General features: G+C 63.1%; 215 protein-coding genes and 12 pseudogenes (2 of these 227 only partly in view). 124 read left to right on the forward strand and 103 right to left on the reverse strand.

The genetic code is table 11. The features are described from left to right. Positions 1-949: the 3' portion of a chloride channel protein gene (locus XH90_RS10380; RefSeq protein ID WP_194481037.1), read on the forward strand. The gene continues 869 nt to the left of window position 1, outside the view; only the last 949 of its 1,818 coding nucleotides appear in the window; the start codon falls outside the window, past its left edge; the stop codon is at positions 947-949. Between the two features lie 27 nt (positions 950-976). Here the strand turns inward: XH90_RS10380 and XH90_RS10385 are convergent, their stop codons facing one another. The 3 genes from XH90_RS10385 to XH90_RS10395 all read right to left on the reverse strand — a co-directional run bounded on the left by XH90_RS10385 (position 977) and on the right by XH90_RS10395 (position 5,265). After that, positions 977-3,370 (reverse strand): trehalose-6-phosphate synthase, encoded by a 2,394-nt coding sequence (locus XH90_RS10385; RefSeq protein WP_246755761.1) that lies wholly within the window; start codon positions 3,368-3,370, stop codon positions 977-979. Positions 3,371-3,435: 65 nt separating this feature from the next. Beyond that, positions 3,436-4,356: a cytochrome c oxidase assembly protein gene (locus XH90_RS10390; RefSeq protein ID WP_194481039.1), complete on the reverse strand. Its 921-nt coding sequence runs from the start codon at positions 4,354-4,356 to the stop codon at positions 3,436-3,438. A gap of 105 nt (positions 4,357-4,461) precedes the next feature. Then, positions 4,462-5,265: a Crp/Fnr family transcriptional regulator gene (locus XH90_RS10395; protein ID WP_194481040.1), complete on the reverse strand. Its 804-nt coding sequence runs from the start codon at positions 5,263-5,265 to the stop codon at positions 4,462-4,464. A gap of 376 nt (positions 5,266-5,641) precedes the next feature. Here XH90_RS10395 and XH90_RS10400 point away from each other — a divergent pair, with 376 nt between their 5' ends. The 4 genes from XH90_RS10400 to XH90_RS10415 all read left to right on the forward strand — a co-directional run bounded on the left by XH90_RS10400 (position 5,642) and on the right by XH90_RS10415 (position 7,159). Then, positions 5,642-6,013 carry a hypothetical protein gene (locus tag XH90_RS10400; RefSeq protein ID WP_194481042.1) on the forward strand — a complete coding sequence of 124 codons (372 nt, stop codon included), beginning with the start codon at positions 5,642-5,644 and terminating at the stop codon, positions 6,011-6,013. A 7-nt stretch (positions 6,014-6,020) separates the two neighbouring features. Further along, complete coding sequence (locus XH90_RS10405; protein WP_194481043.1) at positions 6,021-6,275, forward strand: DUF5985 family protein; 255 nt, start codon at positions 6,021-6,023, stop codon at positions 6,273-6,275. Between the two features lie 2 nt (positions 6,276-6,277). Then, the gene (locus XH90_RS10410; RefSeq protein WP_194481045.1) at positions 6,278-6,550 is read left to right on the forward strand and encodes a DUF5985 family protein; all 273 of its coding nucleotides are present in this window, start codon (positions 6,278-6,280) and stop codon (positions 6,548-6,550) included. 369 nt (positions 6,551-6,919) lie between these two features. Continuing rightward, a complete protein-coding gene (locus XH90_RS10415) occupies positions 6,920-7,159 on the forward strand; it encodes a hypothetical protein (RefSeq protein ID WP_194481046.1) in 240 nt (79 codons plus the stop codon). A gap of 624 nt (positions 7,160-7,783) precedes the next feature. Here XH90_RS10415 and XH90_RS10420 read toward each other — a convergent pair. The 4 genes from XH90_RS10420 to XH90_RS38895 all read right to left on the reverse strand — a co-directional run bounded on the left by XH90_RS10420 (position 7,784) and on the right by XH90_RS38895 (position 10,767). Next, the gene (locus XH90_RS10420; protein WP_194481048.1) at positions 7,784-9,412 is read right to left on the reverse strand and encodes an IS66 family transposase; all 1,629 of its coding nucleotides are present in this window, start codon (positions 9,410-9,412) and stop codon (positions 7,784-7,786) included. 70 nt (positions 9,413-9,482) lie between these two features. Then, the gene (gene tnpB / locus XH90_RS10425) at positions 9,483-9,830 is read right to left on the reverse strand and encodes an IS66 family insertion sequence element accessory protein TnpB (protein WP_194481050.1); all 348 of its coding nucleotides are present in this window, start codon (positions 9,828-9,830) and stop codon (positions 9,483-9,485) included. Next, entirely contained in the window at positions 9,827-10,231 is a 405-nt protein-coding gene (locus XH90_RS10430) for a transposase (RefSeq protein WP_194481052.1), read from the reverse strand. Before XH90_RS10430 ends, tnpB begins: the two co-directional genes overlap by 4 nt. 269 nt (positions 10,232-10,500) lie before the next feature. Continuing rightward, entirely contained in the window at positions 10,501-10,767 is a 267-nt protein-coding gene (locus XH90_RS38895) for a hypothetical protein (protein ID WP_246755922.1), read from the reverse strand. Between XH90_RS38895 and XH90_RS10435 the strand changes: the two genes are divergently transcribed. After that, entirely contained in the window at positions 10,685-10,864 is a 180-nt protein-coding gene (locus XH90_RS10435; RefSeq protein ID WP_246755862.1) for a DUF1858 domain-containing protein, read from the forward strand. The two genes, XH90_RS38895 and XH90_RS10435, sit on opposite strands and share 83 nt — an antisense overlap. Positions 10,865-10,975: 111 nt before the next feature. Continuing rightward, entirely contained in the window at positions 10,976-11,764 is a 789-nt protein-coding gene (locus tag XH90_RS10440) for a Crp/Fnr family transcriptional regulator (protein WP_194481056.1), read from the forward strand. Here XH90_RS10440 and XH90_RS10445 read toward each other — a convergent pair. Then, entirely contained in the window at positions 11,733-12,209 is a 477-nt protein-coding gene (locus XH90_RS10445) for a hypothetical protein (protein ID WP_194481058.1), read from the reverse strand. The two genes, XH90_RS10440 and XH90_RS10445, sit on opposite strands and share 32 nt — an antisense overlap. Before the next feature lie 104 nt (positions 12,210-12,313). On the opposite strand from XH90_RS10445, the gene XH90_RS10450 reads away from it, so the two are divergent. The 9 genes from XH90_RS10450 to XH90_RS10490 are packed head-to-tail and all read left to right on the forward strand — an operon-like array spanning position 12,314 to position 19,506. Next, the gene (locus XH90_RS10450; RefSeq protein ID WP_194481060.1) at positions 12,314-12,487 is read left to right on the forward strand and encodes a hypothetical protein; all 174 of its coding nucleotides are present in this window, start codon (positions 12,314-12,316) and stop codon (positions 12,485-12,487) included. Positions 12,488-12,546: 59 nt separating this feature from the next. Beyond that, positions 12,547-13,122 (forward strand): cytochrome C oxidase subunit II, encoded by a 576-nt coding sequence (locus XH90_RS10455; RefSeq protein WP_194481061.1) that lies wholly within the window; start codon positions 12,547-12,549, stop codon positions 13,120-13,122. 4 nt (positions 13,123-13,126) lie between these two features. After that, entirely contained in the window at positions 13,127-14,848 is a 1,722-nt protein-coding gene (locus tag XH90_RS10460) for a cbb3-type cytochrome c oxidase subunit I (RefSeq protein ID WP_194481063.1), read from the forward strand. A 29-nt stretch (positions 14,849-14,877) separates the two neighbouring features. Then, the gene (gene cyoE / locus XH90_RS10465; RefSeq protein ID WP_194481064.1) at positions 14,878-15,750 is read left to right on the forward strand and encodes a heme o synthase; all 873 of its coding nucleotides are present in this window, start codon (positions 14,878-14,880) and stop codon (positions 15,748-15,750) included. Continuing rightward, positions 15,747-16,550 (forward strand): SCO family protein, encoded by an 804-nt coding sequence (locus tag XH90_RS10470; RefSeq protein WP_194481066.1) that lies wholly within the window; start codon positions 15,747-15,749, stop codon positions 16,548-16,550. The genes cyoE and XH90_RS10470 overlap by 4 nt, the downstream gene beginning before the upstream one ends. A gap of 30 nt (positions 16,551-16,580) precedes the next feature. Further along, on the forward strand, positions 16,581-18,176 hold the full coding sequence (locus tag XH90_RS10475) for a cytochrome b N-terminal domain-containing protein (protein ID WP_194481068.1): 1,596 nt from the start codon (positions 16,581-16,583) through the stop codon (positions 18,174-18,176). After that, complete coding sequence (locus XH90_RS10480; protein WP_194481070.1) at positions 18,173-18,676, forward strand: hypothetical protein; 504 nt, start codon at positions 18,173-18,175, stop codon at positions 18,674-18,676. The genes XH90_RS10475 and XH90_RS10480 overlap by 4 nt, the downstream gene beginning before the upstream one ends. Before the next feature lie 10 nt (positions 18,677-18,686). Further along, positions 18,687-19,085, forward strand: a complete 399-nt coding sequence (locus XH90_RS10485) for a bacteriohemerythrin (RefSeq protein ID WP_194481072.1) — start codon at positions 18,687-18,689, stop codon at positions 19,083-19,085. A 37-nt stretch (positions 19,086-19,122) separates the two neighbouring features. Continuing rightward, positions 19,123-19,506, forward strand: coding sequence for a cytochrome c family protein (locus XH90_RS10490; RefSeq protein ID WP_194481074.1), 384 nt, complete (start codon positions 19,123-19,125; stop codon positions 19,504-19,506). 33 nt (positions 19,507-19,539) lie between these two features. Here XH90_RS10490 and XH90_RS10495 read toward each other — a convergent pair whose 3' ends face one another. Then, positions 19,540-20,529, reverse strand: coding sequence for an FAD:protein FMN transferase (locus XH90_RS10495; protein ID WP_194481075.1), 990 nt, complete (start codon positions 20,527-20,529; stop codon positions 19,540-19,542). Between the two features lie 9 nt (positions 20,530-20,538). Continuing rightward, positions 20,539-22,632 carry a NosR/NirI family protein gene (locus XH90_RS10500; RefSeq protein ID WP_194481077.1) on the reverse strand — a complete coding sequence of 698 codons (2,094 nt, stop codon included), beginning with the start codon at positions 22,630-22,632 and terminating at the stop codon, positions 20,539-20,541. Positions 22,633-22,765: 133 nt separating this feature from the next. Between XH90_RS10500 and XH90_RS10505 the strand changes: the two genes are divergently transcribed. The 16 genes from XH90_RS10505 to XH90_RS10580 all read left to right on the forward strand — a co-directional run bounded on the left by XH90_RS10505 (position 22,766) and on the right by XH90_RS10580 (position 40,074). After that, positions 22,766-24,547 (forward strand): nitrite reductase, encoded by a 1,782-nt coding sequence (locus XH90_RS10505; RefSeq protein ID WP_305853187.1) that lies wholly within the window; start codon positions 22,766-22,768, stop codon positions 24,545-24,547. A gap of 25 nt (positions 24,548-24,572) precedes the next feature. Further along, positions 24,573-25,403 (forward strand): uroporphyrinogen-III C-methyltransferase, encoded by an 831-nt coding sequence (gene cobA, locus XH90_RS10510; RefSeq protein ID WP_246755763.1) that lies wholly within the window; start codon positions 24,573-24,575, stop codon positions 25,401-25,403. Continuing rightward, a complete protein-coding gene (locus XH90_RS10515; RefSeq protein ID WP_246755764.1) occupies positions 25,393-25,704 on the forward strand; it encodes a cytochrome c in 312 nt (103 codons plus the stop codon). Before cobA ends, XH90_RS10515 begins: the two co-directional genes overlap by 11 nt. Beyond that, entirely contained in the window at positions 25,701-26,870 is a 1,170-nt protein-coding gene (locus tag XH90_RS10520) for a cytochrome D1 domain-containing protein (RefSeq protein ID WP_210348723.1), read from the forward strand. Before XH90_RS10515 ends, XH90_RS10520 begins: the two co-directional genes overlap by 4 nt. After that, entirely contained in the window at positions 26,867-27,853 is a 987-nt protein-coding gene (locus XH90_RS10525) for an Lrp/AsnC family transcriptional regulator (RefSeq protein ID WP_194481083.1), read from the forward strand. The genes XH90_RS10520 and XH90_RS10525 overlap by 4 nt, the downstream gene beginning before the upstream one ends. Then, on the forward strand, positions 27,853-28,305 hold the full coding sequence (locus XH90_RS10530) for an Lrp/AsnC family transcriptional regulator (protein ID WP_194481084.1): 453 nt from the start codon (positions 27,853-27,855) through the stop codon (positions 28,303-28,305). The genes XH90_RS10525 and XH90_RS10530 overlap by 1 nt, the downstream gene beginning before the upstream one ends. A 2-nt stretch (positions 28,306-28,307) precedes the next feature. Beyond that, positions 28,308-28,784 (forward strand): AsnC family transcriptional regulator, encoded by a 477-nt coding sequence (locus tag XH90_RS10535; RefSeq protein WP_194481086.1) that lies wholly within the window; start codon positions 28,308-28,310, stop codon positions 28,782-28,784. A gap of 14 nt (positions 28,785-28,798) precedes the next feature. Then, the gene (gene nirJ, locus XH90_RS10540; protein WP_194481088.1) at positions 28,799-30,007 is read left to right on the forward strand and encodes a heme d1 biosynthesis radical SAM protein NirJ; all 1,209 of its coding nucleotides are present in this window, start codon (positions 28,799-28,801) and stop codon (positions 30,005-30,007) included. Next, entirely contained in the window at positions 29,985-31,550 is a 1,566-nt protein-coding gene (locus tag XH90_RS10545; RefSeq protein WP_194481090.1) for a cytochrome D1 domain-containing protein, read from the forward strand. Before nirJ ends, XH90_RS10545 begins: the two co-directional genes overlap by 23 nt. 34 nt (positions 31,551-31,584) lie before the next feature. Further along, on the forward strand, positions 31,585-32,376 hold the full coding sequence (locus XH90_RS10550; RefSeq protein ID WP_194481092.1) for a CbiX/SirB N-terminal domain-containing protein: 792 nt from the start codon (positions 31,585-31,587) through the stop codon (positions 32,374-32,376). Positions 32,377-32,798: 422 nt separating this feature from the next. After that, positions 32,799-34,700, forward strand: a complete 1,902-nt coding sequence (locus tag XH90_RS10555; protein ID WP_194481093.1) for an ABC transporter substrate-binding protein — start codon at positions 32,799-32,801, stop codon at positions 34,698-34,700. Positions 34,701-34,765: 65 nt separating this feature from the next. Then, positions 34,766-35,770 carry an ABC transporter permease gene (locus XH90_RS10560; RefSeq protein ID WP_194481095.1) on the forward strand — a complete coding sequence of 335 codons (1,005 nt, stop codon included), beginning with the start codon at positions 34,766-34,768 and terminating at the stop codon, positions 35,768-35,770. After that, positions 35,770-36,633: an ABC transporter permease gene (locus tag XH90_RS10565; RefSeq protein ID WP_194481096.1), complete on the forward strand. Its 864-nt coding sequence runs from the start codon at positions 35,770-35,772 to the stop codon at positions 36,631-36,633. The genes XH90_RS10560 and XH90_RS10565 overlap by 1 nt, the downstream gene beginning before the upstream one ends. Beyond that, a complete protein-coding gene (locus tag XH90_RS10570) occupies positions 36,633-37,664 on the forward strand; it encodes an ABC transporter ATP-binding protein (protein WP_194482654.1) in 1,032 nt (343 codons plus the stop codon). Before XH90_RS10565 ends, XH90_RS10570 begins: the two co-directional genes overlap by 1 nt. Then, the gene (locus XH90_RS10575; protein ID WP_194481098.1) at positions 37,661-38,533 is read left to right on the forward strand and encodes an ABC transporter ATP-binding protein; all 873 of its coding nucleotides are present in this window, start codon (positions 37,661-37,663) and stop codon (positions 38,531-38,533) included. Before XH90_RS10570 ends, XH90_RS10575 begins: the two co-directional genes overlap by 4 nt. Then, the gene (locus tag XH90_RS10580; RefSeq protein WP_194481100.1) at positions 38,530-40,074 is read left to right on the forward strand and encodes an alpha-N-arabinofuranosidase; all 1,545 of its coding nucleotides are present in this window, start codon (positions 38,530-38,532) and stop codon (positions 40,072-40,074) included. The genes XH90_RS10575 and XH90_RS10580 overlap by 4 nt, the downstream gene beginning before the upstream one ends. 30 nt (positions 40,075-40,104) lie before the next feature. On the opposite strand, the gene XH90_RS10585 is transcribed toward XH90_RS10580, so the two are convergent. Further along, positions 40,105-46,341, reverse strand: a complete 6,237-nt coding sequence (locus XH90_RS10585; protein ID WP_194481102.1) for an AAA family ATPase — start codon at positions 46,339-46,341, stop codon at positions 40,105-40,107. Between the two features lie 454 nt (positions 46,342-46,795). After that, positions 46,796-47,164 carry a hypothetical protein gene (locus XH90_RS10590; RefSeq protein WP_246755766.1) on the reverse strand — a complete coding sequence of 123 codons (369 nt, stop codon included), beginning with the start codon at positions 47,162-47,164 and terminating at the stop codon, positions 46,796-46,798. 241 nt (positions 47,165-47,405) lie between these two features. Between XH90_RS10590 and bamA the strand changes: the two genes are divergently transcribed. Continuing rightward, on the forward strand, positions 47,406-49,922 hold the full coding sequence (gene bamA, locus XH90_RS10595; RefSeq protein WP_194481105.1) for an outer membrane protein assembly factor BamA: 2,517 nt from the start codon (positions 47,406-47,408) through the stop codon (positions 49,920-49,922). Here the strand turns inward: bamA and XH90_RS10600 are convergent. From XH90_RS10600 to XH90_RS10625, 6 genes are all read right to left on the reverse strand, one after another. Further along, the gene (locus tag XH90_RS10600) at positions 49,919-51,151 is read right to left on the reverse strand and encodes a Zn-dependent hydrolase (RefSeq protein ID WP_194481107.1); all 1,233 of its coding nucleotides are present in this window, start codon (positions 51,149-51,151) and stop codon (positions 49,919-49,921) included. The two genes, bamA and XH90_RS10600, sit on opposite strands and share 4 nt — an antisense overlap. After that, positions 51,144-51,929 carry an ABC transporter ATP-binding protein gene (locus XH90_RS10605; RefSeq protein ID WP_194481109.1) on the reverse strand — a complete coding sequence of 262 codons (786 nt, stop codon included), beginning with the start codon at positions 51,927-51,929 and terminating at the stop codon, positions 51,144-51,146. Before XH90_RS10605 ends, XH90_RS10600 begins: the two co-directional genes overlap by 8 nt. Then, positions 51,926-52,699, reverse strand: a complete 774-nt coding sequence (locus XH90_RS10610) for an ABC transporter permease (protein ID WP_194482655.1) — start codon at positions 52,697-52,699, stop codon at positions 51,926-51,928. The genes XH90_RS10605 and XH90_RS10610 overlap by 4 nt, the downstream gene beginning before the upstream one ends. 69 nt (positions 52,700-52,768) lie before the next feature. Beyond that, positions 52,769-53,713 (reverse strand): ABC transporter substrate-binding protein, encoded by a 945-nt coding sequence (locus tag XH90_RS10615; protein WP_194481111.1) that lies wholly within the window; start codon positions 53,711-53,713, stop codon positions 52,769-52,771. Positions 53,714-53,818: 105 nt separating this feature from the next. Continuing rightward, complete coding sequence (hutC, locus tag XH90_RS10620) at positions 53,819-54,547, reverse strand: histidine utilization repressor (protein ID WP_194481113.1); 729 nt, start codon at positions 54,545-54,547, stop codon at positions 53,819-53,821. Then, entirely contained in the window at positions 54,544-55,902 is a 1,359-nt protein-coding gene (locus XH90_RS10625; RefSeq protein WP_194481114.1) for a formimidoylglutamate deiminase, read from the reverse strand. The genes hutC and XH90_RS10625 overlap by 4 nt, the downstream gene beginning before the upstream one ends. An 84-nt stretch (positions 55,903-55,986) precedes the next feature. On the opposite strand from XH90_RS10625, the gene hutI reads away from it, so the two are divergent. Genes hutI through hutU form a run of 3 tightly spaced genes read left to right on the forward strand, consistent with a single transcriptional unit; the run spans position 55,987 to position 60,435 of the window. Beyond that, a complete protein-coding gene (hutI, locus tag XH90_RS10630; RefSeq protein ID WP_194481116.1) occupies positions 55,987-57,201 on the forward strand; it encodes an imidazolonepropionase in 1,215 nt (404 codons plus the stop codon). Further along, entirely contained in the window at positions 57,198-58,754 is a 1,557-nt protein-coding gene (gene hutH / locus XH90_RS10635) for a histidine ammonia-lyase (protein ID WP_194481118.1), read from the forward strand. Before hutI ends, hutH begins: the two co-directional genes overlap by 4 nt. 10 nt (positions 58,755-58,764) lie before the next feature. Beyond that, positions 58,765-60,435: a urocanate hydratase gene (gene hutU / locus XH90_RS10640; protein WP_194481120.1), complete on the forward strand. Its 1,671-nt coding sequence runs from the start codon at positions 58,765-58,767 to the stop codon at positions 60,433-60,435. Positions 60,436-60,442: 7 nt separating this feature from the next. On the opposite strand, the gene XH90_RS10645 is transcribed toward hutU, so the two are convergent. The 4 genes from XH90_RS10645 to XH90_RS10660 form a co-directional block, all read right to left on the reverse strand. Then, complete coding sequence (locus tag XH90_RS10645; RefSeq protein ID WP_194481122.1) at positions 60,443-62,452, reverse strand: bifunctional diguanylate cyclase/phosphodiesterase; 2,010 nt, start codon at positions 62,450-62,452, stop codon at positions 60,443-60,445. Between the two features lie 301 nt (positions 62,453-62,753). Then, positions 62,754-63,644: a BJP family subclass B3 metallo-beta-lactamase gene (blaBJP, locus tag XH90_RS10650; protein WP_194481124.1), complete on the reverse strand. Its 891-nt coding sequence runs from the start codon at positions 63,642-63,644 to the stop codon at positions 62,754-62,756. A 62-nt stretch (positions 63,645-63,706) separates the two neighbouring features. Continuing rightward, positions 63,707-63,871, reverse strand: a complete 165-nt coding sequence (locus tag XH90_RS10655) for a hypothetical protein (protein WP_194481126.1) — start codon at positions 63,869-63,871, stop codon at positions 63,707-63,709. A gap of 16 nt (positions 63,872-63,887) precedes the next feature. Continuing rightward, positions 63,888-64,976, reverse strand: a complete 1,089-nt coding sequence (locus XH90_RS10660) for a hypothetical protein (RefSeq protein ID WP_246755768.1) — start codon at positions 64,974-64,976, stop codon at positions 63,888-63,890. A gap of 392 nt (positions 64,977-65,368) precedes the next feature. On the opposite strand from XH90_RS10660, the gene XH90_RS10665 reads away from it, so the two are divergent. Next, the gene (locus XH90_RS10665; protein WP_194481135.1) at positions 65,369-66,178 is read left to right on the forward strand and encodes an extracellular solute-binding protein; all 810 of its coding nucleotides are present in this window, start codon (positions 65,369-65,371) and stop codon (positions 66,176-66,178) included. Here XH90_RS10665 and XH90_RS10670 read toward each other — a convergent pair. Beyond that, positions 66,152-66,850, reverse strand: coding sequence for an ABC transporter permease (locus XH90_RS10670; RefSeq protein WP_194481137.1), 699 nt, complete (start codon positions 66,848-66,850; stop codon positions 66,152-66,154). The two genes, XH90_RS10665 and XH90_RS10670, sit on opposite strands and share 27 nt — an antisense overlap. A 566-nt stretch (positions 66,851-67,416) precedes the next feature. Here XH90_RS10670 and XH90_RS10675 point away from each other — a divergent pair. From XH90_RS10675 to XH90_RS10690, 4 genes are all read left to right on the forward strand, one after another. Further along, positions 67,417-68,268, forward strand: a complete 852-nt coding sequence (locus XH90_RS10675) for a 3-hydroxybutyryl-CoA dehydrogenase (protein ID WP_194481139.1) — start codon at positions 67,417-67,419, stop codon at positions 68,266-68,268. 132 nt (positions 68,269-68,400) lie between these two features. Next, positions 68,401-68,865 carry a group III truncated hemoglobin gene (locus tag XH90_RS10680; RefSeq protein ID WP_194481141.1) on the forward strand — a complete coding sequence of 155 codons (465 nt, stop codon included), beginning with the start codon at positions 68,401-68,403 and terminating at the stop codon, positions 68,863-68,865. A gap of 265 nt (positions 68,866-69,130) precedes the next feature. Further along, on the forward strand, positions 69,131-69,781 hold the full coding sequence (locus XH90_RS10685; RefSeq protein ID WP_194481151.1) for a ubiquinol-cytochrome c reductase iron-sulfur subunit: 651 nt from the start codon (positions 69,131-69,133) through the stop codon (positions 69,779-69,781). Positions 69,782-69,898: 117 nt separating this feature from the next. Further along, positions 69,899-71,647: a methanol/ethanol family PQQ-dependent dehydrogenase gene (locus XH90_RS10690; protein ID WP_194481153.1), complete on the forward strand. Its 1,749-nt coding sequence runs from the start codon at positions 69,899-69,901 to the stop codon at positions 71,645-71,647. A 222-nt stretch (positions 71,648-71,869) separates the two neighbouring features. Here XH90_RS10690 and XH90_RS10695 read toward each other — a convergent pair whose 3' ends face one another. The 8 genes from XH90_RS10695 to xoxF5 all read right to left on the reverse strand — a co-directional run bounded on the left by XH90_RS10695 (position 71,870) and on the right by xoxF5 (position 80,939). After that, positions 71,870-72,835: an IS5 family transposase gene (locus XH90_RS10695; protein ID WP_194476884.1), complete on the reverse strand. Its 966-nt coding sequence runs from the start codon at positions 72,833-72,835 to the stop codon at positions 71,870-71,872. Between the two features lie 226 nt (positions 72,836-73,061). Beyond that, the gene (locus XH90_RS10700; protein ID WP_194481155.1) at positions 73,062-73,325 is read right to left on the reverse strand and encodes a hypothetical protein; all 264 of its coding nucleotides are present in this window, start codon (positions 73,323-73,325) and stop codon (positions 73,062-73,064) included. 56 nt (positions 73,326-73,381) lie between these two features. Continuing rightward, positions 73,382-75,694 (reverse strand): molybdopterin cofactor-binding domain-containing protein, encoded by a 2,313-nt coding sequence (locus XH90_RS10705; RefSeq protein ID WP_194481157.1) that lies wholly within the window; start codon positions 75,692-75,694, stop codon positions 73,382-73,384. Between the two features lies 1 nt (position 75,695). Then, positions 75,696-76,148, reverse strand: a complete 453-nt coding sequence (locus tag XH90_RS10710) for a (2Fe-2S)-binding protein (RefSeq protein WP_194481159.1) — start codon at positions 76,146-76,148, stop codon at positions 75,696-75,698. A gap of 623 nt (positions 76,149-76,771) precedes the next feature. After that, the gene (gfa, locus tag XH90_RS10715) at positions 76,772-77,335 is read right to left on the reverse strand and encodes an S-(hydroxymethyl)glutathione synthase (RefSeq protein ID WP_194481162.1); all 564 of its coding nucleotides are present in this window, start codon (positions 77,333-77,335) and stop codon (positions 76,772-76,774) included. Between the two features lie 30 nt (positions 77,336-77,365). Continuing rightward, entirely contained in the window at positions 77,366-78,475 is a 1,110-nt protein-coding gene (locus tag XH90_RS10720; protein ID WP_194481164.1) for an S-(hydroxymethyl)glutathione dehydrogenase/class III alcohol dehydrogenase, read from the reverse strand. A 61-nt stretch (positions 78,476-78,536) separates the two neighbouring features. Further along, complete coding sequence (locus tag XH90_RS10725; RefSeq protein ID WP_194482657.1) at positions 78,537-79,025, reverse strand: c-type cytochrome, methanol metabolism-related; 489 nt, start codon at positions 79,023-79,025, stop codon at positions 78,537-78,539. Positions 79,026-79,136: 111 nt separating this feature from the next. Beyond that, complete coding sequence (gene xoxF5 / locus XH90_RS10730; protein ID WP_194481167.1) at positions 79,137-80,939, reverse strand: lanthanide-dependent methanol dehydrogenase XoxF5; 1,803 nt, start codon at positions 80,937-80,939, stop codon at positions 79,137-79,139. A gap of 514 nt (positions 80,940-81,453) precedes the next feature. Between xoxF5 and XH90_RS10735 the strand changes: the two genes are divergently transcribed. Continuing rightward, positions 81,454-82,422, forward strand: coding sequence for a helix-turn-helix domain-containing protein (locus tag XH90_RS10735; RefSeq protein ID WP_194481169.1), 969 nt, complete (start codon positions 81,454-81,456; stop codon positions 82,420-82,422). A gap of 10 nt (positions 82,423-82,432) precedes the next feature. Here XH90_RS10735 and XH90_RS10740 read toward each other — a convergent pair whose 3' ends face one another. The 4 genes from XH90_RS10740 to XH90_RS10755 all read right to left on the reverse strand — a co-directional run bounded on the left by XH90_RS10740 (position 82,433) and on the right by XH90_RS10755 (position 85,994). Next, positions 82,433-82,858 carry a hypothetical protein gene (locus XH90_RS10740; RefSeq protein WP_194481171.1) on the reverse strand — a complete coding sequence of 142 codons (426 nt, stop codon included), beginning with the start codon at positions 82,856-82,858 and terminating at the stop codon, positions 82,433-82,435. 182 nt (positions 82,859-83,040) lie between these two features. Continuing rightward, a complete protein-coding gene (locus XH90_RS10745) occupies positions 83,041-83,967 on the reverse strand; it encodes an ABC transporter substrate-binding protein (protein WP_194481173.1) in 927 nt (308 codons plus the stop codon). Next, positions 83,964-84,317 carry a cytochrome c gene (locus XH90_RS10750; protein WP_194481175.1) on the reverse strand — a complete coding sequence of 118 codons (354 nt, stop codon included), beginning with the start codon at positions 84,315-84,317 and terminating at the stop codon, positions 83,964-83,966. Before XH90_RS10750 ends, XH90_RS10745 begins: the two co-directional genes overlap by 4 nt. Before the next feature lie 12 nt (positions 84,318-84,329). Continuing rightward, positions 84,330-85,994, reverse strand: coding sequence for a methanol/ethanol family PQQ-dependent dehydrogenase (locus tag XH90_RS10755; protein WP_194481177.1), 1,665 nt, complete (start codon positions 85,992-85,994; stop codon positions 84,330-84,332). A 340-nt stretch (positions 85,995-86,334) separates the two neighbouring features. On the opposite strand from XH90_RS10755, the gene XH90_RS10760 reads away from it, so the two are divergent. The 4 genes from XH90_RS10760 (at position 86,335) to XH90_RS10775 (ending at position 88,396) form a co-directional block, all read left to right on the forward strand. Further along, a complete protein-coding gene (locus tag XH90_RS10760) occupies positions 86,335-86,727 on the forward strand; it encodes an EF-hand domain-containing protein (protein WP_194481180.1) in 393 nt (130 codons plus the stop codon). Between the two features lie 171 nt (positions 86,728-86,898). Continuing rightward, positions 86,899-86,979 (forward strand): pyrroloquinoline quinone precursor peptide PqqA, encoded by an 81-nt coding sequence (pqqA, locus tag XH90_RS10765; RefSeq protein ID WP_012029362.1) that lies wholly within the window; start codon positions 86,899-86,901, stop codon positions 86,977-86,979. A 25-nt stretch (positions 86,980-87,004) separates the two neighbouring features. Beyond that, positions 87,005-87,910, forward strand: a complete 906-nt coding sequence (locus XH90_RS10770; protein ID WP_194481182.1) for a hypothetical protein — start codon at positions 87,005-87,007, stop codon at positions 87,908-87,910. Between the two features lie 276 nt (positions 87,911-88,186). Continuing rightward, positions 88,187-88,396 (forward strand): hypothetical protein, encoded by a 210-nt coding sequence (locus tag XH90_RS10775; protein WP_194481185.1) that lies wholly within the window; start codon positions 88,187-88,189, stop codon positions 88,394-88,396. A 4-nt stretch (positions 88,397-88,400) separates the two neighbouring features. Here the strand turns inward: XH90_RS10775 and XH90_RS10780 are convergent, their stop codons facing one another. From XH90_RS10780 to XH90_RS10795, 4 genes are read right to left on the reverse strand one after another with little or no spacing between them, the layout of a single operon-like run. Further along, the gene (locus tag XH90_RS10780) at positions 88,401-88,754 is read right to left on the reverse strand and encodes a hypothetical protein (RefSeq protein ID WP_194481187.1); all 354 of its coding nucleotides are present in this window, start codon (positions 88,752-88,754) and stop codon (positions 88,401-88,403) included. A 47-nt stretch (positions 88,755-88,801) separates the two neighbouring features. Beyond that, positions 88,802-89,512, reverse strand: a complete 711-nt coding sequence (locus tag XH90_RS10785; protein WP_194481196.1) for an ABC transporter ATP-binding protein — start codon at positions 89,510-89,512, stop codon at positions 88,802-88,804. Then, positions 89,502-90,239, reverse strand: a complete 738-nt coding sequence (locus tag XH90_RS10790) for an ABC transporter permease (protein ID WP_194481198.1) — start codon at positions 90,237-90,239, stop codon at positions 89,502-89,504. Before XH90_RS10790 ends, XH90_RS10785 begins: the two co-directional genes overlap by 11 nt. Position 90,240: 1 nt before the next feature. Next, positions 90,241-91,215 (reverse strand): ABC transporter substrate-binding protein, encoded by a 975-nt coding sequence (locus XH90_RS10795; protein ID WP_194481200.1) that lies wholly within the window; start codon positions 91,213-91,215, stop codon positions 90,241-90,243. An 86-nt stretch (positions 91,216-91,301) separates the two neighbouring features. Between XH90_RS10795 and XH90_RS10800 the strand changes: the two genes are divergently transcribed. Further along, positions 91,302-91,661 carry a hypothetical protein gene (locus XH90_RS10800; protein ID WP_194481202.1) on the forward strand — a complete coding sequence of 120 codons (360 nt, stop codon included), beginning with the start codon at positions 91,302-91,304 and terminating at the stop codon, positions 91,659-91,661. Between the two features lie 103 nt (positions 91,662-91,764). On the opposite strand, the gene XH90_RS10805 is transcribed toward XH90_RS10800, so the two are convergent. Continuing rightward, positions 91,765-92,583: a quinoprotein dehydrogenase-associated SoxYZ-like carrier gene (locus XH90_RS10805; protein ID WP_194481203.1), complete on the reverse strand. Its 819-nt coding sequence runs from the start codon at positions 92,581-92,583 to the stop codon at positions 91,765-91,767. A 52-nt stretch (positions 92,584-92,635) separates the two neighbouring features. Then, positions 92,636-93,562, reverse strand: a complete 927-nt coding sequence (locus XH90_RS10810) for a quinoprotein relay system zinc metallohydrolase 2 (RefSeq protein WP_194481205.1) — start codon at positions 93,560-93,562, stop codon at positions 92,636-92,638. Positions 93,563-93,733: 171 nt separating this feature from the next. Between XH90_RS10810 and XH90_RS10815 the strand changes: the two genes are divergently transcribed. Together XH90_RS10815 and XH90_RS10820 are read left to right on the forward strand one after the other, a co-directional pair. Continuing rightward, positions 93,734-94,567, forward strand: a complete 834-nt coding sequence (locus XH90_RS10815; RefSeq protein ID WP_246755863.1) for a substrate-binding domain-containing protein — start codon at positions 93,734-93,736, stop codon at positions 94,565-94,567. After that, on the forward strand, positions 94,564-95,124 hold the full coding sequence (locus XH90_RS10820; RefSeq protein ID WP_194481209.1) for a PQQ-dependent catabolism-associated CXXCW motif protein: 561 nt from the start codon (positions 94,564-94,566) through the stop codon (positions 95,122-95,124). Before XH90_RS10815 ends, XH90_RS10820 begins: the two co-directional genes overlap by 4 nt. Before the next feature lie 30 nt (positions 95,125-95,154). On the opposite strand, the gene XH90_RS10825 is transcribed toward XH90_RS10820, so the two are convergent. The 6 genes from XH90_RS10825 to XH90_RS10850 form a co-directional block, all read right to left on the reverse strand. Then, complete coding sequence (locus XH90_RS10825) at positions 95,155-95,454, reverse strand: copper-binding protein (RefSeq protein ID WP_194481211.1); 300 nt, start codon at positions 95,452-95,454, stop codon at positions 95,155-95,157. Between the two features lie 149 nt (positions 95,455-95,603). Further along, positions 95,604-96,218: a hypothetical protein gene (locus XH90_RS10830; RefSeq protein ID WP_194481213.1), complete on the reverse strand. Its 615-nt coding sequence runs from the start codon at positions 96,216-96,218 to the stop codon at positions 95,604-95,606. Then, complete coding sequence (locus XH90_RS10835; RefSeq protein WP_194481215.1) at positions 96,215-97,063, reverse strand: ABC transporter permease; 849 nt, start codon at positions 97,061-97,063, stop codon at positions 96,215-96,217. The genes XH90_RS10830 and XH90_RS10835 overlap by 4 nt, the downstream gene beginning before the upstream one ends. Then, positions 97,060-97,866: an ABC transporter ATP-binding protein gene (locus XH90_RS10840; RefSeq protein WP_194481217.1), complete on the reverse strand. Its 807-nt coding sequence runs from the start codon at positions 97,864-97,866 to the stop codon at positions 97,060-97,062. Before XH90_RS10840 ends, XH90_RS10835 begins: the two co-directional genes overlap by 4 nt. Further along, positions 97,863-98,846 carry a YVTN family beta-propeller repeat protein gene (locus XH90_RS10845; protein WP_194481219.1) on the reverse strand — a complete coding sequence of 328 codons (984 nt, stop codon included), beginning with the start codon at positions 98,844-98,846 and terminating at the stop codon, positions 97,863-97,865. The genes XH90_RS10840 and XH90_RS10845 overlap by 4 nt, the downstream gene beginning before the upstream one ends. Continuing rightward, entirely contained in the window at positions 98,831-100,012 is a 1,182-nt protein-coding gene (locus XH90_RS10850) for an ABC transporter substrate-binding protein (protein WP_194481221.1), read from the reverse strand. Before XH90_RS10850 ends, XH90_RS10845 begins: the two co-directional genes overlap by 16 nt. 61 nt (positions 100,013-100,073) lie before the next feature. Here XH90_RS10850 and XH90_RS10855 point away from each other — a divergent pair, with 61 nt between their 5' ends. After that, a complete protein-coding gene (locus XH90_RS10855) occupies positions 100,074-100,646 on the forward strand; it encodes a DUF3280 domain-containing protein (RefSeq protein WP_194481223.1) in 573 nt (190 codons plus the stop codon). A gap of 181 nt (positions 100,647-100,827) precedes the next feature. Here XH90_RS10855 and fghA read toward each other — a convergent pair whose 3' ends face one another. Together fghA and XH90_RS10865 are read right to left on the reverse strand one after the other, a co-directional pair. Continuing rightward, positions 100,828-101,673 (reverse strand): S-formylglutathione hydrolase, encoded by an 846-nt coding sequence (fghA, locus tag XH90_RS10860; protein WP_194481224.1) that lies wholly within the window; start codon positions 101,671-101,673, stop codon positions 100,828-100,830. Positions 101,674-101,745: 72 nt separating this feature from the next. Further along, the gene (locus XH90_RS10865; protein WP_194481226.1) at positions 101,746-102,366 is read right to left on the reverse strand and encodes a response regulator transcription factor; all 621 of its coding nucleotides are present in this window, start codon (positions 102,364-102,366) and stop codon (positions 101,746-101,748) included. A gap of 196 nt (positions 102,367-102,562) precedes the next feature. Between XH90_RS10865 and XH90_RS10870 the strand changes: the two genes are divergently transcribed. Together XH90_RS10870 and XH90_RS10875 are read left to right on the forward strand one after the other, a co-directional pair. Next, positions 102,563-103,921, forward strand: a complete 1,359-nt coding sequence (locus XH90_RS10870; protein WP_194481228.1) for a histidine kinase — start codon at positions 102,563-102,565, stop codon at positions 103,919-103,921. 171 nt (positions 103,922-104,092) lie between these two features. Continuing rightward, positions 104,093-106,540, forward strand: coding sequence for a TonB-dependent receptor (locus tag XH90_RS10875; protein WP_194481230.1), 2,448 nt, complete (start codon positions 104,093-104,095; stop codon positions 106,538-106,540). Positions 106,541-106,625: 85 nt separating this feature from the next. Here the strand turns inward: XH90_RS10875 and XH90_RS10880 are convergent, their stop codons facing one another. Beyond that, a complete protein-coding gene (locus XH90_RS10880; protein ID WP_194481232.1) occupies positions 106,626-107,582 on the reverse strand; it encodes a MurR/RpiR family transcriptional regulator in 957 nt (318 codons plus the stop codon). Positions 107,583-107,808: 226 nt separating this feature from the next. Between XH90_RS10880 and XH90_RS10885 the strand changes: the two genes are divergently transcribed. From XH90_RS10885 to XH90_RS10905, 5 genes are all read left to right on the forward strand, one after another. Beyond that, complete coding sequence (locus XH90_RS10885) at positions 107,809-109,350, forward strand: ABC transporter substrate-binding protein (protein ID WP_194481234.1); 1,542 nt, start codon at positions 107,809-107,811, stop codon at positions 109,348-109,350. A gap of 72 nt (positions 109,351-109,422) precedes the next feature. Next, positions 109,423-110,367, forward strand: a complete 945-nt coding sequence (locus tag XH90_RS10890) for an ABC transporter permease (protein ID WP_194481235.1) — start codon at positions 109,423-109,425, stop codon at positions 110,365-110,367. Next, on the forward strand, positions 110,364-111,224 hold the full coding sequence (locus tag XH90_RS10895) for an ABC transporter permease (RefSeq protein WP_194481237.1): 861 nt from the start codon (positions 110,364-110,366) through the stop codon (positions 111,222-111,224). The genes XH90_RS10890 and XH90_RS10895 overlap by 4 nt, the downstream gene beginning before the upstream one ends. A 3-nt stretch (positions 111,225-111,227) precedes the next feature. After that, a complete protein-coding gene (locus tag XH90_RS10900; RefSeq protein ID WP_194481239.1) occupies positions 111,228-112,202 on the forward strand; it encodes an ABC transporter ATP-binding protein in 975 nt (324 codons plus the stop codon). Then, on the forward strand, positions 112,199-113,164 hold the full coding sequence (locus XH90_RS10905; RefSeq protein ID WP_194481242.1) for an ABC transporter ATP-binding protein: 966 nt from the start codon (positions 112,199-112,201) through the stop codon (positions 113,162-113,164). The genes XH90_RS10900 and XH90_RS10905 overlap by 4 nt, the downstream gene beginning before the upstream one ends. Positions 113,165-113,368: 204 nt before the next feature. Here the strand turns inward: XH90_RS10905 and XH90_RS10910 are convergent, their stop codons facing one another. The 3 genes from XH90_RS10910 to XH90_RS10920 are packed head-to-tail and all read right to left on the reverse strand — an operon-like array spanning position 113,369 to position 116,876. After that, the gene (locus XH90_RS10910) at positions 113,369-114,379 is read right to left on the reverse strand and encodes an ABC transporter permease (protein WP_194481245.1); all 1,011 of its coding nucleotides are present in this window, start codon (positions 114,377-114,379) and stop codon (positions 113,369-113,371) included. Continuing rightward, on the reverse strand, positions 114,376-115,893 hold the full coding sequence (locus XH90_RS10915; RefSeq protein WP_194481247.1) for a sugar ABC transporter ATP-binding protein: 1,518 nt from the start codon (positions 115,891-115,893) through the stop codon (positions 114,376-114,378). The genes XH90_RS10910 and XH90_RS10915 overlap by 4 nt, the downstream gene beginning before the upstream one ends. 29 nt (positions 115,894-115,922) lie before the next feature. Further along, positions 115,923-116,876, reverse strand: a complete 954-nt coding sequence (locus tag XH90_RS10920; protein WP_194481248.1) for a sugar-binding protein — start codon at positions 116,874-116,876, stop codon at positions 115,923-115,925. 388 nt (positions 116,877-117,264) lie between these two features. Here XH90_RS10920 and XH90_RS10925 point away from each other — a divergent pair, with 388 nt between their 5' ends. From XH90_RS10925 to XH90_RS10940, 4 genes are all read left to right on the forward strand, one after another. Next, positions 117,265-117,672, forward strand: a complete 408-nt coding sequence (locus XH90_RS10925) for a hypothetical protein (RefSeq protein ID WP_194481250.1) — start codon at positions 117,265-117,267, stop codon at positions 117,670-117,672. 143 nt (positions 117,673-117,815) lie between these two features. Next, on the forward strand, positions 117,816-119,279 hold the full coding sequence (locus tag XH90_RS10930) for a GH1 family beta-glucosidase (RefSeq protein ID WP_194481252.1): 1,464 nt from the start codon (positions 117,816-117,818) through the stop codon (positions 119,277-119,279). A gap of 117 nt (positions 119,280-119,396) precedes the next feature. Beyond that, a complete protein-coding gene (locus tag XH90_RS10935; RefSeq protein WP_194481254.1) occupies positions 119,397-120,629 on the forward strand; it encodes an acetyl-CoA C-acetyltransferase in 1,233 nt (410 codons plus the stop codon). Positions 120,630-120,961: 332 nt separating this feature from the next. Next, positions 120,962-121,264, forward strand: a complete 303-nt coding sequence (locus XH90_RS10940; RefSeq protein ID WP_008139488.1) for an HU family DNA-binding protein — start codon at positions 120,962-120,964, stop codon at positions 121,262-121,264. Between the two features lie 77 nt (positions 121,265-121,341). Here XH90_RS10940 and XH90_RS10945 read toward each other — a convergent pair whose 3' ends face one another. The 4 genes from XH90_RS10945 to XH90_RS10960 all read right to left on the reverse strand — a co-directional run bounded on the left by XH90_RS10945 (position 121,342) and on the right by XH90_RS10960 (position 125,032). Continuing rightward, positions 121,342-121,497, reverse strand: coding sequence for a hypothetical protein (locus XH90_RS10945; RefSeq protein ID WP_194481256.1), 156 nt, complete (start codon positions 121,495-121,497; stop codon positions 121,342-121,344). 5 nt (positions 121,498-121,502) lie between these two features. Continuing rightward, positions 121,503-123,884 carry an endopeptidase La gene (gene lon / locus XH90_RS10950; protein WP_194481257.1) on the reverse strand — a complete coding sequence of 794 codons (2,382 nt, stop codon included), beginning with the start codon at positions 123,882-123,884 and terminating at the stop codon, positions 121,503-121,505. An 8-nt stretch (positions 123,885-123,892) separates the two neighbouring features. Next, positions 123,893-124,276, reverse strand: coding sequence for an Hsp20/alpha crystallin family protein (locus XH90_RS10955; RefSeq protein WP_194481259.1), 384 nt, complete (start codon positions 124,274-124,276; stop codon positions 123,893-123,895). A 186-nt stretch (positions 124,277-124,462) separates the two neighbouring features. Continuing rightward, positions 124,463-125,032: a ferritin-like domain-containing protein gene (locus XH90_RS10960; RefSeq protein WP_194481261.1), complete on the reverse strand. Its 570-nt coding sequence runs from the start codon at positions 125,030-125,032 to the stop codon at positions 124,463-124,465. 147 nt (positions 125,033-125,179) lie between these two features. On the opposite strand from XH90_RS10960, the gene XH90_RS10965 reads away from it, so the two are divergent. The 10 genes from XH90_RS10965 to XH90_RS11010 all read left to right on the forward strand — a co-directional run bounded on the left by XH90_RS10965 (position 125,180) and on the right by XH90_RS11010 (position 135,720). After that, positions 125,180-125,806, forward strand: coding sequence for a MarC family protein (locus XH90_RS10965; protein WP_194481263.1), 627 nt, complete (start codon positions 125,180-125,182; stop codon positions 125,804-125,806). Between the two features lie 207 nt (positions 125,807-126,013). Further along, entirely contained in the window at positions 126,014-126,667 is a 654-nt protein-coding gene (locus XH90_RS10970; RefSeq protein WP_194481265.1) for an L-fuculose-phosphate aldolase, read from the forward strand. Positions 126,668-126,679: 12 nt separating this feature from the next. Beyond that, positions 126,680-128,467, forward strand: a complete 1,788-nt coding sequence (locus tag XH90_RS10975) for a chloride channel protein (RefSeq protein ID WP_194481267.1) — start codon at positions 126,680-126,682, stop codon at positions 128,465-128,467. Between the two features lie 87 nt (positions 128,468-128,554). After that, positions 128,555-129,925, forward strand: a complete 1,371-nt coding sequence (locus XH90_RS10980; RefSeq protein ID WP_194481269.1) for an alpha/beta hydrolase — start codon at positions 128,555-128,557, stop codon at positions 129,923-129,925. Positions 129,926-130,043: 118 nt separating this feature from the next. After that, on the forward strand, positions 130,044-130,436 hold the full coding sequence (locus tag XH90_RS10985; protein WP_194481271.1) for a hypothetical protein: 393 nt from the start codon (positions 130,044-130,046) through the stop codon (positions 130,434-130,436). 736 nt (positions 130,437-131,172) lie between these two features. Beyond that, positions 131,173-131,931, forward strand: coding sequence for a methanethiol S-methyltransferase (mddA, locus tag XH90_RS10990; protein WP_194481273.1), 759 nt, complete (start codon positions 131,173-131,175; stop codon positions 131,929-131,931). Positions 131,932-131,955: 24 nt separating this feature from the next. Next, positions 131,956-132,588: a TetR/AcrR family transcriptional regulator gene (locus tag XH90_RS10995; protein ID WP_194481275.1), complete on the forward strand. Its 633-nt coding sequence runs from the start codon at positions 131,956-131,958 to the stop codon at positions 132,586-132,588. Beyond that, a complete protein-coding gene (locus XH90_RS11000) occupies positions 132,569-134,665 on the forward strand; it encodes an alpha/beta hydrolase (RefSeq protein ID WP_194481277.1) in 2,097 nt (698 codons plus the stop codon). The genes XH90_RS10995 and XH90_RS11000 overlap by 20 nt, the downstream gene beginning before the upstream one ends. A gap of 140 nt (positions 134,666-134,805) precedes the next feature. Next, positions 134,806-135,153: a PilZ domain-containing protein gene (locus XH90_RS11005; protein ID WP_194481286.1), complete on the forward strand. Its 348-nt coding sequence runs from the start codon at positions 134,806-134,808 to the stop codon at positions 135,151-135,153. A gap of 405 nt (positions 135,154-135,558) precedes the next feature. Beyond that, positions 135,559-135,720, forward strand: coding sequence for a hypothetical protein (locus XH90_RS11010; protein WP_194481288.1), 162 nt, complete (start codon positions 135,559-135,561; stop codon positions 135,718-135,720). 103 nt (positions 135,721-135,823) lie between these two features. On the opposite strand, the gene XH90_RS11015 is transcribed toward XH90_RS11010, so the two are convergent. Beyond that, positions 135,824-136,063: a hypothetical protein gene (locus XH90_RS11015; RefSeq protein ID WP_194481290.1), complete on the reverse strand. Its 240-nt coding sequence runs from the start codon at positions 136,061-136,063 to the stop codon at positions 135,824-135,826. Between the two features lie 280 nt (positions 136,064-136,343). Here XH90_RS11015 and XH90_RS11020 point away from each other — a divergent pair. Further along, positions 136,344-137,480, forward strand: a pseudogene (locus XH90_RS11020) (ISL3 family transposase); the annotation flags it as partial. A gap of 51 nt (positions 137,481-137,531) precedes the next feature. Beyond that, positions 137,532-138,115 (forward strand): annotated as a pseudogene (locus XH90_RS11025) (transposase); the annotation flags it as partial. Positions 138,116-138,286: 171 nt separating this feature from the next. Here the strand turns inward: XH90_RS11025 and cysK are convergent. The 4 genes from cysK to XH90_RS11045 all read right to left on the reverse strand — a co-directional run bounded on the left by cysK (position 138,287) and on the right by XH90_RS11045 (position 144,699). Further along, complete coding sequence (cysK, locus tag XH90_RS11030) at positions 138,287-139,336, reverse strand: cysteine synthase A (protein WP_194481292.1); 1,050 nt, start codon at positions 139,334-139,336, stop codon at positions 138,287-138,289. 238 nt (positions 139,337-139,574) lie between these two features. Beyond that, positions 139,575-139,994 (reverse strand): response regulator, encoded by a 420-nt coding sequence (locus tag XH90_RS11035; RefSeq protein WP_194481293.1) that lies wholly within the window; start codon positions 139,992-139,994, stop codon positions 139,575-139,577. Further along, entirely contained in the window at positions 139,991-143,992 is a 4,002-nt protein-coding gene (locus XH90_RS11040; RefSeq protein WP_194481295.1) for a GAF domain-containing protein, read from the reverse strand. Before XH90_RS11040 ends, XH90_RS11035 begins: the two co-directional genes overlap by 4 nt. Before the next feature lie 257 nt (positions 143,993-144,249). Next, a complete protein-coding gene (locus XH90_RS11045; protein ID WP_194481297.1) occupies positions 144,250-144,699 on the reverse strand; it encodes a DUF4440 domain-containing protein in 450 nt (149 codons plus the stop codon). 829 nt (positions 144,700-145,528) lie between these two features. Between XH90_RS11045 and XH90_RS11050 the strand changes: the two genes are divergently transcribed. Continuing rightward, positions 145,529-145,759 (forward strand): hypothetical protein, encoded by a 231-nt coding sequence (locus XH90_RS11050; RefSeq protein ID WP_194481299.1) that lies wholly within the window; start codon positions 145,529-145,531, stop codon positions 145,757-145,759. Between the two features lie 154 nt (positions 145,760-145,913). After that, positions 145,914-146,024 (forward strand): annotated as a pseudogene (locus XH90_RS11055) (IS3 family transposase); the annotation flags it as partial. Positions 146,025-146,043: 19 nt separating this feature from the next. Here XH90_RS11055 and XH90_RS11060 read toward each other — a convergent pair. Next, positions 146,044-146,304 (reverse strand): annotated as a pseudogene (locus XH90_RS11060) (integrase core domain-containing protein); the annotation flags it as partial. Between XH90_RS11060 and XH90_RS39785 the strand changes: the two are divergent. Beyond that, positions 146,305-146,506 (forward strand): annotated as a pseudogene (locus tag XH90_RS39785) (transposase); the annotation flags it as partial. It lies immediately after the preceding pseudogene. 278 nt (positions 146,507-146,784) lie between these two features. Here the strand turns inward: XH90_RS39785 and XH90_RS11070 are convergent. The 4 genes from XH90_RS11070 to XH90_RS11085 form a co-directional block, all read right to left on the reverse strand. Then, positions 146,785-147,141, reverse strand: coding sequence for a PRC-barrel domain-containing protein (locus XH90_RS11070; RefSeq protein WP_194481300.1), 357 nt, complete (start codon positions 147,139-147,141; stop codon positions 146,785-146,787). 300 nt (positions 147,142-147,441) lie between these two features. Next, positions 147,442-148,242 (reverse strand): iron export ABC transporter permease subunit FetB, encoded by an 801-nt coding sequence (gene fetB / locus XH90_RS11075; protein WP_194481302.1) that lies wholly within the window; start codon positions 148,240-148,242, stop codon positions 147,442-147,444. Further along, the gene (locus XH90_RS11080; protein WP_194481303.1) at positions 148,239-148,835 is read right to left on the reverse strand and encodes an ATP-binding cassette domain-containing protein; all 597 of its coding nucleotides are present in this window, start codon (positions 148,833-148,835) and stop codon (positions 148,239-148,241) included. Before XH90_RS11080 ends, fetB begins: the two co-directional genes overlap by 4 nt. A gap of 3 nt (positions 148,836-148,838) precedes the next feature. Further along, entirely contained in the window at positions 148,839-149,873 is a 1,035-nt protein-coding gene (locus XH90_RS11085; RefSeq protein WP_194481305.1) for a Cj0069 family protein, read from the reverse strand. 337 nt (positions 149,874-150,210) lie between these two features. Here XH90_RS11085 and XH90_RS11090 point away from each other — a divergent pair. The 4 genes and pseudogenes from XH90_RS11090 to XH90_RS11105 form a co-directional block, all read left to right on the forward strand. After that, positions 150,211-150,348: pseudogene (locus tag XH90_RS11090) on the forward strand (sulfurtransferase); the annotation flags it as partial. Positions 150,349-150,419: 71 nt separating this feature from the next. Then, entirely contained in the window at positions 150,420-150,653 is a 234-nt protein-coding gene (locus tag XH90_RS11095; RefSeq protein ID WP_194481307.1) for a PepSY domain-containing protein, read from the forward strand. A 17-nt stretch (positions 150,654-150,670) separates the two neighbouring features. Continuing rightward, complete coding sequence (locus XH90_RS11100; RefSeq protein WP_194481309.1) at positions 150,671-151,582, forward strand: DUF1259 domain-containing protein; 912 nt, start codon at positions 150,671-150,673, stop codon at positions 151,580-151,582. Between the two features lie 28 nt (positions 151,583-151,610). Next, a pseudogene (locus tag XH90_RS11105) lies at positions 151,611-151,913 on the forward strand (superoxide dismutase); the annotation flags it as partial. 191 nt (positions 151,914-152,104) lie between these two features. On the opposite strand, the gene XH90_RS11110 reads toward XH90_RS11105, so the two are convergent. Beyond that, positions 152,105-152,284: a hypothetical protein gene (locus XH90_RS11110; protein ID WP_194481311.1), complete on the reverse strand. Its 180-nt coding sequence runs from the start codon at positions 152,282-152,284 to the stop codon at positions 152,105-152,107. Positions 152,285-152,636: 352 nt separating this feature from the next. On the opposite strand from XH90_RS11110, the gene XH90_RS11115 reads away from it, so the two are divergent. Both XH90_RS11115 and mdoH read left to right on the forward strand, forming a co-directional pair. Further along, positions 152,637-154,016 carry a glucan biosynthesis protein G gene (locus XH90_RS11115; RefSeq protein WP_371748361.1) on the forward strand — a complete coding sequence of 460 codons (1,380 nt, stop codon included), beginning with the start codon at positions 152,637-152,639 and terminating at the stop codon, positions 154,014-154,016. Continuing rightward, positions 154,004-156,124 (forward strand): glucans biosynthesis glucosyltransferase MdoH, encoded by a 2,121-nt coding sequence (gene mdoH, locus XH90_RS11120; protein ID WP_194481314.1) that lies wholly within the window; start codon positions 154,004-154,006, stop codon positions 156,122-156,124. The genes XH90_RS11115 and mdoH overlap by 13 nt, the downstream gene beginning before the upstream one ends. A gap of 22 nt (positions 156,125-156,146) precedes the next feature. Here the strand turns inward: mdoH and XH90_RS11125 are convergent, their stop codons facing one another. Beyond that, positions 156,147-157,550, reverse strand: a complete 1,404-nt coding sequence (locus XH90_RS11125) for a TAXI family TRAP transporter solute-binding subunit (RefSeq protein WP_194481315.1) — start codon at positions 157,548-157,550, stop codon at positions 156,147-156,149. After that, positions 157,528-158,823, reverse strand: a pseudogene (locus XH90_RS11130) (formate dehydrogenase accessory sulfurtransferase FdhD). Before XH90_RS11130 ends, XH90_RS11125 begins: the two are co-directional and overlap by 23 nt. Before the next feature lie 177 nt (positions 158,824-159,000). Between XH90_RS11130 and XH90_RS11135 the strand changes: the two are divergent. Beyond that, positions 159,001-161,126: pseudogene (locus tag XH90_RS11135) on the forward strand (FdhF/YdeP family oxidoreductase); the annotation flags it as partial. 1,630 nt (positions 161,127-162,756) lie between these two features. On the opposite strand, the gene XH90_RS11140 reads toward XH90_RS11135, so the two are convergent. Further along, the gene (locus XH90_RS11140; protein WP_194481317.1) at positions 162,757-162,987 is read right to left on the reverse strand and encodes a hypothetical protein; all 231 of its coding nucleotides are present in this window, start codon (positions 162,985-162,987) and stop codon (positions 162,757-162,759) included. A 320-nt stretch (positions 162,988-163,307) separates the two neighbouring features. Here XH90_RS11140 and XH90_RS11145 point away from each other — a divergent pair, with 320 nt between their 5' ends. The 4 genes from XH90_RS11145 (at position 163,308) to XH90_RS11160 (ending at position 167,230) form a co-directional block, all read left to right on the forward strand. Further along, positions 163,308-163,487, forward strand: coding sequence for a hypothetical protein (locus tag XH90_RS11145; RefSeq protein ID WP_194481319.1), 180 nt, complete (start codon positions 163,308-163,310; stop codon positions 163,485-163,487). Positions 163,488-163,607: 120 nt separating this feature from the next. Further along, entirely contained in the window at positions 163,608-163,757 is a 150-nt protein-coding gene (locus XH90_RS11150) for a hypothetical protein (protein WP_194481321.1), read from the forward strand. A 369-nt stretch (positions 163,758-164,126) separates the two neighbouring features. Next, the gene (locus XH90_RS11155) at positions 164,127-165,875 is read left to right on the forward strand and encodes a caspase family protein (protein ID WP_194481323.1); all 1,749 of its coding nucleotides are present in this window, start codon (positions 164,127-164,129) and stop codon (positions 165,873-165,875) included. Positions 165,876-166,276: 401 nt separating this feature from the next. After that, positions 166,277-167,230 (forward strand): ABC transporter substrate-binding protein, encoded by a 954-nt coding sequence (locus XH90_RS11160; RefSeq protein ID WP_194481325.1) that lies wholly within the window; start codon positions 166,277-166,279, stop codon positions 167,228-167,230. 91 nt (positions 167,231-167,321) lie between these two features. Here the strand turns inward: XH90_RS11160 and XH90_RS11165 are convergent, their stop codons facing one another. After that, positions 167,322-167,762 (reverse strand): hypothetical protein, encoded by a 441-nt coding sequence (locus XH90_RS11165; protein ID WP_194481326.1) that lies wholly within the window; start codon positions 167,760-167,762, stop codon positions 167,322-167,324. 399 nt (positions 167,763-168,161) lie between these two features. Between XH90_RS11165 and XH90_RS11170 the strand changes: the two genes are divergently transcribed. Beyond that, the gene (locus XH90_RS11170) at positions 168,162-168,371 is read left to right on the forward strand and encodes a hypothetical protein (RefSeq protein WP_194481328.1); all 210 of its coding nucleotides are present in this window, start codon (positions 168,162-168,164) and stop codon (positions 168,369-168,371) included. A gap of 1,206 nt (positions 168,372-169,577) precedes the next feature. Here the strand turns inward: XH90_RS11170 and XH90_RS11175 are convergent. The 3 genes from XH90_RS11175 to XH90_RS38910 form a co-directional block, all read right to left on the reverse strand. Beyond that, entirely contained in the window at positions 169,578-169,751 is a 174-nt protein-coding gene (locus XH90_RS11175) for a hypothetical protein (protein WP_194481330.1), read from the reverse strand. A 480-nt stretch (positions 169,752-170,231) separates the two neighbouring features. After that, positions 170,232-170,948 carry a site-specific integrase gene (locus XH90_RS38905; protein ID WP_371748362.1) on the reverse strand — a complete coding sequence of 239 codons (717 nt, stop codon included), beginning with the start codon at positions 170,946-170,948 and terminating at the stop codon, positions 170,232-170,234. Positions 170,949-170,954: 6 nt separating this feature from the next. Next, positions 170,955-171,653, reverse strand: coding sequence for an Arm DNA-binding domain-containing protein (locus tag XH90_RS38910; RefSeq protein ID WP_371748342.1), 699 nt, complete (start codon positions 171,651-171,653; stop codon positions 170,955-170,957). Positions 171,654-172,396: 743 nt separating this feature from the next. On the opposite strand from XH90_RS38910, the gene XH90_RS11185 reads away from it, so the two are divergent. From XH90_RS11185 to uraD, 4 genes are all read left to right on the forward strand, one after another. Beyond that, on the forward strand, positions 172,397-172,675 hold the full coding sequence (locus tag XH90_RS11185; protein ID WP_194481332.1) for a hypothetical protein: 279 nt from the start codon (positions 172,397-172,399) through the stop codon (positions 172,673-172,675). 115 nt (positions 172,676-172,790) lie between these two features. Continuing rightward, a complete protein-coding gene (locus tag XH90_RS11190; RefSeq protein WP_188096533.1) occupies positions 172,791-173,204 on the forward strand; it encodes a DUF3830 family protein in 414 nt (137 codons plus the stop codon). Beyond that, positions 173,205-174,140, forward strand: coding sequence for an allantoinase PuuE (puuE, locus tag XH90_RS11195; RefSeq protein ID WP_194481342.1), 936 nt, complete (start codon positions 173,205-173,207; stop codon positions 174,138-174,140). It abuts the gene before it with no gap. 7 nt (positions 174,141-174,147) lie between these two features. After that, positions 174,148-175,035, forward strand: coding sequence for a 2-oxo-4-hydroxy-4-carboxy-5-ureidoimidazoline decarboxylase (gene uraD, locus XH90_RS11200; protein WP_194481350.1), 888 nt, complete (start codon positions 174,148-174,150; stop codon positions 175,033-175,035). Here uraD and XH90_RS11205 read toward each other — a convergent pair. Beyond that, entirely contained in the window at positions 175,032-177,758 is a 2,727-nt protein-coding gene (locus XH90_RS11205; protein WP_194481352.1) for a molybdopterin cofactor-binding domain-containing protein, read from the reverse strand. The two genes, uraD and XH90_RS11205, sit on opposite strands and share 4 nt — an antisense overlap. Then, positions 177,755-178,582, reverse strand: a complete 828-nt coding sequence (locus XH90_RS11210; RefSeq protein WP_194481354.1) for an FAD binding domain-containing protein — start codon at positions 178,580-178,582, stop codon at positions 177,755-177,757. The genes XH90_RS11205 and XH90_RS11210 overlap by 4 nt, the downstream gene beginning before the upstream one ends. A 152-nt stretch (positions 178,583-178,734) precedes the next feature. On the opposite strand from XH90_RS11210, the gene XH90_RS11215 reads away from it, so the two are divergent. Continuing rightward, entirely contained in the window at positions 178,735-180,096 is a 1,362-nt protein-coding gene (locus XH90_RS11215) for an 8-oxoguanine deaminase (RefSeq protein ID WP_194481356.1), read from the forward strand. Positions 180,097-180,191: 95 nt separating this feature from the next. Here XH90_RS11215 and XH90_RS11220 read toward each other — a convergent pair whose 3' ends face one another. From XH90_RS11220 to XH90_RS11235, 4 genes are all read right to left on the reverse strand, one after another. Further along, positions 180,192-181,268 carry a BMP family ABC transporter substrate-binding protein gene (locus XH90_RS11220; RefSeq protein ID WP_194481358.1) on the reverse strand — a complete coding sequence of 359 codons (1,077 nt, stop codon included), beginning with the start codon at positions 181,266-181,268 and terminating at the stop codon, positions 180,192-180,194. Between the two features lie 79 nt (positions 181,269-181,347). Next, the gene (locus XH90_RS11225) at positions 181,348-182,265 is read right to left on the reverse strand and encodes an ABC transporter permease (RefSeq protein ID WP_194481360.1); all 918 of its coding nucleotides are present in this window, start codon (positions 182,263-182,265) and stop codon (positions 181,348-181,350) included. Then, entirely contained in the window at positions 182,252-183,343 is a 1,092-nt protein-coding gene (locus XH90_RS11230) for an ABC transporter permease (protein ID WP_194481363.1), read from the reverse strand. Before XH90_RS11230 ends, XH90_RS11225 begins: the two co-directional genes overlap by 14 nt. Next, the gene (locus tag XH90_RS11235) at positions 183,327-184,898 is read right to left on the reverse strand and encodes an ABC transporter ATP-binding protein (RefSeq protein WP_371748343.1); all 1,572 of its coding nucleotides are present in this window, start codon (positions 184,896-184,898) and stop codon (positions 183,327-183,329) included. The genes XH90_RS11230 and XH90_RS11235 overlap by 17 nt, the downstream gene beginning before the upstream one ends. Positions 184,899-185,469: 571 nt before the next feature. Between XH90_RS11235 and XH90_RS11240 the strand changes: the two genes are divergently transcribed. After that, complete coding sequence (locus XH90_RS11240; protein WP_194481370.1) at positions 185,470-186,576, forward strand: hypothetical protein; 1,107 nt, start codon at positions 185,470-185,472, stop codon at positions 186,574-186,576. Between the two features lie 124 nt (positions 186,577-186,700). Next, positions 186,701-188,974, forward strand: a complete 2,274-nt coding sequence (locus XH90_RS11245; RefSeq protein ID WP_194481380.1) for a protoglobin domain-containing protein — start codon at positions 186,701-186,703, stop codon at positions 188,972-188,974. Between the two features lie 18 nt (positions 188,975-188,992). On the opposite strand, the gene XH90_RS11250 is transcribed toward XH90_RS11245, so the two are convergent. The 6 genes from XH90_RS11250 to XH90_RS11275 are packed head-to-tail and all read right to left on the reverse strand — an operon-like array spanning position 188,993 to position 194,863. Beyond that, positions 188,993-189,478, reverse strand: a complete 486-nt coding sequence (locus tag XH90_RS11250; RefSeq protein ID WP_194481382.1) for a nucleoside deaminase — start codon at positions 189,476-189,478, stop codon at positions 188,993-188,995. A 13-nt stretch (positions 189,479-189,491) separates the two neighbouring features. Further along, positions 189,492-191,024 carry an ABC transporter ATP-binding protein gene (locus XH90_RS11255; RefSeq protein WP_194481385.1) on the reverse strand — a complete coding sequence of 511 codons (1,533 nt, stop codon included), beginning with the start codon at positions 191,022-191,024 and terminating at the stop codon, positions 189,492-189,494. Continuing rightward, the gene (locus tag XH90_RS11260; protein ID WP_194481388.1) at positions 191,021-191,704 is read right to left on the reverse strand and encodes a cysteine hydrolase family protein; all 684 of its coding nucleotides are present in this window, start codon (positions 191,702-191,704) and stop codon (positions 191,021-191,023) included. The genes XH90_RS11255 and XH90_RS11260 overlap by 4 nt, the downstream gene beginning before the upstream one ends. 11 nt (positions 191,705-191,715) lie before the next feature. Further along, a complete protein-coding gene (locus tag XH90_RS11265) occupies positions 191,716-192,642 on the reverse strand; it encodes an ABC transporter permease (RefSeq protein ID WP_194481390.1) in 927 nt (308 codons plus the stop codon). Beyond that, on the reverse strand, positions 192,642-193,754 hold the full coding sequence (locus XH90_RS11270) for an ABC transporter permease (RefSeq protein ID WP_194481392.1): 1,113 nt from the start codon (positions 193,752-193,754) through the stop codon (positions 192,642-192,644). Before XH90_RS11270 ends, XH90_RS11265 begins: the two co-directional genes overlap by 1 nt. Continuing rightward, the gene (locus tag XH90_RS11275) at positions 193,751-194,863 is read right to left on the reverse strand and encodes a BMP family ABC transporter substrate-binding protein (RefSeq protein WP_194481394.1); all 1,113 of its coding nucleotides are present in this window, start codon (positions 194,861-194,863) and stop codon (positions 193,751-193,753) included. The genes XH90_RS11270 and XH90_RS11275 overlap by 4 nt, the downstream gene beginning before the upstream one ends. A 402-nt stretch (positions 194,864-195,265) precedes the next feature. Between XH90_RS11275 and XH90_RS11280 the strand changes: the two genes are divergently transcribed. Both XH90_RS11280 and XH90_RS11285 read left to right on the forward strand, forming a co-directional pair. Beyond that, on the forward strand, positions 195,266-196,540 hold the full coding sequence (locus tag XH90_RS11280) for an allantoate amidohydrolase (RefSeq protein WP_194482658.1): 1,275 nt from the start codon (positions 195,266-195,268) through the stop codon (positions 196,538-196,540). Positions 196,541-196,632: 92 nt separating this feature from the next. After that, a complete protein-coding gene (locus XH90_RS11285) occupies positions 196,633-198,009 on the forward strand; it encodes a hypothetical protein (RefSeq protein ID WP_194481395.1) in 1,377 nt (458 codons plus the stop codon). Here the strand turns inward: XH90_RS11285 and XH90_RS11290 are convergent. Next, positions 198,006-198,220 (reverse strand): annotated as a pseudogene (locus XH90_RS11290) (cation:dicarboxylate symporter family transporter); the annotation flags it as partial. The gene XH90_RS11285 and the pseudogene XH90_RS11290 sit on opposite strands and share 4 nt — an antisense overlap. 297 nt (positions 198,221-198,517) lie before the next feature. Here XH90_RS11290 and XH90_RS11295 point away from each other — a divergent pair. From XH90_RS11295 to XH90_RS11305, 3 genes are read left to right on the forward strand one after another with little or no spacing between them, the layout of a single operon-like run. Next, positions 198,518-199,072: a TetR family transcriptional regulator gene (locus tag XH90_RS11295; RefSeq protein ID WP_246755871.1), complete on the forward strand. Its 555-nt coding sequence runs from the start codon at positions 198,518-198,520 to the stop codon at positions 199,070-199,072. 13 nt (positions 199,073-199,085) lie between these two features. Continuing rightward, on the forward strand, positions 199,086-200,951 hold the full coding sequence (locus tag XH90_RS11300; RefSeq protein WP_194481399.1) for an adenine deaminase: 1,866 nt from the start codon (positions 199,086-199,088) through the stop codon (positions 200,949-200,951). Between the two features lie 13 nt (positions 200,952-200,964). After that, positions 200,965-202,356, forward strand: a complete 1,392-nt coding sequence (locus XH90_RS11305; RefSeq protein WP_194481401.1) for an NCS2 family permease — start codon at positions 200,965-200,967, stop codon at positions 202,354-202,356. A gap of 9 nt (positions 202,357-202,365) precedes the next feature. Here XH90_RS11305 and XH90_RS11310 read toward each other — a convergent pair whose 3' ends face one another. Then, entirely contained in the window at positions 202,366-202,587 is a 222-nt protein-coding gene (locus tag XH90_RS11310; protein WP_194481403.1) for a hypothetical protein, read from the reverse strand. Between the two features lie 352 nt (positions 202,588-202,939). On the opposite strand from XH90_RS11310, the gene XH90_RS11315 reads away from it, so the two are divergent. After that, the gene (locus XH90_RS11315; RefSeq protein WP_194481404.1) at positions 202,940-203,122 is read left to right on the forward strand and encodes a hypothetical protein; all 183 of its coding nucleotides are present in this window, start codon (positions 202,940-202,942) and stop codon (positions 203,120-203,122) included. A gap of 21 nt (positions 203,123-203,143) precedes the next feature. On the opposite strand, the gene XH90_RS11320 is transcribed toward XH90_RS11315, so the two are convergent. From XH90_RS11320 to XH90_RS11330, 3 genes are all read right to left on the reverse strand, one after another. Continuing rightward, the gene (locus tag XH90_RS11320) at positions 203,144-204,523 is read right to left on the reverse strand and encodes a VWA domain-containing protein (RefSeq protein WP_194481406.1); all 1,380 of its coding nucleotides are present in this window, start codon (positions 204,521-204,523) and stop codon (positions 203,144-203,146) included. Positions 204,524-204,528: 5 nt separating this feature from the next. Beyond that, entirely contained in the window at positions 204,529-205,476 is a 948-nt protein-coding gene (locus XH90_RS11325; protein WP_194481408.1) for a MoxR family ATPase, read from the reverse strand. 143 nt (positions 205,477-205,619) lie between these two features. Then, on the reverse strand, positions 205,620-205,820 hold the full coding sequence (locus XH90_RS11330; protein WP_057749711.1) for a hypothetical protein: 201 nt from the start codon (positions 205,818-205,820) through the stop codon (positions 205,620-205,622). A gap of 239 nt (positions 205,821-206,059) precedes the next feature. Between XH90_RS11330 and XH90_RS11335 the strand changes: the two genes are divergently transcribed. Then, on the forward strand, positions 206,060-207,034 hold the full coding sequence (locus tag XH90_RS11335) for a quinone oxidoreductase (RefSeq protein ID WP_194481410.1): 975 nt from the start codon (positions 206,060-206,062) through the stop codon (positions 207,032-207,034). Between the two features lie 42 nt (positions 207,035-207,076). Here the strand turns inward: XH90_RS11335 and XH90_RS11340 are convergent, their stop codons facing one another. Together XH90_RS11340 and XH90_RS11345 are read right to left on the reverse strand one after the other, a co-directional pair. Next, positions 207,077-207,352, reverse strand: coding sequence for a hypothetical protein (locus XH90_RS11340; protein WP_194481411.1), 276 nt, complete (start codon positions 207,350-207,352; stop codon positions 207,077-207,079). A gap of 110 nt (positions 207,353-207,462) precedes the next feature. Continuing rightward, complete coding sequence (locus XH90_RS11345; RefSeq protein ID WP_194481413.1) at positions 207,463-208,071, reverse strand: S24 family peptidase; 609 nt, start codon at positions 208,069-208,071, stop codon at positions 207,463-207,465. Positions 208,072-208,235: 164 nt separating this feature from the next. On the opposite strand from XH90_RS11345, the gene XH90_RS11350 reads away from it, so the two are divergent. From XH90_RS11350 to XH90_RS11370, 5 genes are all read left to right on the forward strand, one after another. Continuing rightward, positions 208,236-208,769: a GcrA family cell cycle regulator gene (locus XH90_RS11350; RefSeq protein ID WP_194481414.1), complete on the forward strand. Its 534-nt coding sequence runs from the start codon at positions 208,236-208,238 to the stop codon at positions 208,767-208,769. A 47-nt stretch (positions 208,770-208,816) separates the two neighbouring features. Beyond that, positions 208,817-209,380 (forward strand): hypothetical protein, encoded by a 564-nt coding sequence (locus tag XH90_RS11355; RefSeq protein WP_194481416.1) that lies wholly within the window; start codon positions 208,817-208,819, stop codon positions 209,378-209,380. A gap of 214 nt (positions 209,381-209,594) precedes the next feature. After that, positions 209,595-210,059 carry a hypothetical protein gene (locus XH90_RS11360; protein ID WP_194481418.1) on the forward strand — a complete coding sequence of 155 codons (465 nt, stop codon included), beginning with the start codon at positions 209,595-209,597 and terminating at the stop codon, positions 210,057-210,059. Positions 210,060-210,454: 395 nt separating this feature from the next. After that, positions 210,455-210,640 (forward strand): hypothetical protein, encoded by a 186-nt coding sequence (locus XH90_RS11365; RefSeq protein WP_194481419.1) that lies wholly within the window; start codon positions 210,455-210,457, stop codon positions 210,638-210,640. 145 nt (positions 210,641-210,785) lie between these two features. Then, positions 210,786-211,127, forward strand: coding sequence for a phasin (locus XH90_RS11370; RefSeq protein ID WP_194481422.1), 342 nt, complete (start codon positions 210,786-210,788; stop codon positions 211,125-211,127). A 205-nt stretch (positions 211,128-211,332) separates the two neighbouring features. Here XH90_RS11370 and XH90_RS11375 read toward each other — a convergent pair whose 3' ends face one another. Together XH90_RS11375 and XH90_RS11380 are read right to left on the reverse strand one after the other, a co-directional pair. Continuing rightward, positions 211,333-211,653: a cytochrome c gene (locus tag XH90_RS11375; RefSeq protein ID WP_194481424.1), complete on the reverse strand. Its 321-nt coding sequence runs from the start codon at positions 211,651-211,653 to the stop codon at positions 211,333-211,335. A gap of 289 nt (positions 211,654-211,942) precedes the next feature. Further along, positions 211,943-212,773, reverse strand: coding sequence for an alpha/beta fold hydrolase (locus XH90_RS11380; RefSeq protein ID WP_194481426.1), 831 nt, complete (start codon positions 212,771-212,773; stop codon positions 211,943-211,945). A gap of 234 nt (positions 212,774-213,007) precedes the next feature. Here XH90_RS11380 and XH90_RS38915 point away from each other — a divergent pair. Further along, positions 213,008-213,292: pseudogene (locus tag XH90_RS38915) on the forward strand (EAL domain-containing protein); the annotation flags it as partial. Here the strand turns inward: XH90_RS38915 and XH90_RS11390 are convergent. Continuing rightward, positions 213,289-213,543, reverse strand: coding sequence for a hypothetical protein (locus XH90_RS11390; protein ID WP_194481428.1), 255 nt, complete (start codon positions 213,541-213,543; stop codon positions 213,289-213,291). The pseudogene XH90_RS38915 and the gene XH90_RS11390 sit on opposite strands and share 4 nt — an antisense overlap. Positions 213,544-213,792: 249 nt before the next feature. Between XH90_RS11390 and rocF the strand changes: the two genes are divergently transcribed. From rocF to XH90_RS11400, 3 genes and pseudogenes are all read left to right on the forward strand, one after another. Further along, positions 213,793-214,770, forward strand: coding sequence for an arginase (rocF, locus tag XH90_RS11395; protein ID WP_194481429.1), 978 nt, complete (start codon positions 213,793-213,795; stop codon positions 214,768-214,770). A gap of 9 nt (positions 214,771-214,779) precedes the next feature. Further along, positions 214,780-215,007: pseudogene (locus XH90_RS38920) on the forward strand (cytochrome c); the annotation flags it as partial. A gap of 100 nt (positions 215,008-215,107) precedes the next feature. Continuing rightward, complete coding sequence (locus XH90_RS11400; protein ID WP_194482659.1) at positions 215,108-215,404, forward strand: hypothetical protein; 297 nt, start codon at positions 215,108-215,110, stop codon at positions 215,402-215,404. A 107-nt stretch (positions 215,405-215,511) separates the two neighbouring features. On the opposite strand, the gene XH90_RS11405 is transcribed toward XH90_RS11400, so the two are convergent. Further along, positions 215,512-216,759: an NRAMP family divalent metal transporter gene (locus XH90_RS11405; protein WP_194482660.1), complete on the reverse strand. Its 1,248-nt coding sequence runs from the start codon at positions 216,757-216,759 to the stop codon at positions 215,512-215,514. A 286-nt stretch (positions 216,760-217,045) separates the two neighbouring features. Between XH90_RS11405 and XH90_RS11410 the strand changes: the two genes are divergently transcribed. Next, complete coding sequence (locus XH90_RS11410; protein WP_246755770.1) at positions 217,046-217,657, forward strand: phytanoyl-CoA dioxygenase family protein; 612 nt, start codon at positions 217,046-217,048, stop codon at positions 217,655-217,657. Here the strand turns inward: XH90_RS11410 and XH90_RS11415 are convergent. Beyond that, the gene (locus tag XH90_RS11415) at positions 217,654-218,385 is read right to left on the reverse strand and encodes a Crp/Fnr family transcriptional regulator (RefSeq protein WP_194481431.1); all 732 of its coding nucleotides are present in this window, start codon (positions 218,383-218,385) and stop codon (positions 217,654-217,656) included. The genes XH90_RS11410 and XH90_RS11415 overlap by 4 nt on opposite strands. A 233-nt stretch (positions 218,386-218,618) precedes the next feature. On the opposite strand from XH90_RS11415, the gene XH90_RS11420 reads away from it, so the two are divergent. Further along, positions 218,619-218,792, forward strand: coding sequence for a DUF3606 domain-containing protein (locus XH90_RS11420; RefSeq protein WP_194481433.1), 174 nt, complete (start codon positions 218,619-218,621; stop codon positions 218,790-218,792). 41 nt (positions 218,793-218,833) lie between these two features. Here the strand turns inward: XH90_RS11420 and XH90_RS11425 are convergent, their stop codons facing one another. Continuing rightward, a complete protein-coding gene (locus tag XH90_RS11425) occupies positions 218,834-219,019 on the reverse strand; it encodes a hypothetical protein (protein ID WP_194481434.1) in 186 nt (61 codons plus the stop codon). A gap of 183 nt (positions 219,020-219,202) precedes the next feature. Here XH90_RS11425 and XH90_RS11430 point away from each other — a divergent pair, with 183 nt between their 5' ends. The 5 genes from XH90_RS11430 to XH90_RS11450 all read left to right on the forward strand — a co-directional run bounded on the left by XH90_RS11430 (position 219,203) and on the right by XH90_RS11450 (position 220,856). Then, entirely contained in the window at positions 219,203-219,463 is a 261-nt protein-coding gene (locus XH90_RS11430; RefSeq protein WP_194481436.1) for a hypothetical protein, read from the forward strand. A 237-nt stretch (positions 219,464-219,700) separates the two neighbouring features. Then, positions 219,701-219,949, forward strand: a complete 249-nt coding sequence (locus tag XH90_RS11435) for a hypothetical protein (protein ID WP_194481437.1) — start codon at positions 219,701-219,703, stop codon at positions 219,947-219,949. A gap of 113 nt (positions 219,950-220,062) precedes the next feature. Beyond that, a complete protein-coding gene (locus XH90_RS11440; RefSeq protein WP_194481438.1) occupies positions 220,063-220,320 on the forward strand; it encodes a hypothetical protein in 258 nt (85 codons plus the stop codon). 157 nt (positions 220,321-220,477) lie between these two features. After that, positions 220,478-220,651, forward strand: a complete 174-nt coding sequence (locus XH90_RS11445; RefSeq protein WP_194481440.1) for a hypothetical protein — start codon at positions 220,478-220,480, stop codon at positions 220,649-220,651. A 19-nt stretch (positions 220,652-220,670) separates the two neighbouring features. Further along, positions 220,671-220,856, forward strand: a complete 186-nt coding sequence (locus XH90_RS11450; protein ID WP_194481442.1) for a hypothetical protein — start codon at positions 220,671-220,673, stop codon at positions 220,854-220,856. Between the two features lie 89 nt (positions 220,857-220,945). Here XH90_RS11450 and XH90_RS11455 read toward each other — a convergent pair whose 3' ends face one another. The 3 genes from XH90_RS11455 to XH90_RS11465 all read right to left on the reverse strand — a co-directional run bounded on the left by XH90_RS11455 (position 220,946) and on the right by XH90_RS11465 (position 223,154). After that, a complete protein-coding gene (locus XH90_RS11455; protein ID WP_194481443.1) occupies positions 220,946-221,137 on the reverse strand; it encodes a hypothetical protein in 192 nt (63 codons plus the stop codon). Then, positions 221,134-221,334, reverse strand: coding sequence for a hypothetical protein (locus tag XH90_RS11460; protein WP_194481445.1), 201 nt, complete (start codon positions 221,332-221,334; stop codon positions 221,134-221,136). Before XH90_RS11460 ends, XH90_RS11455 begins: the two co-directional genes overlap by 4 nt. Positions 221,335-221,624: 290 nt before the next feature. Continuing rightward, a complete protein-coding gene (locus tag XH90_RS11465) occupies positions 221,625-223,154 on the reverse strand; it encodes an FAD-dependent monooxygenase (protein WP_194481446.1) in 1,530 nt (509 codons plus the stop codon). Positions 223,155-223,392: 238 nt separating this feature from the next. On the opposite strand from XH90_RS11465, the gene XH90_RS11470 reads away from it, so the two are divergent. The 6 genes from XH90_RS11470 to XH90_RS11495 form a co-directional block, all read left to right on the forward strand. After that, positions 223,393-223,788: a glyoxalase gene (locus XH90_RS11470; RefSeq protein WP_194481448.1), complete on the forward strand. Its 396-nt coding sequence runs from the start codon at positions 223,393-223,395 to the stop codon at positions 223,786-223,788. 607 nt (positions 223,789-224,395) lie between these two features. Further along, on the forward strand, positions 224,396-224,605 hold the full coding sequence (locus XH90_RS11475; RefSeq protein ID WP_194482917.1) for a hypothetical protein: 210 nt from the start codon (positions 224,396-224,398) through the stop codon (positions 224,603-224,605). After that, positions 224,602-224,901, forward strand: a complete 300-nt coding sequence (locus XH90_RS11480) for a hypothetical protein (RefSeq protein ID WP_194481450.1) — start codon at positions 224,602-224,604, stop codon at positions 224,899-224,901. The genes XH90_RS11475 and XH90_RS11480 overlap by 4 nt, the downstream gene beginning before the upstream one ends. Positions 224,902-224,972: 71 nt before the next feature. Further along, complete coding sequence (locus XH90_RS11485) at positions 224,973-225,386, forward strand: GNAT family N-acetyltransferase (protein ID WP_246755771.1); 414 nt, start codon at positions 224,973-224,975, stop codon at positions 225,384-225,386. 232 nt (positions 225,387-225,618) lie between these two features. Further along, positions 225,619-226,875, forward strand: a complete 1,257-nt coding sequence (locus XH90_RS11490) for a CaiB/BaiF CoA-transferase family protein (protein WP_194481454.1) — start codon at positions 225,619-225,621, stop codon at positions 226,873-226,875. A 75-nt stretch (positions 226,876-226,950) separates the two neighbouring features. After that, a protein-coding gene (locus tag XH90_RS11495) for an acyl-CoA dehydrogenase family protein (RefSeq protein ID WP_194481455.1) crosses the window boundary here: on the forward strand, positions 226,951-227,823 show its 5' portion. The gene runs 357 nt beyond the window's last position; only the first 873 of its 1,230 coding nucleotides appear in the window; the start codon lies at positions 226,951-226,953; its stop codon lies beyond the right edge, outside the window.

Below are 227,823 nucleotides of genomic sequence, written 5' to 3' on the forward strand. Positions count from 1 at the left end.
CAATGAATACATCCAGAATATCATCGGCATGTCGATAGTCGGCTTGATGATGGTGATTCTCACCCATACCTTCGGTCATTCTTACGTCGATGGCGTCGGCTATTCGGTGATCCAGGACATCCTCGACCACAAGATGACGACCGCGGGGCTGCTTGCGCTGCTGTTTGTCCTGAAGCTAACTGCCACAACGGTGAGCCTCGGCTGTGGGGCTTCGGGCGGGATATTCTCGCCCTCGCTCTATCTCGGCGCCACATTGGGCGCAGCTTTTGCCGCGGCGAGCAGCTCCATTCTCCCTCATTCCGGACTGACGCCATCCTCGGCGGCTATCGTCGGGATGGCTGCGATCGTCGGCGCGGGCACGGGTGGTGTCATGACGGCCATCGTCATGGTGTTCGAGATGACGCGGGACTATGCAATCATTGTTCCGGTAATCGTCGCGGTTGCGCTGGCCGCAGGCGTGAGACGCGCGCTCGTCAACGAGACGATTTACACGGTGAAGCTGCGCCATCGCGGTCACCGCATCCCGAAGGAGCGACATATTAACCTCTATCTGGTGAAGCAGGCTCAGGACATCATGGAACGCCGCTTCATCGTTGCCAAAGCAGGCACGACGCTGAAGGAGGCCATGGCCGCGGAGGACGTCGATGACGCCCGTGCCATTGTGGTTGAGCGCGATGGCCGGATCGTCGGACTCATTCCGCCACGTTCCGGCCTTTGGGTCGAATCGCATACCAATCCCGGGCTTCTGGTTGAGACATTTGCCGAAAGGCGGCTGGTGATATGCCGGGACCAGGACCTGTTGAGCCTGGTATTTGCAAGGTTGAAGCGCCACCGCGCGGGCGCGGCAATCGTGTTCCGTGGCGGCTCACGTCCCCGCGTGGCTGACATCGTCGGTATCGTCACAAAGCGCGTTATCGCTGACGCGGTGATCAATAGCTACGAGGACTGATCGTCTGCGCGAGGGGCTGCCACTGGCTCATTCGCAGCGGCCCTCGACGTCCATGGAAATACAGAGACGTGCATCAGCTGTTTTGCGCTCGCCAGGCGCTACTGGTAGCGGCGAGATCCGGTCAATTCCAGTTGGGTTCGCTGATGCGATGCGCTGGCGCTGTCGAAGGCGCGCTGCATCCAGCAGCATCTGGGCTGCCCATCGATAGACGTTGCGCTCTCGCACGAGTTCGCGCATCAGGCGCATGCGGTCACGCTGTTCCGCAACCGACATGCGCAACGCTTGCAGGAACGCTTCCGCCATTCCGTGTGTGTCGTAAGGGTTGACAATCAGCGCTTCAGACAGCTCGCGCGAGGCACCGGCGAAGCTCGACAGCATCAGCACCCCCTGTTCGTCGTCGCGCGCGGCGACGAATTCCTTGGCAACGAGGTTCATGCCGTCGTGCAGGCTTGAGACTATGCACATATCGGAGGCCCTGAAGAGTTCGAAGACCTCAGTGGGTTCGTGATGACGAACCACGAGGCGGACCGGTTCGAAGCCATCTCGGCCGTGCCGCGCATTGACCTTTGAGACGAGTTGCTCGGCCTCCGCCTGTAGGGCGCTGTAGGGGCCTAGCTTGCTGCGCGTCGGTGCAGCAGCCTGAATCAAAACGAAACGTCCGACCCATTCAGGATGTCGGGTCAGCAGATCATCAACCGCGCGAATGCGATCGAGGATGCCCTTGGTATAGTCGAAGCGCTCAATGCCGATGGCAATTCGCATGTCGGACGGCAGATCAAACCGCCTCCGGACCGCGTCACGACATTCGCGTACCGGAGCTTGTTGGGCAAGCGCGGCCGGTGGCCACTCAATCGAGATCGGATAGGGCCTGATCAGCGTTTCCTGACCGCCGAACGTGATGGATGCATGCTCCCGGTCGATGCGGCTCTCCATGAACCGATCCGCCGCCTCGATAAAATTGTTGCAGTGGAATTGCGTGTGGAAACCGAGAATGCTGCTCCCCAGCAAGCCGTCGATGATTTCCCGGCGCCAGGGACAGATTCCGAAGGTTTCGGCGTTCGGCCAGGGGATGTGCCAAAATGTGATAATCGTCGCTTTGGGTAACCGGTCGCGGATCATCCGGGGCAGCAGCGCGAAGTGGTAATCCTGCACCAGCACGACGGGATCATCGCAACTCGCCTCCCGAACGACCACATCGGCAAAGCGCTCGTTCACTCTGCGGTATTGCGTCCAATCCTCCTCTCGAAAAATCGGCCGGACGAATGCGATATGGCAGAGAGGCCAAAGCCCCTCGTTCGCGAGGCCGTAGTAATATCCATTTTGCTCTTGTTCTGAGAGCCATACCCTACGGAGCAAATAAGCAGGATCGGCGGGAGGCACGCGCACTCTATCCGTGGCATCGACGGTGTCTCGGTCGGCTGAACCCGAGCCGTGCGCTATCCATGTGCCTCCGCAGGCTCGCATCACCGGCTCGAGCGCGGCGACCAAGCCGCTCGCCGGGATCTGCAATGCGATGCCGTTGTCGGAATGGTTGTGGATGTAAGGCTCGCGATTGGAAACGACCATGACTTGAGCGCGCGGTAGCTCTTCGACGAGCACGCGGTGCAGCGTCCTGGGCGACCATTCGATGTGAATGCCATATGCAAAGCGCCGCTCCATGCGCAACTCGGAAAGCGCCGCGTGGACCTCGCGATTGAGAGGAAAGTTGCTGCGTTGCGGCGGCCCGGTAGCGTTACCCTGCTGTACCTCGACGAGTGCACCGCGGATCGAGCGGCTCCAGGCACGCATCAGTGTCAGTACGATTGCCGTCCCAAGCAGGCCCAGGCCTGCCGTTACCCCTACGAGCGCGAGCACGGTATAGAGGCGCGCCTCGCTTGCGCGCTCCTCGATGAACGCCAGATCGTGCAGCACCAGGAGATGGCCCGTCGAAACGCCTCCGGTGATCGGAAAGGAGCTTATATGGATTCGCCGTCCGGAATCCGTAACAGTCGCGAAGGCGCTGGACTTGTCCCGCTTGACGCTGTCACAGGTGACCGCTTTCGGAAAAGCCTTGGTTGCGTAGCGCAATTGCCCAGGTTCGGTGCAGAAGCCGAGCGCCAGAATGCGTTCGTCCTCGGTAATCCGCTCGAACACGGGAACGAGATCGATCTCGGGTCTGGCCGTCATCGCCGTCGCCACCTGATCCCGGATCGATCGAAAGACAAGGCGCGAACGAAGGTCGATGTCGCGCTGCGACCAGTCCTCGACCATGACCGATGCGAGGAGCGTGAGAGCGGCAATCACAAGACCAATCGCGGCAAGCCCAAGAATGACGTACCGCGTGACAGGACTTCCGAACAACCGGTCAGCACCAATGCGGTGCATCAGGCGGCCATAGCCTCGCATGATTCCGCCATGTTCGACGTTTGCTCGATGGGCCATCGTCAGGAAATCCGGTTCGACGGGATTTCAGCATGGTGCATCATAGGGATCATGTCGGCGCCTCCCTAGTACTCCGGTTCGGATGTTCGTGTCTTCCCATTCGCCTGGCCGGATACACCGACCTTCTGCAGGTAGGCGATAATATCGTGACGAGAGGGAGCATCGAGTACACGAACCGGCATGCGCGCTCCAGGCACCGCCTTCTTGGGATCGGCCAGCCATTGGTCGAGTTTGTCCACCGACCAGACAAGGCCAGCGTTCCGCAGCGCTGCTGAATAATTGTAGCGGGCAACCGAGCCGGCGGTGCGTCCGACCACCCCTCCAAGCATCGGTCCGATCTTGTTGCGATCCAAGGCGTGGCACGCTGTACACCGCTGGGTGAAGAGCTCGCGGCCGTGGATCGCGTCCGGTGCGGCATCGGCAAGAAAGCGCGCGAGATCCTTTGCTTGCGACGGACTTGCCGAGCGGCCGAACGTGTAGCTTAGTGTGATCGTATCAACGTGATCCATGTCCGAGTCTTTCGAAAAGGCCGGATCGACATAGAAAACGACGGGCATGTCGACCCTTTGATGTGGATCGAGACGCTCCTCGTTGAAGCAGAAGCACTGAATCTTGTTGAAGTAGATGCCGCTCGTTGGTGGCGTGACATTGAAGGTCGCATGTCCCACCGTCGCCTGATCGCTCAGGTTCTCGGCGCTGAAGAATACGAGCTTTTGTTCGCCGAGGTGAACGGTCACGGAGCGCTGTTCCGGCTCGAACCGCCACGGCAGGCCGGGTGATACGTTGCTATCGAAGGCAACCGTTACAGTTTTCTGTGACGTGCTTGCGGGATCGCCATAGGCTCTTTGCGTCGTTCCTCCGTAACCGGTTGCGCCGCAGAACGCTCGATACAATTCCGGCGAGTAGGCCACCAGGCCGCACATGATTGCCAAGGTGATGAAGCATGGTACGAGAACGTTCAGGTTCTTCCGACGGCGTGATTGCATTGTCGTCTCGCAGAAGTCGGGCGCCAGTCAACTACTGGCACTTCTCGACGATCTTGTGATTGTTACTGTTGGTGGTGAAGTAGAGATTCCGAGTTTCTCGGGAATTTAGCCAGAAGTGCGGCTCGGTGCGCGCGCGCTCGTTGTTGGAAGGATCGGAGCAGATGTAGACGTGATTGTCGCACCCGTTTCCCGATGCGACGCATGATCGGCCAGGAGCAGATGGCGGCGATACTCGTATTCGATCAAGCTGAAGCAGTCGCAGCTCAACTTCGACAGTCCGACGGCGTCTTCAACTGTTATGCAGCCTCGTCTGGTCGACAGGGTTCCTTCCTTCTGCAGGCCTTCAAGGCACTCCGTCACGCTGGCGCGCCGCACCCCTAGCAGTTCCGCCAACATCATGTGGGTGAGCGGCATGTTATCCGTGCCCAGCGAGCTGCGAGCGACGAGCAACCAGCGGACAAGCCTCTGTCTGAGATCGTGATAGGAATTGCAAGCTCCCGATTGCGAGGTCTGCACGAGGACGGCGGCCAGATATCGCTCCACGACTGAGCGCAAATACGGGAGATTCTCAAGAATCTTCGAGAAATCACTGGTTTTGACTCGTAACGCTTCCCCGTCCACCTGAACGGTCCTGCGGTGCAGAGGCGCCGACTTGGCTGCAAGCAGAACTGGCGCGCCAACCAGGCCTTCCGACCCAATCAGCCAGACTTCGACAAATTTGTCCTGATCGACGCGAGCGGCCACCGAGACGAGTCCGCTTTCGACGAAATAGACGTACTCCATCGGCAGCCGGTAATGATGGAGGACCTGATGGCGACGGAGCTGAATGCGCTCGCAAACGCCGACAATGCCCGCGAGCTCCTCAGCCGGGATCAGACGAAGCAGCTTGTTCCGAACCTCTTCCACCATTCGCTCTTTCGGTTGTCGTGCATAGCAACCATTGTGCTGGAGCGCCATCCGAGCGTATTGGCAGTTGCATAGACACACAAGTTTTGCCCCGACGCAGCATGTTGTCGCATGGGGATCTCAAATCTCGAAGTTCCTCTCGACCGACTAAAGTATGAAAAATGTGGGAGGGTCAGAGGCAATTGTTCGTTACGGTCGCTTTTCCGGAACGCGTCAGTACGCTAGCGTACAGTTCCTTCAGCGACGGGTCGGGGTCATTCGCTTTGCCGGCATTGTTGGATTCGTCGAGACGTGGGATGTAGAGCCGGCTGTTTCGGTGCTGCTATGAACTTTATGCTTGGCGTCACCGCTCTGCCGCACCTGCCGTCCGAGATCGTCGATGTCCGAAGAGCTGCTATCCGAGGAGGTCCGCGACTTGATTCTGCGGCATATCGATACAGTGGCTCAGCTGGAAGCCCTTCTGTTCTTGCGCGAGCGGCCGGCCGAGGAATGGAACGCGATTGCCGTTGCAAAACGCCTGTACGCACCACCCGCAGAAATGGGCGCTGCTCTCGCCGGACTTGCCAGCGCCGGATTCTTGAGGCGGCAGAATCAGCTTTATCGCTACGCTCCGACATCCAGCGACGGAGCGACGGTGGACGCGCTGGCGAAAGCCTATGCGCGTCAGCTGATTACCATTACCAATCTCATCCATTCGAAGCCGCGCGGTATCCGGGCGTTCTCGGATGCCTTTAAGTTTCGGAAGGACTAGGTCGCCCATGGCCGCGGCGATCTACAGTCTCTGTGCGATCACCAGCGCTTTGTGCGCGTGGTTACTCATTCGCGCTTATCGCGCGACCACCTCCCGCTTGTTGTTATGGAGTTCGATCTGCTTTGCCGGGCTTGTATTGAACAATGTGGCGCTCTGGATGGACAAGCTGGTGTTCCCTGCGACAGACCTCTCGATACTCAGGACGAGCATCGCGCTGTTGTCGACGCTGGTTCTTCTGTACGGCCTGATCTGGGAGGATTAGAGATGGAGCACGTCGCTGACATCTTGGCCGGCGCCGCAGCGACGGCATCGCTTGCGGTTGCCGGGTTCTTCGCAAAGTTCTGGCGCCGGACGCGGGATTCTCTCTTTCTGTTGTTTGCAGCAGCATTCACGATCGATGCGTTGGCACGTCTTGTGTTGAGTGCGGTTCAGGTCTCCGATACGGCCGAGCCCATCTATTATCTGCCGCGTCTCGTAATGTTTGGCCTGATCGCCGTTGCGATCGCCCGCAAGAATGCGCCAGGTAAAGGCGGATAGTTGAAGGCGCTGCCGAGCCCCGATTATCGGCGTGGCCGCACGCGAGAATTCTAGCCACAAACCCTGTACGATCCCGTACCGATTGAGACTTCAGTCTGCTTTAGCGATTGCTCCATGCCAAACCATTAAGGAATATCGCGGATTGGGGGGGCTCATGAACGAATCAAATCAATCCGTATTGCAATTTCCGCAAAGCCATTGCGTATTCTGCACGAATAAAACGCCGCATGTACATGAGCGGCTGGCAGTCAATGGAAAGCAGGTCGTGCGCTCGCTCTGTCTCATGTGCAAAAGAGAGCAGCCCAAAGAAAGATATGAAGCCTGATCCAGCTACGAAAGATCTCAGGGCAGGCGGAAAGAAGCGGCGGTATGAGCGCTATTGGAAATGTTCTGGACGAGCACGAACGTCGCGTAGCGGCGATTACCGCGATAGCGATCGAAGTCGGAGCCCTCGTTTTGAGTGAGAGCGCGGGCGAGCCAACGTCAACAGTCAATCCGAACGCTGAGAAGTTAGTTTATGCCAAGGCTTTCCGGGCCTGGGCAGATGGCGCAATTGAAGGAATTGCAGAAGATATATTCGAGACAGTGGGAGAGGTTCTGGATGCCTAGAGTGGGACCAGCTAACGTGGGAAGGGCTGACTGACCATCAGCGGATGGCGATCCAGGAGTGGCGTTGCGGCTTGTCCAATGATGGACTGGACCGACCGACGTGTCGCGGCGAGAAAGCGGCAGTCTACAACGCGCGGTGCTTGAAGCAGACCCCTCGCGCGAAGACCACGCGTCCGACCTTGCTGCGCCAGGCGACATGGTCACGAATGCATTGGACCGGCTGATCGATAGGGTCTCGATCGCAAGCTAGGAGCCAAGAGGCAAAGCATCCTATTGATTGTATTGGAAAATAGCTGATGCCCAATCAGCGGGTCCCAGGTTCGAGCCCTGGTGCGCCGACCAAATAATGGGTTGAAGCCTGTTCGTTTCTTCTCGCGCGCGGCCGGATCCGAGCCGAGGCGAGAAAACCTGCGAAGTCGAGTCGGCACGCTCCGACAATCAAATAAAAGCAACTGAAGTCGTTCGCGAGCTGAAAAGGGAAGCCGGCAAGCGCCGGCGCCTCGATCGCTGCGACATCGTAGCGCGCGAACGGAAGGCGGCCGGGATTGTTCCGCGCCAGCCAGTTGTTGGTGAGCCGGCGTACGATTGTGCGTAAGCATCCGGTGAGTACCGCGGAGCGGTTATTCAGGCGGCTTGGTTGACTTGGTTGTTTCGGTTGCGCCAATTCCAGGGCAGAAGTTCGTCGAGCTGTTGGAGCGGATGTGCAGCGATGCGCGCCAGGACGTCGGCGAGCCAGGCTTGTGGATCGACGTCGTTCATTTTGGCTGTGACGATGAGGCTGTACATCATCGCGGCCCGGTCGCCGCCGCGGTCGGAGCCACAGAACAGCCAAGACTTCCGCCCCAAAGCGATGCCGCGCAGGGCTCGTTCGGCGGCGTTGTTCGACAGGCAGATGCGGCCGTCCTCAAGGAAGCGGGTGAACGAGCCCCAGCGCTTGAGCATGTAGTCCATCGCCTTGGCAACGTCGTTGCGCCGAGAGAGCTTGGCGCGTTGCTCACGCATCCATCCTTCCAAATCGGCGGCGAGCGGCGCGCTGAGCTCCTGGCGCACGGCCCGGCGCCGCTCGGGCTTCTCGCCGTTGATGCCGCGCTCGATCTCGAACAAGGCATCGATCCGGCGGACTGCTTCCAGCGCCAGCGGCGAGATCACCGCAGGCTTTCTGCCCTGTACCTTGCGGCGCGCATTTTCCGCCAGATCAGCCATTACGAAGAACGGTCGCCGGGCATGGACCCAACACGCGGCTTCCAGGATCGGACCTGCGTTGCGGCCCGCCTCGTAAAGCTTGCCATAGCCGCTATAGGCATCGGCCTGGAAGATGCCGCTGTAGCCGGCTAGATGGGCTTGGGGATGCTCGCCGGCGCGATCGCGCGAGTAATAAAACACTGTCCCCGGCGGGGCTTGGCCGCCAAACGGCTTGTCGTCGCGCACATAGACCCAGATTCGACCGGTATCGGTCTTGCCTTTGGCCAGGACCGGCACCGTCGTGTCATCTCCGTGCAATCGCTCGGCGCTCAGCACGTGGGCCTCGAGGCGCTTGAACAAAGGCATCAGCGCCGCCGTGCAGCCACCAACCTGGTCGGCCAGGGTCGACAGGCTGAGCGGCACGCCCTCTTTAGCATAGCGCTCGGCCTGCCGGTTTAGCGGCTGGTGCTGACCGAACTTCTCGAACAGCACCATTGCCAGCAAGCTGGGGCCGGCCCAACCACGAGCGATGACGTGGAACGGCGCCGGGGCCTGGCTGATTTTCTCGCAATCACGGCAGCTGAACTTCTCCCGGACGTGCTGGATCACCTTCCAGGATTTCGGGATCACCTCCAGCGTCTCGGTGATGTCCTCGCCAAGCTTGGACAGCCGCAAACCGCCGCAGCAGATGCACGACGTCGGTCCCGGCACGAGCACCCGCTCGCGAGGCAGATGCTCCGGGAACGGCTGGCGCGACGGCCGCTTGCGCGTGAACGAGGCCACCTTTGTCGTCTTGGCCGCGGCCATTTCGGCAGCGAGTTCGTCCTCAGTCGCTGAAGCCTCGAGCTCCTCCAACGTCAGTTCGAGCTGATCCAGCAGCCTTGCGGTACGCTCCGAGCGAGGGCCATGGCGATCACGGTTCAGCTTTTTGATCTGCAGCTTCAGGTGAGCGATCAGCGCATGGTCGTCGGACTGCTGGGCGCGAACGCTGGCGAGTTCGGCACGCGTCGCCAGCAACGCCGCTTGGAGCGCCTCAATATCTTCCGGCAGCTTCTCGGGACCGTCACCCATGCATCGATGGAATCACAAAAACCGCGATTTGGCGCGCGCTTTTTGCAATCTCACGGGACTATTGCGCAACCTATCCGGCGCTCTGCGGCCGCCAGCTGTGTTGCGGATTGCGCCAGTCGATCGCCTCCAGCAAATAGCCCATCTGAGCTGCCGTCAGCGACACCACCCCATCCACCGTCGCGGGCCAGATGAAGCGCCCATGGTCCAGCCGTTTGGCGTAGAGCGATAGCCCGATCCCGTCGTGCCAAAGCGCCTTGATCAGTGTGCCAGCACGACCACGGAACACGAAGACGTCGCCGGCAAAAGGATCTCGCCCCAGCCCCTCCTGCACCAGCAATGCCAGACCCTGCATGCCTTTGCGCATGTCAGTGTGACCGGTCGCGATCCAGATTCTTGCCCCTGCCGCGATCGGGATCATCGCCGCTCCAGCAGATCCAACACGCGAGACAACGCGGTCATATCAACGCCGGCGTCCACGATCACCCGACAGCCCTTGCCGATGACAATCTCCATGCGTCCGCTCGCTGGCCCCGCCAAAGCTATTGGCGGCACCGGCGGTTGGTCCGCCATCACCGTCGCAGGCACAAAGGCTGGCTGAGGCTGTTCAATGTCGTTCGTCCGCGCCCCAAACGATCGTCGCCAAGTCAACAAGAGCGAGCGAGAGATGCCATACCGTCGTGCCGTCGACGAGACCGCGCGCGGTGCTTGCAAACTCTCCAGGACGATTTTGAGCTTCTCATCATCGGTCCAGCGCCGGCGGCGGCCGGTCTCGACAACCTCGAACCGTTCGATCTGAGTACTGAATTTATTGCTGTCCATAAGGGCTGTTACACAGCACCTGCATCAACCCGACAAGGCGGCCCTCACCGGAGGGAGACGATTGTGCCGCCGATCCACGACATCAGCACGTTATCGCGTGGCGGTCGCGATGCAGATTGCGCCAGTTCCGGCCGGCGACGATCTTGCGCACGGCGACAGCGCGAGCGTCGAGAGGAAGGTGCCGTCAGCGATCGTCGCAGGCGCGTGAGGAATTGTGCGGGAGAAAAAGATCGCGATCTGTTCTGAGAGCGGGGCGAAGCCACTGCTGGTCAGGGCTGTTGTCGCGCATGGCTCTCGCCCACCGCTTCGCCTGCTTCGGCGACGATGTCCGGCAAAATGGCAAGGGAGTTTGCGCTGCCACAAACATGAAAGAAGCGGGTGGAGCGATAGTACATTTGCAAAACGGGAAAGTCTCGGATGCCGCCCGGGCCGGACGATTTGGTGGATGAGGTGATGAGGAGCCATCCGGCGACGATACGAGCGTTCCTGGATTTCAGAATGAGTTGCGTCGGCTGTCCGATCGCCTGTTTCCACACGGTCCTCGATGCGTGCGTCGAGCATGACGTCGATTGCGAAGAGTTCCTGCGGGCCTTGCGCAAAGCGGCTCTTGGTCAGGCGGGTGGACGCCTCTGACGGGAAAAATCAGGGCGAAGGTTGAGCCCGATTTGATCAAGGTCAAAAAGGCGCGACGGCGGATGATGAAGAATTGAGCAACGAGATCATAATCATTTCAGGGACGAAACCATGGCAGCGCCGACCCCGGTCGATCTCGACATCGTCGCCCAGATACCGGTCTTCAGCGGACTGAAGCCCGGGACGCTGGCGGTGCTTCTGGGCGAGGCCACCGTCCTCAACCTGCGGCAAGGGCGCGCATTGTTTCGGCAGGGTGAGCAGGCGCAGGCGTTCTTCGTCATCATGGAGGGCTGGATCAAGCTCTATCGCGTTACGCCTGCCGGCGATGAGGCCGTCCTCAACGTGCTGACTCGGGGCGAGAGCTTCGCCGAAGCGGTTACGTTCACGTCCGGCCGCTATCCCGCAACGGCCAGCGCTGTTACTCTGGCCAGGGTGATGATGATCCCTGCGGATCACGTCGTGAACTGCATTCGAGAGATGCCCGACGTCGCGATCGCGATGATCGCCTCGACCTCGCAGCATCTGCAACGGATGGTCCAGCAAATCGAGCAGCTGATGGCGCACAGCGCAACGCAGCGGGTCGCCGAGTTCCTGGTCTCGCTCGCGCCCCGTGCCAAGGGGCCGTGCCGGATCACGCTACCTTACGATAAGTCATTGATTGCCGGCAGGCTCGGCCTCAAGCCGGAATCGCTGTCGCGCGTGTTCGCCAAGTTGCGCGCCGCCGGCGTCGACGTGCACGCTTCCACCGTGGAGGTGCGCGACATGGCGCAACTCTGCAAGCTGGTGGCATGCGATCGGACCATGGCGCGTTGTCCCGTCAAGCCGAGGCCGATCTGCGCCCAGCCGCCGCGCCCGCTCGATCTTGACTCTAAATCGATGCTTGCCGGAGCAGGCTCCTGATCCTCGGCAGGATGCTCTCGCGCCAGGCCGCGGTGCCGAATTTCCGTTCGACGATCTCGTGGTCGGACACCACCAGCCACAGCGGTACGCCATCGCTGCGCTTTAGTTCGCCGCGATAGCTGCGCAGCTCGTCCGGCCAGTTCTCGTCGGCCAGCACGTCGGCGAGATGCGGTGACTTGACCTCGCGATAGCGGACGCGATGAAACTCCGCCGACGCGAGAAAGCTGGCGCCGTCTCCCATCTGCCAGGCGCGGCAGGGTGCGCAATCCTCGGCGCCGACATAAAGCAGCATGATGTCATGCGCGCGCGCCGGTCGGCCGAAATAGTCACCCCAGGCGACCACCATTGCGCCTGCGATGACCGCGATCAGCACGCTGGCGCCCACAAGCCGACGGCCGCGTTGCAGCAAATTGCGATCGGGCTCGGCGTCGGTCGGTGGCTCCATGACGCCATTATTTCTGTTGCGCGCTGCGCCATCCTTAACCGCGGTCAAGGATCGCTGCGGCGGAGCACGTAAATTTGGTGCGACATCTCCGATGGAGTCTGCCGATGCCGCCCATTGAAACCGATGCGCCGAAGCAGGACCGCGCCGAGCGCGTCCCGGTGATGCAGCGCATTCTAGATAATCCGTTCCTGCTGCTGTTCCTGGGGATCACGCTGCCGACCGTGCTCTACGTCATCTGGGGGGTCATGGAAGTCGCTTCCATTCCGCTGGCCAAATAAAGCGGCAGCCGAGTGTCGCGGCGCGCGTCGCCCTATCGTCAACACAGGAAACATCGATCATGGCTGCCACACCTCCCGAGCAACGGATCTGGTGGAATGAACCCATCGAACGGGTCGAACTGATCTGGATCTTCATAGCCTTCCTGTGGGGGCTGTTCATGTTCGGCTTCATGATCGCCTGGCACTTCATCGGCCAGCAGAACCTGAGCAAGGAAGCCTATCGTATCGCGCCGACCGCCTACGAGCAGAAGGTCGAGAACTTCGCCAAGCAGTTTCAGGTGCGCGAGGAGCAGGGCATCCCTGTGGTCAAACCGAAACCGGGAGCCGACGTCTACCTGCTTGCCCGTCTTTGGCAGTGGTGGCCGATCCTCGAGCTGGAGAAGGGCCAGAGCTACCGCATCCATCTCTCCTCGATCGACTGGCAGCACGGCTTCTCGCTGCAACCGACCAACATCAACATCCAGGTTCATCCCGGCTACGAGCACGTCATCTCGCTGACGCCGACCGAGAGCGGCGCCTTCGGAATCGTGTGCAACGAGTTCTGCGGGATCGGTCACCACACCATGACCGGCAAGATTTACGTCACCGACAAGAAGCAGGCCGCGGCCGATCAGCGCCTGGCCGAGCAGAGGTAGCAACATGACCGCTGAAACCGTCATCGGAGCCGTCGGCCGCCAGGCCGAATTCCGCACCTGCCAGTACACCGGGCTGAAGGTCGATACGGCGGCGCAGACCCTGATCAAGGCCAACGCCGTCGCCGCGGTCGTCTTCCTGGCGATCGGCGGCCTGATGGGCCTCCTGGTCGCGCTGACTCGCTGGCCGGCCGTGCATCTGTTGCCGGCTGACTGGTTCTACCTGATCCTGACCGGGCACGGCGCCAACGTGCTGCTGTTCTGGATCATCTTCTTCGAGATCGCGGTGCTCTACTTCGCTTCCGCGGTCCTGCTCAATTGCCGTCTGGCGACGCCGAAGCTCGCCTGGCTGGGCTTCGTGCTGATGGTGGTCGGCGCGCTCATGACCAACGTGACGGTGCTGCAAGGCGATTCCAGCGTGATGTTCACCTCCTACCCGCCGATGCAGGCCAAGCCGAACTTCTATCTCGGTATCGTCCTGTTCGCGGTCGGCGCGCTGATCGGCTGCATCATCTTCTTTGCGACGCTGGTGATCGCGAAAGAGGAGGGGACCTATGAGGGCTCGATTCCGCTGGTGACCTTCGGCGCGCTGACGGCTGCGATCATCGCGGTGTTCACCATCGCCACGGGCGCGATCATCCTGATCCCGACCTGGCTGTGGTCGCTTGGCCTGATCTCAGACATCGATCCGCTGATGTACAAGGTCGTGTGGTGGGCGATGGGCCATTCCTCGCAGCAGATCAACGTCTCGGCCCATGTCTCGCTGTGGTACCTGATCGGCGCTCTGCTGGTCGGCGCCAAGCCGCTGAGCGAGAAGGTCAGTCGTACCGCGTTCCTCATGTACATCCTATTCCTGCAGCTCGCCTCGGCGCACCACCTCCTCGCCGAGCCCGGCCTCGACGCGAGCTGGAAGATCGTCAACACCAGCTACATGATGTACCTGGCGGTGATGGGCTCGATGATCCACGGCCTGACCGTACCGGGCTCGATCGAGGCGGCGCAGCGCCGCAACGGCTTCAACCGCGGCGTGTTCGAATGGCTGCGCAAGGCGCCGTGGGGCAATCCGGCGTTTTCAGGCATGTTCCTGTCGCTGATCTTCTTCGGCTTCATCGGCGGCATCTCCGGCGTCGTGCTCGGCACCGAGCAACTCAACGTGCTCATGCACAACACCATCTACGTCCCCGGCCATTTCCATGGCACGGTGGTGGCCGGCACCACGCTGGCCTTCATGGCGGCGACCTATCTCGTGCTGCCGCTGATCTTCCAGCGCGAGATTGTCTGGCCGAAGCTTGCCAAGATCCAGCCCTATCTGTTCGGGATCGGTGCCGCAGGTATCTCGCTGTTCATGATGGGCGCCGGCACGCTGGGCGTGGCGCGGCGGCACTGGGACATCACCTTCAGCGACGCCAACCTGTCCTTCGCCTATTCAGCGGGGGCCTTCCTGATGATGGGGCTGAACGGCATCTTTGCGGTGATCGCGGCGATCGGCGGCATCATCTTCGTCCTGGTCGTCGTCGGCACCGTGCTGTTCGGCGAGAAGATCGAGAGCGGGCACAAGCTGACCTTTCCGCTGCATTCGGGCGGCGGCGCCGTCGCTTCGCATTACGGCAGCGAGGGCACGGTCAAGCTTCCGGGCACCATCATCCTGGTCGGGATCTTCTTCGTCTGCTTCGTCCTCTACTACTTCATCAACTGGAAATATCTTTCGGAGCTGTGGCTGTTCCGGTGATGGCCGTGGTCATGCGAGAGGGTAACAACATGCGTGCGACGGCGGCGACGGCGGTCTCGCTCCTCAAGCTCAGGATCGGCGTCGCCATCGCGGCCAGCGCGCTGGCCGGGGTCGCGGTCGCGAGCGGGCCGGCATTGTCCTGGTGGCAGGTTCTCGCCCTGTCGCTTTCGATCCTCGGCGCATCCGGTGCTGCGGGCGCCTTCAATCACTACTACGACCGCGACCTCGATCGCCTGATGGCGCGCACCCGCAACCGCCCGTTCGCCAGCGGCGCGTTCGGAGAGAGCATATGGTGGCCGGTGGCGTTCGTCGGCCTGCTTGCCGTGTCCCTCGGTCTTGCCTCGCTCACGGTCGGCCACATCGCTGCGGCCTACGTCTTCCTCGGCGCCTTTACTTACGGCATCGTCTACACCGTGTGGCTGAAGCGGCGCAGCACCTGGAACATCGTGGTCGGGGGGCTTGCCGGGAGCTTCGCCGTGCTGGCAGGAGCGGCCGCGGTCGATCCGTCGCCGCAGGTGGTGCCGACTGTGCTGGCGATCGTGCTGTTCCTGTGGACGCCGCCGCATTTCTGGAGTCTCGCGGCCGCCAAGGGGCAGGACTACGCCCGGGCGGGGATTCCGATGCTGCCGGTGGTGACGCCCGCGCGCGCCTGGACCATGGCGATCCTCGCCCATTCCGTGGCGCTGGCGCTGATTGCGTTGTTGCCGCTCTGGTTCGGCGAGGGGATTCTCTACGGCATCGGCGCGGCCGCTGGCGGCTCCTACTTCGTCTGGACCAGCATCCGGCTCTATAGCGACCCGTCGAAGGCCAACGCGATGGCCAATTTCTTCGCTTCGCTGCTGCAGCTTGGCCTGCTGGTCGCGGGCGCGTTGCTGGCCGGCGCGGCCGGGTATTGGTCATGACTCGCGGGTGTGCCGCGCTGGGGCTGGTCGCGATGCTGACCTGCTTGTCGGTCGCATCCGCTCGAGGCGCGCCCGCCTCGCCGGCACTCGATCCGGGCGCGGCGATCACCGCCGGCGAACGGGCGCTCGGACGCGTGATCGGTGACCATCGTCTCGTGGACACGACCGGTGCCCCGCTCTCCTTGCGCGACTATCGCGGCAAGCCGCTCGTCATCAGTCTGGTCTATTCGTCCTGCAGCTCGGTCTGTCCGCCGACAACCCAGCATCTGATCGACGCGGTCAACGAGGCGGGCCGCGTCTTCGGGCTGGGGCGCTTCGCCGTGCTGACCGTGGGCTTCGATGCGCGCAACGACACCGTCGTGCGCATGGCGCAATTCGCCTCGATGCAGGGCATCAAGCTCCCGAACTGGCGCACCGCCAGCGGCGATGCCGCGACCATCGAGGCGCTGCTGAACGATCTCGGCTTCAGCTACCGGGCCGTCGCCGGCGGCTTCGACCATCCGACCCAGACCACGATCGTGGACAGGGACGGCAAGGTCTACCGGCACGTCTACGGCGACGACTTTCCCTTCACGATGTTCATGGAGCCGATGAAGGACGTGGTCTACGGCACCATGACGCCGTTTTCGTTTGAGGGGCTGCTCGACCGCATCCGCTTCATCTGCACCGCCTACGATCCCGGGTCGCGCCGCTACCGCTTCGACTACGGGCTGGTGTTCGGTGGCGCCATCGCCGCGTTCTCCCTGCTCGCCATGGGCGGTCTGATCTTGAGGGAATGGATGCGTTCGGCGCAGGCATGAGCGGCGGGGTCGGATGAAACGGGTGATCTTGTGATTGGCGCGATCCGCAGCGCTCTCCGCACGGGCTTCGGCCTGATCGAACGTCCGTTCGATCGGCTGTTCTCGCCTGCGCTCAATCCTCTGGCGCAGCTCGGCGCGCTCGGCTTCTTCTTCTTCTGGATCGTCGCCGTCAGCGGCATCTACCTTTTCATCTTCTTCGACACCGGCATCGAGCGCGCCTATCAGTCCGTGGAATATCTCAGCCGGGACCACTGGTTCCATGCGGGGGTGATGCGCAGCTTCCACCGCTACGCCTCCGACCTCTTGGTGGTCATGGTCGCGGTCCACCTGCTGCGCGAATTCGCCTACGACCATTACCGCGGCGTCCGCTGGTTCTCCTGGTTCACCGGGCTGCCGATCATCTGGCTGCTCTATGCCTCGGGCATCACCGGGTACTGGCTGGTCTGGGACAAGCTCGCGCAATATGTCGCACTGGTCTCCTCCGAATTGCTGGACTGGCTGCCGGTGTTCGGCGAGCCGATCGCGCGCAACTTCATCGCCACGGGAACGCTGACCAGTCGCTTCTTCTCGCTGATGGTGTTCATGCACGTCGCGGTGCCGTTGTTCCTGCTGTTCATCATGTGGGTGCACATCCTGCGAATCTCGCGACCGAAGGTGAACCCGCCGCGTGCGCTCGCGCTGTTGTCGCTCGCCGCGCTGCTGGCGGTCTCGATCTGGAGACCCGCACTCTCGCAGGGCCACGCCGACCTCGCGAAAGTGCCGGCGGCGGTCGGCATCGACTGGCTGTACCTGCCGCTCTATCCCTTGACCACGCTTTGGGGCAACGGCGCGGTATGGGCGTTCCTCGGCGCATTCTCGCTGATGATCGCGCTGATGCCGTGGCTGCCGCCGCTGCGGCGCGCCAGGGCGGTCGAGGTTCATCTCGACCATTGCAACGGCTGCGCGCGCTGCGCGGAGGATTGTCCTTATGAGGCGATCCGCATGGTCAACAGGACCGACGGGCTGCCGTTTCCGACGCAGGCGCAGGTCAATCCCTCGCTCTGCGTATCCTGCGGCATCTGTGTCGGCTCCTGCCCGTCGTCGACGCCATTCCGGCGCACCGCGGATCTGCAAACCGGGATCGACTTGCCCGAATATCCGTTGAAGAATCTGCGCGAGAAGGTCGCGGCGACCGCCACCGGCCTGTCCGGGGCAGGTCGTGTGCTGGTGCTGGCGTGCGAACACGGGGCCGCCGCCGGGCGGTTGGATGGAACCGTGGTGCTGCCATGCGTGGCCATGGCGCCGCCGTCCCTGATCGACTTCATCCTCAGCCGAGATCTTGCCGACGGCGTGGTCGTGGCCGGCTGCGCCGAGAGCGCCTGCTACAACCGGCTCGGGGTCAAATGGACCGAGGAGCGTTTTGCCGCGCAACGCGATCCCTATTTGCGTGCCCGCGTGCCGCGCGACCGGATCGCGACGATCTGGGCTTCTGCGCTGGAGGTGCGCAGGGCGGAAGTGGAGATCGCGGCCTTTGTCGCAGAAATGGCCGGAAAGCCTCCGCTGCGCATGCGTTCTCCGCTGCCAGCCAGCGCCGCCGCGAAATCCGGTGAGACGCGCGAGCCGGCCGAGGCGAGGACCAAGTCATGAGCGGGGCGCTGCGCACGGCCGGTCGGTTCGTGGTCATCCTGGCGCTGTTCGCCGGCGTCGCCGTGTTGTCGAACTGGCCAGTCTACCACCAGATCTCCGACAATTCGGGCGCGGTGCTCCTGACCTTCGTGCACGGCGCCGACCGCAGGGGTGAGTGCCGCAGGCTCAGCCCCGAGGAGATCGCGAAGCTGCCGCCGAACATGCGGCGGGTGCAGGACTGTCCGCGCGTTCGCCGCGCGATCCATGTCGAACTCGACGTCGACGGCCGCAGCATCTTCCGGGCCGACCTGCCGCCCACGGGGATCGCGGGCGACGGACCGTCCAAGGTCTATCAGCGCTTCGTGCTGCCGGCCGGAAAGTACGACGTCGACGTGCGGATGCGCGATACCGCGCGCGCCGAGGGCTTCGACCACGAGCATCGCGAGACTGTGACGGTGGCGCCGTCGCAGCTCCTCGTCATCGACTACCGGCCTGAAAGCGGCGATTTCATCTTTCGGTGAGGAGAGCGTCATGGGCCTGTTGCACTGGGAAGACCGCTACAGCGTCGGCGTTGCGGCCGTGGACCACGAGCACCGGGAGCTGATCGAGCTGATCAACCGCCTCCATGCCGAGGCGACCGCGCAGCGTTCCAAGGACGCGGTGATCGGCTTCTTCGGCGACCTGTTCAAGGCGATCTCGTCGCATTTCGCGCTGGAGGAGCGCTTCATGCGCGAGCACGGCTACGACCAGCTCGTCCAGCACAAGAACGACCATGAGCGCCTGCTGGACGAGATCCGCGACCTCATGGAGGACTACGAAGCCAGCTCCAGGTTCGACGACCGCCTGCTCGCGAACGCGCTGGATGCCTGGTTCTCCCGGCATTTCGAAACCCATGATGCCCGATTGCACAAGGCGCTTGGCGCGCATTAGGGACCACGCAACCAGGTTCAACCCCGGAGATGAAGACATGAAACGGATATTGACCGCCATCGCCGTCGTCGCTGCGTCAGTGAGCGCAGCGGCCGCGGAGGACGTCGCTGCCGGTGCCACCGCGTTCAAGAAATGCGTGAGTTGCCACGACGTCGGCCCGACCGCGAAGAACAAGGTTGGGCCCGTCCTCAACGGCCTCGACGGCCGCAAATCGGGATCGATCGCGGGCTACAGCTATTCCGATGCGAACAAGAACTCGGGCATCACCTGGGACGAGGCGAACTTCCTGGACTACATCAAGGACCCCAAGGCCAAGGTGCCCGGCACCAAGATGGTGTTCGCCGGCATCAAGACCGAGGCTGAGGCCAAGAATCTCTGGGCTTACCTCAAGCAATACGACGCCGAGGGCAAGACCAAGTAGTCGTCGCGGACGCAGCCGCGGCGGAATCGTCGTTCAACCGGCGATGCCGTCATACGGTGCTTTGGACCAGCGCAGCCTGCGGCCATCCATGTCGACGGCCCAGATGGTGACATCCTCAAGTCTGGGCAGCAACGTCCGAATCTCGTCTGCCGACGCAATGGAGAGCGCGGTCGACAGCGCGTCGGCGACGGCTGCGGATGCGTGGTGCACGGTGATCGTGCGCCAATGCGCCGCGCTGCGGCCGCTGCGCGGGTCGAACAGATGATGCGCGGCGCCGTCGGCTCCCAGCACGCAGCCCGAGCCTTCCGACGTCGCCAGCGCGCCCCGCGCGAGCCGGATGGGCGCGGCATCCCGGCGTGCGACCAGCCAGGGCGATCCGTCGCGCCGCGGCGTCAGGGCGCGCTGCTCGCCAAGGTCGACCAGGATGTTGGTGAGGCCCTTCGCAGCGAGCAGTTCTACCACGCGATCGGTGACATAGCCCTGGCCGAGGCCGTTGAGCGTGAGACGCTGGCCGTCGCCGAGACGCAACGCGTCCCGCGCGAGCCGGATCCTGCGCCAGTCCACCGTCTGCCGAGCCAGCGCAATCACGTCATCGGGCGGCAGACCGGTGTGGTTGCGATTTCCGAACCAATCGACATGCGCTTCCCAGAGTGCCTGAACGGTCGGATCGAACAGCCCATTCGTGAAGTCGGCGACGCCCAGCGCCAGCGCAAGCGCGCGGTGCAGGTCGCCGCTCGGCTCCTCCAGCCGGCCCTCGCGGTTGAGGCGTCGCAACTCCGAGGCGTCGCGGAACAGGCTTAGCGCATTCTCCAGGCGTTCGATCTCCGCCTCGACCAGATCGACCACCTCGCGGGCGGTCTCGGCCGCTATCCCGTTGAACAGGATGCGCGCATCGGCGCCCATCGCCGTCCCTCGCCATTCGTAGTCGGCGGTCGCGGGACGGGCATGGCCCGCGACCGCACCGGCGGCTGCGGCTGCGAAGATGGTGATGGCGCGGCGGCGTGTCGGATGAACAGGAAGCATCGTCCTCCCTCACGAATTCCAGGGCGGCGCGGGCTGCGACGGCGGCTGGCGCCGCTGCGCGCGTTTCTTCAGGTGCAGGCAGACGTCCTGGTCGAAATAATTGGCCTGGCATTTCAGGCAATAGATGCATTCATTGGGGTTGATCTGGCCGAGCGGATGGATCGCCTGCACGGTGCAGCGCCGCGCGCAGATATGGCATTCGCTGCCGCATTCCCGGTAGCGCTTGAGCCATTCGAACATGCGCATGCGCGCGGGAATCGCCAGCGCCGCGCCGAGCGGGCAGAGATAGCGGCAATAAAAGCGCTCGACGAACAGGCCGGCGAGCAGCAGCAGTCCTGCGTAGAGCCCGAACGGCCACTCCCGCAGGAACTTCATCGTGATCGCGGTCTTGAAAGGCTCGATCTCGGCAAGCTGGAACGCCGCCAGGATCGAGCGCAGCGAGATAGCCAGAATACCGAGGAACACGACATATTTGATCATCCACAGCCGCTCGTGCAGCCCGAACGGAATTTCGATCTGCTTGATGCCGAGGCGCCGCGCGACCTGGTTGGTCAGCTCCTGTAGCGTGCCGAACGGACAAAGCCAGCCGCAGAATACGCCGCGTCCCCAGAACAGGATGCTGAGCGCGACGAAGCTCCAGAGCATGAACACCAGGGGGTCGAGCAGGAACAATTCCCAGCGGAAGCCGGAGAGCAATGCGTGGATGAAGGTCAGGACGTTGACGACCGAAAGCTGGGCGTTGGCGATGAAGCCGAGGAAGATCAGCGTCAGCAGCATGTAGCCGGTGCGCAGCCGATAGTAGAAGACGCCGTGCGCCGTCACCGTATCCTGGAAGATCAGGATCGCCGCAAGCACCGTGAGCATGGCGCCGAGCAGACCGATCTCGTAGCGGCGCGCCCACCAGATGTCCTGCCACAGGGTTTGCGTCGACGCGGGCGCGGCTGCAGCTGTTGCGACCTTGCCCGCCGCTGCCGGCGGCGCGGCGGCGATGAGATAGCGCTCCGGAATCCGGTACGCCAGCGAGACCACCGCGGGCCCGTGCGGCACCGAACCGGCGCCGAGGTCGAGATCGAGACGGAACGGTCTTGTCGAATCGAAGCCGCCGGCTTGCGGAATCCGGAATACCGCGATCTCGCGCAATTCCGGCGCGCCGGCGGCATGCAGGGACTCGACCGCAGTATGATCGGACGGCTTCAGACGGAACGTGCGGTTGTCCTGGACGAGTTCGATGCGGGTGAATGTTCCGGTCTGGCGCCACTCGGTGCCCTTGAACGAATAGAGCCCGCTGGCGCCGATCAGGATGAGGTCGTCCTCCGGCCCGATCTTGCCGAGCTCGCTCTCGTAGATGCGCTGGCCGAGCAGGCTCTCGCCGATCGGCGGCGGCGTCGCCAGCGCAAGCCATAGGTCGATGAACGGCTTTTCGGGCTCGCTGTCCTGCGTGGCCAGCAGCTTGGCTGCTTCGCCGCGCGACACCAGCCGGTGCTGCACCGCGCCTTCGGCGAGCAGCGATGGCCACGGCGACCGCCGCAGCGTCTCACGATCGAGACGCACGGCGCGGTCGGGCGCCATGCTGCGACTACGCAGCACGCTACGTGCCGAGCGCACGATTGCGTCCCGGATGACGGTGCTGGTGATGGTGGCGCCTGCGACTGCGTGCGGGCCGCGGGCGAGCTCGTCGGAAGGCTTCAACGCGGCGCCGGCGCGCACGTCGAAGCCGCGGAAGCCGGCGACATAGGCCGCGAGCGCGTCGCGTGGAATGCCGATCACCAGGATCGGCTCCTCGTGAGCGACGATCTCCGCGCCGACGATGATCCCCTCCGGGGTGACGGCGGCGACGATGTCGAGTGGGCGGCCCGCGTAGCCGACCGATCCGGACACGTCGAGGCTCGAGAAGGCATAGCCGAGCACGCGTCCATCCTTGGCCCTCACGCTTGCGGCGGGTGGGGTGCCTTCGGCGCGCTCGACGGTGGCAGGCTCGGCGAAGAACGTCTCGGCACGGCCGAGATCGGCCGCCTGTGTGCTGCACATTGCGAGCAGAAGCATCGCCATTGCGCGCAGGCCTTGCAAGGCAACAGGACCGATGGTGACGATCGACGTTCGCATGGCTCGGGATCAGGCAGGGTTCGGCCATCACCGCATTGAGGTATGTCAATCCCGGTCTTAACCGCGGTCAAGGCGAAGCTGCTGCATTCTAAGGCATAAGGCTCCATCGGGATTTTCACGCTGGAGGAATGTGATGCGAGGCCGAGCTTCTCTGCTAGCGATGCTCACCGGCGGCGCCGCCGCTGCCGCTCTGATGTTGGGTGCAATGACGGAGGGCTTCGCTCAGCAGCCGGCACCGAGTCCGAAACCTGCTGACGTGCAGCAGCACAAGACCACGCCGGGCGGCCAGTATCAGCCGAGTCTCGACGTTCTCGGCGACAAGCCGGTGGAACAGCCGGGCACCAAACCGGGTGATCCCAATCTGACCAAGGCCGAGTTCGAGAAGGCCAGCCGCATCTATTTCGAGCGCTGCGCTGGTTGCCACGGCGTGCTGCGCAAGGGCGCGACCGGCAAGCCGCTGACGCCCGATCTCACCAAGAAGCTCGGTTTCGATTATCTCCGCGACTTCATCACCTACGGCTCGCCCGGCGGCATGCCCAACTGGGGCACTTCGGGAGACCTCCAGGCGACAGACATCGAGTTGATGGCGCGCTATCTGCTCAACGAGCCGGCGCAGCCGCCGGAGTTCGGCCTGAAAGAGATGAAGGAGAGCTGGAAGGTTCTCGTGCCGGTTGCCCAACGGCCGACCAAGAAGATGAACAAGCTCGATATCGACAACCTGTTCTCGGTGACGCTGCGCGATGCCGGCGAGATCGCGCTGATCGACGGCACCACCAAGAAGATCGAGTACGTCCTGAAGTCGGGCTACGCGGTGCACATCTCGCGCATGTCGGCGTCCGGTCGCTACCTCTACATCATCGGGCGCGATTCCAAGCTCAACCTGATCGACCTCTGGATGGACCCGCCACAGACGGTGGCCGAGCTGAAGATCGGCACCGAGGCGCGCTCGGTGGAGACCTCGAAGTTCAAGGGCTACGAGGACAAGTACGCGATCGCCGGCTCCTACTGGCCGCCGCAATACGTACTGATGGACGGCGCCACGCTCGAGCCGATCAAGGTGGTCTCGACCCGCGGCATGACCGAAGATACGCAGGAGTATCACCCGGAGCCGCGCGTCGCCTCGATCGTCGCCTCGCACTACAACCCCGAATTCGTCGTAAACGTCAAGGAAACCGGGCAGATCCTGCTGGTCAACTACAAGGACCTGAAGAATCTGAAGGTGACCGCGATCGAAGCCGAGCGCTTTCTGCATGATGGCGGTTTCGACAAGACCGGCCGCTACTTTCTGGTCGCCGCGAACGCCCGCCACAAGATCGCGATCGTCGACACCAAGGAGGACAAGCTCGTCGGCGTAGTCGAGTCCCAGGGCCAGACCCCGCACCCGGGGCGCGGTGCGAACTTGGAGCATCCGAAGTTCGGACCGGTGTGGGCGACGAGCCACCTCGGAAGCGAGACGATCTCCTTCATCGGCACCGATCCCGAGAAGCACAAGGATCAGGCGTGGAAGGTCGTGCAGACAATCGAGGGGCAGGGCTCCGGCTCGTTGTTCATCAAGACGCATCCGAAGTCGGAAAACCTCTACGTCGACACGCCCTTGAATACGGACGCAGAGATTTCCTCTTCGGTCGCGGTGTTCAAGATCAAGGACCTGGCCAAGGAGAAGCCCGAGTACAAGGTGCTTCCGATCGGACAGTGGTCCGGCATCTCCGAAGGCGCGCGTCGCGTGGTGCAGGGCGAGTTCAACAAGGATGGCACCGAGATCTGGTTCTCCGTCTGGAACAACAAGGTCCAGGACTCCGCGATCGTCGTGGTCGACGACAAGACGCTGACGTTGAAGACGGTCATCCGCGACAAACGGCTGATCACGCCGACCGGCAAATTCAACGTCTACAACACCCGCAACGACGTCTACTGATGGGTCACGAGAGGACGCGGCGACCTTGGTCGCCGCATCCTCCCACTCTGTGAAAGCGACCAAAGCGGAGCGCCTCATGGCTGTCGGGAAGGTCTATCTGGTCGGCGCCGGTCCCGGCGATCCGGAGCTGCTCACGCTGAAGGCGGTGCGCGCCATCGGCGAGGCAGATGTCGTCGTCTACGACCGGCTGGTGCCGCCGGCGATCCTCGACACCATCGCCGACGGCGTTCTCCGGATCAGTGTCGGCAAGCAGCCTGCGCACCACCCGGTGCCGCAGGACGAGATCAACGGAATTCTCGTGCGGCTCGCGCGCGCCGGCCGCACGGTGGTGCGACTGAAGGGCGGCGATCCTTTCATCTTCGGACGCGGCTCGGAGGAGGCCGCGGAATTGGAGGCCGCCGGGATTCCCTATGAGGTGGTTCCGGGCATCACCGCCGCGCAAGGCTGCGCCGCGGCGGTGCGGGTCCCGCTGACCCATCGCGGGCTCGCCTCGGGCGTGCGCTTTGTAACTGGCCATCGCAAGGCCAACGAGCCGCTCGACCTGGATTGGCGGAGCCTCGCTGACCCCGAGACCACGCTCGTGGTCTATATGGGCCTCGCCAATCTCGAGGAGATCGTCAGGAAGTTGGTGGCTGAAGGCTTGCCGGCAAACACTCCGGCGCTTGCGATTTGTCAAGGAACGACTCCCCAGGAGCGGCGAGTATGCACGCATCTGGAGACCCTTCCGATGGCGTTGAAGGAAGCTTCCTTCAACGGGCCGGTTCTCTTCATTATCGGAAGAGTCGCCGCGATCGCCATGAAGCGTAGCGAGCGGAGCGATGCAAGAACGACCGAGGCGATTTCAGTTGTGGCCTAGCCTCGCATTGGCCTCGGTCGCTGCGATCGTGCCTGCGGTCGCGGCGAGGGCGGGCGGTGACGCCGCGCGGCTGGCGAGCCTGGTACGGCAGGATTGCGGCTCGTGCCATGGATTGACGCTCAAGGGCGGTCTCGGCAAGCCGCTCACCCCCGAGCATCTGCAATCCTGGAGCCGTGACCAACTCGTCGGCATCATTCTCGACGGCGTGCCGGGCACGCCGATGCCGCCCTGGCGTCCGCTGCTCAGCGAGCCCGACGCGCGATGGATCGCGGAAAGGCTGCAGCAAGGAGATCTGCCGTGACCCTGAGGCTCGTTCTGACCTTGTTGCTGATGATGCCCGCCTTCGCCCGCGCCGACGGGCTGCGCGGCACCGGCAATCTCGGACTCGTCATCGAGCGCGCGACCGGATCGGCGCTGATCGTCGATACCGGGGAGCGCAAGGCGATCGGCCGCGTCGAGGGGCTCGGCGATCTCTCGCATGCCTCCGCAGTGTTCTCGCCGGACCAGCGTTACGCCTACGTGTTCGGCCGCGACGGCGGCCTGTCCAAGGTCGATCTGCTCACCGCCACGATCGCCCGGCGGATCGTGCAGGCGGGAAATTCGATCGGCGGCGCCATCTCCGACGACGGCGCGCTGATCGCGGTGTCGAACTATGAGCCGGGCGGCGTGCGGGTATTCGACGCCAGGACGCTCGATCCGATCGCCAGCATTCCCGCCGTCGGCGCCGACGGCAGGACGTCGAAGACGATCGGGCTGGTCGATCTGCCGGGGCGGCGTTTCGCTTGGGCACTTTATGACGCCGGCGAGATCTGGATTGCGGATCTGACCAACGTCGAGGTACCCGCGGTCACGCGGCTGACCGATGTCGGCAAGCTGCCCTATGACGGCAACGTCACGCCCGACGGACGGCACTATCTCGCCGGCCTGTTCGGAGAGGACGGCGTTGTTCACGTCGATACCTGGCAGCAGCCGCTCAAGGCCGAGCGCATCCTCGACGGCTACGGCCGCGGCGAACAGCAATTGCCGGTCTACAAGATGCCGCACCTGGAGGGCTGGGCCGCGGTCGGCGACAAGCTGCTGCTGCCGGCGGTCGGGCATCACGAACTGATCGCCGTCGATCTGCGCAAGTTCACCGAAGTGGGCAGGGTGGCGACGCATGGCCAGCCGGTGTTCGCGGTGGCGCGGCCTGACGGCCGCCATGTCTGGGTCAACTTCGCCCATCCGCTCAACGACACCATCGAGGTCGTCGACACTGAGAGCCTCGAGGTGATCCATCGCCTGACGCCCGGGCCGGCCGTGCTGCACATGGAGTTCACGCCACGTGGTAACGAGGTCTGGGTCTCCGTGCGCGATGCCGACCGCATCGACGTCTATGACGCCGCCTCCTTTGCCAAGAAGGCGGAGATTCCGGCGCAGAAGCCGTCCGGCATCTTCTTCACCGCACGCGCGACGAGGATCGGACAATGACGCCGACGCCCACCGAGCTCAGCTTGATCGATCGCTGGCAGCATGATTTCCCGCTGGTCGAGAAGCCCTTCACGGTGGTCGGCCGCTCGGCGGCCCTGGACGCGCAGGAGACCATCGACGTATTCCGCCGCATGCAGCGCGGAGATCTGATCTCGCGCATCGGCGCGGTGGTTCGCCCGAACACGGTGGGTGCCAGCACGCTTGCCGCCATGCAGGTGCCGACGGATCGGCTGGAGGAGGTGGCGGCCATCGTCAGCCGGGAGGCGCTGGTCACCCACAATTACGAGCGAGAGCACGACCTGAATCTGTGGTTCGTCGTCGCCGGTATCGACCCCTACGCGGTCGCGGCCACGATTCAGAGCATCGAGGAGCGGTGCGGTGTTGCCGCGATCGCACTGCCGATGCTCCAAGCCTATCATCTCGGCCTCGGCTTTCCACTCGGCGGGCCGCGGCGGCAAAAGAACGGGGCCGCAACCTCGGCCGGGGAGTATCATCCCGATCCACGCGATCGCAGCATCCTTGCCGCAATCGAGAACGGGCTGCCGCTCGTCGAGCAACCCTATCATGCAGTCGCGGATCGGCTTGCGCTCGATCAGGCCGTGGTGATCTCTCGCCTCGAGCATCTCGTGGCTGCGGGTGTCGTGACGCGGTTCGGCTGCGTCGTCCGGCATGACAAGCTCGGCTTCAGAGCCAACGCAATGGCCGTGTGGGATATTCCCGACGAGGCCATCGACGGCGTCGCCGCGACGTTCGCACGACATCCCGCCGTGACGCTGTGCTACCTTCGTCCGCGCCGGCTTCCGCTCTGGCCCTACAATCTCTTCTGCATGGTGCATGCGAAGTCGCGGCCCGATGCGTATGCCGCCATCGACGAGCTCAATCTGCTGGCTGACACCGGCCTGAAGCGGCAGGCCGTTCTGTTCTCGAAACGCTGTTTCAAGCAGCGCGGGGCGGTGTTCTCCCGGGGCGAGGGAGCAAACTGATGCGTTCTCTGGATCCGACCGAACGCGCTGTCGTCAACGGCCTGCAAGGCGGCTTTCCGCTGACCGAGCGGCCATTTCGCGATGCCGGCGCCGAGTTGGGCCTCAGCGAAGGCGAACTGATCGATTGTCTCGGCGGCCTCGTCGCCGGCGGGCAGCTCAGCCGCTTCGGTCCGCTCTGGAACGCGGAGCTTATCGGCGGAGCCGTCTGCCTCGCCGCGATGGCCGTGCCGCTGGAGCGCTTTGACAAAGTCGCCGAGCTCGTCAACGCTCATCCGGAGATCGCGCACAATTACGAACGCGATCACGAGCTCAACATGTGGTTCGTTGTGTCGGCCGCCGATCCGGACCGGATCGACCAGGTCATCGCGGAGATCGAATGCGAGACCGGCCTTGTCGTCCGCGCCATGCCGAAGACGCGCGAATTCTTCGTCGGCTTTCGTGTCGAGGTCTGAACATGCTGGATGCCACCGATCGCAGGCTTGTTGCCGCCACCCAGTCCGGCCTGCCGCTCGCGCCGGAGCCTTACCGCGTGCTTGCCGGGCGGCTCGGACTCGCACACGCCGAGGTGATCGCGCGGCTGCGGCGCTTGGCCGACGACGGCGCCATTCGCCGTATCGGCGCGATTCCGAACCATTACGCGCTCGGTTACACCGCGAACGGCATGTCGGTGTGGGACATCGAAGACGCCTCCATCGCCGAGATCGGCGCGAAGGTTGGCGCGCTCGATTTCGTAACCCACTGCTACGAGCGGCCGCGTCACCTTCCGCTTTGGCCGTACAATCTCTTTGCGATGGTCCATGGCAGGACCCGAGACGAGGTGCGGGTCAAGGTCGTGGAGATCGCGGCACTCGTCGGCCCCGCCGCGCGCGCCCATGAGGTGCTGTTCTCCACCCGGATACTGAAGAAGACCGGACTTCGTCTTGCGGCCTGAACCGAGGAGCGGTCATGTTTCGCCTGAGCCAATATCTGCATGAGCTGGACGAGCCGGCCCCGACGGGTCCCGTCCGCCAGCCGCCCGGGCCGGTGGTGATCTGGAACCTGATCCGGCGCTGCAACCTCACCTGCAAGCATTGCTACTCGATCTCCGGTGACGTCGACTTCCCGGGCGAGCTCTCGACCGCAGACGTCTTCCACGTCATGGACGACCTCAAGGCATTCCGCGTGCCGGTGCTGATCCTGTCCGGCGGCGAGCCCTTGATGCGGCAGGACATCTTCGAGATTTCCACGCGCGCCAAGGCGATGCGGTTCTATGTCGGCCTGTCCTCGAACGGCACGCTGGTCGATGCCGCCATGGCCGACCGCGTCCGCGACATCGGCTACGACTACGTCGGCATTTCCCTGGACGGCATCGGCGCCACCCACGACCGCTTCCGCCGCAAGGAGGGCGCCTATCAGGAAGCCCTGACTGGCCTGCGGCTCCTGCGCGACCGCGGCATCAAGGTCGGCGTCCGCTTCACCATGACCGAGGACAACGCGGTCGAGTTGCCGCGCCTGCTCGATCTCGTCGAGCAGGAGGGCTTTCCAAAGTTCTATCTGTCCCACCTCGTCTACGCCGGGCGGGGCAACAAGAACCGGGGCGACGACGCAATGTGGCAGACCACGCGCGATGCCATGGACATGGTGATCGCGCGTGCCTGGCGCTGGGCGCAGGCTGGAAGCGAGATGGAGATCGTGACCGGCAACAACGACGCAGACGCGGTCCATCTGCTGCATTGGGCCGAGCGGAACGCGCCGCAGGCGGTCGGTAGTCTGCGTGCGAAGCTGGTGCGCTGGGGCGGCAATTCCTCCGGCGTCAACGTCGCCAACATCGACAATCTCGGAAACGTTCACCCCGACACGATGTGGTGGCACCACACCCTCGGCAACGTGAAGGCGCGCCCATTCTCCGAGATATGGAACGACCTGTCGGATCCGATCATGGCAGGCCTGAAACAGAAGCCGCGCCGCGTCTCGGGCCGTTGCGGCGCCTGCATCCATCTCGACATCTGCAATGGCAACACGCGGGTGCGCGCGCAGCGTATCACCGGCGATGCCTGGGCGGAGGACCCCGGTTGTTATCTCGGCGATTCCGAGATCGGGCTCGAGGCGCCGATCGAACGGGTGAGGACCAGCATCTTTCGTGGAAGGCATCATGAAGCGCAGCTGTCTGTCTGATTGGATCGCCGTCGCGCTGACGGCATGCGCGCTGGCTGGCCCTGCCTCGGCCGAACCGGATGCAGCAAAACTGTTTGCGGAGAATTGCGCCGAATGCCATGGCGCGGACCGCCTCGGTCGGCTCGGACCGGCGCTGCTGCCAGAAAATCTCGGCCGGCTGACCGGTGCGCGCGCCGCCGCCGTCATCGCCGACGGCCGCGCAGCTACCCAGATGCCCGGATTCGCCGGCAAGCTGGGCAGCGACGATATCGCCGCGCTCGTTACCTACATCGCTTCACCGCTTCCCTCGGTGCCCGCCTGGGGGCCGGTGGAGATCGAGGCGAGCCGCGTCGTGTATGCCTTCGCGCCCGAGCTCGATCGCCCGCGCTTCGAGGCCGATCCGATGAATCTGTTCGTCGTCGTCGAGGCTGGCGACCATCATGCGACCATCCTCGACGGCGACCGCTTCGAGCCGCTGACGCGCTTCCAGACCCGCTTCGCGCTGCACGGCGGACCAAAATTCACGCCGGACGGACGCTACGTCTTCTTCATGTCGCGCGACGGCTGGGTCTCGAAGTACGACCTCTGGACGCTGACCATGCTCTCGGAGGTGCGCGCCGGCATCAACGCGCGCAACATCGCGATCTCGCGGGACGGCAAGCACATCGCAGTCGCGAACTATCTGCCCCACACGCTGGTGATGCTCTCGACCGACGATCTCAAGGTCGAGAAGGTGTTCGAGGCGGAGGACCGCAAGGGCAATTCCTCACGTGTCTCCGCCGTCTACCAGGCGCCAACCCGGAACAGCTTCATCGCCGCGCTGAAGGACGTTCCCGAAATCTGGGAGATCGCAACCGACCCGAATGCACCGCCGGTCTATTCTGGCTTCGTGCACAGTCACGAGAAAGGCATGATCGAGGCGCTGGCTTCTTCGCAGGGGCTATTCGCCCTGCGGCGGATCGAGGTGCCGGAGCCGCTCGACGACTTCTTTTTCGATCCGCCGTACCGCAACCTGATCGGCTCGGCGCGCGAGGGCAGGGCGATCGTCGTCAACCTCACCGTCGGGCGTGATATCAAGCAGCTCGACCTGCCAAGCCTGCCGCATCTCGGCTCGGGCATTTCCTGGACCTTCAACGGTCGCCCGGTGATGGCGACGCCGCTTCTGAAGGAAGGCAAGATCAGCGTGCTCGACCTGCAGGACTGGTCGCTCATCAAGGTGATCGACACGCCGGGCCCCGGGTTCTTCATGCGGAGCCACGAGAATACGCCCTATGCATGGGCCGACAGCATGATGAGCGCGAAGAAGGATACGCTCTCGATCATCGACAAGCGGACGCTGGAAGTGGTTCGCAGCGTGACGCCGGAGCCGGGCAAGACCGCTGCGCATGTCGAGTTCGATAGGGACGGCCGCCACGCCCTGGTCTCGATCTGGGACGACCGGGGCGCGCTGGTGGTCTACGATGCGGCGACTTTCGTCGAGGTGAAGCGCATCCCGATGTCCCGTCCATCCGGCAAATATAATGTGTGGAACAAGATCACCTTCTCCGATGGCACCAGCCACTAGCGCGGTTTGCACCGAGCCGCGGACCGCCATTCTGTTGGCGGTTCATGGTGAGCGAAGGGAGGATGCCAGCAACGAAGCCGTCTTCCGGCTGGTTCGCGCGTTGTCGGATCGCGCGCTCGCCGCCGAGGTCGAGGCAGGATTCATCAATGGCGTGCCGACCATCGCCGCAGCGCTCGACGCGCTAACGGCCGCCCGGATTATCGTCTACCCCTTGTTCGCTTCGAGCGGATATTTCACGCGTGATCGACTCGTGGCGCTGATCGACGAGGCCAACAGGGAGGGCCGGCACATCCGCATCCTGCCCCCGCTGGGTCTCGATCCGGGCTTGCCGGATCTCGTCGTGGCCTTTGCGAGGAATGCCGCCCGCGAACGAGGGTTTGCCGCCCGAGCGAGCAACGTCATCCTGCTGGCGCACGGCTCGCGACGAAACTCGGCCTCCCGCAACGACACCGAACGGATTGCGGAGGCGGTTCGGCGCCGTGCTGTCTTCGCGCAGGTCGAGCCTGCGTTTCTCGAGGAACGACCCTTCCTCGCCGATACGGCGTCGACGCTTTCCGGGCCCACCGTCGTCGTCGGACTGTTTTCCGGCGAGGGCCTGCACGGGGCGCGCGATGCTCCCCGCCTGATCGTCGAACTCGGCCGCGACGATGTCGCCTATGCAGGCGTGGTCGGCAGCGCGCCGGGCATCGAGGATGTGGTCGCCCGGTCTGCGGGGGAAGCAATCCTGCAGGACATTCGTTCCAGGACGGAAGTGCTGTCAATGTCGCGCCTTGGCGCCGTGCGCGGCCTCGCGTCAAACCGCGTGAAAGGTCAAACCACCGGTTGACCTGAGAAATCGAGGCGTCGGCTGTAACAAATTGATTTATTTAGACTTGTTGGGGCCGTCCTTTGCATTTAAGTGCCTGCAGTCGTTCATAAGACATCAGGCTCTCAATCAGCGGGTCCCATGCTCGAGCCCTGGTGGGTCCACCATATAAATCAATCACTTAGAGGATAGGGGTGGTGTCGTTCCGGCAACCCTTGCCCACGGGCGTTCGTCGCGCGGACCGCATCGCGGTGCCCCGCATTGCTCTGACCGCTCCAAGCACGCGTTCGGTTTCCGATGTCGGGACAACTCTGCTGTCGTGCGGACATCGCGGTGAACGTTCAGTCCCCGCCTCGGCCACGATTCCTGTTGTTCAGCGAGTCCGACGCCTCTAGCATCGCGTCGGAACGGATGTCGGGACGAAATTGTGCCGCGAGGACATCATGCGCTGCATTCGTGCATTGCTGCTGGCCGCGGGTGTGCTGGGACCGCTGCTGTTCGCATCGGCGGAGCCGAGCCATGCGCAGGGGATTCCGCAAGACATTCCGAGGAAGGATCTGTTGATCCTCGAGAACCCGGAAGGCACGGTCAAGAACGCCGGCTGGTTCAACATCTGGGTGATCAACGCCAGCTCGCAGTCCAATGGGCTGCAGCAGGCTGCGCTTGATACGCTCTGGTACATCGATCCCGAGAGCGGCCTCGACGGCGTCTGGGACAACTCGCTGGCCGCCGACAAGCCGCAATACAACGCCGACTTCACCGAAATGACCGTCAAGCTCCGGAGCGGCATCTTCTGGAGCGACGGGGTCGAATTCACCGCCGATGACGTCGTCGCGACCGTGACGACCCAGATCAAGCATCCGGCCATGCGCTTCAGTGCGGTGCTGGCGAGCAACGTGGCCTCCGTCGAGGCGCCGGACGCTCATACGGTTGTGTTCAAGCTCAAGAAACCCAATTCACGCTTCCACGCCAATTTCACGGTGCGCTGGGGCGCGATCTGGATCCTGCCCAAGCATGTGTTCGACAAGGTCGACGATCCCGTCAAATTCGACTTCAACAAGCCGGTCTCGCTCGGCGCCTATGTGCTGCACAGTTACGATCCCGACGGCAAATGGTACATCTGGCAGCTTCGCGATGACTGGCAGCGCACCACGCTGGCGCGCTTCGGCAAGCCGGGGCCCAAATATCTCGCCTATGTCGATCCCGGACCGCCCGAGAAACGTGTGATCGCGCAGCTCAACCACGAGCTCGACGTGATCCACGACATCGCGCCGGAAGGCATGTTTGCGCTGGCCAAGCAGAGCAAGACGACGCGAGCCTGGTTCAAGGGCTTCCCCTATGGCCATCCCGATCCGACGCTTCCCGCTGTCATCTTCAATACCCAGAATGAGAATTTCAAGAATCCGGACGTGCGGTGGGCGTTGGCGTTGCTGATCGACATCAAGGCCGTTGCGATGGCGGCCTATCGCGGCGCTGCCACCATCTCCGCGATCGGCGTGCCGCCGACGGGAACCCATCCGGCCACCTATCACGCGCCGATGGAAGACTGGCTCAAGACCTTCGAGATCGATACCGGCAAGCGCAAGATCAAACCGTACGACCCGACGATCGGCCAGCAGATTGCCGACATGCTGCGGCCTTCCATGGGCGAGCAGATCCCGTCGGATCCGGCTGACATCGCCAAGGCGTTCGGCAGGGGTTGGTGGAAGACCGATCCGCAAGCGGCGCAGGAGCTTCTGGAGAAGGCCGGCTTCAGCAAGCGGGGTGGTGCCTGGATCACGCCTGATGGAAAGCCCTTCAGCATCCGTGTCATGGTCGAGGGCGATTTGCGTCCGGTGATGACGCGGGCCGGAACGATGATCGTGCAACTGTGGAAGCAGGCGGGCATCGATGCCAAGATCGACGTCGCGCAAGGAACGCTGCCGACGCGGCGGGCGGCCGGCGATTTCGACACCTTCATCGGCTGGAGCGTCGAGACCTGGGGCGGGCACCAGGACCTGTCCTACTTCCTCGACAGCTGGCATTCGGAATTCGTCGCCGAGCCGGGCAAGCCGCAGCCGCTGCGCAACTGGCAGCGCTGGTCCAGTCCTGCGCTCGACAAGATCATCGAGGAAATCCGCACCGTCGGCTTCGATGATCCCAGGTCGATCGAGCTCGGCAAGGAGTACGTCAAGCTCGCGGTCAAGGAGATGCCGACCATTCCGCTGATGGCCTACAACGTCTTCACCGCCATGGATCAGACCTACTGGACGGGTTTTCCGACCGCGGAGAATCCCTACACCAATCCCGTGCCGAACTGGGGCAATTCGCGCTACATGTTCGTCCGGCTGAAGCCGGCAAATTAGCAAGCGATGAACCGTGAGCGCCCGTATCTGTCAGAGCGACATGGTCGAGCATCCCGGGTGCTCCCGTGAGCGGGTACGCCGGCTATGTCGGCCGCCGGATCGGGCAGTTCCTGCTCGTGGTCTTCATCGGCATCAACATCGCCTATGTCGTCACGCATGCATCGCCGATCGATCCGGTCGAGCAATCGATCTCGGCGGTGACCTCCTTTGGCAACACTGCGCCCGATGCGATCGAACAGATGCGCAATTCCTTGCGCGAGCTCTATGGTCTCGGCGGCACGCCCGTTGAACAATATCTGACGTTCTGGAAGCGGATCCTGAGCGCCGATTTCGGTCCCTCGATGTCGGCATTTCCGACACCCGTCGGCACCCTGATTGCGCGTGCGCTGCCCTGGACGGCGGGCCTCCTCGCGGTCTCGACCCTCATCGCCTGGGTGCTCGGAAATCTGCTGGGTGGACTTGCCGGCTATTACCGACAGAGCCGCGGATTAAGGTTGATGGGCGTGATCGCCATGGGCCTTCATCCTATCCCTTATTACATCCTGGCCATGCTGCTGCTGATCGTGTTCGGCTTCCTCTGGCCGGTGCTGCCGATCACTGGCGGGGCGGCGATGAATCTGCCGCAGTCCCTGACGCCCGAATTCGTCGGGAGCGTGCTGCAGCACGCGATCCTGCCGGCGCTCTCGCTGATCCTGATCGGCGTGGGGAGCTGGTTTCTCGGCATGCGTTCGCTGGTCTCCAACGTCCTCGCCGAGGACTACGTCGTCTATGCCGAGCTTGCCGGCGTGAAGTCCTGGCGCATCCTGACGTCCTACGTGATGCGCAACGCGCTGGTGCCGCAGGTGACGGGCCTTGCGATGTCGCTCGGTGGAATCTTCAACGGTGCCGTGATCACCGAGAAGGTGTTCGGCTATCCGGGTCTCGGCTCGCTCCTTGTCGATGCCGTCTATGCTGGCGACTACGGTCTGGTCCTCGGCGTCACCACCATCTCGATCCTCGGCGTATCGTTTGGCGTGCTCGCGATCGATCTTCTGTACCCGCTGCTTGATCCCAGGGTGAAGGTCAGCTGATGGCCGTCTTTCTCAACGACCTCTTGCGCGACAGGGCAGAATTCCGGATTGGGGCGGTGCTGGTCGCTATCGTTCTGCTGCTGTCCGTGCTGGCGAGCTTCTCGCCCTATCCGCCCGAGAGTGTCTATGTGGTGCCGCCCGACCTGCCGCCGTCCCTGACCTACTGGTTCGGCACGACGTCACGTGGCCAGGACGTGTTCTGGCAAGTGAGCTTTGCCATTCGGAATACATTGCTGTTCGGGGGCACGGTGGCCCTTGTCAGCCGCCTGGTCGCGCTCACCGTCGGGCTCATCAGCGGCTACAAGGGAGGCTGGATCGACCGCGTCCTGATGTCGCTGAACGACACGTTCATCGTCATTCCGCTGCTGCCGGTCCTGGTGCTGTTCTATTTCGTGATGCGCGACAGGATCTCCTGGCTGATGCTGGCGCTGATCATGGCTTGTTTCGGATGGGCCTACGACGCGCGGCTGATCCGTTCGGTGGTGATGAGCTTGAGGCAGCGCGAGTTCACCCAGACCAGCCTGTTCTCGGGAATGAGCACGCGGCAGATCCTCACCGAGGAGCATCTGCCCTACGTCGTGCCGATCCTGTTCTCCACCACCATGAACAACATGGTGTGGTCGATCGGGCTCGAAGTGACGCTTGCGGTGCTCGGCTTTACCGACATCAACACGCCGACGATCGGCGGCATGATCTATTGGGCCAACCAGCATACGGCGATGGTCGCGGGCATCTGGTGGTGGATCGCCTTTCCAACCATCGCTGTGGTCATGACGTTCATCGGCCTCTTCCTGCTCGCGATCTCGGTGAACGCGCACATCGATCCGAGAAGCCGCCTCTGGAACGTCGGAGGGGCCTCGTGATGCAGGCCAACGCCGGGCGGCCGGACGGAGATCAGGAGGCTCAGCCGCTCCTCAGCGTTCGCGACCTCCAAGCCTATTATCGGACCAGCCATTCCGGCGTCAGGCGCGGCATCAGGGCGGTCGATGGTGTCAGCTTCAAGGTGCGCCGCGGCGAGATCTACGGACTCGCCGGAGAATCCAGCTCCGGCAAGACCACGCTGATCAAGAGCATCGCGGGCGCGATCAGGCCTCCACTCGAGATCGTGGGCGGCAGCATCGAGTTTGCGTTCCTGCCCGGCTATGGCGGATTGCACCGCGCGCCGCGGGAAGACGTCGAGCGGATCCGCTGGCGGCACCTGTCCTACATCATGCAGGGCTCGATGAGCGTGCTGAACCCGGTGCGTCGTATCAAATCCTCGTTTGTCGATTTCGCATATCCGCATATCGGTGGTAACCGAACGCAGTTCGAGCAGCAGGTGGTCGATCATCTGGCGCGGGTGAAACTCGATCCCTCGGTGCTCGCCGCCTTTCCACACGAGCTCTCGGGCGGGATGCGGCAACGCGTCGCGCTTGCGCTTGCCACGATCTGCCGACCCGGATTTGTCATCGCCGACGAGCCGACCACCGCGCTCGACGTGGTGGTGCAGAAGGAGGTGCTCGGCATGATCCGCGGCATCCAGCGCGAGACCGGCTCGTCGGTTCTGTTCGTCACGCACGACATGGGCGTGCACGCGCACATCACCGACCGGCTTGCGATCATGTATGCCGGGCGTCTGGTGGAGGAGGCCGCGACCGCAGAGATCTTCCGCAATCCGCAGCATCCCTACACCAAGCACCTCATCTCGAGCCTTCCGCGCATCGGCGACGACGCGCCGCGCCAGGGACTTGGCGGCACCCCGCCAAATCTGGCCGATCCCCCGTCGGGTTGTCGCTTCCATCCGCGGTGCCCGCTCGCAAGCGAGATTTGCAGCCGGGAGGTTCCGGTCATGCGTGAAGCCGCCGCTGGACATCGCGTTGCATGCTTTGCCGTCATCAAGGACAACAAGGCATGAACGATCTGCTGCTCGACGTCATCGAGGCCAGCAAAACCTTCGTTCGCGGAAGGCTGCTGTCGAGAGAGACAATCGTTGCGGTGAACAAGGTGAGCTTCCAGCTTGCTGTCGGGCGGCCGGAGATCCTGGCCATCATCGGTGAGTCCGGCAGCGGCAAGACGACCCTTGCGCGGATGATCCTGAACATGGAGGCACCGACCAGCGGTAGACTGTTGCTCGACGGGATCGACCTTGCGGCCATCAGCGGCAGTGCCAGCCGGCTGGCATTCATGCACAAGGTGCAACCGATCTTTCAGAACCCCTTCGAGTCCTTCAACCCGCTGAAGCGGGTTGAGCGGTATCTGCTTAAGACGCGACGTCGATTCTCCGGCGTGGCGGGGGAGAGCGCGACTGCAGCGGCCGTCGATGCGGCGTTGCACAAAGTCGGGCTGTCGCTCAACGAGGTGGGTGGCCGGTACCCGCACGAGCTGTCCGGCGGACAGCTTCAGCGGATCGCGATTGCGCGTGCGCTGTTGGCCGAACCGAAATTGATCGTGGCGGACGAGCCGGTGTCCATGATCGACGCATCCTTGCGGACGTCCATCGTCAATCTGTTCAGGACGTTGCGGGACGACCTCGGGATATCGATCATCTATGTCACGCATGATCTGGCTACCGCCTACTACATCAGCGACCGCATCATGATCATGCAGAAGGGCAGTGTCGTCGAAAGCGGTGATGCGCGAACGGTGCTGAAGGCGCCGCAGCATCCCTATACGCGCCTATTGCGCGAAGCCGTGCTATTACCTGAGATACCCAACGCCAAGACGAATCGAACTCCCAGCATGAACGGTCTCATCAGCCCCGGTCCCCCCGAGAGGAGAGCATGAGGAAAGCCAGAGTTCTGATCGACCGCGACTTCGCCATTGGTCACACCGACCCTCGCTTGTTCGGTGCGTTCGTCGAACATCTCGGGCGATGCGTCTATGGCGGCATCTACGAGCCCGACCATCCGACCGCGGACGAGAAGGGCTTTCGCAAGGACGTGCTCGCGCTGGTGAAGGAGCTCGGTCCGACGCTGATCCGGTATCCCGGCGGAAATTTCGTCTCGGGCTACAATTGGGAGGACGGCGTCGGCCCGCAGGAGACGAGGCCCGCGCGGCTTGACCTTGCCTGGTTCAGCACCGAGCCGAACAGTTTTGGCGCCAATGAATTCATGGACTGGTGCCGGGCTGCCGATGTCGCGCCGATGATGGCGGTCAATCTCGGCACCCGCGGCGGCGATGCCGCGCGCAATCTGGTCGAATACTGCAACCATCCCGGCGGTACCGCCTGGTCGGAGCTGCGCCGCGCCCATGGCTGGGACAAGCCGCATGGCGTCAAGCTGTGGTGCCTCGGCAACGAGGTCGACGGGCCCTGGCAGATGGAGCACAAGAGTGCCGCCGATTACGGTGCGCTCGCGCGCGAAGCTGCCAAGATGATGCGCTGGGTGGATCCGACCATCGAGCTTGCGGCATGCGGATCATCCGGGCGCAACATGCCAACCTTCGGACAGTGGGAGGACACGGTCCTCGAGCACACCTTCGATCATGTCGAGTACATTTCGCTCCACACTTATCTCAACAACTACAAGCAGGACACGGCATCGTTTCTCGCCAGTCCCGACCTGATGGACAGCTTCATCGACGAAGTCGTCGCGATCGCCGACGCGGTAGCGGCCAAGCGGCGTTCCGGCAAGCGATTGATGCTGAGCTTCGATGAATGGAACGTCTGGTACCGGACGCGCCGAAATCGTGCCGACCGGGTCAAGGAGGGCTGGCCGGTGGCGCCGCCGATCCTCGAGGAAATCTACACGATGGAGGATGCGCTCGCCTTCGGCGGCGCCTGCATTTCCCTGCTCAATCACGCCGATCGGGTGAGGGTCGCCTGCCTCGCACAGCTCGTCAACGTCATCGCGCCGATCATGACCGAGACGGGCGGAGGCGCGTGGCGTCAGGCTACCTTTTTCCCGTTCGCGCATATGAGCCGCTTCGGCCGCGGTAAGGTTCTCCGCATCCAAGCAGAGTCCGAGACCTACGATTCCTCGTACTACGATCCCCGTGGCACCCAGGAGCAGAATTTTCCGGTGAGGAACGTGCCGTATCTGAAGATCGCGGCCGTGGCAGCGGAGGATGGCGGCCTGTCGCTGTTCCTGCTCAATCGCGATCTGAGGCAGGAGATGGAGGTGAGCGTCGAGGCCAGAAGTTTTGGTCGGCTGGCGGTGAGCGAGCGGCTTGAACTCCGGCACGATGATCTCAAGGCGACGAATACCAAGCACGCGCCCGACAAAATCAAGCCGACGCCGCTGCAGGATGTGACCTTGAGCGGTGGACGATTGCAGGCGACGCTCACGCCGGCGTCCTGGAATGTGATCCATCTGTCGGCAAGCTGAGATGGCAGTGATGCGCGGACGCGATGATATTCAATGCGTGACGCGGGGACGTGCTCGTGAGTCGAGGACTTGGCGAATGGCATGTGCGAGGTCCGCCGGCCGGTACGGTTTGCTCAGCAAGGTGATGCCAGGATCCAGCCGGCCGTCATGCATCATGGCGGCTTCCGGATAACCCGACATATAGAGCACGGGCAGGTCGGGGCGCCGCTGGAGTACGGCATCGGCGAGTTCACGGCCGTTCATCCCGCCGGGCATGACGACATCGGTGAAAAGCAGGTCGATGGTGGCGCCCCGGTCGACGAGGTCAAGGGCGTCCGGGCCGTTGGCGACGGCTAGCGTGCGATAGCCGAAGCTCTTGAGTTGCGCCTCCACGTAGTTGCGCACCAGCTCGTCGTCCTCGACCAGGAGGATTGTTTCACTGCCGCGCCGCAGCTCGCCTTTCGTCGCCACGCTCGTGGATGCTGCGGCCTGGGTCGAGCGCGGCAAGTAAAGGCTGAAGGTCGTTCCCAGCCCTTCTTCGCTATCAATCCTGATGTGACCGCCGGATTGCTTGATGAAGCCATACACCATGCTCAACCCTAGTCCCGTTCCTTTGCCAAGCTCCTTGGTCGTAAAGAATGGCTCGAATATCTTGTCCCGGATCGCCTGCGGAATCCCTGAGCCAGTGTCACTCACCGTGACCAGAACAAAGTCGCCGAGCGAGTTGTCCGGGCCGGGATTGTCCGGTCCAAAGCTCACATTTGTGGTGCCGAATGCGATCTTGCCTCCGCCCGCCATGGCGTCGCGGGCATTGACGGCTAGATTGATCAGGGCGGTCGAAAGCTGGCCCGGATCTATCAGCGCGTGCCAGCAATCGTCTTGCAGCGTGGAGCCGACCTCGATGTGCTCGCCAAGCGTCGGTCGCAACAGCTTGGCAGTATCGGCGATGAGATTGTTGACGTCGACGTTACGGGGTTGCAGGGGCTGCTTGCGCGCGAATGCAAGGAGCTGCATCGTCAGATCGGCCCCGCGCGTGGCGGCGTCGTCGATCATGTGGGCGATGGTGACGAGGTCGGGCTGATCCGCAAGACCGTCGATCAGGATCTGGATCGTCCCGGTGATGACAGTCAGAATGTTGTTGAAGTCATGAGCGACGCCACCGGTGAGCTGGCCGACCGCGTCCATTTTCTGCGCCTGGCGCAGCTGCTGCTCGAGGCGCAGACGCTGGCTGATGTCGCGTCCGATCACGATGACAAGATCCTGGCCGCCCGTCGAGACGTGAGCGGCGGACATTTCGACATCGAGGCCCTTGCCGTCGGGGCCATCCAGGCGAAGCTGTAACAGGCCCGTCGAGTCCGGCGCCAGCAAGCTGGCCACCGCGGTCGCGTCGGCAGGAACCAGGATGGATCGGAACGGGAGGCCGATGATTTGCTCCCGAGCCCGCCCCAGCATCACCCCTGCCGTGCGGTTGGCCTCGATCACGAGGCCCCTCTGGTCAAGGACCAGGATCGCATCATGCGCCTGTTCCATGAGCAGGCGGTACTTTTCTTCCGCCTGCTTTCGCGCGGTGAGGTCGAGCACGAACGATATGCATTGATCGGACGATCCGGCCAGCAAGGCCGAGCCGATGAGAACAGGAACGCGGCTGCCGTCCTTCCTGATGAACTCCTTCTCTCGCGAGGCGGTCTGCCCTGATCGTCTGAGTTGTTCGATCCGCTGCGTGTCTTCGTCGCGGTATTCGGCCGGCGTCATGTCCTTCCAGCGGATTGCGTTCGTGACCAGTTCCTGCCTGGAATATCCGGTCATGCTCAGGAAGGCATCGTTGGCGTAGCTGATATCGCCGCTGCCGTCCCAGAACAGGATGCCGATAATGTTGGAATCGACGAGCCGGCGGATGCGGGCCTCGCGTTCCTGGAGATCGCGATAGAGCAGCGTGTTCTCCAGCGAGATCGCGGCCTGCGCCGCCAGCAAGTCCAGCACAGCCACGCGATCCGGCGTGAAGGCATGTGTCGTCAGCGTGTTCTCGAGATAGAGCAATCCGATGAGCTTGGCTTGCTTCAGGAGCGGCAGGCAGAGAATGGATCTTGGGTGTCGGCGACGCGCATAGTCGTCACCGTAGAGCGCATCTGGCCGCGTCGCGTCATCGACGATGAGAGGTTTTTGCGCGCGAATGACGTAGCGCAGCAGGGCTTCCGGACAGTCCGGTGTCGAGAGCGAGGTCTGGCGCATGGCGAGCGTGAACTCGTCGCCCCTGGATTGGCCTTCCGCTTCGATACGGAAATCGTCATGCCGCGACAGGATCAGCAGGCCGCGATCGGCGCCGGCGTTCTGCAGCGCGATTTTCATCAGCGTCTCGATCAGCTTTGGCAGCTCGATTTCACTCGAGACGGCCTGGGACGCCTTTACCACGGTGGTGACGTCCATCTGCTGGATGGTCGGCCGGCTCGCCGAACTGGTGTCCTCGGCGACGTGGAGCCGGGGATAAAGGCGTTCGAGTTGCCTGACCTTGGGCTCGGCCCCCCAGCGAAGAAATCCGTAATGGGCATCGCGCAGATAAGCATGGGCGATCTTGTCGAACCCGCGCGTGGTGTAGAAGCGCCCGGCGATCTCGTTTGCGATTGCCTCGATCTGGGGGAAGCCGTTTGCATGCGCCGAGACGATGGCCCGGTCGTAGAAGCGCATCGCATCGAGCTCGCGATCTTCGATGCGCGCGATTTCGGCCGCGACGAGGGCGGCGCGGTCGGCGAAGTCTTCCGGGCTGATCTCGGCCAATTGCTGAAGCTGGCGGTGGTGATGGATCAGTCGTTCGATATGGGGGGTACGTCCGCCTGGCGTGGTGGCCTCGCAGCACGCGGCCTCGGCCAAGGCGGCATAGAAGTGAAACTCGACGCGATCGAACAGGGCTTTCGACGTCCACAGCAGCTTGTCGGCCTTTGCGGCGGCGGCGACGGCGGCGGGGTCGTTGGCAAGAACGCGGGCTTGGAGCTTGCGCGTCCAGTACCAGAATCCGGCCTGCTCCAGGTACGGCTCCGTCTCGAGACGACGCTCGAACTGCGCCTCGGTGAAGCCGGCTTCATCGAAGCTGCCGAATTTCGTCGTGAGTCCGCGCAACGACCGGATGAGCTGCAACTGCCCGCTGATGCGATCGGCGGCAAGATCGACATGCGCCCGATGCGCGAAATCGAGTCCCGCCTCGGCTTCCCGCTGCACCTCGGCGAGCGGATCGCCGCAGGCGAGAAGGTGCGTGAGGAGATGGTGGCGGGTGAAGCTCGCATAGTTCACGTCGCCGACCTGCTGCGCCGCGTCGAAGGCCCGCTTCAACCAGGGGCGGCCGGTCCTCACATGTCGGGTCCAGCTTCCGAAGCCGAGATAGACGCGGGCCTTGAACCGGTCCAGTCCGCGCGTTTCGACGAGGTCGAGGCCGAGCTGAGCGAAGCGGTAGCCTGCAGCATAGTCGCCGAAGTCGGGGCCGAGCACCGTGCCGAGCACGATGTAGGCGAGGCACGATGCGTCCGAGTTGCCGTATTGCAGGCTGAGATTGGCCATGCGTCCGATGATGAGACGACGCAAGCCCTCATCGATATACCAGGCAGGCGAGACCAGGACCGTGAGAACGTCCATGGTTCCGCGCGCGATTTGATCCGCCATCTGCGGCAGGTCGAGCAGTGCCTCGATCGGCCGGTCGCCGATCGCTTGCCACATCCGCTCGTATTCGCGCTGGACTTCATCCGGCGTCGGATGCGCCGACCAGTCGATATCGACGCGTCGCAGATAGTCGAGGGCAATCTCGACGTCGCGATCGCTCGGCTCCATCCGCAAACGGGTCACTGCTGCGAGGTCGGGCAGCGTCGCCGCACGCTTTGCCAGTTCGGCGAGGCGCATGTTCGCCGTTGCGTGGTCGCCGGCCAGGAACTCGCATTCGGCGCGTTGTAGCGCCAGCGTGAAGCTGAGCGCGTAATGCTGCTCCCAGCGATCCAGAGGCAGCATGGCTTCGCCGGTCGCGAAATGGGTAAGCGCCATGGCGAAGGCCGTCGCGGCCTTGGCGCGGCGGCCGGCCAGCAGATTGAGCTCCGCCAGCCTGACGCGCTCCTCGGGCGCGGTGATCAGGGCCGTGCCGCGGTTGAGCTGGCTGACGATCTCGAAGACGTCGTCCTCGACGGCATCGGGTGCGGTCCGCGCCGCGAACAAGCGGCCAATGCGAAGATGCGCCGCCGCCCGCTCTCGTTCCGGAATCAGCGCATAGGCCGCTTCCTGAAACCGGTCGTGGACGAAGCGATAGGTGTCGCCTTGCGGCTCGACGAATTCCTGGCGAACCGCAGGCCACAGATCTGCATTGACCCGCTCCTCGGAGATGCCGAGCACGACCGAAAGCACTGCGACCTCGGCGACATGCCCGAGACACGCCATCTGCTGAAGAGCCGTGCGCGTCGCCTGGGGGAGCCGGGTGAGCTTCCCCAGCATGAGGTCGATGACGTTGTCGGTGTATCGCTTGGCGTGAATGCGGTCGAGATCCCAGGACCAGCTGACGGCGTCATGGTCGAACGTGAGCAGGCCTTCGTCTACCAGCGAGAACATGAACTGGATGGCGAAGAACGGATTGCCCGCGGTTTTCTCGTGAATGAGCTGGATCAGCGGGGCTGCGTGACCGGGCTCGCAACGAAGCGTGTCCGCCAGCAGCTGGCCGAGATGCCTGCGGCCGAGTGGCTGGAGCGTGATCTCCACCACCCGTCGTCCCCGCGCCTTGATGGCCTCGCGCATGCGCATGACGGGATGCGCGGAATCCACCTCGTTGTCCCGGTAAGCGCCGATCAGCATCAGGTGCTTCAGCTCTGACCGGGTGAAAATGTCCTCGAGCAACTCGAAGGTCGCCATGTCGAGCCATTGCAGATCGTCGAGGAACAGCACCAGCGGATGCTCGGCCCGCGCAAACAAACCGATGAACTGCTCGAACACGCGGTGGAAGCGGCTTTGCGCATGCTGGAGCGGCAACTCCGGAACAGGCGGCTGTTCGCCGATGACGGCCTTAAGCTCCGGGACCACGTCCACGACGAGCTGTCCGTTCGGGCCGAGCGCGCCGAGCAGGGCCTGGCGCCACGCGGTCAGCTCTTCCTCGCGTTTGCCCAGAAGAGGACGGACGAGACCCTGGAATGCCTTGGCGAGCGTGGCGTAGGGGATGTCGCGCTTGTGCTGGTCGAATTTGCCCGACGCGAACAAGCCGTGCGATGGCACCAGCACCTTGTGCAGCTCGTTGACAACGGAGGACTTGCCGATGCCGGAATATCCCGCGACCAACGCGAGTTCCGGCGCGCCGCTTTTGACGATCCGTTCGAACGAGGCGAACAACATTTCGCGCTCGGCCGCTCTTCCGTACAATTTCTCGGGAACGAGCAGCCGGTCGGGCGTGTCGTGCTGGCCGAGCGGGAAGTCGTCGATGCGGTGACGAAGCTCCCACTCCGCAAGACAGCGCTGCAGATCCCTCTCTGCGCCGCCTGCCGTCTGGTAGCGCTCCTCGGCCATCTTGGAGAGCAGCTTCATGATCAGCCTGGACACCGTGGCGGGCACGTTGCCGGATCGCCTGGCCGGGGCTTGCGGCTCTCTTGCGACGTGACAATGTACCCATTCCATCGGATCGGATGCGGCGAACGGCAGGGAGCCGGTGACCATCTGGTAGAGCGTGACGCCGAGCGAGTAGAGATCGCTTCGGGAGTCGATCGAGCGGTTCATGCGCCCCGTTTGCTCCGGCGACATGTAAGCGAATGTGCCGGCGATCTGTTCTTTCGCGGCTGCGGACAGGCGTTCGCGCGGGCGGCGGGTCGCGAAGCCGAATCCCGTGAGATGCACGCTGTCCCTGCCGCGGCTCACCAGGATGTTGGCCGGCTTGATATCCTTGTGCACGAGGCCGTGCTGATGGACCTTGCCCAGCGCCGCGGCGATCTGGATCGCGAGGCGCAGGAAACTGCCCGTCTCCATGGGTGCGTCGGTCAGCCAGGTCAGCGGTTCGCCGCCGCGATCCTCGAGGACGAGAATGGTGCGGCCGTGATCCTGCACCAGTTCGAGCGGCTTCGCCGCCCAGGCGCTGTCCAGATCGTCCTTCAGCGCAAATTCATGTGCCAGGCGATCAAGGCTTTGCGGGCTTGGATGCTCGGCGGCCGGAACGACGGCCAGCACGACCTGCCGCTCGCCGTCGATGCGTTCGCGGGAGGTGCGGCACAGGAGAATCCCGTCTTCGTCGCAGAGGACCTGCGGACCGTGGGCCCAGCCGGTGCCCATGAACGATGAGAGATTCATGTCGTTAGACCATGCCGCCGCCGAGTTCGGGTCCGAGCCGAAACAGGCTCGCCCCGCGCTCCGCCTCACCCTCCATAAAGCTGCCCCGATGCGGCAAAGCGCGCCGTTACGGTTTCTTTGTTTCCGCGTGCGGGACGCATGAAGGGCAGGACGCACGTGCGACGCTCGGCGCGATGGGGCTGCCCCCTCACGCCTTCATTCCTGCACCCGGTTGATCACGTAGGCCGGGCACCGTGAAATCGTATCATTTGCCTCAATCGCGTCAACGTACCGTCTCGATGACTTCAGGCGAAGCGCATTCGAGTGGACGGGATATCGCAGCATGCAACAGGAGTCTGCGTTCTGGCCATGCAACAACTTTGGGGAGCGCGGGGGGCTACCCCGGACTGAAGGAGAACTCAGATTTTCTAACCGGTTAGGGGGCATCAATCCCCGTGGCTGCCCGACCATCCGCTCACCAGGAGATCGGAATCCTCTGCTCGAATCCGCCGATGTCCGAGGCCGGGCTGAGCGGCTGGCGGCTGAGCGGCCGGTTGTTGTTCTGGCTGGCGAACGAGCTGCCCGGCGGGAAGGCGTAATCGCTGAACTTGCGGTCGCCGGGCAGTACCTCGGTCCCACCATCCAGCCACGAGCGCTTGCTGACATAGATGCGCGTGCGGGAATCCGACCGATAGGTCCGGTTGGGGCCGTGCGGACCGTACACGTAGACGCTCTGTTTTGACGGCTGCGTCCGGTCGCGCTTGCCTGATGTGTCGGCATTGCAGATCGTGGTGGAGGTGAGAATGGCGACCAGCGCAACGCTGGTGGTGACGGGCAGTTTCATGTGCGGGCATCCCATGCGGATCGGCTGATGTCTGCGGCTCTCGCATCGCCCCTGGAAAGTGTAAACAAGGCTTCTTTTGCCTGATGTTACTGGCTCCTCCCCCAAACGTCGCGCGCACGGCGCTCTATGCGCTGGCGGCTCAATCAAACTCAATCCGTAGAAACAGTACAGCAACCTGAAAGCCACACCGTGGCCACAGCTTTCCCGTTTCAGAGCAGATCAGGTGCTCTTGAGGTGTGGAATGTCGTTTTTGCGGGCCTGGCTTGTCGCGGCGGTCGTGGGTGGTGTGTCGATTGCAACTTCACTGACCGCGGTGCTGCTGCCGCAGCCGGCAGCGGCGGCGCAAGCCACTGACGCGATCGTGGTCGAGGGCAATCGCCGCGTCGAGGCCGAGACAGTTCGCTCCTACTTCAGGGCCGACGCCAACGGCCGGTTCGACCAGGTCGCCCTCGACGACGGCCTCAAGGCCCTCGTCGAAACCGGCCTGTTCCAGGACGTGAAGGTCAACAGGGTAGGCGGCCATGTCGTCGTGTCCGTGGTGGAAAACGCCGTGATCGGCCGTGTTGCGTTCGAGGGCAACAAGAAGATCAAGGACGAGCAACTCACCGCCGAAGTCCAGTCCAAGCCGCGCGGCACCTTCTCGCGGGCGATGGTGCAGTCCGACACGCTGCGGATCGCCGAGATCTACCGCCGTTCGGGCCGCTACGACGTGCGCGTCACCCCAGAAATCATCGAGCAGCCGAGCAACCGCGTCGATCTCGTCTTCACGATCAACGAAGGCGCCAAGACCGGCGTGAAGTCGATCGAGTTCATCGGCAACAGCGCCTTCTCCGCGGCGCGCCTTCGCGACGTGATCAAGACCCATGAGAGCAATCTGCTGAGCTTCCTCAGCAGCGGCGATGTCTACGACCCCGACCGCGTCGAGGCCGACCGCGACCTGATCCGCCGGTTCTACCTGAAGAACGGATTCGCCGACGCGCAGGTGGTGGCGGCGTTGACCGAATACGATCCCGACAAGAAGGGATTTCTCGTCAGCTTCAAGATCGAGGAGGGCCAGAAATACCGCGTCGGCACGGTCGAGTTCCGTTCCAGCATCGCCAATTTCGATGCGAACGTGCTGCGCAGCTTCTCGCGCGTCAATGTCGGCTCGCTCTACAATGTCGAGATGGTCGAGAAATCGACCGAGGAAATGCAGATCGAGGCCTCGCGCCGCGGCTATGCCTTCGCCGTGGTGCGGCCGAGCGGTGACCGCAATTTCGAGGCGCACACCGTCTCGGTCGTGTTCAACGTCGACGAGGGGCCGCGCACCTATATCGAGCGCATCAATCTGCGCGGCAACACCCGCACGCGCGACTACGTGATCCGCCGCGAATTCGACCTCTCCGAGGGCGATGCCTACAACCGTGCGCTGGTCGACCGTGCCGAGCGGCGGCTGAAGAACCTCGATTATTTCAAGAGCGTCAAGATTACCACGGAGCCGGGCTCCTCCAGCGACCGTGTGATCCTGATCGTCGACATGGAGGAGAAATCGACCGGTGATTTCTCGATATCGGGCGGCTACTCCACCACCGACGGCGCACTCGCCGAAGTCTCGGTCTCCGAGCGCAACCTGTTCGGCAAGGGGCTCTATGCCAAGGCGTCGGTGACCTACGGCCAGTACGCCCGCGGTGTGTCGCTGTCTTTCGTCGAGCCATATTTGCTCGACCAACGGATCGCGCTCGGATTGGACACCTACTATCGCCAGCAATTGGCGAACAGCTATACGAGTTATGGCGTGACGACGTTAGGCTTCTCGCCGCGCCTGGGCTTCGCGCTACGCGAGGATTTGTCGCTTCAGCTCCGCTACTCGCTTTATCAGCAGAGCATCACGCTCGCCAGCGCTTACAACAATTGCAACAACAACGCAGCCAATACGTCGCTGGCGTTCAACCCGACGCCGGCCTATATCCAGAGCGTGCTCGGCGGGGTTGATCCCACCAATTCAACGAGTTCGGGTTACTACGGCTATGGTTGTTATGCTGACGGCGAATCCAGCCTGCCGGTCCGAAAGGAATTGGCGAATGGTCCGACCTTGACGTCGGCGCTGGGCTACACGCTCACCTACAACACGCTCGACAACACCAAGAACCCGACCGATGGGCTGCTCGTCGACTTCAAGCAGGATTTTGCCGGGGTGGGCGGCGACGTCACCTATCTGAAGACCGCACTCGACACCAAATACTACACGCCGCTGGTGTCCGAGATCGTCAGCGTGATCCATCTGCAGGGCGGCGTTCTCAACAAGATCGGCAACAACGATCTGCGCATGCTGGATCACTTCCAGATGGGCCCGAACCTCGTGCGCGGCTTCGCCTCCAACGGCATCGGTCCGCGGGACATCACCTATCTGAGCTACGGCGCCACCGGCGATGCGCTCGGCGGCACGAAATACTGGGGGGCGTCGATGGAATTGCAGATGCCGTTCTGGTTCCTGCCCAAGGAAGTCGGTCTGAAGGGCGCGGTCTACGCCGATGCCGGCTCGCTCTGGGGCTATCAGGGGCCAACCTCGTGGGCGGCGACAGGCGAGGTCAGCACCAAGGCTTGTCCGACCTGCGGGCTGCAATATGACGACAGCAGCGTGGTGAGATCGTCGGTCGGCGTCGGACTGATCTGGGCCTCGCCGTTCGGCCCGCTGCGCTTCGACTACGCCGTGCCGCTGACGAAGGGCAAGTATGACGTCGTGCAGGAGTTCAGGTTCGGCGGCGGGACGTCGTTCTAGCCGGCAAGTATCCGCCGGCAGGCGTCGACGAAGACCTGCGCGCCGGTGACGATGTCGGCATCGGCAGTGTTCTCGGTCCAGTGATGGCTGATGCCGCCGATCGAGGGCACGAACAGCATGCCCGCGGGCATGATGGTCGCGAGCATTTGCGCGTCGTGGCCGGCGCCGCTCGGCATGCGCAGCGATCGTCCACCGGCAAGCGTCTTGCTCGCGGCCTCGATCGCGTCCTGAAAGCCGGCGTTCATCATGGCGGGGGCGCCGGTACGGATTTTTTCCACGGTGACGGAGCAGGGGCCCCTTGCGGCGGCATCTGCCGCCATCGTTCGCAGCAGTTCCTCCAGCCGCGCGATCACGGCGGGGTTGTCGTCACGAATCTGGAACAGCATCTCGGCACCGCCGGGAATGATGCTCGGCGCGCCCGGATCGAGCGTGATGCGGCCCGTGGTCCATACCGTGCGCGATCCACATGCGGCCGGAAAGCGCTCGTCGATCGCCACGCAGAACTTCGCCAGCGCAAGGCCCGCATCCTTGCGCACGGCCATGCGCGTGGTGCCGGCGTGATTCTGCTCGCCCGTGAAGGTGATGCGGTACTGCCAGATGCCGACGATGGAGGTCACGACGCCGATCGCGAGCTGGCCGCTCTCGAGCGTGTCGCCCTGCTCGATATGTGCCTCGAGATAGCCGACGTGTCGTCCCGGCTCGGCGGTGACGCGCGGGCGTCCGGCGAGCCCCATCTCAAGAAGCGCGTCGCGCATGGTGCGGCCGCTGGTGCGGTCACGCGCGGTGTCGATCTCGGCCTCGCTCACCTGCCCGACAAAAGAGCGCGAGCCGAGGAAGCTGCCGAAATGACCTTCCTCGTCACACCATGCGGCGACTTCGACCGCGCCCTTCACGGTCGGATCAGTATTGAGCACGCGCGCCGCCTCGAGCGCATAGACGACGCCGAGCGGGCCATCGAGCCAGCCGGCGTAGTTCTGGCTTTCGAGGTGTGATCCGGCCAGCAGCTTCGGCCCAGGCTTGGCGCTGGTGCCGACGATGTTGCCGATGCCGTCGATGGCGCCGGTGAGGCCGGCCTCGGGCAGCTTTCGCACCAGCCAGTCCAGCGACTGCTTGTGTGGCTCGGAAAAGGTCGGCTTGTGCACCCCTGTCTTGTACGCACCCAGCGCACGGAGCGCATTGAGATCGGCGAGGACGCGTTCGCCATTGGCGTGCGGTTTGGTGTCAGGCATGTTCGGCAACCTTCAGCGCCTCGGTGCGGATTTCCTCGACCAGCCGTTCCTTGAGCTGGACGAATTCGGGCGTGGTCTTGATCTTGTAGGAGCGCGGATGCGGCAGGTCCACCGCGATCTCGGCCTTGATGCGGCCGGGGCGTGCGCTCATGACGATGACGCGGCTACCGAGGAAGATCGCTTCCTCGATATCGTGGGTGACGAACAGCACGGTCTTCTGGTCGCGCTCCCAGATTCCCAACAGCATTTCCTGCATCAGGGCGCGGGTCTGGTTGTCGAGCGCGCCGAATGGTTCGTCGAGCAGCAGGATTTTGGGGTCATTGGCAAGCGCACGCGCAATCGCGGTGCGTTGCTGCATGCCGCCCGAGAGTTGCTTCGGCCAGTGGTTCTCGAAGCCTGCAAGCCCGACCTTGCGGATGAAGGCGTCGGCGAGCTTGTTGCGCTCGCCTTCCGGCACACCGCGTTCGCGGAGCCCGAAGGCGATGTTCTCGCGCACCGTGAGCCAGGGAAACAGCGTGTAGGATTGGAACACCATGCCGCGATCGGCGCCCGGGCCGGTGACCTCGCGTCCGTCGAGGGTGACGCGCCCGCTAGTCGGACGGTCGAGGCCGGCGACGATGCGCAGCAGGGTGGATTTGCCGCAGCCGGACGGGCCGAGGATGGTGACGAAGTCGTTGTTGCCAATGCTGAGGTCGGTCGGCTCCAGCGCCCTGGTCGGCGCGTTGCCATGGCGCGCGGGAAAGGTTCGCGAGACCTGTTCGATCCTGAGGGCGGTCATGCGAGCCTCCACGGAAACAGCCAGGCGTTGAACGCCTTGAACATGAAGTCCGAGAGCAGGCCGATCAGTCCGATCACGATGATGCCGAAGATGATCTGGCCGGTGTTCAGCAATGCCTGGCTGTCGGTGATCATGTGGCCGATGCCCGAGGACGAGCCGATCAGTTCGGCGACGATGACGTAGGTCCAGGCCCAGCCCAGCACCAGCCGCAGGATCTCGGCAATCTCGGGCGCGGAGGAAGGCAGCAGCACGCGGCGGATGATGCCGCGATCGCTGGCCCCGAGCGTATAGGCGGCTTCCACCAGATCGCGCCGCGTCGCCCCGACGGTGACGGCGACCATCAGGATGACCTGGAATACCGAGCCGATGAAGATGACGAGCAGCTTCTGCAATTCACCGATGCCGGCCCACAGGATCAGCAGTGGGATGAACGCGGAGGCGGGCAAATAGCGCGCAAAGGAGACGAACGGTTCGAGGAACGCTTCGATCGGCTTGTAGGCGCCCATCAGCACGCCGAGTGGCACCGCGATGATCGCTGCCAGCGCAAAGCCGCCGACGACGCGCCAGATCGTCATGCCGATGTCGAACACAAAACCTTGCTTGGCCAGGAGGTCGTAGCCTTCCTGGACCATGGTCAGCGGGTTGGCGAGGAAGGTCTTTGACACATGGCCGCCGAAGGTCGCCCAGGACCAGAGAGCGACGAACAGCACGAAGAACGCAAGGCCATAGGCCACGCGCTGCTTCGATGTCACGGAATCCAGGGGACGCATCGAGTGTTGATCCGAATGGTCGATCATGCTCCGGTCCCACCCTGTGGCGGGACCGGAGCATGTCAGGGCTTACTTGATGAAGCTGGCGTCGTAGAGGTCCTCGACCTTCGGCGCTGATTTGATGATGCCGATCTCGAGCAGAAGCTCGGCGGCATCCTTGTTGAAGGCGAGGAAGTCGCCTGCAAAGAACTTCTGGTTCGCGGCCTTGTCCTGCCAGCGCAGATACTTTGCCGAGTTGCCGAACTGCGCGCCGGTCTGCTTCACGTCGGCGCCCATGATCTCGTAGGATTTGGCCTGGTCCTTGGCGATCATGTCGAGCGATTCGAAGTAGCTGTTGGCCAGCGCCTGCGCCGCCTTCGGATTCTCGCTCAGGAACTTCGGCGTGCAGCCGAACGTGTCCATCACGATCGGATAGTCCAGCGTGGTCGCGATGATCTTGCCCTTGTCCGGTGCGGCCCGCACGGTCGACAGGTATGGCTCGTAGGTCATCGCGGCATCGTTCTGGCCGGAGACGAAGGCCTGCGCGGCGGCGGCCGGCTCGAGGTTGACGACGGTGACGTCCTTCACGGTGAGGCCGTTCTTCTTCAGCATCCAGGCCAGCGCAAAATAGGGCGAGGTGCCGGGCGCAGAGGCGGCGACGGTCTTGCCCTTCAGCTCCTTGATCGAGGTGACGTCATTGCGCACGGCCATGCCATCGGCGCCATAGCTCTTGTCGAGCTGGAAGATCTGCTTGGTGGCGACGCCGTTGGCGTTCCAGGAGATCCAGGTTTCGACCGTGGTTGCCGCACACTGTACGTCGCCGGAGGCGATGGCGAGATGGCGGTCTTTCTGCGGGATCTTCTTGATGGTGACGTCGAGGCCGTTCTTCTTGAAGATGCCGGCTTCCTTCGCCAGCGTCAGCGGTGCGAAGCCGGTCCATCCGGAGATGCCGATGCCGACCTTGACGTCGTCCGCGAGCGCGGGAGTGGCGGCCGTAAGAGCAATGATTGTCGCAAAAATTGTCGAACTACGCATGATTGTCGTCCTCTTGCCCGGATGGATTGACGTCTTGTTGATCTCTGCCGGTCCATAGGGGACCGTTTGTGGAAACGTTGCACGATTTGTGCCGACGTTGCTCTCTCAACCTCCCTTGAATCGCGCGACGAGGCGGTGAGAGTCGCCGGGATAGAGCAGGCGCACCGCGGTGATCGTGCGCGCGCTGCGCCAGGTATAGCGGTCGATCACGAGGCAGGGCGCGCCGACGGCGATGTCGAGCGCTTCCGCCGTGCGATCATCCGCAACAATGGCGCTGATCGTATGCTCGGCTTCTGTCCATGGGACATGGTGAAGCAGCCATGAGCCGGGCGGCTCGCGGGAGAAATCCGCGGTCGCAGCAGATGGCACCGACGACAGATCGATCAGCCGGTCTTCAACTGCAAATGGAACCTTGTCGGCGCTATGACGGCAGGAGATCGCGACCACCTTGCTGGCCTTCTTGACGCCGAGACGTTCGCGGTCGGCCGTGGTCGCGGCGCGCAGCTTGCGGCTGATCAACTCGTAGCCATAGCTGCGCCCTAGCGCAGTGATCTCGGCTCGGATGTCCGCAATCTTGAGCACGGCCGATTGATGCTGCGGCCGGCGCACGAAGGAGCCGGCGCGTCGTCGTCGTTCGATCAGATCGGCCTGCGCGAGTTCCGACAGTGCCTTGTTCACCGTCATGCGCGAGCAGCCATAGCGCGCGACCAGCTCGTGCTCGAAGGGAATGCGATGGCCCGGCGGCCATTCGCCGGTCAGGATGCGCTTTTCGATATCGGCGCGGATGCGCTTGTAGAGCGTCGGCTTGTCGGCTGCATCGGTGGCAAGGCTCATGCGACGAGCCTCCGGATCGCCGTGCCGAAGCGCTCGCGCGCAGCCTGGCGCAGTTTGTGCTGACCGTTCTCGACGACCTTGTTGCCGCCGGCCCAGACGCAATCGATCGCGCCGATGCCGGCCGCAAAGATCCAGCCATCGATGACCGCGTCGCCCGCGCGTCCGGCCAGCGAGGGATGCGCGGCGTCGAGCGTGACGATATCGGCGCGCGCGCCCGGAGCAAGGCCGATTGTCGGCTGAGCCAGCGCCCGCGCGCCGCCCGCATGGGCATCGTCGAACAGTGTGCGGCCGGTCGAACGGCCGGCTCCGCTCGAGAGCACGTTGCGTGCGCGGTGCTTCAGCCGCTGGCCGTATTCGAGCTGGCGCAACTCGTCAGCGACGCCGACCAGCACGTTGGAATCGGTGCCGACACCGTACGAACCGCCCGCGTCGAGAAATTCCCGCGCCGGAAAGATGCCGTCGCCGAGGCTCGCTTCGGTGACCGGACACAGGCCTGCGATCGCGCCGGTCTTGGCGAATGCGCCGACTTCCTGGTCCGTCATATGCGTCGCGTGGATGAGGCACCAGCGTTGATCGACGGGCGCATGTTCCAGCAGCCATTGCACCGGCCGTCGTCCGGACCAGGCGAGGCAATCCTCGACTTCCTTCACCTGCTCGGCAGCATGAATATGCACCGGACCGACCTCGGCAAGCGGGAGGATCGCCGCGAGTTCGTCCGGCGCCACCGCGCGCAGGCTGTGCGGCGCGATGCCGATATTGGCGTGCGGCAAGTTTGCGATCGCCTTGCGCGAGGCGGCCATCAGCTTGGCGAACTGATCGACCGAGTTGATGAAGCGGCGTTGGCCGTCATGCAGCGCCGCGCCGCCAAAGGACCCGTGCGCATAAAAGCTCGGCAGCAGCGTCAGGCCGATACAGGAAGCTTCGGCAGCCTGGGCGATGCGCGCGGCCATCTCGGCGGGATCGGCGTAAGGCGAGCCGTCGCGATCGTGGTGCAGATAGTGGAATTCGCCGACGCGGGTAAAACCCCGCTCCAGCATTTCGACATACAGCAGCGTTGCAACGGCAGCGATATCGTCTGGCGTCATCGCCAGCGCGAAGCGGTACATGGTCTCGCGCCAGGTCCAAAAAGTATCGGTGGAATCGCCGCGCATCTCGGCAAGCCCCGCCAGGCCGCGCTGGAAGGCGTGACTATGCAGGCTCGCAAGTCCCGGAAGTGCGATGGCGTGGCGCTCATCGCCGGCGATGGGCGCTGCACCCGGCGTCACCTCGGCGATCGCGCCGGCGGTGATCACCACTTGCACGTCATTGGCCCAGCCCGAGGGCAGGAGCGCGGAAGCGAAATGCAGTCGGGACATGGTGACACGCCGGCTGGACAGAACGGTCTTACGATTATATGTCTAGACATATAAGTCAAGCATCCCGGCTGAAGGGACCAGCGCATGGCAGAACGTTTCGACCGGATCTGGCACAACGCCCGGCTCGCCACGATGCGGGCCGACCATCCCGATCTGGGCGAGATCGAGCATGGCGTCATCGCCATCCGTGGCGGCCACATCGTCTATGCCGGCGCGGCGGCAGACTTTCCTATCGATGCGGACGCGATTCAGCGGATCGATTGCGAGGGGCGCTGGATCACGCCAGGCCTCGTCGATTGCCACACTCATCTCGTCTACGGCGGCAATCGCGCCCATGAATTCGAGCTGCGCCTGAAGGGCGCGAGCTACGAGGAGATCGCGCGCGCCGGCGGCGGCATCGTCTCGACCGTGGCTGCGACCCGCAAGGCGAGTGAGGCCGAGCTGGTCGCGAGCGCGCTGCAGCGGCTGGATGCGTTGATCGGAGAGGGCGCAACGACAGTCGAGATCAAGTCCGGCTATGGTCTCGATACCGCGACCGAGATGCGCCAGCTTTCCGCTGCGCGCAGCCTTGGCCGTCAGCGGAAAGTTGCAATCCGCAGCTCCTTTCTCGGCGCGCACGCGCTGCCGGTCGAGGCCGATGGCGACAAGGATCGGTACATCGACCTCGTCTGCAAGGAGATGCTGCCTCACGTCGCGAAATCGGGTCTTGCGGACGCTGTCGATGCCTTCATGGAAGGCATTGCATTTTCGGCTGAACAGACCGTCCGGGTGTTCGAGACGGCGAAGGGGCTTGGTCTGCCCGTGAAGTTGCATGCCGACCAGCTCTCGAATCTCGGTGGTGCTGCGCTGGCTGCGAAATATTCCGCGCTCTCGGCCGACCATCTCGAACATACCGATGAGGCCGGTGCGGCCGCGATGGCCAGGGCCGGCACCGTCGCCGTGCTGCTGCCCGGCGCCTTCTACTTCATCCGCGAGACACAGAAGCCGCCCGTCGAGGTGTTTCGCAAGCTCGGCGTTCACATGGCGCTTGCGACCGACTGTAATCCCGGCAGCTCGCCGCTGACCTCGCTGCTGCTCGCCGTGAACATGGGCGCGACGCTGTTCCGGATGACAGTCGCCGAATGTCTCACCGGCATCACCCGCGAAGGCGCGCGGGCGCTCGGCGTGCTCGATGAGACGGGTACGCTGGAAGCCGGCAAATGGTGCGACCTCGCGATATGGGACATCGAGCGTCCCGCCGAGCTCGTCTATCGCATCGGCTTCAATCCGCTGCATCGTCGTGTCTGGAGGGGCCAGTGACGGAGTCGGGCGCCGCGGTCGTCGTCAAGGGCATGGTGAGCCTCGATGATCTCGCACGCGTGCTCGGCGGCGCTCGCGTCGAGCTCGATCCCTCCTTCTGGCCGCGCGTCGAGGCGGCGGCGGCAATCGTCGCGAACGCCGCGCTTGCCGCAGCTCCGGTCTATGGCATCAACACCGGTTTTGGAAAGCTGGCGTCGAAGCGCATTCCGCCCGATCAGACCGCGCTGCTCCAGCGCAATCTCATCGTCTCGCATTGCTGCGGCGTCGGCCAGGTCACGCCGGAGCCGATCGTGCGGCTGATGATGGCGCTGAAGATCGTTTCGCTCGGGCGAGGCGCCTCCGGCGTTCGCCGCGAAGTGATCGAGCAGTTGCAGGCCATGCTGGCGCATCGCGTGTATCCGCTGGTGCCGCAGCAAGGCTCGGTCGGTGCCTCCGGCGATCTCGCGCCGCTCGCGCACATGACCGCAGTGATGATCGGCGAGGGGCAGGCCATCGTCGATGGCAAGACCGTGTCGGGCCAAGAGGCGCTCGTCGCCGCCGGCCTTGCGCCGCTGACGCTGGGCCCCAAGGAGGGCCTGGCGCTGATCAACGGCACCCAGTTCTCTACGGCTTACGCCATCTCTGGCGTCCTGCGCGCATTTCGTCTCGCCCGCGCCGCGCTGGTTACCGGCGCCTTGTCGGTCGATGCGGCGATGGCTTCGACTGCTCCATTCCGTTCCGAAATCCAGGCGCTGCGCGGTCATCCCGGCCAGATCGCCGCGGCTGCAACGCTGATGGCGCTGCTCGATGGCAGCGACATTCGCCTGTCGCATCTCGAAGGCGACGAGCGTGTGCAGGATCCCTATTGCCTGCGCTGTCAGCCGCAGGTCGCAGGCGCCGCGCTCGACCTGATCACGCAGGCCGCGCGCACCTTGATCATCGAGGCCAATGCCGTCACCGACAATCCTCTCGTGCTGGTCGAGACCGGCGAGATCGTCTCCGGCGGAAATTTTCACGCCGAGCCGGTGGCCTTTGCCGCCGATACGATCGCGCTTGCGCTGTCGGAGATCGGCGCGATCAGCGAGCGGCGCATCGCGACGCTGGTCGACCCCGCGCTCAATTTCGGCCTGCCGCCGTTCCTGACGCCGGATCCAGGCATCAATTCCGGCTTCATGATCGCCGAAGTGACGGCGGCTGCGCTCTATGCCGAGAATAAGCAGCGCGCGGCAGCCTGCTCGATCGATTCGACGCCGACCAGCGCCAACCAGGAAGACCACGTCTCGATGGCCGCGCATGCCGCGCGTCGGCTGTCCGACATGGCCGACAATCTGGCTTCCATCCTCGGCATCGAGTTTCTGGTCGCCGCGCAAGGCATCACGCTGCGCGCGCCGCATGCGACCAGCGCGCCGCTCGCCGCCGTCATCGCGGCATTGCGCGAGCAGGTTCCTGCGCTGGGCGCCGACCGCTACATGGCCGGCGATCTTGCCAAGGCCGCCGCGCTGATCGAAGCCGATGCGCTGCCGGCCGCGGCGCTCGCCACGCTTTCATCCGATCCGTTTCCGAGGCTGAGCTGAAGAGGTCCGCATGAACCGCCGACTGGACAATGACCGCACCATCCGCGCCCCCCGCGGCAGCGACATCAGCGCCAAGAGCTGGCTGACGGAGGCGCCGCTGCGCATGCTCATGAACAACCTCGACCCAGATGTCGCCGAGCGCCCGAGCGAGCTCGTCGTCTATGGCGGCATCGGCCGCGCCGCGCGCGACTGGGAGAGCTTTGACCGGATTACCAACGCGTTGCGCAAGCTCGAGAACGACCAGACCCTGCTGGTGCAGTCCGGCAAGCCGGTCGGCATCTTCCGTACCCACGCGGATGCGCCGCGCGTGTTGATCGCAAATTCCAACATCGTGCCGCACTGGGCGACGCTCGATCATTTCAACGAGCTCGATCGCCAGGGCCTGATGATGTACGGCCAGATGACGGCGGGCTCGTGGATCTACATCGGCAGCCAGGGCATCGTGCAGGGCACCTATGAGACCTTCGTGGAGGTCGGCCGCCGCCATTATCGCGGCAGCCTTGCCGGCAAATGGATCCTCACCGCCGGCCTTGGCGGCATGGGCGGCGCGCAGCCGCTGGCGGCGACCATGGCGGGCGCGTCGATGCTCGCGGTCGAATGCCAGCCGAGCCGCATCGAGATGCGCCTGCGCACCGGCTATCTCGATCGCCAGGCTGCGACGCTCGACGAAGCGCTCGCGATCATGGCCGAGTCGACGAAGACGAAGAAAGCAGTTTCCGTCGGCCTGCTCGGCAACGCCGCGGAGATTTTCCCGGAGCTCGTGCGCCGCGGCGTCAAGCCCGATATCGTCACCGACCAGACCAGCGCGCACGATCCCATCAACGGCTATTTGCCGAAGGGCTGGACGCTCGCCGATTGGGAATCAAAGCGCGCCTCCGATCCGAAGGCGGTCGAGCGCGCCGCGAAGACCTCGATGGTCGAGCACGTCCAGGCCATGCTGGATTTCCATGCGCAGGGCATCCCGACGCTCGACTATGGCAACAACATCCGCCAGATGGCGCAGGACATGGGCCTGAAGAATGCCTTCGGTTTCCCGGGCTTCGTGCCCGCCTATATCCGCCCGCTGTTCTGCCGCGGCGTCGGACCGTTCCGCTGGGCGGCGCTGTCGGGAGAACCCGAGGACATCTTCAAGACCGACGCCAAGGTCAAGGAGCTGATGCCTGACGACAAGCACCTGCATAACTGGCTCGACATGGCCAGGGAGCGCATCAAGTTCCAGGGGCTGCCGGCGCGGATCTGCTGGGTCGGCCTCGGCGATCGCCATCGCCTCGGCCTTGCCTTCAACGAAATGGTCGCGCGCGGCGAGTTGAAGGCGCCTGTCGTGATCGGCCGCGATCATCTCGACAGCGGCTCGGTGGCGAGCCCCAACCGGGAGACCGAGGCGATGAAGGACGGCTCGGATGCCGTGTCCGACTGGCCCTTGCTCAACGCACTGCTCAACTGCGCCAGCGGTGCGACCTGGGTGTCGCTGCATCATGGCGGCGGCGTCGGCATCGGCTATTCCCAGCACGCCGGCATGGTGATCGTCGCCGACGGCACGCCGGAAGCCGCCAGGCGCATCGAGCGCGTGCTCTGGAACGACCCGGCCTCCGGCGTCATGCGCCATGCCGACGCCGGCTATGAGATCGCGATCGACTGCGCCCGCGAGAAGGGGCTCGATCTGCCGAGCCTTGCGAAGTAGCGCTGCCTCAGGCCACGTCCTTGGCGCCCTGGGCGGCGTCGAGCCGCGCGCGGTCCCTGGCGAGATGGTCCGCGATCGCCGCGCCAGGCATCGGCTTTGCGAAGTAGTAGCCCTGCAGGAAGTCGCAGCCGAGACGGCGCAGGGTATCGAGCTGGGCGCGGGTCTCGACGCCCTCGACGACGCAGGAGATCTCCATGTCGTCGCAGAGGCCCGTGAGCGACTTGATGATCTTGTGGCTCACGGGGTTCTCGTTGATGTCGGCGACGAAGCTGCGGTCGATCTTTAGCTTGTCCAGCGGCAGACGGTGCACATGGCTCAGCGACGAATAGCCGGTGCCGAAATCGTCCAGCGAAATGCCGCAGCCCATGGCCTTCAGCGCGGCGATCGATTGCTGCGCGCGCGCGAAGTCGAAGGTGACGGCAGTCTCGGTGATCTCGAAGTCGAGCCGGCGCGGTGTCACGCCGCTCTTCTCGATGATGGTGATCAGCGGCAGGATGCCGTCGGGCGAGCAGATGTCGTGGGCCGAGAGATTGAACGACAGGCGGGTGTGGTCCGGCCAGGTCTTTGCCGCGGCAAGCGCGCGCACCAGCAGCGCCTGCGTCAGCGGACGGATCAGACCGATGCGCTCGGCGGCCGGGATGAAATCGGCCGGAGAGACCCAGCCGAGGCGAGGGCTTTGCCAGCGTGCCAGCGCCTCGAAGCCGACGGTGTGCTCGTTCATGGAATCGATGATCGGCTGGAACACCAGCTCCAACTCGGTGTCGAAATCGGCGGTGCGCAGCAAGGTCTCGATCACGCCGCGGCTGCGGATCTCCGCTTCCAGCTCACTCGAGAAGATCACGGTGCGGCCGCGCAGATGGCGCTTGGCGTGGTAGAGCGAATAGTCGGCGCATTCATAGAGCGCTTCCGCCGTCGTCGCCGAGCGCGGATAGAGCGCAAAGCCGATCGAGCATGACAGGCCCGTGTGGGCGGTGTCGAGCTGGTAGGGCAGCTTGACTTGCTCGCCGATGCGCTCGCCGAGACGCGCCAGGTCGGCGTCCTCGGGGTCGCCGCACACGACGAGGCCGAATTCGTCACCACCGAGGCGCGCGAACTCCACCCGCTGCGGCCAAAAGCCCTCGCAGACCTCGCGGATGCGTCGGCCGGCTTCGATCAATACGCGGTCGCCGACCGAGTGTCCGTAATTGTCGTTGATCGGCTTGAAGCCGTCGAGATCGATGATGCCGACGGCGACGCGAGCGCGCCTGATCTCGGCATTGTTGAAGGCGCTCGACAGCTCGGCGAAGAAGCGGCGGCGGTTCGGCAGCTCGGTCAGGGAATCCAGATTGGCGAGGCGGAAGTTTTCGTCCGAGAGCGCCTGCGTCGCCGCCTGCTGCGCCAACAGCGATTTGCGGCTGGCGACGAGATCGGCGAAGTCGCGATAATAGATGAACAGCACCGTCACCATCGCGCCGGAGACCAGCAGATTGTTGACCGCGATCGCCTTCAGCGTCGGCTCGCCGGTGGCCCAGAAGAACAGCACGTAGGGCACGTCGACGACCAGGGTCACGATCAGCGCCGCCGAACGCAGATGCATCAGCGAGAAGATGCAGCCGATCACGGTCACGGCCATGTAGAACGCGACCTGGCTCTTGGCGAAGGGATCGCCGTAGGGATAGAGCGCGAACGACCAGGCGGTGAAGCCGGCGCCGATCGGCAGCGTCATCCAGTTGGTGGCGCGCAGATTGCGCAGGATGTCGGCATCGCTGCGGACGAGACCGCGTTGGCGCAGCCACCAGAACGTGCGAAGCGCCGCGAGCAACGTCAGCACGCTCGGGACGATCATCGTCAGCCAGTCCGGCGCGACGTTCACATAGGTGTAGGCGACCGCGAGCGTGTTGCTGATCAGGATGAAGTAGAGCAGCGGGATCTGCTTGGAGAAGGCGTCGAATTGCGCGCGCAACAGATCCGGATCCCGGGGCACGCGGAACAACCGCATCAAGGCGGCGCAGGAATCTTTCAAATCAACCGCAGGCATTGCGATACGGGCCCCAAATCCCTTCAAACGAAGGCGATCTTGCATGGCGGGAGTAAAGAGCGCGTTAGATGGTTCCCGCCTGGGAACACATGTCATGATTGTAAGCGACCGCTGGGTTTGCCGGCCGCGTGCATTGGTGAGGGGCTGTTAAGGACGTTGGGCGGTAGCGAGCCGTTTTCTCGCATGACGTATCGTTCAGAACCGATCGCGGCTACGTTCTGCTAACCATAGCGATCTCGATCGCGTGGTGCTGCCTGACGTCGCGGCGGTCATCGCTGACGACCGCCGCGCGTGTCGCTCTTTACTTCGCGCCCTGCAGCGCGGCCGTCTGCTTCGCGAGCGCCTTGTCGAAATCCTCCGACAAGCCGGTGGCGTAAGCCACAAGCTCGCCCGGCTTGACGAACGGATTGGGCGTCTCGCTCTTGATCTGCTGCGCGCGCTTGGCCTGCATGCCATAGACCTCGGGATGCGGCCCGAGCAGCACGTCGATCTTCATCGCCTTGGCCTTGGCGAAGGTCGCGCGGTAGTCGTCGACGATGCCGGGATAGGTCGGCTGTCCGACCAGCCGGTTCAGCGCCACGGTGCCGCTGCAGAAGAACAGCACTTCGCGGTCCTGGCCGCCGTCCTTCACCGTCATCTCCCAACTGGTGCAGCCCGGCGAATGGCCTGGCGTAGCGTGCGCCGTCAGCGTGGTGTCGCCGAGCGTGACCTTGTCGCCTTCCTTGACCGTGCGATCGACCTTGACCGGAGGAAAGCCGAGATCGGCGTTCTTCTCGTCGCCCGGATAATAGCCGCCTTCGAGCAGCGGCTTGTCGCGCTCGCCGGCTATGAGTTGCGCGCCGCTGTCCTGCTTGATCTCGGCGAAGCCGCCGGTGTGGTCGAGATGGGCGTGGGTGTTGAGGATGTACTTGATGTCGGCGACCTTGAAGCCGAGCTTGGCGATGTTGTCCTTGATCATGCCGGTCGACTGCGGCATCGCCGTGTCCATCAGGATCAGGCCCTGCGATGTCTTGATGACGTAGACGGCGATGCCGTCGGTGCCGACATAATAGATGTTGTCGATGAGGCGGAACGGGTCGAACGGCGCGGTCCATTTCTTCATGACCACTGCCAGGAAGTCCTTGATGGTCTGCGCCTGCGCCGCGGGTGCGAATAGCGCCAGCGCACACAGCGCGGCCGTGAGCCTTCTCATGGATTGTGCTCCCTGATGTTGTTGTCGTTGCGACCGCGGCTCCGCGCGGATCGACCGGGAGGCTAGATGTTGCGCGAGGCGGCAGCAACCGCCACGTGTTGGAAAAATTCCGCGTCATGCGCGGAATAACGGTCGCTGTCCGGTTTGAGCATGGCGGTGAGGCGGCGCGCGATGTTCAGCGCCCGCCGATGGTCGCCCCGGCGGTGGCGCACATGGCGTCGCGTCATCGCAGCGAGAAAAGGATCAGGCGAGGGCGGCCCGGCGTTCCCGCACCGGCTCGCGCGTGCGATCGGCGCCGCGCGGTTCGGCCAGGCGGGTAAAGCTGCGCTGGCCCGCATGCGCCGGTGCCTCGACGATCACGCCTTCGCAGACGATCTGGCCGCCGAGCAGCTTGAATTCGAGCTTGTCGTAGCGCGGCATGGTCTCGCCGGGCTCGGGCGGCAGCAGCCCGATGCGGCCCTGGATGTTCAGCGTGGCTTCACCCGTGCCGTGCAGCCGCGGATTCCACATCCTGACGCCGGTCTCCGCCCAGCGTTGCCGGATCAGCGCGACGCGATCGGCGGGCTCGACGATTTTTGCGCGAGCCTTTGGTGCACTCGGGCTCCTCGGAGCGGAAGACGGCTCCGTCTCGACATGCGCGGCCACGACCGGCGCGTGGATCGTCGTCTCCTCGGCGACGACGGCCGCGACGGGCGGAAGATCGTTGACGACGTCGGGCTCGATCTCCGCGGCGACGCTCGGGGCGGGCTCGCTCTTGACGCTGGCCTCGATGACGACAGATGCAGTGATCTCAGCGTTGATTTCGACGACGGGCATCTCGTCGATTACGACTGGTTCGGCTTCCACGAAAATCGCGGAGACGGGTTCGTCGTCGACGACGGCCCCGGAGGTCTCGTCCGGTGTTGCCTGCGTCTCGGCAGCCGCGGCGAAGATTTGCTCCGCGATCGCAGGCTTGACCTCTTCAACAGAACAGACCGGAGCCTCCTCCATGGCCTCGGCCTCGACAAACGACGCCGGTGCCTCGTTGACGACCTCGGGTTCAGCATCTGCCGAAAGTTTCGCAGTCGGGTCGACTTCAGGCGGATCAACCAGGTCGCTCGCGACCTCGACCGAGGGGACTGATATTTCGTCGACAACGACGGGTTCGACCTCTGCCGGCGTATCCAGGGAGGACTCGTCGCGGACGCTGATATCGCTCGTGGCCGTGGCCTGCTGATCCGCAGCGATCTGCGCCACCTCGATGCTGCCGCTGTGCGGCAGGGGCCGAAGCCGGTTGAATGCCCATTTCACCGCGGGAATGCGGCTCAGCAACGATATCAGTCTCGAAAGCACTGGGAATTGTCCAAGAGGTACTCGGGGCCGCGGGCAATCGCTGATTCGCCAGCAATGTGAAAAACTGCCCCGGCCCTCACACTCCTGTCAATTGAGGCGGGACCAATTGCAGAACATCTGCACAGCCCGGCGCGCCGCGGCGTTCATTCGAAAGGCATCGGTATGGGCGGATCCTCGTCGTGGTCGGGTTGATGCGTCGGAACAAGCGGCATCACGATGCGCTGCTGCGGGGGCGCTGCTCGAGGAGATCTCGGTCATCGTCGAGAAGCTGCGATCGTCGTGACGCCGCCGCCAACGCGACTGCGCCCCGTAAACTGCTGCACCAAACGTCGGGCTTTCCAGCGTCATGTTCGCCGCCTATTTTGAAGCCCCCGGGGAATGAGGACGACGCAATGAAGAAGCTTGCCGCCATCACAGCGATTCTGATCTGGTCGGCATATGCTCATGCGCAGGACCGCAGCATCACGGTGGCCTCGACGACGTCGACCGAGCAGTCCGGCCTGTTCGGCTATCTGCTGCCGCTGTTCTCGAAGGCCGAGGGCATCGAGGTGAAGGTCGTCGCCGTCGGCACCGGCCAGGCGCTCGACATCGGACGGCGCGGCGATGCCGACGTGGTGTTCGTCCATGACAGGCCGGCCGAGGACAAGTTCATGTCCGAAGGGCAGGGCGTGAAGCGCTTCGACGTCATGTACAACGATTTCATCATCGTCGGGCCGAAGAGCGACCCCGCGAAAATCGCCGGCGACAAGGACGTCGCTGATGCCTTGCGCAAGATCTCGGCGGCGAAGGCGCCATTCATCTCGCGCGGCGACAAGTCCGGCACGCATTCTGCCGAGCTGAGATTGTGGAAGGAGGCTGGTATCGATCCCGCCGCTGGCAAGGCCAGCTGGTATCGCGAGATCGGCCAGGGCATGGGCCCGGCGCTGAACATGGCGTCGTCGTCATCAGCGTATTTGTTGTCCGACCGCGGCACCTGGCTGTCGTTCAAGAACCGGGGCGAGCTTGTGATCCTGACAGAGGGCGACAAGCGGCTGTTCAACCAATACGGCGTCATGCTGGTCAATCCGGACAAGCATCCCAATGTGAAGGCGAAGGACGGGCAGGCTTTCATCGATTGGCTGATCTCGCCAAAGGGGCAGGATGCGATCGCCGGCTACAAGGTCGGCGGCGACCAGCTATTTTTCCCCAACGCGTCCCACTAGCAGGAAGGCGACGGTCGAGACGGCGACGCTGAGCGCGAGCAGGATCAGCCCGAGTCCGAGCGCCAGCGGCAGGTCTCCCTTGCTGGTCTCCAGCGCGATGGCGGTCGTCATCGTGCGGGTAAAGCCGCGGATGTTGCCGCCGACGATGATGATGGCGCCGACCTCGGCGATGGCGCGCCCGAACGCGGCAAGGAAGGCCGTCAGCAGCGAGGTGCGGCCGAGCGCGAACAACAGGCCGATGCTCCGCAATGTCGACAGTCCGTCGATCCGGGCGAGGTCGCCATATTCGGCCCACAACAGGCTCGCCGGCCTGTGTACCAGCGCGACCACGATCGGCGTCGCCAGCAGCGTCTGCGCGATCACCATCGCCGCCGGCGTGAACAGCAACCCGGCCGCGCCGAGCGGGCCCGAGCGCGACAGCTGGAGATAAAGCGCAAGCCCGACCACGACCGGCGGCAGCCCGAGCAGCGCGTTGGTCAGCACGATGATGACCTGCCGCCCGCGAAAGCGGGTGATGGCGAGCAGGGCGCCGAACGGGGCGCCGATCAGCAGCGCGACGATGCCGGCCGTCAGGCTGACGCGCACCGACAGCGCGACGATGCCGAGCAGTTCGGGATCGGCCTCGCCGATCAGCGTGAACGCGGCAGCGATGGAGCGTGCGAAGTCGTTCATCCGGCCTGATGCAAATGTTCAACCGCCTGCGGCTCGATACCGGCATTCCGGGTCGTGGCCAGCGCGGTGTGCAGCGTGCCGCATCCGTGACTGTGGGTGATGATCGCGTCCATCGACAGCACCTTCGGTTTTCGGGGATCATCGATCGCCTCTCGGGCCCGATGCGTCAACCCGAATCTTGGCCGACTTGACGGGCAAAACACCTGGCGATCCGCGCCGCCACGAAAGTCGAGGCTCGTACGCGAAAGCATTCTTCTTTACCGAATTCGGAAATGTTGCAAGTGTCGTTCACCTCACCCGGCACGAGGGCCGACCCCCGTAAGGCCTTCCTGAGCCCTCGGCAATCCCGGAGGGCGGAACGAGCCGCAAAACTCGGGCCGGTCAGGCCGCGAGACCCGGAAAATCGTGCCTTTTGCGGGCGCAAAGGCGACTTTATTCTCGCCACGGATGCGCTAAGGAAGAGCCTGGATGCGGTGCAGCACTCATGGCGGCCGCGGCTTGAAATTCAGGTCAAACCGGGCACGCCGCTCAAGGCCGGACCCGCTCAACGAGAAGGACGTCATTCCATGATCAATACCGTTGGCATCATCGGAGCAGGGACCATGGGCAACGGCATCGCCCAAATCTGCGCCGCGGCAGGGCTGTCGGTCGTGATGGTCGACATCTCCGACGCGGCAGTGAACCGCGGCATCTCGACCGTCGGAGGCAGCCTCGAGCGCCTGGTCAAGAAAGAGAAGATGTCGGCGGCCGATCGCGACGCGACGCTCAAGCGCATCACCGGCACGACCGACCGCGCCAAGCTTGCCGACTGCGACCTCGTGATCGAGGCTGCGACGGAGAACGAGGAGCTCAAGGTCAAGATACTGAAGGATCTCTGCGCCACGCTGTCGCCGCGCACGCTGCTTGCGACCAATACCTCGTCGATCTCGATCACCAAGCTTGCCGCGGCGACCGATCGTCCCGATCGCTTCATCGGCATGCACTTCTTCAACCCGGTTCCGGTGATGCAACTGCTGGAGCTGATCCGCGGCCTGCAGACCTCGGACGACACTCACGCCAAGGCGCTCGATTTCGCCCAGCGCGTCGGCAAGGTGGCGATCACGGCCAAGAACAGCCCGGGCTTCGCGGTCAACCGCATCCTGTGCCCGATGATCAACGAGGCAATCTTCGCGCTCCAGGAGGGCATTGCGACCGCCGAGGAAATCGACGCCGGCATGAAGCTCGGCTGCAACCATCCGATCGGGCCGCTGGCGCTCGCCGACCTCGTCGGCCTCGACACCATGCTGTCGGTGATGGAGGTCTTTTACAAGGGCTTCAACGACCCCAAATACCGTCCGGCCCCCTTGCTCAAGGAAATGGTCGACGCCGGCCATCTCGGCCGCAAGACCGGGCAGGGGTTTTACAGCTACGGCGCCTGATCTTGGCGCGGGCGGCGGGCTCGCCCGCCGCTCGATCCCGCAAATTGCGCTACGACAAAGACGGCTTGCGCAAGTGGCCTGATAATGTCGAATGGGCGGCTCGCGGGACCAACGAAACGGAAAACAAAGGACATGTCGGATCGACTGAAGGCCGAACGCGAGGCGGCGGCCGCGCGGCGGAACCTGCTGAGCCAGGACGCGATCGAGCGCACCGGGATCACCGAGGAGATGATCGGGGAACTCGTGACCCGCTTCTATGGCCGGGTCCGCGAGGACGCGCTGCTCGGACCCATCTTTGCGATCGTGCAGAATTGGGACGAGCATCTCGCCAAGCTCAAGGGCTTCTGGTCGTCGGTGGTGCTGATGAGCGGCCGCTACCATGGCTCGCCGATGCGGGCGCACATGCCGCTCAGCCTGGTTGGCGACCATTTTGATCGCTGGCTCGACCTGTTCGAGCAGACCGCGCGCGAGGTCTGTCCGCCGCCGGCGGCAGCGCTCTTCATCGACAAGGCGCGTCGCATCGCCGACAGCTTCGAGATGGCCTCGGCCACCATCGCTGGTCGCATCGCGTCGCCGCGCCATGTGCTCAGGTCCTAAAATACAAAATGCCTGCTCGATAAACGTGCAGTTGAATCGCGTTTCGGTTGCATCGCGCTAACGACAACCCGCTGCACCAATTCCCGTAGCATCGACCTGATCTGCAAAATCATCATGCCGATCGCGCGGCATGACGTTGAAATGGCAAAAACGCCTTTGAACACGTGCAGTCGTGTTCAATCAAAGCGAGCAAAGCCATATTGATGCACTGCGGCGCCAATTCTTCGCCTTCATTTCGGCAGAGTTCCAGCGCCTGCTGCTGTGCATGTCGCGCACATCATTCAGCAGCTCCTCATCATCCGATGGCAATGCGGATCCCGAAGCCGATGTCAGCGCGGAGCAAACGCGGCGCGAGCTGTTGCTCGGTGCGCTCGCCGCCACCGCGTGTCTCGGCTGTTCCGCACCAGTGCGCGCGGGCGAAGATCCGCCCGGCTCCGACGAGCGGCCGCAGAAGGGCGACCTTCTCGTTTTCTCGGAGGGCGACAGCGAAGGAAAGCTCATCAAGGCCGCTGATCTGAAGCTCGGTGGCCCGCCGGTGCATGCCTGGCCGCAGGATCCCAAGACATCGGTGGTGCGCAGTGGCTCGCGCCTCAACGAGATCCTGATGATCCGGCTCGATCCCGCCTCGCTCGACGAACAGACCAGAGCGCGCGCCGTCGACGGCATCCTCGCTTATTCGGCGATCTGCGCTCATGCCGGCTGTCCCGTCACCGCCTGGGTGAAGAGCGATGTCGGCGACACCGAGGTGTTCAAGTGCATGTGCCACAACTCCGAATACGATCCCCGCGCGGGCGCGCAGGTGGTGTTCGGGCCGGCGCCGCGGCGGCTCGCCGCGCTGCCGCTGGCGCTCGCTGACGGCTCGCTCAGCGTCGCGGGTGGATTCATCGGAAAGGTAGGTGGCGCGCAGCCGGGATGATGGACGGTGCGGGATCTGCCCGCGTCACGAGAGGCCGCATCCGCCCAGCGGCGGATTTCGGGACGAACGACAAGAATTCAGAACAAGAATTCAACCGTGTGAAAAGGGGAAACGTCCATGAAAACGTCCAGGAAAACATGCGCGACCAGGAAGCAAATACTGCTGTCCGGCTTCGTCGCCTTCACATGCATTGCTTCGACCGCGGCGATCGCCGGCCCGATCGAGAGCTATTCGCCCGTTACACAACAGCGCCTGGAGAATCCGGAACCCGGCAACTGGATGCTCTATCGGCGCACCTATGACGGACAGGGCTACAGCCCGCTCGACCAGATCAACACCTCGAACGTCAAGGATCTCACGCCGGTCTGGACATTCGCCACGGGCGTGGTTGAAGGCCACGAGGCGCCGCCGATCGTCAATAACGGCGTGATGTTCGTGGCGACGCCGATGGGGCAGGTGATCGCGCTGAACGCGAAGACCGGCGACGAATATTGGCGCTACAAGCGACAGCTTCCCGACGATCTGTTCCAGCTGCATCCGACCAGCCGCGGCGTCGGCCTGTGGGAGGACAAGCTCTATCTCGCCACCACCGACGACCACGTCGTCGCGCTCGACGCCAAGACCGGCAAGGTGGTGTGGGACACCAAGGTGCAGGACTACAAGAAGGGTCAGTACATGACCCTGATGCCGCTGATCGTCGACGGCAAGGTCATCGTCGGCGGGTCCGGCGGGGAGTTCGGCGTGCGCGGCTATGTCGCCGCCTTCGATGCCAAGGGCGGCAAGGAGCTGTGGCGCACCTTCACCATTCCCGGCGAAGGCGAGCCCGGCCACGACACCTGGCAGGGCGACGACTGGAAGAACGGCGGCGGCTCGGCCTGGATGACCGGGACCTACGACAAGGACACCAAGACGATCTATTGGGGCGTCGGCAATGCGGCACCATGGCCCGGCGAAATGCATCCCGGCGACAATCTCTACACCTCGTCGGTGATCGCGCTCGATCCCGGCAACGGCAAGATCAAGACCTATCACCAGTACCACCAGAACGATTCCTGGGACTGGGACGAGGTCGACGCGCCGATGCTGATCGACCTGCAGCGTGACGGCCGCAGCATCAAGAGCCTGGTCCATCCCGGCCGCGACGCGATCTTCTGGGTGCTCGAGCGTACGCCGACCAAGATCAACTACGTCGCCGGCTGGCCGTTCGTCTCGACCAACGTCTGGAAGGGCATCGACGAGAACGGCAAGCCGATCCTCGATCCCGATCACAAACCTGTCGTCGGTAAGCGCGTGGAGTTCTGCCCGTCGCTGTGGGGCGGCAAGGACTGGCCGTCGGCCGCCTACAGCCAGAAGACCGGTCTCGTCTACGTGCCCGCCAACGAGAATTTCTGCGGCGGCTTCACCGGCGAGAAGATCCCGCTCAAGCCGGGCGAGCTCTGGCTCGGCACCAAGCCGGAGGATATCGGCCTGAAGACCAAACCCGGCGCCGATCATTTCGGCGAGATCCAGGCCTGGGATCCCGCGACCGGCAAGAAGGTGTGGCAGCACAATTTTCCGAAGTCGCAGATGTTCGGCTCGGTCACGGCCACCGCAGGCGATCTCGTCTTCGCCGGCGGCACCAACGACCGCAACTTCCGCGCCTTCAATGCCAAGACCGGCGAGCTGTTGTGGGAGCAGAAGACCAACTCCGGCATCATGGGCATGCCGATGTCCTATGAGATCGACGGCACGCAATACGTCGCGATCCAGTCGGGCTGGGGCGTCGACGCGCAGCGCATCCAGGACGCGCTGGCGACCAACAATATCGGCATCGAGTCCAACGTGCCGCAAGGCGGCGTGATCTGGGTGTTCGCGCTGAAGAAGTAAGCTCCGCGGCGGATCGAAGTAGGCGGAGCAGCAAGGGGGGTGGCGAGTGCGGCGGACGGCGACGTCCGCCGCACTTTGTGTGCGTGTGATGGGAGACGATTCTTCCTTCTCCCCTTGTGGGCCTGTTGCGCTACTGCCTTTTGATGCGGGAGACGTAAGGAGAGAGGGCGTTGTCGGCCCCGATTGTCGGGCCGAAGCTGTATTTTGCGCCCTTGATGGGCGTCAGGCGGCGATCGTGGCCCACCGCCTCATATTGAACGCGATGGAGGCAAGCAGGACTTGTCCGCGTGCCTTGGCGAGACCGACGTATCGGATGCAGGTGAGCCGCATCCGACGTTTGAGGGTGGCAAAGGTTGTCTCCACCGTTGCCCGTCGTCGTGCGATGAGACGGTTGTAGCGTTTGAGCCTCGGCGGCAGTTCCGGGTGATGCCTGTTGGGACGGCGGGCGATGCGGGGCTTCTTGCCTTCCGCTTTCAGCCGCGCCCGCCGGGCGTGGGTGTCGTAGGCCGCATCGGCCCATACCACGGCTTCGTCGCCGCGGATCAGTTCGTCGGCTGGCGTTGTATCGTTGATATTGGCGGGCGTGGTCAGGACTGAGCGGATCAGACCGGATCCCTCGTCGACACCCATGTGAGCCTTGTAGCCGAAGGTCGAACCACCCTTGCCCTGTCGCTTGGTGAACCGGGCGTCTGGGTCGTTTGATGGACGATCCTCCTTGGGAGGAGCTGAGACGGCCTGGATCAGGGTCGCGTCGAGCATCGTGCCGCGCTTGAGGATGACACCAGCATTCTCAAGCTGGCGGTCCAGCTCGCCAAACAACTTCTCCAGCAGGCCTTGTTCGATGAGTTGATTCCGGAAACGGTTCAGAACCGTATGGTCGGGCGTCGCATCCTCGAGGCTCAGACCAACGAAGCGCTTGAACGACAGCCGGTCGCTCAGCGCTTCCTCAAGCTCGCGGTCCGAAAGACCATAGAGCGACTGCAACAGCAGCGCCCGAAACAGCACCAACACCGCGTACCCCGGCTGACCGGGTCCCTTCTCGTCCCGCAAATGGCCGATCAGCTTCTCGAACCGGTACCACTTGACCAGGCCGGCCAGCCGATCCAGCGACGCATTGGCGCCGGCTCCCTTCGGCATCAGCGCATCTACAAAGCTCGGCTGTCCCGTCTGCTTCACCGCCATCGTCATTCCCCCAAAAGGCTCAACCGCAGGGAATCACAACTGGCGAATTACGCAACAGGCCCCTTGTGGGAGAAGGTGGCGCGAAGCGCCGGATGAGGGGTTCTATCCTGGAATTCAATTGAGAGAGAATGCGCGGAGACAGACCCCTCACCCAAGTGAGGTCGTGGTTACCAGCGTCGCTGCCCTCTCCCACAAGGGGAGAGGGCTCATCAATGCGCAGGCGCTATCCGACCTACTTCCCCTGCCGATCCACCTTGTCCTTCTCCGCCTGATTCATCTCCCGAATCTTCGGATCGTTGCTGCTCTGCCCGGTCGTCTGCGTGGTGGACGCGGGCGGGGCGCCGGCGTTGGGGAGCGAGCTCTGGTCCGGCGTGGTGGGGCGCGTCGCCGTGGTCGGCGGCGTGGTGTTGCTGCTCTGCGCGAAAGAGGCTGCGGCGGTCAAAAGAAAGGCGCTCGACAGCAATGAGACTGCGAGCGCCCTTGGAATGTTGGTCATCGATCTGCTCCTGTCAGATCGAAGAGAAACGGCGCGAGGCCGCCGGATGTTCCGCCTCAAGCCTCCAATTGCTTGCCGATCGGGAGCGCGCGGATGCGCTTGCCGGTCGCCGCGAAGATCGCGTTCATCAGCGCGGGTGCGAAGGGCGGTACGCCGGGCTCGCCGACGCCGCTCGGCGGCGTGTCCGGCCCGGGCGGCACGATATGGACGTTGGTGATCAGCGGTGCCTCGTCGATCCTGACGACCTGGAAGTCGTCAAAATTCTTCTGCTCCACCTTGCCGTCCTTGAAGGTGACCGCGCCGTATTTGGCGAGGCTCAGCCCCATGATCGCGGCGCCCTCGATCTGCGAGGCGATGCGCTCGGGGTTGACATAGGTCCCGCAGTCGATCGCGGTGTCGACCCGCGGCACCGTCAGCTTGCCCTTCTCGTCCACGGCGACCTCGACGATCGTCGCGATATAGCTGACGAAGCTGCGGTGGACGGCGATGCCGAGACCGTGGCCCTTGGGCACCTGACGGCCCCATTCGCCCTTCTCGGCGACCAGCTCGACCACTTTGCGCAGGCGCGCGGTGTCGATCGGGTAGCTGTCATAGGGCTCGCCGTAGTTCCAGAGGTCCTTCACGTTGGGCTTGACGATCCGGGGGCTGCCGATCAGCGCGAGCAATGTCTCCTTCTGGTCGCGTCCGGTTGCATTTGCGATCTCGCCGACCATCGACTGTACGGCGAAGGCGCGCGGGATGTTCGAGACCGAGCGGAACCAGCCGATGCGGGTGAACGCAGCGGCTTCCGGGTTCTCGCAGGAGATGTTGGCGATCTCGAACGGCATGTCGACGAGACCCATGCCGAGCTCGAACGCAGCCGCATGCTTGGCACCCGCCGCGAAGGTCGAGGCGATGGTCGGCGCCACGCTGCGATGGCGCCAGGCGATCACCTTGCCGTCCTTGTCGAGGCCCGCTTCGATCCGCTCCACCGAGACGGTGTGCAGGAAGTCGTGATGGAGGTCGTCCTCGCGCGTCCATTGCACCTTCACCGGCGTGCCGAGCTCCTTCGACAGCAGCGCGGCCTCGAGCGCAAAGTCGCATTTCGACTTGCGGCCGAAGCCGCCGCCGAGCAGCGTGACATTGACGGTGACGTTGCCCTCGGGAATACCGAGCGTCTTGGCGACGTCTTCACGCGTGCCGCCGGGGCTCTGCACCGGCGCCCAGATCTCCGCCTTGTCGCCCTTGACGTCGGCGACCGCCACCGGCGGCTCCATGCTGACATGGGCGAGGTGCGGCAGATAATACTCGCCGACAACGACCTTGGCGGCCGTCTTGAGCGCGGCATCCGCATCGCCCTCCTGGCGCACGACGAGGCCCGGCTTGCGCGAGGCTTCCTTGAGATCCCTGCGATAGGCGACCGAGTCGTATTTGCCGTTGGCGCCGTCGTCCCAGACCAGCTTCAGCGCGTCGCGGCCCTTGATGGCAGCGCCGGTGTTGCGCGCGATCACCGCGACGCCGCCGAGCGGCTGGAATTTCGACGGCCACGGCCAGCCTTGAACTTTCATCACCTTCTCGACGCCGGGCACTTTCAGCGCCGCGTCCGGATCGAACGAGGTGAGCTTGCCGCCGGTAACAGGCGGGCGCGCGATCACGGCGTATTTCATCCCGGGCAGGCGCACATCGGCGCCGTAGCGGGCCTTGCCGGTGGTGATGTCGTGGAGATCGACGATGCCGACCTGACCCTTGCCGAGATAGCGGAAATCCTTGGGGTCCTTCAGCTTGAGGCCTTCGATGCTGGGCACCGATTCCTTGGCGGCGTCGGCCGCGAGCTCGCCGAAGCCGAGCTTGCGTCCGCTGGCGCCGTGGAGGACCTCGTGATTGACCGCTTTCACCTCGGTCGCCGGCACGCCCCAGCGCTTCGCCGCAGCCTGTTCCAGCATGGTGCGGGCGGAGGCGCCGATCTGTCGCATCGGGATCAAATAGTGCCGCGTGCTGCGCGAGCCGTCGGTGTCCTGGTTACCGAACTTGACCTCGTCGCCATGGGCCTGCTCCACCTTGACCTTGGACCAGTCGGCCTCCATCTCCTCGGCGACGATCAGCGGCAGGCTGGTGCGTACGCCGGTGCCCATTTCGGAGCGGTGGGCGAGGATGGTGACGGTGCCATCGGGCGCGACCGCGACGAACACGCGCGGATCGACCACGACGCCATGCGGCATCTTGCCGGCGCCGGTCTCATAGGCAAAGGCCTGGCGCGTCATCACGGGAGCGGCGAGCACGAAACCGCCGGTGACGCCGAGCCCTTTCAGGATGCTGCGACGCGAGACCTTCTCGATCTTCAGATTCTTCTCGAAGCCGCGGAGCTTGCCGGGTTTGTCGATGAAATTCATGTCACACTCCCGTCGATGCGAGGTGGACGGCATTCTCGATGCGCTGGTAGCATCCGCAGCGGCAGATGTTGCCGGACATCGCCTCGCGGATCTGGTCATGTGACGGCTTGGGATTCTCCATCAGCAGCGCGGCGGCCTGCATGATCTGGCCGGCCTGGCAGAAGCCGCATTGGGGGACGTTGACCTGGCGCCAGGCCTTCTGGACCGGATGATCGCCATCCGGATGCAGCCCCTCGATGGTGGTGACTTCGCGCCCCGCGACGTCGTTGATCGAGGTGATGCAGGAGCGCACGGCCTCCTTGTCGACGATGACGGTGCAGGCGCCGCACAGCGCCTGGCCGCAGCCGAACTTGGTGCCGGTCAGCCCGGCTTCGTCGCGCAGGAACCAGAGTAGCGGGAGATCCGGGTCGCCGTCCCAGCTCTGTTCCTGGCCGTTGATCTTCACCTTGATCATGATAGTCCCTCGCTCTTCATAAGCTTGTTGATTTCAACATTGCCGATCTCTCTCGGCACAATGTTCGTAAGGTCGCGTGACCGCACTCCAGCCCATCGTCCTGCGCGAGCAGGTCCCGGCAGGAGGCTGGAAAGCGAATCGCAATGTTCGGATGTACTCGATACCTCCCGTTTTGTTCTTATTTGATTGAACTCGCGCGGCATCGTGACGACGGGACCGTAGCAGAGGTCGCGCCGGATCGGTGTTCACAGCCAAGTGTCATTGATCGGCTGTACTCGACGTGAACAGATTGCATCCGGGGTTTGTCAAAAGCAGGGCGCGGCGGCAGGCTGCGCGGTGGCCGGTCGCAAAATCGAAGAGGTGAAAAAAGCTTCGTCCGCCAGAGGGACTGCGCGGACGAAGCAGTAGTCCTCAGTCGAGGGAGGGAGAATCGCAAGGCGCGCTGACTTCAAGCAGGAAGAGGGCGGCCTTGCGCAGTCATTCAGAGACCAGGACCGAGGGAGCGGAACGCGCTCGCATACGCAACGTGCACAAGCGGCAACAGGCCGCGATCATTCCAGGCCGTACCCGTCCCGCTCGCCGGCGAACCAGCGAGCGGACCGGCAGTCGTCTGACAATCTCGCTCAGGCGGCCTTGGCCTTCGCCACGTGGGTCGCGATCGCATCCATCAGCGCCGGCGACAGGCAGTCATAGGGCTCGAGGCCGATTTCTTTCAGTCGCGACCGGATGCCGGCCATCTGCTCGGGCTTGACGCCGGATTCGATCACCGAGGAGACGAAGGCTGCGAATTGCGGTGCCTGCGAGCCCTGCTCCTGGAACAGTTCCGGATGGATGAAATCGAGACCGTAGAACGGGTGGTTCTTGTTCTCGATGCGGCCGAACATGTGGGTGCCGCAGGCCTTGCAGGCGTGCCGCTGGATCACCGCCGAGGCGTCGACGATCTGGAGCTTGTCGCCGTTCTCGAGCACGGTGAGGTTCTGGCGCGGCACCACGGCAACGACCGAGAAGGTCGCGCCCTGCGGCTTCCAGCATTTGGTGCAGCCGCAGGCGTGGTTGTGAGCGACGTCGCCCTTGATGCCGACCTTGACCTGATGGTCCTTGCATTTGCAGGCGAGCGTGCCGCCGGCAAAATGCCCGCTGCCCTGTTTGAGGCCGTTGTCGATCGAGGGGTGGAGTGCAACAGTCATGGGTCGATCCTCCTTGGGGTGACGCTTGAGCTAGAACACGACGACTGAACGAATCGATTTGCCTTCATGCATCAGGTCGAAGCCCTTGTTGATGTCTTCGAGCTTGAGCGTGTGGGTGATCATCGGATCGATCTGGATCTTTCCGTTCATGTACCAGTCGACGATCTTCGGCACGTCGGTGCGGCCGCGGGCGCCGCCGAACGCGGTGCCGCGCCAGTTGCGGCCGGTGACGAGCTGGAACGGACGGGTGGCGATCTCCTTGCCGGCTTCAGCAACGCCGATGATGATCGAGGTGCCCCAGCCGCGATGGCAGGCTTCCAGCGCCTGGCGCATCACATTGGTGTTGCCGGTGCAATCGAAGGTGTAGTCGGCGCCGCCGTCGGTCAGGGTGACGAGATGCGGAACGATGTCGCCGGTGATCTTCTTGGGGTTGACGAAGTCGGTCATGCCGAACCGGCGGCCCCATTCCTCCTTGGAGTCGTTGATGTCGACGCCGATGATCTTGTCGGCGCCGGCCATCTTGGCGCCCTGGATGACGTTGAGGCCGATGCCGCCGAGGCCGAACACGACGACGTTCGAGCCGGGCGTGACCTTCGCGGTGTTGACCACGGCGCCCACGCCGGTGGTGACGCCGCAGCCGATGTAGCAGCTCTTGTCGAAGGGGGCGTCCTCGCGAATCTTGGCCACCGCGATCTCCGGCAGCACCGTGAAGTTGGAGAAGGTCGAGCAGCCCATATAGTGGTAGATCGGCTTGCCCTTGTAGGAGAAGCGGCTGGTGCCGTCGGGCATCACGCCCTTGCCTTGCGTCGCGCGGATCGCGGTGCAGAGGTTGGTCTTCTGACTCAGGCAGCTTTTGCACTGCCGGCATTCCGGCGTGTAGAGCGGAATGACGTGATCGCCCGGCTTCACCGAACTGACGCCCGCGCCGATCTCGCGGATGATGCCGGCGCCTTCATGGCCGAGGATCGAGGGGAAGATCCCTTCGCTGTCGAAACCGTCGAGCGTATAGGCGTCGGTATGGCAGATGCCCGTCGCCTTGATCTCGACCAGGACTTCGCCGGCCTTCGGTCCTTCCAGATCGACTTCGACGATCTCGAGCGGTTTCTTGGCTTCGAAAGCGACGGCGGCACGTGTCTTCATCGGTAGCTCCTCAAATTCTCGCGGGATGCCAGGACTTGGGTCTCGGGCGGGCCCAAGACGTTCACTTCTTGCCCATGCACGAGTCTTCATTCTTGGTATAGGCGTCGTTCTTGTCCTCATGCTTGCCCGGACGGGCGCGGCCCCAGGCATCGTTGGAGCGGGCGCGCAGATAGACGTAGAGATCGTCCATGTAGCAGGCGACGTTCGGGTTATCGCCGAAGGCGGGCATCACGTTCTCCTGGGACGTGGAGACGTTCTTGCGGCCCGAGGCGACGACACCGAGGAAGTCGGCATAGCTCATCGTCTTGAGCGAATCCTTCAACGCCGGCGCATAGGTCGAGCCCATGCCGTCGGGGCCGTGACACACATGGCAGTCCGAGTGATAGCGGCGGTATCCCGAATAGGTGTACCAATCGACGGAGTCGCCGTTGATCTTGTAGGTCGGGTTACCGTCCTTATCGAGCCATTCGCCAGTTTCGTTCTGCTTGACGGCAGTCGGGTCGCCCGAGCCGTCAGCGACAGCAATTCCACCGGACGCAACGAAGATCATCGCAGCAATGACAGAGCAGATTCTACGCAAGAGGTGTTCCTCGAAGGCATCAGGTGGAGACGAGCCGGCGCGTGGAGTCGATCCACGCGCCGGAGCGGGACTGAACAGAGGCTAGTTGGGCAGCGAGAACACGGTCAGCGTTCCGCCGAGTGCCGTGTAGTTGCTGAGCGCCGCGTAGCCGCCGACCGCACCGAGACCGGCGGTCGGATCAGTCAGACCTGCTGCCAGGCCGATACCGGCCCAACCGCCGACGCCCGAGAGCACTGCGACGTACTGCTTGCCGCCGTTCTCATAGGTCGTGACGTTGCCGATGATGCCGGAAGGAGTCTTGAACTTGTAGAGTTCCTTGCCGGTCTTGGCGTCGACCGCCTTCAGGTAGCCTTCGAGCGTGCCGTAGAACACCACGCCGCCGGCGGTTGCGAGTGCGCCCGACCAGACCGAGAACTGCTCCTTGTTCGACCAGACGATCTTGCCGGTCTTGCCGTCCCAGGCGATGAAGTTACCCATGTTGGTATCGCCCTGCGGCGGATACATCGAGAGCGTCGCACCCACATAGGGCTGGCCCGCGGTGTAGCTCACCTTGAACGGTTCGTAGTCCATGCAGACGTGGTTGGTCGGGACGTAGAACAGTTGCGTGTCGGGCGAGTAGGCTGCCGGCTGCTCGTCCTTCGTGCCGAGCGCGGCCGGGCAGATGCCCTTCACGTTGTGGTCTTCACCGGCCTTGTCGGTCGAAGCTGCGTCGAGCACCTTCGGACGACCATAGGTCGGCGAGTTCTTGTCCATGTCGACGCCGGAGGTCCAGTTCACCTTCGGGTCGTACTTCTCGGCGACCAGAAGCTCACCAGTGGCGCGATCGAGCGTATAGCCGAGGCCGTTACGATCGAAATGCGTCAGCAGCTTGCGGGCCTGGCCGTTGATCGACTGATCCGAGAGGATCATCTCGTTGACGCCGTCATAGTCCCATTCGTCATGGGGCGTCATCTGATAGACCCACTTGGCCATGCCGGTATCCGGGTTGCGTGCCCAGATGGTCATCGACCATTTGTTGTCGCCGGGACGCTGCTTCGGATTCCAGGTCGAGGGGTTGCCCGATCCGTAATAGATCAGGTTCAGCTCGGGATCGTAGGAGATCCAGCCCCAGGTGGCGCCACCGCCGATCTTCCACTGATCGCCCTGCCAGGTCTTGAGACTGGAGTCCTTGCCGATCGGCTTGCCGAGGGCGGTGGTCTTGTCGTCGACGAGGAGCTGATCGTCGGGACCTTCCGAGTAGCCGCGCCAGGCCAGCTTGCCGGTCTTGATGTCGTAGGCGCTCATGTGAGCCTGAACGCCGAACTCGCCACCGGAGATGCCGATCAGCACCTTGTCCTTGACGACCATCGGCGCCGAGGTGCCGGTCTCGCCCTTGCTCGGATCACCGTTCTTCGCGGTCCATGCAACCTGACCGGTCTTGGCGTCGAGCGCGACGAGAGTCGTGTCGGCCTGATGCAGGAAGATCTTGCCGTCACCGAAAGCGAGGCCGCGGTTGACGGTATCGCAGCACATCACCGGGATGACGTTCGGATCCTGCTTCGGCTCGTACTTCCAGACGATCTTGTTCTCGTTGGAAAGGTCAATGGCGTAGACCTTGTTCGGGAACGGGGTATGGACGTACATCATGTTGCCGATGATCAGCGGGCCACCTTCGTGGCCGCGCAGCACGCCGGTCGAGAAGGTCCAGGCGACCTGGAGCTTGCCGACATTTTGGGCGTTGATCTGGTTCAGCTTGGAATAGCGGTTGTTGGCGTAGTCACCGGTCGGCATCACCCAGTCTTTCGGGTTCTGCGACATTTTGTTCAGCTCGTCATTGGCCGACGCGGTCCCGACGGCGAGAGCCGCCGCGGAGCCTAGAAAAGTCGCCAGTAGAACCTTGCGCATAGTCATTCCTCCGTTGGTCTCGTTTATTGTTTCCGAAGCATTGCTCAATCACCGGGCTTCTCGTCCGGCGTCTGCTCGTGCAGGGCGGTCACGTTGGGGACCAGAAACGATGCTGTGCTGTTTCCTCCTCCTGATGAGAGCTACGGGTCCACGTGCAGGAGCGGCCCGTTCTTGTTGTTCCTGGCGCAATTCCTAACGACTTCGTCATCGGGAAACTTGCCCAAGAGAGAAGCCGTTTTGCTCGATAGCGCACGGAGGCGAAGTTTTTGATTTTGCAGTAGCGAATTCAGCGGCTTCGGCGTGGCCTGGTGCGACGCTCGCGTCTCAGGTTCCCCTTGACGGCGGTGCAACTAAGGCGGAGGATTAACTTCAAAGGGTGGCAATGGAACGATGGCGCTCGTTTCACAAGACCGCTCGAATTCGAGGTAAACGTCACGCAATCAAGGCTGAGGGCTCCAGCAAGCGCTGGCCGCGATTCGCGTCGAATCTCCGGGTATCACCAGTGGCTGGATTAATGTCCGACACAATTCACACGCTCTCGACGACGGGACTGACGCCGAAGCGACAGATCCAGAGTTGGGTCGACGGGCTGACGAGTCTGTGCGGTCACTTCGATGTCGACCCGCTGGAAGCGTCATCACTCGAAGGGCGCATCGACTACACCTCAGTCTCCCGCCTGAAGCTCTGCCAGATCGAGGTGAGCCAGCATCGCATCGCGCATACGCTGGCGCGCGCCAAGGCCAATGAACACCCGTACATCAAGATTCACTTCCAGACCTACGGCGTCTCCTATTTCGAGCAGGAAGGTCGCCACATCGAATTGAATCCGGGCGACATCATCGCTTATGACGTCTCATGTCCGCATCTGATCGTCAGTCCCGCCTTCACGCGCCACGACGTGGTGATCGTGCCGAAGGCGCTCTTGCGCGATCGCGGCTTCCCGTCGCAGCGCATGCCCGCCTGCAAGCTTTCGGCGAAGACGGGCACCGGGCGGATCGCCCACGACTTCGTCCATGCCACGTTCGACGAGGCAGCAAAACTGTCGGCCAACAGCGCGGTCGGCGTTGCCGATTCGCTGATCGATCTGTTGCTGCTGCCGCTGCGCGAAGCCGACACGATGTTCGACCGGGTCGGGCCCGAGGCGATGTATGTGCGTGCCCAATTTTTCATCCGCGAGCATCTGCGCGATCCCGATCTGTGCATCGACCAGATCTCCGCGGAGCTCGGCTGCTCCAAGCGATATCTGCACATGCTGTTCTCCGAGCGCGGCACCACGGTGAGCGACTACATCTGGCAGGCGCGTCTTCAGAACTGCCGCCAGGAACTCGAGGCTCATGCCGGCAAGACCATCACCGACGTCGCGTTCTCCTGGGGCTTCTCCAGCTCATCGCATTTCAGCCGGGTCTTCCGGAAATATTTCGGTGTGGTGCCGTCCTCGATCCACAAGGCGCAGCAGGGCGCCGTCGCGACGGACGAGAATTGAGCCGACCTGCTTACGTCGAGATTGCTGCGTAGGGGATGCTGGTCACGAGCGCCGCGACCAGTGTCGCGTTGCAGAGCATTCCGCTCCAATGCAGCTGGCGTAGTCGGCGCACGGCGTCGGTGTCGCCGGCATCCCTGGCGCTGAGCTCGTTGTCCATCCGTCGCATGAACCGACCGCGTCCCCAGATCGCCAGGGCCGCGATCAAGCCGATGCCCATGGCGAATAGCGGTCGACCTGCGACGAGGAAGGCCATGGTCGCAAAGACGCCGGTCACGGCAATCATTCTGAACTGGATGTTGAACATCCCGCGCAGCAATTGCGTGACGGGCGGGATGTCGAGCTTCACCAGCAGGAATGCGGGCGAAGCAAGCAGGAAGTAACCCATCGGCAAAAGCAGGATGACCAGGGCCGCCACGGCGACAGCATCGGGTTTCATGCGCTCGGCCTTTCTCTCGTCAAATGAGACGCTAAGCTTAGCACGGGCGCCTCATGGCTTCAGTGGGCGAGCCGGCCATCTTGCCTCGGTCTCGCTGTCATCGCCCGGCTTGGCCGGGCGACCCGGTACGCCGAGACGGCAGTGAGTGACCAGACGGGGTCGCGGCGCACGCGCGGCCGTCCTCACCGCTTAATGATCTTCGTCCAGACATCGCCGAGGATCGCCGGTTCGCGCGGCGGCAGATAGGTCAGGCCGGCCTGCCTGCCGAGTTCGGCGATCCTCCCCTCGGCGGCAAGATCCGTCAGCGCCTTGTTGACGGCCTCGATCAGGGCGGGATCGCTGCCCAGTCCGACATAGCCGCGATTGGCGCCGATCGGATAATAATAGCCGGAGGCTGTGACTGCCGTGTCGGGATGCGCGGTGCGGTGGGCGTCGTAGCGGGCGAGATCGATCAGGGTCGCGTCATAGTCGCCGCGATTGAGTGCGCCGAGGAGATCGTCGCGGGCCGGCACGAGATGGGTGATATTGTCGATCAGCCGTCCCTTGTCGAAAGTCATCAGGATGGCGTCGCCGAGAGAGCCGCTTTCGATCGCGAGGCGAAGACCGGCGAGATCGCCGATGTCGGAAACCTTGCGCTCCCGCGCCTTCGGCCCGAGTACGACCGTCATCGGCGAATACACGTAAGGCCTGGTCGGCGCGAGCGCGCCGAGCGTCACGCGGCGGCGGCGGTCGTCGCGCGTGGCACCCGCGAAATCCGGCAAGCGCGCCGTCGGCACGCCGGGCTTGACGAGGGAATCGGTCGTCAGCGCGTAGCCGCCGACCAGCGAGCAGCGGCCGTCGGAGAGCAGTGCATTGGCTTCGAGTTGTGGACTCGAATCTTCATCCAGCTTGCTCTCGAACCACTGGATCTTGAGCGGTCGTCCCATTCGGTCCGCGATCGCCTGCGCCAGCAGGACGTCGAAGCCTGAATCCGGCTTGCCGCGGTGATGCGCCGAGAGTGGCGGTCGATCCTCGTCGAGACAGACGCTGAGCGGATCGGCCGCCCAAGCCGACGTCGCCGGAGCCGCAAGCATCGCGGCAAGACCGATCGCTGCAAGCCGTACCCTCATGGCTTCCTCCGGCTCGAGATGAAGGCCCAGAGATTGCCGATGTCGTCGTCGCTCAGGACATCGCCCCAGGGCGGCATCCTGTTGTTCTTGCCGTTCTTCACGGTGGTGACGAAGCGCGTCTTGTCGTCAGGGAAGGCGCGCAGGTCCGGCGTGATGGTGCCCGAGTTCATCAGGTTGGGGCCATGGCAGTGCGAGCATCTCTCGGCATAGGTCGACTTGCCGTGGTCGATCTGCGCCTGCACGGGATTGCCGTTTGAATCATCCGCGGCACGGACGGTCGCCGCAAGCGCGACCGTCAGCACCGCGACGGTGGCGAGGATCGCCACCGTCTTGTGAGCTGTGTCTTTCAACGCGTGTTGCCGCTACTGCTTCACCGCAAAGACCCACAGCGAGCCGCCGGGCGGCACCTTGGCCAGCCGCTCGTCGCCGGAGAACAGCGAGTAGACGCCGCCATAGCCAGAGGTGACGGCGATGTACTGCACGCCGTCCTGCTGCCAGGTCACCGGCTGCCCTTCGATGCCCGAGCCGGTCTGGAACTGCCAGAGCTTCTTGCCGTTCTCGGCGTCGAAGGCCTCGAACTCGCCGGTCAGCGCGCCGGTGAAGACGACGCCGCCCGCGGTCGACAGCACGCCCGAGAAGCGCGGGATGTCGCTTGCCGCTTCCCACTTCGCCTTGCCGGTCATCGGATCGATCGCCTTCAAATGGCCGCGCGGTCCGGTGCCCCACTCCCAGGGATCGGTCAGGTCCATGCCGAGATACCATTCGCCCTGCTTGAATGTGGCCGGCTCCGACTTGTACTTGCCGCCGAAGGCGAGCGTGTTGGCGTAGGCGAGGCCGGTCTGAGGGTTGAACGACATCGGCTCCCAGTTCTTGCCGCCGAGGATCGACGGATAGACCGTGACCTTCTTGCCCTCGCGTGCATCCTTGACGACGTCGGTCTCGATCGGCCGGCCCGTCTTCATGTCGACGCCGGTCGCCCAGTTGACCTTCACGTAAGGATTGGCCGCGATCAGCTTCCCGTTGGTGCGGTCGAGCACGTAGAAGAAGCCGTTGCGGTTGGCATCCATCAGCACCTTGGTCGGCTTGCCCTCGACATTCATGTCGGCGAGGACCATCTCGGCCACCGCGTCGTAGTCGAACGGGTTGTTCGGCGAGAACTGGTAGTGCCACTTGATCTTGCCGGTCTTGGGATCCATCGCCAGCACGGAGCAGGTGTAGAGATTGTCGCCGGGGCGCACGGCCGCGTTGAACGGACCGGGATTGCCGATGCCCCAGTAGACCGTATTCAGCTCGGCATCATAGGAGCCCGTGATCCAGGTCGAGCCGCCGCCGAGCTTCCAGGTGTCGCCCTTCCAGGTGTCGCCGCCGGGCTCGTCCGGCGAGGGAATCGAATGGGTGCGCCAGAGATGCTTGCCCGTTGCAGGATCCCAGCCGTCGATGAAGCCGCGAGTGCCGAACTCGGCGCCGGAGATGCCGGTGATGACGACGCCGTCGGCGACCAGCGGGGCCACCGTCATCGAATAGCCTTCCTTGATGTCGGCCGCCTTCTGCCGCCACAGCTCCTTGCCGTCCTTGATGTCGAGCGCGATCACGTTGGCGTCGAGCGTGGTACGGAACAGCTTGCCGTCGAACAGCGCCGCACCGCGGTTGATGATGCCGCAGCAGACGATGCGTGGCGTCTCGGCTGGATATTCGATCTTGGTTTTCCAGATCTGCTTGCCGGTCTTGGCGTCGACCGCCATGGTCGCATTGTGAGAGGTTACGTAGATCACGCCCTGGTACACCAGCGGCTGCGATTCCTCGCTTCGATCGTCGTTCAAGGAATAATTCCAGACCGGGACGAGATTCTTGACGGTGTCCTTGTTGATCTGGTTCAGCGTCGAGAAGCGCTGGAGATTGTAGCCCATCCCGTAATTGAGAACGTTCGACGTATCGGTTGCGCCCTTGACCAGCTGATCGGTCGTTTGTGCGCTCGCAACCGAGCATGCGGATATGACGAGGCTCGCGGCCATCGCAAGGCGTTTCATCCGTTCCTCCCAATATGCGCGTCTTTTGACGCTGCGGTTGCAACACTCGACTCGAATGCAAAACCCGTCAATACGAAAGTCGAAATTTCGCTGCCGATATGTTGGACGCAAGATGCCGGTCACCTGACGGAAACCTGGCGACCCGCTCCGACTTGTGTGCAGACGCTGAAAAAATTCCGTAGCATGAAGCAGGGTAGCGATGGGCTGTTGCGCCCGAACGGTCTAGTTTCTCCGTTGTGCGGTGCATAGGCGGCAATCTCGGACTTGAACCGGGACGTCACTGTGCACTTGTGTCGCTCGATCCCCGATCGCATCGGGGTCCATGGTCAGGGAGGTCACAATGATATCGCGTCGCACAGTTGCGCTTGCGCTCACCATCGCTGCGCTGTCCGGTCCGGCCTGGTCGGCATCCGCCGGTGCCGTCAAGACGTTCGACACCGACAATGACGGTACGCTCGATCTGGCCGAGGTGAAGAAGGCCGCCGCCGCGCTGTTCGCAAGGCTCGATCCCGACCATGACGGCACGCTCGACGCGCGCGAATTACGCGGACGGTTAACGGCGAAAGAACTCGCCGTTGCGGACCCCGATCACGACGGCACGCTGACGCTCGACGAATACCTCGCCGTGGTGGAGCAGCGCTTCAACGCCGCGAATCCCGACAAGGACGGAACGCTCGACGCCAAGGAGCTGAATTCGCGAGCGGGGCGCGCATTGCTGCGATTGTTGCGCTGAGGTCAGCCGCGCTTGACTGAGAGCGAAGGCGATTTGCCCGAGAGTGAAATTTGCGTGTGCGGCGCGATACTTCGCTGTGTTCGCGATCCGATTCCAGACTTGCGCTGTGCTTGAGGCAGCCCTAGGTTTTTGCCGGCGCGATGTCGCGCTCAATACCTGGGGAGACCCCGAATGGCCTGGAAAGCTCCGAAGATCGTGGAAGTGCCGGTCGGCATGGAAATCAACATGTACGCCTGCGCTGCGCGCAAGTAAGACTGACGAACCTGCCGCGGCTTCGATGGCGGAGGCCGTCGAAGCCGTGGTAGTGTTCTGCATGCGCTTGGGGGCCTCCACATTCTGGACTGCGGTTGCGTGTGCCGTCGCGCTCGCGCCGACAGGTGTGAGCGCCGAAGAGGGCTTCGACACCGAGCACATTTTCGGCTTCCTGATCGGCAGCGATGTCGGCAATCAAGGCGAGCGCGAATTCCAGACCCAGACGACGGGACGTTTCGGCAAGGGCGGCGGCACCTATCGCGCCCTCGAGCACGAGGTCGAGATCGAAATCGTGCCGCTGCCGAATTTTCGCGTCGAGGTCGGCGGCACCGCTACGCTGCACGACATCACCGGCGTCCCTGATATCGACGACCGCCGCCAGTTCAATTTCCAGGGCCTCTCGCTCGATTTGCGTTATCGCCTGCTCGATCGGGAGAATGCCCCGTTCGGGATGACCGTCGCTGCCGAGACCCATGGCGATCGCATCGACGAAGTCAGCGGCGCGAAGGGGCGGATGTACGGTACCGACTTCACGCTTGCCTTCGACCGTGAACTGATCCCGAACTTTGCGATCGGTGCGCTCAATCTGATCTACCAGCCGGAATGGGCGCGCTTCGAGGTATCAGGGCTGTCCGAAAAGAACTCCACCATCGGTGCGGCTTTCGCCGGCATGGTGCGGGTGCGGCCGAACGTCCTGCTCGGCGGGGAGATGCGCTACTTCCGCCAATATGAGGGCATCGGTCTCGGCGAGTTCTCGGGACAGGCGCTGTTCGTCGGGCCGACCGCCTATGTCCAGCTCTCCGAGCAGTCGCGGCTCACTTTGAGCTGGAGCATGCAGGCCTGGGGACGTCCGGCCGGATCGGGGGCCAATCTCGACCTCGTCAATTTCGAGCGCCACCAGGCGCGGCTGGTGTTCGGGATTAACTTCTAGCTGCTGTCTTCGTCTCTCCCCGCGTGCGGGGAGAGGCCGGGATTTGCGCAGCAAATTCCGGGAGAGGGGGACTTCCCGCGAGCCCAGCTCTCACCGCCCCCGTGGCGGCTCCCCCTCATCTTGACCCTCTCGGCGCGAGCGACGCTCGTCGCGGCCTCGCAAGCGGGGAGAGGGGGGAACAGCAAGAGGCGTTTCTCACTTTCGTTTGAAACTTCCGGGTGCGGGAAACGTAGCCCTTTGTGCTAGTCTCAATCGTTCCCGCGCGAGGATCCCGGCATGAATCCGATCGACCTGGTGGTGACTGTGTGTGCGGTGCTCTCGCCTGCGACCTGCGAGGAGCAGCATCTGGTGTTCAATTTCGGCGGCTCGCCGGCCCAGTGCTCCATGGCCGCGCCGCCCTACATCGCCCAATGGATCGGTGATCACCCGAAATGGCAGGCGGTGCGCTGGCGCTGCGAATACCCGCATACGCATGACAGGGCGTGACGCGCTACTTCGTGCAATCCTTCAAATCCTTGTCGGCGATCGAGAACACCGCGTCCGCCTTGATCTCGATGTCGCGGACGATGCATTGTCGTGAATTGGGATAGCTGACCCTGGCATCGTAGCGGCCGGGCTCGATGCCGGTGATGCGCAGCCGCTCGTCGTGGTCGACCTCCTTGTCCTTGTCGTTCAGGCATTGGTTTGGACCCCAGTCGGTCTTGCCCGATGGTGCGAGCTGGAAGCCGGAGATCGTCTCGCTCGTCAGATTCCAGAGCCGGATGCCCTTGCCTTTGGTCTGTGCGAGCGCCGCGCCCGGCATCGCAACCAACAAAATGCCGATCGGAATCAGCTGACGGCGCATCGTGGCCTCCCTCGACGATCTCGTTCGATGCAGTTGATCACGAGATGTCATTTCGATTCAAGCTGCAACGCCGCAAGGTCCGCCCTGATACGGGCAAGCTCGACCTCACTGCGCTCCGCGCGCGGAATCGAGATCGGCACCTGCTGCACGATGCGCGTCGGGCGCGGTGACAGGAAGAACAGGCGGTCGCCGAGACGTATCGCATCATCCAGGCTATGGGTGACGAGCAGCGTCATGACGGAACGGCTCGCCACCAGCGTCGCGATCTCGTCGCGGAGGCGGCCGGCGAGCGCGTCGTCAAGCGAGGCGAGGGGTTCGTCGAGCACCAGCAGATCAGGCTCGACGGCAAAGGCGCGGGCCAGTGCTACGCGGCGAGCGAGGCCCAATGACAATTCGCCGGGGAAGTGGCTGCGATGCGCCTCCAGCTCGAGGATCCTGAACAGCTCCGACAATTTGGCGTCGGTGACGTCGGGCGCGGCGAGGCGCACGTTCTGCTCGACCGAGCGCCACGGCAGCAGCCGCGGCTCCTGGAACACCATGCCGATCCGTGCCTCCGGCGGGCGCGCGACGTGGCCTTCGAAATCGCGGTCGAGCCCGAGAATGATCCGCAACATCGTGCTCTTGCCACAGCCGGACGGGCCGATCAGCACGCCGACCTCGCCGGATTCCAGCGCGAATTTCAGTGGTGACAGCACCTCGTGCGTGCCGCCCGCAGCGCTCCTGTAGGTCTTGCCTGTGATCTCGACCTCAAGCCGCACGGGGCCGCCACCGTGTTGCGCGGGCCTCGAACGGCTGCACCAGCGCCGTCTCGATCACGAGCACGACCGCGGCGAATGTCAGCGAATAGGCGAGCAGCCGCGGCGTATCGAAAAGCTGGAAGGCGACCCCGATCTCGAAACCGACGCCGTTCGGCCGTCCCAGGAGTTCGGCGACCAGCACGATCTTCCACACCAGCGACAGGCCGGAGCGGGCAGAGGCCGCAATATAGGGTGCAAGCTGCGGCAGCACGACGTGCCGGAAGGCGCGCCAGCGCGGTATCGCGAATACGATCGCCATCTCGTCGAGCGAGCGGTCGAGTGCGCGTGTGCCTTCACGCAAGGTGACGACCGCGGTCGGCAGTTTGTTGATGGCGATGGCCGCGATTGCCGCGGCCTCCGTGAGACCCGCCCAGATATAGGCCAGCACGATCACGACCAGCGCCGGAAGGTTGAGCAGCAGGATCAGCCAGGGATCGCCGAGCCGGTCGGCGAGCTTCACCCGTCCCATCAAATAACCGATGGCGCTGCCGAGCGACATCGCCAGCACGAAGGCCAGCGCGACGCGCGCCAGCGTCGCACCGAGATGCAGGAACAATGCGCCGCTCGCGGCTTCTGCGATGATGACGTTGAGCACCGCAGGCGGTGAGGGCAGCTTGGCGCCGCCGACGAACAGCGCGGCGGTCCACCAGATTACGAGAAACAGGGCGAAGGAGAGCAGGCGCAGCACCTCAGTCTCCGGGGACTGCGTGATAGAACGTGCCAGGGTCGAGCTCGGCGGCCGGCCCGACCAGGTCGCGGCCGCCGATCTCGGCCAGCACGCGATAGAGCACGCGCGCATCGGTCTCCTCGTCACTGATGCTCCGGCGCGGAATTCCGTCGCGATAGCGGTCGCGGTAGGTCTTCAGCATGGCCGGATCGGTCGCGCCTGTGAGGGGAGCGATCTTGTCCCAGGCCGCATCCGAAGTAACCAGCAGCTGCTTGGCTTTGCGGGTCATGGCGATGAAGCGCGCCACGGCGTCGCGATGGTTCGCGGCCCAGCCCTCGTCGAAGACGTAGCCGACCGCGGAGACCGCGCCCTTCGCGCCGAGCTTCGGCAAGATCTCCTCGATGCCGGCAACGCGCCGAAAACCCTTGGCCTCGAGCTGGGCGCAGAAATTCCAGAAATTCAGGCTCGCATCCATCTCGCCGTCGAGCGCCTTCGCGGCGATCAGAGGCGGCGCGCCATAGACGATCGTGGCATCCGACTTGAGGTCGATGCCGTCCTGCTTCATCCGCGCTTGCAGCAGCAGCCAGCTCTTGTCGATCGGACCGCCGCCGACCGCGAGCTTGCGGCCCTTCAGGTCGGCCAGCGTCTTGATCGGCGAGGCCGGCGGCACCATCACCGCGCCGAGCGCGCTCGAATAGGGATAGAAGGTGAGCCTGGCGCCGAGCGCGCGCTCGCGCGACACCCACAACCAGTCCGACAGCATGATGTCGGCATTGCCGGCGCGCAGCGCGATCTTGCCGGCCTCGGGGCTCGCAAGCTCGGTGACCTCCAGCGACAGGTTGGCCTCCTTGTCGAGCCCGGCCGCGCGGATGGTCGCCAGTTCCCAGGAGAACGTTCCAGTCTTCTGCACCGCCAGGCGGATGACGTCAGCGGCATGGGCCGCCGTGCCCAGCGTCAGCGCAATCACGAGCGCCAATGGTCGTGCCAGAACTCTCATCACCTTGTGAGCCATTTCCTCTTATAGGTGCTTTTCAGGACAATAGGCATAGCATAGCTTCCATCGCAACCAGCGGGAGGATGCTCATGCGTTTTGCGGGACGGGTACGACCGATTGTCGCCGCTCTGGTTGTGCTCGCAGCGACCGCGTATGCGGCTCGGGCCGAGGAGGCCAATGATTATCCGACCTCGGCGCGCGCGGAATATGTCTATGGCTGCATGAAAGCCAATGGCGAGACGCGGCAGGCGATCGAGCAGTGTTCCTGCTCGATCGACGTGGTCGCCTCGATTGTCTCCTACGAGCGCTATGTCACCGCCGAGACCGCGCTCAGCATGTCCCAGGTCCGCGGCAATCTCGGCACCCAGTTCCGGACGTCGGAGCAGGCGAATTCGGCCGTGAATGATCTGCGGCGGGCGCAGGCCGAGGCCGAGGTGAGGTGTTTCTGATTTGGATTGTCATTCCGGGATGATCCGAAGGATCGGACCTGAGCTGCGCAATTGCGCACCATAGTTCGATGCTTCGCAGCGCCCCGGAATGACGGCGTGGCTGCTATGTCGCGGGCTTCTCCACGTCCCACTCGTTCCGGAACACGTGTCCGTCCGTGTCCTTGGCTTCCGCGCGGAAACGCTTGGCGCCGTTGGAGACGTAGGTGAAGCGCAGATTGGGATCTTCCGAGATCGAGATGCCGCCTTCCATCGACAGCACCGGGCTGTCGCCCTGCGTCAGCTTCAACTGGTTGATGAAGAAGGCGGGAATATAGAGCTGTGTGACCTGGTCCATCTGCAAGCCGGAATTGTTGGGATGGCCGATCATGATCTGCGCCTCGCGAATGCGGCTTGCCGGCGCATCCTCGCGCGCGAATTGGCGGTAACGCATCTGGCCGAGCCGTTTGTTGGCCTCCTCGGCATTCTTTCCGGCTGGCGCCGAGCATCCGCCCGACGCCTTCACGTAAGTCTTGGAGACGTAGAGCTGGCCGTCGCTGAGCTCGGCCACCGCATGGACGTCGGTGTAATTGTTGACGCGAACGCGCGTGGAGATCTCGGTGACGTTGGCATCCGCGCCGAGTTCGAACTTCGCCGCCATCGGCGCCGGGTTGCGATCAATCACCAGCGTGATCGAGCGGATGCGCCTGGCGTCAGCGGGCGACAGCTTGCTGCGCAGGGTCACCGGCACGATGGCCGCGTCCTCGGCGCGATAGGGCATCTCGATGGCGATGACGTCAGCGCCGTCGTTCATCGGACGGTTGTTGAAGATATCCTGCACCAGGCCCGGCCAGGGATCGTAGGCCTCTTCGGCGCTCGCAGGCAGTGCGAAGGCGATGCCGAGCAATGCGGCGATCAGGGGCAGGCGGCGTGTGCATCCCATCATGGTCGTGGTCTCGCACGGTCGAAGCTGTCGTCCGACAAAGGTAGCGCGCCCGCTACTCCCATTCAATTTCAGAAAATGCTGCGGTTGCGTTGCGGGCGTTGTAGTCGTCGAACAGTTCCCAATTCGGCCGCTCCGTCGCGGCCGCCTTGTCGGCTGCGGTCCGGATCTGCTCGCCCTTCTTGTTGGAGGTACGGACGTCCGACAGCAGCGTCGAAAGATAACGCCGCTCATCCGACAGTGCGGCAGGCCAATCGCTCACAGGGCCGTGACCGGGAATGACGCGGACGGCCGGAACGGCCTCCAGTTCCTTCAGCAGGCCAAGCCAGCCGCGGATGCTGCCGTCCATCACCGGAATGTGGCGGAGAAAGACCAGGTCGCCCGCAAACAACGTTTTCGTCGTCTCGTCGAACACTGTCAGATCGCTGTCGCTGTGCGCGGCCGGCCATGCCCGCAAGGTTATCAGGCGCGATCCGAGATCGAGCGTCATGGCGTCCTTGACTAGCACGGTCGGCGGCACGATCTTCACGGGATCGATCAACTCGGCGCCCATGATGCGCCGGAAATTATCGAGATAATACGGCCCGCGCGTTGCCAGCGCCTGTGGCAGCCTGTTGTGACCGACGAAGCTGGTTCCTTCCGCGACAAAAGCTGCATTGCCGAAGACGTGGTCCGGATGGCCGTGGGTATTGATGACATAGCGTATCGGCTTGTCGGTATGGGACCGCACCGCCGCAAGCAGTTCCTCGCCCTCGCGACGGCTGCCGCCGGTATCGATCACGGCCACCGCGTCCTTGCCGACGATGAATCCGACATTGGCAATGTCACCCTCGTTTTCGCGGGTCATCAGGGCGATGGCCCCGGAGTGCACGAAGATTCCGGTCGCGACTTCGCTCACAGGCAATTCACCCGCTCCGGCGCGTGCTAGCGTCGCTGCCGCCAGCAGCGACAGGGCTGCGATCTTTGACGTGAGATGCGACACTTTTCCGCCTCAGTTCAGGTTTCGCCGCATTGCACTGCAACACAACGAAGCCAGCGCGAAGTTTGGCACACATGGTGCGTCCTGCCTTGCATGGATAGCATTCGAACGAAATGAGGAGGAAGCGCGATGGAGGCCGGACGACATCGTCGCTGGTTGTTTACACTCTGTGTGATGGTGGCGTCTTGTGCGATCGGCGACGTCGCCCGCGCGCAGACGAGTGACGGTGGTGATCTCTCGTTCGAGCTGGTCGACCCCAAGGTGCTGCGCGTCTGCGCCGACCCGCGCAACATGCCGTTCTCCAACGAGAAGGGCGAGGGCATCGAGAACAAGCTCGCCGAGCTGTTCGCCGGCAAGCTCCAGAAGAAGCTCGACTACGTGTTCTTCCCGCAAGCCACGGGCTTCGTGCGCATGACGCTGGGCGCGCATCGCTGCGACGTCATCATGGGCTTCCCGCAGGGCGACGACATCGCGCAGGGCACCAATCCCTATTACCGCACGACTTATGCGCTGGTTGCCAAGGCCGGCAGCGGACTCGAGGATGTCGACACGCTCGAGGATCCAAAGCTGAAAGGCAAGCATGTCGGTATCATCGCCGGTACGCCGCCGGCGACCAACATGGCGATCGCCGGGCTCATGCGTGACGCAAAGCCCTATCCGTTGATGATCGACACGCGCTACGACAACTCGGCACAGGCTATGATCGACGATCTTACCTCGGGGAAAATCGACGCCGGCGTGCTGTGGGGACCGATGGCGGGCTACTATGCCAAGAAAGCCGGCGCGCTGCACGTGACGCCGCTGGTGAAGGAAACCACCGGTCCCAAACTGGTCTATCGCATCGGCATGGGCGTGCGCGCCGCCGACCAGAACTGGAAGCGGCAGCTCAATAAGTTGATCCAGGAGAACCAGGGCGAGATCAACAAGATTCTGATCGACTTTGGCGTGCCTCTGCTCGACGAGAACGATCGGCCGCTCGCTGTGGAGGCGGCCGGAAAGGCGCCATGAGACGGCCTCTTGCCGCTGCGTTCCTCGCCGCCGCCCTCGTGGTGCCGGCTTTGGCGCAGCGGCAGCAGGAGCCGTTCGAGCCGGACGGCTATCGCACCGACAATTACCGCGCGCCGGTGCCGGCGACGCTCGAGGGCGCGCGCGTGCTGACGACCGCGGAAGCCGAGGCGATCTGGCGGGCGAAGAGTGGCGCCTTCGTCGACGTGTTGCCGCGCGCGCCCAAGCCGAAGAATCTTCCTGCAGGCACGGTGTGGCGCGATACGCCTCGGAAAAACATTCCCGGCAGCATCTGGCTGCCGGACACCGGCTACGGTGCGCTGCCGCCGGTCATGGACGATTATCTGCAGCGCGGGCTCACGCAGGCCTCGCACGGCGACAAGGCCGCGCTGCTCGTGATCTATTGCCTCGCCGATTGCTGGATGTCCTGGAACGCCGCCAAGCGCGCGCTGGCTTCCGGCTATACCAACGTTGCCTGGTATCCCGATGGCACCGACGGCTGGGAGCAAGCGAGGCTGCCGACGGAGGACGCGCAACCCGAGCCGCGGCCGGAGCAGTGAAGCAGTGCCTCGGTCGGGGAGCGGTAAGCCCTACTGCTTCTGCAACTTCGTCAATGTGCCCGACCCGTCGGTGTTCGTGACGGCATAAGTCACCCTGTCGCCGGCATGGACGGCATCCAGCATCGCGGCGTCCTTGGCCTTGTACTGCTGGAGCGCGCCGGCGCCGCCGGCGCTGCCGCCGACCGTGCCCTTCTGCGTCTGCTGGATCGAGATCGTGTTGTTGAGCCTGTTGATGCCGGTGACCATCCCGGTCATGTCGTCAGCAAAGGCACTGGATGCCAGCACCGTGACGGCCGCAGCACCTGCGAGGATGAATTTTGCTGTTCCCATCGAGCCCTCCCGTTGCTGGAGATTCACAGGACAAGCCATCCTAGATCGATTTGGTTCCGGCAGATAGCGCCGCAAACATTAACGATCGCGTTGATATCGCGGGAACTTATCTGAAAGTCGTCAGCAGGATTGACGTTCTAAGGCCCGCGCTATTCCATTTCCTGCTGGATGACGCGGCCGAGCGCGAAGAGGCGCTGGTCGATCGTGGTCGGAACCTCGCAGACGAAGCGCACCACCTTGCGACGGTCCTCGAAGATGCGGGTTTCCCAGATCAGCTGGTTGCTCATGGCGTCGACCTTGGCGTCGTCGCGCGGCGTTGCGTCCTGGAGCGCCTGAAGCTGGATGGTCTCCTCACGGATCTTGTCGGCGGCCTCGCGCTGCTTGTGGCTGACGCGCTCGAGCCCGCTCATGACCTGGGAGCGCTGGGCGTTGAGCGTGTCGAACAGGCCGGCGAACAGCAGTTTTGCATTGGCGGTCTTGTCGGCGGCGGAACCGGCCAAGAACTCCTTCACTGATTTTTCCGCCTCGTCCAGCGGCGTCTTGCGGGCCGCAAGCTTGGAGACCAGCGCGCTGACCTTGCTGTCGTCCTTCCACTTGGTCTCGGCGTCGTCGAGCGCGGGGCCGGCCCAGACGGCCGCGAGCGAGATCTCCGGCACCTTGGCCTGCGCGCAGGGCCAGTTGGGATAGCGCGGATCGGCGGCGTATGCGGCAACGGTCGAGACCGCAAACGCAAGGGCTGCCATGGCAAGGGTCCGAACGCTCATCCTTCGCCTCCCGCCGGCCCGCGCCGTGCCAGCCCGCGCGAGGGATCATAGGCGAAAATCGCGCCGATCATGAAGACGATTGTGCAGGCCCCGACCACGGCCAGCGAGATCCAGTTGATCTGTCCATACAGCGCGAAGCGGATCAGCTCGACCGCATGCGTGAACGGATTGGCCTGGCAGACATAATAGAGATAAGGACTGCCCTCCTGCACGCGCCAGAGCGGGTACAGCGCGGATGACGCAAAGAACATCGGGAAGATGACGAAGTTCATCACGCCGGCAAAGTTCTCGAGCTGCTTGATGCCCGATGAGATCAGCATGCCGAGCGAACCCAGCATCAGCCCCGACAGGATCAGCGCCGGGAGCACGGTGAGGTAGCCGATCGGGGGCGGCGTGATGTCCCAGAACCAGGCGATGATCAGGAACGCGTAGACCTGGAGCAGCGACACCGCGGTGCCCGCCAGCAGCTTGCAGAACAGCAGGAAACCGCGCGGAAGCGGGCTCACCAGCAGGGTGCGCATATTGCCCATCTCGCGGTCGTACACCATCGAGAGTGAGGATTGCATGCCGTTGAAAAGCTGGATCATCGCCATCAGGCCGGGCGCGATGAAGACCTCGTAGAGGATGTAGGTCTCGTAAGGCGGGATGATGGAGATGCCGAGCACCTGGCGGAAACCGGCGGCAAAGATGAACAGCCACACCAGCGGCCGCACCAGCGCCGAGACGAAGCGCTCGCGCTGATGCAGGAAGCGCAGCCCTTCGCGCCAGACGATGCCGGTGAGGCAGGTCATGTACTCGGAGGCCGAGAAGCCGCGCGGCGCCTCGCGCGTGGTGATGCTGCTCATGCGCCGCCTCCCGGCACCGCTTGCGCGCCCGTCAGGCGCATGAAGGCGGTGTTGACGTCCTGTGCGCCGGCCTCCGCGATGACGCGGGCCATCGGGCCCTGAGCCAGCACCTTGCCCTGGTGCAGCACCACGAGGTCGTCACTGGGCATGATCTCGTCGAACAGATGCGTCGCCCAGAGCACGCCGATGCCTTGCTCGGTGACGAGCTGGCGGACATGGCTGATGATGTCCGCGCGCGCCTTGACGTCGAGGCCGACGGTCGGCTCGTCCAGCAGCAACAGCCGCGGGCGATGCAGCAGCGCGCGGGCGATCTCCAGCCGCCGCATCTGCCCGCCGGAGAGATCGCGCACCTTGCTGCCGGCGCGGTCAGCCAGGCCAATGCGCGCGAGCAACTCGGCGCTGCGCGCGGCCGCTTCGCGGCGGCTGATGCCGTGCAGCGCCGCGTGATAGAGCAGGTTCTGCGTCAGCGACAGATCGAGATCGAGCGTGCGCGGCTGGAACACGACGCCGAGAAGACGCAGCGCCTCGCCCGGGCTCTTGCTGATGTCGTGGCCGAAGATGGAAACGCGGCCGCTCTGAATGCCGAACAGGCGGGTGATCAGCGAGAACAGCGTGCTCTTGCCGGCGCCGTTGAGGCCGAGCAGCGCGGTGAAGCTCGCCGGCTGCACGTCGAAGGAGACGTCGATGAGCGCGCGGCGCGGGCCGTAGGAATGGCTGACGCCGTCGATCGACAGCGCCGGCATCGCGGCCGGATCGGGCCGTGGCGTCTCGCGTGGTTCGGCGATGGGTGCGGGGCTGGTCATGGCGCGATCGTGATGCCCCAGGGCAGTTCGCCCACCTGAATGGTCTTGATCACCTTCTGCGCGGCGACGTCGATGACGGAAACGTCGTTGGAGACGCCATTGGTGGTGAGCAGATATTTCTCGTCCGGCGTGAACGCCATGTGCCAGACGCGCTGGCCCACCAGCAGATATTTCGTCACCTTGCGCGTGGCGGTGTCGACCACGGCGATGCGGTTGGCGGGGCCGAGCGCGACGAAGGCGGTCTTGTCGTCCTTGGTCATGCCGATGCCGACCGGCTGGATCGCCTCCTTCCGCAGGCCCGGGATCTCGAAATTGACCTTGCCGATCACCTCGTGCTTTTGGGGATCGACGACCGACACCGTGCCGCCGATCTCCGACGACACCCACAATTCGGACGCGTCGTGCTTGAACTCGGCGAAGCGTGGGCGCGGATCGACCAGCACGTTGGCGACGATCTGGCGCGATCCCGTATCGATGAAGTGCGCCATGTTGGTCGTCTCGGACGTGTTGATCAGAATCTTGCCGTCGGGGCTGACGGTCATGCCTTCGGGCTCGACGCCGACCTGGATGTCGCCGAGGCGGGCGCGCTTCTCCAGATCGATCACGGTGACCGTGTTGTCGTTCTCGTTGGCGACATAGAGCGTCTTGCCGGCGGCATCCTGGGTGAACAATTCAGGGTCGGGACCGGAGGGCAGGGTGTCGACGATCGCCTGCGTCTTGGCGTCGATCAGCTGGATGGTGTCGTCGTCGCCGACCGCGACCATGACGAATTTGCCGTCACGCGTGAACTCGATGCCGCGCGGGCGCTGGCCGACCTTGATGGTTTGCGTCACGGTCCAGCTCTCGGTGTCGATCACCGACACCGTGTTGCTCTTCTCGTTCGAGACATAGGCGACGAAGGCATGCGCGGGCGCCGCCGCCAGCACCAGTCCGGACAGCAATCCCACGCGCAACATCCGTGTCCTCATTTCAGCTTGCATTTGCTCTCCGGGCGATCGTAGCCGAGCGTGTCGAGCTCGGAGACCTGGTGCAGAAATCCTTCCTGCGGCGACACCGACACCACCATGCGGCCGTCGACCAGCAGGATCGGCTGGCGGAGCTGCAGATTCCAGTCGCGCAGGGTGAGCCTTGTGCCCTTGAAGGCGGCGACCTCGAAGTTGGGTCCCTTGATGAAGTCGGTGACCTTCTTGACGTCGCCGGAATTGGTCCGCGAGGCAGCCTCGCCGATCATGCGCACCGCGGTCCAGGCCTGCATGTCGAGCGCGGTCATGCGCCGTGAGTTCAGCTTCATGAAGCGGTTCTGCATCTGGATCGCGCCCCACTGGTCCTGCGCGGCGTCCCAGCTGCGCGGCATCAGACCGGCCGAGCCCGCGACAGGGCGGGGATCCCAGGTGCGATAGGGCAGATAGGCGGCGAACACCTCGCTCTCGTCGGCGGCGACCAGCACGTCGTAAGCGGGTGCTTGCTGGGTGAACACCGGCATCTGCCGCTGGATCAATGTCACCCCGGAGTCCGTGCGGCGTGCGCCACCCTTGTCCTCGAAGGTGCGTTCCTGCACGATCTTGGCGCCGAAGCGCGTGGCGGCGCGCCGGAGCGCATCGGCGTAGAGCTTGTCCTCGTCATGCGAGCCGACCACCAGAAGCCAGCGCGACCATTTCTTCCACACCAGGTATTGGCCGAGCGCATCCGCCAGCATCGAGCGTGTCGGCGCGGTGTGGATGACGTTGGCGCGACAATCGGCCTCGCGCAGCCGCTCGTCGATGGCGCCGGCGTTGAACAGCAGCGTGCCGCGATCGCGCAAGGCATCGGCCACTTTCAGAAGCGCTTCGGCTGGCAGGTCGGCAATGATGAAGCCGTTCTTGTCGGCAAGGGCGGTCGCGGCCTGGACCACGTCCTCACCTTCCTTGATGCGGCGCTCCTCCAGCGTGAAGCGCTGGCCCGTGAACTTTCCGGTGGTGTTGTTGTCCTCGATCGCGAGCCTGGCGCCGGCGACGCCGTCATTCTCGGCGGGCTGCTCGACCAGCGACAGCGTCGATCGGGTACCGGCAACCCCGAGATAGCCGACGCCGATCGTAACCGGGTCGGCGGCGAGCGCTTGCATCGCCGCCAGACACAGGCCGATCGGGCCGAGCAACCATCGGATCATGCTTCCTCCAAAAAATCCTCCCCGGCTTGACCGCCGGTGGAGAATTGTTTCTGCTGGAAGCATGACCGATTTGGCAAGGCTTGCAACCCCGCATTTCGTCCTCGCGCGCGCGAGCGCAGGAATCACGATCGTGCGAGCGCTGCTGTGTTTCGCCGCATTGCTGTTGACGGGATCGGCCGCATTCGCCGATCCGCCGAAACTTGCGGTGTTCGACTTCGAGCTGATCGACACCAGCCTGCCCGGCGAATTCTACGGCTCGAAGCCCGAGGAGGTGCGGCTTGCGCATATCAGCGAGCAGCTGCGCAAGGAACTAGCTGAGTCAGGCCGGTTCCAGCTGCTTGATATCTCGCCCATCAGGGATGCCGCCCATCACAGCAATCTGCAGGCCTGCGGCGGCTGCGACCTCAAGCTGGCCGGACAGTTGGGTGCGGACCTCGAGATCACCGGCATGGTGCAGAAGGTCTCGAACCTGATCATCAATCTCAACATCTATCTGCGCGACGTGAAGACCGGCAAGATGATCACGGCGGCCAGCGCCGACATGCGCGGCAACACCGACGAATCCTGGTCGCGCACGATGAGTTATCTGATCCGCAACCGCCTGCTGGCGCCGAATTACGGCAGGCCGGAGTAGATCCTTCTTTCCGTTAGCTCCGCTGTACCCTCTCCCCCTGTGGGAGAGGGTGGCTTCGCGAAGCGAAGCCGGGTGAGAGGTATCTATCCTCACGGACAGCTTCGCGAGTGGAAACAACCCCTCATCCGGGGCTCCTCTTCCCTTCTCCCACAAGGGGAGAAGGGAAGAGGAGCAACGAAAACTACCCCTTCAATCGCTCCGCATGCCAGTGCAGATGGTCGCTCATGAAGGTCGAGATGAAATAATAGCTGTGGTCATAGCCCGGCTGCCGTCGCAGCGTCAGCGGGATGTTGGCCTTGGTGCAGGCCGCCTGCAGCAATTCGGGCTTGAGCTGTTCCTTCAGGAAATTGTCGGCCTCTCCGACATCGACCAGGAAGCCCGAATATTTCGCGCCGTCCTCGATCAGCGCCACCGTGTCGTGGCTGCGCCAGGCCTCCTTGTTCGGCCCGAGATAGCCGGTCAGCGCCTTGACGCCCCAGGGCACCTGTGACGGCGCCACGATCGGGGCGAACGCGCTCGCGGCGCGATAGCGGTGCGGGTTGCGCAGCGCCACGGTCAGCGCGCCATGACCGCCCATGGAATGGCCCATGATCGATTGCCGCCTGGCATCGACGGGAAAGTTTCCCGATACTATCTTGGGCAATTCGTCGGTGACATAGCTCCACATGCGGTAGTTGCGTGCGAACGGCGCTTCGGTCGCATCGACATAGAAGCCGGCGCCGAGGCCGAAATCATAGGCGTTGTTGGCATCGCCCGGCACGTCGGGTCCGCGCGGTGAGGTGTCGGGGGCGACGAAGATCAGGCCGAGCTCGGCGCAGGCTCTGCGGAATTCGCCCTTCTCGGTGACGTTGGCATGGGTGCAGGTGAGGCCGGAGAGATACCAGACCACGGGAAGCCTGGCGCCGTCGGCATGCGGTGGAACATAGACCGAGAACACCATGTCGGTTCCGGTCGCCTGGCTCGCATGGCGGTACACGCCCTGCACGCCGCCATGGGATCGGTTGGTCGAGACAGTCTGGATCGTCATGCCTGATAGCTCCGTGGCATCTCACCACATCGAGAATGCAATGCCTGTATGACCGAAATTCGTGGCGTGCTTTTAGGCCACGCCGCTGTCGATCGCCAGCCTCACCAGCTCGACCGAAGTCTTGACCCCGAGCTTCTGGCGCATGATCGAGGAGGTATTGGCGACCGTCTTGTAGGACGATTGCACCAGCCAGGCGATCTCGGACAGGCTTTTTCCCGCGCTGAGCAGCCGCAAGATCTCCATCTCGCGCGCGTTCAGCTTCGACAGCGGGCTCTGCGTCAGGGTCGGCCCTGCAAAGGCGATGCTGCGCGCGATCGCGCTCGGCAGATAGGTGCCGCCGGCGCCGACGGTGCGGATCGCTTCGACGAGATCATCGGGGTCGCCGGTCTTGGACACGTAGCCCTTGGCGCCGCACTCGATTGCGCGCGCGGCGAAGGCCGGATCATCGTTCATGCTGAACATGATGATGCGGGCCTCCGGCGCACGCTCGAGGATGCGGCGCGCGAGCTCGAAGCCGGAGACGGTCGGCAGGTTGATGTCGATGACGCAGAGGTCCGGGCGCTCGACGATGAAGACGCTCTCGCCGTCCTCGGCGTCGGCGGCCTCCAGGATCTCGATCTGGCCCTCGTCGGCCAGCACGGCGCGGCAGCCGGAGGCGACAATGGGATGATCGTCGACGATCAGAATGCGCATAGGCGTTCCCCGTGACAGCGCCGGACTCTTCGTTTTCGCGCCGCATGATACCGACCGAGACAAACACGCGTCTCATGTCCGGTCATGCAACCCGGCCGGGATTGCTGTACGCTTCCGATTAGATATCGGCCGCTTCGTCCCTGTCAACGTCGTCGGACAGGCGTGAGCGATCGTTGCTGGGACACGGGCGAAAGCAATGTGGCAAAATCTATCCTTGCGTGGGCGCATCAACCTTCTGCTGGCGCTGCTGCTTGCGCTCGGGCTCGCCGTCAACATCGGCCGTCAGGTCGCGGAAGCGGGGCCGCGCGTGCAGGCCGAGGACCAGAGCGTGATCCGGCTGGCGCGCGAGTTCATCGAGATGATCGTTGCCGATCTCAACGAGGCGCCGGATCCGGATGCCCGGTTGAACCAGATCGCGCACGACCTCAATCGCCTGCGCCATGTCAGCATCGCGCTCCGCGACGCCGGCGGGAACCCGCTGACGCCGCCGCGTCCTGATACCGACGACGAGACGCCCGGTCCGCCGGCCTGGTTCGTCAGCCTCGTTCACCCCGAGCAGACAGCCGTCAGCGTGCCGGTCTCGGTCCATGGCAAGCCCGGCTCGCTGATGATCACCTCGCATCCCAACGACGAGATCGCCGAGATCTGGGACGCCATCGTCACGCAGCTCGAGGTCGGCTCCGTCATCGCGCTGGTCCTGTTCCTGGTGATGATGACGGTGGTCGGCCGGGCGCTCGCGCCGCTGGAATCACTGGCGCAGACCATGGGCGAGCTCGAGGACGGTCACTACGACGCGCGCGTCAACCCTGGAGGCGCTCCTGAGCTCGCTGCGATCTGCACCCGGCTCAATCATCTGGCGGCAACGCTCGGGGAGGCGGTCGAGGACAAGCGGCGGCTTGCCGAGCGGGCGGTGTCGCTCCAGGACGTCGAGCGCAAGGAGATCGCACGCGAGCTGCATGACGAGTTCGGGCCATATCTGTTCTCGCTGCGCGCGCATGCCAGCGCACTGGCAAAGCTCGCCGACGGACGTGCGCCGAGCGCGGAGGCCGTGCGCAAGCACGGTGGCGCGCTGCTGGAGCAGATCAACGCGCTGCAGCAGTTCACCCGTCGCGTGCTGGAGCGGCTCCGGCCGGTCGGCCTCGCCGAGCTCGGTCTCGGCAAGGCGCTGGAATCGCTGTCGCGGCTGTGGCGGGAATCGCATCCCGACGTCACCATCGAGACCACGATCTCGCCGGCACTTGGCGTCACCGGGGAGACCGCCGACCTCACCATCTACCGCGTGGTGCAGGAGGCGCTCACCAACGCGTTCCGCCACGCGGGTGCGACCGCGATCGTCGTGGCGATCGAGCCTGCGGAGCAGCCGGGCCGCGACGGCCGCTTCTGTGCGCGGGTGCGGGTCAGCGACAACGGCCGCGGCATGGAGCCGGGTCAGAAGCTCGGCTTCGGTCTCGTCGGCATGCGCGAGCGCATTCTGGCGCTCGGCGGCACGCTCAACGTTGCCTCGGGCGAGGGTGGTGTCACCGTCGAGGCGCTGGTTCCGACTGCGGCAGCCTGATCGCACCCTGGACAAATCCCGATCGGGAAAAATTCCCGATTTGGTCGGGAAAAAGGGTGCGGACAATGCCGGACCTTTTGTGGCTAGTGCATCCGTCAGGGCCGACTACACTTCTCCACGCAATCGGCGAGGTTCAAAACAGCCGACGCTTGGGAAGTGGGACGGCAGGGGATGGGTGCGCGAAAGCTTTTGATCGCCTCGATGTCGACGGGGCTGGTGCTTTCGACCGGCGTGGTGATGGCCGCGCAGGACGAGGAGACCAATGTCCAGAATTTGCCCGCGGTCGAAGTGGTGGCGCCGCAGCCGACGGCGCGCCGCAGCGCGCCGCGCCCGGTCGCGCGCGCTGCTGTCAATTCCGGCAAGCCGAGGAGCAGTGGCAGGATCTACGTCTATCCAACCGCGCCCGGCACCGGCCGAGGTCTCGATGTCGACAAGGTCCCGTCGGCGATCAACGCCGTCGACGCCAACCAGATCAAGCGCACCGGCTCGCTCAACGTCACCGATGCGCTGCGCGACAACATCGCCGGCGTCAGCATCAGCGAGGTCACCGGCAACCCGTTCCAGCCCAACGTCGAGTTTCGCGGCTTCATAGCCTCGCCTGTAACAGGCACGCCGCAAGGCCTCGCGGTGTACCAGAACGGCGTGCGCATCAACGAAGCCTTCTCGGACGCCGTCAACTGGGACCTGATTCCGACTGCGGCGATCAGGTCGGCGACGCTGGTGACTAACAACCCCGTCTTCGGCCTCAACGCACTCGGGGGCGCGATCAATCTGCAAATGAAGGACGGCTTCACCTATCAAGGCGCGGAGCTCGACGTCATGGGCGGCTCGTTCGGCCGCATGCAGGGCTCGGCGCAATGGGGCAGGCAGGTCGACCGGAACTGGGGCATCTACGCCGCGCTCGAAGGCCTGCATGACAACGGCTTCCGCAACTTCTCCCAATCGGACGTGCGGCGCTTCTACAGCGACGTCGGCTACAAGGCGGGCGACAGCGAATTCCACGTCAACATGGGCGTCGCCAAGAACGATTTCGGCGCCAACGCCACCGTTCCGGCCGAACTCCTGAACAACTACTGGGGCGCGACCTATACGACACCGCAGACCAGCTCGAACCGCGTCGGCTATCTCAACCTGACCGCCAAGGCCGACGCGACGCCGACCTGGACGCTCGAAGGCACCGCGCATGTGCGCCGGTACGAGCAGAAGATCGTCGACGGCAATCCGACCGACGTAACCGAGTGCACGGCGGACGCGACGCTGCTGTGCTTCGGCGACGGCGCGACGCCCGCGAATGGCATCAACGGCGTTCAGCTTGGCAATCCCTTTGCGCCGGGAACGATCCTCGGCGAGATCGACCGGAGCTCGATACGGTCGACCAGCTTCGGCGTTTCGGGGCAGGCCACCAACACCGATCAGCTGTTCGGGCACGAGAACCGCTTCGTGATGGGCACGACCTACGATGCCGGCGTCACGCGCTACGATGCCACCGCGGAGATCGGCTCGATCGGAGAGAACTATGTCGTGAGCGGCAGCGGTCTTTTCCTGGGACCGACAGGCACGATCGCGACCGGCTTTGCCGGTCCCGTCTCGCTGCGGACCGTCAACCAATACAACGGCGTCTATGCGATGGACACGTTCAACGTCACGGATGCCTTCGCGATCACTGGCGGAGGCCGATTCAACGTCGCGCGTATCTCGCTGGAGGACCAGCTCGGCACTGCGCTCAACGGCGACTACACCTACACGCGGTTCAATCCGGTCATCGGCGGCACCTACAAGATCACGCCGGAGCTGACCGCCTATGCCGGCTATTCCGAGGCCAACCGCGTGCCGACACCGCTCGAGCTCGGCTGCGCCGATCCGAACAATCCCTGTCTGATCGCGGCGTTTCTGGTCTCCGACCCGCCGCTCAAGCAGGTCGTGTCCAAGACCGTGGAAGCCGGCCTGCGCGGCACCAGGGAATTGACCATCGGCACGCTCGGCTGGAAGATCGGCGGCTTCCGCGCCACCAATTACGATGACATCCTGGCCGTCCCCGCTCCTGATAGAACCGGTTTCGGCTACTTCACCAATGTCGGCAGGACACGGCGGCAGGGCCTCGAGGCCGAGGTCAACATCAAATCGCAGACGCTCCAGTTCCAGGCGAGCTACACCTTCGTCGACGCACGCTTCCTCGACGCATTGACGCTCGGCTCCAACAGCCCGTTCGCCGATGCCGACGGCAACATCCAGGTCCTGCCCGGCAACCAGATCCCCGCGATCCCGCGCCACCGCGTCAAGGTCGGTGTCGACTACGCCGTCACCGACGAATGGAAGGTTGGCGGCAATGCGCTGTTCGTCTCCAGCCAATACCTGGTCGGCGACGAATCCAACCAATATTCCAAGCTGCCATCCTACACGGTCTTCAACCTGCACACCTCGTATCAGGTGACCCGGAACGTCCAGCTCTACGGCAAGGTCGACAACATCTTCGACGTCAGGTACGCGACCTATGGGCAGTTCTTCGACACCGCCGCTCTGCCGAACTTCACCAACGGCGGAAACCCCTTCACCGACCCGCGCTCGCTGAGTCCGGCGAGGCCGCGCGCATTTTATGCGGGGATGCGGGTGACGTTTTAAATTGGAAAGTCTCACCGGCGGGCGTCAAGTGGCTGGCGTTCAACGGTAATGCTGCGAAGCAATTTCGATCTGCCGATTGCGCGCCTCAGTCGCCCAGCGGCCCTTTGGCGTCCCCGTCGCTGCGCTTCATCAGCTCGTATTTCATCCGCCGCATTCGCCCCTGGGCCTCGAGCGGCTTGCAATAGGCCGTCGAGGCGGCGAGCAGATCAATGGTCGCAAGAATCGCATAGCGTGATGCCGTCGGCTTCAGCGCATCCGGCGCTTCCGGTACGTGCACACCGAGCGTGATATCGGCGATCGAGGCGAGCTTGCTTTGCGGCTTGGTAATCGCAACGACGAGAGCGCCGTAGTGCTTGGCGATACTAGCCGCTTCGATCACCTCTTTCGCCGCACCTGTGGTCGAGATGGCAATCACGACATCGTCGCGACCGAAGGTCGCTGCAATCATCAGCATCAGCCTCGGATCGGAGGCGTGAGAGACGGCGACCCCAAGACGAAAAAAGCGGTTCTGCACCTCCGCTGCCGCAAGGGTCGAGCCGCCGCCCACGCCGAACGCAGCGAGTTTCGAGCAGCCGGAGATGGTTTCGGCAGCCTTCTCGATGTCCTCTTTCCGTAGTCCCTCCTCGACGGCGGCAATAGCGCGCCGGATTTCCTGAAACACCGACCGCCACAACGCGGGACGCGCCAGATCCGTGCCGACATGCGGCGGCGGCTCAACGTAGATCCGCCCCACCGCCATCGCTTGCGCCAGCCGCACCTTGAGGTCACGGACTCCGCGGCAGCCCACGGTGCGGCTGAACCGCGTGACCGTCGGCTCGCTCACGCGCGCGCGACGGGCGAGTTCGGCGTTGCTGGCATGAATAGCAAATTCGATATCGGACAGCAGCGCCGTGGCAACGCGCTGCTCCGACGGGCTGAGATTCGGCGCGCTCTGCCTGATGAGGGAGATGACGTCGCCGGCGACGAAATTGTCGTGGCTTGCGGGCTTCGGGATCACAGCCGCTGCGGTTCTCGCCGGTTCAGTTCGCTTCGCTCGCGGCATTGCCCGCCCTTCCTCAGGTCAGATCAACCTGCGAAATCCCCGTAAGAAACCTTCAGTACCGACCAAAGATACATCGACTTAGTCGTAAGGAGTAGCAATTTTCTGCTTGAAATCCTGCATATTATGTCTGTAACTTTCAAACAAAGAAAAGCCGCCGCCGATCCCCCCAGCAGGACCACAGCCCGCGCGGATAGGCAGGCGACTTAACAAATCGGGAGGGGCGATCATGAGATACGGTCTGAGTGTCTTGATGCGTGGCGCCATTGTGACAGCCACCGCGTTGTTCCTGAATGCGCAGGCGGGTGCGGCCAGACTCCTACGCGAAGCCACCATCGGCGAACCGCCGCCACTCGACGTCATGCTGACGACAGCCGACGTCGCATCAGTCATCGGTCGCCACATCTTCGAAACCCTGTACGCGCTGGACTCGACCTATGCGCCGCGCCCGCTGCTGGCCGAGAGCGATCGCGAGGAGGACGGCGGTAAAACCATCGTCATCAAGCTCCGCGAAGGCATCCTCTTCCACAACGGCAAGGAGATGACTGCCAAGGACGTGGTCGCATCGATGACGCGCTGGGGCAGTTACGGAGCGCGGGGCAAGCTCTTGATGGCCGCCGCCACCTCGGTCGAGGCGAGCGGAAAGTACGAGGTCACGCTGAAGCTCTCGGCGCCGAACGGCGCCTGGAAGACTCTGATTGCAGACGTCAATGGTGGCCTTGCGATCTATCCGGAAGACATTGCCACCAATGCAGGAAATAAGCCGATCGAGCAGAAGGACTATATCGGGACCGGACCATACAAGTTCGTGGAGTGGCGGCCGAACCGCTATGTCGAGGTGGAAAAATTCGACGGCTATAAGCCGGTGCAAGAAAAGGGAGACGGCTTCGCCGGTGCCCGCGTCGCCATGTTCGACAAGATCCGCTTCATTCCGGTCCCTGACGTCGGCACGCGCGTGAGCGGTGTGCAGGCCGGCGATTATGATTATGCGGAAATGATCTCCGGTGATCTCTACGAGTCCTTGAGCAAGGACCAATCGGTTCAGGTGCAGCGCACGAACGCGCCGATCTTCGGCCTCTTCTTCATGAACTCGAAGCAGGGGATTCTGAAGGACAATTATAAGCTCCGCCGCGCCATCCAGACCGCGTTGGACAAATCGCAGGCCCTGCGCGTCGCCTTCGGGCCCAAGGACCTCTGGAACGCGGAAGGATCGATCTTCCCCAAGGGCACGCCCTGGTACTCGGCGGAAGGCGTCTCCGGTTACAGCGCGCATGATGCGAAGAAAGCCAAGGAGCTCGCGAAGGAGGCGGATTATACAGGGACGCCGATCCGTCTCCTGGTCTCGACAAATTACCAGGCGCATTACGACGAAGCTTCCGTCTTCACGCGCCAGCTGGCTGACGCCGGGATCAACGTTCAGATGATGGTCGTCGATTGGGCGACGCTTCTGAAGATGCGGGGCCAGCCGGAGCAGTGGGACATCTTTGTCACCCACCATTCATTCTCGCCCGACCCGCTGCTTCTCACCTTCCTGAACGCCAGCTATCCGGGCTGGTGGGACAGCCCCGAGATCGGCACGCTGCGGGCCGAGCTGATCAAGTCGACCGATCCTGCGGCACGCAAGGCGACCTGGGACAAGATCCAGGCCCTGATCTACGAACAGGTGCCGGTTATGAAGGTCGGCGATGCCTACACCTACGACATCGCGTCCCCCAAGCTGAAAGGGCTCAATCCCAACGGTCCAGCCTTCTGGAACGTGTCCACCAAATAGCAACCGGCAATGAGGCCACGAGAAGCGTCGGGCACCGGCGCTTGCAGTAGCCGCTGATCGGCGCACAATCATATGTGGTCTTACGCTTTCAAGCGCGCGGGAACGACGGCTGTGACGCTGCTGGCAGCGTCCGTCATCATCTTCGCGTTCATCCACGTCGTGCCAGGGGATCCCATCTACGTCCTACTTGGTGACACGGCGACGCCAGACCAGATCGACGCCTTGCGGCATCAGCTCGGCCTCGATCAACCGATCCTCTTGCAATATTTGACCTGGATGGGCCATGTGCTCGAGGGCGACCTCGGGCGGTCGATCTTCTTCCAGGCACCGGTGTTGTCGGTGATTGCCGATGGCGCCGAGACCAGCATTCTGCTCGCGACCATGACGATGGTCTGGGTTGCGGTCATCGGCGTGCCGATCGGCATGATCGCGGCGGTCCGGCACGGCACGTGGCTCGACCAGGGCTTGTCTGGCGGGGCGATGTTGATGGCCTCGATACCCACGTTCTGGGTCGGGCTCTATCTGATCCTGATTTTTGCGGCCTGGCTCGGCTGGTTTCCGAGCTCAGGATATCCCTCGATCTTCGAAGGCGGTCTCGCCAATCTCCGCTATCTCGTCCTCCCCAGCCTCGCGCTTGCCGCGCCGAATGCCGCCTTGATCCTGCGGCTGACGCGCGCAAGCATGCTCGATGTCTCCCGCGAGGACTACGTGCGCACGGCACGCGCCAAAGGAATCCGGCCGTGGCAGGTCGTACGCCGCCACATCTGGCGAAATGCGCTGCTGGCGGTCGTCTCGGCGTTCGGATTCACGTTCGCCGCATTGCTGTCGGAGGCGGTCGTCACGGAAACCGTATTTGCCTTGCCCGGGATCGGCCGCCTCGTCGTTCAATCGATCCTTCGCCGAGACTATCCCGTCATTCAAGGCGTCATACTGGTCATCGTCGTGGTGTATCTGCTGATCAATCTGATCGTCGACCTGAGCTACCGTCTGCTCGATCCCAGGGTCGAGTTGCAATGAGCAGCAACAGCGCAACCTTGTGGCTCCGGCCGTTCATCGCCCGCCCGATCGCACTGGTCGGGCTCGCGGTCCTGTTGGCGACCGTGCTCACCGCGGCCTTCGCTCCGTGGCTCGCGCCTTTTGATCCCTATGCCATCGATCCGGCGATCCGCCTGGCGCCCCCGAACGCGGTCCATTGGTTCGGCACCGACCAGTTTGGCAGGGACACGCTGTCTCGCGTCATCCACTCGGCGCGCATGGCGCTCCTCATCGGTTCGGGCGTGGTTGTCTTCGCTCTCAGCACGGGCGTGCCGATCGGTGTCCTTTCCGCCCTGTTCCCGCGGCTCGGCCACGTGCTGATGCGCATCGTCGATGTTCTGATGGCCTTTCCGACGCTGCTGCTGGCACTTGGGATGATCGTGATCCTGGGACCGAGCGTGGCCAATGCGATTCTGGCGATCGGGCTCGGCTACATGACGACGACGACGCGCATCGTTTACGGCCTCACGCTACGCTTGCGTACCGAAACCTATGTTGAAGCGTCGCGCAGCATGGGCGCCGGAACCCCATGGCTCATCAGCAAGCACATCCTGCCGAACCTGGTCTCACCGCTTCTGGTACAGGCCAGCTTCGTCTTCGCGTTCTCGCAGCTTGGCGCGGCATCACTCGATTTCCTGGGCCTCGGCGCTCCGCCGGACATTCCGAGCTGGGGCAATATGCTGGCGGAGTCGCGCACCTTCATCACGCGTGCTCCGTGGCTGCTCATCTTTCCGGGCTTGATGATCGTGGTGACGGCATTTTCCCTGAACCTGGTCGGCGATGCCCTGCGTGATCGCCTCGATCCGCGATTTCGTCAGGTCTTCGGCGAGAAAGGTTAGGCCGTGCTATCCGTTCGCGATCTTACGGTATCATTGGGACCGGAGCATGCAGCGCTCGACATCGTCGACGGCGTGTCCTTTGGCTTGGCCAAAGGCGAAATACTCGGGCTCGTCGGTGAATCCGGCTGTGGCAAGAGCATGACCTCGCTCGCCGTCATGGGGTTGCTGCCGCAACCCGGCCCCCGCGTTCGGGCCGGGCAGGTCATGCTGGATGGCTGCGATGTGACGCGGCTGCAGCCCTGGCAACGTGTCGAGGCGGGACATGGCCGCATGGCCATGATCTTTCAAGAGCCGATGACATCGCTCAACCCGGTCCGCCGGATCGGCGATCAGATCGCCGAGGCCGTGCGTGTGCATGAGGGAATTTCGGGCGCCGCGGCGCTCTCCCGGGCGCGCGAGCTGCTAGAACTGGTGCGTATGCCCGATCCCCAAATGCAACTGTCGGCTTATCCGCATCAATTGTCCGGGGGCCAGCGCCAGCGGGTGATGATCGCGATCGCTCTTGCCTGCAGGCCCCAGGTGCTGATCGCCGACGAGCCGACCACGGCGCTTGATGTCACCATCCAGGTCCAGATTCTCGGCCTGTTGCGCGAGCTCTGCAATCGTCTCGATATGGCGATATTGTTCATCACCCATGACATGGGGGTCATCGCGCAACTCGCCGATCGCGTGTCCGTCATGTATGCGGGCCGGATCGTAGAAACCGCTTCGGTCGACGGGCTGTTCAAGAGACCGGCTCACCATTACACAAGCGGGCTGATGGATTGCATGCCGTCGCGAAATCCGAGCGCGCGCCGTCTGCCGACCATCTCTGGCCAGCCGCCGGCACCCGGTAGGCTGGCTGCTGGCTGCGTCTTCGCCTCACGCTGCGTCGCCGTACGCGACCTTTGCCGGACGGAGGCCCCGTCCCGCGCGGAGGTCTCGCAGGGACACGAGGTGCTCTGCGCGTTTCCCCTGAACGGCGGAGGGCCGTCATGAGGAGCGAAGCCATTCTCGATGTCCGGGATTTGAAAGTCTCCTTTGGTGTCAGGCGCGCTGGACGGAAACACCGGGTGCAGGCGGTGGACGGCGCTTCGCTGTCGCTGGCCGAGGGCGAGGTGCTTGGGATCGTCGGGGAATCCGGCTGCGGCAAGACGACGGTGGGACGATCCATCGTCGGGCTGGTCCGTCCCGATAGCGGCACCGTCGGCTTCAAGGGAGCCGATGTGATCGGTGCGCGTGGCGCCAGCCTCCGTAAGATGCGGCTGAATGTCCGGATGGTGTTCCAGGATCCCTATGCATCGCTCAACCCGCGGCGTGCGGTCGGGGACGCCGTGGCGGAAGCCGGCGACATCAACGGCTTCTTCAAGAGCCGCGCCGAGCGTCGCGCGGCGATAGAAGCCACGTTGACGGCCGTATGTCTCGATCCGTCGTTCGCCGCTCGCTATCCATATGAGCTGAGCGGCGGGCAGCGCCAGCGGGTTGGTATCGCACGCGCCATTCTTCCGACGCCGTCCATCGTTATCGCCGACGAGCCGGTCTCGGCGCTCGATGTGTCCGTGCAGGCCCAGGTGCTCAATCTGATGATGGACTTGCGCGAGCAGCTGAGCTTGTCGATGTTGTTCATCTCGCACGACCTTGGCGTGATTGGACGGATCAGCAGTCGCGTTGCCGTCATGTACATGGGCCGGATCGTGGAGCAAGCCGGGACGCGGACGGTCCTGGATCATCCGCTTCATCCCTATACGCAAGCCTTGGTGGCAGCGATCCCGAAGCCGGATCCCTCGAAGCGGATCCAAGGCGCGATCGAAACAGGTGAACCGCCAAGCCTGTTTAGGCGACCGAGCGGCTGCGCATACGCGCCTCGTTGTCCAATAGCGAGCGATCGCTGCGTGGCCGATGTCCCCGAATTGCGATCCGTCGGCACTGACGGTAGGATAGTTGCCTGTCACAATTTGTAACGGCGCGCGCGGCGGGGAGGGCCAGCCAAGCAATCCCGATGATGTCACTATGCGCCTGTTTTGCCCGACGGGTCAAGCACTCTACGGGTTTTCGGAAATCGTGTGCGCGAACGGCAGGCTCGCGGGCGATGATCCGTCATCCCGATCGCATCGCGCTGTAAGTCCCTGATTTCGCTTTCCCCGGCTACTGTGCATGGGGTCGTTTCAGGTTTGCGGGGCAGTTGCCACGCTCGCCTGCCCCTTGCCCTTGGCCGCACCCACGCGCTGCCGGCGCTGGACGAGATATTGGTCGGCGAGCACGCCGATCAGGATCACGGCGCCCATGACCGCGAAATTCAGCGAGCTCGGGATGCCCAGCAGGTTGACCAGGTTCTGCAGCACCTGGAGCAGCACGGTGCCGAGCACGACGCCGACGATCGAGCCTTCGCCGCCGCGCAGCGAGCAGCCGCCGAGCACGGCCGCCGCAATGGCGTAGAGCTCGTAGAACGAGCCGTGCACGGCCGGCGAGATCGAGCGGGTGTACATCGCGAACAGGATGGCGGAGAACGCGGTCAGCCCACCGCAGATGACATAGGCGGAGATCATCACGCGCTCGGAGCGGATGCCGGAATAGCGCGCGGCCTCCTCGTTCTTGCCGACGGCGTAGAGATAGCGGCCGAACACCGAGCGGTGCAGCAGCACCCATGAGACCGCCGCGACGACGATCAGCGCCACCACGCTGTGCGGCAGCGGAAAGCCCAGCAAATTGGTGCGGCCGGCCGTCAGCCATTCCAGCGTCGGGAAGCTGGCGCCGAAGCCGAAGCCCGCGGTCGCGTCCTCGGTGTAATAGCGTGCGGCGCCGCGATAGATCAAAAGTCCGCACAGCGTCACCACGAACGGCTGGATATGCATTCGCGTCACCAGCGTGCCGTGCACCAGGCCGATGACGAGGCCGCCCGCGATGATCGCGGCAAAGGCGAGGATCCAGTTGACGTCGTGATTGACGATGAGGTCGATGAAGAGAACGCCGAGCAGTGCGATCACCGAACCGACCGAGAGCTCGATCCCGCCGATGATGATGACGAAGGCTTCCGCGATCGAGAAGATGCCGAACATCCCGACCTGGTTCAGCGTGTTGGAGAGGTTGCCGACGTAGAGGAAACGCGGATTGATGAAGGCCACGACCGCGCCGACGACGAGGATCAGGACCAGCAGGCTCAGGTCTTTCTTGTTCAAGGCACCCTCATCTCAACCGCGTGGCCGACGGCCAACTGGAGCACGTTGTGCTCGCTGAACTGGCTGCGATCGAGGAAACCCGAGATCGCACCCTCGTGCATGACGGCGATCCGGTCGCTGACCCCGATCACCTCTTCCATGTCGCTCGAAATCATCAGGATCGCGACGCCGGCGTCGGTCAGCCGGCGCAGCATCTCGTAGATCTCCTGCTTGGCTCCGACGTCGACGCCGCGCGTCGGCTCGTCGAAGATCAGCACCTTGGGCCGCATCGACAGCCATTTGGCCAGCACGACCTTCTGCTGATTGCCGCCGGACAACGAGCCGACCGAGGTTCCGACGTCGGGCGCGCGGATCTTGAGCCGTTCGCGCTGGCTGCGGGCATTCTCGGTCTCCCGCGCCGTGTTCACCAGGAAGAAGCGCAGATAGGACGACAGGTCCGGCAGCGAAATGTTCTCCGCGATCGAGACGTCGAGCAGCAGCCCGCAGCCCTTGCGGTCCTCCGGGATCAGGTAGATGCCGTGGTCGATCGCCGCCCGCGGGTTCTCGACCCGGATGGCTTCGCCGTTCAGCTTGATGGCGCCGCCCTTGAGCAGGTCGACGCCAAAAATCGCCCGCGCCAGCTCCGTGCGTCCGGAGCCGACGAGGCCGGCCAGCCCCAGGATCTCGCCGCGGCGGACCGACAGGCTCACCGTTCGCTCCGGATAGGTGTCGGTGACAACATCGACGATGTCGAGCACGGCTTCGCCCGGCGGGGCGGCCGGCGGCACGTAGAGCGATTTGAGGTCGCGTCCGATCATCAGGCGGATCATCGCCGCGGGCGACAGCTCGACGCGGGTCAACGCGCCGACCATGCGCCCGTCGCGCAACACGACCGCGCGATCGGCGCATTGCATCACCTCGTTGAGGCGGTGCGTGATGAAGATGATGCTGACGCCGTCGGCCTTGAGGCCGGCGATGACCCGCATCAGCCGGTCGGTTTCGGCCAGGGTCAGGCTGGACGTCGGCTCGTCCATGATCACGAGGCGCGCATCGAGCGACAGCGCCTTCATGATCTCGACGAGCTGGCGCTGAGCCAGCGACAGATCGGCGAGCGGCGCGTCCGGGGCGAAATCGGCGCCCAGGCGGTCCAGCAGCGGCTGCGTCCTGGCGTACAGCGCCTTGCGGTCGATCAGCCGCAGCGGCCCGCCATGCACGGGCTCGCGGCCGATGAACACGTTGCCGGCGACGTCGAGATTGTCGAAGAGATTGAGCTCCTGATGCACGAAGGCGATGCCCGCGGCGATCGCCTCGCCCACCGTGAGCGCGCCTCGCTCGACGCCATCGACGCGGATGCTGCCGCCGCTCGGCTCGACCACGCCGCCGAGCACCCGCATCAGGGTCGACTTGCCGGCGCCGTTCTCGCCGATCAGGGCGATCACCTCGCCCGGCGACACGGCAAGGCCGACGTGGTCGAGTGCGACCACGCCGGGATAGCTCTTGCTGATGTCGATCAGTTCGAGAAACGGCTCAGGCATCGACGGCTGCGGGCAACTCCGCACGTCTCCTACTTCTTGAGCATCGACTTCATCGAGGCCATGAAGTCGTCGACATTGGTCTTGTCGATGACCTTGCCCGGCACGATGATGATGCCGTTGGCGGGCACGCCGGACTTGTCGCCCTCGATGTACTTCGCCATCAGCTTCATGCCCTGGTAGCCCCACTCGAACGGCTGCTGCACGACGGTGCCGGCGATGCTGCCTTCCTTGACGCCGCCCAGCGTGATCGGATCCTCGTCGAAACCGATGATCTGGATCTTGCCGAGCTTGCCGGCCTCCTTCAGCACTTCGTAGATGCGCGGGGTGTTGTAGGAGTAGAAGCCGACCAGGCAGCTCACGTCGGGCATGGCGGCGAGGATGTCCTCGACGTTGCGCTTGGCGCGGGTCTGATCGATCTCGTCGCCGCGAACGTCGACCAGCTCGACCTTCGAGCCCTTGATGGTCTCCTTGACGCCCTCGATGCGCTCGCGGGCGTTGTCGGCGCCGGGCAGGCCGACGAAGCCGACGCACTTGCCGCCGTTCGGCAGCGCCTTGAGCATCAGTTTGCCGGCGTCCTTGCCGAGGTCGACGTTGGACGAGCCGATATAGGCGATGCGCTTCGAGTTCGGCGCGTCGCTGTCGGTGGTGAACAGCAGCGTCTGCGAGGCGATCTTGTTGAGATGCTCGACCTGGTTCTTCGGATCGACCGCGCTGACCATGATGCCGGCGGCGCCGGCGGCGACGAGGTCGTCCATCATGCGCTGCTGAACGGCAGCGGCGGCCTGTTCCGGATATTTGAGCTGAAGATTGTAATTGGGCAGTTCGCCCTGGGCCTTCTTCACGCCGGCTTCCGCGATCTTCCAGAAGTCGGACGCGCCGTTGACGACGAAGGCCAGAACCTTCTTGTCGGCTGCGTTCGCCGAGCCGAGGCCCAGAGCAATCGTGAACGCGACAGATACACCTGCGATCAAGAGACGCTGCATGTTCATCCTCCCCTTGTGCGGTCAGCCCCTCATGAAGGCCAACTCTGCTTGAGCCCGAATTGGGCGCATGTCTCAATCTCGCGGGCCGCGCAGGTCAGCCGCCGTCCGCATCTTTGCGGTTGGGGCGGGGTCCACCCGCCGGCTCGTGAGGTGAAATGAGGCACGTACCTCACGGTAGCAAAAGCACGCCGAGCGTGCAACCCGGGGCGATGTTCGCGCGAAATCGCGCCGCAGTTCGCCTCCTTGGCGTTCATCATCCTGAACGTGATCGAGGAACTCGTAGCTGCGAGGCGGCACACCGCATTGGTACGGGCCCGGTCGTTAACCGGGCTTTAGCGCTGATCGTGCGGATGATTGGCATGGTGAGACCAGGGGGAAGACGGCTCCCATGCTGAAGGATGGTACCTACGCGGCGTGGTACAAGACACCGCTAGACCAGGGCACAGGCATTGTTCATGTCGCCGACGGCCAGATTTGGGGCCGCGACAGCCTGATGACGTATCACGGTTCCTGCAAGGTCGACGGCGATCGCTTCACCGCAACCGTGTTGACGAAGCGCCATACCGAGGGACGGGCCACGGTCTTCGGGGTCTATGAGGAACTGACTCTGGACATCGAAGGGACGTGCCCCGGCAAGATCGCCACCTACACGGCGACGGCAGGTCAGGCACGGGGAGTCGTCCTCCAGGGGACGCTCATTTTCACCGAACCACCGAAGGGGGCACCTGAACGAACAGGTGAGGTCTCGCCGTTCAATCCCGCCAAGCTTCCAAAGCTGCCGAAACGCTCGCGCTGAGCGCAGGCGCGGTCGCGGCATCGACTCGGTTTGGGGGTATCGGGCGGCGCAATTCTCCATCCTCAAATTTCGGTGCCGGCGCTTCTCAAACCGCCTGCGCCCCGCCATGGTGCCGCTGCAGCAATCAGCCGGAGGCAGCATCAATGTCGGACAAGGTCTCGCGTCGCCAATTCGCGAAGATCGCGGGCCTGTCCGCAGCCGGAATGACCGCTTCTCTCGAGGCCGCGGAGGCCAGGCCGGGAGCGGCACCGCGCAGCGCCGGCGGCTTTCCGGCCGGATTCGTCTGGGGGACGGCGACCTCGTCCTACCAGGTCGAGGGTGCGGTCAAAGAGGACGGGCGAGGGGCCTCGATCTGGGACAAGTTCGTCCGGATCCCCGGCAAGATCGAGGACGGCACCACCGGCGACCGCGCGAACGAGCATTATCACCGCTACAAGGAGGACATTGCGCTCATCAGGGAGCTCGGCTGCAAGGCCTATCGCTTCTCGGTGGCCTGGCCACGGGTGTTTCCTGACGGCGACGGCAAGCCGAACCCGAAAGGGCTCGACTTCTATAGTCGCCTGGTCGACGAGCTCCTCAAGAACGGTATCGAACCGTGGCTGACGCTTTATCACTGGGACCTGCCGCAATCATTGCAGGACCGCTTCGGCGGCTGGCGCTCGACCGAGACCTGCAAGATCTTCGGTGACTACGCGGCCTATGTCGCCGGGCACCTCACCGATCGGGTCAGGAACGTGTTCACGCTCAACGAGAGCGGCCGCTTCGTCTATTTCGGCTACGGCATCGGCATCGACGCGCCCGGCTTGACCCTGCCGCAGGCCGAGGTCAACCAGGTCAGGCACAACAGTGCGCTCGCGCATGGGCTTGCGGTGCAGGCGGTGCGCGCCCATGGCCGCCGCGGCACGCGCGTCGGGCCGGCCGAGAACATCGATGCCTGCATTCCCGCGATCGATACGCCCGAGAACGTCCGCGCCGCCGAGATTGCGCTGCGCGAGATGAATGCCGGCTATCTCAACGTCATCATGACCGGCCGCTACACCGATGCGTTCCTGAAATATGCCGGCGCCAATGCGCCGAAATACACCGACGCCGAGCTGAAGATCATCTCCTCACCAGTCGATTTCCTCGGCCTCAACATCTACGCACCGCAGCACTATGTCGTCGCGTCCGACCAGGGCGCGGGTTTCATGCCGCTGCCGATTCCAAAGGCCTTTCCGCACATGAATTCGGACTGGCTGCGCGTCGGCCCCGAGACGATCTACTGGGTGCCGAAGCTCGCTGCGAAGATCTGGAAGACGAACGCGATCTATATCAGCGAGAACGGCGCCTCCGGCGACGATCAGGTCACCCAGGACGGCAAGATCTACGACACCGACCGCATCATGTACCTGCGCAACTATCTCGCCCAGCTCCAGCGCACCACCGCTGAAGGAGCGCCGGTGCGCGGCTATTTCCTCTGGAGCCTGATGGACAATTTCGAATGGGTATACGGACTCAACAAGCGCTTTGGGCTGTACCACGTCAATTTCGATACCCAGGTGCGCACGCCAAAACTGAGTGCAAGCTTTTATCGCAACGTGATCGCGAAGAACGCCGCGGGGGCATGAGGAGGATTTTACGCGCAGCGGAAAATCCGGGCGAAGGGGCGTAATCGCCGCGCATTGACTCCACTCTCGCCCTGATTCAAAACCGTCCTCAACACTCGTAACAAGAGGACAACGCCCATGACCGACGCGCTGATCATCGATGCCTGCCGCACCCCGCGCGGCGTCGGCAAGGCCGGCAAGGGGGCACTGTCGGGCATTCATCCGCAGCAGCTAGGTGCCACAGTGCTGCGCGCGCTCGCCGATCGCACCGGCATCGATACCGCCGACGTCGACGACATCGTCTGGGGCTGCAGCGCGCAGGTCGCAACGCAAGGCGGCGACCTCGGGCGGATGTCGGCGCTCGATGCCGGCTACGACGTGCGCGCCAGCGCCGTGACGCTGGATCGCTTCTGCGGCTCAGGCATCACCAGCGTCAACATGGCGGCATCCTCGATCATGGCGGGCGCGGAAGATCTCGTCATCGCCGGCGGCTGCGAGATGATGTCGATGGAAGGACGTCGCGGCGGCGGTCCGATGATGATGGATAGCGGCAATCTGCGGCTTCGCGCCAGGCATCCGCAGTCGCACCAGGGCGTCTGCGCCGATGCGATCGCGACGCTGGAAGGCATCACGCGACGGGACGTCGATGCGCTCGGCCTCGAAAGCCAGAGGCGCGCCGCGCAAGCGATTGCCGGCGGTCACTTCAAGAAGAGCCTCGTGCCCGTTCATCGCGAGGACGGCAGCCTCGCGCTCGACCATGAAGAATATCCTCGGCCGCAGACCACTATGGAAGGGCTTGCTGCGCTGAAGCCGGCATTCCCGGCGATTGCCGACCATGCGCTGGACGACAAGGGCACGACCTATCGCGGCCTGATCCTGCAAAAATATCCTGACCTCGACATCGACTTCATGCACCACGCCGGCAACTCGTCCGGCGTCGTCGACGGCGCTGCCGCAATCCTGCTGGCTTCGCCGTCCTACGCCAAGGCACATGGCCTTAAAGCCCGCGCCCGCGTGGTCGCGATGGCGAACATGGGAGACTCGCCGACCCTGATGCTGAACGCGCCGGTGCCGGCGACGCGCAAGGTGCTGGCGAAGGCCGGGCTCACCGCCGACGACATTGATCTGTTCGAGATCAACGAGGCCTTTGCGGTGGTTGCGGAAAAATACATCCGCGATCTCAAGCTCGATCGCGCCAAGGTCAACGTCAATGGCGGCTCGATCGCGCTCGGCCATCCCATCGGCGCGACCGGCTCGATCCTGATCGGCACCGTGCTCGACGAACTCGAACGGCGCGATCTGAAGCGCGGTCTCGTGACCATGTGCGCCGCGGGAGGCATGGCGCCGGCCATCATCATCGAGCGCATCTAGCTCGCCGTAGCCCGTAAAAAGCAGGGAGAAACGTCGCAGGGCGACGTTCCAGCCTTATTTTTCAGGGTGAATCGCGCTCCTCCTCTCACAAAGAGGCGGGTCGTCGCTTGTCGAAAGCATCGAATCAGCTTTAGCAAGGCTGCTTGCGGGCCTTTGAAACAAGGCAAAAGCCGCTGCCCGAGGCTCCTTCCGCTCCGGAAGCCGCTAAAATGCAGGGGTTTTTGTCGCAGGGGCCAAAAAAGCCCGTAAAACCGCGACAAAACTGTGCAGAAGGCTATAGGCCTTCGCCGGTTGGTCTAATATGCAACCGGCAACGAATCAGAGGAGACACGATGCCAGCCCAAATGTCCAAATCGCAGTTGATCGAGAAGATTGCGACCGCCACCGAGCTTTCCAAGCGCGACGTCAAGAGCGTCATGGAGACGCTGACCGACGTTGGCCACAAGGAGCTCAAGAAGAACGGCCTGTTCCTGGTGCCGGGCTTCGCCAAGTTCGTGGTCATCAAGAAGCCCGCGACCAAGGCGCGCAAGGGCACCAACCCGTTCACGGGTGAAGAGATGATGTTCAAGGCCAAGCCGGCCCGGAAGATCGTCCGCGCCCGCCCGGTCAAGGCCGCCAAGGACGCCGTGGCCTGATAACGCAAAGGCCCCCTCGAGGAGAGGGGGCCTTTTGGTTTTGAGTGAAGTGGCCGCAAGGGCTGAGGCGGAGGGGCTCAGCCCTTGCGGGGCTTCACCCGGACCGGGATCGGCTGAAGCCGAGGCTCGGGTCCTGCAAGCGCATCGCGCACCCTGTCGACGGCACGACCGAGCAGCTGGCGCAGCCGCTGCGTTGTCCGCGATTTCCTCGCGTCTTCCAGCAGTTTCCTCATCGTATTCACTCCGCCGCTTCGACCTTGGCCTCGACCGGTTCGAGCGCTGCGGCGATGGCCTCGTCGACGCGCTCCAGCCAGATGAATTCGAGGTTGTCCCGCGCGCTCTTCGGGATGTCGTCATAGTCCCGCTTGTTGCGCGCCGGCAGCATCACCCGCTTCAAGCCGGCGGCGGCCGCAGCCACTACCTTCTCCTTGATGCCGCCGACCGGCAGCACCAGGCCGCGCAGCGAGATCTCGCCGGTCATCGCCGTGTCGCTGCGCACCGTGCGATTGGTGAGCAGTGACGTCAGCGCCGTAAACATCGCCACGCCCGCGCTCGGTCCGTCCTTCGGGGTCGCACCCGCTGGGACGTGAACATGGATGTCGCTCTTCTCGAACACGGAGGGATCGATGCCGAGCTGCGAGGCCTTGCTCTTCACCAGCGTCAGCGCGGCCTGTACGCTTTCGCGCATGACCTCGCCGAGCTGGCCGGTCAGGATCATGCCGCCGCGGCCGGGTACGCGCGAGGCCTCGATGAACAGGATGTCGCCGCCGACCGGCGTCCAGGCAAGGCCTGTGGCCACGCCCGGAATGCTGGTGCGCTGCGCGATCTCGCCTTCGAAGCGCGGCTGTCCCAGCACGTCGGCGATGTCCTTCGCCGTGATCACGACCTTCGCGGACGTGCCTTCGGCGACTTGCACCGCGGCATGGCGGAACACCTTGCCGATCTCGCGCTCGAGGTTACGCACGCCGGCTTCGCGGGTGTAACCCTTGACGACCAGCCTCAGCGCCTCCGGCTCGATCTCGGCCTGCTCGGCTGTCAGGCCGTTGGCCTCCAGCTGCCGCCGCACCAGGTAGCGCCGTGCGATCTCCAGCTTCTCCTCCTCGGTGTAGCCGGCCAGGCTGATCAGCTCCATGCGGTCCAGCAACGGACCCGGAATCTGGTCCAGCATGTTGGCGGTCGCGATGAAGACCACGCGCGACAGGTCGAAGGGCACGCCCAGGTAATTGTCCCGGAACGTTCCGTTCTGCTCGGGGTCGAGCACCTCCAGCATGGCGGCAGAGGGATCGCCCTGCACGCCACGGCCCATCTTGTCGATCTCGTCCAGCATCATCACGCAGTTGCGGCTGCCGGCCTTCTTGATGCCCTGGATGATGTTGCCGGGCAGCGCGCCGATATAGGTGCGCCGGTGACCGCGGATCTCGGCCTCGTCATGCACGCCGCCCAAGCTGACGCGCACGAAGGGGCGATCCATTGCGCGAGCGATGGACTGGCCGAGCGAGGTCTTGCCGACGCCGGGCGGACCGACGAAGCACAGGATCGGGGCCTTGCCCTGCGGCGCCAGTTTGCGCACCGCCAGATATTCGATGATCCGGCTCTTGATCTTCTCCAGGCCGAAGTGATCGGCATCCAGGATGCGGCGTGCCTCCTTGATGTCGATCGGCTTCTCCGCAGGCAGCGCCCACGGCAGCTCGATCAGCCAGTCGAGGTAGGTGCGGACCATGCCGGCTTCGCCGGCAGCCTCCGGCATGCGCTCGTAGCGGCGCAGCTCCTTCCTGGCGTGCGCGTCCGCTTCCGGGGGCATGTTGGCCTTGACGATCGCAGCCGTCAGTTCGGCGACCTCGGCGGCCTTGCTGTCGCCTTCGCCCAGCTGGCGCTGAATGGTCGCCATCTGCTCGCGCAGGATCGCCTCGCGCTGCCGCTCATCGAAAGAGGCCTTGGTCTTCTGGCCGATCTCGTTGGAGATGCGCAGCACCTCCAGCCGTTCGGCCAGGTGCTTCGACACCTTCTCGACGCGCAGGGCGAGGTCGATGGTTTCCAGCACCTCCTGCTTGTCCTGCGGCTTGATGTCCATGAACGAGGTCGCCAGATCGGCCAGCGCGCCGGGCGCGGTGGTGCTCTGGAACATCGCGACCAGCTCGGGCGGCGCCTGCGGCAGCAGCTCGATCGCCTCGATCGCCTGGCGCTGCAGATTCAGCGCCCGCGCCTCGATCTCGGGCGAGGTCGTGGTCGGCTCGGGGATCTGCTGGATGCGCGCAGCCGGGAACGGCGTCCCCGGCAGGAAGTCGAGGATGCGCGCGCGCTGCACGCCCTGGCAGACGATGTGATGCGTGCCGTCGGGCGCGGTGATGTAGCGCACGATGTTGGCGATGGTCGCGACCTTGTAGAGATCGTCGGGACCGGGCTCGTCGATCTCGGGGCTCCGCTGCAGCACGATGCCGATCGGCCGCTGCTCGCGCAGCGCCTGCTGTGCGGCGGCGACGGACTTCGCTCGTGCGATCGCGATCGGCGCGATGGCGCCGGGGAACAGCACCATCTCGCGCACGGGGATGATGATCAGCGCGTCTTCGGGGATATTCACGTCAGGATGTGTCTGTGCGGAATTCGTCTGTTCGGTGGCCATGATCGACCTCAGGATTTGGCGAGGCGCAGCGCGACGCAGCCGTCCATCACGAAGCGGCTGATGGCGTAGCGGCCAAGGGGCAATGCAATGCGGCGCTCAAAACGCCCCTGCGGCAGTTCGAGCCGGTGGATGCGGGCGTTGCGAAGCTCCGGCGGAAGCGTGCGCTGGCCGGAGATCACGAGTACGCCGTCCTGGATCATCGTCTCGACATTGTCCGGATTGACCCCGGGAAGCGCGACCAAGATGAGCAGCTCATGCTCGGTCTCGAGCACGTCGATCGGCGGCTCCCAGCAGGCTTCCTGACGGCCGAACTGCTGCCGCAGCCGTTCGGCGCGGGTCAGCTGGTCGAGGGCCTCGGACAGCATCCAGTCAAAGGGATTTTTGGGTTGCATGGCAAAACTCGGGGACGGCGCTGCGGTTGGAAAACGGGGATATGGTGATGGTTCCCGCAAATTCCAGCATCGCGCGTTTGGAGCATGCCTGGCCCCTCGATCGAGAGGAGCCCCTTGCGCTCAGACGCATCGACGCCGCGAAAGATGTTCCGCGGCGCCGGAGGCAACAATTGGGCGGGACGTGGATCAGGCGGCTTCGCGGTACTCGGCCTCCGCTTCGAGGTTGATCACGGACGTGGCGAGCTCGGTCAGGGTGTGGTCGGTCGCCTCTTCCTCGTCCAGCGTATCCTGGAGCAGCCGTGCCGCCTCGGGCATGCCGAGCTCCTCGGCCCAGGTGCGTAGCGTGCCGTAGCGGGAGATCTCGTAATGCTCGACGGCCTGCGCCGCGGCGAGCAGGCCGGCGTCGAGGGCAGGGGCGTTCTTGAAATCCTTCATGATCTCGGCGCCCTCCTCGGTGATGCCGTTGATCGCCTCGCACGGCTTGCCGCGCGCTGGCTTGTCCAGCATCTTGAAGATCTGCTCGAGCCGTTTGACCTGGCCCTGCGTCTCCCGCAGATGCTTGTTGAAGGCGGCGGCAAGATCCTTCGAATGCGCGGCCTTGGCCATCTTGGGCAGCGTCTTGATGATCTTGTTCTCGGCGAAATAGATGTCCTTCAGCGTTTCCAGGAACAGGTCGCTCAGCATCTTAGGCGCCCGACGCGGGCGGCGCGATGCGGTCTTTTTCTTAGGAGCACGTTTCTTTGCTCGTTTAGCCATGGATCCTCCTGATGAGGTGACACGGGAAGGCATGCCCTTCCTTGATCCTCACGCGATCAAGAGCCGGCGTTTGCAAATGTTCCTCGCGAAGGCTCCCGCGAGCCGCTATGGCTGGCCGTCTGACCACGATCCCCCGAGACGCCTTCCATGCTCGACTTCGCGCTGTCCGCCTTCGTCACACTATTGCTGGTGGTCGACCCCGTCGGCCTCGCGCCGGCCTTTCTGGCTGCGACCGGGGGTATGCCTGATGCGGTCAAGCGGACGGTCGCGCTCCGCGCTCCGTTCATCGCGGCCTCGATCCTGGTCGTGATTGCGCTGGTCGGAAACTGGCTGCTGCGCCAACTCGGGATCGGCATTCCCGCATTCCAGATCGCCGGCGGGCTCCTGCTGTTCGGCGTCTCCTACCAGATGATCTTCGGCGACCGGCCGCATCGCGAGGCGCGGGAGGCCGACAAGGCCACCGCAGAGCACGCCTCCGATGTCGCGGTGTTTCCGCTCGCCATCCCCATGATGGCCGGCCCCGGGGCGATCGCGACCACGCTGCTCCTGGCGGGCGACGCCGGCTATGGGGCCAAGCTTGCGATCATCATCGCCATCGTCCTCGCGGTCTGCCTGCTTTGCATGCTCTGCTTCATCTCGGCCCAATTGATCGCGCGGACGCTCGGGCGCACCGGAAACGCGGTGCTGTCGCGGGTGCTCGGCATGCTGCTCGCGGCCTATTCGGTGCAGTTCGTCATCAACGGGATTGCGGCCGTCCGGGCCAATCTCCTCTAGGGTTGCGGTAATCTGTTAATTTATTGATTATACAATCTATTTTCCGGTGTAACGGTACATCAAAGAAGACACCAAACAATCCCGGCCGCTTTCGCTTGCACTGCCATATTGCTTTGACGTACTTCGGGTCTAACAAACGCCCATCGCCAAGAAAGTCGGCAAGAGAATTGGCAAGAAAATCGACAAGAAGGTCGAGATGAAATCGAGATGTCGATGAGTGCGGACGAACTCGACGAGAGACAGGCCATCATCGACGCCTGCCGCCGCATGAATGCGCTCGGCATCAACCAGGGCACTTCCGGCAATATCAGCGTGCGGCACGGGGATGGGCTGCTGATCACCCCGACCAGCGTGCCCTATGACGCCATGACGCCGGACCAGATCGTGTTCATGGCCATGGACGGCTCGCATGCCCCCAAGCAGAAGCCGTCCAGCGAGTGGCGCTTCCACCTCGACATCCTGAAGGCGCGCGCCGACGTCAACGCCGTGGTGCACGCCCATCCGACCTACTGCACCATCCTGGCGATCATGGGCATGGAGATCCCGCCGGTGCACTACATGATCGCGGCAGCCGGCGGCGACAGCATCCGCTGTGCCCCCTATGCGACCTTCGGGACAGCGGAGCTGTCCGACCATGCGGTGCGTGCGCTGGAGGGCCGGCTCGCCTGCCTGCTCGACCATCACGGCATGATCGCGGTCGGCAAGACGCTCGACAAGGCGATGTGGCTTGCCGTCGAGGTCGAGACACTGGCGCGGCAGTACCACGGCTGTCTCCAGATCGGCAAACCGCCGCCGCTCTCGAGCGCCGAGATCGAGCGGGTCCGTCAGCGCATGGCCGGCTACGGCCTGTCGGAAGGGTAGGGCTGGCAAGCGGTGTTCGCGCGGATCAGATATTTCGTCGACGGCAAGGGGACCAACCGCACCATGGTTCGGCTGCGCGCGCTGTTGCGCAGCAACGAGTTCTACCTGATCCCGCTGGCGCTGGTGATCGGCACCCTGGCCGGCGCGATCGTGACGCTGATGGCCGAGATCGCGCAGATCGCCCATGTCGTGATCTACGGCATTCCGATCGACGTGCGGCTCTCCGCCAACACCTATATCAGTCCATGGGCGGCGATGATCGCGCCCGCGCTTGGCGGCCTGGTGCTCGGGATCATGGAGTGGTGGCGGCGGCGGCTGAAGATCTCGAGCGCCGTCGACCCGATCGAGGCCAACGCGCTGCGCGGCGGCAATCTGTCGATGCGCGACAGCATCGTGGTGTCGAGCCAGACGCTGATCTCGAACGGCTGCGGCGCCTCGGTCGGTCTGGAGGCCGGCTATACCCAGATCGGCTCCGGCATCGCCTCGCTGTTCGGCAAGTTCTTCAATCTGCGCCGCAACGACCTCCGACTGATCGTCGGCTGCGGCGCCGCGGCGGCGATCGCCGCCGCTTTCGGCGCGCCGATCACGGGCGCGTTCTACGCCTGCGAGCTGATCGTCGGCGTCTATTCGGTCGGCAGCGCCGCGCCGATCCTGGCGGCCTCGCTCGCCGGCGCGCTCACCGCGCAATGGCTCGGCGGCGCGCCTTACTCCCTCGAAATCCCCAAGGTCAGCGCGGTCGGCATCGAGCAATATCTGGCGCTGATCGGGCTTGCGCTCGTCACCAGCGGCGTCGGCATCGCCGTGATGCGCTCGTCCTCGATGTTCGAGCGGCTGTTCAAATGGCTGCCGGTGTGGCTGCGCCCGGTGATCGGCGGCTTCATCGTCGGCGGCTTCGCCCTCGTCACGCCGCAGGTGCTGGCGGCCGGCCACGGCGCCATGGTGCTCGATCTCTTCCACGACATGACGATCGGCCTGATCGCGATCATCATCGCGCTGAAGGTGACGGCCTGCCTGATCTCGCTGGCGTCGGGCTTCCGCGGCGGTCTGTTCTTCGCCTCCCTCTTCGTCGGCAGCCTGATCGGAAAGTTCTTCTCCGCGGTGCTTCTGCTGATCAGCCCGAATTTCGCGATCGATCCGCTGGTGGCGATGCTGACCGGCATGGCCACCCTCGGCGTCGCCATCGTCGGCGGTCCGCTGACCATGTCGTTCCTCGTGCTCGAGATGACGCGCAACGTCGACGTCACGGCCGTGGTGCTGGCCGGCTGCATCGTCACCTCGATCTGCGTCCGCTTCATGTTCGGCCATTCGTTCTCGACCTGGCGCCTGCATCTGCGCGGCGAGACCATCCGCAGTGCCAACGACGTCGGCTGGCTGCGCAACCTCACGGTGGAGCGCCTGATGCGTTCCGACGTCGGCAAGGTGCCGTCGACAACCACGATCGCCGCCACGCGGCGCGAATTCGTGCTGGGCTCGCGGCCCGGCATCGTCATCGTCAACAATGCTGACGAATATGTCGGTCTGGTCCTGCTGCCCGACCTGTTCTCCAGCGACCTCGACACCATCGCCGACGACATCCAGGTCATCGAGCTCGCGCGCCTGACCGAGATCGTTCTGATCCCGGAAATGAACGTGAAAAGCGCGATGGCGGTGTTCGACGAAGCCGAGGCCGAAATGCTGGCCGTGGTGGACTCCACCGACAGCCGCAAGGTCGTCGGCTTCCTGACCGAGACTTTTGCCCGTCGCCGCTATGTCGAGGAGATCGACAAGGCCACCCGCGGCGTGCTGGGCGCGTTGTCGTAGAACACGCCCAAGGCGGGTTGACGCCGGCAAATTGGCGCTGGCACGCTGAGCGGACTTGCCAGATCGTTCACAACCTCTAGGCTAGGGATGGACGGTCGGGCCGCCGCCTCGACCGCCTTCAGCGACGAGGGCCGTGCGATGTCGGACACGCTTCGCCTGTTGCTTGCCTTGCTCGAACTCGGGCCCCGGTTGAAGGGTCTGCTGGGCGACAAATGGCCCCCTTACGCCGACGAGTTGCAGGCGCTGGCCGGGCGCGCCGGCCAGGGCGAAGACCCGGACAAGCTTCGCCAGTCGCTCGACCTCCTGGTCGTGCGACTGCTCGCCGAACCACCGGCCGTGGATCTCGTCGAGCGCGTGATGGCGGATATGGCGGCGCCCGTTGTCACCACGGAGACCGTGACCCGGCGCGGCCGGGGTGCGCCGGTTGTCATAAATGAGATCGTCCGGCCGAGCACGGATGAGACGACCGGCGTCGTCACCATCCCCGTCTTCTATGGCACCGATCGCGCCCGCGGCGACGATACGCCGGCGAACTTTTTCCGCGGCGAGCGCGGCACGCCGTCCTACGGCGTTGCGGAGGTCAGCGTGCCCACACGCGGCCGCGACCTCGGTGAACTCACCGGTCCGAGCTGGTGGCGTCTCGAATTCTCGCCCAATCCGGAAAAGCACGTGATCCTCAAGAGCGTCGGCGCGCTTGGCCGGGACGTCTTCGTCACGAGTTTGAAGGAATCGCTTGCGGCGGCGGATTCGCACGACGTCCTGATCTTCGTGCACGGCTACAACGTGACGTTCGAGGATGCGGCGCGGCGTGCCGCGCAGCTTGCCGTGGATCTGAAATTCGCCGGCAGGACGCTGCTTTATAGCTGGGCGTCGGCGGCGGATACGAAGAAGTACACGGTGGACGAGAGCACGATCGACTGGTCGCGCGATCATTTCGAGGCGTTCCTGCAACTCGCGCTCGGCGAGATCGGGGCCGGCAAAGTTCACATCATCGCCCACAGCATGGGCAATCGCGCGGTGATCAACACGCTCGAGCGTGTGACGTTCTGGCAGCTGCCGGCCGGTGCCGCCAAGCTCGGTCAGGTCATCTTTGCCGCGCCCGACATCGATCGCGATCGCTTCGTCCAGCTCGCCGCCAGGTTCAAGGGTTGCGCGGCGCGGGTGACCCTCTATGCGTCGTCGCGCGATGTGGCGCTGCTCGCCTCGAAATTCGTGCACGGCTATCCCAGGGCGGGTGAGGCTGGCGAAGTCCTGACGGTCGTCGATGGCATCGATACGATCGACGCGTCGCTGGTCGACACCAGCCTGGTCGGCCTGCACCACTCTTATTTCGGCGAGAAGCGCTCGATCCTGAACGACATGTTCAACCTGATCGTGCAGCAGCTCGCGCCCGATCAGCGCTTCGACCTCCAGGCCGCAGGCGATGCGCTGCGGAAGTACTGGAATTATCGGGCCTAGCGGGCGTACAATCGTTCAAGGCGTGGCAGATTGCCGCGATCATGAAACCATTTCAGTGCTTTGCGCATTATCCGTTGTTTTCATATCTCCTTTCCAGGCGTGAACAGAGGACGCTACGATGAGTGTCAAGTCCGTGAATTCGAAGGGCGGCCGCCGCACTGCGCTTGCCGCATTCGCCAGTCTCGCCCTGGTCACGGCGTCGGTGTTGCCGTCGGCTGCCGCATCCCCGACTGCAGTCAAACCCGCGGCCGCGGCTGCGGCAGGGCAGGGCTCGTCCAGCGCCACCGATTTCAGCGCCGCGCGGCGTCATCGCTATTATCGGCGCGGACCGAGCGCGGCGGGCCTTGCGTTCATGGGCATTGCCGCCGGTATGATCGGAGGCGCGATCGCCGAGAGCCGGCGCCAGGAGTACTACGACAATTATTACTATGGCGGCGGCCCGCGCTATTATGGTCCCGGGCCGGGCTACGGTTACTATGGCGGCCCGCGCTACTACTACAATCCGTATTGAGGGTTGCCGACGGGCAAAACACCTGAAGCGGCTGTCAATCCCATCATGTAAAAAGATTCCGCTTTACCGAAATTCGGAAACGGCGTATGTATTGCCCATTCCGGTTCGACTTGGGGGGCGATCGTACGTCGTCACCGATCGTGGGCCGGGTTTGCGGTGGACTGTATCGTTACAGGAGACCCGGGGCGGCGCAACCAAACTGATAGGATAATTAAGAAAAGCATGCCAATTCCGATTGGATAGCGTTTCCACGATGAGTTGGTCGAACTCCCAAGCTCAAGATGCCCACGCATCGATGAGGTGCCGACAGGGCCGATTAACCTATGAGGGCATTGTCCCCAAGCGCGTTGATTCAACGTACGGATCGAAACGGGTAAGTGTGCCGACTGACTGGAGGATCACTGCTCCTCCAAACTGAACTGATCAAGGCTTTGCATATCCTGCCACTTTCAGAACGAGGTGGATTATTTGCACTCGTAGCTACGTTGACAAACTACGGACTTGGCCACGACTGCTATCGACCAAGGGGCAGGGCACTGTAAACCGATCGGCCAATCGGCAGGTTCGCTGAACGATCCCGGCTCCACTTTATCGCCTCCTGGCTTGGAGCCGGCCTCGATCGAAAATGAATGTCTCAAGGAGAGCTCCGCCCGACATCACGAGAATCTCACTTGACTTCGGTCGGTCGACCGAATTATGTATTTTTAACCGAGAACAAAATGCAACGGAGGCTCTTATGGCCATCGCTTCGCTGTTCTATGGAATTGTCGCCTACCTGATTTTTCTCGCCACTTTTCTCTACGCAATCGCCTTTGTCGGAAATCTGCCTGTTCCGAAAACAATCGACGGCGGTGCGGCCGGTTCATTCCCCGCAGCACTCGTGATCGACGTCTTGTTGCTCGGCCTCTTTGCGATCCAACACAGCGTGATGGCGCGTCCGGCTTTCAAACGCGCGTGGACCAGGATCGTCCCAGATGCGATTGAGCGCTCAACCTACGTGCTTTTTGCGAGCCTGGCTCTGATAATGCTTTACTGGCAATGGCAGCCGCTTGCCGGCCTAGTCTGGTCCGTCCAAAATCAAGCCGGCGTCCTAGGCTTGCAGGCGATTTTCTGGCTTGGCTGGGGCGTCGTGTTGATCGGCACATTTTTGATCAACCATTTCGAACTGTTTGGCCTGCAACAAGTGTACGCCCACGTGGTTGGCAAGCCCAATCCACCAGCGGCATTCAAAGCGCCGTCAATGTACAAGTGGGTCCGCCACCCCATCTATTTCGGTTTTCTTTTAGCGTTTTGGGCCACGCCGACCATGACTCTGGGGCACTTGCTGTTCGCGGTTGCCACGACCGGGTACATCCTAATCGGCATCTGGTTCGAAGAACGCGATCTTGTGGTCACGTTTGGTGAGCAATACCGTCGCTATCGCCGGGAGGTATCGATGCTCATTCCCCTTCCCAGGAAGAGGACCGAAGTCGAGCGCTTGGCTCGCGAAGGCTGAGGCGGTCGCCAGATAGGAGATCTAATGGGTCGTTCGCCTGCTAAAAAAGCAGACACCAGCGTTGCACTGCTCGAAGCTGCCAAAGCAATCCTGCGCAAAAACGGCTATGCGAGCCTTTCGACGCGAGATGTCGCAGCAGCAGCAGGCGTGCCCCTTAGCCAGATTCACTACCACTTCGGATCGAAGCAGGGGATGATGCTGGCGCTGTTCGAATATCTCAACGCTCAACTCCTCGACAGGCAGAGCACCATGTTCGCGGAATCGACCCTGACACTTTCGAGCCGCTGGGATCGCGCCTGCGACTATCTCGACGACGACATCGCCTCGGGTTACGTCCACGTGCTGCAGGAATTGATGGCGGCAGGCTGGTCGGATCCGGAAGTCGGCAAGGTCATCCGCGCCGGACTTCTCTCTTGGTATCAGCTGATTCGCGATGTCATGGCGGACGCCGCGAAGAATATTGGGGGACTAGGACCATTCACCCCGGAAGACATCGCTGCGCTGGTGTCGAACGCCTTCATGGGCGCCGAAAGTTTATTTCTAATTGGATTTGAGAAGAAGGGAGCGCCGGTGCGCCGCGCTTTGCGGCGTGTGGGCGACCTCATCCGTATTGCCGAAGCCAAGCGAGAGACCAATCATGCGGACAAAGCTCCCTAGCGACGAGGCTTTCGTCAACCGAGACGGCGTGAAGATCCATTTCGAAATCTACGGCAGCGGAGCAGAGACGATTCTCTTCATCCCGCCCTGGAGCATCGTGCATTCGCGAGTCTACAAGGCGCAAGTGCCGTTTTTTGCAGAAAACTTCCGATGCGTGACCTACGATCCGCGCGGCAATGGCAAGTCGGATCGGCCGAACGATGCCTCAGCCTATACGCTAGATCAGTTTCTAGGTGACGCAATTGCGGTGCTGGACGCCGTTGGAGTTGACCGAGCTATCCTGATTGGACTTTCCTTCGGCGGCATGCTGGCGAGCCTTGCGGCCGCGCAACATCCCGATCGCGTCCAAGCTGCCGTTCTCATCGGAACAGCCGCCGCCATCGGACCCGGCTATCCCTACATGATGCCACAGCATTTCCTGACGCAACAACAGCAGTTCACCGATTGGAACAAGTACAATCGTGAGTATTGGCTCACCAATTATCGGGAGTTCGCTGAGTTTTTCATGAGCAACATGTTCGTCGAACCGCACTCGACCAAACAAATCGAGGATTCCGTTGGTTGGGCATGCGAGACGGACGGCCACGTTCTTGGAAAAACAGTGGAAGCGCGCACGATTGCCCCTCCGTTCGACGTCGGCGAGGCCATGTATCGCGCGATCCGGTGTCCGGTGCTTGTCATTCATGGCGACAATGATCGTATTCAGCCATACGAGCGCGCGCAGAGGGTCGCTGAGGTTCTGGGCGTCGAGCTAAAGACTATCCCGGGCGGCGGCCATAATCCGTCTGGACGCTTCCCTGCCAAATGTAACGCGATGATCATCGAGTTCTTGCAGGAATTGGGTTTGATGGCGCGACCGCAGCGCAAGACGCGCAGAGCTAGGACCGCTCTATATTTGTCGTCGCCGATCGGTCTCGGACACGCGCGCCGCGATCTGGCAATTGCACGCGAATTGCGCGATTTGCATCCCGACCTGGAGATACACTGGTTGGCGCAAGACCCGGTCACACGGCTTCTGGAAAGCCGTCGTGAGATAATTCATCCTATGAGCAAACAACTGGCGAGCGAGACCCGGCACATTGAGCAGGAGGCCGGGGAGCACGAACTGCATTGCTTCGAGGCTCTACGCCGCATGGACGAGGTGCTCATTAAGAACTTCATGCACTTTCAGCAGGCGGTGGAAGAGACGGAATACGACCTCGTGATTGCCGACGAGGCGTGGGATATCGACCATCACTGGCATGAGCATCCTGAGCTCAAGCGATCTCAACTTGCCTGGTTTACCGACTTCGTCGGCTATCTGCCAATGGACAACGGCGACAAGCGCGAAGCTTTTTTGACGTCGGACTATAATGCCGAGATGATCCAGCATGTTGAGAAGAATCCTGCGGTTCGCGACCGCGCGATTTTCGTAGGGACGCCGGATGACGTCGTTCCACGATCGTTCGGCGAAGGACTCCCGGACATCCAAAGCTGGGTCACGAGGCATTTCGAATTCTCTGGTTACATAATCGGGGAACATCCCAATGACTTTGGCAGTCGCGATGAGTTACGTCGCTCTCTCGGTTATAATGACGACGAGCGCGTCTGTATCGTGACGGTCGGCGGATCCGGTGTCGGCGCGCATCTGATCCGGCGCGTTCTACAAACCTACCCGCTGGTGGTGCAGACAATTTCTAATCTGCGGATGATCGTGGTTGTGGGCCCTCGTATCGATCGAGGCGCGTTTGACGTACCACAAGGCGTCGAGATCCATTCTTTCGTATCCGATCTCGACCGCCATCTTGCAGCCTGCGACCTTGCCGTCGTGCAGGGCGGCCTAACGACCTGTATGGAGCTGACGGCGGCACAAACGCCCTTCATTTATTTTCCGCTCAAGAACCATTTTGAGCAGAATTTTCATGTCCCTTACAGGCTTCATCGCTATCGCGCTGGTCGACGAATGGAATTTGCGTCGAGCACTCCGGAGACGATTGCTGAGGCTATGGTCCAGCAATTGACCAAGCCTGGTCGATTTGCATTGGTTGAAGCCGGCGGCGCCGCTCGTGCAGCCAGGATGCTGGCGGAATTGCTCTAGATTTATAAAAAGAAGCTCTCGCTGCAAATTATATAGCGACTTGTCCGATATCGCCGATCTATTCGCGCAAGTCAAACTGGTCTTTCCGTGGATTAACGGATCCCTAATTGGACTCGAGAATTTGAGCGGGACTTTCCGCGATGACTTTCAACAATTTCTCACTTGTGGTTCGTAGCCTCTCGGTCATGGAAAAACGCCACGTACGCCGGCGGCGCGTTTTCAAAGCCGCGATAATCGAATTTCCGGGAGGCGTCTTCAGCTGCGTCGTCCGTGACCTCTCGGACTGTGGCGCTAACTTGGATGTCCCAAGTCAAATTGGTATTCCGTACGAGTTCATGCTCAGCATCCCAACGGCGCAACTTCATCGGCCATGCCGAGCGGTGTGGCGTTCCGACAAGCGGGTCGGGATCGCCTTTGTGAAGAATGAACGTCAATTTGAGGGGAACGAGGACGATCTTGCCAAGTTTTCCCAAGAGCCCAGTTCGTGATGACTGGGCCAGAAGGTACCTTGCCCCAGCTCACGGATCCTTTGGTGAGGCTGGGGCCTTTTCTCTGAGCCGTTCACGTTCACGACCTTGCTAGGAGCGAGATCGGCGCGCTCTGATCCTTTCGGTGACCCTGTCCGCCGCAACCGCGGCCATCGAGCAGGCTACCACCAGCAGGCCAGCGAATATCGCCAGAAACCAATTCTGAATCATCGCAATGATGCTCTCCGCGACCGCATTTTGTCCGCTGTGTCAGTGTCTCGCCAGCATAACCTCGGTTCCAAAGCCGGAACTCGCATACGAGCATAATTTCGCGCGCCGGTTGATGAATGTTGTTGCGGGAAAATTAGGCAATTGGGTAGATTAATACTCCAATTGGGCGGGGTGCCTCAGGCTGGGAAACTACCGTTGAACCGGGAATTGAAGGAATTCCGCAGGCTGGAGCGCGCATGCAGAGAGCATGCGGCCGTGGCGTCTTTCGATCTTGAGCGGGAGGGTCTCCTCAAGGTCGCCGACGACTATCGAAAAGCGATCGAGGGCTTGCAGAAGTCTGCCTCCATCCGCCAATGAACGCTATGAGGTGCGGCCGCAGGTGCCGTCTGATACAGCTCAGCACGATCGGCGCGGCACGGGTAGGTGGCTAGCATAAGCGCCCGCTGGCGCAAATTCGCACCTAGTCGCTTTTCAGAAGATCCACATAACGAACATGGAGGGTGATGTAGCGTTTCGCCCCATCAAGCAGGATCTTGACCTGAGTTGCCGTCGCGCCAGGTCCGAGAATTGTCCCTGCCTTGCCACCGAGCCGACGTCCTGCAGAGGAGGCGACGACCACCCGCCGACCAGCAAGGAGCTCGTCTTTGGCAAGCAACAGATCTGCCGATTTTGGTAGGTTACGGTTCGTGCTGCGCGGCATGGACTTGCAATTATAAGAATGCTCGACGCGAAGAAAACCCCGCCGGCCAATTAGCCGGCGGAAGGTCTTGGTCCCTCAATTGCGACGCATGACGCGCCAGCGTGTCGCGCGCCATGGAAAACTGCCCCCTCGGCGTCATGAGGAATTGCCCCCTCCTTGGATAGCCGAGGAGAGAGTGAATGAAAGAGGAACGAATCGCGGAAAGCTCGTCGTGGATTGATCCACGGGGGCAGGTAATGAAGACGCCGGATGACGTGGCGGAGATGTTGCGCCCGAGGGCGTGCGGGTGGTCCGTCGGCGGACGGCGATGCCGACGGATCCATTGCTTGTTGTGGGTATCGATGACTGGGCGTTCCGGAGAAACCGTCGGTACGGGACCATTGTGTGCGTTTTGGAGCGTCGGCGGATCGTTGCTTTGCTGCCCGACCGGGAAACGGCGACCGTTCAGGCGTGGCTGTCGAAGCACCCGGACATCAACATTGTGTCGCGAGATCGCGGTGGTGGATACGGCGAGGCAGCAGCCAAGGCGCTCCCGAACGCCATCCGGGTCGCTGACCGCTGGCATCTGATGGAAAACGCGAGCGCGGCCTTTCTTGATGCGGTGCGCCGCTCCATGAGCAAAATCCGAACCGCAATCGGGGCGACGACGATCGATCCTAAACTACTGACCTCCGCGGAAAGGCTTCGCTATCAGGGCTATCTGCGGCGCCAGGACAGCCATGCCGCAATTGCGGCTCTTGTCAGCGACGGTGTGCCGCTCAAGGAGATCGTCCGCCGCACAGGACATAGTCGCAATCTGGTTCGCCAAATTAGCCGCGGCGGCGGTACGGATATGTTCCGCACCCGTCAAAGCACCCTGGATGGGCACCTGCCGTTCCTGGACGCGCAGTGGTCAGGCGGCTGTCGCAACGGTGCCGAGCTCTGGCGCCGTTTGAGAGGGCAAGGTTTTAAGGGATCGCTGCGCGTGGTGGCGGAATGGGCCACGCGACGGCGACGCGCCGAGACTATCAGCCGTCAACAATTGCAGAAGGTTCCCGCCGCCAGGACGATAGCGCAGCTGCTGACAACGAAGCGCGACAACCTAAGCAAGGCCGAGACGGTAACGGTTGCCGCTATTGAACAAAGCGTTCCTATGCTGGCCGATGCCCACGCTCTCGTTGGCCGCTTCCAGGCGATGATCCGAAAGAGGGCCGAGATCGAGCTCGAACCTTGGATAGATGAATCCAAGCGGAGCCTCATTGGCTCGTTCGCGAATGGCATCGCCAAAGATAAGGGCGCGGTGCACGCGGCTATCACGCAACCATGGTCCAATGGACAAGTGGAAGCTCAGATCACCAAGCTAAAGCTGGTCAAACGGCAGATGTACGGGCGCGCCAAGCTCGATCTTCTTCAGGCTAGGCTGATTGGCGCGCCATAAAAACAAACACGATCATCGAATATGCGTCAGAGCCAAGTTTGGACGCCGGTTGACATACCGCCTTGCCTGATCGGCATGGAAGCCTGCGTCGGCGCACATCACCTGAGCGGCAAGCTCGCATCGCTTAGTCACGATGCCAGGTTGATGCCGGCCAAATATGTCCGCCCATCGATGACCTATCCGGCGAGATCGAAACACTGGCCCGGTCAAGATCAGGCATGTTCGCGCCTGATGACGGTGCCTGGCATCGGGCCGATCATTTGAGCGCCATGGTGGCCGCGATCGGCACTGGAGACGTATTCTCCAAAGGCCGCGACTTCCGCGCTTGGCTTGGACTGGTGCCCAAGCAAATCTCGACGGGAGACCGCACCATCCTCGGCAAAATCTCGAGGCGCGGCAATCGCCACCTGCGCGTTCTTTTCGTGCAGGCGGCGTGGGTTGTGCTGGTCAGGACAAAGAACTGGAAACGTTATAGGCTCAAATCCTGGATCGAAGCCGCCAAAAGGCGGTTGCACCACAACGTGCTCGCGATCGCGCTGACCAACAAGCTTGCTCGCATCGCCCGGGCAGTGCTGGCTAAAGGATGCGCCTTCGAGCTGACGAGGACCGACAATGCAGGCGTCCGACCCGCTTGATCCTCGCGCCGTGCTCAGTGCGGTCAAGGCGCAGCCTGGCGATGCCGGAGCCAGCCGCAAGCCAAGTGCGACGGCTGGCCTTGACCGCCCCTGCGCGTGACGCGATTGACGTTCTGCGGGCCGGGACGAAGGAACGGCCCCTGGGCTTGAACAAAGGAACTACGAAAACTCCTACGTCTTGAACTGGGCCGTCGGCGTTGAGCGCGAAATCTTCAGCTCTTCCTCGTTCATGTCGATAGGAACGTCAGCGAACAACGGCGTACTCAGATAGCGCTCCCCGGTGTCAGGCAGCATGCAAAGGATGTTCGCGCCTTTCTCGGCCTCTGCCGCGATCTTGAGCGCGCCAGCCATGGTTGCGCCCGAGGTGATACCGACAAAGATGCCCTCCTTGGTCGCAAGTTCCTTGCTGCACCTGATGGCCTCGGGGCCGGGGATGGGCAGGATCCGGTCGATGAGTTTCATCGTGACGGCATCGCCGGTGATCTTTGGGATGAAGTCGGGCGTCCAGCCCTGCATCGGATGCGGCTTGAATGTCGGATGCGGCGCCGCCGGCGTGCCATCGTCGTTGCGCATCTGCTCAACGCCGCTGCCCAGCAGTTGCGCATCTTGTGGCTCACAAACGATGATCTTCGTGTCGGGACGTTCCTTCCTGAGCACCCGCGACACGCCTTTCAGCGTGCCGCCAGTCCCGTAGCCCGTGACCCAATAGTCCAGCCGGTCTCGCGCGAAATCGTCCAGAATCTCGACCGCTGTAGTTTTGGAATGGTAGTCCGGATTGGCTTCGTTTTCGAATTGCCGCGTCATGAACCAGCCATGGGTCTTGGCAAGCTCCATAGTCTTGTTGATCATTCCGACCGCCCGGTCGGCCGCAGGGGTTACGACGACCTTCGCGCCCAAGAACCGCATCAGCCGCCGCCGCTCTATGCTGAAGGTCTCGGCCATGGTGACAACCAGGGGGTATCCTTTGGCGGCGCATACCATCGCAAGGCCGATGCCCGTGTTGCCGCTCGTCGCCTCAATTACTGTCTGACCGGGCTTGAGTTCTCCGGATTTCTCCGCGGCCTCGATCACGCCAAGAGCGAGCCGGTCCTTGACCGAGCCCAGCGGATTGAAGGCCTCTACCTTCACAAAGAGGTTGACGCCCGCGGGCGCGAGACGATTGATCCGCACAACGGGCGTGTGGCCGACAGTTTCGAGAATGCTTTGATATTGATGACCCATGGTTATGTCCTCATCACAACAATTTTTCAAAAAAACAACATTGCAGACTGCGATTAGCTCCGCTCTCAAAGACACAAGGATGTAAGCTTCAGGCACTAGGCCGACGTTGAATGCGCGGTCACATTAGCCGGCAAAGAGTTTTGGAAAGTAGCACGTTGCAGAAGAATTAGATATCGAGGCCGGCGCTGGGTCGGTGTGCCCTATCATGTCACCAGAACTTTGTTCGCTCTTTAGCGTGCTATGTTGTCCGACTTGGGCCAATAACGCACTGAGCAGCCCGCTCCAGCCGTCGCTCGATCTCCCGGCGCAACAGGCTAAAATCGATAGGCTTTGGAAGCAATCCGGCTGCACCAAGTTCGGTCGCTCTCTTCCGGGTCGTATCGTCGCCATAAGCGGTGATCATGATGACGGGGACGTTTGGACGCTCCGCCTTCACCTTGGGCAGCATCTCAAGACCTGTCATACCCGGCATGTTGATGTCGGAAAGGATCAAGATGAGTGACGGATCAGGTATTGCCTTCACCTGCTCCAACGCGGCCGGTGCGGACAGGGCAAATTCCATCATGAACCGGCCGGACCGCAAATCCCGACGGAACTGTTGCCTGAACATCTCGACGACGTCGGGCTCGTCATCGACTACAACGATGTACGTGCTCATGTCGTGCTCCGTCTCGGCGCGCCAGTTGCCCGCGGCAGCGTGACAATAAATTCCGTATATTCGTCTGGCGCCGTGTCTACGCGGATGGTGCCCCCGTGTTGTCTCACGATGATGTCATGGGTCATAGACAGGCCGAGTCCCGTTCCTTCCCCCGCGGGTTTGGTAGTGAAAAAGGGGTTGAATATCTTCTCCTTCACCTCAGCCGGTATGCCAGTGCCGTTGTCCCGAATGCGTATCTGAACTGAAGCGCCCAGATTTTTGGTACTGGCCAAGAGTGTCGGCTCAAATGCCTTTCCACCGCTATCGACCGCCCGTTTGGTTGCCGCATAGAAGCCGTTCGAGATTAGGTTCAACAAGGCGCGGGTGATCTCCTGCGGGAAGAGCTCAGCCTCTCCAGCCGTAGCGTCAAATTGACGTTGCAGTGCAATGTTGAAGCCTGACTTCTCGGCCCGCGCGCCATGATAGGCAAGGTTCAGGCTTTCCTCGACCAAGCTATTAATGTCGGCGACTCGTAGCTCGCCTGACCCTTCGCGCGAGTGCAGCAGCATGTTCTTAACGATCGAATCCGCGCGCTTGCCGTGCTGGACCACTTTCTCCAGATTGGATTTTAGCATCCCCGTTAGTTCATTAATGTCGCCGCGAATCCTCTCATCGAGCGGGACCGGACCCAATGTATCGCTGAGTTCATCAGTCAACTCTGCCGAGAGCGCCGCAAAATTGTTGACGAAATTGAGCGGGTTTTTGATTTCGTGGGCGATGCCGGCGGTGAGCTGGCCGAGGGATGCCAGCTTCTCCGTCTGAACCAGGCGGTCTTGTGCCGTTTGCAAATCCCGCAACGCGTTTTGGGCAGCGTCGCGCGCCAGGCGAATGGCCTCTTCAGCTCGCTTGCGCTCCGTAATGTCGGCATAGATCAGAACGAAACCCCCGTCAGGCACCGCGTTGCGGCGCACCTCGACGACGCGCCCATCCGGCCGGGTACGTTCAAGGCGCAACTCCCGCCTGGTATCCTCAACCGTGCCGATCAACTGCTCTTCGAGATCGGCCGAGTATTCGCCGCGCTTCGCAAGATAGCGGAAATAGTCGGCATAGCTAGGTCGCCCGGCCAAAAAGGCGTCTGGTAGATCGAGCATCTCCTGAAAATTGCGATTCCATGCGGCGATTCGCGCTTCGGCATCGAACATGACGACGCCGTCACCCATATTGTCGAAGGTGACGCGCAACTCGGCCTGACGCTCTCGTAGCTCCTCAAACAGGCGGGCATTCTCGATTGCGATTACCGCTTGGTCAGCGAAGGTGGTTGCGAGTTCGACCTCCCTATCCGTGAAGGGTTCGACTCGTGTCCGTGTAATGCTAAATACGCCTAGAAGCTTATCCTCCCGTATCAACGGAATGCCAAGGGTCGTGCGGTAGCCTGCGATCTTCTGCCCTTCGCTGAGAGTGTATTCTGGGTCTTGCAGGACATCAGGGATGACGACGGCTCGACGCTCTGACGCAGCCCGTCCGGATGTCGAGCCGCGTCCGGGTGTGAAGGGATTCGTCTGGAAGAAGTCTCTTGCCGCCGTCGAAAGCCCGTAGTCAGCCACTAGGTGCCAAAGATCATGGCGCAGATGGAACATATAAACCTGATCTGCCCGGCAGAGACGCGCCACGGTCTGCACCAGCGTGTCGAGCACGGTGTCGAGGTCGACAGCGGAACGGCTGATGATCTTGAGCACTTCGGCCGTCGCCGTCTGTCGCTCCAGCGCCTCTTTCGTCTCGTTGAACAGGCGCGCGTTCTCGATGGCGATCACCGCTTGGTCGGCAAAGACCTCCAAGAGAGCGATTTGGTCCGTCGAAAACGGCTTCAACTCCAATCTGTAGCTTGCAATAACACCAATCAATTCATCGCCCTTAAGCATTGGCACCGCGAGGAGCGTTCGAATCGGGCCCACATCTCGCAAAGCATATTGATAATCTTGGTCAGCTTGAACGTCAGCCACATGGATAGTTCGCCGTTCAAGAGCAGCTCTGGCCGAAATGCTCTGCCGTCCAGGCTCAATTGGGTTCTGGTATACGAATTGTTGCACTTCGGGGCCGGCGTTGCAGTGGGCCACGGCTCTGAGCAGCCGACCATCATATCGGAAAATGAAGGCTCTCTCGGCCTCGCACAGCTTGACGGCATTCTCAGCTATAACGTCAAAAACGGGTTGAAGATTGAAGGTAGACCGGCTGATCACCTTCAGTACGTCGGACGTCGCAATTTGCTGCCGAAGCGATTCCGACAGCTCGCTCGTCCGCGTCTGCACCTCATCAAACAGCCTCGCGTTTTCGATGGCGATCACGGCTTGATCAGCAAAGGTCGATACTAATTCAATTTGCTGGTCGCTAAAGGGCTTGACTGTCTTGCGTCCAAGGAAGAGAGCGCCAATCGGCTCGCCCTGACGCATCAGTGGAACTCCGAGCAGCGTTCGATAGCCCGCCGCTCTCTGCATGTCGGGATAGTTGTATTCCGCGTCCGAAAGAACGTCGATGATCTGAACGGCTTTCTTTTCGAGCAGCGCGCGCCCGATCACACTTCCTCTGCCTGGTTGTATTCGCAACGGATCAGCAACCCTGACCCAATCGACAGCGAATTTGTAGGCCGTAGCGTGATAGTAGCCGCGCTCATCCTTGCGCGCGATCGAACCCATATCTGCGTTGCAGAGTTCTGTCGCCGATTCGGTCAGCGTATCGAGCACGGTTTGCAAATCAAATGCCGAGCGGCTAATGACCTTGAGCACGTCTGCGGTTGCTGTCTGCTGCTGAAGCGATTCCTGCAAGTCGCGAGTGCGGGCCTGCACTTCGTCGAAGAGCTTGACGTTTTGGATGGCAATAACGGCCTGGTCAGCGAAGGTCTGAAGCAGTCCAATCTGCTTCTCCGTAAAAGGGTTGACCTCCCTACGGCGCAAGACAAGCGCGCCAATGCTTTCCCCTCCCCGAAGTAGCGGGACGCTGACAATGCTGCGGTGGCCCATGCTGAGGGCAAGTTCTTGGCCTTCAGGAAATTCGTCCCGCTCAGCTTGCAGATCGTGCACATGGATCGCCTTCTTCTCTATGAAAGCACGACCTGCAGTCCAGTTTCGATTTATTGATTTTCTAATGGAAAATTGTGGGATTGGCCCATGATGGGCCACGAACAATAAATCTTTACCTTCCTGCAGTAGTGCTACTGCATCATAGGCTCCACAGAACTCGCAAGCGCTTTCAACAATGGCATTCATGACGGGTTGTACGTCAGTTGGCGATGAGGCAATCACGTTGAGGATGTTGGCACTTCCGGTCTGGTATCGTAGCGCCTCGGTAAGGTCCTGCGTCTTGGCCTGCACCTCGTTGAACAACCGCGCGTTCTCGATCGCGATGACAGCTTGGTCGGCGAAGGTTTGCAGCAACTGGACGTGATGATCGGCGAGGACGCCCGGCTCCTGTCGCGTGGAGGTGATATACCCTATAAAAGTGCTGTGGCTCACAAGCGGCGTAAACGTGATGCTGCGCCAGCCGCGGGTACGGGCAAGTCGCTGGATTGCGACCTCGGCCTTTTCAGAATCAGCGATCTGTATAGTTTCGCCTTGCTTAAGTAGAGCGGTGGGCATCACGCCGAGATGCATGGGAAACGATTTCTGAAGAGCTTTGTCGGATTTCGGGTCCGTGGGCGTATAGGCCACCAAATGAACGAGGTCGCCAATAACCCGATGAACCGCGGTCGAGAAGCTCCCGATCAATCGGTTCGCGCTATGCGCGATAGCGTCGAACACCGGCTGCACGTCCGACGGTGAGCTCGCGATGACCTTCAATATCGCAGCCGTTGCCGCCTGTTGTACACGGGCTTCCTGCAACTCCGTGTGCCGGGCTGTGGTCCGCTTCAAAGGGGCGGCGGGCTGAACGGGACGCTTGGCCTTCGAAGGCTTACGGCCGTTCGCTAAGCGCGCCAGGCGGGCCTTCGCCGCGCTCCGCTTGCCGCCTGCTTTTGCCGACCGCGCCATATCCGCCCCGGGGTGAACAAGGCCATCTTATCGGGCGCAACCCATTCTGGAAGGGGTCAAAGGAGCCAGAATATTGCTCCCGGGCGTGATTTCCGAGTTGGGTCAAAAGCGGCGGTTGAGGAAAGCACGCCCCGCGTCGCTCCACTGCCGATAGCCGACGTCACGATAACTTCGGGCATGTTCAGCAACGGTCCTAAGTGGTCTTTTCCGGCGGAGGAAACCGCTTTCGACTGGTAGCTTCCTCCGCAAGTCTGGGTTTAGTCCTTTGGCGGCGGCGCTTTGGGGAAGGCCGCGAGTGCTCGGATCTTCCAGACACCGCCTTCTCGCACATCCGTCGCCGTCCAAAGCCCTTTAAAATCCATAGGCTCTCCGGATGCGTTCTTGCCAGTAAGATGGAATTGACCGACTGCGATCAGGGTATCAGGCCCCAAAGGCGAGACCTGATCAACCGTGATCTCATTGTGATTAAAACCAGCCTTGAACACGCCAGCGTAAGTTTCAGCAATGTTTGTATGAGGTCCGGCGCCATTAATCATCATGCCGCCGGTCGCATAGAGCGCTGCAATACCTGCTGCGTTCTGCTTGTTGAAATTGTCGGCATAGGCGGTGCCGATCTTCTCTACTTCCTGCTTGAGATCCGCATCCGTTGCAAAGCAGGGAGAGCCGAAAGCGGCCACGACGAAACAAAGAGCGTAAGCACGTCGCATCTTAATTCCCTCCAAAGGTATGCTGATCTGAAAAGTCGGCCTGTTAGGCAACAATAGCTTATCACGTCAATTTGGAGTTGCGATAACGATCGGAACGATCATCTAACACTTTCGCTATGCGATATCGACCTCGACAATGTCCACCGAGCTGAAGATGGTGTTGGGTGAGCTCGGCAATGGCCTGTGCGGCAATCGAAGCGTTTGAGGCGCGGACGGTGAGTGTGCGGACTAATGAAGACGGCTTCTAGTCGGCATTGTTTCCAAAGCGGTGAAAGCGAGCCTTTTCTGCTGCGATTTCGGCTGCGGCGTCGAAACGGAAAGCATTCCGAGCGTTGGCGTCTGGATTAACATTGCGCACGTTGGAGCAATTATCGCGATGGCAGAAATGGGTATTGCGGAAGCCGCCGATTAGGCGGCCTGGTTCGTTGATTGTCTAGAAAAAGAAATCTGGAAGATGCGAAACGCCGACCGGCGCAATGTGCTCGACTTGGTCGATGGCGTGCTGAGGTAGCGCGACGTCTGCCGCAGATGCGACGGTTGGGCCGGTCTGAACTGGTGGCAATTCCGTTGGCAGGTGAGCCAGTGCTTGGTCCGGCGCGTGATCAAAGACTTGAGATGGAAGCGTTGATAGTCTCGCCATTACGATACTCCTAAATAATAAGCCCGCCCTCTGGGGATTTCGTCTTTGCGGGACGCCAAAGAGCGGGCGGCAGAGATATCACTATGCGCAGCGCCAAAACGCCGAGTGAAATTCTACGCCGATTGGGAAAAAGTGGCAATTGACACTCTTCCCTCTGTCGGAAGTATTTTCTTATCGGGGAGGGCTTTCATGCCCGAGATGCTGGAAGCAGTTCTGTGGTGTGCCGCGCTTGCGACATGGCTGATGATCCTCTTCGCAGTCATGTCTGCCTACTGGCGAAAATCGTCGGAGTGGCGGGCGTTACGTGAAAAGCCCGGCAATGGCGAGAGCAAGATCGGCTGCGAAATCCGTCGCGCACAGCGCAATGAGCAGTCCGCCGCCGACGAGCGCACCAATAATTCTGAGCGTGATCATTTTTGAAATCCCCCTTGGAAAATGAGGAAGCTAAGCCCGGCTCATTTCCGGAAGGCTTCGCGGTCGCTGGGAATGGTTTCGTTCACTGGGGAGTGACTGAGGCAAATATGACAGGCGCGCTGTCGTAGTCTATGCACCCGGAAGAGCGGCAACGCGCGTCAACGAGATCTGGGCGATGGACTTCGTTCATGACCAGCTGGCCAACGGCGGTAAGCTCCGGGTGCTCACGATCGTCGATATTTTCTCACGCTTCTCGCCCGCACTGGAGCCGCTGACCTTGCCCCCAAGTTTTATCCAATCCTGAGTTCGCTCCGGCTGTTGGATTTGCCCGGTTGGGCGGTGGTAGCGACGGGAGCTGGCGCGGAGCCCTCGGCATAGCGCAGCGCCAGATCCCGGCGCGGGTGGCAGGTAAATGCGAACTCGGACGGCGTCTTCCATCCGAGCCGCGAGTGTGGTTGTGCCTCGTTGTAATCGGCCCGCCAGCATCGGAGCGTGACGCGGGCCTGGGCCAGCGAGGTTAACAGCGTCTCGTTCAACAGTTCATCCCGCAGCGAGGAGCCAAGAATGATGCCGCTGACGCGGCCGCAATCTGCGAAGCGGTTAGCCGTCCCAATATGCGCTTCGTCCCGATCAAAAGCGCCGAGAACCAGGGCTTCTTGATGCTTCATCGTGCAAGAGGCTTGCTGGTCCGCCAACGCACCATGACAGCTTGCGCCATTCGAGCTCACTTTGCTGAGTTCGGAATCATTGTCGTGCAACGAATGGATGGTCTGGTGGACTTGTTGGACGACGAAGATCTGACGCTGCCGGCTCACGCCCGCATCGCACTTGCCTTGCTTGTGAACCAACTGAGGGAATTGGACCGACAGGTTGAGGCCATCGAACGTGAGCTGGCTCGGATCCAGAGCGCAAATCCGATGGCGAAGTTGCTGTCCTCGATTCCCGGCATCGGCCCCATAACGGCTACGGCCCTAGCTCGGGCGAACGCCTCCTGAAGTCACTCCATCGGTCGCTTGGATCTATGGCGAGCGTCAGAAGCCGGCATAGTAATCGTTGACGGCTCGTGCTCGTCCCGGATCAGTCCAGTTCCAGGCATTGTCGTTGCCGTACTTGGGCGCGCCCTTCAGCCGGTCGGCCGTGAGGTTGGTTCGGTAACCGCCGAGGCCGGTGTCGTACTTGAGCGATTGCCAAGGCAGCGGATAGTGGTCGTCGCCGATACCGAGGAACCCGCCGAAGCCAAGGACTGCATAGGATACCTGGCCGCTGGTCTTGTCGATCATCACGCGCTCGATCGACCCGATCCTCTGGTCGTCCGCTCCATAGACGGCAGTGCCTTCTACCTTGTCGCTTCCGATCAGACTTCCTGTTTCCCGTCGTTCCGTTTCCATCTGAGTCTTCTCCATTGGTTTTCGGTGCAGGAGAACCGTGCTCGGGACGCTCTCGTTCCTACGACCGCAACGCATCGCAGGGTTTCGATGCAACGAGGCGCGTCTCCCCACGACCGTCGTGGTCTGTCATGTCGCCGGTCCGGCGCGGTCTTCCTTAACGCCACGGGCGACGATCCCGAGCGACCACGCGCGGGGTGACGTCGTCACGTTCAAATCCCAACGCCTCCTTTGGCAGAATTGCTGACCGAAATGGCTCGATCTTGCGTTGGCCGGCATGCTCTTTCGATAGAGCCGCCATCTTTATCCTTCTGTCAGAATTCGATCGAGCCTCAAACGGTGTCGATGATCGGTCAGCAGGCGTGCGCCACCCAGAACGGCAGCCAGCGTTCCCATCCCGGTCCCACCGGCGATCAGGAACATGATCAGCAATTGATATTTGACCGCATCGACAGGCTCGACGCCCGCAAGAATCTGGCCGGTCATCATCCCCGGCAGCGAAACGAGCCCGATCGCCGCCATGCTGTTCATGATCGGCATGAAGCCGCTTCTCAGCGCGTCCCGTATTATGGGCAGCAGGGCTTGGTGTCGGGTGCCGCCGAGCGCAAGACAAGCCTCTACGGCGGCTCGTTCGCGCACCAAGCTGTTGGTCAGCACGTCCAGGCCCAGACTTATTCCGGTCATGGTGTTGCTGAGCATCATGCCCAGCAACGGCAGCGCATAGCGCGGATGATACCAAGGATCTGGACGCAACTCCGTCAGGAGCGCAAACATCGTGACGGTGCCGGCCGCGAGCAGCGTGCATGCGGCACCCAGACCGTACTTCCAAACGCCCGGAAGGCGCCGCTTCTGCCGCGCGACGATCTCCCGCGAAGCGAAGAAGACCATGACCAGGGCGGCGAGGGCAGTCCAGAACGGCGACACCGCAGCAAACAGGAACGTCAGCACGTATCCGACGAGGACGAGCTGAACCACCATGCGCACGGTCGCAATGGCCAGTTGCTTCTCAAGCTTGAGGCGGAGAACAAGCGAGAGGACGCCATCCATGACGACAAGGAGCGCAGGTAGGACCAGATCGCCGTACGAAAGCTGGATGTAGGTCACGGCTGGCTTTCCTGGATCCTACCGTCGGGTGTCATCGCGAATATTCTTGACCCGACACGGCGAGCTTGGGCGTCGTCGTGGGTGCTCCAGAGGACACTCGTTCCATCCGCCATGCGTTCGGCAATCAGAGCTTCAACGGCCGCAGCGGATGCGGGGTCGAGGCCCGAGGTCGGTTCGTCCAGCAGAAGCACCCGCGATCGCAGCATGAGCGCCCGCACAAGCCCCAATCGCTGTCTCTCGCCGGTCGAAATTCTTTGGATCGACCACGGTCCGCAGTCCTCCGGCAGCCCCACGCGCGTAACCAACGGCAGGGCATCGTCCCAGGACGTGAAGTGCTCCTGCACGGTGTCGGACCACCAGCCAGGCTCGGCTGCGAGATAGGTTACTTGTTTTCGCCAGGCGGGGGCTGGCATCGCTTCTCTGGGCGTTCCATCCAGCTTGACCGTTCCTTCGTTGGGATCGAGGTCCGCGACGGAGCGGAGCAGCAAAGTCTTTCCTACTCCGGAGGGTCCTTGCAGGGCGACGCATTCGCCGTCCTGCAGGTCGAATGACACGGAGATGTGCAGGCGCTTGAGCCCGCTGACCGTCAGCATACGTCAGAGCTTTAGCTGGAGCCGATCGGCAACCCGCCTGGCGATCTCCGCCGGCGCCTCGCCCGGGTAGGGATGCACCGAACTGACGTTGATCTCGCCGAGTACGTAGCTGTCGCTCCCGTCGGCTTGGACCGGGCCGAGCATGAAATCGGCGTCCCAGATCGCAGGTAGGTCGTCTCGCGCGATATCCAGCAATGACGTTAGCTGCGGCGTCCACTCGTCCTCCATCAACCGGCGCAGCCGCTGGAAGTGCGGGTCAGCGTTCGACGTGTAGAGCCGCGGTCCGGCGTCAGATCGCGCGGCCGGCGAGTCGACCAGGGCTTTGACCTTGTGGTGGCCGAAGCCGGCACAGCGATCGCCTGCCATGTAGCAGCGGACCACGCCCTCGCTCAGGCAAGGCTGGAACGCCTGGTCGATGACACTGCCGTTCTCGAAATACTCCGCACAGCGACGAAGAAAATCATCCAGCGTCAGTTCCTCGGGCGCGTCCTTGGTCGCATCCAGCACCTTGATCATGGAGGAGGTCGGCAACTTCTCGACCTTCCAGACGCCTTGGCCGCCGTTGCCCCGGTTGCGTTTGATCACGCGCGGGCCGGCGGCGAGCCGCGTTGGCAACTCGGCGTGCATGGCCGCAGCGGTTTGATATAGCGCTGTGTCGCTTCCCCATCCCATCGAGCGGGTATGATAGAGAACCTCCTTGGTGCCCATCTTGAGGATGACATCGGGATGGGTACTCACCCACACGCCCTGCGCGGCGACGTCGCGCAGCAGCGCGTCGAGACTGGCGCGGTTTCGGCCGTCTTGAATCGGGTTGACCCAGACGAGCACTCCGTCCACCGCGAGCAGTTGTTCGCGGACGGTGTCGGCGAAACTTTCGTCGTAGATCGCAGGGCGCCCGTCGACGCCGACGGCGGCCAGCGCCTCGAAGACGTCGACGAAGCGGCCGTTTTTCGAGGTCGCGTCTCGGCGCGCGGCGGCATCTCCTCGCGAGAGGATGGCGACGGTGCGTCGGGAAGAGGGATGCTTCTCGGTATTCATGCGCAAGCTCCACGTGTTGCGTGCTGCGCAGAACTTGGACCGAAGTCTCGCCGGGAGTCTGCTTGATCCCGGACCGGCAGTCTACGTGAGGTCGTTAGGTGCCAGCAAGTGGTCAATCTTATCCTCGTAAGCTAAGTCGGGAAGCCAGCGCCGAGATCAACTTCGTTCCATCCGATCATAAAATCTTCGTGACGTCGGGCCGATAATTATTGGAGGCCCTTGGCTCACGCGGGTTGACAGCCCCGCCGTCTGGGCATCTATTTGCGCCACGGGGATGTGCGATCTCCCCGCGAGGCGTCATGCCCAAGAATCGCGTCCTGATCACCAAGGGCGCAGCATGTCAGCTCTCTACACCTCCAGTTCACCTGACAAACCATCTCGATTGATAGGCACGGCGGCCGCGCCGATACTCATCGATGTGCGCATCGATGAGTACTTCTCGGTCGATGCACGCCTGATTCCCGGCGCGGTGCGGCCGACGAACAAGGCCAAGTGAGCCCGGCGGGAGGAACAACTTCTGGGGCAGGGACAACCAGGAGATCAGACATGCGGATATCGATGATCTATCAGGCAGCGCTCTTCGTAGAGCTAGCGATGGGCCTCTCGCCCGCCCACGCCCTGACCCAGGAAGAGCTGGTCGCCAAGATTCAGGCGGCCGGCTATTCGCAGGTGAAAGACGTCAAGTCGACGGCCGAAGGTACCACCGCCAAGGCGGTGAAGGACGGCAAGCCGGTGACGCTCGTCGTCGACAGCAGCGGCCAGATCAAAGAACGCGACTGAGCTCGAGGAGCAGTACGATGAAACGGACAATTTACGCGCTGATCGTGCTCGGCGCCTGGCTCCTGGCACTTGCCTCCGGCTCATTCGTTTCGGCGGCACATGCGCAGAGCGTCGACTGGCAGAAAGTCGATGAGACGCTGGGACGCAAGCCCGCCGTCTCGGACGACGTCCATCGCTACGGCTTTCCCCGGACCGATCTGTCGGTGACGCTGGACGGCGTGGCAATCAAGCCTGCGCTGGCGCTCGGCGGTTGGGTCGCGTTCAAGCCGGGGCACGGCGGCGCCATGGTCATGGGCGACCTTGTGCTGCTCGAGACCGAGATCAACCCCGTGATGGCGAAGATGATCGCGAACGGTCTCGAGATCACCGCCGTACACAACCATCTGCTGCGGGCGAGCCCGGCGACGTTCTACATGCACGTCGCCGGCCACGGCGACCCCGTCAAGCTGGCCTCGGCGATCCACGATGCGTTGGCCGAGAGCAAGACGCCGCTGACGGTCGCGGCGCCGGCGAGCCCGCCGCCGGCCGTCGATCTCGACACCGCAAAGCTCGACCAAATCATCGGCGTGAAGGGCCAGGCCAACGGAGGCGTATACCAGTTCAACGTCAAGCGGCGCGACCCGATCACGCAGGATGGGATGCCGTTGACCCCCGTCGGTCCGATGGGCGTCGCGATCGGCATCAACTTCCAGCCAACGGGAGGCGGGAAGGCGGCTATCACGGGCGACTTCGTGCTGACCGGCGACGAGGTCAACCCGGTCATCCTGGCGCTGCGGGCACACGGCATCGAGGTGACCGCGCTGCACAGCCACATGCTCGACGAGCAGCCCAGGCTGTTCTTCATGCACTTTTGGGCGAACGACGACGCAGTGAAGCTTGCCGAAGGCTTGCGCGCGGCACTCGACAAGACTGCCAGTACGAAGAGTTGAGCCAAGGATTGAGGGAAGGAGCCGCCCGATGCCCTACGAAACCAAACCGCTGCCGTTCGACCCGAAATCGATCAGCGGGATCTCTGAAAAGGCGCTCGTCAGCCACTATGAGAACAACTACGACGGCGCGGTGAAGCGGCTCAACGCCATCAGCGTGCAATTCGCCGAGCTGGATTTCGCCAAGGCGCCGAACTTCGTCATCAACGGGCTCAAACGTGAAGAGCTGATCGCCGCAAATTCGATGATCCTGCATGAGATCTACTTCGATGGTCTCGGCGGCGCCAGCAAGCCGGGCGGCGCGCTCGCCGAGGGAAAGCTAAGGAGTCGAGGTGAAGGGAATGAGAAAACTCGCTGTGCAGTGTCGGGATTGGTCGGTCTGATTGCCGGCGCACAGACAGGTCGCGCGCAGACGTGCAAGGTCTGCGCCGAGCAGCGGCGGCTTGCATGAAGAACTACGCCGGCCCCGCCTGCAAGACCGAGTACTAGATGTGTCTGAAGCTTTGGGGATCCGCGACCTCCCCATCAGGTGGATAGGGCGAAGGACTGATAGAGACCCAACGACGTTACCCGACGTCGAATCTGCTCCAGCAGCCTCTTTTTGCTTGGCCAAACCATCGGCGCGGTGATCGCTGAGAACAGGGCATCGACGGTAAAATAGACGGCAGCGATAGCGAACAGCGATGTGTCCCAGACGCGCGCCATTTTTGTCCTCCAACCAGAGAAGGCGCATGACGCCAAGAGGTTCCGCAGGCCGCTCCGCCGTTCGAGCTCGAATGAGGGAAGCCTGCATCGCTGCGAATCCCGTTCTTTTTTGTGGCTGATCGGCCCAAAGCGCAACCTTTGAGCAGTGACTGCGAGGCCGGTGGAACTCGCGGGCGTGGTGGTCGTTGCATGGCCGCGGCAGCAGCAGTAGCGGGTAGGAGAACACGTGAACCGACGGCAACTTGTTCAAGGGTCGGCGTTGCTGCCGGCGTTGCTGCTCGCCTCGCGCAGCGGTTACGCCGGCGCGTCGGATGACGCGTTTGGGTCGTCCACGGTGAGGGATTTGGCCCGCATGCTCGCAGGCAAGCCGTTCGAGGCGCCCGACGAGAAGCTGACCGGCGGCTTGAACGACCTCGACTACGATCAGTACCGTTCGATCCGCTTCCTGCCCGAGCGCGCGCTCTGGCGCGGCAAGAATCTCCCGTTCGAGGCGCAGTTCTTCCATCGCGGCTTCTTCTACAAGAACCGGGTGAACATCTTCGAGGTCGCGGACGGAAAGGCCACCGAGATCAAATACCGCAAGGAGGACTTTTCCTTCGGCGAGAAGGTGCCCGCGTTCGAGGAGACCGATCTCGGCTTCGCCGGCTTCCGCATCCACGCGCCGATCAACCGCCCTGACTACTACGACGAGTTCTGCGTGTTTCTGGGCGCGAGCTACTTCCGCGCCGTGGCCAAGGGGCAGACGTACGGGCTTTCCGCGCGGGGACTTTCAATCGATACCGGCGAGGCCAAGGGGGAGGAATTTCCGTTGTTCAAGGCGTTCTGGCTCGAGCGGCCCGCGCCGGGTGCGACCTCGATGGTCATCCATGCCTTGCTTGACAGTAAAAGTTGCGTAGCGAGCTACCGCTTCACCGTGCGGCCGGGGGACACGACGGTCTTCGACGTCGAGATGTCGGTCTACCCGCGGGTCGAAATGCCGCGGGTCGGTCTCGCGCCCATGACGAGCATGTTCTTCTACGGTCCGAACGATCGCAACGACATCGACGATTTCCGCCCGTCCGTACACGATTCCGACGGCCTCGCGATCTTCAACGGCAAAGGCGAGAGCCTGTGGCGGCCGCTTAGCAACCCCCGCGATCTGCAGATCAGCACCTTCCAGGATCTCAATCCCCGTGGCTTCGGGCTGATGCAGCGGGAGAGAAACTTCTTCGCCTACCAGGACATCGAATCCAGCTTCGAAAAGCGTCCAAGTCTCTGGATGGAGCCGATCGGCGATTGGGCCGAGGGCGGCGTCATGCTGTTCGAGATTCCGACCAAGGAAGAGGTCCACGACAACATCGCCGCATTTTGGCGGCCGAAGAATCCGCTGCAGGCAAAGGGCGAACACAACTACACCTACCGGCTGCACTGGGGACCGGACAGTCCGAAACCGCATTCGCTGGCCCGCTTCACGCGAAGCGGGATAGGGGCGAGGGGCGAACACGCCCGCCTCTTCGTCCTCGATCTGGTTGGCGACAATCTGAAGAGCATCGATCCGGCCGGCGTCAAAGGCGTTGTGACGGCGGAGAAATCCGAGGTGAAGAACATCGTCACGCAGCCCAATCCGTACACCGCCGGTTGGCGGCTGAGCTTCCAGTGCCAGGTGAAGGGGGAGCCGATCGAGTTGCGGGCGTTTCTGACCGAAGGTGACAAGCCCTTGTCGGAAGTCTGGGTCTACCGATGGGCACCCTGAACACGGCGCCACGGCCGGTCGCAAGCAATATCGCGACCCAACGCCTGCTGCCGCGCGAGTCACCCCTTCCCATGGCTCCTGGCGACCTCGGAAAGAACCGGGTCCCCGACCGTATTCCTGCGGCGTTCGGCTCCGCGATGGCCTGGCGACGCGGCCTCATCCTGCTCGCGACGGCGGCGCTCACGGGGGCCGGCGGCTATGAGATGTATCGCGTGCTGGAGGTCGGAGGCGTCACCGTCCTCGAAGCCATGGTACTGGCGCTCTTTCTGATCCTGCTCGCCTGGGTCGCCTTCTCGTTCGCATCCGCACTTGCCGGCTTCTTTGTGCTGCTGGCCCACCGTGCGGGCGCCTTCGCGCCGGATGCGGAGCTGCCTGCGATCGCAAGCCGCACGGCCATGCTGCTTCCCACCTATAACGAGGACCCCCACCGATTGACGGCCAGGCTGCGCGCGATCATCGAATCCTTGGAAGCGACGAACCATGGAGAGCTGTTCGACTGGTATGTTCTGAGCGACAGCACCGATCCGGACATCTGGGTCGCCGAAGAAAAGGCATTGCTCGCATTGCGGCAGGCCGTCGGCGCATCGCGGCTGTACTATCGTCACCGCGCCGACAACACGGCGCGCAAAGCCGGCAACATCTCGGAGTGGATCACGCGGTTCGGCGCCGTCTACGACTTCATGATCGTGCTCGACGCCGACAGTCTCATGAGCGGGCAGACCATCGTCCGCTTGGTCCATGCGATCGAGACCAATCCCACCGCCGGCCTCGTCCAGTCGCTCCCCCTGATCGTCAATGCACGAAGTCTGTTCAGCCGCGTCCAGCAATTCGCGGGCAGGCTGTACGGGCCGATGATCGCCGCCGGCGTCGCCTGGTGGCACGGCTCCGAGGGCAACTACTGGGGCCACAACGCAATCATCCGGGTGAAGGCGTTCGCCGAAGCGGCAGCGCTGCCGCAACTGCGAGGGCCCAAGCCGTTCGGCGGGCACATCCTCAGCCACGATTTCGTCGAGGCCGCGCTGATGCGGCGGGCCGGGTGGGGCATCCACATGCTGCCGCTGCTCGGCGGAAGCTACGAAGAGGTGCCGCCTTCGCTGCTCGATTTCGCCGCGCGCGACCGACGCTGGTGCCAGGGCAATCTTCAGCATCTCGCCGTGGTGCCCGCGCGGGGGCTCCACTGGGTCTCGCGGCTGCATTTCATGGTAGGGATCGGAGCCTATCTGACGGCGCCGCTGTGGCTGCTGTTCCTGCTGCTGGGAATGCTGATCTCGTTACAGGCCCGCTTCGTGCGGCCGGAGTATTTTCCCAAGGGCTTCTCGCTCTTTCCGACCTGGCCGGCTCAGGATCCCGTGCTCGCCATTTGGGTGTTCGTCGCCACCATGGGCCTGCTGCTGTTGCCGAAGCTGCTCAGCCTGCTTCTCGTGTGGATACGAGGCTCGGAGCGACGCCAATTCGGCGGGGCATTGCGAACCTCGGCCGGAGTTTTCGCAGAAATCATCGTGTCCGCGCTGATGGCGCCGGTGATGATGATCTTCCAGTCGATCGCGGTCGTCGAGATTCTAGCCGGCCGCGATGCGGGCTGGCAGACGCAGAGGCGCGACGACGGCACGGTCGAGCGCCGCGAACTGTATCGGAAATACGGCGTTCCAACCTTGTGCGGTGTTGCAATGGCGGCAAGCGCGTACGCCGTTTCGCTGCCCCTTCTGCTCTGGATGTCGCCGGTCATCGTTGGGCTGCTGTTCGCTGTTCCCATCGGCGCCCTGACTGCCAGGCCGGTGTCCGCCAAATTGTTCGTCACTCCCGAAGAACGAGAGCCGCCTCCGGTCCTGCGTCGGGCGAACGAACTAAGCGCGTCCGCGGAGCTAGGGGGCAGAGCCGCGCTGGTGCAATTGCGCGAAGACCCTGCGCTCCTGGCCTTCCACCTGGCGCAGCTTCCACCTCCGCGCACCGCCCGGCCTGACGCGGTCGATGCGAACCTAGCGGTCGGCCGCGCCAAGGTGGACGCGAGCGATACCTTTGAGGAAGCCTCAGCACATCTGTCCTCGCGGGAGGTCCTGTCGATCCTGAGCGACGGTCCAGTGCTCTCGACCGTGCTGCAGAAGCGTTGAGGGTCTGGTCTGCCGGGTGCGACTATCGGCGCGAGGCCAGAGTTGGGCCCGGAGACCTCGCCGGATCGGCGGAGCCGTTCTGCAGCACGGCGCGCCTTTCCGCAACCGCATGATCGAAGAGCTCGAGGACCAGGCCGAATGCGGCCATGTCCTCTTGTTCGATGGCTCCCTCGTCGTAGCACTTGAGGGTCTCGCCGATGATCGAATCGACCTCCCGCTGCGATTCCAGCAGGTCCTGTTCGGACCCGGCATCCCGAATCTCCGAGACCAGGGCGAGAATGCGATTGCGGTAGCCGGTGTTGTCATCCCGCTCGTCCCTGTTCAGATACCGGCGCAGCCAGGCGGCCGCCGAACCGATCCCGGACAGTAGAAGCAAAGCGAACCAGAAGTAGTCGCTGTACTTGTCCAGAAAGGTCCGCTCGGTCCCGTTGATGACCGCTGCGGCCCCCCTATGCACGGAGGGCTCCGCTTCCTTTTCCGTCTCGGGCTTGCTGATGTGCGCGGCGCCGGCGACACGTTGCATGATCGTGTCACGTACCGCGAACAGCTGCCGATAGAATGCCGCGGCTTTGGCTTCAGACAGTTCTTTTCTGGTCAAGATGAGATGATTGACGCTGATGGTGTCGACCTTGTCGTCCGGCCAGGCCGGGTTTGCGCAGAAGACGCTGCCAGGAATCTCTTCGGCTTCGTATCGGGGGTGCTTCAGGGCAATGGCTTCGGATGCGTCGACCGGAAGAAACTTCGGAGCTCCGCGCAACCGCGAGGTCGCGGCGATCGCGTCGGCAGTGATCTTGCTGTCGAGCGGACCGACCGCGAGATAGGCGTCGACCGTCGTGTCTTGCGCGAGTTTTTCGATCTCGTCGGTCCCGAATTGGACCGTCGCGACCTTGTCCGGTTCGACGCCGGAGCCGACCAGAATGGCGCGCAGGAGCGCGACGTTGGCGCCGGTCCTTCCGATGATTCCGACCTTGTGGCCGGCCAGATCGGCAATCTCTCCGATCTTACCGGTCGTCTTTTTCCGCGAGACCTTGCCCGGTCGTCCCGAGGGCGCCCACAGGACGACGTAGTTCTTCCGCAGCACGGCCAGTGTCTGCACGTCTGTCGGCATGCCGAGGTCGCCGCGACCAACTGCGAGGTCGGCCTTGCCGGCGCCCAGAAGCGCCAGGGACTCGGCCGCACCTTCGGTCGTGATCGGGGACAGCTTGATCGACCTGCTTTCCTCCCCGAAAGCCTCGGCCATCGCTTCGATCACCTGTTGGTCGTCGCTGCCTGCGGGGCCCACGGCGATCCGAAGGGTCTCGGGTTGCAAGGCGTAGAAGAGGGCAGCTGCGGCGGCGCCGAAAACGACAAAACCCAGAGCCAACACAAAGAGCAGCCTTCGTTGGCGCCGATCGTGAGCACTATTAACTGGGTCGGACGGTGACATCGGCAGAACCTACGTGAAGGAACGCCTGCGTTGGAGCCACAAGTGCGCCGCCTTTAACTTGGGCGAACCCGTCTTTGATCGCAATGTTCCGTCGCAGCACACTCATCTTGGTTCTCGCAGGATTTTTAGATTGCTCGGTGCACGTCTTGCACACACAGCCTTCTAACCGATTGAAAGAATTGAACTCTTGCTCCAATCCATCACTGCCGCCGTTGCAGCTCTTCCGCGCCTGCTGACAGGGGTTATTTGCCGCTCCCGGACCGGCGAGCAGCCTGCCATTCCTCTCGCACTTCGGGCGTGTGCTGCCGCGCGGGTCGTTGTTCTTAAGCCGTTGGGGTCCGCGCAAACAACGAGAAGCATCCTGCAGTACAACCAGCACCTGGGCATCTCGCTCCGCTGCATCCGGCCGCCGCTGGCGCCGGCGAAGCTGCTGCGCCTCACGTTCCGACCTGCTGGAGCTCATAAACTGTAAGCCGAGCCTGGCCAATTCGCGGCGCGAAGATGAATAACGTAAAGTCGAAGGGCCAATAACAGACTCCGCACGTGGAATGGAGTCCACTTTTTGCCGAGGCTGCCTCCCTCGGCCACTCAACGGTAAACTCCTTGCGGGATGGCTGAAGATCTCGAAATCGCTGCCGCGTGCGATGCCGATCAGCGTCAGCCCGCTGGCCTCCACGGAAATACGGCTCGTGAGGATGACGGCGCCAGTACGGCCTGACACGCCCTGCGCGGCCAAGACACCGGCGAGCTTGTCCAACGCGTTGTGGCGTCCGACATCCTCGCGCAGGATCATGTCATCCCGACCGGGCCGGAAGAAGCCGGCGGCATGGGTGGCGCGCGTGGCGTGGTTAAGGATTTACCCCGCGTCAAGGCGCTCGATCGAGGTCCGGATCTCCTCTGGCGTCAGACAGATCTGCCGCGTGACGGCACGATGCATCCGGTTGGCTTCGGCCAGACTCTCAATATCGCACAAGCCGCAGCCTGTCGGACCGATCAGCTGCCGGCGCCGATCCTTCAGTCGGCGTCCGGCCTGCGGCCGCAGCCAGGTTCGCAGCTCGATTCCGTCGTCACCGGGGACGACCGACAACTCTTCGATCTCGCCGGGGTCCTCGATGAGCCCTTCGGTCAGGCTGAAGCCGAGCGCGAGATCGGTGAGATCGGAGGGCGTCGCCATCAGGACAGCCATAGTTGTGCCGTCAAAGACGAGCGCCACCGGACACTCGTCCGCAACGACGCGCTGGTCCAGCATTCCGCGCGAGGTCAGTCGGGGCATCCTGATCGAAGCTGTCGGGGCTGACGTTCATTCACGTCGGGTTGAATGGCAGCCGTGCATGATGTTCGTCCTGCGACGAAGTATCGACGCGCCAGCGCGCCCAATGTTCCGAAAGCGTAGGAACCTCCGATCCCGCCTTCCGTTTCCCGTTGGGGGCTTGGAAGCGAAAGGCCCGCCATGCGGCAGAAAGCAAAAGTCGAAAATTACGATGCACCCGCTGGTGGCTGGGGCTCGCTCAATGCCGTGATGCACATCCTCACCCAGGAGGAGATCGCGATCCTCGGCAGCGAGATCCTGCTGAAACAGAACAAGCCGGGCGGCTTCATGTGCGTCAGCTGCTCCTGGGCGAAGCCAGCAAATCCGCATCCCTTCGAATTCTGCGAGACGGCGCCAAAGCGACCGCCTGGGAGGTGACCGGTAAGACGGTCACGCCGGAGTTTTTCGCACAGCATACGCTCACCGAGCTGCGCGCCTGGTCCGATCATCAGCTGGAAGAGCAGGTCGGCTGACCAAACCCATGCGCTATGATCCGGTCAGCGACAAATATGTCGCGGTCAACTGGAGCGAAGCGTTTCGCGAGATTGGCGCGGAGCTGCGCAATCTCGATCCCCGTTTGGTCATCATCATGTATACGTCCGGCCGTGCTTCGCTGGAGGCGAGCTACATGTACCAGTTGTTCGGCCGGATGTATGGCACTAACAATTTCCCCGACAGCTCCAACATGTGCCACGAGACGACGTCCGTGGCATTGCCGCAGGTGATCGGCGTTCCCGTCGGCACGGTGCAGCTGAAGGACCTTTCCGACACCGACTGCATTTTCTTCTTCGGCCACAACACCACGACGAACGCGCCGCGCATGCTGCATCCGCTCCAGGAGGCAGCTCAGCGTGGCGTGCCGATCGTGACGTTCAATCCGCTCCGAGAGCGGGGACTCGAGCGCTTCGTCAATCCGCAGAACCCGCTGCAGATGATTGCGGGTGGCACGCGTATCAGTACACAATATCATCAGGTCCGTGTCGGCGGCGACGCTGCGGCGATCGTCGGCATCTGCAAATGTGTGATCGATCTGGACGATTTGGCACAAGCAAACGGATCGCCGCGCACGGTGGACGTCGATTTCATCGCGCAGCATACGTCGGGCTTCGACGAGTTCGCCGCGTTCTGTCGTGCACAGGACTGGAACGTAATCGAGCGCGCCTCCGGTCTGACGCGCGCCGCGATGATCGATGCCGCTAACGTCTATATGGCGGCCAATGCCGTGATCGCCAATTACGGCATGGGTGTGACTCAGCACAAGGACGGTGTCGAAACCGCCAAGATGATTGTGAACCTGTTGCTGCTCCGCGGCAATATCGGCAAGCCCGGTGCTGGCATCTCGCCGATCCGCGGGCATTCCAACGTTCAGGGCCAGCGCACGGTCGGCATCTCCGAAAAGACGAAGCTGGTCCCGCTTGACAAGCTCGCCGAACTCTACGGGTTCGAGCCGCCGCGCTGGGACGGACTCACGACCGTGGACGCCTGCAAAGGTATTTTGAAAGGTGTCGTGCGCGGCTTCGTCGGTCTTGGTGGTAATATCGTGCGCGCGATCCCAGAGCGCTCGCTGATGGAGCCGGCCTGGTCCGGCCTGCGTCTATCTGTACAGATCGCGACAAAACTCAATCGCAGCCACATTGTGCCGGGCGAGGTCACGTACCTCCTGCCTTGCCTCGGTCGTATCGAGATCGATGAACAAGCCGGCGGCGCGCAGGCCGTGTCGATGGAGGATTCCACCGCCTGTATTCATGGCTCGCGCGGCCAACGCAAACCGGTACCGAACATGCCTTGTCTGAGCCGCGATCATCGCGGGTCTCGCCAAGGCAACCCTAAAGCCAAATCCCAACGTCGACTGGGACGCCTGGATCGCCGATTACGCGCGTGTGAGAGATGCGATCGAGCGTACCTATCCGGACCAGTTCAAGGATTTCAACAAGCGCATGTTCGAGCCGGGCGGCTTTCCTCGGCCGCTGGCGGCGCGCGAGCGCAAATGGAAGACGCCCAACGGCAAGGCCAACTTCACCGTGCCCAAGGCAGCTTTCGCGCCGCTAAAGGAGAGCGACGGCGTCTATGAGTTGATGACCATACGCGCGGATGGGCAGTTCAACACCACGATTTATACCGAGGACGACCGCTTCCGCGGTATCCAGGGCAGCGGCTATGTCGTCCTGATGAATCCGGCGGACAAGGAGGCGGATGGGCTGAAATTCGGAGACACCGTCACATTGGTGACTGAGGCCAATGATGGTGTCGAGCGCAGCCTGCAGGGCGATGGATCCGGCGGGGCGCCTGCTCATTGTGGAGATGGCCGCCCGGCGACATCGCACATCCAGGAAAGATGCTCGATATGGTGGATGTTGATTGGGCGCGCGCTTCGGGTCAAAATAAGCAATATCCTGATTGAGCATAAGAGTTCTGCTAGAATCCAAAAAGCCGACCATTGCGCCGTGCCTTCCTTGGAGGTGCACCATGCCCACCACGCGACACCCGATAAATCGGCCGCCGCGCTCGCGCGCCACCGAGCTGGCAATCGAACTGTTCAAGCAGATGCAAGACCGCGTCGCCGCCGACGTTCATTTTGAGTTGCACATCGAATTGCAGCTGAAGCCGTGGCAGTGGCCTGCGAATCGCTGATCCGGACGAGGCAAGAGCGCCTATCCGGCCGACACGGGCGGCGGACAATGGCACGCGCAAGCAGTCTCGCTATGGAGAGAGCTGGAGCGAAGGGGGCGACGTGATCAGCCTTGAGATCCTGAACGTAAGCATGAAACGAGCATGTTGCTCGAAGCCGCATGGAGGCGTTGATACGGTCATCGCGCCGTTTGCGGCGTGTCAATGCATAAGGTAAACGCATGTGACCGCCAATGCCACGAGCACTGAACCGCCGCCGACAACGATGACGAGGCAGATGCGTGCGGGGATTGAATACCAATCGACGTCAGACGGTTCGATCACGGTCCACGGCCCCTTGCTGGTGCAGGCGAGAGCGCGACCGGTCCCTTGGTCACCGACGCCTACAGGCAGAGCCTTGGGCGGTGATCACCCATAACCAAGACGGCGTTCCCTTGTTCCGGCGCGTAGTTGTCGTTCTTCCGGTTCAAATATCAGGCGCGGAAAGCTGGCGTGGTTCGCGCGTCAACTATCGCAGCGTCGATGGCGCTGAATTGCCCTTGGCGCGAGGGTCTTCCTCGTTCCTTTGTCGCACTTCCCACCCGTGTCACGAGGAGTAAGCTGCTCTCACATGAGGGGCAGCGATACAGCTTGAGTCCAAACTCGGTTGTGAATGGCACAAATTTCACGAGCACCCTTGGCTCGCAGCACGCAAGGCACCCGGCTTCGCCGATCATTGCTGCCCCCGCTGAAATGACTTCGATCACCAATTTGACAAATGAATCCGACTCGCGGGCCTATGGCAACAGGAACAATGGGAGGCGCTGTTGCTGGTGGCCGAGCGTGGCGAGCGGCCCTGGGGCCGCAACGGAAGCGGGCGAAGCTGTATCGGGTCTGCGATAAGAAAGCGGCCTATCCGATTTGCCGTCGGATGAGGCCGCGTATCTTTCCTCTACGCACTACTAAGCCGGGTGGGTGTTAGTGACCCGACAACTCGCGGTGTAATGGCAGTGTCCTAACTGATCGTCATGGTTGTCTGCAGGGGGCTCGATGCGCCCCGATGCGTTCGCTGTCGTGTCCACGTAACTGAATACCTTCGACGCGGCTTCTCGACCAAGGCAGGCGTGGCCTGCCCGGATTAGCAAGCTCCGGCCGCATATCGGCCTTCCGAGTGCCCGAATTGGACTGAACCAAAGAACCATCGTCGGGGCGACGCGTTGGGCGAGCTTGGGCGCAGACTTGTTGGGGACAAAGGAGATGATCATGACGAAAGTAGCCAAGCTCGTTGCACTACTCGCCATCCCAGCACTGCTGGTCGCAGGGGCTAACCCGTCGCTCGCCGGTGGTGGTGGCGGTGGTGGCGGCAGTGGAGGCGGCAGTGGAGGCGGTGGAGGAGCAGGCGCGGGAGCAGGTGGTGGCGTTGGAGCCGGAGTCGGTGGTGGCGTCGGAGGCGGTCTCGGAGGTGGCGTTGGAAGCGGTCATGGCGGTGCCGGAGGACATGGCGCCGCGGGTGTCGGCCACGGAGTATCGGGCACGCCGGGTCACACTATGCAGACGACCTTGGCACCGCATGAGCGTGGTGCACATCACGGTGCATCATCCTTCAGTCCGGGACACACGACGACGCCGGGACACGCAATGCAAACGGCGGTTCAAAATCCTCACGACCGCGGCGACAAGCACGGAGCTTCGAACTTCGCTCCCGGTCGCTAGTCGATGTAATGCTGAAAGCCCCGGCCTATGAGCCGGGGCTTTTTTGTTTTCTGCAAGTGATCAGGATGATGACTGCAGGCCGCAGATCGCCGGCAATGGCAGGCTGGGTGCGCTGAAGGCGCTGCTGCTTGGTGGTCGAATGCAACGGCCCGACCGTGATGGGCGATCATCGACATGATCCGGGCGATCAACGCCGGGAAGCCGGCGCCGAACGCCCCGAGAAGGAAGCGGAAGAAGCGGTGCCGGATGATTCAGTGACGGCGGTTTCGTGCGGGTGCTCGCGGGGGCGCGAAAAAACCGCCGACTAAAATACAACTTTGCTGGGGTGTCTTGGCTAGCCCACTACTTTCCGTAGCTTGTCATGGTGGTTCCAGCCGGAAACACTCCTCCCTCATTTGAGAAGCGATTTTTTAAATGCGAGGGCTTTCATGCCCGAGCTGCTGGAAGCAATTTTGTGGTGTGCCGCGCTCGCTACATGGCTGATGATTTTCTTCGCGATCGCCTCGGCAGGTTTGAAGCCGTTTGCAAGGAGCATTCGGCGGTTGGCTGCAGCGGTCTTCCGGGTCAAGCTCAGGTAAGCTTCGCAGACTGCGCCGTGGCAACCAGTAGTCGCGCGGCAATTCGCGGAGGGGCATCAAGCCGCCTTGCGTAGCACCGCATCCACGCCGGTCCCGACGGTCTGGCGCGGCTCCGCTACGAAGCCGTGCCCGGCAAACGTTTTTGCGCGACGTAAAGGGTGCGGCCACCCTTCGCGGAGTAGCGCTATGTCTGCTGGCAGCTGTCAACCGGGCGTCGGTGTGCCTACGGCCATCGTCGCTTTTTTTGACCTTTACGCTTCTGATCAAAGCCGATCCGCTAAACACGGTGGGTGTGACAAATGTCACATAATCCCTGCTTGCCTTTCAGCAGTCTGTGCATAGGCTGCGCACATATTGTCGGGGACTGGAATGGGCACTTTTCGTTGGTTTCTTTTCATCGTTTCCATCTGGCTGATGTGTGGTTCGGCCCACGCCGAGCGTCGCATCGCGCTGGTGATGGGCAACTCGGCCTACAAGAACGTGGGGAAGCTCTCGAACCCTGCGAATGATGCCGCCCTGGTCGGGGGCATGTTCAAGAAGGCGGGGTTCGATTGGGTTGACATCAGGACGGATCTCAAGGCTTCCGAGATGCGGAAGGCGCTCCGCGATTTCGGCGGGCGAGCGCGAGATGCTGAGGTTGCCATCATCTACTATGCCGGTCACGGCATTGAACTAGATGGAACCAACTACCTTATCCCGACCGACGCGGCTCTGGAAACCGACAGCGACGTTCTCGATGAGGCCGTGGGACTCGACCGGGCGCTGTTCGCCGTCGAGCCTGCAAAACAACTTCGACTCATCATTCTGGACGCCTGCCGCGACAATCCGTTCGCCAAGACCATGAAGCGGACCGTTGCTGCTCGTGCCATCGGGCGCGGCCTCGCCAAGGTTGAGCCGACCAGCCCCAACACGATGATTGCGTTCGCAGCGAAGGCAGGGTCTACGGCTTCGGATGGTGATTCGAAGGACAGTCCATTCGCCCTAGCGCTCGTCGAGCGCCTGCCAACGCCCGGTCTCGACCTGCGCAAGGCGTTCGGGTTTGTCCGAGACGATGTGTTGAAGAGCACCAGCTATCAGCAAGAACCGTATGTGTACGGCTCGCTTGGCGGTGATGATGTGGCGTTGGTGGCCGCGAAACCGGCACCGGCTGGCCCTCAAGCAAGTCCCCAAGATGCCGTTCGCAGAGACTACGAGCTTGCCCTACAACTCGGCACCCGCGATGGTTGGACAGCATTCCTCAGCCAGTATAGCGAGGGTTTCTATTCCAATCTTGCCAAGGGGCAACTCAACAAGATCGCAGCAGAGGAAGCCCGCGCAGCGGCGACCGAGAAGGCACGGCAGACCGAAGATGAGAAGGCCCGACTCGTCGCCGACCGCGCAAAGAAGACCGAACAGGACAAAGCCGCCGCTGCCGCCAAGGCTGCTGAGGATGCGCGGATCGCCGCCGAGAAGGTCAAGCAGGTCGAGGAGACTAAAGCAGCAGCCGCCGAGCAGCGCCGCAAGGAGATCGAAGCCGCTGTTGCAAAGGCTCTTGCTGATAAGCAAGCCGCCGATCAGAAGGTTGCGACCTTGTCATCTCCCGCACCGGCATCTGAACCGGCACAGTCCACGCAGGAACTCGCCAAATCAGTCCAGTCCGAACTTCGACGCGTCGGCTGTCTCGCCGATGCGGAGAGCGGCGAGTGGAGCGCGAAGTCGCAGCGCTCCCTGTCACTGTTCAACAAGTACGCAGGAACGAAGCTCAATACGTCGCTTGCAAGCTCAGATGCTTTGGATGCGGTCAAGGCTCGGTCAGGCCGCGTCTGCCCGCTAGTGTGCGAGCATGGTTTCAGGGCCGATGGTGACGCCTGTGTGAAGATCGCTTGCCGCGCCGGCTATCGCGTCAATGACGACAATGAGTGCGAGAAGGTGCAGGACAAAAAGCCGGTTGCGACCCGCGAAGACGCCAAGAAGCGAGACGCGGATCGCAAGCAAACCGAAGCGACACCAGCGAAGCCGTCCGCATCTGGGCAAATGGTTTGCAACAGTGCGGGTTGTCGTCCCGTGCGGCCCGGCTGTCACGTTGCACGAACAAGTTGGTGGGCCGGCAATCTTCAAAACAGCGAGGTCTGCAACTAAAGACGAGAGCCAGGAAGAGGAATCCTTTGAGGCAAGACCGGCGCAGGGACTCCCGCGATGTTGAAGCCAAGCGCCTGCTGAGCAATGTGGGGACGTGCGTCCCGCATGGTGGCGGCGATCAGCAACCGGTCACCGCTCCGCCTCCCTCAACGTCGTCGCAGTAGCCTGTTGAACCATCTCAGTCCCCGCCAGCACCGCAGCCGACGCCGCGAACGTAGCTGTAGCGATGTCAGTTCATGGCCCGTTGCTGACCGTCGCCCTAACCGCCGCAACGTCTGCTCACCGGAGCTGAGCCGACCAAGCTGAAGCAGCCTGTCGAGGGCGGCTTGTGACTCGATTTCAGACATCGTGTCGCACGTGATGCATCTTTGTGGTAGCTTCAAGCTGGTACGGGAGGCAAGATGAGGCGGCGCGAGTTCATCGGTCTCGTCAGTGGTACGGCTTTATGGCCGCTTGCGACGCGCGCGCAGCAGCCGAGACGGATGGCGCGCATCGGCGTGCTTCTCGTCAGTGGCCCAGAACTCATGGGGCCATTTCGCGAGTCGCTCCACGAGCTTGGTTATGCAGAAGGGAAGAATATCCAGATTGAGGTCCGATCGGCGCAAAATCAACTCGCTCGCCTCCCCGAACTTGCAACCCAACTGGTTCGCAGCCAAGTCGACGTGATCGTCGCAATACAAACCCCGGCCGTCTATGCGGCCAAGAACGCTACGCGCGACATTCCCATCGTTATGATGGCAGGCGACCCGATCGGGACGGGGCTGATCAGTAACCTTGCGAGGCCGGGCGGCAATCTCACCGGATTGTCCGGGGCCGCCGCCGAGCTGGCGGCCAAGAGCCTCGAATTGATCCCCCAGATGATTCCAGCGGCGCGCTACGTGGGCGTTCTGGGCAATGCAAATGATCCGTTCATGAAGCCCTTTCTTGAGGACATCGAGCAGGCCGCCCCCAAAGTACGCCTTGAAGTCCATGAGATTATCGTTCGCAGCGGCAGCGAGTTGGACGATGCCTTCGCAGCACTCGCCCGCGCGCAAGCAGACGCCGTCATGATTCAGGGCAGCCTCTCGGACAAACTGGCAGTCGATCTGGCACTAAAATACCGGATGCCATCTCTCTCGACCCAAAATTCTGCAGTGCAGGCGGGACTCTTGATGTCATACACCGCGGATCTGACGGAGCGAGGCCAAGAGATCGCGCAGTATGTAGACAGAATCCTCAAAGGTACTAAGCCAGGCGATCTTCCGGTACAGCAGCCGACTAGGTACGAATTGGCAATCAATCTCAAGACCGCCAAGGCACTGGGCCTCGCCGTACCCCCGGTGCTACTTGCGCGTGCCGACAAGGTGATCGAATAAGGCTGAGCCCGTTGTGGTACAGCGTCAGCTCATGGCCCGTTGCTACCAAAGCCCGTATGAGTCAATGTCTGCTCTTCGAAGGTAAGGCGACCTAGTCGCGGTAACGGCAAAACTCGTCCCCGTTATCATATTCGAAGCAGATCTTTACGCGACGATGGGGCCGATCGTCATCGTAGTAGCGCGAGTGGCGATCCCTATCTTCATCATCCCGTTGCATCCGCTGATTTCGACCCATGGTGCGATGGTCCATATCTTCCATCATGCGTCCCATGTGTTGCTGGCGCATGCGGTCCATGCCCATGCGATCCTGATCGCGCTGTTGCGTCGTCCAGTCCGGTTTAACGCGGGTATCTTCAGCGCTCTGACGGTCGCGCTCGCGAGCGTGGTCTGACTGTTGTGGCGTGCGCTCTGGCTGGACGGGAGCGGTTTGGGGCTGGTTGTCGGGAGAGTCTTCCGATTGTTGTGCGACAGCGACAGTGGAAACGAGGCCAGACGAGAGCAGCAGGATCATGACCAGAGCTGAAATGCGCATTGTTCATCCTCCGTAAGGATGCTGCTTCAACGGGATGGATGGGCGTTGGTTTCTATCGAAGTTTTGTAGGTTAAAGACTACGAACGGCAGGGACAGCAATCCCGACCTAATTTTGTTGAAGCCGTGCTGCAGACGCCGTTCCTGCGATCAGCTACAGGAGCTGCACGAGGTGCGTTGCCTCGTATCAATGACCCGTCATCGATCCCGAAGACCGCGAGAGCAGCTATCCGTCGGAGAACGGCGGCGCGGAGTGGCACCGCGAGGGACAAGCGCTGTAGCGCGAGCTGGAGCGGAGAGCAGCGGCGCAGCGAGCCGGTGAGCGGGACATCGCGATGGTGAGTTGGGTAAGAGAAAAGCGAGTCAATGACTTGCTTTTGCCGCTCACGATCGGCGCCTACCTTGGCCTTGCTGCACGCGCGCGGCGTCGAGTTCGGCGGCACAATGCCGCTGATCGAGGCGGACACGTTCACGGTGTGGAGCGCGACGAGCGTGCGGCTGCGCGACGTGTTGAGGCGTGACGGTGAAGTGATCAAGGTTGTCCGGAACTGGGGACGTCGTTTCCGAGAGCGGCGTGAAATTCCGAGTGTCTTCAGCGAAACGAACGAATGACCGTGGCACTGATCTCCAAAAAGATGTGGCGCTTATTGGTGCCGTGAGACACGTTCCACTCATGCTCAATCAGAGACATTGCTTCCCGAACTCGCTTTGCCGCGTCGGGCTCAAAGCATGAAAGCTTGATGAGACCTAATCGCAGGAATGTGTGCGCTCGCAGCAGCCCTTGGTTGCCGAAGACGCATCACGGCCCGTACCCGGACCCGGCCGGTTCGCATGCGCTCGTCGTGGCCGGGCCACCCAAACGCCGAAAGAAGGGCCCTTTTTGTTCGAGGGTCGTTCGGCTTCGGAGAACTGCGGAGTTCCGTTGTTGAATACACACGCAAGCCATCACTGCCCAACGGAACGTCGGTTGGCTGTCAGTGTTACGTTTTGAACAGGTTGGTCCCGCCGATGAATGATGCCTATCAGCTTGCACTTGCAATGTTTGTTCTGGGCTGGCGTAATGCTGGTCACCGGCCAACTTTATATGGAGTACTCGTGCTACATATGCCGGCACCGCCGGCCGCTGCTGCGGCTCAGCAGATATCAGCTATTCCTAACCGAAACCGAAGTGCTCAGAGCCTCGCCGCGCGATAGCTGGATCGTTAGGAACGTTCGTGCAGCTGGCACGTTTTCCACTATACCCTTACCCAAGGGTGACCCCGATTAAGCCCCAGCTCCTTGCCCCCAAGCTCGCGAACTGGGGCCTTTTTTCATCACATGTTAATGCACACAATCTGCAGGTCAGACAATACTGACAAACGCGCGCCTCGATTCGGCTGCGCCGAAGCGGATCCAGCGGATCGATCCCGGCCAGCCCCGGATGCGCTCGGAGCCATTTCGTTTTCACACGCAGAGGCGAACGTAATGAAAGAGGCCACCAAATGCGGTGGCCTCCCGTTCATTGCAAAATTACGGGTGCTCAGAAAGACAGAATTACTATCGATGCGAGCACCGCGTTAAGTGCGCCAACTGCGACGATGGGGGCCGTAACGATCCGGACGTTCTCATCGAGTTTCCCTGCTGAAAAGCAGTTGCATCTCCAGCGCAGTTATTTAGTTGGGGAAAGGTCGCAGTGCTGACCCACCGGCAACAAGAGCGGCCTTTACTGTACAAAGACGCTCATGAGCAGACCGGCCACGAAGATCACGAGGCCCACCGCAGCAGCGCCAAGGCTGACGCGCGCGCGAAATGAGTAGGCCTCGATTCGTGGGTCTTGGATCATTGGCGTCCGATGACAGGAGGCATCGGCGCCTGCGCAGTCGATTCAATGTTCTTGATGCTGGCCCGGTGTGCCTTGTCGAAGAAGTCCAGCGCCATGATGTGCATCGCCCGAGCCTTCTCTGGGTCCGGTTCTGTTAGAGCCATCCGTGCGGCGATCTCAGCTTGCTTCAAATAGTATTCCGCAGTTGGCACCGCATTTCCCCCATAGTTCCACCTCCTCTAGTGGAAGCTAGGGGCTCTAAGTACAAAAGTGCACATTCGTTCCTGTGCGTCGGGAAAATTTAGCACATCGCCGCACTCTGAGCGTCAGGCAGCGCTGCAGGCGCTGCTGCTGGTGGTCGAGCGCGGTGGGCCGGTGATGCTCGCCGAGATCGGGATGGCGGGCGATCAACGCCGGCAGGCGCCGGGGTTAGGCGGAATAATCCCGCGCGGCGGGGCGGTCCGAAATTAGGACACCGACAACTCGAACTGGGACACCGGGAAATTTACGGGGTAGTAGAGGCAAAAACGCCGTCCGCTCGAAATTCAGCGCGGACGGCGGTCTCCAGCCCCGGGAGGGAGATTGTAAAATCCCGATAGTGATGTGTCTGCACGCGCCGTGCCAAGGTTCAATGCGTCATGCCAGGAGACCCGCAGAGGGGGCGGCTGGCATCACGCCGCCTCCCGCCGCGCCGCGTCCACCCCAGTCCCGACGACCCGCCGCAGCTCGGCCGCGATACCGTCCAGCACCGCGCGCTCTTCCTTCATGCGTTTTGAGTGGTTATAGACCTTTCCGGTCACGGTCGGCACGACAATCTCGGACTTCTTGCTGGGGGAGTGATCGAGGCACTTCGCGATCAATGCATCGTCGAAACCAAGGTCCCCCGCCAAGGTCGCCGCCGTGCGGCGGAGATCGTGCGGCGTAAAGGGCTTCAGGCCCAAGAGCTCGCAGAGGCCCGCAGTTTTAGCCTTATCCTTGTTCTTCTCGTGCTTGGTGCCGCGCAGCGCGTTCGCCATCGCTTTGCGGTGGATCGGCTGGCCCCTGTACATAGGGCTCTCGAATACGAACTGTTGATTATCCGAGGTCAGCGCCTCTTTAATGATCTCAACAGCCAACTCAGACAACGGCTGCTGAATCACCCGCCGCTTCTTGACGCGCTTGAGGGGGACGTCGAAGCGGGGATGCTCCCCATCGAGGTCGAACAGCTCATCCCGCCGGGCACCGAGCAGTTCACGCGACCGCAGCATGGTGACGAGCTCGAACTTGAGCGCCAGCCGCGTCCGACGGTCATAGGGGAGGTCGTCGCGGTCCAGCCCATGCCAGAAGATCTTGATCTCGTCCTCGGAGAGGACGCGGGTGCGGGGATGCTCCGGATCGAGTTTCGGCAGGTTGACTCAGGGGCTGGCCGTGACGTAGTCGCGGCCGGCTTCCGCCGCCCAGTTGAACAGGCCCGAGGCCGCCTTGCGCATGTGGCGGGCGTTGCTGACCGACGGCTTGCCGAACTTGCCCGCGACAATGTCGTTCGAGAGCGTGGCGATGTCGGGTTTAGTGACTTCCATGGCCAGCTTCTTGCCGAGGCGGGGGCGGATGAACCGGTCGAGATGGCTCGCGGTGTTCTCCCAGCTCTCCCACCGGGGCCGCATTTCGCCGTCCGGTTTCTTGACCAGCGTCTTCATCCATTTGATCCGATCGTCGATGATCTCGGCGACGGTCTTGCCCCGCTTAGCTTTCGTGGTCTGCTGGTCGCGGAAGGTCTCGGCGAGGGCGTCGCCGCCCATGGCCTTGAGGCCGTAGACCTTGCTGCGGGCGTCCTCGACCGTGAAGGTCTCCGGATTGTAGACGCCGAGCCAGCCGGTCCGCTGCTTGCCGGTCTCCCGGTCAGTGAACTTGAATGAGAAGGTGGCCACGCCCGCCGTTGTGATGCTGACGTAGAGGCCAGAGCATTTGCGGTCGTACAGTTTGGTCCGTTTTACGACCCGCTTCTCGCACAGGCGGTCGGTCAGGATGATGTGCCATTGCGGGCGCGCTTGCCAGCAGGTTCGGTGGTCATGGTAGTATCCATTGTGGTTTCGGCTCCTAAGGCTTGGGACCAAAGGGCTCGGCTTTTAAGGCTTTTAGTTTGTCGTGCGGACGCTGAAAGGCTTAGGGCCGGGCCCTTATTTTGGTGAAGCCCGCTGAAACAGCCCGCATCAGGCTAGTCAAAAAGAGCTTGTTTTAAAGGGTTTTCTTAGTTTCGTCGTGTTTCACCGAATGCCAAAATATAGACGTGTGGTCCTGGCCGTCGTCGCTACGGTCAAGCCTGTCGCGGAGGTGCAGGGAGCCCAACCGGGTGACGGGCATCGCCAATCCGGGGGGCGAGGGAGGCCAGAAGGAATTCGGCTTCCGGGAGAGCTCGGCATAAGCCGTCAACCCATCGCGCAGGGAAGGCCGTGTGTTGGGCTTCGCCTGTATGCCGCTGTGCGGTCTTCTTGCGCTACACGTTCGCGCAGCGGACCGTGGGTGCCAGCCGGCACCCGGCCTTCCTGCACCCTCCTGATTTCAGAGGGCGGAGAGTTTAAGCAGAGCTCGGGCGAGATAAGCCGCGAGGCTGCAATGGTGTGTCTGCAATACAAAATACAAGTTGGAAGAGAGGTGCCGCTACCTCAAACGCCGCCATTGCGTAATGATGTGGATAGAGCTTGCGTCCAACTCTGCTCTCGTGCGTGTCCGGGACACGAGAAGTGGACCGCGCGCCATCGCCGGTTAAATATTCGGCAGTCACGCCCAGCCGGGCCTGATGGACTTGATCGTCGTAATCCGGTTGAATGGGGCCATCAGAGTTTCAGGCGCGACAACGATGTCGAGATATCTGCTGGTCCTGCTTTTGATCGCCTCGCCTGCGGTGGCTCAGGTGAAACCTGCTCCCAAAACCTCGGCGGCGCATCCCGATCCCTGCGCTCCGATCGGTCACACTGCGGACGGCAAGCTGGTCTATTCCATGAAATGCGAGAACCTGCCGGCGTCGCCTCCGCCCCCGCCGCAGGCGGAACTGAAGGAGGCTCCCGCGCCCGCCGCGGAGCCCGAGCCGGAGGTGCGGCGGAGCGGCCTGTTCGGCTGGTCCTACGACCGCAGGTGAGGGGCTCGCCGCCACTTGCGCGAAGCCCGCTGGAATGCTCTTTGCTTGCAAATTCCCCGTGGGGCCTCCGATCGCATGACTTGCGATTGCTTGGCCCCCGATCGAGAGAGATGAGATGAGCAAACTCGTTATCCGCGCAGGCGATTTCACCTTCGATGCCCGCTTCGAGGAGCAGGCGGCGCCCAAGACGGTTGCGGCGTTCCGCAAGGCGCTGCCGTTCGAGAGCCACATCATCCATGTGCGCTGGAGCGGCGAAGGCGTCTGGATGCCGCTCGGCGATCTCGACTTCGGCGTCGGCTACGAGAACCACACCAGCTATCCCGCACCGGGCCAGATCATCCTCTATCCCGGCGGCATCAGCGAGACCGAGATTCTGCTCGCCTATGGCGGCGTGCACTTCGCCAGCAAGATGGGCCAACTCGCCGGCAATCACTTCATCACCGTGACGTCGGGCCTGGAGAATTTGGCAACGCTGGGCAAGAGCGTGCTGTGGAAAGGCGCGTTGCCGATCCGCTTCGAGGAAGTCTGAGTGACTGATAGCAGCTACCCGCGCGATCTCCGCGGTTACGGCCGCAACCCGCCGCATCCGGAGTGGCCCGGCAATGCTCGGGTCGCGGTGCAGTTCGTCGTCAATTTCGAGGAAGGCGGCGAGAACAACATTTTGCACGGTGATCGTGCGTCGGAAGCTTTTCTGTCCGACGTGCTGGGTGCGCAGCCCTGGCCGGGCCAGCGCCACGCCAATATCGAATCCATGTTCGAATATGGCTCGCGCGCCGGCTTCTGGCGGCTGTGGCGGATGTTCAACGAGCGGAAGTGGCCGACCACCGTGTTCGGTGTCGCCACCGCGCTGAAGCGCAATCCGGAAATCGTGGCTGCGATGAAGGAGTCGGGCTGGGACATCGCGAGCCACAGCCTGAAATGGATCGAGCACAAGGACATGACCGAGGCGCAGGAGGGCGGCGAGATTGCCGAGTCGATCCGCGTCCACACCGAGGCGACCGGCGCGCGGCCGCTCGGCTGGTACACCGGGCGCTCCTCGATCAACACCATCAGGCTGCTGATGGAGGAGGGCGGCTTCCTCTATCTCTGCGATTCCTACGCCGACGATCTGCCCTATTGGGTCAAGGGCGCGAACGGCAAGCAACTCGTCATTCCCTATACGTTAGACGCCAACGACATGCGGTTCATCAATCCGCAGGGCTTTGCCGAGGGCGAGCAGTTCTACACCTATCTGAAAGACGCCTTCGACGTGCTCTATGCCGAAGGCGAGACTGCGCCGAAGATGATGTCGGTGGGGCTGCACTGTCGCCTCGCCGGTCGGCCCGGCCGCGCCGCGGGCCTGATCCGTTTCCTCGATTATATCGGCAAGCACGAGCGCGTCTGGGTGCCGACACGGCTCCAGATCGCGCAGCATTGGCACGACAAGCACGCGCATCTCGCCGCTGACGCGTTCGAGATCAGGTAAAGATGTGATGGTGCAAATCCCGCTCGCTGATCTCAACGCCGCCAGCAAGGCCGACTTCGTCGCCGCGCTCGCCAATGTCGTCGAATATTCGCCGTGGATCGCCGAGCAGCTCGCAGCACAGCGGCCGTTCGCCGGCATCAACGAGCTGCATGCCGCGCTTGTGGCCGCAATCCAGGCTGCCGAACCCGATGCGCAACTCGCGCTGATCCGGGCGCATCCCGATCTCGCCAACAAGACCCAGCGCGCGGCGGGCCTGACCGCGGAATCGGCCGAGGAGCAGAACAGCGCCGGTCTCGACCGGCTGTCGGAGGCCGAGTATGCCGCCTTCGAGCGTGTCAACAACGCCTATCGCGAAAAATTCGGCTTCCCCTACATCGTTTGCGTGCGGCGTCACAGCAGGGATTCGGTGCTGCGCGACTTCGAGACGCGACTGCGCAATATCTCGAAAACCGAGACCCGCCGTGCGATCGAGGAGATCGGCCGCATCTCGGCGTTGCGGCTCGATCAGCTCGTCGTCGCCGACGACAAGTTGAAAGTGCACGGCCGGCTCTCGACCCATGTGCTGGACAATCATGCCGGCAAGCCCGCGGCAGGAATCGCGGTGGAACTGATCGAGCTCGCCGCGCTCGGTGAGAGCCGCGTGATCGCACGTAATGTCACCAATGCCGACGGCCGCACCGACCAGCCGCTGATCGGCGGCCGACCGCTGCCGACCGGACGCTACGAACTCCGCTTCAGCGTCGCCAAATATTACGCCGAGCGTAACGTACAGCTCTCCGATCCGCCCTTCCTTGACGAGATTCCCTTGCGCTTTGCGATCAGCGAGCCGGAGAGCCACTACCACGTGCCGCTGCTGGTCACGCCCTGGAGCTATTCGACCTATCGCGGCAGCTAGTCGCCGAACTTGTCGTGCAGGGCCGGAAACAGTCGGTCCGGCTTGAACGGCGGCGCGTTGAAGCGGATGCCAGTGGCATCCGCGATCGCGTTGCCGAGCGCGGCGGCGACCGGATTGTACGGGCTCTCGCTCATCGACTTCGCTCCCAACGGCCCGATCGTGTCGGACGTCTCGGCAAAAAACACCTCCGTGCGCGGCACGTCCGCGAAGGACGGCAGATGGTAATCACGGAATTTGGGATTGGTGACGCGGCCCTCGGCGTCGATCACCATCTCCTCGTAGAGCGCCGCGCCAATGGCCTGCGCAACGCCGCCCTCGACTTGGCCGCGGCACTGCATGGGATTGGCGACGATTCCGGCATCGGCCGCCTGCACGCTCCTGAGAATCCTGACCTCGCCGGTGCCCTTGTTCACGGCGACGCGGAAGCCCTGTACATTGAAGCCGACCGACCGCGGCGTGCCCACGGAATTGCCGTGCGCCGCGAGCGGACGCCCCGCCTCGCGCGCGAGCTTCGCGACGTCGACAAAGGATATGCGCCGCACGCCGCTGACGACGAATTCGCCGTCGAGCGTGCAAGTCGCGACATCGCAAAGCCAGGCGCCGGCGGCCGCCGCCTTCAACGCCGCCGCAAGCTGCAACGCCGCTGCCTGCGTGGCCTTGCCGGCCACGAACGTGCCGGTGCTGCCATAGGCGCCGGTGTCGTGGCCGCCAAGGGCGGTGTCGGACTGGCGCAGGCGGATCCTGTCGACCGTGGTCGCCAGCACCGTCGCGGCGATCTGCCGGTGCACGGTGCTGGTGCCGTTGCCGAACTCGGCGGTGCCGACGGTGAGATCGAAGCTGCCGTCGTCGTTGAGCGCGATCATGGCGTCCGCGATGTGACCGGCGGGCGGCACCGTGTCGATCATGGTCAGCGCGATGCCGTCGCCGGTCAGCCAGTCCGGCGACAGCTCGGGCTGAGGCTGATCGACCTGCATGGCGCGCTCGACGAGGTCGATGCACTGGTCGAGCCCGTAGGAGCCGTAGAGCACGTCGTGATATTCGGACTCAGGCGGCGACAGCATGGGATCGCCGGGCCTGACGATGTTGCGGCGGCGCATGTCGTACGGGCTGATGCCGAGCTGCGTGGCCAGCTCGTCGATCGCGGCTTCCACCGCGATCAGGGCCTGCGGCAGCCCGTAGCCGCGAAACGCGCCTGCGGGCACCGTATTGGTATACACCACGAAGCCGTCGACCCGCTTGTTCGGGCAATTGTAGACGGCGATGGACTCCGACACCGCGTGGAACATCACGGATGGGCCGTGATTGCCGTAAGCGCCGGTGTTGGAAAGCAAATCGAGCTGGAGCGCGGTGAGCTTGCCGTCGGCGTCGGCGCCGGCCTTGATATGGACCCGCATCGGATGCCGCGTCGAAGTCGCGATGAACTGCTCCTCGCGGGTGAGCTCGAGCTTGACCGGACGCCCCGTCTTCAGCGCGGCCAGTGCCAGAATATCCTCGACGAACATCTCCTGCTTGCCGCCAAAACCGCCGCCGACGCGCTCGCAGAACACACGGACCTTGTCCATGGGCAGTTGGAAGATGTCCGAGAGCGCGCGCCGGGTGAGGAATGGCACCTGCGTGGAGGTGCGGACGTTGAGCACGCCAGTCTCGTCGAGCCAGGCAAGGCCGCCATGGGTCTCCAGCGCGGCGTGCTGCACGCGGTGACTGTGGAAGGTGGCCTCGTAAGTGACGGCGGATGCGGCGAGCGCGGAGGCGACATCGCCGAACTCGCCATGAATCTCCGAGACGAGATTGCGCTGTGCGTCGGCAACGCGGTTCGCACCGGTTCGATCGGGATGAACGAGCGGCGCGCCAGGCATCATCGCCTGTTCGGGGTCGATCAGCGCAGGCAGGACCTCGTATTCGACATTAAGTTGGCGACAGGCCTCCTCGGCAGCAGCCTCACTCTCGGCGACGACGGCGGCGACCTTCTGGCCGATGAAGCGGACGATTTCGTCGAGGATGCGGGTATCCTCGGGGTCCATCCAGTCCTTTTCGTGCCGCGCCGTCGAGATCAGCACCGATGGCGCGTCCTCATGCGTCAGGATCGCGCGCACGCCTGCTACGGCCATCGCCGCCGATTTGTCGATCGCGACGATCCGTGCATGCGCATGCGGGGAGCGCAGCAGCTTGATATGCAGAAGATTGTCGATCTCCGTGTCGAAGGTGTAGCGCGCCTTGCCGCGGACGATTTCGGCGCCAGCGGGTGCCGGCAGGCTGCGGCCGAAAGCGCCTCCGGCCTCGACGCTGTCCTCGACATTGGTCTTGCCGTTGATCGCATCCTCGATCGATCGGTAGCCGGTGCAGCGGCAGATGTTGCCCTTCAGCGCGGCACCGAGATCGGTGCGCTGGGCCTGGTTCAGCGAGGCGCAGGTCAGGATCATGCCGGCGGTGCAGAAACCGCATTGAAATCCCTGCGCGTCGAGAAAGGCCTGCTGCATCGGATGCGCGCCATCGCTGCCGCCGAGACCTTCGATCGTCGTGACGGCGCGTCCCTCCGCGCGAAACGCGGGGATCAGGCAACTATGCACGGGCTCGCCGTCGAGCAGCACGGTGCAGGCGCCGCAATCGCCGGCGTCGCAACCCTTTTTCACTCCGAACTGGCCAAGCTCCCGCAGGAAAGTGCGCAGGCATTGGCCGGCGCGCGGCGCTTGCGGGAAGCTGGTGCCATTGACCTCGAAGCTCATGGCGGCGTCGCACCCAGGAGCTCGATGCGGATCTCCTCGGCGAGCCGCAGCGTCATGTGCTTGCGCCAGAAAGGCTTGCCATGAATGTCGGCGTGATAGAGATCGTCGGAGATCTTCTCGGAGATAGCGGCGCGAAGCGCGCTCGCGTCAGGCGGCTTGGGAAACGACAGCTGGATCGGGTGCACGGTCGATGCGGTCACGGTCAGCTTCAGCGCGCCAGCGCCATCGAGGCTCCCGATCAGAAGGGCTGCGGAGCGTCCGACGGCTGCAAGCGAGATCTGGCGGAACGCGGATCGACGCTTCAATGCGGCGATCGGAATGTCGATCTGCCGCAGCAGGTCGCCCGGTGACAGGCGGTTGCGCTGATTACCCGTGACGAATTCGACGACGGGAATCTTTTGCTCGCCGCCGCCGGCCTTCCAGATGGTGCAGACGCCGTCGAGCGCAGCGGTGAGCGAGATCATCGGACCCGCCGGCAGCGACATGCAGAGATTGCCGCCGACCGTCGCCGTCTTCCAGATCTTGAAGGAGGCGAGGAACGCACGGCAGCATTGGCTGATGAGTGGTGCTGCATGCCAATCGGTCGGGCAGGTGAGTGCATCGAGTTGCGAGATGGTGCAGGTGGCGGCGATGCCGAGGCGATCGGGCGTGACCGTCAGCGCCGGCCATTTCAGATCGGTGAGATCGATCAGCCGCGTGAGGTGAACTTGCGGCTCCGAGAACAGCCACGTGCCGCCCGCGAGCCAAGCATCACCTGGCGTCCAAACGGGCAGGTCGGAGCGCGTTTGCGGATGAGCGACCGCTGTGATGGTATTCAAGTCCATGCTGCGAAAATGCTTGGGCCGGGTGATTTGTCTCGAGGGAAAGTCTTGCAAGACCAGCGCCAAGTAGCAACAACAAGTCGCAGCAACGATATCGAAGGGATGGCCTCTGCTTTGCAGGCCAGTCTTCAACGCGGGCGAGGAGAAACAGGATCATGAGCGCCGCAAAGCCGATCTGGATCAGGGATCCTCTGGCCATCCTCGCCGATGGCGCGGAGCGCGGGATCGTGGTGAGGAATGGCCGCATCATCGAGCTTGTGCCGGCCGGCGGAACGCCGGCGGCCGCAGACGTCACGGTGTTCGATGCGAGCGAGCATGTCGTGCTGCCAGGCCTCATCAACACGCATCATCACTTTTATCAGACGCTGACACGAGCGTTGCCGGCCGCGATGGACCGCGAGCTGTTTCCCTGGCTGCAGGCGCTTTATCCGGTCTGGGCGAGGATGACCCCTGAGTCGCTCGAGCTCGGCGTCACCGTGGCCATGTCTGAGTTGCTCCTCTCGGGTTGCACGACGACGACGGATCATCACTACGTTTTTCCGGCCGGGCTCGAAGAGTCCGTCGATATCGAGGTCGGTGTCGCAAAGCGGCTCGGGATGCGCGTGCTGCTGACGCGTGGTTCGATGAACCTGTCGCAGCGTGACGGCGGTCTGCCGCCTGACAGCGTCGTACAGGACGAGGACACGATCCTGGCCGACAGCGCGCGGGTGGTGGCAAAGCATCACCAGCGTGGCGCGGATGCAATGGTGCAGATTGCGCTCGCGCCCTGCTCGCCGTTCTCGGTGACGACGTCGCTGATGCGCGCCACCGCCGATCTCGCCGACAAGCTCGACGTGCGCCTGCACACCCATCTCGCCGAGACCGAGGACGAGAACAAATTCTGCGAGCAGATGTACGGCTGCCGTCCACTCGACTATCTCGAGCAATGCGGCTGGCTCAGTGCGCGGACCTGGCTCGCCCACGGCATCTTTTTCAACGCCGACGAGATGAAGCGGCTCGGCAAGGCAAGAACCACCATCAGCCACTGTGCCTGTAGCAACCAGCTGCTGGCCTCGGGCTGCTGCCCGGTGTGCGAGATGGAGGAGGCCGGTGTCGGTATCGGGATCGGTGTCGATGGTTCAGCTTCGAACGACGGATCGAACCTGATGCAGGAGGTACGCGCGGCGTTCCTGCTGCAGCGGGCGCACTACGGCGTGAGCAGGGTCAGCCACAAGGATGCGCTGCGCTGGGCCACCCAAGGCTCGGCGGCCTGCGTCGGCCGTCCGGAACTCGGCGAGATCGCGGTCGGCAAGGCGGCCGACCTCGCGCTGTTCAAGCTGGACGAGCTGCGCTTCTCCGGCCATGGCGACCCCCTGGCTGCCCTGGTGCTTTGCGGGGCGCATCGGGCCGACAGGGTGATGGTGGCTGGGAACTGGGCCGTGGTCGACGGTGCGATCCCGGGACTGGACCTTGCGGACCTCGTCCGCCGGCACAGCGCCGCGGCGCGGGCGATGCAGACGGGTGGGCTTGGAAAATAGAAGGAGGGGGCGACCACAAGTGCCGGGTGCTTCTGGCCACCCCCTCCAAACCTCCTCCGGGAGGAGCAGGTGATTAAGGTGATGCAAGAAGCGTGCTACTTGCCCGGCAGCTTGTCGTCGATGCCCTTGACGTAGAAATTCATGCCGAGGATCTGGCCGTCGGCGAGATTGGCGCCGCCCTTGCACTCGATCTCCTTGCCGTCCTGCCCAATGACCGGGCATTTGAACGGGTGCAGCTTGCCGGCGGTGATTGCCGCCTGGGCATCCTCGGCGATCTTTTTCACGTCATCAGGCATGTTGGTATACGGCGCCATCGCGAACATGTGGCTGTCGAGACCGCCCCAGGTGTCTTCCGACTTCCAGGTGCCGTCGAGCTCGGCCTTGACGCGGGCGATGTAGTAGGGGCCCCAGGTGTCGAGGATCGAGGTCAGCTGGGTCTTGGGCCCGAACTTGATCATCTCGGAGTCCTGGCCGAATGCGAGCTTGCCGCGCTCGCTGGCGATCTGCATCGCGGCGGGCGAATCGGTGTGCTGCATGATCACGTCGGCGCCCTGGTCGATCAGCGCCTTGGCGGCGTCGGCCTCCTTGCCCGGGTCGAACCAGGTGTTGGCCCAGATGATCTTGACCTTGATGTTCGGGTTGATGCTCTGCGCCGCGATCATGGTCGCGTTGATGCCGGAGACCACCTCTGGAATCGGGAACGAGCCGATGTAGCCGAGCACGCCCGATTTCGACATCTTGGCCGCAATCAGGCCTTGAATGTAGCGGCCCTGGTACCATTTCGACGAATAGGTCGACATGTTCTTGTCGCGCTTGTAGCCGGTGGCGTGCTCGAAATGCACGTTCGGATATTTCTTGGCGACCTTCAGGGTCGGGTCCATGTAGCCGAACGACGTCGTGAAGATCAGCTTGTTGCCGGCGCGGACGAGTTGCTCGATGGCGCGCTCGGCGTCGGGGCCTTCGGGGACGTTCTCGAGATAGGTGGTCTCGATCTTGTCGCCGAACTCCTTCACCAGCGCCTGGCGGGCAAGCTCGTGCTGGTAGGTCCAGCCGAGGTCGCCGATCGGGCCGAGGTAAATGAAGCCGACTTTCAGCTTGTCGGCAGCGGAGGCTGCGCTGACGCTTCCGGCAAGCAGAAGGCCGGCGGCCAGCGCAAGAAGTGATTTCCTCATCATCAATCTCCAAACATCAGGGGAAAGCCAAGATCCGCAACGTGCGCGCCCCATCGCGCACGTCGCGAAAATGAAAAGGCTAGCGGTCAGGCACGAACACGGTGCCGAGCGCGGCCGGCGCGGTCGAGCCGCCGGTGCGGGCGCGGGAGAGCAGCACCAGCACGATGACGGTTGCAAGATAGGGCAGCGCCGACATGAATTGCGAGGGAATGCCGACGCCCCAGCCTTGCGCATGCAGCTGCAGGATCGTCACCGCGCCGAACAGGTAAGCGCCGACCACGAGCCGGCCGGGCCGCCAGGATGCGAACACGACCAGCGCCAGCGCGATCCAGCCGCGACCCGCGGTCATGCCGGGAATGAAGAACGGCGTGTAGGCGAGCGGCAGATAAGCCCCCGCAAGTCCGGCGCAGGCGCCGCCGAACACCACGGCAAGGGTGCGAATGCGCAGCACGGGATAGCCGAGCGCATGTGCGGAAACGTGATTGTCGCCGCAGGCGCGCAGGATCAATCCCGCGCGCGTGCGGTACAGGAACCACCACACGCCGATGATGAGTGCGATGGAGAAGTAGACGAAGGCGTCTTCACCGAATAGCACGCGGCCGATCAGAGGAACGTCGGTGAGGCCAGGAATGTACAAATGTGCGGCCGGCGTAAGCCGCTCGCCGACGAAGCCGGCACCGATCAGGCCGGACAGGCCGACGCCGAGTATAGTCAGCGCGAGTCCTGTTGCGACCTGATTGACGGCGAGCCCGAGCGCCATGAGCGCGAAGATCAGCGACATCAGCATTCCCGCGATGATGCCGAACAGCGCGCCGACGAAGATTGACCCGGTGAGCCACGCGCCGCCAAAGCCGCAGGCGGCGCCGACGATCATCATGCCCTCGACGCCGAGATTGAGCACGCCCGAGCGCTCGGTCACGAGCTCGCCGGTCGCCGCGATCAGGAGCGGCGTCGAGGCGGCGAGCACCGACAGGATGATGGCTTCAACCAGCTCCACGGGTCACCTGTCGGTTCGCGAAGACCAGCTTGAAGCGATAGAGGATGAGGGAATCGCATGCGAGCACGTAGAACAGCAGGATGCCCTGGAAGACCTTGGTGACGTCCAACGGGATCTTCATCGCGATCTGCGCCTGCTCACCACCGATAAAGGTCAATGCGAGAAAGAGGCCTGCAATTAATATTCCAATCGGATTCAACCGGCCGAGGAACGCGACGATGATCGCGGTGAAACCATAGCCGGGCGAGATGCCGGGCTGGAGGTGCCCGACGGGTCCGGCGACCTCGATGATGCCGGCAAGACCGGCAAGTGCGCCCGATACCGCGAAGGTCAGGATGATCAGCTGGTTGGCGTTGAAGCCGCCGAACCGCGCAGCGCGCGGTGCAGCGCCCACCACGCGGATTTCGAACCCCTTGATGGTCCGCCCGAGCAGGATTGCGGCGGCCGCGACGACCAGCAGTGCAATGATCGAGCCCAGATGCAGCCGGCCGCCTTCGATCAGCAGCGGCACCGTCGCCACGGGATCGAACTCAGCCGTGGTCGGGAAGTTGAAGCCGTTCGGGTCGCGCCAGGGACCGCGGACGAGATAGTCCAGCAGGAGGTCGGCGACATAGACCAGCATCAGGCTGGTCAGGATCTCGCTGGCCCCGAACTTCACCTTGCAGATCGCCGGGATCAACGCATAAAGCGCACCCGCGGCGGCAGCGAGCACGAGCATCGCCGGCAGCACCCAGGCGCCGGCGTCGGTACCTTGCGTCTTCACCGCGATCCAGCTTCCGGCGACGGCGCCGATCAGGAACTGACCCTCGGCACCGATGTTCCAGGCGTTGGCGAGATAGCAGAGCGACAGCCCGATCGCGATCATCACTAATGGTGTCGCCTTCACGGCGATCTCCTGGAGCGAATAACTGTCGGTCAGGGGCGCGATGAAATAGGCCTGCAGGGCGAGCAGCGGATTCTTGCCGAGGATTGCGAACAGGATGGTCATGGTCACGATGGTCAAGCCGATCGCGATCAGTGGCGAGATCAGCGCGATCGTGTTGGAGCGCTCGGTGCGCCTCTCAAGCACCAACTGCACGTGCAGCCTCCTTCGGCTCCAGACTGCTGCCGCCCATGAGCAGGCCGAGTGTTTCGCGCGTCGCGTCGCGCGTTGCGAGCGGCTCCGACAGCCGGCCATGGAACATCACGGCGATGCGGTCGGCGATCTCGGCGAGTTCGTCAAGATCCTGGCTGGTCACGAGCACGGCGGCGCCAGAAGTTGCAAGGTCAAGCAGGGCCTGGCGGATGACGGACGCGGCACCGGCGTCGACGCCCCAGGTCGGCTGGCTCACCACCAGCACCGCAGGGTTGCGCAGGATCTCGCGGCCGACGATGAACTTTTGCAAGTTGCCGCCCGAGAGGGACGCGGCTTCCGGATCCCGCTTGGCCTTGCGTACGTCGAATGTCTCCGTGGCCTTGTCCACGGTCTTCAACGTGGCCGCGGTGTCGATGAAGCCGTGATTGACCATGCCGCTGGCGGCGTGTCCGGTGAGCAGTGCGTTCTCCGACAGCTTCATGCGCGGGGCGGTGCCGTGGCCGAGCCGCTCTTCGGGCACAAAGGCGGCGCCGAGCCTGCGCCGCTTGGTGATCGAGAGGTGACCGGCGGCGATGCCTTCGATCACCACAGTTCCGGGATCCTTCGACAACCGTTCGCCGGACAGCGCCGCGAACAGTTCGTCCTGGCCATTGCCAGCGACGCCGGCGATGCCGAGGATCTCGCCGCCCTTCAGCTCGAACGAGATGTGCTCGAGCCGCATACCGTGTGCCTCGGCTGGCGCGAGCGAGAGATCGTTGACGACCAGTCGCGGTATCGTCGTCTTCCGGCTGGCGGCAGCCTTCACCTCCCTAATCTCGCCGCCGACCATCATGCGTGCGAGGGAGGCTGCGGTTTCGAGCCGGGGATTGCAGGTCTGAATCTTTTTGCCGCCGCGCAGGATCGTCGCGGTGTCGCAGAGCCGCTTCACCTCCTCGAGTTTGTGGCTGATGTAGAGGATGGCGCGGCCTTCCGCCTTGAGCCGCTCCAGCACGACGAAGAGCTGGTCGGCTTCCTGCGGCGTCAGCACGGCGGTCGGCTCGTCGAGGATCAGGAATTTCGGATCCTGCATCAGCGCCCGGACGATCTCGATGCGCTGGCGCTCGCCGACCGACAGTTGCCAGACCTCCCGCTTGGGATCGAGCGGCAGTCCATAGGTCTTCGACACCTGCTCCAGCCGCGCCGACATGTCCCTGAAGGATTCCCTGCCGTCGAGGCCAAGCGCGACGTTCTCGGCGACGGTGAGATTGTCGAACAGCGAGAAATGCTGGAACACCATGCCGATGCTAAGGCTGCGCGCTTCCGACGGGCCGGACAGTACGATCGGCGCGCCCTGCCAGCGGATCTCGCCGGCGCTCGGCTGGATCAGCCCATAAATCGCCTTCACCAGCGTCGACTTGCCGGCGCCGTTCTCGCCGAGGAGCGCATGGATCTCCTTCGGCCAGACGTCAATGTCGATCGAATCGTTGGCGAGAAAATCCCCGTAGCGCTTGGTGAGCCCGAGCGTCTGAAGCAGCGGAGACTCGCCGGAATGCGGGCCGTTAGGCGTTGGATCAAACATTCGCCGATGCGCTTGCATGAGATGAAGTGGCTCAATAGTGGGCTAGTTTGAAGCGGCACGTAAGGTGTGAAAATGCGTCATCCCTTGCTTAACGCTTCGGCAGGGGGCCTCTGTCGGGAGTCGCAGTCCTGCGCGAGCGATGATTGCCTCTATCGGGCGTCCCGAAGTCGTTGCAGTGGCGGCCTCAAGGTGACGCCTGTTGCAAATTTGTGACGGTTCAAACCAAATCGGAACCCGCTGTGCAGGCCCGACGTGGGGTTGAGCAAAATCGCGCCAGCGTGCGTATGCAATGTGGGGTCGTCGCGGCAGCCATTGCCGGCATTGGCATCCACGTTGCGCGCTCGAGATAAAACGCAAACGGAATCAACCGGGAATGTCTGGCATCGCGCTGCCGATTCTGCGCGACGCTGACATCCAGAAACCCCGAGATTTCCGCGGTGAATCGCCGCTTGCTGCCGAAACATACGGCATGCCTTGGGAAAAGTTGAGGCTTCTCACTCCGGGAGTTCGGCGCAAGTGTCGCACCCAAGGGGCGTTCATTTTTAAGTGTCCAAACTCGGGGGTATTCAGGATGTCGTTTCGTTTCAAGGCAATTGCAGCAACGGCGCTGTCACTTGCTACGCTGGCCATCGGCGGCTGGGCTCAGGCGGCGGATCTGCCGGTCAAGGCGGCCAAAAAGGCGCCTGACCTTCCGTTCTTCCTGGTGATCGACAACCGCGTGTCGTTCTCCTGGATGCCGAAGGGCACCGACCCCGGCATGTGGAGCGTCAGTCCGGATGGCAGCATCAACGGCACCACCGCCAAGCAGGTCTACTCCTTCACCCACTTCGACCTCTGGGCCTACGGCACCAATTTCTTCACGATCTCGATGTTCAAGTCGGGCCATAACGACCCGGCTTCGCCCTGCACGGCGCCGGGCGTGAACATCAACGGCACCGCCAGCGATTGCGCCGGCGCAACCGAGATCTACGGCCTGTTCCGCTCGACCTTGGGCTGGAACGAATTGTTCAACACCAAGACCTTTACCATGGGTCCGCTGCACAACATTTCGTTCGAAGTCGGTATGGACGCCAACAGCGAGAACACCTTCCTCGCGCCCGCCAAGCGCGACGTAGTCGCCGGTCTCCAGTTCGCTTTCGACCTTCCGTACAAGGGCTATATCGACGTCGCTCCATTGATGTACTGGGAGTTCTCGAATCACAACGCCTTCACGCAGTGCGGCTTGTTCGGCGCGGGTACGCCCGGCGTGACCTGTAACTCCGACGGCAATGTCAGCTACAACCCGACCTGGGCCGTCGAAATCAACTACTACATGGATCTCGGCTTCCTGCCGCCGAACATGCAGTTCTGGTCGATCAGCGGCCGTGCCGGCTGGTATGGCCCGAAGGGCGACTCGAACGGTCTTCCCGCACTCTCGGGCATTGGCCGGTTGTCGACCGCTTCGAAGACCGAACTGAACAGCGAACCGATCCGCCTGACCTTCGACGCGTCGAAGGCGGCCTGGGGTGACAAGTACTCGCACTTCGTCGACCTCTGGGTCGCCTATCGCTACTGGCAGAACAAGTTCGGCCTCGACCACAACGCCATGCCCGGCGTCTGCACGGTCGCCGCGACCGGCCAGAGCACTCACAGCTGCACCGAGTCCACCGTCTATGGTGGTGTTACTGTGAAATTCTGATCTGCCTCTGACGAAATGCCGATGGCGCCGCAGAAATGCGGCGCCATTTGTCGTTTTGGCTTCGCCAGAATACCGCTGGCTCGCCTAAAAAAAAATCGCAGGTTGCGTAATTTCGATAGGCCAATTGGCGGAACATTTGTTCTTTCCACCTCATATCGCAAGGCAGGGCGGCTGTGCGAACGACTCAATATGGCTGCGCTGCGCCGCCCGGGATACGGCGCGGCGAGAAGCAGTCATGCCGGGAAGAGGCCTCATGTCGCAAATCGAAGATAGATTGCAATTGATCGGCCTGAACGCCGCCGAGCGCGCTTTGCTCTGCGAGCATGCGAGCCTCGTAGGGGAGGCGTTGCCGGTCGTTCTCGATCGCTTCTACAAGGACATACTCAGTGTGCCGAGGTTGCAGCGGCAGTTCCGCGACGATGCGCACATCCATCGCGCGAAGACAGCTCAGCTCAAGCACTGGTTGATGATCCTGGACGGCGAGTTCGATGACGCCTACATGGCGTCGGCCGTGAGGATCGGCCAGGCGCATCACAGAATCGGACTTGAGCCACGCGACTACATCGCGGCCTACGCCAAGCTCTTGAACGCCCTGCAGAGCGAGGTCGAGGACAGATTGTCGGGTTGGCGCCGGCGCAGTAAGCGGCGGGCCCTTCAGGATGCCCTGACACGTGCGGCACTCCTCGACATGGATCTCGCTCTCAGCGTCTACATCTCACGGTCGATGGACGATCAGAGCCGAACGGCCCTTCGCGACATGTGTGAGATTCTCGAGGCTGATCTCGATAGTGCGGTCTCCGAGGTTCTGACCATCAGCAATGAGGCCGCTGAACGCAGCGAGAGCGCGGCCCAGGATGCCAAGGCGATTGCCGCGGAGGCTTTCACGGTCGCCGCATCGTCCGAACAGGCCACGGGCAATGTGTCCTCGGTCTCAGCCGCGACAGAGCAGCTCTCGGCTGCAGGCCGCGAGATCGCGGAGCGCGCGGTGCAGACCGCGCAGTTGGCCACGCGCGCAGCCGACGAGATCGAGCGGGCCGGGTCGACCGTTGCTGCGCTCAACGACGCAGCGAACCGTATTCAGGCCGTCACCAAGCTGATCTCCGAGGTTGCTGCCCAAACCAATCTTTTGGCTCTCAACGCCACGATCGAGGCGGCCCGCGCAGGTGAAGCCGGCAAGGGTTTCGCCGTCGTGGCTCACGAGGTGAAGGCGCTATCCCGGAAGACCAGCGAGGCAGCCGAGGATATCGCTCAACGGATCCAGGACATTTGCCATGCCTCGCAGCAGAGCATCGAGGTGATTGCCAGGGTCGGGACCGCGGTCTCCGATATCAAGGAGGTGACCGGCGCCGTCGCTGCGGCTGCCGAGGAGCAGGAAGCGACGCTGCAGGACGTTGCGCGCAGCTTGACGGAAGCGTCCCAGGGCGTGGCTGCGGTCTCACACAACGTTGCCCGGATCTCCGGCCGATCCACTGAAATCGAGACGCAGTCGAACACACTGTCGGGACTCGTGAACGGCACACATGGTCGCGTATCGGAGCTCCGTGCCAATCTGGTCGTTTCGCTTCGCTCCTCCTATGCGGGCGACCGCCGCTCACAGGAAAACCGGCGTCCGGTATCGTTGGCTGCCGTGGCACAATCGGACGGGGCGCGGATCGATGGCACCGTGCTTGACCTGTCCGAAGGCGGCCTGCGTTTTCGCGCGAAAGATGGCCGGAACGAGTTGCGCGAAGGGAGCTCGATTGTTGTTCGGACCAGCGAGCTCGGCGAAGTCAGAGGCAAGATCATTGCGATCGGGCAGCCCAATGTTCACGTCCAGTTCGACGCGCTCTCGAACGATCGCAAGGATGCGGTCGCGACATATCTCCGGAATGTCGATTCGACGGATGAAAAATTCGTTGCTGCCGCACGCCAGGCAGCCGGGCGGATCAGCGCCGCATTTGAAGCGGCGCTCGCGAAGGGAGATATTTCGGAGGCCGATCTATTCAATTTCGAATATCGGCCAATCGCGGGTTCCAGTCCACAGCAATTCGAGGCGCCCTTCTTGACGATGTGCGATCGCATTCTCCCCGACATTCAGGAGGGCATACTAGGCCTCGATCCACGGGTTGCATTTTGCGCTGCGGTCGATACCAACGCTTATCTTCCTACCCACAATCGCAAGTTCTCTCAGCCTCAGCGGCCGAACGATCCGGCTTGGAATGCCGCCAATTCGAGGAATAGACGTTTCTTCAAGGACAGCGCCGGGTTACGCGCGGCACGTACCACGCGCGAATTTCTCTTGCAGACCTACGATCGCGACATGGGCGGCGGTGCGATTGTCACGCTCAAGGAGGTAGACGCGCCCCTTCGTGTCAATGGCAGGCACTGGGGCGGACTGCGTCTGGCTTTCAAGGCCTGACGGGCCGGGCTGTCCCGACTATTTCGTCCACACGCCGTCGTGCAGTGCTGCGGCCTCATCCTCCAGCATGGGCCCGACCACTGTTGTCGGCCGCTGACCGCCGGCAAAGACCACGCGGCAGGGTAGATCGAGCGTCGGGTTCTCCGCGTGATTACCGGTGATGCCGCGCAGGCGGTGCTCGCTGAGGCCATAGACGACGCGGCCGATACCGGCCCAGTAGATCGCGCCTGAACACATCGCGCATGGTTCGGCCGACGAATAGAGTGTGGCCTTTGCCAGTACCTCGCGGCCGAGCGTTCGGCAGGCCTGTGTGGCCGCAAGGCGCTCGGCATGCGCGGTGCCGTCATGGTCGGGCATGTAGCCGTTCTCGGTCTCGATCAGCACGCGGCCGTCGGCTTCGACGACGATGCAGCCGAAGGGATGGTTGCCATGGGTGAGGGAGCGGCGGGCGACCGCGAAGGACAAGCGGAGGAAGTGCTCGTCGCGCTCCATCGCGCTGCTCATCGCAACTCCCCGATCAGTGCCCCGCCATGTGCCGGCCGACTTCGGTGAGATCGGCCCGGCTGGTCCGTGCTTCATACACGAATTCGCCATGGAACATCACCACCAGCCGGTCGGAGAGTTCAAGCAGTTCGTCGAGGTCCTCGCTGACCAGCAGCACGGCGGCGCCGCGGTTGCGCGCAGCCATGATCTCGGCATGGATCTGCGCCACGGCCGCGAAGTCGAGACCGAAGCAGGGATTGGCCGCGATCAGTACCTCCACATCGCCCGCAAGCTCGCGGGCGAGCACGGCCCGCTGGACATTGCCGCCTGACAGCGCCGAGATCGGCGTCTCCGGGGTGCGAGTCTTGATCTTGTACCGGGCGATCTTCTTCCGGGCGTCGTCGCGGAAGGCGCCACGGTTGAGCCACCAGCCGCCGCTGGCGAAGGGTGCACGGTCGAACTCGCGGAAGGCGATGTTGTCGGCGACGCTCATCCCCCCGACACAGGCGTTCTTTAGGGGCTCCTCCGGCAGGAGCGACATCTTGTGACGCCGCATCTCCTCGCGGCGGGCGTGATAGGGATCGCCGGCGACGCGGATGTCGCCGCCCTCGGCCTCGCGTTGGCCGGCCAGGACTTCGACGAGCTGGCGCTGACCATTGCCGGAGACGCCGGCGATGCCGACGATCTCGCCGGCGCGCACGGTGAGGGAGACGTCATGCACGGCGATGGCGCCGGCATCGTCGAGCGCGCGGAGCTTTTCCAGCTCCAGCCGCGCATTGCCGGCCTGGCCGGTGCGCGGCGGCTGCACGGTCAGCTCCTCGGCGCCGATCATCGTGCGGGCCATCGCATCCGGCGTCAGCTCTGCGACCTTGCCGGCGCCGGCAAGCTTGCCGCGGCGCAGGATCGTGACCTCATCGGCGAAGGCCATGACTTCGCGGAACTTGTGCGTGATCATCAAAATGGTCAGCTCGCCCTTGACGACCATGTCGCGGAGCATGCCGAGCACTTCGTCCGCTTCGGCCGGCGTCAGCACCGAGGTAGGCTCATCCAGGATCAGGAAGCGGCGCTTCAGATAAAGCTGCTTGAGGATCTCGCATTTCTGCCGCTCACCGGCGGAGATGTCGGACACCCTTGCGGAAAGCGGCACCTTGAAGGGCATCCGCGCCAGGAAGGCCTCGAGCTCCTTCATCTCCTCCGGCCAGTTCACCACGGCCGGCACGTCGTCGCGTGCGAGGACAAGGTTTTCAGCGACCGTCATGGCCGGCACCAGCGTAAAATGCTGGTAGACCATGCCGAGGCCGAGCGCGTGAGCGTCCTTCGGGTTTGCGATCGCCTGCTGGCGGCCGCCGACGAGGATGTCGCCTTCGGTCGCGTGGTAGTAGCCCATGATGCATTTGACGAGTGTCGACTTGCCGGCGCCGTTCTCGCCGAGCAGTGCATGGAACGAACCCGGCCGCACCTTGAGCTCGACATTGTCAAGCGCAAGGAAGTCGCCGAAGCGCATGGTCATGGCGATGGCGTCGACGCCGAAGGCGCCGACAAGCGGAGGCGGTTCGCCGATGATCACGAAATCGCTCCGATGAAGGCGTCCGAGGTCGAGACCGCCCCGAACACGCCGCCCTGCATCTTGATCATCTTAAGCGCGTGGTCATGGTTGCTCTTGTCGGTCGCGCCGCAGCAATCGTGCAGCAGCACGCATTCGAAGCCGCGATCGTTGGCCTCGCGCATGGTGGTGTGGACGCAGACATCGGTGGTGATGCCGGTCAGAACGATGTTCTCGATGCCGCGCACGCGCAGGATCAATTCCAGATCGGTGGCGCAGAACGAGCCCTTGCCTGGTTTGTCGATGATCGGCTCGCCCGGCAGCGGCGCGAGTTCCTCGATGATGTCCCAACCGGGCTCGCCGCGCACCAGGATTCGGCCGCAGGGGCCGGGGTCGCCGATGCCGGCGCCGATCTGCCGCGAACGCCAGCGCTTGTTGGCGGGCAGGTCGGAGAGATCGGGGCGGTGGCCTTCGCGGGTATGGATAATGTGGAAACCCTGCTTGCGCATCGCCGCGAGCAGCCTCTTGATCGGCTCGATCGGCGCCCGCGTCAGCGACAGGTCATAGCCCATCTTGTCGACATAGCCGCCGACGCCGCAGAAATCAGTCTGCATGTCGATGATGATGAGCGCGGTGTTTTGTGGGCGCAGATCGCCGTTGTAGGGCCAGGCGTAGGGCTCGGACTTGATGTAGCGCTCGGGCATGATTTGGCTCTCTAGCGGGTGATCGACAATTCGGCCGGGGCTCCGGTCAGCGTACGCTTCGGCGAGCAGGTGATGATCATGATCGCCAACGTGAGGATGTAGGGGGCAGCGTTGAAGAGGTGATAGCCGGAGGTGACGCCGACCGATTGCAGCGCCGGTCCGAGCGCCGCGGCGCCACCGAAGGCGAGCGAGGCCCACAGGCAGAGCAGAGGATCCCAGCGCGCGAAGATCACGAGCGCGACCGCTGTGATGCCCTGGCCTGAGGAGAGACCCTCGTTCCAGCTTCCGGGATAGAACAGCGACAGGAACGAGCCGCCGATGCCGGCGAGGAAGCCGCCGACCATGGTGGCGCGCAAGCGGATCAGCAGCACGGAGTGGCCCATTGCGCGCGCGGCGTCGGAGCTCTCGCCGGCGGTGCGGATCAGAAGACCCCAGCGCGTGGTGCGGAAGGCCCAATAGAGAATTGGCGCGAGCGCGACGCCGATCAGGAAGAGCACGTTGACGCGCAGCGCGGCACGGACTTGCGGGATGTCGCTCCACCAGCCGAAATCAATCGCGGGCAGGCGCGGCGCAGTGGGCTCGATCAGCGGCTTGCCGAGATAGAAGGCGAGGCCGGTGCCGAACAGCATCAAGGCGATGCCGACAGCAACATCGTTGACGCGTGGCAGCGAGCAGATGCCGGCATGCAGCGCTCCGAGCAGGGCGCCGGTGATGCCCGCGGCGAGCACGCCAAGCCAGGGTGATCCCGTCAGATAAGAGATGCCGTAGGCACTCATTGCGCCCATCACCAGCGTGCCTTCGAGGCCGAGATTGATACGGCCCGAACGCTCGGTGATGCATTCGCCCAAGCTTACGAACAGGAACGGCGTGGAGATGCGAATGGCGCCGCCGAGCACGGCAAGCGGGACGGTCCAGAGTCCGAGCGATCCATCTGCCATCAGGACTTGCCTTTCAGGAATCCGATGCGGCCGTAGAGCGCATCGCTGGCCAGCACGAAGACGAAGATGATACCCTGGAGCACCAGCACGGATGCATCCGGCAATCCCAGGCGGCGCTGCAACAAGCCGCCGCTGGCGCTGATGCCGCCGAGCAAGATGGCGACAGGGATGATCGCGAGCGGATTTTGTCGCGCCAGGAAGGCGACCAGAATGCCTGTGAAGCCGTAACCAGCCGCGAGATTGGCGTTGGTGCGGCCTTGCACGGCGGCGACTTCGACCATGCCGGCAAGACCCGCCGCGCCGCCGGCGAGGAAGCAGATGGTCAGGATCAGCCTGCTGACGCCGAGGCCGACAATCTTGGCGGCACGGATGTTGCCGCCCGCGACGCGCGCGGCGAAGCCGAACACGGTGTGGTAGATCAGAATATAGGAGGCGACCGCGGCGATCAGGCCGAAGACGAAGCCCCAATGCACGTCGGTGCCGGGAATGGAGCCAATCATATTGGCGGCGCCGATCTCGCGGGTCGATGGCTTGTTGAGGCTGGCGGGATCCCGCATCATGCCTTCGACGAGGTGATTGAGGATCGCGAGCGCGATGTAAACGAGCAGCAGGCTCGAGATCGTCTCGTTGACGCCGCGATATTGTCGAAGCGCGCCTGCCAGCATGATCCACAAGCCGCCACCAACGACGCCGGCAACGACCATGGCGATCTGCACGGCGAGCGGCGGCAGGCCCTGAAGCAACAATGCTGCGCTGGTCGCCGACAGCGCACCGATGAGCAACGCGCCTTCGCCGCCGATGATGACCATGCCGAGTTGTGCGGGCAGCGCGGTGCAGAGTGCGGTGAGAATGAGGGGCGCGGCGCGCGTCAGTGTGTTCTGCCAGGAGAACCAGGTGCCGAAGGCGCCGTAGTACATGTAAAAATAGAGGTCGAGCGGGTTCTTGCCGAACAGCATGACGAAGATGCCGAAGACCACGAGGGCGCCGGCCAACGCCGCGCACGGGATCAGGATATATTCGATGGTGCCGCCGTGGCGTTGCAGAAAGCCGAGATCGGCGGCCGGGGCAACTGCCCCGACCGCCTCGGCGGAATCCGCTGTTTCCGACGTCACGAAGTCGCTCCGATCACGCCCTCGACCAGATAGTCCATCTTCTCGAGCTCGGGATCCTTCTGGCCACGGTCGGTGCCGGCCGCGATCACGGTCTTGCCCTTGTTGTCGACCAGGCCGCCCTTGAAGATGGCAAACCCGTCCGCGGACAGGAATTTGGCCTTGGCCTCATCGGCCGCCTTGCGCGCCTCGGCCGAGACGGCTTCGCCATAGGCCGAGACCTTGACGATCTCTTCCTTCAGGCCGCCGCGGTAGAAGTTCGGGATGCCTTCACCGGCGGTGATCATCTTCACGAACTTCGGATAGAGCGCTTCCCAGTTCCACTCCGCGCCGGTGAGATAGGCCTTGGGCGCCAGCGCCGACTGGTTGGTGTGATAGCCGCAGACGAAGGCGCCGCGCCGCGCGGCGTTCTCGACCATGGTCTTGGGGCCATCGACGTGACAGGTCAGCACGTCCACGCCCTGATCGATCAGACTGTTGGTGGCTTCAGCCTCCTTGACCGGCATCGACCAGTCCCCGGTGAAGATTACTTGCGTGGTGGCCTTCGGATTGACCGACTTGGCGCCCAGCGCAAAGGCGTTGATGTTGCGCAGCACCTGCGGAATCGGCTTGGCGGCGACGAAGCCGAGCTTGCCGCTCTTCGACGTCAGGCCCGCAACGATGCCGGAGATGTACTGAGCCTCGTCGATATAGCCGAAATAGCTGCCGGCGTTCTTCGGATCCTTGTCGGTCCAGAGGCCACCGCAGTGCTCGAAGCGCAGCTTCGGGTACTTCGTGGCCATCTTGATCATGTGCGGATTGTAGTAACCGAACGAGGTCGGGAAGAGCAGAGTGGCGCCGTCGAGATTGATCATCGACTCCATCGTCTTCTCGACCGCGTCCGTCTCCGGCACCTTCTCTTCCTCGACCACCTTGAGGCCGGGGATCTTCTTCAGCGCCGCTGCGCCCTGCGCGTGTGCCTGGTTGTAACCGTAGTCGTCGCGTGAGCCGACATAGATGAAGCCGATGGTGGTTTCGGCCGCGAAGGCCGGGCGGGCGCCGACCGCCGCGCCGAGGGTGAGGGCCGCACTGCCCTGCAACAAATGCCGTCGTGAAATCCTGCCAAAATCCATTGGTTGCTCCCTTGGCGGATGAACCGCCTTGATCTCGCGGCTGCGCCGGTCTGGCGGAGCCCGGAACAGGATGTCGCAAGCTTCGTGCCAGAGATCATGGGGGAGGCATTCTCAGTTAAGTAGCTGAAAAATATCACATATGATCATTGCTGAATTTCTGGGTAGGAAACTATCAGCTTAAAATTTAAGCAGTATCTTTTGATTGTATGCAATGGAGTTAAGCAGCTTTAACCGTCTCTCAGGTGCGCCCACGCAGGCCGAATGGTCGGCCGGCCCCCGCATTCATGCTAACCACGCGCTGGCTTGAAGCGGCGCTGGCTGGCTGATTTTGCTGGCACCGAACTTGTATCGATGGTCGTTGCGACCGCTGCGCGGGTCTCTACGATGGAAAGCTTGATCGACATGGGTGCTGGTACGGCCGTTCAACATGCGTCGCTCGGCGAAGAGATCGCGCGTCGCATCAATGAACTCGCGACGATTTCGGAGGAAGACGGCAAGCTCACCCGCGTCTTTCTCACGAAGGAGTTGCGCGCGGCTTCGGACGTCATTCTCGGTTGGATGCGTGAGGCCGGCATGAGCGCGCATTTCGATGCGATCGGCAATGTCTGCGGCCGCTACGAAGGTGAGCGGCCGGGCGCGCCCTGCCTGATGCTCGGCTCGCATTACGACACCGTGCGCGACGCCGGCAAGTGGGACGGGCCGCTGGGTGTGATTACGGCGATCGCTTGCGTTGCCGAGCTCAATCGCCACGGCAAGCGTCTGCCGTTTGCGATCGAGGTGGTCGGCTTTGCCGACGAGGAGGGCGTGCGCTTCGCTTCAACGCTGCTCGGCAGCCGCGCATTGGCTGGCACCTTCGACGAGAGCGTCCTGAACACGCGCGACCGCGACGGCGTGACGATGCGCGATGCGCTCGTCACATTCGGCCTCGACCCCGATCATATCGGCGCGGCGGCGCGGACGCGGCGGGAACTGCTGGCCTATCTCGAGCTCCATATCGAGCAGGGCCCGGTCCTCGAAGCCCAGAACCTGCCTGTCGGTGTCGTCACCGCGATCGCGGGCGCGACACGGCTGGCCGCGCGGTTGACCGGGATGGCCGGGCACGCCGGCACCGTGCCGATGGCGTTGCGCCGCGATGCACTCACGGGCGCGGCCGAATGCATTGGTGCGATCGAGCAGTTTTGCCGCACCGACAAGGGCGGCCTGGTCGGCACCGTCGGCTACATCCAGGCGAGGCCGGGGGCGACCAACGTCATTCCGGGCGAGGTGTCGTTCACCATCGACATGCGCGCGCCGACCGACATGCATCGCAAGCGCGCGGTGGCCGACGTCGTCAGGCAGATCGAGGCGATCGCAAAGCGCCGGCATCTGGCGCTTCAACTCGATGTCACTCATGAAAACCGCACCGCGCCTTGCGCGCCCTGGTTGAAGGATCAGATTGCGCGGGCGATCGCAGCGGAAGGTTTCTCCGTCTTCGAGCTGCCAAGCGGGGCGGGGCACGACGGCATGGCGATGATCGACATCGCCGATGTCGGCATGATTTTCGTCCGCTGCCGCGGCGGCATCAGCCACCATCCGGACGAGCATGTCGAGCTCGCGGACGCCGACGCCGGCGCGCGGGTGCTGCTCCGGGTGATCGAGAATTTCAGGCCGCGGGAGGCGAGCGCCGGAGACAGCTGACGGCTCGTAACCCGCACGTCATCGGTCTGAGACACGAATCAGTCACGATCGAAATGGTGGTCGTCGCCGGGACCACGAAACATCGGGCGTATATGGACAGCGATATTTCCTTGCCATCACATCGTCGAAACCGATTCTACCACGGCGCGGCCGCGACCTTCGTCGCCAACGCTCTTCAGGCGGTCAATTTTCTCGGCGACCGGTTCCTGAGACAATCGCATCCTTCGCTGTCGGCAATCGAGGACCTTTACCGGCACTCGATGGACAGCGCGTTTTCAGTGACCGAGGCTTTCCTCGTCACGGGCGCGCCGCACGCCTCTGCCTATTACCCGCGCGACTTCGCCTGGTTCTACCCCGATGTCCTCGACCCCGAGACCATCATGGATGCGCAGGATGCGGTACGCCGGGTGCATCTGCTCGAAAGGAGCGTTCGTCTGTTGCTGGAGGCGGTTCGCGCCGACGTCGTCACCACGACCATCGTCCCGGCGGGGCGCGGCCGATATCTCGGCGTGAACTATTTCTCGCGTCCGTCGGATACCCTGCTCGGCATTCTCGCTGGCCTCCAGCAGATGCTGTCGGCCGAGAAGCGGGCATCGTCCTATTTGGCGATGTCGCAATGCGCGCATGCCGGCCGTTTGTTGCTGGCCGAATACAGCGGCGATCTGAAGCGCGCGATCCTCAAGCTCGCAAGCGAGCTCGAGCCGTTCGATGCCGACGGCGCCAGATATCCGCTCTGTGACGCCAGCGGACCACGCTCTGCGGCGACGGACACCCGCGCCGAGCGCCGGCGTTTCGTCACCAACGCTTGCGTCTATACGACCTTCACATGGAGCGTGCAGCTCGGAATCCTCGATGAAACCGAGCTGAAGCGGCTGCTCGGGCGCGACCTCGCAGCGTACAAGGCGGGCCTGCTGCGCTTGTTCGGCAAAGACGGCTATGTCAGGCATTCGCTGGATAGCCCGGCGGGCACGCCTGCGTCCCTGGTCTCGCTCGATTTCGTCGGCGTGCATCGCGGCTTCTGGGACATGAACGATGCGAGTGAGCGAGCGCTATTCGCGGCTACGACGGACCTGATCATCGCCGAGCCGCGCTTCCGCATCCCCAGCACGTTCCATTTCTTCGTCTCGACGGATAATCCGCGGAACAAGATGATCCACAAGATCGCGGCGCCGGCCTATCAGGGGCGCTCGTCCTGGCCGACATTCAATGTCGAGTTCGCGGATCGCATGCTGGACTTCGACGAAGTCTCCGGCTGCGAAACCTATCGCGCCTGCGCGCAAGGAATCTTGAAGGACATTCGCACCGCGACCGAAGTCCACGGGGGCTATCAGGAATTGATCTCCGAGCAGGGCCTGAAATATCGCACCTGGGCCTACAAGGGCGCGGTGGCGCATTCCTGGTTTCCGCGCTTCCTGTCGGTCTGGAGGAGGGCGTACGGAACGCCGCTCCTCCAGTGGGGCGACTGCTAGCCCGCCGTCAAGTCCACCGGCTCGCCGCTTCGAGAACCTCGGCTGTCTTGGCGTGGTCGAGGTCGCCTTCCCAGGCGGCGACGACGACCGTCGCCACGCAATTGCCGATGAAGTTGCCGACGGCGCGGGCCATGCCGATGAACCAGTCGACCGACAGGACCAGCACGAGGCCGATCGCAGGAATGCTCGGCACTGCGTTCAGCGCCTTGGCGCCGACCCGACCGACCTTCCTGGGGTCGCCGGCACCGGCGATGCGGTGGACGACGACATGAAGGTACGTCCTCCGCCAATTTCGCTGGATCGGCGAATGTCGACGCACATTGTTGCGGCGCCGCGTGCCTCAAGTCTCGGCTTGACCCACCAAATCGACTGGTGTCAGACTTATGACATGAGTGCAGCAAAGCGACAGGTCGCCAACCTCCGCGATGAATATGCCGAGATGACGCGGCAGCGCATCGTTGCGGCGTTCGTCGAGACGCTGGAGGATGAAGCGGCCGACGACATTTCCATGGCCGCAGTGGCCAAACGTGCGAAGGTGGCCGAGCGAACCATCTATCGCCACTTCAAGACCCGCGCGGAGCTGTTCGCGGCGGCCGGCGAATGGATCGAGGACAACGTCTTCAGTTACATTCCTTTCACCTCGCCCGACGAACTCCCGGATATTTTCCGTAAGCTGTGCAAGCGGTTCGATCGCCATCCGCATCTGGCGCGCGCCATCGCGATGACGCGGGCGGGGCGGCGGGTGCGCGCCGGCTTCAGGCGGCACCTGATCGACCAGCATCGCAGGGCGATGGCGCCGCTGGTGCGGCATCTCCCGGCGAAGGACGTCCGCCAGGCGGAGGCGCTCGCGTCCTACCTCAACAACGTGCTGGCCTGGAATGCCATGCGCGAGGATTTTGGCATGTCGAGCGCCGAGATCGCCGACGCGATCGATTGGGCGCTCACGACTCTCTTGAAGGACGTCCGTCAGCGGGATGCCGCCGCGGCGCGCAGCGGCAAGACCGATAACAAGACCGGTAGATCGCCGCGGAAGCGGGCCACGGCCGTGAGCGAGCAGGCGTAGGGAGTGAGAGCCCATGAATGCGATACCCGATGATCTCCTGATCAACGCGCCCGACGAGGTTCGCATCCGCCAGGATCTCGTGTTGACGGCGCTCGGCCGTCGCCCCGCCGATCGTTCCTTGCGGGTCGGCCGATTGCTCGACGTGCACAGTCGCACCTGGAGCGAGGACCAGGAGATCGTATTCAAGGGGAGGCGTATCGCCTGGGTGGGACCGACCGGAAGCTATCGCGGCGAGGTACGCGAGCGTGTGCATCGGCCGGATCTTGCGGCCGTGCCCGGCTTCGGCGAGGTGCATAAGCATATCGAGAGCTCGCATCTGACGCCGGAATGGGAAGCGGCGCTGGTGCTCCCGCACGGCAATACCTGGACCTGCGAGGCAAGCCACGAGTTCTCGAACGTCAATGGCGCCCGCAATCTCGAGTTCTGGTTCGAGGCGCGTCGCCGGGGCTCGCCGCTCAAAATCTTTCCGCAGCCGGGTTCGGCGGTGCCGCCGACAGCCTATGAATGGGGTGGCGGCTGGTATGGCCGCGATGAGCAGGCGCGCTTCATGGCCGAAAGCCTGATGGTCACCGGCCTCGACGAAGTCATGGACTGGCCGGCGGTGTGGAATCCCGAGAACCCGTCCTACAAGCGGCTCTGGGGCATGATCGAGGCGACGTTCGCGGCGCGCGGTGTCGTCGAGGGCCACGCGTCGGGCTTGCGGGATCTGCCCTCTATCAACGCCTTTGCCGCAGCCGGGCTGGCATCCGACCATGAAGTGCAGACCCCGGAGGAGACCTGGGACAAGCTCACCCGCGGTTTGTTCGTCGAGCTGCGCGTCTATGCCATGGACGAGATCGTCAAATGGCTGCTCGCGAAGGGTTTGCAGGACTGGTCGCAGGTCGCCTTCACCACGGATGACCGCAGCGCCAGCCACACGCTCGAGCTCGGCGCCAGCGATCACAATGCACGGGTCGCGATCGAGGCCGGCCTTGCGCCGGAAGTCGCAATCCAGTGTCTGACGATCAATCCGGCGCGACACATGCGCCTCACGCCGTACGTCGGCAGCCTGGCGCCGGGGCGCTTTGGCGATGTCGTGCTGCTGTCGGACGTTGCCAAGCTCGAAATCGCCGAGGTGTGGGCCGATGGCGCGCAGGTCTCCGAAGGCAAGCGCTATCTCGGCCAGGTGCCCCGGATCGAATGGCCGGAGTGGGCGACCAAGACGGTCAACATCAAGCGCACGATCAAGCCTGGGGATTTCGAGCTGCGGGCTGAGCCCGGCCGGGCCACGATGAAAGCGGCGGTGATCCGTCCCTTCCATTGGCATCCCGAGTTCTACACGCTCGAACTGCCGGTTCGTGACGGGGCCGTGCAGCGCGACGAGAGCGAAGCCGTCACCAAATTCGCCATCGTCGACCGCTTCTCCGGCGACGGGCGGGTCGCAAAGATGTTCTGGCGCGGCTGCGGACCTCGCACGCCGGAGACGGCGGTCGCCTGCTCAGTGGCGCACGACAAGCACAATATCTGGGTGGTCGGCTCGTCCGACGCGGCGATGGCGAAGGCGGTAAACGCGCTGATCGAGCTTCAGGGCGGATGGGCGCTGGTGCGCGAGGGCGAACTCGTGGCCACCGTGCGCTTCGAGGTCGGGGGGCTGATGAGCTGTCGCTCGGCCCAGGCGCTCGATGCCGAGATGCAGGCGCTCTACGCGGAGGGACGCAAGGTCGACTGGATGTACGAGCCGACGTTCCGGCCGCGCTGGTATCCTGGATTCCCGGAGAGGCTCATGTTTGCAACGCTGACTTGCGCGCCCTGGAGCTGGGTGCTGGTGGCGCCGTGCGAGCAGGCGCCGCTCGGCTTCATCAACGTGCAGACGGGCGAAGCGCATCCGGTGGTCTGGTAGGGGGAGGATTGAGATGGATGAGATGACGAAGCCGCAAGCCGCTCCCGCGGAGCCGACGCCATCGGCAGCTACGGGGCTGCTCGATCGGACCTTTGGCCTCACCGAGCGCGGTACGAGCGTCGGCCGCGAGGTGATGGCGGGAGCGACCACGTTCGCGGCGATGGCTTACATCATCGCCGTCAACCCCTCGATCATGTCCAACGCCGGGATGGATCGTGCCGATCTGGTCAGCGCAACGGCGCTGGCCGCAATCTTCGGCTCGGTGATGATGGGGGTGTGGGCCAACCTGCCGCTCGCGGTTGCGCCCGCAATGGGCTCGAATGTCATCTTCACCTATGTCATCGTCAAGCAGATGGGCATGCCCTGGCAGGGTGCGCTCGCCATGGTCGCCTTCACCGGCGTGCTGTTCCTGATCCTCAGCCTGTCGAAGCTGCGCGAGAAGGTCGCGAAGGATGTGCCGGAAGCGCTGAAGATCGGCATCCAGGCGGCGGTCGGCACCCTGATCGTCTTCATTGCGCTCCGTGGCGCCGGATTCGTGGTTCAGAACCCATCGACCTACATTGCCATGGGATCGTTGCGCAGCCCGCCGGTGCTGCTGACGTTGTTCGGCCTCCTGCTCACGCCGGTGCTTGTGGTGCGCCGGGTGCCCGCGGCCCTGATCCTGTCGATCGCGCTGCTCACGGTGATCGGCTTCTTCGTTCCAGGCGCCAACGGCAAGATGGTGACATCGGTGCCATCGGCGATCATGTCGTGGCCACGCTGGCCGACCAGTACTTTCATGGCGCTCGACGTCGGCTATCTCTTCAGCCATTTCGTCGTAGCGCTCCCACTGCTGTTCTACTTCCTGTGTGCCGAGTTCTTTTCGACGCTGGGTACGCTGATCGGCGTGACGGGGGCTGCCAATCTGCGCAAGCCTGACGGCTCGATCCCGAATGCCACCGCTGCCTTCGCGACCGATGCGACGGCGTCCATCGTCGGCCCGCTGTTCGGCACGTCGGTGGTGACTGCCTATATCGAGTCGATCACCGGCGTGCAGGCCGGCGGGCGCACCGGCCTGACGTCGCTGACCGTTGCGGGGTTCTTCTTCCTCGCGCTGTTCTTCTGGCCGATCTTCGTCATCATCCCATCGCAAGCGACCGCACCTGCGCTGGTGCTCGTGGGCGTGCTGATGATGCAGGGCCTGGCCCGGATCGACATGACCGATCTCGGTAACGCGGTTCCGATCGTCCTGACGCTGCTGGTCACCGTGCTGACCAACAACCTCATCAACGGAATGGCCTTGGGGACTCTGAGCTACATCGCCCTGGAAGTGACGGTCGGCCGGCGGTCACAGATTCCTGCGATGGTGTGGGGACTGGGCGTGGTGTTCGTCGCTTACGCGTTCGTGACCGCCCAGATTTTTTGATGGGCGTGGCTAAGCCGCCAGATCGAGCAATCGGCATGATCCGCGCACCAGCACCTTGCGTCCGGTCGGCGTCATTGCAGGCGTACCGTCATTCACGTGGACGAGGCCGAGCTTGACGAGCCCTTCGAGGAGATAGGCCTTGGAAAGGCGACCGTTCGATACCGGGTTGCGAAGCGCCTTGAGCGCTTCCCATTGGTCCGGTGAAAGATCGAAATCGACGTCGTTGCTCATGTTGCCTCAAGCGATAGTCGCGTTCGCGCGCCCCTGTTAGCGGCGCTGCATGAAGACCATGCGACGACAATGAGTCGGGAATTCGGTGAGCTGTTTAGAACGTCTCTTCACGAATTGCCGCAGTCTGTTGCGCCACAATAGTTAAGATCGTTCGGACGCGAATATCGTCCCCATCACCGTTCACTAATTGATGATCTTCACTTGATGTTGCGCTGCGACGGCCGCACTGCACGGGAAGCGTTGCTGTCTCATCCTGCGTCGCGATATGCACAGAAATGATGAGACGCTGGGTTCGTGACTCTGCTAGGCTGATTCCCGGGGAATGGCTTCACACGACAAGGAGTGTGAGTGCATGAACAGGCTGGTGGAAATTCGCAGTCAGGAATCCCTGTGCCGGGAGCGTGCCGCGCTCGATTTCGAGCGTCGGGTTTTCTGGCTGGCGCAAGCCCAGGAATGGGAACAGCGCGCGCTCGACGAAATCGCCACTCACTTTCGCGAGTGCAATGCGGCCCACGTGGAGCTTACGCGAAACTGAATTTGGCCGCGAGCCCGAGACTTACTGATAAGTCGCAACGATGTCGGAAACCGCGCGCTCGAGCTGCTGCGCGGTGGCGCATTGCCGTACTACGCTGCAAAAGGTCGCATAACGCGGCATCTCGGAATCACCAAAGCCCCAGGCCAGCCGTCCTTCGGGGTTGAGCCAGACCAGCCGCTTCGAACGTTCGGAGATGCGCCGCAGGATGTCGGCGCGCGGATCGAGATTGTTGCTGCGGGCATCGCCCAGCACGATCACCGTGGTCTGCGGCGTCAGCGTGCTCATGAAGTCCTTCTCGAAGTCCACCAGCGAGGAGCCGTAGTCGGACGAGCCGAAGCCGACCTTGGACATGATCTCGGCCATTGCCTCCTCGGGCGATTTCTTCTCCAGGATCTCGCTGACATCGATCAGATGGGATGAGAACGCGAACGAGCTGACGTCGTCCACGACCTCATGCAGCGAGTGGATCAGGAGCAGGAAGAAGTCGGAGACCTGCGCCACCGAGCCGGAGACGTCACACAGTGCGACGATCTTCGGCCGGTCGCGGTGTTTGCGCTTCCATGCGGTGAGGAAGGGTATGCCACCCCAGGCGGCATTGCGGCGCAGTGTGCGTCGGACGTCGAGATGACCGCGGCGTTGGCGCTTGCGCGGCTTCGAATAGCGCTCGCGCAGGCGGCGCGCGATCTGGCGGATGAGTGCCCGCATCTCCGCGACCTGACGCCGTTCGATACGTGCGAGCGGCGCATTGCGCAGGATCTCGTTGCGGAGGTTTTCAGCCTCTTCGCGGGCGTACAGCGCAAGCCCCTGCGAGACGGTATCACGCACGGCCTCGCGCAGGGCGTCGAGTGCGGCGCGCAGGCGCTCGGCCAGCGCCGGGTTCGTCGCGGTCAAATCGTCGAGATCATCGCGCAGGCGCTGGAGGCCCATGGCATCGAGGATTCGGCTGGAGAAGATGCCGCGCTGGGTCGAATAGCGAATGTCCGAGAGCGAGGCTGCACCAGACGCGCTGGCGATCGCGGCAGAGATCGCATTGCGATCCTGCGACAGCAGCATCTGTGCGAGCGGGCCCAATCCTTGTTGAGGTTGACCTCCACCCGCTTCGCTCGCCGAGCCTGATGAGGGCGACGGATCAGTGTCCTGCGAGGCCTCGTCATTGTCGTTGGCCTCGGGTTGATCCCGTCGCGGCTCGGGCTGGCTGAAGAACAGATCGAAGCAGTCGCCGAGCGCAAGCTTCTCGTCCTGCGACTTCGCGAGCGTCAAAAGCAACGCGTCGCGCAAGATGGCGCGGTCAGTTAGGCCGACCTGCGCGACCGCGCGCATCGCATCGATGCTTTCGGCAGGCGAGACATGAACGCCGGCGCCGCGCGCCGCCCGAAAGAAACGATGAAGATTCTCGCGCATCGGCGTCAACCGAAGACGTTGGACCGGGCCGCCTTGGCAATGAAGGTCGTCACTTGCGGCGACGCGGCCTCGATGTCGGCCTCGTATTTCAGGAGCACGTTGAGCGTGTCCTTGACGATTTCGGTGTCGAGTTCGGAAGCCTGGAGCAGCACCAGCACGCGCGCCCAGTCGATGGTCTCGCTGACCGAGGGCAGCTTCTTCAGATCCAGCGATCGGATCTCGTGGATGAAGCCGACCATTTGCCGGCGCAGCGTCTGCGAGATGCCGGGGACGCGGCTTTCGACGATGCGCTCCTCGAGCCGCTGCTCGGGGAAGCCGATATGCAGATGCAGGCAGCGCCGCTTCAAGGCGTCGCCGAGATCGCGCTCGCTGTTGGATGTGAGGATCACCGTCGGCGGCGTGATCGCCGAGACGGTGCCGAGCTCGGGAATGGTGACCTGGAAATCCGAGAGGATCTCCAGCAGCAGCGATTCGAATTCCGCGTCCGACTTGTCGATCTCGTCGATCAGCAGCACGCAGCCGCCCGGCTGCTCCAGTGCCTGCAGCAGCGGCCGCGGCTCGACGAATTCCTTGGAGAAGAACACGTCGCCGAAATCATGGAGCTGATCAAGTGCAGCATGCAGCGTCTGCGCGCCACCGAGGACCTCGCCGAGCTTGTCCTTGAGGATCTGGGTGTAGAGAAGCTGCTTGGCGTATTTCCACTCATAGAGCGCCTTGGCCTCGTCGAGGCCTTCGTAGCATTGCAGGCGTATCATCTTCTTGCCGCGCCAGGCCGCGATTGCCTTGGCAAGCTCGGTCTTGCCGACGCCCGCGGGTCCCTCGACCAGGATCGGCTTCTCGATCTGTTGCGACAAATAGACGGCGGTCGCGATCTGCCGGCTCGCGATATAGCCTTGCGCGGCGAGGCCGCTCTCCACTGCCTCGATCGAGGTCGAGGCCTTCTGTTCAGCCACGAAACGGCGCTCCCAAAGGTCTTGCTCGAGGTTGTTCTGCCTGCGTTCCCGGCAAAGAACAAGCCTCGTTTGGGACAGCCTGATCCGCGCAAAGGGGCGCTTTTTCCGTTCAGCGCAAATACTTAAGCGCGGCTATCGTGCGATCAGTGCCGCAGCAGCTCTGGCTTGCGGATGGTCTGTCTGACCTCGGCGCCGCAATCGGCGCATTCATAGACGAAGTCGATCTTGGCAAGGCTCCAGTGCGGCTCGACCTCGCGCACATACATCGGCAGGAACCCCATGCATGTCGGGCAAATCACAGGCGCGATTTCGATATCCTGATGATGCTGTACATACGCTGGCATCTCGGCTCTCCTTCGCAGGCGACCACCAAACCCCGCGCAAAAGCTACCGCCGGTTGCCGCAGAGCCGTCATCAACTCTTTCGAACAGAGACGGAACGGCGAGGGTTTGTCGTTCGCTGTGACATTCTTGTTACGTCTCTGTACTGTAACGGTTGGACGAAATGCCTATTTCCGGTGCTTAGACGATCGCCGATCCGGTTTTTCTCGGACCATCAACACAACGATAAGGGAGCAACGCCCATGACCCATGCCATTCGTTTTCACAAGACCGGCGGTCCGGAAGTCCTGGTTTGGGAGGAGGTCAGTGTCGGCAAGCCCGGGCCGGGCGAGGCGCGTATCCGGCATACCGCCGTAGGCCTCAACTTCGTCGACATCTACAATCGGTCCGGTGTGTATCCGGTGCAGTTGCCGAGCGGCCTTGGTAGCGAGGCGGCGGGCGTCGTCGAGGAAGTGGGGCCTGGAGTCACCGATCTGAAGGCCGGCGATCGCGTCGCTTACGGTGCATCACCGCTTGGCGCCTATTCAGAGGCGAGGCTGATCCCAGCCGACCGGCTGTTGAAGCTGCCTGATGGCGTGGACGACAAAACCGCGGCCGCGATGATGCTGAAGGGGCTGACCACGCAATATCTGATCCGGCAAACTTATCGCGTGAAGGCAGGCGACACCATTCTGCTGCACGCGGCGGCCGGCGGCGTCGGTCTGATCCTGAGCCAGTGGGCCAAGCATCTCGGTGCAACCGTGATCGGCACCGTCAGCAGCGACGAGAAGGCGAAACTCGCCAAAGCGCATGGCTGCGACCATGTCATCATCTACACGCGCGAAGATTTCGTGAAGCGCGTCGACGAGATCACCGGCGGCAAGAAGGTGCCGGTGGTCTATGATTCCGTCGGCAAGGACACGTTCCTGAAGTCGCTGGACTGCCTCGCGCCGCTCGGCGTCGCCGCGCTGTTCGGTGCGTCTTCCGGCGCGGTTGAGCCGCTCAATCTCGGCCTGCTCGCGCAAAAGGGCTCGCTCTACGTCACCCGGCCGACATTGTTCACCTACGCCGCCAAGCGCGAGGCCCTGGTCGCGATGGCGAACGAGCTGTTCGACGTCGTCAAGTCCGGCGCGGTCAAGATCGAGGTGCACCAGACCTATCCGCTGAAGGACGCCGCCAAGGCGCATGCCGATCTCGCCGCGCGCAAGACCACGGGATCGACCGTGCTGACGGTGTGATCGCTCGACAGACGGTGGCGCGGGCCGCTTAGCGAGCCTGCGTCATGTCCGCTCGTGCTTGCGCAGGTCGCGGGCGTGATCGAGACGGTTCGCCTGAAGATCGATATCTTCAGGCGGGATGTCGGGGAGGGCGGCCTCAGCCAGGATGGCTTCGGTCACGTCCTCGACGGAATCTTCCGCGATTTCATGGATGAACGAGATGCTCTGGTATTCGCCGGAGCTGATGCGAGCGATGACTTCGCGCCTGGTGATTTCAGGGTCGACGACCGCCTCGCGACCGCGTCGCCCGTAATCGATCATCACGACGAAATACTGCATCAAACGATCCTGCCGCACCCCGATGGCCGGGCGTGCGGCAGAGTATTTCGAAAAATCAGAATAAAGTCAAGTCAGATTTCCAGAAATCGGAAATCTAGCGCCTCTGGCCCTTACCGACCCTTCTTGCGCGGGCGGGCCGACTTGGCGCGCAGCCGCTCGAGCTGGCCCTTGGGCATCGAGAGGCAGATCTCGCCGACCCAGTCGAGCTTGACGCCGACGATCGGCTTGGCGTTGAAGCTGACGAGGTTGACGACGGAGGGAGATTTGCCCCGCTCGATGGTCTTCAAATAGCGCTCGCCGGTCTTGAGCCGGACCACGGCCTCTTCGCCATAGAAGCTCGACAGCGGATGACGCTGGTCCTTGTAGACCACGATAACGTCACCGCTTTCATATTTTGGAAGCATCGAATCGCCGACGATCTCGAAAGCGACGGTTTCTTCCATGATCGGGAAGGGCAGTGCGATGTCGCCGAGTCCCTCCGGCGGAACCTGCTCGAAATCCGGCTCGATCACCGCGCCTGCGCCGACGCGGCCCATGATCGGCGCGAGGTTCAGTTCCAGATATTGCATGATCGGAATGATTTCCGAGGCCTTCACCAGGCGCTCACCACCAAGGATTTCCGACACCGCGCCGGGGCGCACGCCCATCGCCGCGGCCAGTCCGCCCTTGCTCTTGCCTGTCTTTTCCAGGCCCCGCTCGATCATCGCAACGTCCAACATGGTGATTCCCTCGATTGCCCCACGGCTCGGTCCCTTTTTAATCCGAAATTCGGAATTAATGCAATTATGAATATCAGAATTCTGACTTGACTTAATCTTCGGAATAACGGAATGTGTGTCCCGCCTCCGGATCGTGGGATCGGGGCGCATCACAGGACAGCAGCATGGAACCGGGCCATTGGTCGTCGGAGCATTCCGACGCGCTTCGCGACTATTTTTTCAAGGGACTGTCATATGCGGAGATCGGAAGACAGATTAACGCAAGGTTTGGAACGGCTTACACGCGCAATGCGGTGGTCGGTCGCGCCAGGCGGCTCGGGCTCGGTGCGCCCGAACGGATGGCGAGCCCATCGATCGTTCCGTCCTTGCCGGGCGAGTCGGGCCCGCTCGCGTCGCCTCGTGTCGCAATACCTGGCCTGAACCTGCCGCCGCCATCGGCACTGAAGCCGGCCAATCCGGTCAAGTTGCGTTGCGTGGGCGTCCAACCGCGCCTGATCGGGCTCCGCGAGCTCGAGCGAGGCGATTGCCGATATCCCTATGGCGGCGACAAGGAGAACGAGGCGATCCATTTCTGCGGTCATCCGCGGATGCACGGGTCGAGCTTTTGCGCGCCGCATGCGCGCCTGACCCGCGGTCGCGGCTCCGCGTCCGGCCGTGCTGCCGGTGCGGTCGTGTTGAGGCTGGTCTTCGCTGCCTGACAGGCGGCCAGCGTCCCTTCCTATGACAATTCGCAAGGAGATTCCGAGTGGCACGTGCCAGACGCAACACATCCTACAAGTTGACCGGGCCTCACGACCGGCGATCGCGCGACCTGCCGTTCAACGCGGAGTTGGCGGAGATCGAGATCGATAATCCCCTCGCGCTTGATCTGGACGATAGGATCGCAGCCATGCGATCGATCCGCAACGATCCACTCGGCCGGCTGCACGCGCATCACCAGATCGACGAGGCGCAATACCGGAGTGGCCGCGCCTATCAGAATGACTGGGAGAGGGCGGAACGGGGCCCTCAGGCCATGGATCCGACCCGTGAACATGTCGATGGGACGCGCTCCCGCGAGCCCATAACCGAGAGCCAGCGCCAGGCGGTACTGCGGCTGAACCGGGTCGAGCGCGAACTCGGCACCGACGGCGCCGCGCTGGTGCACGATGTGCTGGTGCTCGGCCTGACCATGGACCAGATCGGGCAGCGACGCGCCGTCCGGACCCAGCGATGGAACGACTATTTCGCCAGGCGTTTTCGCGAATGCCTCGATCGGCTGGCGTTGGTCTACGGCTTTGCGACCGATGCATCGGCGCGGCGCCGCTGAAAGCGGCCGCCGGCGGCTTTCGCCCGCCGGCAGCCCTCCGTCGTATCCTAGGGATGCGGCATGAGCTGGTACGGCGTCATGCAGCGCTCGTGGCCGTTTTGCACGCTTGGTCGCATCATGTTGAACGACGGTTCACGGCGCGAGAAATATCCGGCAATGGTGAACCGTGACGCGGAGCGGCGAGTCCAAACCGGGAGATCAAGGGGACTCATCGATGAAATTGACCCGCGCTGTTTGTTTGCTCGCATCGCTCGGCCTTGCCGGGCCTGTCATGGCCGCCGATCCGTTTTATGTCGGGAGCTGGACGTTGACGACGGCCGTGGTGGCGCCATGGGCCGATCCGCATCGCAAACCAGATGATGCGGAGCGCGCACGGCTGATCGGCAGGACGGTGGTCCTGAAGGCCACGAAAATCTCCGGTCCGCGTCCCTTTGCCTGCGCTAAGCCGCAATACAAGGTGACCGACTACGGTCCCGATATGATCTTCCAGGGTGCATTCGACGAGATGCGGCATGCCGACAAGAAGGCTGATCCGAAGGCGCTTGCCGCTTCGCTCGGCTTCACGGCGTCCCGTATCAGGACGCTGGAGACTGGTTGCGAGATCGACGTTCATTTCGTGGACGATGCAACCGCTGAAATCGGGCTCAATGATTACGTGTATACGCTGACGAAGCGTTAGTCCGCGGTTGCCGGTTTCCGAGCATGCCGGAAACAACCCGAAACGTTGGTCGGATTGACAACTATCAGGACCGTGTGATGACTGATGCTGCTTGTTGACGCAGGTGGGTGACGATGGCTCGTATTCCTGTTATCCGGAATTGCCGTGGTGCGATGTCGGCGAAGCATCGCTGAGTCGCATGGTTTGGCTTGCCCGACGGGTTGTTCCTTGTCATAATTACAACTTCTCGGGTCGGGCCGAGTTATTCAGATCGGAAGCTCAGCTTGCTGGCCTGCTGGCCTGCTGGGGTGCTCCGACCTAGAGTTTGTCGTCGCCATGGCGTTCGGTGACGGCATCTGGTCCTCGATCGGGCTCCTGCCTCCGACCCGAAGGGCCAATCCTGTGATAGGTGCGAGATGAAGAACCTCAATTTCGCGGCTGAACTGCATCTCAAGCTTGGCGCACCCGCGACCGGAACGGTGGAGAGTCTCCGCCTGCTGCGAGCCTTTCTCAAGCTCGCTCCCCGGCAGCGCTTCGAGGTCATCCGGCTGGTCGAAGACCTCGTCACCGACGAAACGCTCCCTGAACATCCCCTGTCCTAGGCGCCGTAGCGCGCCGAGATTACGCTTTCTCCATCTTGCCGGCCGGGGCGGACCGCAAAGGTGCGGCCGTTGCGGCTGCTTGGGCGCTGGAAGGCGGTGCGGCAAATGTGATAATCAATCAGGAAAAAGAGGGAGGAGTGCGACCATGATCGAACCGAAGCTCGAAGTTCCGGCTGAACTGCGTGACCTGGCCGAGAAGACGATCGACCAGGCGGAGAAGGCGTTCGGCATGTTTTTCGATGCGGCCACCAAGTCGATGTCATCCGTTCCTGGAGCGAGCGCGGACGTATCCAAGCAGGCGCTCGCCTTCACCGAGCAGAACATGAAGGCGGCGTTTGAACACGCCCGCAAGCTGGTCCACGCAACCGATCTTCAGGAGGCGATGCGAATCCAGTCCGAGTTCCTGCGCAGCCAGTTCACCAATGCCGGCGATCACATGCGCCAGATGACTGGCAACTTCATGCAGCCGGGCAAGGGCAAATCCTGACAGGGTAGGTTCTGATTTGGCACGCCGCAGTCTGCTTACAAATTGATCTTGCGGTGCGGCGCGATGCGCATTTCAATGCCAAGGCAGGTCCATGATGGGCCACCGGATGTGCGTCGTCCGCCGTCCATCATCCTTTCTGCTGATCCCTGTCGGTTCACCCGGCAGGGATTTGCAGTTTCAGAACTCGGCGTGGCCAACCACCCCGCTACCGGCGGAGCGATCCGATATAGGCGGCGATGTCGGCGGCTTCGGTCCGGCTCAAGGGAAAGTTCGGCATCTTTGGATGCGGGTCGAGCAGGAAGAACGCGAGCCGCTCCGGGCTGAAATCGGGCTTTCGCGCAACCGATGCGAAGGAGGGCACGTCGGCGCTGGCCTGGGTCTGGCTGCTTGTCACGACATGACAGCTTGCGCACCAGCGCCGGGCCAGATCGGCGCCGTGATCGGCGTCGGCCGCGAGAGCGGGCGGCACGCCCAAGCCCGAGACCGTCGCGAGCAGAAGCCAAATTCGTCTCGCACCTGCGCGCATCCCATCACCTATGTGCATTCGCTTGCGGACCGTATGCTCAGCCGCAGCAAGATCCCGGAAATTGCGAGAGGTCGATGCGGGCGATGATCGATCGCACCATCCTGCGGGCCGAACGATAAAAATGGCGTACGAGCCCGGGCATTCTTGCCGGGGGCAAGCCCAGGCTCTCCATCTCGAGCCTCTTCGAATCAAGCCTTGCAGTATAGTTCGACACTTGCCTCTCCGATGCCGTACGGCCCTTCTATCGTGCCGGCATGGAGTTGCGTTGATCTGCCGCAAAGGATCCCGGCTAGTAGTCGCCGGGATTCATGATCATCGGATTGGTCGTATCGGCCGGGGTGAGTGCGCTGCTGGCGCTGTCGCGCAGGAAGTGGTCAAGCGTCGCCTGGATACTCTCCTTGACCGAATCGGGCCCGCGATCGCTCATGTCGGTGTGCTGCGCGCCGGTATTGACGATGTCGATACCGCGCGCCTTGGCCTCTTCCGGCGTCGGCAGCACGCCGGGATCGGTCAGGAAATGCGGATCCTTGGAACGGAACGACAGGATCTTCATGCGGTCGTTCAGGACGAAGGGCACCCTGAGATTATCAAGCGTGATGACCTTCGACACGAGCTCGGGGTGCTGCTGGGCCACATACATGGAGACGTCGCCACCGTTGGAGTGACCGACCAGCGTGATGTGGTCGTAATCGGCATTTTGCTGCCGGCTCTTCAACGTGTTCAGCACGTAGAGGATGTTGGCTTCGCAGCGCATATAGACCTCGCGCCGGCCGACATATTGCTGCCCGACGTGGGTCATCAGGGGCGGATCGCTCGGCAGGTCCTGCTGGATACTGGCAACGAGATAGCCGCGCGCCGCGAGCACGTTGGCGAGGAAAGAATACTCGGTGGCCTTGACAGTGTTGCCATTGCTGATGATGGCGACCGGAAGCTTCCAGAGGCCGAGATTGGCCTTGGTCTCGTAGTCGCGCCGCACCGCAATCTCGACCGAGATCGGCCGCTGACGCGAGGCGTCGAACAAGGACAGCATCTCGTGGCGGATCGCGAATTTACTGACGATGACATACTGGCCCGCCGCAAGGACGCAGAGAAAGGCCAGAATTCCGAACACCTTCTTCATAGTTCCGTCTCAATCACTTTTGACTGAACATGGCTATAGAAAACCCCCGGATCGAGTGATCGTGAGCATGCTACGGGATTAAATTTAGGCAAGTCTGTGAGGGCGGCCCCGAAAGGGCCGTCTCGAGGCACCTCAGCCGGCTAGACTAGAGGCAGCCGCCTCTGCCGCGTTCGGGGCAGAGCCGCAAGGCGCTCGACAGGGCGAAGAGGAAGCGCGGGCTGCGCCGCTCGTTGTGGGCTCAAGATCGACCGTTCATTCGTGCTCGATCTGCTCGCCGATTCCGACGATGCCGCGATCGTCGGCTCGACCATCGGGCTCAGCAAGCAGCTTGGCTTGGCTGTTGTGGCCGTAGGAATCGAAAACCGCGCGGCGGCCGACTTCCTGATCAGCATGGGATGCGAGGCGGGGCAGGGCTAGTTCTTCGGCCGTCCGATGCCTGCCGACGCGTTCGATACGCAATTTTTGTCAGTTGGGCTCGAAGCTGTCAGTGCCGCCCGAACCTGTTTGCGCTGGTCCTAGCGTCGACGCGCGACAGCTACGCCAAAGAGGAACGCAACGAACAGGCTTGCCAACGGAGCCTCGCGCGTGATCGCCGCGACCGTAGAGAGCGGCCGGCCCGGCTTTCGTGCTTCACTGATCGCGTAAGTGAGGCGATCGACGGCGGCGCGCAACCCTCCGGCAACCTCGCCGATGGTGTGGGACACGTCTGTGGCCGCATCGATGGCGCGCTCGGTCATGCCGGGCTGAGGGTTGGGCTGCGGTATGTCCATGCTCAAGCTCGCGTCCTTCAGACCGAACGAAGAAACCGAGGCCGGCACCTTTGGCTATCCGCGCGTGCGCTCGTTTTGAACAGCGGGTCAGATGACCTTTGGCTATCCGCGACAGGCGCCGTTTTGAACGGCGGGTGCCGGCCTTGCTGGGAAAATGCGGCGCGCAGGAATTTGTTCCGGTTTCCCGTGAAACGACGGGTGCGAATCTCTGTTACGCTGGTGCAGCCTTGCTGACCTCGGGAGATTGCCGTGACCGATCAAACCATCGCGGATCGAGCCCGGCGCATCGCGTTGCTGGGCGCGCCGATCGACATGGGCGCTTCACAGCGCGGCACCCTGATGGGCCCTGCGGCGCTGCGGACGGCCGGCCTTGCAACACTGCTCGAAAGCCTGGATTTCGAAGTCGTCGATTACGGCGATCTTTCCGTGGCCGAGGTCAGGGATCTCGCTGATACGCCGCCGGAGAAGGCCAATCATTACCGCGAAATCCAGCGCTGGACGCGCGTGCTCAGCCGTCGCGGCTATGAGATCGCGCAAACCGGTGCCCTGCCGATCTTCCTCGGCGGCGACCACACGTTGTCCATGGGGTCGGTCAATGCGATGGCGCGCCACTGGCGTCAGCGCGGACGCGAGCTGTTCGTGCTCTGGCTGGATGCCCATGCCGACTACAACACGCCGGAGACGACCATCACCGCCAACATGCACGGCATGTCCGCGGCGTTCCTTTGCGGTGAACCTGGGCTCGACGGCCTCCTGGGCGATGATCCGCGGGCTTCCGTCAATCCCGATAAACTCGATCTGTTTGGTGCACGTTCGATCGACAAACTCGAAAAAGAGCTGATGCGCGCGCGCCGGATCAGGGTTGTCGACATGCGTCAGATCGACGAGTTCGGCGTTGCCGTGTTGATCCGGCGCGTCGTCGAGCGGGTCAAGGCGAGCAACGGCGTGCTGCATGTCAGCTTCGACGTCGATTTTCTCGATCCTTGCGTGGCGCCCGGCGTCGGCACCACGGTGCCGGGCGGTGCGACCTATCGTGAAGCGCATCTGATCATGGAATTGCTGCACGATTCCGGCGTAGTGGGATCGGTCGACATCGTCGAGCTCAACCCGTTCCTGGACGAGCGCGGCCGCACCGCGCGCACCGCGGTCGAGCTGATCGGCAGCCTGTTCGGCCAGCAGGTCACCGACCGGCCGACGCCCAGCAATGCGATCGCGCCGGGCGAATGACGGTCGGCAGCTTTTCTGCCTTATGCGGCAACCTTGTCCGACTTCATCCGTCGCGCCATGCCGCAGAATGCGCCAAGTCGCTGAGCACGAAGACGTCAACCCTGTGTCGGCCTATATCTACTAGAACCTGAATGGGCTTGTGGGAGCGGATACGACACGCGATGCCAATCGCTCGCGGCAATCAAGATGCCGGACCGCGACAAGTTCGTCCGCGATGCGAGACCCGACGTAAAGTGAACGATGCAGGATGGGCAAGTTCCAGGCATTGGCTCGGAACTTGCTAGTTCAGGCGCGGAACTCGCGGGCCGCATTTGAATTGACCTGCGAGAGGAAAACGATGGGTTCTTCGATGACAACTGACCGCTTCGCAAACTCCATGTCGTCAGCGCTTCGCCATCCCGGCGTAATCGCGCTGATCGTGGCCGGCGTGACCATCTCCGCGATGTTGATCGTTGATCATGGGCCCTGGAGCCGCGCCAAGACCCAGCCGGCTCATGTCGCGATGTATGCGACCACGGGCGAGGCCGCCCACGCGGCAGGTGCCAAGGTGCTTCCGACCGAACCAAAATCCGCACTCGAGCCGGAGCGGCCGGGGCCAAAGACGTCCCCGACCATCAATCCGGTGCAGCCGTAAACGTCAGCTCTTGCGGCCGTAGCTCAGCAGTCCGCCGGTCGCCTTCGGCGGGTGGGCGCGAAGGGCTTCAGCTTGCCCGCCGTGTTCGCGGCCTTCGTGTCGCCGCTCTAGCCAATCACCGATGAGCCCAGCAAGGCGAGGACGGCCAGCGCCATCAGCGCGGTGCCGAGCCAGCCGAGCGCGACCAGCCATGACCGGGCCTTGAAGCGCCCCATGATTGTCCCGTTCGAGACGATCACCATCATCATCGCCATGATCGGGACCGCGACGATGCCGTTGAGCACGGCGCTCCAGACCAACATGTGGATGGAGTCGATTCCCGTAAAGCCAAGGCCGAAGCCGATCACGGTCGCGGCGGCGATGATGGTGTAGAAGCCGACCGCCTTCTCCGGCTTTGCCTCCAGCGTGGCGCGCCAGCCGAAAATTTCGGCAACGCCATAAGCCGCCGAACCCGCCAGCACCGGGATCGCCAAAAGCCCAGTGCCGATGATGCCGAGTGCGAACAGTGCAAAGGTGAAGTTGCCGGCGAGCGGGCGCAGCGCGTCGGCCGCTTGTGTCGCCGAACTGATGTTGGTGACGCCGTTGGCGTTCAGCACCGAGGCCGTGGTGAGGATGATGAAGAAGGCGATGCCGTTCGACAGCAGCATGCCGACCGCGGTATCGGCCCTGATGCGCGCGATTTCAGGGTCGCCGCCGCTCGGCAGGTCGCGCAGCGGCCTGTCGCGCTTGCCCTGGTTCATCTCCTCGACCTCTTGCGATGCCTGCCAGAAGAACAGGTAGGGGCTGATGGTCGTACCGAGGACCGCGACGACCATCATGAAATAATCGGCGTTGACGGTTGCCTTCGGCCACACCGTAGCAAGCAGCGCCGTGCCCCATGGGATCTTGACGGTGAAGGCGGTGGCGACGTAGGCGAACAGCGTCAGCGTCAGGAATTTCAGCACCGGCGAGTAGCGGCGATAAGGCACGAACACCTGGAGCAGGGTCGAGCCGGCTGCGAAGATCAGCGCGTGCTCGTGATTGAGCCCGCCGATGACCAGCGAGAGTGCCTCCGCCATCGCGGCAATGTCGGCGGCGATGTTGAAGGTGTTGGCGACGACGAGCAGCGTCACGAGCCCCATCACCAACCAGCGCGGTGCGAGCTGCAGGACGTTGGCAGCTAACCCCTTGCCGGTGACCCGGCCGATCTGCGCGCTGACGAGCTGGATGGCGATCATGAACGGCAGGGTCAGAAAGATCGTCCAGAGCAATCCGTAGCCGAATTGCGCGCCCGCCTGCGAATAAGTCGCGATTCCCGACGGATCATCGTCGGCGGCGCCGGTGATCAGACCAGGCCCCAGCCGCCGCAACAGCAGCAACGGAGCGGACTTCGCCGGCGCGTCCGAGCGCTCGTGGCCGGCGGGGCGATAATGCGATCGGTTCGACAGGGCTCACCCTCCGGAAATTACGAATTCAAGGCTTAAGCGCGAACATGGCCGGAAGGTTCCATACCCGGCCGGCAATGCGCCACGCACGCGGCGTCACCGCGTGCGTGGCCTTTCCGTTGCGCGGTCTAGCTCCACTTCAAGACAAGCCTGCGACCCGCTTGCGGGGACGCGCGACACACTTGCACGCGGCACGTTTAGATTGTAGGGAGCCATCATGAGCCATCGCCTGATGCCGACGAAGACCATTCCGCTCGTTACCGATCGGGCGGACGCGCTCATGCGCGACGGCTACCTTCTGCTCCGCGGTGCGGTCCCCGAAGGCTGGCGCGATGCGCTGCGGGGCGCCTTCGATGCCGGTGTGTGCAGCGGCGAGCGATGGGCGGCGCCCCGTGGCGCCGGCTGGCGCCATGCCCTGGTCGATCTCGATCCGATCGTGCAGCGAACCTGTCGTCTGCCGCCGCTGCTGGCGGCGGCGGCCATCAACCCTTGCACCGCGATGGTGTGGGCACCAAGACGGTCGCAGCCCTGGTCTTCCTCGACGATTACGGGTACGACGCGCCTCGTTCCGCGTCCTCTCGACTGTGGCGAGCCGGACGAAGCCTCGTCGCTGATCACCGTGGGAGAGGCGGGGGACGTCCTGGTGTTCGATGCCGACTTGCCGCACGGCGCGACCCGCAATCGCTCCGGCGCGCGGCGACGTTCATTGCTGCTGAGCTTCATGCCGGAGCGCATGTGCGAGGCACAGGAATCCAGCCGGGCTCTGCGCAACGTGCGCATGGACACGAGCGAAATGTTCCTCCCTGGGGAGCGCAGTCGGCCGGTCTAGGACAGCGGCGACAAATGCAGATAGCGGCCGTCGAACTGGGCGAGCTCCTGGAGCTTGTGCTCGTTGAGAATCCTTACCGTGCCGCGCTGAAGCTCCAGGACGCCGTCGACCCGCAGTTCGCGGAGGATGCGATTGGTGTGAACGCTGGTCACGCCCATGGCCTCGCCGAATTGCTCCTGGGTCAGCGGGACTGCGAAGGTATTGTCGATCACGCGGCCGATCAGGCGCAGCCGCTCGCGCAATTCGACGATCAGATGCGCGAGCCGGTTGTAGGTCGAGCGCTGGCCGACATTGACGATCCACTCCCGGGACACGGCGGCATCCACCAGCGTATCGCGCCAGAACATGTCGCCGACACCGGGGCGCTGGCCGATGAGATCGTTCAAGGCCTTGGGGGCGACGAAGGCCAGCGTGCAGTCGGACAGCGCAATCAGGTCGTGGTCGACGGTCGGGAAATGGAGGTTTTGCAAGTTAGGCAGGTCGCCGGGAATGTGGATCGACAGGATCTGGCGCCGGCCATCCGCGATCGTCTTGGAGCGGACGCAGAAGCCGTCGGCGATCAGGCAGCATTCGCTCGGTTGTTCGCCGTCGCGCAGCACGGCCTGGTTTTCGCGAAAGTTGCGGAGTGTGAACGGCAGCGCCGCGAGGGCTAGCAGATCCCGGTCATCCGCGCCGGTCGTCGTTTTCAGGCGCTGAAATAGCGGCGCCCAGATCATGTCGCTCGTCACGTCGCTCGATCCCCCACGCGCCTGAGCACGTGAAAGCCAGAAAGCACAGACCCGGCTTGTTGCGGATAACAAAGGTTAAGTGACGTGGGCCCGGTTTCTCAACATTGTGGACGACGGGTTAGTGAGAGACGAAAACACAACAAATGTTAAGTGTCGCAGGCGAGCCCCACGGCGCAGGTTCGTTTCGGAACGGCCGGTGCATCGCGACGTTCTCAGGTTAGGAGGACGCCGCGATGGACCATCTGACGAAGCGCGAACAGCCGGATCGGAGCAAGATCAACATGCACGAGGCCTGGGAGGTCAAGTACTGGACCCATGCGCTCGGCATCTCCAGGGAGGAGCTGCAGCAGGCCGTCGACAAGGTCGGTAATTCGGCAGCCGCCGTCCGCAAGGAGCTCGCGCTCTAACTCGCGACGTTCGACCCGGGACCCGATGGTCGCAGGTTTGCTTACTTGATGCTGACGAACATGCCCCAGGCCGCGGCGAGCGCCGCGCCGGTGAAGACGATCACCGGGCTATCGCAGAAGGTGCCGCCATAGCTGCACACGTCATGTCCGAACGAGCCGAGTTCGTGACGGCCCGCCGAATAGAACAATCCCGAAAGCCCGAGCAGTCCAGCGGCGACGTAGTACATGGCTCCCTCATGCGAGAACGGACATGTGCCAACATGGCGCGAACAGATTTCATTCCACCGAATACGGTTCGTCGCATTCGATTAAAGTTTGATCATTCGGCTGAACCCGCATCCGCTCCGGCGACACAAAGACAAGCAGGGCTGTTGCCTTGGCCGCACTCGCGCCGGAGAACGTATGTTTGCATGAACCCCGCTCTTGATCTCCTTTATCGCCTCGTTGCGATCGGGGTCGGTATCTATTGTGTCCGCAAGGCCTGGCATGGCTATGTCGAGAGAAAGATCCTGTTCGTCAGTGACGACTGGTGGGATTGGTCGAGATGGTCGCGGCAGGAGTTTTGCCGCGACACCATGCCGATCCGGTACTGGATACAGATGATCGGCACGGCCGGCGGCGCGCTGCTCTGCCTCGTCGGCGCGATCGTCGGGTGGCAGCCGAGCAGCTGAGCGTCATGGTCCCGGGCGATGCGGCCTGCACTGACGACGAAACAATTGAAACATGCCTGAAACCAGATCGTCCTGAACTCCCTCGCAGCCGGACCCGACCAACCGAGCGAAAAGGAGAAAGCCATGATCCAGGTCGGTTCGAAGGAAGAAGTCGCGTTGCTGCTGGCGCTGTTTGGGACGCATACCCAGCCCGTCAGGATACCGAAGCCAAAATCACCGCGCAGCTAAGGCGTACCCATGGCTGGCCTGGCCGATTGCCTGAGCTTTCTGCGCTTGCTGATCGCGAGGGGAGATCCAAAAGGTATCCCGCTGGCGACAGGCGCCATCGACGACTACCTGGCGATGGCGCCTGTTAGCGCACGCAGGCGCGGCCTGCGCGTGCTGCAGCAGGACGCGCTCGAACTGCACGTCAGCTCGGTCGGCGTGCAGCGCTCCTTCGCCGAGACGGTCGACGCCTATATCGAGCGCAAGCTGACGGAAGAGTAGGTGCGCTCGGGGCCCCGGCTCTGCGTGTCCAAGAAAGGGTTGGCATCGCTCTTGCTCCACGACGTCTCGAACCCGGCCCGGCCCATCGGGCCGTTTCAGAATGAGGCGATCACATGCAGTCAACGTCCCGTTTCGAAGCGACCGCGTCCTTGCAACTCCACGCCCTGATCTCCGATCTGCACTGGCGGATCCAGATGCTCGAGAGCGACATTGCCGAGGAGGAGCGCAACGCCGGCAATGCCGATCCCGGCAGCCCGACCTATTCCATGCTGGCGCAGGCGTTGCGTGCGCGCCGGGACAATCTGCGGACCTCGATTGCCCTGCTGGAAGCGCGGGTCGAGCGGGCGGCGCAAATGTCGCGCGCGGCTTAGACTAAGCGGCCGCTCGGTCTTCCGAACGCGCATTTTGGCCAACATAGGTCGGTTTTGCCTGCGGCTCGAAGCCGCTGGGGACGACATTCTTCGACCCGGTTCGGAACAAGTGTGCACTTTGGCACTTAGGAACTCCGCTACCTCGGAGTTTCAGGTCGTGACCGACAAGACGGAAGTGGAGGACTACAGGCCCGGCCGCGCGCAGCCGAGGCCCTCCTGTCCGACATGCAAGACGCCGTCGCGCTACATCACGTCGATGCTGGACGTGCGGCGCGACCGGTCTATCCTGATCTATCGATGTGACACCTGCCGCGAAGAAATCTGGCAATGATGTCGAGGGAGACGATGTCATGAAGGATTACCAGACGCAGCTCGAGAAGCTGCGCAAGGATGCCGCCGAATGCGCCTTGATCCGCGATCTTGCTACCGACAAATCCAAGCGTGAGCTGTTCGAAAGGCTCGCAAGCCATCTGACGGTGCTGGCGGACCAGGTCGAACTGGCGATACGAGATCACACGTCCGGCTCCGCAGCTTGAGCGATCCCGAAATACGACGGACCGCACGCGCAAAATTCTTCGATCTGGTTCACCTTCGAGTTGAAGGCTTCAGACCTGAGATCTCAGCTTCAGGCCTCTGGCGGCCACGTGCCCTTCAGCAAGCCGATCTTCCGGCCAAGCTGCCAGACCTCGACATCGCCGCGGCGCGCGAGCCGCTGTGCGTAGGCGAGCGCAGTCGTGTCGCTGGGAGCCTCGAAGGCCTCGGCGGAGCGGAAGACGCCGTCTTCGCCGACGAGATAGGCTCGGTATTGCTGGGTCATGTCGGCGCCCTCAGGCCGCGCGAATGCAGCCAGGCGTCGATCTGCATGGCCATCTCGTCCTGCCGCGCGCGGAGCAGCAGCATCTCGCGGTGGCGTCCCGGCGCAAGCGCGCGTGCTTGCTCGCGCAATTGCGCGGCTTCGTCTGCGAGCCTCTGATGAAGTGTCCTGGTCTGCTTGAAACGACGTCGCTTCAACATGGCGCTGCTTCCTCTTTCGAGTGGGGCGGGAGCGCGACGGGCGTTCTCATCACCGATATCTGCCACGGGCCTTGCGGTGATGTTCAACTGTACGACTTGCCTCGCAGAGAGTCTGCATCATTTGATAGGTTCGCGAAGAAACTTCTTCGCCGTTTTCAATGCGTTGATTGCGCACTTTGAGCCGCTTACGCATTTTGTGCGAAGACCGAATTTAGAGTTCACTTTTGAACAAAGCAGCGAGCCCTGGCAACGCCGCGGGCTTGCCGATTCCGGCGGTGCGCACGACGGTCTTACACTGGGCCGAACCATGTCGTCAGCGTCTCCAGAAGTCCGTCTCCGATCTCATCTCCGACCCACGCCACGTGCCCATCGGGCCTCACCAGCACGGCTTTCGGCGCGGCGACCAATCCGATTGCCGGAAGCTCCCATGTGCCGTCGTAGACGGCATCGACGCGCGTGACGCGATCGGCCCAGGGCGAGATGTCGAGCCGATGAGAGTGGGCGAAATGGAACAGCACGCCGCGCGGATCGTGCAGCAGCGTGAACAGCCGCAATGCGCGGCCCTCGATGTGCAAGGGGAGATCGGGCATGCGGCGGCCGAGCAGGGGATGCCCGCCGCCGAGGTCATAGCGGATGTCGAGCCCACTCATCATCGCGCCAAAGCGCTTGCGTGGCTCGTCCATCGCGAGCAGCTCGGAGACGATTTCGCGCGCGGCGTTGCGGCCCTCGTCGTTGCGGCGGAGAAGGGCGATCTGCGCCCTGGTGTTGCGCAGCACGCGTGCGGCCACGCCATGGCGTTCGACATGGTAGGTGTCGAGCAGGCTGTCGGGCGATTTGCCGTTCACCACCTGCGCCAACTTCCAGCCGAGATTGACCGCATCCTGCAAGCCTGTGTTGAGGCCCTGTCCACCGACGGAGTGATGGATATGCGCGGCGTCGCCGGCGAGCAGCACGCGCCCCCTGCGATAGGAGACGGCCTGCCGTGCCGCATCGGTGAAGCGCGAGATCCAGGCCGGGCTGTGAGCGCCGAAATCGGTGCCGTACACGGCGACCAGCGCATCGCTGAGATCGCGCAAGCTTGCTTCGCCGCTGCGTGCGAGCGTTGCTTCCGTCATGACCACCAGCACGCGTCCGTTTTCCGTCCTACTGAGGCCGTGAAAGCCGATTGCATCGTGACGCAGACCCCATGCCGGCGTCTCGCGCATCTCGACTTCGGCCATGAGGTTGCTGAGCGTCGGCTCGGAGCCGGCAAAATCGATGCCGGTCAGCTTGCGCACCAGGCTACGACCGCCGTCGCAGCCGATCAGATAGTCCGCGCGCAAGATTTCGCCGCTCGCAAGCCTCACGTCGATGCCGGTGTCGTCTTGCGTGAAGCCCGCCACCTCGCGATTGCGATAGACGGGGACGCCGAGCTCCGCGACCCAATCGGCCAGGATGCGTTCGATATGGCCCTGCCGCAGCGCGAGTCCGTAGGGGTGCCGGGTAGGCAGATCGCCGATGTCGAGCCGCTCCCAGGCAAATCCCGCGAGCTGGATGATGGTCCCTTCGCGCAGGAAGCGATCGGCAACGCCGCGCTGATCGAGGATCTCGATGCTGCGCGCGTGTAAGCCTCCGGATCGCGTGCCGGTGAGGTCCTGGCTGGCGCGGCGCTCGACGATGGCGACATCGGCCTTCGCGAGCGCCAGCTCCGCCGCCAGCATCAATCCGGTCGGCCCGCCACCGGCGATCACGACGGCATGGTCGGCCGGCGCTGCCTTCTCGTTGCGAGTTGGCAACGCGCGGGCGGTGCGCCGGCGGGACGTCGGAAGCAGGACAGGCATGTGGTGACCCCTCTCGGTGCTGTGAGGCGCGGGGTGTACACCGACGTCGGGAGCTTGAAGCAAGTCCCTTGCGCACCACATATCAAGCTGGGAGGAAGGGCGCGGGCTCGCCAGATCGTTGGTTTGACACATCGGGCAAAACACTGGCACAATGGCATCATCGAAATTTTGGTTCAGCCCGCGCGGAACAATCCGCCGCGGGCATTTTTAATGCCGCCGTCCTGATCGGAGTGCACGCATGAGCCCGTCCGGTTCCCTCGTCGCGATCCTGCCCTGCAATGACCTCGATGCGTCGGAGCGGTTCTACAACCGCTTGGGCTTTTCGCGCCCGGACTGCGATCGGCCAGCTGCCGGAGAGGCGGACACCTATCGCATATTGTCGAACCGGCAGGGCGGATATCTGCATCTGACCGATGCAGTCGAGGGATGGTTGAGCCCGGGCCGAAACCCTCTCGGGCTTTATCTCTATCTCGAGGATGTCGACGCTGCCGCGCGCGAATTTCAGCAATCAGCGGAAGACAAGCCGTGGGGGATGTACGAGTTTGCGCTGTCCGATCCGGATGAGACGTTGGTGCGGATTGGATGGCCGAGCCGGCTGCGCGGTGGAGGCAATCGTTCGTCTGCAACTGGCTGAGGCCGGCCTCTATACGGTCCGCCGAGCCCACCAAGCTTGCTCGTTTGACACGTCGGGCAAAACACTGGCATTATCGCATCATCGAAAAAGTTTGGCTCAGCCCGCCGGAGTGATCCGTGGCGGGTTTTTTTAATGCCGTCTCGCTTGTCGTGAGATCGCAGCGTCGCCATCGCGACGGGCCGCGATCCAATTGCAACTCGAGGTTTGACACGTCGGGCAAAACACCGGCATAATGGCATCATCGAAACGAGTTTGTCAGGCCCGCGCGGGAGCATCCGCTGCGGGCTTTTTCGTTTCGATCTCAGGAATCGGACGGCGTCCGGCGCATCGCGGCCTCGCCCTCGTTGAAAGGCCTTCGTGGAACGCCGATCAGCGCGCCGCCGTCCGAACCACTTTGTTGGCCGTGCACGCGCGAACGTGCCGGCCGGCGGCGCGAGCCTTTGCTTGCGCCGCCGCGGTCCCCGGAGGGGATAAGTTCGCGCCGAAACGATCGCGCTTCGTCTCGCGATCTGCCGCACTGTTATTTTCTTGGAGAAGCGATGACGCTCTATCTGATATCGCTCGCGCTGGCGGGCCTGATCGCAATTGTTGTGTGGGAGAGTTTCGCTTGAGTGACGGTCTATGGCATGAGCCAGACAAGCTGATCGGCTACTGCGTGACGATCTATTTCGCGAAGCTCCTTGTCTGGGACAAGGTTCTGGGCCTCGGATCGACGCATCCTCTGACGGGGTTTGCGGCAATCACCGCAAATCTCGTCGTTTCGTTCTACTTCGCCAAGCGCGGCTTTGAGAATGTTGCAAGGATCATCAAGCGGTGAAGATGCCAGACGACGAGATCAGGGCAATCGTGGCCGAGACATTGGCCGAACAACAAAAGCACCAGCAGGAGAGTATCGATGCGATCGTGTTGAAAGCGGTGGCGTCAGTGTTGGCGTCCTTTGGCATCGAAGACGATGACCGAAAGGAGATGAGGGCGGACTTTCAGCACCTGCGGCGGTGGCGAAGGAGCGTGGAGCAGGCACAGAGCTATACGTGTAAGGCGGTCATTACGGTGATTGCGGCCGGCCTAATGGGGGCTGTCTGGTTCGGAGTGAAGGTCGTGCTGAGCAAGTAAATTTCTGGTCGTGGCGCCGCCGTCGCACTGCCAATCCAATTCGATAAGTCATGCCCTGTACAGAATCCCGTATGGTCGATGCTTCAGATGATGACGTTGCCGATGCCTTGACTGATCTGCATCGACTGACGTTCTTCGATGCCGCGGCCATGCCGGATTTCGAACTCGGGGCGTGGTGGCTTGCCCACCAATGTGATAATGCAGTCGCCTTCGCAGGCGTCGTGCCGTCCACCTATGCACGAAATTGCGGCTCTTTTTCCAGAGTCGGAGTCTTGCAGCGGCATCGGGGCTGGGGACTTCAACTTCGTTTGATGCGGGCGGTAGAAGCGCGGGGCCGGCGCATGCGATGGAACGGCATCGTTTCAGACACGACGGATAACAGCTTCTCCGCAAATAATTTCATTCGGGCGGGCTATCGGCTCTATGAGCCCGAGGCGCCGTGGGCCCGGCCGCATACGCTTTATTGGCGAAGGTCGCTTCGTTGAGCAGGTTTCCCGTGACGCGGAAGGCGGCTCGAAACGTAAATGGAGTGCGGCGCCGAAGTAGGCGCTGCCTTGCCGCCTGGAATGCATAAGGACCCGGCAGCTTGACCGCTGCCGGGTCCTTTTGCGTTTCGAAGTGTTGCTGCCGAGGTACTTGCGAAGTCCGGCCTCCCGGGCTTTAAGTTCACTTGCAGCAAATTCGGCGAGCACAAGCCGATGTAGGGGAGCGCCCGGGATGTCCACCAAGCCTCAATTACCTGAGCGCCCGCTTCGGGCGGCGGGAAGGCCAACCGCGCTTGATGGTCTGCTAGTCGTGGATTTCACGCGCGTGGTCGCGGGGCCCGCCTGCACACAGACGCTCGCCGATTTCGGTGCACGAGTCGTCAAGATCGAGAACCCCGATGGCGGCGACGACACGCGCGCCTACGAGCATGCCGAAATCGGCGGCGAGAGTGCGGCCTTTCTCAGCCTGAACCGCAACAAAACCGGCATCGCGCTCGATCTCGTCGTGCCGGAGGCGCGCGAGATTGCGCTCGATCTGATCCGCAAGGCGGACGTGGTCGTCGAGAATTTTTCCAGCGGCGTCATGAAGAAGTTCGGCCTCGACTACGAGGCGGTCGCGCCGCTCAACCCGCGCCTGGTCTATTGCTCGATTTCCGCTTACGGACGCACCGGACCCTTCGCCTCGCGTCCGGGCTTTGACCCTATCACCCAAGCAGAGAGCGGCTTCATGTCGCTCAATGGATTTGCCGATGGTCCAGCGGTTCGCACCGGCCCGCCCATTGTCGACATGGCGACGGGGATGTCGGCCTGCAATGCGATCCTGCTGGCGCTCCTGGCGCGGGATCGGCTCGGCCGAGGTCAGCATGTCGAAGTCGCGCTGTTCGATGTCGCGATGGGCATGACTGGATTCTACGGGATGGCCTATCTGATCAACGGAGAGAATCCCGGACGGTTCGGCAATTCGCCGAACGGGTCGCCCACTGTCGGTGTCTACGAGGCATCCGATGGTCCGCTCTACATGGCTTGCGCCAATGATCGGTTGTATCGACGGCTGGTCGTCGAGGTAATGAACCGTCCGGATCTCATCAATGAGCCTCAGTTCGCCACGCGCAAGGCGAGGTCCGAGAACAAGGAACTGCTGCGTGCGGCCATCGCGGAGGTGTTCGCCGGCGACACGCTCGAGAACTGGATGGCGAAGATGAAACTAGCCAACATTCCGGTCGGCTATCTCAGAACCGTCGAGGAAGGTTTCAACGCGCCCGAGGCACGCGAACGCGCGCGCTTGAGCCGAATCCCGCATCGCACGGCGGAGTGGGTTCCGAACATCGAGCCGCCGATCAGCATGAGTGTGACGGCGGCAATCGATCCAGTGGCTGCGCCGCTGCTGGGCGAGCATACGGAAGGCGTCATGCGCGAGACGCTTGGTTACGATGAGAAGCGGATTGCGATCTTGACCGAAAAAGGGGTGTTCGGACGGCGCAGGCCGTGACCTCGGACTGAGCGCGGCAACTGCTTGATTTGGCCAGGTTCCCGCCGCATAAATATATGAGAGCGAGGGACACGAATGGCGCCTGGTCAAGAGCCGAGGATGGGGCAGTCGGTAGCGACGGTCTCCGGCGAACGAGCCTATGCGACGATGATTGCCAAGGCCCGGTCGCTCGTGCCGCAATTGCGGGAACGCGCGGCTCGCACGGAGGAGCTGCGGCATCTGCCGCCGGAGACCGAGCGGGACCTGCACGATGCCGGCCTGTTCCGGATGCTTCAGCCGAAGCGCGTCGGCGGTGCCGAACTCGATTACGTCGCCCTGATCGACTGCGCCGAGCTGCTGGGACGGGCCGACGCATCGGTGGCGTGGAATTTGGCCAATCTGGCGAGCCACCACTGGATGCTCGGCATGTTCGAGCAGCGTGCGCAGGAATTGGCTTGGGGGAAAGACCCCGACGTCCTGATTGCGTCGTCGTTCATCTTCCCCGCCGGCCGCGCCCGGAAGGTCGAGGGCGGATACCGGCTGCACGGAAGCTGGCCTTTCTCATCCGGCGTCGGCTCATGCGCGTGGAACATGCTCGCGAGCGTCGTGTCATCCGACGATGAGGCCGACGGTATAGAATACCGCATCTTTCTGCTGCCGAAGGCCGACTACAAGATTCTCGACACCTGGAATGTCGCGGGATTGCGCGGCACCGGGTCGTCGGATGTCGAAGTCAGGGATGCCTTTGTACCAGAGCATATGACGGTCGCCGTGGGCGATCTTGCAGGAGGAGCAACGCCCGGCAGCAAGGTGAACCCGAATCCGCTGTACGCGCTGCCGGTGTTCTCGCTGTTTCCCTATGTTCTCTCTGGCGTCGCGCTCGGGAATGCGCAGGCCTGCCTGGACGACTATACGGAAGTCGCGCGTCATCGCATCTCGACGTACAACCGCGCCAAGCTGAGCGACTTC

It is taken from the genome of Bradyrhizobium sp. CCBAU 53338 (assembly GCF_015291665.1).
Lineage (GTDB): Bacteria > Pseudomonadota > Alphaproteobacteria > Rhizobiales > Xanthobacteraceae > Bradyrhizobium.

Coding starts and splice junctions, on each gene's coding strand:
- gfa (WP_194481162.1), bottom strand. CDS start 77,335: ATGACTGTTGCACTCCACCCCTCGATCGACAACGGCCTCAAACAGGGC.
- XH90_RS10495 (WP_194481075.1), bottom strand. CDS start 20,529: ATGCTTCCTGTTCATCCGACACGCCGCCGCGCCATCACCATCTTCGCA.
- XH90_RS11435 (WP_194481437.1), top strand. CDS start 219,701: ATGGCTGGCCTGGCCGATTGCCTGAGCTTTCTGCGCTTGCTGATCGCG.
- XH90_RS10695 (WP_194476884.1), bottom strand. CDS start 72,835: ATGACGATGGCGGTGAAGCAGACGGGACAGCCGAGCTTTGTAGATGCG.
- XH90_RS11330 (WP_057749711.1), bottom strand. CDS start 205,820: ATGCCAGCGTATGTACAGCATCATCAGGATATCGAAATCGCGCCTGTG.
- XH90_RS11100 (WP_194481309.1), top strand. CDS start 150,671: ATGAAACGGACAATTTACGCGCTGATCGTGCTCGGCGCCTGGCTCCTG.
- XH90_RS11490 (WP_194481454.1), top strand. CDS start 225,619: ATGTCCACCAAGCCTCAATTACCTGAGCGCCCGCTTCGGGCGGCGGGA.
- XH90_RS10800 (WP_194481202.1), top strand. CDS start 91,302: ATGCGTTTTGCGGGACGGGTACGACCGATTGTCGCCGCTCTGGTTGTG.
- XH90_RS10705 (WP_194481157.1), bottom strand. CDS start 75,694: ATGAATTTCATCGACAAACCCGGCAAGCTCCGCGGCTTCGAGAAGAAT.
- bamA (WP_194481105.1), top strand. CDS start 47,406: ATGTCGTTTTTGCGGGCCTGGCTTGTCGCGGCGGTCGTGGGTGGTGTG.
- XH90_RS10960 (WP_194481261.1), bottom strand. CDS start 125,032: ATGGCTAAACGAGCAAAGAAACGTGCTCCTAAGAAAAAGACCGCATCG.
- XH90_RS10920 (WP_194481248.1), bottom strand. CDS start 116,876: ATGCAGCGTCTCTTGATCGCAGGTGTATCTGTCGCGTTCACGATTGCT.
- XH90_RS10685 (WP_194481151.1), top strand. CDS start 69,131: ATGTCGCGCACATCATTCAGCAGCTCCTCATCATCCGATGGCAATGCG.
- XH90_RS10405 (WP_194481043.1), top strand. CDS start 6,021: ATGGCCGCGGCGATCTACAGTCTCTGTGCGATCACCAGCGCTTTGTGC.
- XH90_RS11000 (WP_194481277.1), top strand. CDS start 132,569: ATGCGGACAAAGCTCCCTAGCGACGAGGCTTTCGTCAACCGAGACGGC.
- XH90_RS11455 (WP_194481443.1), bottom strand. CDS start 221,137: ATGACCCAGCAATACCGAGCCTATCTCGTCGGCGAAGACGGCGTCTTC.
- XH90_RS10745 (WP_194481173.1), bottom strand. CDS start 83,967: ATGAGGGTACGGCTTGCAGCGATCGGTCTTGCCGCGATGCTTGCGGCT.
- XH90_RS10845 (WP_194481219.1), bottom strand. CDS start 98,846: ATGCAAGCTGAAATGAGGACACGGATGTTGCGCGTGGGATTGCTGTCC.
- XH90_RS11155 (WP_194481323.1), top strand. CDS start 164,127: ATGGGCACTTTTCGTTGGTTTCTTTTCATCGTTTCCATCTGGCTGATG.
- xoxF5 (WP_194481167.1), bottom strand. CDS start 80,939: ATGCGCAAGGTTCTACTGGCGACTTTTCTAGGCTCCGCGGCGGCTCTC.
- XH90_RS11085 (WP_194481305.1), bottom strand. CDS start 149,873: ATGAATACCGAGAAGCATCCCTCTTCCCGACGCACCGTCGCCATCCTC.
- XH90_RS10895 (WP_194481237.1), top strand. CDS start 110,364: ATGAGCAGCAACAGCGCAACCTTGTGGCTCCGGCCGTTCATCGCCCGC.
- XH90_RS10605 (WP_194481109.1), bottom strand. CDS start 51,929: ATGACCGCCCTCAGGATCGAACAGGTCTCGCGAACCTTTCCCGCGCGC.
- XH90_RS10930 (WP_194481252.1), top strand. CDS start 117,816: ATGTCGGACAAGGTCTCGCGTCGCCAATTCGCGAAGATCGCGGGCCTG.
- mddA (WP_194481273.1), top strand. CDS start 131,173: ATGGCCATCGCTTCGCTGTTCTATGGAATTGTCGCCTACCTGATTTTT.
- XH90_RS11110 (WP_194481311.1), bottom strand. CDS start 152,284: ATGGCGCGCGTCTGGGACACATCGCTGTTCGCTATCGCTGCCGTCTAT.
- XH90_RS10615 (WP_194481111.1), bottom strand. CDS start 53,713: ATGCGTAGTTCGACAATTTTTGCGACAATCATTGCTCTTACGGCCGCC.
- XH90_RS10450 (WP_194481060.1), top strand. CDS start 12,314: ATGCCGCCCATTGAAACCGATGCGCCGAAGCAGGACCGCGCCGAGCGC.
- XH90_RS10850 (WP_194481221.1), bottom strand. CDS start 100,012: ATGATCCGATGGTTGCTCGGCCCGATCGGCCTGTGTCTGGCGGCGATG.
- XH90_RS10490 (WP_194481074.1), top strand. CDS start 19,123: ATGAAACGGATATTGACCGCCATCGCCGTCGTCGCTGCGTCAGTGAGC.
- XH90_RS11315 (WP_194481404.1), top strand. CDS start 202,940: ATGAACAGGCTGGTGGAAATTCGCAGTCAGGAATCCCTGTGCCGGGAG.
- XH90_RS11400 (WP_194482659.1), top strand. CDS start 215,108: ATGGGTTCTTCGATGACAACTGACCGCTTCGCAAACTCCATGTCGTCA.
- XH90_RS10970 (WP_194481265.1), top strand. CDS start 126,014: ATGTCGATGAGTGCGGACGAACTCGACGAGAGACAGGCCATCATCGAC.
- XH90_RS10395 (WP_194481040.1), bottom strand. CDS start 5,265: ATGGTGGAAGAGGTTCGGAACAAGCTGCTTCGTCTGATCCCGGCTGAG.
- fghA (WP_194481224.1), bottom strand. CDS start 101,673: ATGACGATCCAGACTGTCTCGACCAACCGATCCCATGGCGGCGTGCAG.
- XH90_RS11240 (WP_194481370.1), top strand. CDS start 185,470: ATGTCGTTTCGTTTCAAGGCAATTGCAGCAACGGCGCTGTCACTTGCT.
- XH90_RS10870 (WP_194481228.1), top strand. CDS start 102,563: ATGTGGCAAAATCTATCCTTGCGTGGGCGCATCAACCTTCTGCTGGCG.
- XH90_RS11320 (WP_194481406.1), bottom strand. CDS start 204,523: ATGCGCGAGAATCTTCATCGTTTCTTTCGGGCGGCGCGCGGCGCCGGC.
- XH90_RS10440 (WP_194481056.1), top strand. CDS start 10,976: ATGGCAGCGCCGACCCCGGTCGATCTCGACATCGTCGCCCAGATACCG.
- XH90_RS11470 (WP_194481448.1), top strand. CDS start 223,393: ATGAGCCCGTCCGGTTCCCTCGTCGCGATCCTGCCCTGCAATGACCTC.
- XH90_RS10590 (WP_246755766.1), bottom strand. CDS start 47,164: ATGAAACTGCCCGTCACCACCAGCGTTGCGCTGGTCGCCATTCTCACC.
- XH90_RS11370 (WP_194481422.1), top strand. CDS start 210,786: ATGATCGAACCGAAGCTCGAAGTTCCGGCTGAACTGCGTGACCTGGCC.
- XH90_RS11220 (WP_194481358.1), bottom strand. CDS start 181,268: ATGAGGAAATCACTTCTTGCGCTGGCCGCCGGCCTTCTGCTTGCCGGA.
- XH90_RS11235 (WP_371748343.1), bottom strand. CDS start 184,898: ATGTTTGATCCAACGCCTAACGGCCCGCATTCCGGCGAGTCTCCGCTG.
- XH90_RS11165 (WP_194481326.1), bottom strand. CDS start 167,762: ATGCGCATTTCAGCTCTGGTCATGATCCTGCTGCTCTCGTCTGGCCTC.
- XH90_RS10915 (WP_194481247.1), bottom strand. CDS start 115,893: ATGCCTGAGCCGTTTCTCGAACTGATCGACATCAGCAAGAGCTATCCC.
- XH90_RS10485 (WP_194481072.1), top strand. CDS start 18,687: ATGGGCCTGTTGCACTGGGAAGACCGCTACAGCGTCGGCGTTGCGGCC.
- XH90_RS10600 (WP_194481107.1), bottom strand. CDS start 51,151: ATGCCTGACACCAAACCGCACGCCAATGGCGAACGCGTCCTCGCCGAT.
- XH90_RS11430 (WP_194481436.1), top strand. CDS start 219,203: ATGAACCCCGCTCTTGATCTCCTTTATCGCCTCGTTGCGATCGGGGTC.
- cyoE (WP_194481064.1), top strand. CDS start 14,878: ATGCGTGCGACGGCGGCGACGGCGGTCTCGCTCCTCAAGCTCAGGATC.
- XH90_RS11250 (WP_194481382.1), bottom strand. CDS start 189,478: ATGAGCAGCGCGATGGAGCGCGACGAGCACTTCCTCCGCTTGTCCTTC.
- XH90_RS11360 (WP_194481418.1), top strand. CDS start 209,595: ATGAAATTGACCCGCGCTGTTTGTTTGCTCGCATCGCTCGGCCTTGCC.
- XH90_RS11485 (WP_246755771.1), top strand. CDS start 224,973: ATGGTCGATGCTTCAGATGATGACGTTGCCGATGCCTTGACTGATCTG.
- XH90_RS10725 (WP_194482657.1), bottom strand. CDS start 79,025: ATGATCTTCGTTGCGTCCGGTGGAATTGCTGTCGCTGACGGCTCGGGC.
- XH90_RS10760 (WP_194481180.1), top strand. CDS start 86,335: ATGATATCGCGTCGCACAGTTGCGCTTGCGCTCACCATCGCTGCGCTG.
- XH90_RS10385 (WP_246755761.1), bottom strand. CDS start 3,370: ATGGCCCATCGAGCAAACGTCGAACATGGCGGAATCATGCGAGGCTAT.
- XH90_RS10995 (WP_194481275.1), top strand. CDS start 131,956: ATGGGTCGTTCGCCTGCTAAAAAAGCAGACACCAGCGTTGCACTGCTC.
- XH90_RS10610 (WP_194482655.1), bottom strand. CDS start 52,699: ATGCGTCCCCTGGATTCCGTGACATCGAAGCAGCGCGTGGCCTATGGC.
- XH90_RS10825 (WP_194481211.1), bottom strand. CDS start 95,454: ATGGGAACAGCAAAATTCATCCTCGCAGGTGCTGCGGCCGTCACGGTG.
- XH90_RS10565 (WP_194481096.1), top strand. CDS start 35,770: ATGGCCGTCTTTCTCAACGACCTCTTGCGCGACAGGGCAGAATTCCGG.
- uraD (WP_194481350.1), top strand. CDS start 174,148: ATGGTGCAAATCCCGCTCGCTGATCTCAACGCCGCCAGCAAGGCCGAC.
- XH90_RS11350 (WP_194481414.1), top strand. CDS start 208,236: ATGGAACCGGGCCATTGGTCGTCGGAGCATTCCGACGCGCTTCGCGAC.
- hutC (WP_194481113.1), bottom strand. CDS start 54,547: ATGAGCCTTGCCACCGATGCAGCCGACAAGCCGACGCTCTACAAGCGC.
- XH90_RS11345 (WP_194481413.1), bottom strand. CDS start 208,071: ATGTTGGACGTTGCGATGATCGAGCGGGGCCTGGAAAAGACAGGCAAG.
- XH90_RS10905 (WP_194481242.1), top strand. CDS start 112,199: ATGAGGAGCGAAGCCATTCTCGATGTCCGGGATTTGAAAGTCTCCTTT.
- mdoH (WP_194481314.1), top strand. CDS start 154,004: ATGGGCACCCTGAACACGGCGCCACGGCCGGTCGCAAGCAATATCGCG.
- XH90_RS10820 (WP_194481209.1), top strand. CDS start 94,564: ATGAGACGGCCTCTTGCCGCTGCGTTCCTCGCCGCCGCCCTCGTGGTG.
- XH90_RS11280 (WP_194482658.1), top strand. CDS start 195,266: ATGGGTGCTGGTACGGCCGTTCAACATGCGTCGCTCGGCGAAGAGATC.
- XH90_RS10500 (WP_194481077.1), bottom strand. CDS start 22,632: ATGCGAACGTCGATCGTCACCATCGGTCCTGTTGCCTTGCAAGGCCTG.
- XH90_RS10710 (WP_194481159.1), bottom strand. CDS start 76,148: ATGATCAAGGTGAAGATCAACGGCCAGGAACAGAGCTGGGACGGCGAC.
- XH90_RS10795 (WP_194481200.1), bottom strand. CDS start 91,215: ATGAGAGTTCTGGCACGACCATTGGCGCTCGTGATTGCGCTGACGCTG.
- XH90_RS10665 (WP_194481135.1), top strand. CDS start 65,369: ATGAAGAAGCTTGCCGCCATCACAGCGATTCTGATCTGGTCGGCATAT.
- hutU (WP_194481120.1), top strand. CDS start 58,765: ATGAACCGCCGACTGGACAATGACCGCACCATCCGCGCCCCCCGCGGC.
- XH90_RS11300 (WP_194481399.1), top strand. CDS start 199,086: ATGAATGCGATACCCGATGATCTCCTGATCAACGCGCCCGACGAGGTT.
- XH90_RS11375 (WP_194481424.1), bottom strand. CDS start 211,653: ATGCGCGCAGGTGCGAGACGAATTTGGCTTCTGCTCGCGACGGTCTCG.
- XH90_RS10740 (WP_194481171.1), bottom strand. CDS start 82,858: ATGAAACCCGATGCTGTCGCCGTGGCGGCCCTGGTCATCCTGCTTTTG.
- XH90_RS10530 (WP_194481084.1), top strand. CDS start 27,853: ATGCGTTCTCTGGATCCGACCGAACGCGCTGTCGTCAACGGCCTGCAA.
- XH90_RS11205 (WP_194481352.1), bottom strand. CDS start 177,758: ATGAGCTTCGAGGTCAATGGCACCAGCTTCCCGCAAGCGCCGCGCGCC.
- XH90_RS10830 (WP_194481213.1), bottom strand. CDS start 96,218: ATGAGCGTTCGGACCCTTGCCATGGCAGCCCTTGCGTTTGCGGTCTCG.
- XH90_RS11425 (WP_194481434.1), bottom strand. CDS start 219,019: ATGTACTACGTCGCCGCTGGACTGCTCGGGCTTTCGGGATTGTTCTAT.
- XH90_RS10420 (WP_194481048.1), bottom strand. CDS start 9,412: ATGGGTGACGGTCCCGAGAAGCTGCCGGAAGATATTGAGGCGCTCCAA.
- XH90_RS10805 (WP_194481203.1), bottom strand. CDS start 92,583: ATGATGGGATGCACACGCCGCCTGCCCCTGATCGCCGCATTGCTCGGC.
- XH90_RS10855 (WP_194481223.1), top strand. CDS start 100,074: ATGACCGATTTGGCAAGGCTTGCAACCCCGCATTTCGTCCTCGCGCGC.
- XH90_RS10675 (WP_194481139.1), top strand. CDS start 67,417: ATGATCAATACCGTTGGCATCATCGGAGCAGGGACCATGGGCAACGGC.
- XH90_RS10410 (WP_194481045.1), top strand. CDS start 6,278: ATGGAGCACGTCGCTGACATCTTGGCCGGCGCCGCAGCGACGGCATCG.
- XH90_RS11115 (WP_371748361.1), top strand. CDS start 152,637: ATGCTCGCAGGCAAGCCGTTCGAGGCGCCCGACGAGAAGCTGACCGGC.
- XH90_RS10400 (WP_194481042.1), top strand. CDS start 5,642: ATGTCCGAAGAGCTGCTATCCGAGGAGGTCCGCGACTTGATTCTGCGG.
- XH90_RS11095 (WP_194481307.1), top strand. CDS start 150,420: ATGCGGATATCGATGATCTATCAGGCAGCGCTCTTCGTAGAGCTAGCG.
- cysK (WP_194481292.1), bottom strand. CDS start 139,336: ATGGGTCATCAATATCAAAGCATTCTCGAAACTGTCGGCCACACGCCC.
- XH90_RS11265 (WP_194481390.1), bottom strand. CDS start 192,642: ATGGCAGATGGATCGCTCGGACTCTGGACCGTCCCGCTTGCCGTGCTC.
- XH90_RS11285 (WP_194481395.1), top strand. CDS start 196,633: ATGGACAGCGATATTTCCTTGCCATCACATCGTCGAAACCGATTCTAC.
- XH90_RS11125 (WP_194481315.1), bottom strand. CDS start 157,550: ATGTCACCGTCCGACCCAGTTAATAGTGCTCACGATCGGCGCCAACGA.
- XH90_RS10525 (WP_194481083.1), top strand. CDS start 26,867: ATGACGCCGACGCCCACCGAGCTCAGCTTGATCGATCGCTGGCAGCAT.
- XH90_RS10680 (WP_194481141.1), top strand. CDS start 68,401: ATGTCGGATCGACTGAAGGCCGAACGCGAGGCGGCGGCCGCGCGGCGG.
- XH90_RS10455 (WP_194481061.1), top strand. CDS start 12,547: ATGGCTGCCACACCTCCCGAGCAACGGATCTGGTGGAATGAACCCATC.
- XH90_RS10890 (WP_194481235.1), top strand. CDS start 109,423: ATGTGGTCTTACGCTTTCAAGCGCGCGGGAACGACGGCTGTGACGCTG.
- nirJ (WP_194481088.1), top strand. CDS start 28,799: ATGTTTCGCCTGAGCCAATATCTGCATGAGCTGGACGAGCCGGCCCCG.
- blaBJP (WP_194481124.1), bottom strand. CDS start 63,644: ATGAGAAGGCTCACGGCCGCGCTGTGTGCGCTGGCGCTATTCGCACCC.
- XH90_RS10980 (WP_194481269.1), top strand. CDS start 128,555: ATGGACGGTCGGGCCGCCGCCTCGACCGCCTTCAGCGACGAGGGCCGT.
- tnpB (WP_194481050.1), bottom strand. CDS start 9,830: ATGATCCCGATCGCGGCAGGGGCAAGAATCTGGATCGCGACCGGTCAC.
- XH90_RS10545 (WP_194481090.1), top strand. CDS start 29,985: ATGAAGCGCAGCTGTCTGTCTGATTGGATCGCCGTCGCGCTGACGGCA.
- XH90_RS10445 (WP_194481058.1), bottom strand. CDS start 12,209: ATGGAGCCACCGACCGACGCCGAGCCCGATCGCAATTTGCTGCAACGC.
- XH90_RS11450 (WP_194481442.1), top strand. CDS start 220,671: ATGAAGGATTACCAGACGCAGCTCGAGAAGCTGCGCAAGGATGCCGCC.
- XH90_RS10755 (WP_194481177.1), bottom strand. CDS start 85,994: ATGAAACGCCTTGCGATGGCCGCGAGCCTCGTCATATCCGCATGCTCG.
- XH90_RS10625 (WP_194481114.1), bottom strand. CDS start 55,902: ATGTCCCGACTGCATTTCGCTTCCGCGCTCCTGCCCTCGGGCTGGGCC.
- XH90_RS11080 (WP_194481303.1), bottom strand. CDS start 148,835: ATGCTGACGGTCAGCGGGCTCAAGCGCCTGCACATCTCCGTGTCATTC.
- XH90_RS10390 (WP_194481039.1), bottom strand. CDS start 4,356: ATGCAATCACGCCGTCGGAAGAACCTGAACGTTCTCGTACCATGCTTC.
- XH90_RS10945 (WP_194481256.1), bottom strand. CDS start 121,497: ATGAGGAAACTGCTGGAAGACGCGAGGAAATCGCGGACAACGCAGCGG.
- XH90_RS11305 (WP_194481401.1), top strand. CDS start 200,965: ATGGATGAGATGACGAAGCCGCAAGCCGCTCCCGCGGAGCCGACGCCA.
- XH90_RS11005 (WP_194481286.1), top strand. CDS start 134,806: ATGACTTTCAACAATTTCTCACTTGTGGTTCGTAGCCTCTCGGTCATG.
- lon (WP_194481257.1), bottom strand. CDS start 123,884: ATGGCCACCGAACAGACGAATTCCGCACAGACACATCCTGACGTGAAT.
- XH90_RS10955 (WP_194481259.1), bottom strand. CDS start 124,276: ATGCAACCCAAAAATCCCTTTGACTGGATGCTGTCCGAGGCCCTCGAC.
- XH90_RS10770 (WP_194481182.1), top strand. CDS start 87,005: ATGGCGGAGGCCGTCGAAGCCGTGGTAGTGTTCTGCATGCGCTTGGGG.
- XH90_RS10875 (WP_194481230.1), top strand. CDS start 104,093: ATGGGTGCGCGAAAGCTTTTGATCGCCTCGATGTCGACGGGGCTGGTG.
- XH90_RS10575 (WP_194481098.1), top strand. CDS start 37,661: ATGAACGATCTGCTGCTCGACGTCATCGAGGCCAGCAAAACCTTCGTT.
- XH90_RS11045 (WP_194481297.1), bottom strand. CDS start 144,699: ATGCGACGTGCTTACGCTCTTTGTTTCGTCGTGGCCGCTTTCGGCTCT.
- XH90_RS10925 (WP_194481250.1), top strand. CDS start 117,265: ATGCTGAAGGATGGTACCTACGCGGCGTGGTACAAGACACCGCTAGAC.
- XH90_RS11260 (WP_194481388.1), bottom strand. CDS start 191,704: ATGCCCGAGCGCTACATCAAGTCCGAGCCCTACGCCTGGCCCTACAAC.
- XH90_RS10780 (WP_194481187.1), bottom strand. CDS start 88,754: ATGCGCCGTCAGCTGATTCCGATCGGCATTTTGTTGGTTGCGATGCCG.
- XH90_RS10645 (WP_194481122.1), bottom strand. CDS start 62,452: ATGCCTGCGGTTGATTTGAAAGATTCCTGCGCCGCCTTGATGCGGTTG.
- XH90_RS10690 (WP_194481153.1), top strand. CDS start 69,899: ATGAAAACGTCCAGGAAAACATGCGCGACCAGGAAGCAAATACTGCTG.
- XH90_RS11465 (WP_194481446.1), bottom strand. CDS start 223,154: ATGCCTGTCCTGCTTCCGACGTCCCGCCGGCGCACCGCCCGCGCGTTG.
- XH90_RS11340 (WP_194481411.1), bottom strand. CDS start 207,352: ATGCAGTATTTCGTCGTGATGATCGATTACGGGCGACGCGGTCGCGAG.
- XH90_RS10460 (WP_194481063.1), top strand. CDS start 13,127: ATGACCGCTGAAACCGTCATCGGAGCCGTCGGCCGCCAGGCCGAATTC.
- XH90_RS10985 (WP_194481271.1), top strand. CDS start 130,044: ATGAGTGTCAAGTCCGTGAATTCGAAGGGCGGCCGCCGCACTGCGCTT.
- XH90_RS10570 (WP_194482654.1), top strand. CDS start 36,633: ATGCAGGCCAACGCCGGGCGGCCGGACGGAGATCAGGAGGCTCAGCCG.
- XH90_RS11460 (WP_194481445.1), bottom strand. CDS start 221,334: ATGTTGAAGCGACGTCGTTTCAAGCAGACCAGGACACTTCATCAGAGG.
- XH90_RS10430 (WP_194481052.1), bottom strand. CDS start 10,231: ATGGACAGCAATAAATTCAGTACTCAGATCGAACGGTTCGAGGTTGTC.
- XH90_RS10735 (WP_194481169.1), top strand. CDS start 81,454: ATGTCCGACACAATTCACACGCTCTCGACGACGGGACTGACGCCGAAG.
- XH90_RS11160 (WP_194481325.1), top strand. CDS start 166,277: ATGAGGCGGCGCGAGTTCATCGGTCTCGTCAGTGGTACGGCTTTATGG.
- XH90_RS11150 (WP_194481321.1), top strand. CDS start 163,608: ATGCCCGAGCTGCTGGAAGCAATTTTGTGGTGTGCCGCGCTCGCTACA.
- XH90_RS11310 (WP_194481403.1), bottom strand. CDS start 202,587: ATGAGCAACGACGTCGATTTCGATCTTTCACCGGACCAATGGGAAGCG.
- XH90_RS10840 (WP_194481217.1), bottom strand. CDS start 97,866: ATGACCAGCCCCGCACCCATCGCCGAACCACGCGAGACGCCACGGCCC.
- pqqA (WP_012029362.1), top strand. CDS start 86,899: ATGGCCTGGAAAGCTCCGAAGATCGTGGAAGTGCCGGTCGGCATGGAA.
- hutI (WP_194481116.1), top strand. CDS start 55,987: ATGGCAGAACGTTTCGACCGGATCTGGCACAACGCCCGGCTCGCCACG.
- XH90_RS10775 (WP_194481185.1), top strand. CDS start 88,187: ATGAATCCGATCGACCTGGTGGTGACTGTGTGTGCGGTGCTCTCGCCT.
- XH90_RS10815 (WP_246755863.1), top strand. CDS start 93,734: ATGGTGGCGTCTTGTGCGATCGGCGACGTCGCCCGCGCGCAGACGAGT.
- XH90_RS11275 (WP_194481394.1), bottom strand. CDS start 194,863: ATGGATTTTGGCAGGATTTCACGACGGCATTTGTTGCAGGGCAGTGCG.
- XH90_RS11035 (WP_194481293.1), bottom strand. CDS start 139,994: ATGAGCACGTACATCGTTGTAGTCGATGACGAGCCCGACGTCGTCGAG.
- XH90_RS10480 (WP_194481070.1), top strand. CDS start 18,173: ATGAGCGGGGCGCTGCGCACGGCCGGTCGGTTCGTGGTCATCCTGGCG.
- XH90_RS11050 (WP_194481299.1), top strand. CDS start 145,529: ATGCCCGAGATGCTGGAAGCAGTTCTGTGGTGTGCCGCGCTTGCGACA.
- XH90_RS11015 (WP_194481290.1), bottom strand. CDS start 136,063: ATGCCGCGCAGCACGAACCGTAACCTACCAAAATCGGCAGATCTGTTG.
- XH90_RS10470 (WP_194481066.1), top strand. CDS start 15,747: ATGACTCGCGGGTGTGCCGCGCTGGGGCTGGTCGCGATGCTGACCTGC.
- XH90_RS10585 (WP_194481102.1), bottom strand. CDS start 46,341: ATGAATCTCTCATCGTTCATGGGCACCGGCTGGGCCCACGGTCCGCAG.
- XH90_RS10835 (WP_194481215.1), bottom strand. CDS start 97,063: ATGAGCAGCATCACCACGCGCGAGGCGCCGCGCGGCTTCTCGGCCTCC.
- XH90_RS11040 (WP_194481295.1), bottom strand. CDS start 143,992: ATGGCGCGGTCGGCAAAAGCAGGCGGCAAGCGGAGCGCGGCGAAGGCC.
- XH90_RS10670 (WP_194481137.1), bottom strand. CDS start 66,850: ATGAACGACTTCGCACGCTCCATCGCTGCCGCGTTCACGCTGATCGGC.
- XH90_RS11070 (WP_194481300.1), bottom strand. CDS start 147,141: ATGGAAACGGAACGACGGGAAACAGGAAGTCTGATCGGAAGCGACAAG.
- XH90_RS10935 (WP_194481254.1), top strand. CDS start 119,397: ATGACCGACGCGCTGATCATCGATGCCTGCCGCACCCCGCGCGGCGTC.
- XH90_RS10885 (WP_194481234.1), top strand. CDS start 107,809: ATGAGATACGGTCTGAGTGTCTTGATGCGTGGCGCCATTGTGACAGCC.
- XH90_RS11335 (WP_194481410.1), top strand. CDS start 206,060: ATGACCCATGCCATTCGTTTTCACAAGACCGGCGGTCCGGAAGTCCTG.
- XH90_RS10505 (WP_305853187.1), top strand. CDS start 22,766: ATGCGAGGCCGAGCTTCTCTGCTAGCGATGCTCACCGGCGGCGCCGCC.
- XH90_RS11295 (WP_246755871.1), top strand. CDS start 198,518: ATGGCCGCAGTGGCCAAACGTGCGAAGGTGGCCGAGCGAACCATCTAT.
- XH90_RS10535 (WP_194481086.1), top strand. CDS start 28,308: ATGCTGGATGCCACCGATCGCAGGCTTGTTGCCGCCACCCAGTCCGGC.
- XH90_RS10965 (WP_194481263.1), top strand. CDS start 125,180: ATGCTCGACTTCGCGCTGTCCGCCTTCGTCACACTATTGCTGGTGGTC.
- XH90_RS10580 (WP_194481100.1), top strand. CDS start 38,530: ATGAGGAAAGCCAGAGTTCTGATCGACCGCGACTTCGCCATTGGTCAC.
- XH90_RS10555 (WP_194481093.1), top strand. CDS start 32,799: ATGCGCTGCATTCGTGCATTGCTGCTGGCCGCGGGTGTGCTGGGACCG.
- XH90_RS10415 (WP_194481046.1), top strand. CDS start 6,920: ATGAGCGCTATTGGAAATGTTCTGGACGAGCACGAACGTCGCGTAGCG.
- XH90_RS11440 (WP_194481438.1), top strand. CDS start 220,063: ATGCAGTCAACGTCCCGTTTCGAAGCGACCGCGTCCTTGCAACTCCAC.
- XH90_RS10865 (WP_194481226.1), bottom strand. CDS start 102,366: ATGCGCATTCTGATCGTCGACGATCATCCCATTGTCGCCTCCGGCTGC.
- XH90_RS10880 (WP_194481232.1), bottom strand. CDS start 107,582: ATGCCGCGAGCGAAGCGAACTGAACCGGCGAGAACCGCAGCGGCTGTG.
- XH90_RS11365 (WP_194481419.1), top strand. CDS start 210,455: ATGAAGAACCTCAATTTCGCGGCTGAACTGCATCTCAAGCTTGGCGCA.
- XH90_RS11380 (WP_194481426.1), bottom strand. CDS start 212,773: ATGAAGAAGGTGTTCGGAATTCTGGCCTTTCTCTGCGTCCTTGCGGCG.
- XH90_RS10435 (WP_246755862.1), top strand. CDS start 10,685: ATGAGGAGCCATCCGGCGACGATACGAGCGTTCCTGGATTTCAGAATG.
- XH90_RS11410 (WP_246755770.1), top strand. CDS start 217,046: ATGAGCCATCGCCTGATGCCGACGAAGACCATTCCGCTCGTTACCGAT.
- XH90_RS11210 (WP_194481354.1), bottom strand. CDS start 178,582: ATGGACTTGAATACCATCACAGCGGTCGCTCATCCGCAAACGCGCTCC.
- XH90_RS11390 (WP_194481428.1), bottom strand. CDS start 213,543: ATGGACATACCGCAGCCCAACCCTCAGCCCGGCATGACCGAGCGCGCC.
- XH90_RS10940 (WP_008139488.1), top strand. CDS start 120,962: ATGCCAGCCCAAATGTCCAAATCGCAGTTGATCGAGAAGATTGCGACC.
- XH90_RS10720 (WP_194481164.1), bottom strand. CDS start 78,475: ATGAAGACACGTGCCGCCGTCGCTTTCGAAGCCAAGAAACCGCTCGAG.
- XH90_RS10655 (WP_194481126.1), bottom strand. CDS start 63,871: ATGACGCGACGCCATGTGCGCCACCGCCGGGGCGACCATCGGCGGGCG.
- XH90_RS11185 (WP_194481332.1), top strand. CDS start 172,397: ATGTCGAGATATCTGCTGGTCCTGCTTTTGATCGCCTCGCCTGCGGTG.
- XH90_RS11190 (WP_188096533.1), top strand. CDS start 172,791: ATGAGCAAACTCGTTATCCGCGCAGGCGATTTCACCTTCGATGCCCGC.
- XH90_RS11215 (WP_194481356.1), top strand. CDS start 178,735: ATGAGCGCCGCAAAGCCGATCTGGATCAGGGATCCTCTGGCCATCCTC.
- XH90_RS11420 (WP_194481433.1), top strand. CDS start 218,619: ATGGACCATCTGACGAAGCGCGAACAGCCGGATCGGAGCAAGATCAAC.
- XH90_RS10700 (WP_194481155.1), bottom strand. CDS start 73,325: ATGACCAACATTCCAAGGGCGCTCGCAGTCTCATTGCTGTCGAGCGCC.